Consider the following 230,686-nt stretch of genomic DNA (forward strand, 5'->3'; position numbering starts at 1 on the left):
GAACTTGAATGCGCCGTTCGTGACGGTTGGCTTTTGCATAAATGGATCTTGAGACAGGGCAGCAGGGTCCACTTTTTCCAGCGCGTGCTTCGGCAAGATCATCAGCTTGGTACCCAGCTGTTCTTTCAGCATATTGGGGTCTACCGGAGCTTTTGTCTTAAATTCAAGTGTTTTGTCATCCACGATCTTTACAGATGGAATGGACGTATCCCCGTCCTTCAGCTTACCGTCCGGTCCAAGACCATCAAACATCGTCAAATAGCTACCAACAGTCGTTTCAACCTTGGGATTGGCGATCAGATTGAAGGTGAATAATGCATCATGCGCCGTTACTGGCGTTCCGTCTGTCCACTTGGCATCTTTGTTGATCTTGATGGTAAAGGTTTGGTTGTCTGTCGTTTCAATTCCATCTGCCAATCTCGGTACGAACTTCAGCGGACCCTCCATTTCTAGAAAGGTGTCAAACAGAAACTTCTCGGTGAACGTCGAAGCTACATCGGCACTGTTGATCGGATTCAACAAAATCGGAGGATTGGTCATCCCCAGAAACATGGTGCCGGCTTTTGCACCGGATTCGGCAGCAGGTGCCTGCGTCGTACTGCCTGCTGTGCCGCCACCTCCGCTTGGTGCCGAAGTGCTGGTATTGCCACCACCGCAAGCCGCCAGCATTAAGACAGATGACACGGCCAAAACACTTGCTGTTTTCTTCAACATTTTCATTCTGTTCCCCCCAACTTCTATAATGAATGAAATACGTACTGCCAGTTTTACCCTTATTTCAAGCTCTTAGGGTCCATCGCATCGCGTAAGCCATCGCCCATGAAATTGATGGAAAGGACAGCGAGCAGGATCATCAGTCCTGGCGGAACCCAAAGCCAAGGCTGAGTCGACAAGACCGTGAGTGATTGCGCTTCTGTCAGCATGTTGCCCCAGCTCGCGGTCGGTGGTTGCACGCCCATCCCGAGAAAGCTAAGCGAAGCCTCCATGATAATGGCAGAAGCAATACCAAAGGTCGCATTGACCAGAATCGGAGCGAGACAATTGGGCAGGATGTGCTGGAAGACAATCTTGGGTGCGGAATACCCCAATGCAATGCCTGCCTTCACATAATCCATCTCCTTGATAGACAGCACACTGCCGCGCACGATCCGGGCAATCCCCGGCCAGCCCAATAACCCCAAGGCGATGATGATGTTATATAAGCTCGGCCCCATAATGCTGACCAATACGAGGATGACCATCAAATAAGGGAAGGACATAAATATGTCTGTCAACCGCATGATGAACATATCTACCCATTTGCCAAAAAATCCAGCTATCGCACCCAAAATGGTCCCAATCACGACATAAATGGCTACTGCACCGATTCCAACTGCCAGTGAAACACGGGATGCATAGATGAGGCGGCTCGCGATATCCCTACTTACCAAATCCGTTCCGAGCAGGTAATCACCTGACGGCTCGACGCCGAAGTCACCCGTAATTTCGTTTGGGTCTGCTGGCGATATCACAGGTGCAAAGATCGCAGATAAAGCAATGATCAGAAAAATGACCAGCCCCACAACAGCGAGCTTATGCTTGAAGAAGCGTTTGGTGATCATCTTCAAGTAGCTTTCTTCTTCACCCATCCCGATCATTTGCTGCTTGTTGATGACTTCTTCCTGCTCTACTTTCAAATTGGCCAATGACATGCGTTCTTCTCCCCCTTTCTGGACTTAGTTGTATTTGATCCGCGGGTCCGCAACCGAATACAGGATATCTGCAAGGAGATTGGATAAAAGCACCGTGATTGCCGCAATGAAGTTGATGGCCATCAATGTCGGGTAGTCACGGGACCCAATCGATTGAATCGTCAATTGTCCAAGACCAGGCCATTGGAAGATCTGCTCGGTCACTACTGCCCCACCAATAAGCAGCGGAATATCCATTCCGATTACGGTAATAATCGGGATCAGAGCATTGCGAAACGCATGCTTGTTCACGACGAGGAATTCTCGCAAGCCTTTTGAACGGGCTGTCCGCAGGTAGTCCTGCCCCAAAATCTCCAACATGCTGGATCTCACATATCTGACCATACTGCCAGCGATTCCAGTGGCCAGAACAAATGCAGGAAGCAGTAAATGCTTGAGCGTATCTCCAAAGCTGCCATCACCACCAAGTGTATTCATCCCACCAGTCGGCAGAAGATTGAGCTGAACGGAGAATATGTAGATCAGTCCTAGTCCAAGGAAGAAATTCGGGATGGAAATGCCCATGAAGGAAAAGCCTGTCGTCAAATAATCGAGCCAGGAATATTGCCTGGTGGCACTGAGCACACCGATTGGGATGGCTACGATATAGGCGATCAACAGAGCCGTTCCCATCAATAACAGAGTTGGGAGCACTCTGGACGCTACCATTTCTCCAACTGGCGCATAGGTCGAGAAGGAATAGCCGAAGTCTCCTTGCAGCAGGTTCTGCATCCAGCGTAAATACTGCACGTAAATCGGATCATTGAGACCCAGTGCTTCTTTCTTCAATTCAATGTCAGCCTGGGTTGCATCGGGACTGATAAACATTTCAACCGGATTTCCTGGAGCCAGATTGACAATGAAAAAGCTGAAAACGGTCACACCGAAGAGCACTGGGATGGCAATGAGTAATCTTCGCATAATGTATGGAAACACGTAGAATCTCCCCTCCTTTTAAACTTAGCTGAAGAGTCGTATGCCCTTTATCCCACAGGAAAATGGCAAGCCACCGAGTGATTCGTACCCGTTAAACCGGGAATTTGTTCCCGACAAATGTCTTTTGCCAAGGGACAACGTGTGTGGAAGCCGCATCCTTTCGGCGGATTTGCCGGATTGGGAACATCTCCTTCCATGACGATTCGTTCACGGTTGCGCAAATGCGGATTTGGAATCGGATAGGCATGGAGCAGCGCCTGTGTGTAAGGGTGCCTGGGATTTTTAAAAATGTCCTGCGTCTTTGCCAGCTCCACGATTTTGCCGAGGTACATGATGGCAATCCGATCACTGATGTATTTGACTGCTCCAAGACCATGTGCAATGAAGAGATAGGTTAGCTGAAAATCCTTTTGCAAATCCTTCAGTAGATTGAGCACCTGCGCTTGGATGGACACGTCAAGTGCCGAGACCGGCTCGTCGCAAACGATCAGCTTTGGCTGTAGGATCAGAGCTCGTGCGATACCGATCCGCTGACGCTGCCCGCCTGAGAATTCATGCGGGTATCTGCTTCGGTGGTATTTGTTTAACCCGACGATTTCGAGAATGTCATCCACTTTTTTAGAAACTTCACTCTTTTCCGCAAGCTGATGGGCCAATAGAGGCTCGGCAAGCAAATCGCCTATCCGCTTGCGAGGATTCAAGGACGAATACGGGTCCTGGAAGATGATCTGCAGATCTGTTCTCGCCTTGCGCAGTTCAGCCCCACTCAGGGAGGCCATTTCTTTTCCTCTAAAGACGACTTTGCCCTCTGTTGGTGGATCAAGCTGGACGATGGCTCGTCCCGTCGTCGATTTTCCGCAGCCGGATTCTCCGACAAGCGCTAGTGTCTCACCCGGATAGATAGAGAAATCCAGTCCGTCCACCGCTTTGACCTGACCAACCGTACGTGAAATAATTCCCTTTTTGATTGGATAGTACTTTTTGAGTTTTTCAACAGTTAGAATAGGAGTCTGATTTTCGGTGGTGTTCTTGTTCATGCGATCACCTCACTTCTGGAGTCAGTAGGTGTTTGTTGCTGCTGTTCGTCAAGCAGCCAGCAGCGCACGCGGTGATTGTGATTATCTGGGATGGAGAGAAGCGGGGGTTGTTCGGTGACGCATTTTTCTGTGGCGTATGGACAACGATCGTGAAAACGGCAACCTTTTGGCATCATGTGAAGATTGGGTACTGTTCCGGGGATGGAAAACAGCTTTTTTTGGCTGTCGTGCTCCAGATGTGGGATCGACTCCATCAGGCCTTTTGTGTAGGGGTGCTTGGGCTCGTCAAATAGTGTGAATACATCTGCTTCCTCCACCACTTGTCCGGCGTACATGACCAGAACCTTATCCGCCATCTCAGCAATGACGCCCAGATCATGGGAGATGATCATGATCGCGGTATTGGATTCTTGACGTAGTCTTTTCATCAGTTCCAAAATTTGCGCCTGAATCGTAACATCCAGCGCGGTAGTCGGCTCGTCCGCGATCAAAAGACTGGGCTTGCACGAAAGAGCCATCGCGATCATCACCCTTTGCCTCATACCCCCAGACAGCTTGTGCGGGTATTCATCGATGAGCTGCTCGGCTCGCGGGATTCCTACTTTTTTCAACATTTCAATCGCATAGGCTCTAGCCTCGCTCTTGCTCATGTTCATATGTAAGTGGATGAGCTCCAGCATTTGATTCCCGATCGTGAATACTGGATTTAGTGAAGTCATCGGCTCTTGAAAGATCATGGAGATCTCATTTCCCCGAATCTCCCGCATCTGCGCTTCAGACAACTTCGTCAGATCTTTTCCGTTAAACTGTATGGAACCTTTCTTGATCATGCCTGTTCGTCCTAATAGTCTCATCACAGACAAGGAGGTGACACTTTTCCCACAACCGGATTCACCAACTATTCCTATGGTTTCACCTTGTTTTAATTGAAAGGTGACTTCATCGACGGAGACAACTTCACCCTTATCCGTTCGAAAAGCCACTTGAAGTTTATCTACTTCCAAAAAGTTTTTTTCCAAACTTCATACCTCCCTGATGTTGTTGTCATTTAATGCCCACTAATCACATCTATTTTGTTTATGATTGTGTTTTATATGATTAAACAATATTGACTTATTCAGAGTATACGGATATTTGCTTACAGAATCAATTGATTTTTCACTCTATTCTGAATTGACTGTACAAAATAATAGCGCTTTCATTCTCTTCTGACTTGATGTGAAGCGTTTTCAGAAAAATATAAAAAATGGTGAAGCCTACTTGGGATTGGTTGTGCTTTCAATGAATGAAGTTTTCTCTTACACCAAAAAAAACTCGCTTTTCAGGCGAGGTTTTCATTCTGTCATGTGCCGTTCGTCACACGTATTGATTAAACCAGTCTACGGTGTACTGAAGTCTCAAGACGCGCTGTTCCGGGTCGCCGCTGCGCGACATTTCGTGGTTGGCTCCGGGGAAACGAATGAATGAAACGGGAGCTTTTCCTCGGTGCCGCAGCGTCATATAGAGCTGCTCCGCCTGCTCGATTGGGCAGCGGTAATCCCGTTCCCCATGCATGATGAGCAGAGGCGTCTCCATGTTGGCTACCAGGCGAAGCGGGGAATGATGCCACATCTTCTCCGGATTCTCAAAAGGATTGGCCTGTATTTCTTCGGCTGAAAAGTAGTATCCGATATCACTTACGCCATAGAAGCTGATCCAGTTGCAGATGCTTCTATCCGTAACTGCCGCTTTGAAACGGTTGCCTTGTCCAATGATCCAGTTGGTCATGAATCCCCCGTAACTGCCCCCAGCAACACCGAGACGCGTCTCGTCTACATAGTCAAACTGGCAGACATAGTCCACGGCGTGCATCAAATCTTTGTAATCATTGCCTCCGTAATCACCGCAGCATGCCTGCACAAAACGTTCCCCATAGCCGTAGCTTCCACGAGGATTCGTATAGACGACTACGTAGCCTTGTGCAGCCAAAAGCTGAAATTCATGAAAAAATGTGTGACCATACATCGAGTGAGGACCGCCATGAATTTGCAAAATGGCAGGATATGTATTTCCCTCTTGGAAGCCCACCGGTTTCAATATCCAGCCTTGAATGTTCCAGCCTTCTGCACCTTCATACCAGATTTCTTCTGGCGTAGATAATCTGATTTCTTGGAATAGCTCACCATTTACATCCGTCAGACGCTTCTCAGTTTCTGTATTCAGATCGACATGGAACAAGTCTCCTGGAGTTAGCGAATCGCTGACCGCCATCACCAGGGAGTTTTTCTCATTATCGAATGTAAAACCGTAGACGTTACGTTCTCCACCCACGACCTTTGTCACAGAGCCATCCAGATGGACCAAGTAAATACCCGAGCTTCCCTTTTCGCTTGCAATCACATACATCCCCTGTCCGTCTGTTGTCCACACAGCTCCCGGGTTGGGATGGCCAGGTGAGCGTACATCGCCGATCGTAGCATCACCGACATGCACATCCCAATCAGCTGTCAAGCACTGGACCGTTCCCGCGTCCAGCTCAGCAACCCAGATTTTTTTCATAGTGGCATAGAGGTGCTGATCCGCTACACTTCCTATGAAAGCTAGTTTTTTCCCGTCTTTTGAAAAAGTCGGCATGGCATATGTACCGTCGCTGTTGGTGATTTTTTTCCACTCTCCGCCTTCCACAGGTACCAGATAGATGTCGATTTCATGCTGGATGTCTGGATTGACCGAGCGATTAGCAGTGATGGCAAGCCATTTTCCATCGGGTGACCAGCTTCCCACCGCGTGATCATAGGTTCCTTCAGTCAGTTGTGTGACCGAGCCAGTCTCAATGTTGACCACAGCGACCTGTTTGTTTTTCTCGTACACAAACCCGCTATCATCGGACTTATACTTCATTTTGTCTACGGTGATGGATTTGGGCGTGGCCTCTTCTGTCAATTCTTCTGTTCCTTCTGTCAGGGTTTGGCCAGTACGCAGAAACGCAGCGAACGCAATGCTTCGTCCGTCTGGCGACCACACTGGCGAAGAAATCCCGTTCGGACCATTCGTGATTTGCTTAAACTCCGTTTCATTCACATCCAGATGCCAAAGCTGGGCTTTCCCAGAGCGATTGGATACAAAACATAGCTTGGAGCCATCGGGTGACCAACGTGGGAATGAATCGCGGAAAGGACCGCTGGTCAATGCAGTCTTGCTATTGTCCTCTAGCGAATAGAGATAAATATGGCTCTGATACTGGCGCAGTTCATCCATTTTGGTCTCCACAAAGACGGCTTTCGTGCCATCAGGCGAAAGCTGCGGTTCGCTTGGGTAGCAAATTTGATAGAGATCCTCTGCTGTGATTCCCCGTTTGGTGTCGGTCATTACCTTCACTCCTTTGCTCGTTTGATTCGGCATGTTTTCAGATTATTACTAATTGTTTGATTTGTATAGGCGCTTCAATCATTTTTTCGATCACTTGCCGGAATAGACCTCTTCATTTAGCAAAGCAGGTGGCTTTTTCCCGAACAAGCCTGCCAAGAGATTTTCTTTTGCATACTGGGCCATGCGCAGTCGGGTCTCTTCTGTTGCCGAACCGATATGCGGGAGTGTGACAACATTGGGCATTTGGAGCAACGGATGCTCTGGATTTACTGGCTCTTTGACAAAAACATCCAGACCAGCAGCCAGGATCTCGCCTTGCTTCAAAGCTTCTACCAACGCTTCTTCATCGACTGTAGCTCCTCGTGAACCGTTCACGAAGATCGCCGATTTTTTCATCTGCTGGAACTCCTTCATGCCAATCAGCTTGGTCGTCTCTGCAGACAATGGAACCATCAGGCAAATGAAATCGGCTTGCTGACAAAGTTCCTCAAGCGTGCAATACGTGGCTTGGTAGAGGCTTTCCACTGCTTCGTTCCGAGAGCGATTATGGTATAGGATGTTCATGTCAAAGCCCAGGTGCGCGCGTTTCGCGATGGCGGACCCGATACGTCCCATGCCAATAATGCCAAGAGTTTTATGATGGACGTCCCTTCCGAACTGCTGAGAGGTGAGATGAGAAGTCCACTGCCCCGTTTTGACAAAACGGTCCATCTCGGGAATTCTGCGCGCCGTGGCTAGCATGAGGCCCATCATCGTATCGGCAACAGTATCGGTCAGGACGTCAGGTGTATTGGTTGCCATGACACCTGCTCTGTTTAAGGCCGACAGATCAAAATTGTCATAACCAACCGCAATATTGCTAACTATTTTCAGCTTGGGTTCAACTCTTCGAAATAGACGACCTCACACTTTTCACGCAATTCGACCAATATTTCCGGATACACTTTTTTATACACAATCACCTTTGGTTTCATTCGTCTGACCTCACTTTACGCAATAATGGAGAAAGACCAACGAAGTGACACGTTCGTTGGTCTTTCATCCAATTCGTAAAGAAGGATCAAAATCCTGCTAGTTCAAGTTGTTTACCTTGATTTAAATATGATTGCCGTACAAATAATTTAAGAACAATCCAGCACTGATCACTGCTGCGACGATAAAAACAATGCCACTTCTCTTGCGCTGTTGGGCAAAACGCAGAACACTGAAACAAAACAGCACACCAGTAATCATAAAGTAGGCCACACCAATCCAGAACAATTCCCACGGCAAACTGGCGAAATCGACATTACCCAAAAAGAACACCGTCCCTTGTCTGTATTATAGAAGATATTCATATCCGTTAATATCTGACACTTCATTATAACAAGCGTGTGCCACTACTTTCATCTTTTCAACCATTCCGTAACAGAAGTGTCATAGATTGCGAAAATCAGGCTTCTGGCAGTACGTCCCGAAGAGAGGTTTTCCACTCTACCCCCTGCGGGAATGCCTGCATCACTTTTTGCCTTAATGCCACATCTACATGCAGTTCTTGACAAAAAATCGCGACGCTGCCACTGTCATCTCGTGAACGAATCAATCGTCCAATTCCTTGACGCAAGCGCAGCAGCATGTATGGCAAGTCCACTTCGTCAAAAGCTGATTCTGCAGCAGCCTTTCGTTTTGCCGCGAAAACGGGATCGTTCGGCGGAAATGGCAAAGACCAGATCAGTACATGGGATAGTGACGGTCCGGGTACGTCCAATCCTTCCCATAATGTGACGGCACATAAATTGAGATGCTCGTCATTTTGAAAATGAGAGATCAGATGGCTAATTTCCTGATCACCTTCAAACAAAAAGCGCAGACCGTTCGTCTCCTGCTCCTTCAATTCATGCTTGAATTGCTGCATTTCCTCTCGTGTCGGAAACAGAAGCAATGCCCGTCCTTTTGTTTTAGCCAGCATTTCTAGTGTGATTCTCATTTTCTCTTGAAGGGCATCATGCATAGCCAGATTCGGGACGAATACCTTCATTTGTTCTTCATAATCATACGGAGAAGCGACAGAGAAAGAAAGGTAGTCCCGGACACCCAGGCTGTTTGCAACATAAGCAAAGGAGTCGTCACTCGACAAGGTTGCGGAGGAGAAAACGACCGGCATTTTCTGAGAAAATACGTAATCGCTCAGTACTTCCTGTACCATTTTGGGCATAACGACCAGACTGGTCCCATGTGCGTCCTCCGTCACCCAGGAGATGACGGATGTGGGATTCTGAAACAGGCGTAGTGCTAGTTGAATCATTTCCAGATACTCACTGACTATGCCCACCTGGAACTCATCCAGCGTATAAAGCCCACTCTCCAGCGCCATCTCCTCTTCCATACCCGTGATCAGATGGGTGAATTCATGAATCAGTGATAACAGCTCGCTGCCCAGCGCGATTTCTCGTCGATCAGAGCCTGGGACGGGCTTACTCTCCTGCTCTAGCAAGGCGAACAATCTTTCACTTTGCATGATGGCTTCCTCAACAGATAAAGCCAGCGATTCCCTGACTTCTCCTTTGAGCAGTCGAGTGATCACTTCTTCGAATATGGTGTGATTCCATTTATAGGTCAAAGCTTTTTGTGCTGCAGGCTCCAGTAAATGGCCCTCGTCAAAAATCACGGAGCTATGGCTTGGAAGCAGAGGAAGCTGTCCTCCCCTTTTCCGGCTTTCGTAAGTCCAAACATGCTCCATATAAAAATCATGGGAGCAAATGATCAGGTCTGTCGCCTTGCGATAGTGGTCGCGAGAGAGTGTCTGTCCACAGCGGTGCTGCTTGTCACAGGCAAAGCAATCCTGAAAAACATCCCAGTTGGCTTGGCTCCATCGTGCATCGTCAAGCGCAGGATAGTGACTTCGATCCCCATACGGTGAAAATGATTGCAAGGCTTCATGTGTATGTACAAACGGAGGCAATTCCTGATAGATTTCCTGGTAAAGCTCACCATCCTCTTCCCTGTATCTCGCTTGCTCTAATTTTTGCAAGCACAAGTACTGGTCAGGTGATTTACCCAATCGGGCGTCAATGGTGAGGTTCAAATGACGGGCAAGCTTGGCGATGTCTCCTTCTGGCTTCACCAATTGCTCGATCAAGGATTCATTTGCACAGGCAATAATGGCGGGTTTTCGCGTATACCGCGCATAGCAGATCGCGTACAGCAAATAAACAAGCGTTTTTCCCGTCCCTACACCTGCTTCAGCGAAAATGGTCTTCTTCTCGGCAAATGCGCGTTCCAGCTGAAACGCCATGTAAATCTGTTCATCCCGAATTTCAAAACCAGCTTCGGGCAATATGTCATAGAAAACATCTGCAATCCAATCACTTACTTGAGAGATAAAAGATTGAGTCGGGTCATACGAAAAAGGGTACCGTTCCACTGCTGTCCTGCCTCCAATAGGGGATTGTCCATCGGCGATGTGCCAAAATGTAATGATCGCACGATGAGAGAGAGAACACAATATCTGAGTAAAAAAATTTACAAATTCATCTTTCGCAAGCCTATTCTTTCAACATAAGGATGAGCTGCTGCTGGAAGTTTATCCGCCCCGATCCTGTTAAACATGCTACACTAGAACTTGTCATCGAAAACAGATGGGAGTAGATCATCCATGGAAAAAGTCATGTTTATTGAAATCGGAATGGGAATCGACTTGCATGGGCAAAACGTCACCAAAGCTGCCGTGCGTGCCGTACAAAATGCCATTCATCACAACTCGATGCCGGGACTTCGCTCCGTCTTGCCAGACAACGATATTCACAATATGAAGGTACATGTTCGTTTGGCAGTTCCAGCTGACAAGGATCTACTAGATTTGGCAGTCGTGCGGGACGAGCTGCCTTATGGCGAGGTATCCTTTGAAGTCATCGACGGCGGAATGCTGACCAGCAGCGGAGTCGTGATTGCTGAAAAAGAGGACAAGAATGATTTGGCCTACGTCGTCATTGCTTCGGTAGAAGTTGGATATTAGGTTAGCAAAGGGCGTTCCCTAGTTGTGTTGAGACAACAGGGACGCCCTCTTTTATTCGTTAGAACATGTTTTCCAAATCATCTACCAGCTGTCCGACATACTGGACAGCGAGACGAATGGGCTCAGGCTGTGACATATCCACTCCTGCCAGCTTCATCAACTCAAGCGGCGACAAAGTGCCCCCCGCTTTTAATACCTCCAGCCATCTGGTGACCGCGACTTCCCCTTCCTGCTTGATCTGGGCAGCCACAGCCGTTGAGGCAGTCAGCCCCGCAGCATACGTATAAGGGTACAAGCCCATGTAGTAATGTGGCTGACGCATCCAGGTCAGCTTTGCCCCCTCGTCCAGCTCGACAGCATCTCCCCAGAAATCAGCCAATACTTGACCTTTCCATTCAGACAGGTTTTTGGCCGTCAATGGAATATCTTCGCCCGCGGCTTCGTACACCTTTCTTTGCAGCTGCCCTTCCAGCAAATGAGTCACGAAGTTATGGTAATACGTATTCATCAGCTGAAGGATTACCCACCGCTTCAGCCGCGGATCGTCGGACTGTTCGGTAATATGCTGTGCCAAAAGCAGCTCGTTGAGCGTAGACGGTGCCTTGATGAAATAGAGAGACGAGCGGTGATTAGCAAAACGCTGGTTTTTGCTGGCCAGCATAAAATGTCCGCAATGTCCAAGTTCATGCGCCAGCGTAAAGGCACTGCGCATGTTTTCCGCCCATGTAATCAGGATAAACGAGTGGATCCCGTATGGACTGGAGCAAAAGGCTCCTGTGGATTTTCCCACGTTGTCGACATAGTCAATCCACCGGTTCTTCAGGGCCCGCTCCATGATTTCCGTATATTCCTCGCCCATCACACTGAGCGCAGCAAGAATGGTCTTTCCTGCTTCTTCTATGGTCACTGGTGGACTGAAATCAGGATCGAGCGGAACTTTCAGGTCGCAAAAGGATAGCCTTTCCAAGCCCAGTACTCTCGCCTTGAGTTTGGCAAAACGGCGCATGTGTGGTGCCAGCTCAGTACCGATAATATCCAAAATATTATGATACATTTGCAAGGTGACTTGCTGTGGCTCCAACAGCATATGCGTGACCGACTCGTATCCTCGCAATCGGGAGAGCACCGTCTGTTTTTTCACTTCAGTTGCATAAGCAGCAGCGAACGTATGTTGATAGGATTGAAGCGTACGGGTGAAAGAATCGTAAGCAGCGTGCCGCAATGTACGATCGGAATTCATCTCGTAATCCGACTCGAACAACGCAAAGGAAACCGGTTTTGTTGCACCCTCCGCGTCTTCGACTGAGTCAAAGCTCATATCCGATAATTTTCCGCGATTATAAATCGTATAAGGTGCAGCAAATATTTCGCCTAATGATGCAAGAGCGGATTCGGTTTCTGGAGAAAGCCGATGTGGCTTGGTAGCATACAAATCAAGCAGTTTTTTGCGGAAGGGATAAAGACCAGATTCCTCCGCCAGGAACACTTCCAGTAAACCCTCTGGAAAATCAAGAATTTCCGCGCGAATGAACGATAGCGCGGCATTGATCTTTGAAACGAGATCCCCTACTCGCGCTGCTCGAGACTGGTTGTTTGGATTGGTTCCTTCCTCTGACAAGCGCAGGCTGGCGTATGTATGAACGCGAATCAGACGTTCTCCAAGTGCTTCTTCTGCTTCCAGGCAAGCCAATAGCTCTTCGGCACCTGTATGCAACAAACCTTTATACGCCACTATAGCAGGAAGTAATTCTTCTATGGCTCCTAGCTCTTCCTCCCATTTTTCCTGACTTTCAAATAAATCGTCCAAATTCCAGGTCTGTTCCACTGCAACTTGATCACGCGTCAACCTCTTCATTTCACGCCTCCTTTAATCATGTCTTCACTCGATATAAAAATTGGATCATTTCCTTGATTTTCCTCTAGTCAAAAAATATTTAACAATAAATGGAGCAAATGAGCGGAAAAAAACAGGAATTACGCAACCAGATCCCGAAAGAAAGTACAGTAAAAAAAATTGGATCGAATTTGGGTACCGGTGCGTAAAGAGTTCTCATTGAAGAGGAGGCGAAGGTACATTGAAATTTGAAGATATGCTAGATCGGTATGCCGAACTTGTTGTTAAGGTTGGCATCCACGTCCAAAAGATGCAAACACTCGTAGTGTCGGCTCCCGTGCATGCTGCCGGATTTGTTCGCACCGTGGTCAAAAAAGCATATGAAGCTGGAGCCAAACATGTATATATCGATTGGACAGATGATCAAATCACCCGATTGAAATATGAACTGGCGCCAGAAGAAGCATTTGAAGAATATCCGCTGTGGCGCGCAAAGGGTTGGGAGGAAATGGCTGAGAATGGAGCAGCATTTCTCTATCTTTCTTCGTCGAACCCCGATCTTTTACAGGGCATCTCACCGGAGCGTATGGCAAAGGCAAGCAAGGCTGCTAGCAAAGCCATGGAGACATTTCGCAGTTATACGAGATCTGATAAGGTGAGCTGGTCGATCATCGCTGTCCCTTCTCCTGAATGGGCAAATACGGTTTTTCCCGATCTTCCGGAGGATGAACGAGTCATGGCATTATGGAACGCGATTTTTTCAGCGACACGTGTCGACTCTCCTGACCCTGTTCAAGCCTGGAATGACCACCAAAAAGAGCTGAACCATCGGATCGAGTATTTAAACCAGAAACAGTACAAAGCGTTGTTCTACGATGCGCCTGGAACCAATCTGTCCGTGGCTTTGCCAGACAATCACGTATGGATCGGAGGTGGCAGCGTGAATCAAAGCGGCGTTTCCTTCATGGCCAACATGCCGACAGAAGAGGTGTTTACCGCTCCGAAAAAAGACGGTGTCAATGGGGTAGTCCAAAGCACAAAGCCGCTCAGCTACCAAGGAAATCTGATCGAAGACTTCCAGCTCACCTTTGAAAACGGAAAGATCGTCCAAGCTGTTGCCAAAAAAGGAGAGGCGACTCTTAAACAATTGATCGCGACAGACGAAGGATCTCATTTTCTGGGTGAATTGGCGCTTGTCCCCGATCAGTCACCGATCTCTCAATCCAACATCATTTTTTTCAACACGCTTTTCGACGAAAATGCCTCCAATCACCTTGCGATCGGCAATGCCTACCCTACTAATCTGCGCGATGGCATCACCATGAGCAAGGAGGAGCTGGAAAAACACGGTTTAAATACTAGCATGGTGCATGTGGACTTCATGATTGGATCCAATGAAATGAATATTGACGGTGAGCTTGCGGACGGTACACGTGAACCCATTTTCCGCAAAGGCAATTGGGCTTTTTAATTCACCCTTCCTGACATGCGTTGGAGAGGCTCAAGCGGCCTCTCCTTTTCTATTCCCGAAAAAACGAACTCCGTGCAGCTATGGTTTATTCGACCATCAATCTTGCCTAATGAATATTCTTCTTCTTGAATTGTCCTCCGCTGACGTCGTGAATGGTTCCCATCGCAAGAAAGGAAGAAGGGTCCAATTCCTCCACGATCTCTTTTAATTTGGTATGCAATCAGAGAGTACATCGCCCGATTCCATCCAAAAATAAAGCCTGCACTCCCCAGTATAAAGATGTTGAAAAACATGACCATTTCTCCTACTGAGAATGGACTTTTTTTGTTCATGAGGATCGCTACAATTTCCGTACCATCCAGTGATCCTCCAGCTCGAATGACCAAGCCAACCCCGATCCCGATTGTAATGCCGCCGAAAACCGCTGACAAGAGCAAATCATGTGTCAAGCCAGGGACGTCATGAAGCCAGGCTGTACCCACTGACATCACTGCCACACCAAACAATGTAGCAAAGGCAAAGGTTTTGCCGATCTGCTTGTACCCAATCATCAAAAAAGGCAGATTCAGTACAAATAAAAACAGCCCCAGCTTCATCCCGGTCAGATGTGACAGCATGATGGAAATCCCAGTAACGCCACCATCAATGATTTTGTTGGGTACAAGGAAAATTTCCAATCCGACAGCGACCAGTAGGGCTCCGACCATGATCGTGATTGCTTTCAACAAGATCCTTCGCTTCGGCGCTCGTTTATGTACGTTATGCAAAGAGGGAGTCTGCGCAACCGAATGATCCATCCTTACCATCCTTACCTCGATAATTTCCATGCACTTCCATGATTCCCCTGTTCCAATTAAAATAGCCAACTCGTGTAATAACAAGCTGGCTTTCCTCTCCATGTTTCGCTAACTACCCGATAAAGTGGGCAAGCTCTTTAAACGGACAAATCTGATCCAAAACTCCGTGAAAGATTGCAGTCGGCACATGGATTTTAGGCAAGTCAGAACGCAGATCCTCGTCTCGCAAGGCGAGGAGCCCTTGCGCCATCACAGCACGTATATCATCAGCCATACGGTCATAGGTATATCCTGTCCAAGGGCGATCCGACTTCCCGTACCCGCGTAAATCTACGCCAATACAGCGTTATCCCATTTTAGGCAATTGATCAAATTGATATTCATACATTTCATGATTAACCGGCCATCCATGTATGAAGAGGATCAGTTTTCCGTTCCCAGGATTGATATCCTCGACATAAAGATTGATATCTCGCTCTACCGTGATGTAATAGCCCATGCGAACTCCTCCATTTCTCTCTTTTCGTGGTGTAGCCTACCTGTAGCATATGAATACCAGAAACAGGAGGAACTTCGATTGCAAAAATACACTTAGATACTGGGCAGATGACGTCCTTTTTGGGTTATAATGGTGGGATGACACTTTGTACGGAGGACCTGACGAGATGTTGCAAAGAGAGCTTACACGAGAACAAGCCATTCAGACAGGCGAGCACATACTCGATTTGATGGAAGGTCACATTCTGGAACGAGGATATACGTATTTTTCGAATGGAGTCGTGTTTAACACCCGTGTGGAGGATGGCAAGCTTTTAAAGAGCGATGTACAGGGTACGCAGATTTATCATGTTTCCCTTCATCTCGATGTGGTTCAGGAAAGTACCTGCACGTGTCCTTACTCCAGACTCTGCAAGCATATAGCTGCCACTTTTTTTCAAATGTATAGCGTTTTTGATAACCCTCGTCATTATTTAACTCGTGCGCAGCAGCCCAGACTGGCTAAATACTCGCCGCCCATGCTTGCGCCCGCCTTTAAAAGCGGAATCCGAAACTTAACACAAAGCGAAACATCTGAAAGCTTGCATTCTCCCCTGCAGCCAGAATCAAGCGTCAATCAATGGTGGACATTCTTTGAGAGCTGGACGCGCAACTTGTTCGCTGCTATGGAAAGCTTTCGCGCTTCCTCTGAATTGCTCTCAAGCTATGAAAACATCCTGGGAATTGCATCAAAATGGCCGGAAAATCGTGCGCAGCTCTTTGCCGTGCACGCTACGCTCTTTCATCTGTTGAAATTGCAGGAGTTCGTCCAAACCAAACGCCAGTCCTACTGGTTTCACGATTTGTCTCAGACTGCTGAGCGCTTGCTGTTGCAGCTAGAGGGCATTCTCTACTATTTGGATGCTCAGCAGCTTTTTGCGACAGATCTAACGGACCTGGAGGAAACCAAGAATCTGGTCCAGACATGGAAATACATGGAGCCTACCTCTCTTTATTGGAGTTATGCTTATCAAATGCTCTGGTGGGAGCTGCTGCAAAAGCCGGAATGGACAACAGAAGAAGCGAATGAGCTGAATAGGCTGATCCATCTTCCTGAGACTACAGATGCAGAGAAGGAAAAATACCGCATGCTTCTCGGACATTTTCTTGTGATGATGAAAGAAGATCAAGCTGCTTTGGACATCTGGCTACCAAACGAACGCTTGAGTCTGACGTTTTATCTACCGTATGTAAAATCATTTGCTCGCAATAACGACTGGCCTCGTTTCCTTGCGTGGATCGATCGACTGGAACGTCTGGTCGGCGAAGCAGATGCTCAGCATTATCGTCTTGTTACAACTGTATGGCGAGAAGCGATGAGGCAACTCGGACGCGGTCAAGAATGCGGGAAAAAGCTCAAGAAGTTTTTACCAGGAAGTTTTCAGGAATACGCGAGCTATCTGTACGAGAACCAGCAATATAAAGATTGGGTGGACTTGCAGCTCTCCTATCGGGTTCCCTTTACAGACATTCAGGCTTGGCAAATCAAACAAGTCGAAGAGGCTGCTCCTCACCTGTTGTTCCCCTTTTATTTGCAGGAAATCAATCGACTGATCGGAGAACGGAGCAGGACTTCCTATAAAGAGGCGATCAAGCTGCTAAAAAAGGTGCGTTCCATATACAGCAAGGTCAATCAAGAAGCTCATTGGGGAAGCTATCTGGATCAATTATCAACCAAGTATAATCGGTTGCGAGCTTTCCAAGAGGAGTTAAGGAGAGGAAATCTGAATCTATGAGTAAGGTGATGACACTCAATCTTGATGCGAAACAGATGGCAGATGGCACTTTCCTGATTACCGGAAAAGAATCGTATGAGCACCCAATAGATACTGAGGAGCTGGCACGAATCCTTTTTGCCTGGGATGAAAAATCGTACTACGGTACGTTCATTCAAAAAACGGATGAAGGCTTGGTACTCAGCGCGAAGGAAGCCTTCACCTTATTTTCTAACCCCAAGTGGCTTAGCCACGTTACTTACTCCTTTAGCGATACATATCAGGAATATAACCAAACGGCTCAACTCATCCATCGAAGTCTGGCAAACCGAGCGATCATTCCTGATCTGTTGCAATGGCGAAAAGGCCGCCCTGGTTGGAAGCTGAAGGAGCAAGACGTCGCCTTGCCCAGCTACGCCAGCCTATGGCTATCCCTACTACTCGAAGAAATGATGTTTGGTGAAGGGGAAGTAGCTCGCGCATGGGAACAGCTACAATCTCATTTTCCTGCGCTCACCATGACCGGCGAGGAGCTGTCCCCTCATCTGCGGGAGCAGGAGTGGCTCCAGTCGATCGGCTGGCTTCCCGATCTCACTCCCTTTCGTACCTGTCTGCAGATTACAGAAGCTGAAGATACGTTTGGAGACTGGTCATTACAATATTACCTGCAGGATCGTGAAAAGCCAGACCAGCTATTTATGATTGAACCCTCCTATTTCACTGTGGAAGGTGGCAGTCTAGCCGATATTCCAGAGGCGTGGCGGGAGCATTGGAGCCGATTCTTGAACGATTTGCAAAAGTGCAAGGAGATTCTCCCCTGGTATGCTGCTCGGGAAACGGGCTCAACTCCCCTCACCCAACTGAACAACGAGCAAGCATGGCTTTTTTTAACCTCCAGCAGTCTACAGTTGGTTCAAGCAGGAATTCACGTCTTCCTCCCAGCATGGTGGGAACAGGTTAGGCGTATCAAACCTCGACTGAAGGCCAAAGTAAGCTCGTCAGTTGGTACTTCCCGCCAGTCGTTTTTGGGTATCTCTCAAGTCATGGATTTTGAGTGGAAGCTCGCCCTTGGCCCCGTGGAATTAAGCGAAGATGAATTTGAGTCATTGCTCAAGCAAAAGCAGCGCCTGATGAAAATCAGAGGTCACTGGGTACAATTAACCCCTGATTTATTTCAACAATTGCAGGAAACCTTGAAGAAAAACAGAGGTAAACAGCATTTATCCCTGCGTGATGTGATGAAGCTGCATTTGACCGCTACTCCGGAAGGGCAAGATGCGGATACCTTGCTGGATACAGACGAACCGTACTCCTTGTCCGTAGAAGTGGAATTGAACAAACAATTGCTAGACCTGATGACACAGCTCCAGGGAATGACTAGCATCCCGCTCTCCCCTCAGCCTGCGACGTTTCGGGGAACGTTGCGAAAATACCAGCTTGAGGGTAGCTCATGGCTTCTTTTCTTGCGCCGTTTTGGACTGGGAGCCTGTCTTGCCGATGATATGGGATTGGGTAAAACGGTTCAATTCATCACGTATTTGCTTCAACTAAAAGAAAATCAAGAGACGCAGACTCCTTCTTTACTCATCTGTCCCACATCGGTGATCGGGAACTGGCAGAAAGAACTGGAACGGTTTGCCCCCACCCTGAATGTGTATATTCACTATGGCAACCATCGAAAGAAGCGGGAAGCATTTTTGCCGGCAGTCGATGGGACTGATCTGGTCATCACTTCGTATGCGCTCTCTCATTTGGATGAACAGGAGCTGTCTGGCATCCAGTGGAATACCATCTGTCTGGATGAGGCACAAAACATCAAAAATGCTTATACAAAGCAAGCTTCCGCTGTTCGCGACCTGCGTGCCCATCATCATATTGCCTTGACTGGTACGCCTATTGAAAACCGCCTAACCGAATTATGGTCGATCTTTGATTTTTTAAATCCTGGGTATCTGGGCAGCTTGGGCGAATTTAACCAACGCTTCGTGATACCGATCGAACGCGATCAAAATAAAGAATTGATTGCTCAAGTACAGCGATTGATCCAGCCCTTCTTGCTGCGTCGCGTCAAAACTGATCCGTCCATTCAATTAGATCTGCCTGAAAAAAATGAGCAAAAGGAATATGTTCCATTAACTGCCGAACAAGGCGCTTTGTATGAAACAACTATCCAGGAAATGTTTGCGCGTGTGGAAAACTCTACGGCAATGGAACGTCGTGGCCTCATATTGACCACACTTACACGACTGAAGCAGCTCTGTGATCACCCCGCGCTCATCCTAAACGAGGTCACGACAGCAGATGACGTTCAGCGTTCCCATAAACTGGAACGATTGTTGGAGCTGATTGGGGACATCCGGCATAAGGGCGAACGCTGCCTGATTTTTACCCAGTACATTGCAATGGGATCCATGCTCCAGCGTATTCTTACCCGGGAAGGCTACGGTCCCGTTTTCTTCCTAAATGGATCCACCAAAAAGGAAAAGCGCGATGAGATGATTGAGCTTTTTCAGGACTCAACCCTAACGGATCAGGAACGTGGCGCCATTTTCATCCTCTCCCTGCGCGCGGGAGGTACCGGACTGAACCTGACGGAAGCCAATCACGTGATTCATTTGGATCGTTGGTGGAATCCGGCTGTCGAAAATCAGGCCACAGATCGAGCCCATCGCATCGGACAGAAGCGCAATGTTCACGTGTACAAATTTATATCGCTTGGAACCATCGAAGAGCGTATTGATGAAATGATTGACCGAAAGCAATCGTTAAGCCAGCAGATCGTAGGCAACAGCGAAAACTGGATCACGGAGCTGACGAATACAGAGCTTCGCGAACTGTTCACCCTGCGGCATGATTGGATGGATACGAGGGGGTAGGTGAAACCGTTGAATCAACAACCAGAAAAAGACGATCACGCTCAAGAGGAGCCCATGAAAAATCCAACTTTGCCGGAAGCATGGGTGCGCTTCTTGAATGCCATCCAAAAAGAAGTTGGCCAGCTCCCTGAAGCTGAAAAGGAATCTTAAATGACAACAGGTCCGATCATAGATTTGATCGGACCTGATTTATGGGGAAATATACGTCTACTGTAGTTCCTTGATTCGGACTGGAGAAAAAATGGATAACCCCTTGATGATATTCAATGATTTTGTAACTAATCATTAATCCAAGACCTGTCCCCTTTTCCTTCGTGCTGTAAAAGGGTTCACCCAAACGATGGAGCCGCTCTTCACTCATCCCGCACCCTTGATCTACAATACGAATGAGAACTTGATCATCCCCTTCCAGTCGTTGAATGATGCGGACGACGCCCCCATTCGGCATGGAATCAATCGCATTGGATATCAGTGTAACGAAAACATGCCTGATCTGGCTGGAATCACACCAGATACTGACGGGTTCCGTACATTCATTCACGATACATACCTGTCCTTGCTTTGCCTTTTCATCAAGATCAGAGATCGCTTGTAGCAGAATGTGTGAGATATTTGACGCCTCAAAATGATTCGACTGCCTCTGGGTCAAAAAGATAAATTCGCGCAAAATTTTTTCAAGCTGATGAAACTCCGCCAGCATAATATCGAAATACTCCTGTTTACTGTGTTCTCCTTTTAACAGTTGAACAAATCCTTTGATGGATGTGACAGGATTTCTGATTTCATGGGCAAGAACGGCTGCAAGATGACCGATCACCGATAACGTTTCTGTTTTTCGGATAAAATCCTCGACCTGTACTTGATACGTAATATTACGAACAACCAGAATGACCTTCTCTACGTTTCCATCTTCACTCATGACGGGTGTACCTTTCGCTTCCAGAATGAGATTGGAACCGTCTCGATGTATACTTGAAAACTTGATATGCCGAGCTTGCTTTTGATTGAATATTTCGGCAATTATACTGGACATTTTTTCCTTATGCTCCGCAGCTACCATAACCAAAACATGATGCTCTTTCATTTCTTCGTGTTTATAGCCAAGGACGGAAAAAACGGCTGGAGATGCGTATGTGATGCTACCCTGATGATCGAGAACGCAAACCAAATCCGACATGTTTTCTGTTATCAACCGGTAATTGGCTTCGCTCTCGCGCAAAGCCTCCTCTGCAATTTTTCGCTCTGTTATATCGACACAGTAAGCAACCACTTCCTTTACCTGATCCTGCACGTACATCGCACGCAGACAAGCAAGATAGTGTACGCCGTTTAGCGCCCCTTCATAATTGACATTTTCCTCGCCATTCCATGCTCTTTCGATATATCTGATTTTTCGATCGGCATCCTGCGCCGATAAAAAATCAAACAATTCTTTGCCGACGACTTGTTCGGGAACCAATCCAAGTCTGTAGAGTAATTCCCCTTCGCATAGCGTGATGATATAACGATCCTCGTTTTTTATCGTGGTAAAGGTCATCCCCTGTTGCTTTCGCAAGGTTTGGAGCAGCTTTTGTCTGGCCAGACATAAAGCCTCAAACATGACAGACTGCTTTTGCTTATCTTCTTCCCAAGTGGATTGAAGCAAGACTTGCTGCTGTTCCAAGATCCGCCGCATTTCCTCTGCAGAGACTGGAACACTGATCAAATAACCTTGTACCAGATCACACATGTTCTCTTTCAACATCTCCATGTGTTCATCCGTTTCCACACCTTCTGCAACGACTTGCAGGCGGAGGCTTCTGGCAATGGCAATGATCGTTTTCGTGATACTGATTTCGTCTGTTTTGCTTTCATGGATCAATGACTGATCCATTTTTAATTTATCGATGGGCAGCCGCTGCAGATCACGGATCGAACTGTAACCGGTGCCATAATCATCAATACTGATCTTTACACCGAGTTGTTTCAGTTTCTGGATGACTACGAGTGAATGCATGGCATCCACGATCATGCTCTCCGTAATTTCCAGCTCCAGATATTGCGGGTCCAATTGACTCTCTTCCAGAGCAGATTGAACCGTATGTACTATATCCGTTTCCAGGAACTGAACGGCAGATAGATTGACTGCCATGACAATCGGCGGTAGGCCAGCTGTTTGCCAAGCCTTGTTCTGCTTGCATGCCGCTCGCAACACCCAATCTCCCATAGGAACAATGGCGTGACAGGCTTCTGCAAAAGGAAGAAAAGCATGCGGCAGCAAGTACCCTTTTTCAGGATGTTCCCACCGAATCAACGCTTCAACTCCGATCAATTCCCCTGAAACTAATTCGATTTGAGGTTGGAAGAGGAGCAAGAATTCCTGTTGTTCCAGTGCGCGTATAAATTCCTCTTCCTTAATCTGCGCACCCAACAGCTCGTTGGCATTTGGACTGAACAAAACGAAACACTTCCCTCCTCTTATTAAATTCCAATTTTCTCTTTCCTTTACTTTAAAATAAGAAGTGCAAGCCTGTCTAGCGTCCGATTAAGTGTAGTTACCGCTTCTCCATAAAAACCGCTGAAACGTGTATTGCAGGTAAATTGTAATTTCGGGTAGAAAAAATTTGTTTTTTTCCCTATAATCAAGCTCTGGATATAACGGCCCCGACTTTTCTGAAAGGGGAAAGTCAACACTTCACTGAGAAAGAGGTTATGGTATTGAATATGCAACACTGGAAAAGCGAATGGTTCAGCAATGTGAGAGGGGATGTATTAGCTGGCATTACAGTTGCTCTCGCATTGATTCCGGAAGCCATCGCCTTCTCCATTATTGCCGGCGTTGATCCGATGGTGGGTATTTACGCTTCCTTTTGCATTGCGGTGACCATCGCCTTTGTGGGTGGACGACCAGGCATGATTTCGGCTGCTACAGGAGCAATGGCACTCCTGATGATCACACTGGTAAAGGAACACGGGATTGAGTATCTATTTGCAGCAACCGTATTGACTGGTATTTTGCAATTGGTTTTTGGAGCTTTGAAAATTGGAAGGCTCATGACCTTTGTTCCCCATTCCGTGGTGATTGGATTTGTCAACGCCCTGGCCATCCTGATCTTTATGGCCCAGCTCCCACATTTTCTAGGAGCATCGTGGATCATGTATGCCATGGTGGCAGCTACTCTGGCCATCATTTACCTGCTTCCACGACTGACCAAAGCGATCCCATCTGCTTTGTTTGCTATTATCGTGATGACCGCAATCGCAATGATATCGGGATGGGATTTACGGACAGTAGGCGATATGGGAGAGATTACGCGCGCCCTGCCACTGTTTCACCTGCCCGCTGTACCGCTTACTCTGGAAACGTTGCTCATCATTCTCCCCTACTCCTTTCCTTTGGCATTGGTTGGAATTCTGGAGTCCTTGATGACTGCTTCTATCCTGGATGAAATGACGGATACGAACAGCAACAAGAATACAGAGGTCAAAGGACAAGGGATTGCAAATGTCATAACCGGGTTTTTCGGAGGTATGGCGGGATGTGCCATGATCGGTCAATCCGTGATTAACGTCAAGTCAGGTGGTAGAGGAAGACTTTCCACGCTGGTTGCGGGAGTATTTTTACTCTTCCTGATTCTTGTACTGGGAGATATCGTCAAACAAATTCCGATGGCAGCATTGGTTGGGGTTATGATCATGGTATCGATCGGAACGTTTGATTGGCGCTCACTCGTGGATATGCGCAAGGTACCGGTTGGGGACTCGTTTGTCATGCTGACCACGGTTGTCATCGTTGTACTCACCCATGATCTCGCAAAAGGCGTGATCAGTGGAGTGGTCTTGAGTGCGGTTATCTTTGGATGGCGGATGGCTCGCCTGCACGCTTCGACGTACATCAGTGACACGGGTGAAAAAGTGTATGTCATTAAAGGACAGCTGTTTTTCGGTACGATGACACATTTTTTCGACCAATTTCAGTTTCAGGAAGATCCTGAACAGATCATCATTGATTTTAGCCGCTCTCACGTATGGGACCATTCGGCAGTAACCGCCATTACCAAGGTAGCATCTAAATATGCACAGCTAGGGAAACAAGTGAACATCTCTGGGCTTAATGAAGAAAGCAAGAAACTGGTGGATCAGATCGGAATATCTGTCCCTTCCGCTCACTAAAAGCAAGACCTCCTCGCACCTGAGGAGGTCTTTTCTGTCTTCCTTTTGCTTTTGCCATATAGATTTACTTATTTCATTTATGCTTTAGTACGATCACTATTCTTGATTGGTCAGCCTTTCCGTACAGTGTTAGAATGATCACAATAGTATTTCCTGCTTTTTTACAGCAAAGGTTGTGACGGAAGGATGAATTTTTCCTGGAAACGTAATTTGTTTGTACTATGGCTAGGCGTCTTTTTTTGTAGCACGGCGTACACGATCTCGATCCCGTTCTTACCGATTTTTCTCCACACCTCGATGGGTATCAACGAAAATCTGGAGCTTTGGGCTGGTATTTCCTTCGGCATTACTTTTCTCGCTAGTGCGATGATTTCGCCTTTTTGGGGATCCCTAGCAGACAAATACGGACGAAAGCCCATGTTGATCCGCTCCGGATTCAGCCTGGCGCTCCTTTATTTCTTGACCTATTTCATTACGGATCCCTACTTGTTCATTGTCCTGCGCATCTTCCAAGGACTGCTCGCTGGGTACGTTCCTGCCTCAATTGCCCTTGTCGGTACCAATACGCCTGAAAAGGATGTCGGCTATGCGCTTGGAGTCATGGCTACTGCTGGTGCAACGGGCAGCATTATTGGACCACTTGTCGGAGGATTTGTCAGTCATCTATGGGGAAACCGAGAAGCTTTTATCTTTTCTGGATTTGTCGTACTGGTTGCTGCACTGATTGCCACTTTCTTTGTCAAAGAAACCAATTTCAACCGCACCGGCCCGCGCTCGAAAGTACGTGAAGACTTGCGTGCTGCTTGGGCAAATCGCTCCCTGATGTCTATTTTAGGGGTCAGCATGCTGGTCACCTGTTCAGTCATGCTGCTTGAGCCGCTGTTGACGGTTTATGTATTGCAACTCGGCGTCAGCGAACAAGAAGCGTCTCTCAGTGCGGGTATCATTTTCGCATCCGTAGGGATCGCCACCGTCCTTGCCTCCCCTCGCTGGGGAAGATTAGGGTCCAAAATCGGATTTTCCAAGATCCTGTTCATTGGACTCATGGGCGGTGCAATCGGCAATCTGTTGCAATATTTCTTTACGGATCTGTACGGATTTGGAATTCTGCGCTTCATCTACGGCATGTTTTTCGCGGCGGTCTACCCCTCTATCAATGCGATGATTGTGAAAGTGACTGAGCCGGAGTTTCGCGGCAGAGCGTTTAGTCTGAATCAATCCTCTACACAGCTCGCAACAATGATGGGCCCGATTTTAGGTGGGATAATGGGCGGACTGATTCCGATCCGCGTGGTCTTTATCGTGAATGGCATAGCCCTGCTTGTGACAGCCATTTTGATCTATTACAAAAGTCCAGATCGCATCGCAGCGAAGGCGAAGCAAGCTTCCGTTGATTCAGCCGATCGAGAGCTTTTGGCCAAATAATCGAGTACGTGTATGCGAAAGGCGGAGGGTTTCATCACCTCCGCCTTTGCCATGCTTGAAGCACTTATTCCTTGTCCCTTGTCACTTACGGAGAAACCTTCACTTTTACGGATTTTTCCTCCAATTGGCGAATGGTCCCTTCATCGACTTCGTCATCCGTAATGATCTCATCGATTTCTGAGAGTTTGGCAAAATAGGTAAAAGCCTGGACACCGAATTTGCTTGTATCCGCCAGCAAAAAGACTTTGTCTGAAATCTCGATCATTTTCTTTTTGACTAGAGCCTGCAATTCATTCGATTCACTGATTCCGCGTTCGAGATGGACCCCTTTGCAGGAAAGAAAAGCTTTGTCGACATGATATTGATCCAATGTCCGTTCTGCGCTCGGTCCAAGATAAGAAAGGGATCGAGGTGCCAGCGTTCCACCCGTCGATATCACTTCCACCTTTTCCTTGGTGGAAAGCTCCATCGCAACCTTGATGGAGTTGGTCAATACGGTAAGCGGAATATCTGGTACGATCGCCGCCATGTACCAAGCCGTGGTGCTAGCGTCTAGAATGATCCTATCATGCGGTTCAATATAAGCAACAGCTTGTCTGGCGATCCGTTTCTTTTCCTCCATCCGTGTTACTTCACGTTCTAGATAAGGAATTTCCGGTTGCTGGTCCGCGATGCTGACTGCTCCGCCGTGGCTCCTGATTAAACGCCCCGCTTCCTCCAATCGATCCAGATCCCGACGTATGGTCTCCTCTGTCACGTTGCAAATCTCACTCAATTCTGATACTCGAATACTGCCCCTGTCGTTTACCAAACGGACAATCATTTCATGCCTCTCAGCTACAAGCATCGTCATCCTCTTTCCCGTACCTTATTGCGGACGCCACGTTTTTGTTTTGCGAGTCGACTGTTCTTTTTGATTTTGTATATCTTTGATTATACCAGTTTTACCCGCTATTACAGGAAGAAATTTGAGGATTTCTTTTGTTTTTCTTTTGTAAGCTCGTTCCCTACAGCGTAACCTGCTTGATCGACATAAGCTGAGCAACCTTTTGAAGCAGACGTGCGTGATGTCCAATCGCTAGCGCACAGTGATGTGTGGGCGCTTCCATAAACCAACGTTCCATATACTCGTCAGGATGCTGACGAAATTTCACGGGAGTCTGGGTATTGCCTATCTTCATCGTCGGTCCGTTGGTGGATTCTCCCTCACTAAATATCATCTTCAGCTTGCCTTCGCCAGTCTGTGTCAGGTTAACCGTCGTCACCGGGCCTTTTTTCACTTTTGCTTCAACCGATACACCAGTTCCCTGTTTCCCGTGATAAAGTCCCATTCCTCGCAATATCGGCTTTCCTTCTGAGATGGCCATATGGAACGGCCCGTCATGTCCCAACAGGATCGTTTCATCCTCATAATCCACGACGACGATCTCGGAGTAACTACCGCCAATCCCGAGTGAATCACAAATCTTCATCGCGATGGCTGTCTTGAGATCTCCCTCTCCTGCACAAGGAATCCCTTTTGCAGTAAGTAGCGAATGGCCCACGATGAAGCCTGCTTGCAGCTTCTCGTAAGGATTCCCAGATGCGCCGTGATAATAATAAGTCAATGCGTCCAGATCGTAATGTCGAACCAGCTTTTCCTGTGCAGCAGCTACCCTGCAAGACCATTCCAGCTGTTCGTCAGTAGGCTTTTTGGCGATCGGGTCAGACGGTGAATCACCGCTTATCGCAAACATGTCTTCTATGTCCATTCGGATCTTCTTTACTTCTGCTTCTGTTACTTCACGCAGCATTCGGTCTAAATCACACATTTCCAGCATTTCGACATGCAAGCCGATCTCTGCTTGTATCATGGCAAAGTCGCTGTACATATCCAGCATTCCGCTGTATGTGTTTCCCAGAAATCCAAAACGGCTGTGGCGCAAGGTTCTGCGTACAGCTGCTGCCTGAATCCACTCCTCGATGTGTTGCCAAGCTCGTTTGGCCTCCCAGCGATCCTTTGTCTCTTCATTCGTGACTGAAATGCTGGGTGTTTGCTCCAGTCCAAGCAAGCCGTTGATCACACGAAAAGAGATACCAGCCCGCGAAAAGGCATTGGCAATCTCCGGTACCGGACAGGCACCGCAATGCGCCAGCCATTCGCCCGTGGTAGTGAGCTCGTAATGGATTCTCGCCGCCGGCTGTAGATTGAGAATGACGACAGGTGCGGAGCAAAGCTGATGGATAGGCAAGACAGTGGAGCTGGTGCTGTAAGTAGCCGAATGGCAAAAAATGAGATCGACATTCTGGGCATTGAACCACTCGCCTGCTCGTCTGCCCTCTGCTTCTGTATCCACGAGACCGTAATAAAAAACATCTCCATACTCAGACATCCGCTTTTTTAAAAATTCCCCATAATTCGTCAATCGCTCTCGCAAGCCCGGGAACTGGCTCCAGTATGCAGCCAGTCCGATCGTGTACAGGCCAATTCTTCCTTTTTTGACAGGTTTCATTCTGTTTGAATGCTCCATTCAAGATCCCCTCCACGAGAAAATAACACCTTCATGCGTCCATTGTATTCGCTTACAATGTAAGAAACATCCCAGCATCTTGTTCGTTCATAACAGTTTATTGCCAGGAGGTGCTTGTCGTGGACAAATATGTTGAAAGGGCATCATACGATTGGACAGAAGATTCTGTGCGCTTGATCACGACTCCAAGCCAAATGGCCAAGTCAACCTTTTACTACGTTCAGGAGGTCGGTCATTTCCAAACCCAGCCCGGATATTTTACGGAGCGACAACAGCTTCATTCGTATTTGCTGGTGTATACCCTTTCCGGGTCGGGGCATCTGCATTATCAAGGAAAATCGTATGTGTTAAGCCCGCATCAGGCGTTTTTCATCGATTGTCGCGAATATCAATTTTACAAGACCGATGAAGCCTGTCTATGGGAGATCCTTTGGGTACATTTCGACGGGAGCAACAGCCGGGGATATTATGAGCAATTTGCCAAGCATGGTTCGCCGGTCGTTTCATTCGAATCAGATCAAGGAATGCCTGATCTGATTCGGCAACTGATCCATATTCACCATTATCAAGATGTCCGAACCGAGGCTTTGGCTTCCAAGGTATTGGTTGAACTGTTGACTCACTTGCTTTTGGCCACCAATCCGCCGGAGCATGCTGGCACCTTTCTGCCGCCTGTCATCGAAAATATCGTGCGAGAACTGGATCGGCGTTTTCAGGAAAAGATCTCTTTGGACGAATTGGCCAAGCAGCATGCCGTAAGTAAATTTCATTTGGTACGACTGTTAAAAAAATACACGGGATATGCGCCGAACGAGTACATCATCCATCGTCGAATCACCTATGCCAAGGAATTGCTCACCTACTCCGATCTCACCGTAGCTGCTATCGCGTTCGAGGTCGGGATCGATCACGTCAGCCATTTTATTGACTTGTTCAAAAAACGCGTGGACATGACTCCCCTCGCCTATCGAAAAAGGTGGCAGCGTCCATGACGTTCACCTTCCTTGACAAGAAAAAAATGCTGAGGGATTGGCTCCTTCAGCATTTTTTGACATGATTCTTCTACCTGCTTTTTAGACTCCCGTACGTCTGCGTTGATTGTTTGGTTTCTTCGTATGCTGGCTTTTCATTGTTTGATTGGCCGACTTTTGGTTCTGGAAGGAAGAACTCCCATTCGATTGTGCCTGTTTTTTCTCAGCCATTTTGCGCTTGATCGCTTCTTGCAGACTGATTTTTCCTTTGCCTTCGGTAGCTTCGATGTCGTTTTGGTTTGGCTCCTTCATGCGTAGCAACTCCTCATGAAAAATGGTCTATCTCCTTGTATTCTAGTGCATGATAGCAGGAACTGCCAATAGGAATCTACTTGTTATTTTGCTCGAAGCTGCGCATATTTTACACCACTTGCCTGAAAACGTAAAATTTCCTCCAGTACATCTGCTAAATATGCCCCTGCTTCGATCGGCGGAGTGCCACCGCGATGGATATTGGAGATGACGGTGCGGTCTGACTCTACGGTATGATGATCAGGCTTGTAAATCATGTAGGCGCTCAGACTCTCTGCGGTGGCAAGGCCAGGCCTTTCACCAATCAGGGAGATGACCACTTTACATTTCACGATAGAGGCTACATGATCCTGCACCCAGACACGGCCACGATGGATAAAAATCGGCTTTGCAACCTGAATTTTTTTCAAAGCCAAACCTTGCAGCAACGCTGGCAACAAGTCCGGAATGGTGGCTTCACATGCTGACGTACTAAGTCCATCGGATATGATGATTTGCACATCCTTGTTTTTTTCCCCATGCTTCTCCAGCCAACGGACCGAATCCTCTGACAAAAAGCGTCCCGAATCCAGATTCATCAAGTACTCCTGCATATCGGACGCCCTGGAATGAAGGACGGGAAGTCCCAAATCCTCAATCAAGGATGGATCAATCGTGTTCATGACTGCATCATGGGCAGCAGCTTGGTCGATCCGAAATTGCAGATAGCTCGTCGTCTTCATACGCGTACCAGCCCGCCCAATCCCGATGCGAGCAGGAGTCCTCCTCATAGCTCGCTCCAGGACTTCCGGATTATGCGGCTTTGGGACTCCCGCTTGTTTATCTTCTGGGAAATGGATGCTTTCCAGATGTTCATTTTTCTTGGATAACTCCTCTATCACTCTTTGGACCAAATGATCCAGGTTTACCTGTTTCATCCCTTGTTCCCTCCCCTGACGCTCAGTCAAAAATGGATAAGTCCCCAGCTCGCTCCGTCAATCGACCATTCTCCATGATCTCCATCTTCTCCAACCATTTCTCAAATTCGCGCAAAGGTCGAAAACCCAACAGTTCTCGCAGACTGGCGTCATCATGATAGCTCGTATCCTGATAGCTGAGCATGACATCATCTCCGCCCGGAACGCCCATGTAAAAGTTCGCCCCGCCCAATGCAGTCAGCATTCCGGCGATCTCCTGATCATTTTGGTCCGCATACATGTGATTCGTATAGGTAGGGGCTATTCCCATCGGCAACCCATGCAGTTTGCCCATGAACAAATCCTCCAGATCAGCGCGAATCATCTGCCTTCCATCATACAAGGTCTCTGGACCGATAAAGCCCGAAACATTATTCACCATAAAAGGCTTCCAATGGCGGCAGAAGCCATAGGTTCGGGATTCCAGCGTCTGCATATCAACCCCTTCATGCGAATCGAGGGATACTTCTGAGCCTTGACCCGTTTCAAAATACATGACATTGGGGCCTGAAGCGGTGCCATAGCGGAGCATCAGCTCCATTGCCTCATCGAGAATTTCTTTATTGACTCCAAATGCATCATTGGCTTTCTGCGAGCCTGCCAAGCTTTGAAAGAGGAGAGAAATGGGCGCACCACCTCGCAGGGCCTGCACCTGTGTCGAAATGTGGGCGAGGACGCAGTTTTGTGTAGGAATCTGCCAATGCTGCATAAAATCATGCGTCATCTTCAGCAGCTTGGTAACGCTTTCAACTGAATCATTATTTGGATTGATGCCAATTACGGCGTCCCCTGACCCGTATGAAAGTCCTTCTTTGATCGAAGCCATAATACCCTCTGGATCATCAATCGGATGATTGGGCTGACAGCGGAAAGCAAGTCGGCCCGGCTCTCCAATCAAGGTGTTGCAGTAAGCCTGATGACGCATCTTCTGTGAAGCTAGGACCAGGTCGATGCTCGACATCAATTTGGCAACAGCGGAGATCATTTCACTGGTTAGTCCCCGGCTTATTCGTGTAAGCTCTGGCATCCCCGATGAAAAGGATAGGATGTATTCACGCAGCTCGCCAATCGTCCATCCCTTGATTTCGTTGTAGACGGACAGATTGATGTCCTCATAAATAACACGTGTCACTTCATCCTTTTCATAGGGAATCACGGGATTCTCGTAGATATCACTCAGCATCATTTCGCTTAGAACCACTTTGGCAGCCATTCTCTCCAAGGCAGAGTTTGCTGACAGCTTGCTCATTTGATCTCCTGATTTTTCTTCACTAGCTTTCGCAAGCACCTCACGTATGGAGCCAAATTGATATTGCTGTTTACGTATCACACAGGACAGCTTCATGCAGACACCCTCTCCCATTTCTTCGATAAGTAGAAAACAGGGGACTCCCAATAAAAAAGGTGCTATTCCATGCTGACGGGATTCCATAACCCGCAGCATAAAAAAGCACCATTGCTTCGCTCTCTTCACTTTTCCCATACGATTGAACTCACAGCAAGCATTCTTCATTAAACCCGACACCGTTGTCGGCCTATAACCAAAATATTCATTTTATTACATTATAGCTGGGTTAATGACCCAATTCTACAAGTTTTCATGACAAATATTATAATTCCTCGGTTGAACTTCCTAGATAAACCCCTTATAATCTAAATAAACAGAACGTACGTTTGTATTGGAGGAGAACACATTGTCCCAGCACATCCTAGTCAGTGATCCAAAGAAGGTACAGGGATTCACATATCTTTGCCGATCAGCAAAAACAACCAATGAAGCCGAGATGAATAGCGTAGGCGTCATCCCTGCGCAATGGGACCTTTTTATCCGTGAGGGTGCACTTGAGCCTTTTCCATCCAGAAAAAGCGATACCATTCTAGCTGTTTACACGGAATATGAAACGGACGAAACGGGTTCCTATACCTTTGGAATCGGAACAGAGATCGCCCCCACTGATCCGCTTCCAGCTGGAATGACCAGCTATTGTGTGGCAGAGGGCACGTATGTCGTGTTTACTACTAGAAAAGGGCCTGTCTCCGAAATTGTGGTAGAAGCCTGGGCTTACATCTGGGAATGGTCCAAAACACATAAGCGGGCTTTCCTGACGGATTTTGAGGTCTACGATGAGCGCTGCATCGATCCTGCCAACAGTCAGGTAGATATTTATATCTCTGTTTTGGAGTAGAAAAAAACGCTCCTACTGCGATTGCGTTCACAACAGGAGCATACTCTCAATTCACTTGACGCGGCATGTCTTTCCAATAAAGGGATCTCAGATGCCGTTTCAAAATCTTTCCGGCACCACTCTTCGGCAGCTCCTCCATGAATTCAATCCTTTTCGGGATTTTGTAGCTGGCCACCCTGCCACGCATGAAATCCACTATCTCTTGCTCGGTCATCTGACTGCCTTTCTTTTTCACCACAGCCGCCAAAACGATTTCTCCCCACGTTGGATCAGGGGCACCAATCACGGCTACCTCCACTACATCCGGATGTTGATAGATGATGTTTTCTACCTCTGGCGAGTAAATATTTTCTCCCCCACTAATAATCATGTCTTTTTTACGATCCACGACATAGAGGAAGTAATCCTCGTCCAGATAGCCCATATCACCCGTGTGGTACCAGCCGTTTTTCAAGACTGCGGCCGTTTCCTCAGGCAAATTCCAATACCCTTTCATGATGTTCGGACCCCGTGCGATGATCTCCCCGACTTGGCCGACAGGAAGTTCATTTCCCAATTCATCGACGATGCGCACCTCAACGCCCATGACTGCATGACCTGCCGAAAATAGACGTCGCTGATTTTTAGACGAATCATCGAGAACATGATAATCCGGACTGAGCTGAGAGATTCCAGGAGAGGCTTCGGTCATCCCGTAGCCTTGCGTCCATTTGATGTTGGGAAACTCCTGCATCGCTCGCTTCAATAGCTCGTATGGCATCGGTGCCGCACCATAAGTCACTTTCTCCAAGGAGTGAAGGTCATACGCTTTGTAATCCGGATCGTTCAACACCATATTTAGCATGGTGGGTACCAGCAACGTATTCGTCACCTTGTATGTATCCACCGCTTTCATGAACCCTTTCGCAGAAAAGGCGCGAATCACACAATGCGAGCCTCCTGCATTGGTGATGCTGATCATGCACATGCCGTCTGCCAAATGAAACATCGGCGCAGCATGCAAAAAACGACTGTCAGGATTTTGATGATTCAGAACTCCGGCGTGATAGTAATTACTAATCAGGTTGCGATGGGTTAGCATAACTCCTTTGGCGCGGCCAGTCGTCCCTCCCGTGTAGAACAAGCCAGCTACATCGTCCTCATGCAAATCGTCAGCGTAGCGCAACGGCTGATCGGTCGCCTGCTGAATCCAGTCCTCATAGGATTCGAGCCCAAGCTCACGAATCTCCTCATCCTCTGCCAGAACGTAATGGAGCAGGGATGGCACCTCCTTTTTCAACAAGGGAGCCACTTTCACAAATTCCCGATGCAAAAAGAGGACCTTGGCACCCGAATCCTGGAGGATGTACATCAATTCTTCAGGCGACAGACGATAGTTAAGGGGAACGATCAAAGCACCCAAGGCTGTAACACCGTACATCAATTCCAGATAACGAAAGCTGTTCAACATCAATACAGCGACTCGATTTCCTTTTTGAATGCCCATCTTTTGCAGCGCTTCCTTCAATCGTGCGGATCGATTTGCCAGCTGACGGTACGTAAACTGCTTGTCACCGTCAATGACTGCGATCTTTTCCGGTCGGGTTTGGACATTACGCAATAAACCTTTTGTAATAATCATGATACAACCTCTCCCTAGTTAGGTTTGTTGAGAGCCTGAACATGATGTCAACGCCGGGTCAATCTCCCTCCATCCGTTTTGTACTCTATACGTCTACATTACGCCTTCTTGACCTCGAATAAGGCACTTACCTTCGTCTCTCCTTCTTCATTTACCGCGAATGCCTGACATTTCCAAGTGTCATCTGTCTCACCTATTACCGTTCCCTTGATGGTAATCGACTCGCCAGGACGCGTCATTGCTTGAAAGCGTACGGAAAAACGGAGCAGCTGATCGGGGTGGAACCAAACTCCGATAGCCTGACCGATGAATCCCATGATCATCATCCCGTGCGCAATGACTCCGCCAAGCCCTAGCGGCTGATCAAAACCGTTTTTCCTTGCTGGTTTTGATACGTTTTTCTTACAATGTAAAAATTCATCCCAGCCTTGCTATAAGCATTTTCCACTTCACCTGAAGCTGTAATGACATCACCTGGCCGAATTTTGCCCAAATACTCGAATTCCTGGCCGCCGTGCAAAACCTTCTCCATGTTCAACTCAAGCAAGGAAGCCATTGAAGATTCCCCACTCCAAAAGTCAATGACAGTCGCAAAGGTAGGAGGAATCGCATCCCCCGTTTGATAATCAGGATGGGAATCGCCCAAGGCAAGCGCAAACTCCTTCACTTTTCCCAGTTCTACGGTAAACGTGCTCGATGCCGTCTTCCGTCCGATCTTCTGTTCGATCATCAATGCCCCTCCTTCTATTCCTTTTCTGTCGTGCTAGGATCAGGTATAGGTCCCTCCATTGATGTGCAGGACTTGACCATTCACATAATTGGAGAGCGGCGAAGACAGATAAAAGATTCCTGCGGCGGCTTCCTTTGCATCACCTGCACGTTTTTGCGGGATCCGCTCGATGAACATGTTCCGTACCTTCTCCGGTATGCCCACGACCACACCGTCCACCGTCTCGCCGAGCTCTTTTGGTTGCGTCAGACGTGTATCGATGAAGCCGAATGCTACGACGTTGCAGTTGACATTGAATCCTGCCCATTCCTTGGCCACTGACTTGGTCAAGCCAACCACGCCTGCTTTTGCAGAGGAATAATTGGCCTGGCCTACATTGCCGCTAATCCCCGCCACTGACGAGACGTTGACAATTTTTCGATGGTGCACTATTCCTTGCTCCATTTCTTTTTTGGCGGCATCCCGAAAGTAAGGGCTCGCTTCCCGAATCAATCGAAACGGTGCGATGAGATGTATATCAAGCATAGCCTGAAATTGCTCGTCGCTCATTTTGTGTATCAGCGCATCCGAGGTATACCCGGCATTGTTGACGAGAATGTCCAGTCTGCCAAACGTGGAAACTGTCTCCTCGATAATCCCCTTGGCAAATTTCGAGGCTGTCACATCCCCGCAGTACATGATGGCTTCTCCGCCCTGCTCCCGAATGGCAGATACGACTTGCTGAGCAGGTGCTTCGTCCCGATCTGAGACGACGACTTTGGCTCCATGCTCAGCAAACATCAGCGCTACCTCACGTCCGACGCCACGCCCCGAACCCGTGACAATCGCCACTTGATCGTCCAGCATTTTACTCATCCTCTATTCCTCCATTTCCACTACAATCCCAGGTTTTTGGCGATAATGATTTTCATGATTTCATTCGTTCCGGCAAAGATCGGAGATATGGCGATATCACGGTAACGTCTGGCGATCTTGTACTCCTCCATAAAGCCGTAGCCCCCGTGAAGCTGCATGCAGCGCGGAGCCATTTTTCGTGCCATATCTGTAATCCACCACTTCGCCATGGAAACCTGCGTGACGATGTTTTCTCCATTCATATGGCGCACGATCAAATCATCGACGAAAGTGCGCCCCAGCTGCACCTCTGTTGCCATCTCGGCAATTTCAAACTGTGTGTTCTGAAACGTACTGATCGATTTGCCAAACGCTTGTCGTTCCTTCACGTATTGCATGGTGATTTGCAGCATGTCTTCGGCAGATACAATCGCTCCAATCGCCGCAAGCAAGCGTTCCTGCTGAAGCTTGTGCATCAAGTAATAAAAGCCTTTTCCTTCTTGACCCAGCAGATTTTCGACCGGTACCCTGCAATCCTCAAAGATCAGTTCTGCTGTATCCTGGCTGCGAAGACCTACTTTTTTCAATTTTCGTCCCCGGATAAAGCCTGGCATTCCCCGCTCGACCAGCAGGAGACTAATTCCTTTATGTCCAGGGGTCACCTTGGTATCCGTCTTGACTGCTACGACGATCAGATCAGAATGGATGCCATTGCTGATGAAGGTTTTTTGCCCGTTTACGATGTAATGGTCGCCATCGCGCACTGCTGTCGTCCGAATTCCGGCTAGATCTGATCCCGCTCCTGGCTCTGTCATTGCGACCGCAGTGACGATTTCTCCAGAAATACATTTGGGCAGATATTTTTTCTTTTGTTCCTCCGTTCCGAATTCCTCCAAATAAGGGACGACGATGGAGGTATGAATCCCTGGTCCTCCTAATCCGCCTACTCTGCCTGCCTCTTCAGCCAGAACGATCTGGAAGCCGAAGTCCAGACCAAGCCCGCCGTATTCCGGTGATACCTGCGGGCACAGGAATCCCAGCTCTCCCATTCGATCCCAAAAAGAACGCGGGACGATTTCGTCCTCCTCCCATTGATCGAGATGGGGAACGACTTCCTTATCCAAAAACTTCCGAAGGGCTTCCCGAAACATGAGGTGCTCACTGTTGTAATAAGGCTTGGAGACTTTATTTCCATCAAATGAAGTCGTTGCAGACATGATCTTCACTCCTCCAAGATTTGAAATTATCGACCAGAAAATTGCGGCCGCCGTTTTTCAAAAAATGCCTTTACGCCCTCTTTTAAATCTTCTGATTCCAGGCATAGCCCTTGCGCAAACGCTTCCAATTCCAAGGATTCATTCAATCCTCTCATCATGGTTTGATTCACCAGATCTTTCGTCAAACCGACTGCAATGGATGGTCCTTTTGCCAATTGGTCAGCGATAGCCCTTGCCTCTTCCAAAAGCTGCTCATCCTCCACCACCCGATTGACAAACCCGAGCTGTTGCCCTTGCTCAGCGCTGATGCGTTCTCCTAAAAGCATCAGCTCCTTCGCCCGATGATGTCCCAGGAGCTGCGTCAAAAAGTAAACAGAACCGAGGTCTGGTACAAGCCCGATATGGACAAAGCTTTGTACGAAAAAGGAGGAACGTGCTGCAACGACGAGATCGCAGGCAAGAGCAAGACTGAAGCCTGCACCGGCTGCAGCGCCGTTTACTGCAGCCACGACTGGTTTTCGCACTTGAAGAATGGCCAGGATCAATTCATGGGACAGCTTCAATTTTTGGCGTCCGGTTAGAGCCGTCACTTGATTGCCCATCGAGCTCAAATCTCCGCCTGCGCAAAATGCCTTTCCTTCTCCTGTGAGAATGATGGCTCGAACCTGATCGTCCTGCTCGAGATCGGACAGCACCTGAAGCAGCTCTGTTCGCAATGCTGGAACCATCGCATTACGATTCTCTGGTCTGTTCAGGCGGATCGTACCCACACCGTTTTCGATTTGAACTTCCAGTCGCTCAAAGGACATTGCGTATCTCCCTGCCTTTCTTTACTTTTTCATCAATCGGGTCAACCACTCTTCTGTGTGCTCACCAAGCTTTGGAGATGGTGTTGCATGCTGCAGCACCGAGCCTTCGCTCTGATAACACGTCGCCACATAGCGAAGCCCCCACTGCTCCTCAATCAAACGGCGTTCTCGAATATGCGGATGATCGTGCAGTTCTCCCGCTTCCAAGATCGGTGCCATACAGCAATCCACCTCCAAAGAGAAGGACGTCCACTCAGCAAGCGTTCTGCTCCGGATTAACGCTTGTATTTCCTGATAAACAGGGTTCTCGTCTTGTTGGGGAGAGTAGTGGGCGGAAAGCCACTCCGGCTTTTCCACTGCCTGGCAGAAATTCTCCCAGAATTTTGGTTCCAGCGCTCCCAGAGAAATGTATCGCTGATCCTTGGTTTGATAAATCGCGTAGCAGACGAGACTTTTGTGCAGCTTTGCCAGTCCTCGTCGATTGCCAGTCGCCGATTCCATGAGCACATGGTTGGTCATCAGTGTAACCATTACATCCGCAAGCGAGATGTCCAAATACGTCCCCTTCCCTGTCTTTCCTCGCTGTACCAAACCCGCCAAAATGGCTTCTGATGCGGCAATTCCTCCGATCATGTCGGCAAACGTCATGCTGGGTGCGATCGGTGCACCGTCATCATCCGTCATCTGCGCCAAGGCACCGCTGATGGCCATGTAATTGATGTCGTGGCTGCCCATCTGATGCATGGGACCGTTTTGACCATAGCCTGACAGCGAGCAGTAGACGATTCGCGGATTGACCTGAACCACATCTTCGTAGCTGATACCGAGCCGCTTGGTCACGCCAGGGCGAAAACTCTCGATCACGACATCTGCCTGACTGATCAGGTCAAGCGCCACGAATCGCTGAGGCTCTTCCTTGAGATTGAGAACCATGCTCTTCTTGTTGCGTCCATGCGCACGGAAAAGATAATTGTCGCCTTGGTCCTTCATCTTCGGATGACGCGCTGGGTCTCCCTGTGGCGTTTCGACTTTGACGATCTGTGCCCCACGATCCGCTAGGCGCAGAGTGGCATAAGGTCCTGGCAGATGCTGTGAAAAGTCGATCACGAGAATGTCAGACAGCATAAGCCTCCTCCTTTAATCCAGTCGTTCAATAATCGTTGCGTTTGCCATGCCCAGCCCCTCACAGATAGCCTGCAAGCCGTATTTGCCACCTGTTCTCTCCAATTCATGCAGCAAGGTAATCATGACACGCGCTCCGCTTGCTCCCAGTGGATGACCGATCGCGATGGCTCCCCCATTGATGTTCAGCTTGCTCGGGTCCGCTCCCATATCCACCTGCCAGCAGAGTGGTACGGGTGCGAAGGCTTCATTGACTTCATACAAATCCATATCCTCGATGGTTAGCCCAACCTTCTCCAATGCTTTTTTCGATGCGGCGATTGGTCCAGTCAGCATCAAGGTCGGATCCGACCCGACCACTGTACGTGAGATGATTCTGGCACGAGGCTTGACTCCCAGGCTCTCGGCCTTCTCTTTCGACATCAGCAAAAGGGCTGCCGCTCCATCGCTGATCTGGCTGGCGTTTCCTGCATGTATCCGGCCATCGTCCTGGAATGCTGGCTTTAAAGACGCAAGCTTCTCCATCGAGGTTCCTTTTCTCGGTCCTTCATCCTGCGTGACGATCGTGGTGCTGCCATCAGGCAATGTGACTTCTAAAGGCATGATCTCTCTTTCAAATCGCCCTTCTTCCTGCGCACGTATCGCCCGACGATGGCTTTCCATCGAATACTCATCTAGTTGCGTGCGGCTAAACCCCCATTTCTCGGCGATTCTTTCTGCCGACAAGCCTTGATTGATCAACTCATATCTTGCTGTCAATTGCTCGCTTCTCTTCGCTCCCTGGTTAGTAGAGCCCATCGGAACCCGGGACATGCTCTCCACACCGCCAGCAATCACGATATCCATATCCCCACTTAAAATCGCTTGGGCCGCGAAATGGACTGCTTGTTGACTAGATCCACACTGCCGATCGATCGTAGTGCCGGGTACCTCGATGGGGAAGCCGGCGATGAGGGAAGCAACTCGTGCAATATCGCCGGCTTGTTCTCCTACTTGAGAAACGCACCCTAAGATGACATCCTCTACCAGTTCAGCTTTTAGATCTACCCGCTTGACCAGCTCCTGCAGCACCATTGCAGCAAGATCATCGGGGCGAATTCCACTTAAAAGTCCTCCTCTTCTACCAATCGGTGTACGTACTGCCTCCACGATCACGACTTCTCGCGTCATTTTCCCATCTCCCTGTCATTCATTGTGATTTACTCGTTCTGCAAAAAGGACTAATGCAATTCTATTGCCAACGATTTTGATCTGAACAAAGTGATTTTTATGGAGAGTACTGTCCACGAATCAAGACAAAATAAAAAAATGTCCGGATTACCGGACAATGGCTAGTGGTTGTATTTTTTCAATTTTTCGTAAAAGACAGATCTGCTGATTCCTAATAATCTGGCCGCTTTTGCCTTGTTTCCGTTTGTTTCGCGTAATGCCCGCTCAATTTCCATCTTTTCAGCTGCATGAACCACTGTTTTACCATGTATTTCTGTAGCCTTTTGCAGCATTTCCTCCGGTAAATCAGCGAAAGAAATTTTCCCTTGCTCCGCCATGATCATGCCTCTTTCCACGACATTGCGCAATTGACGAATATTTCCAGGCCAATCATGGTGGTACAACACTTTTTGTACAGCTTCCTCGATACCTGTAACGTTTGTGTCCAGAATCGGGTTTAACTGTTTGATAAACGTATTGGCTAGAAGTAAAATGTCGTTTTTACGCTGACGCAGAGGAGGGATCGTCAGCGTGATGATGTGCAGGCGGTAGTACAAGTCCTCTCGGAATGTCTTTTCACGTATCCGATCTTCTAACGGCGCATGCGTCGCGGAAATGATCCGCACATCTGTCTGAATCGGCCTGTTTCCCCCCACGCGAAAAAAATCCTTTCCTTCAAGTACGCGCAACAGCTTGGCCTGCAGGGACCTAGGCATTTCGCCAATTTCGTCCAGAAAGAGGGTTCCGCCATGGGCAAGCTCGAATTTTCCGATTCGGCCCGCACGATCTGCTCCGGTGAAGGCGCCTGGTTCATAGCCAAAAAACTCGGCTTCCAGCAGATGCTCAGGTATGGATGCACAGTTGACCGTGATAAACGGCCCAGATGCTCGATTACTGGCATTGTGCACGGCGTGTGCAAACAGCTCTTTGCCTGTTCCGCTTTCTCCCAAAAGCAGGACGGGCGTAAGGCGCCTTGCAGCTTTTGCAGCAAGGGACATGCATTGCTTCATCGCTTTGTCTCGTGTGATAATGTGATTCCACGTATACACCGCACGGTACGGATGATTTACCGCCGCTTTATCCCCTATACGTCCCACATCCAGTGAGCGATCGAGCAAATCTGGTTTTTCCACCTGCATCATGACTTCCATCTGTTCTCTCAAGTCATTCTTCGATTCAACCAGCGCATTGACGACACGGGCTTTGGTCAACACACCTACAATTCTTCTATCACTATCGATAATGATACTGGAACCGACGTGGCTATTTTGAATAATCTGCTCCATCTGTTCAAAAGTTGTCTCTGACAGCTTGTCCAGTTGGGTAGTGACCGCTTCGGTCTTCATAAACTCCCGAATGGGTGAATGAGCAGGCGCCTTTTCAAGGATCATCCGATAAAGTGAGCTACGCGAAAAAACACCGATCAGCCTACCCTCGTCATCTCCTACCGGGAGCACATCCAGCCGTGTTTCCAGCATGGCTCTCGCTGCATCCTCCAAAGAATCGGTCGCCCGTAGAAAAGTAGAGATAGGCTGGATCATATTGTGCAACGTCATTTTGTCACCGACCCCCTGTCCATAATGAATTCTCTCTTCATAACGATACGACATGGGAGCGAATAACCCCTCTTCACATGACATGCGAACTCTACATCTGATGCATTATACCTCGCGTTCGCAAATAGACGAGAATCTGCTGGACGCATGCTGATATGGATTGTTGATCCGCTTGAATAACCAATTCCGGACTCTCGGGTTCCTCGTACGCTGCGGTGATACCTGTAAAATCGGGAATGGCTCCACGACGCGCCTTCTTGTACAAGCCTTTTGGGTCCCTGCTTTCACAGACGTGCAACGGACATTGGACGTAGACCTCGATGTACTTCCCGTCCGAAAACATCTGCCGGATCCTATGACGATCTGATTTTGAAGGTGAAATAAAGGCAGCCAGAACGATCGTACCTGTCTCGATGAGAATTTTCGAAACCTCTCCCGCACGACGCAGATTCTCAGACCGGTCTTCTGGCGAAAAGTCCAGGTCGCGATTGAGCCCAAGCCGCAAGCGATCACCATCCAGAACATAGCTGGACAATCCTTTCGCGTTCAGTTCATGATGCAAACGATTGGCAAGCGTTGTTTTACCTGCGCCTGACAAACCAGTAAACCAGAGGACATACCCTGTCGATCTCATGATTTCAGCCTCCCCTCCTTCTTTTGATCTAATAGGCGTGCTGTTGAAACCACTTTTTCGCATAGCTATGCAGCTGAAAATCGAACTGATTCTTTTGAAAGACCATACGTAGAGTCTCAGTGTCCAAATCACATTCTTGCAGTCTGTTCGTCGACGCATTTTCACGGTAGATCTGATCTGAACGATTCCACCCCAACTGTTTGCGCAGAATAGGAACACATTGGTCGGACCATTCGGTAATGCCAATAAACGCAAAGCTGGAAGCCAGATGATTCATTGCACGTCCCAGATCGGGAATGTACTCTCCCGGGTTCCAGACATAGTATTGCATCTCCGTTTGGTGTGTAAATCCCAAGGGATTGCCTGAGAGATAGCGGGTTTGCAGATTGGATGTCAGGAAATTCATTTGATCAGATTGTACAAACTGTGCGAAGCTCATCTCGGACATTTGTTGGTAGGTTGGAATGGATGGGTTACGAAGCAAAAAGGAATAGATGGATAACACCAATTCGATAGGATGACGCACGAACGTACAATAACGCGTTGGACGTTGGATCAGCTCGTGCAAGCCGTAGGGAAAGTGACCCGACACGACGCGAAGCGAGCTGTCTGTGCGATTGCACAGCTCTACCAGCTTTCTTGTCGACCAGCTGGCATCCTCGTGCATGAAGGCGATTTCCTCACGCTCGTACTCTTCTGACAGCATGCGGTTGATCGAGGTTCCTGACGTTTTGGGAATGTGGAGAAATAAAAGCAATGGCTCCATAGACACGTATACTCCCCCTTCTTTTTGAAGGCTTCGCCATAGTGTATGATTCCTTCTCCTTGCTTGAAATCAACGCTTTTCCCATCTTCCTCTTTCATGTGCGCAAAAGAAAAGGCCTGGAACCAACCAATAGGTTGAATCCAAGCCTAGCTTCTCTATTTCTTCAAGCCTTCACCCATGCCTTTGAGCAGGTTGAGCCCAAAACCGATCGCACGGTTGATGTCAGGGTCGTTCATGGCTTTATACAAGTCCAGCAAGCCCACTTTTTCGTTTTTTTGCAAGCCTTCCTCAGCCTTTTGCAAGCCGTTGCTCAGACTGCTGACCAATTTTTTTGTCATGGCCGGGTCGATGTCACTGACTGCTTCTGCCATCGCCATGGCGTTGTTAATCGTATTGGTGACCGGCGGACGCGTCAGCTGTCCGAGTGCAATCTTCGTGACCTTTTCCTTCGCTTCTACCAATGCCTGGACAGCTTCCAGAATCCCGCTATCATGCAGCTCCTGCAGCAGCTTGATGGTATCGGAAATACCATCTGCGTTCTGTGCCAGCTCTGATTTGAGCTGATCCAGCTTTTGGGTGTTTTTTTCCTCTTCTGACAGGACGGGCTTCTTGATGTTCACAATAGGTCTTGCCATGCTTACTTAGCACCTCCTGCCTGGTTCACTTTGGCAATCGGCTGGTAATCCTCACGTGCCCATTTGCGTTCTACCTGTACGCCCAATTGCGGATTGCGCTTGGCATAGCGCGGGTTGTACATCGGCAGCGGGTTGATACCATCTACTTCCAAAATCTCCATGTATACTTTGGTTTGCTTGTAGGCAGGTGTCTGAGTCCGCACGTCTACCGCATTACCTGTCAAAACATTGACTGCATTCTCGTGGCTGACAGAGTTCATTGGTATGAACAGCTCCATGCCTTGGACGCGGTTTGTGACGACAGCTCGCAGCTTAACTCTTCCATACGGAGATACCAGGCGGACCAGCGATCCGTCCTTTACTCCGCGCTCTTTGGCAAGTGCAGGCGGCACTTCTACGAAAACATTAGGAACTTTATATTGGATTCCTTTTGACTTGTTCGTCATGTTTCCTTCGTGGAAATGTTCCAGTATGCGTCCGTTATTTACGACCAAATCAAATTCTGGCGCAAATTCAACTGGCGGAACATACTCGACCAGCGAAAGGCGGGCACGACCATCCGGGAACTTGAATCTATCGATGTACAGCAATGGCTCATCGGTTCCATCTGCTTTTACTGGCCAGACCAAACTATTCCAACCTTCCAAGCGGTCGTAGGATACACCAGCAAAGATTGGGCTTAGACTCGCAATTTCATCCATGATATCGCCTGGATGAGTAAAGTTCCAATCGAAGCCTCTACGTTTCGCAACCTCTTGTACGATCCACCAGTCTGGCTTACTATCCCCGAGAGGCTCCCACACCTTGTTCAGGCGTTGGATGCGACGTTCAGTATTCGTGAAGGTGCCATCCTTTTCCAGCGATGGGGCTGCAGGTAAGATGACGTCAGCGAATTGAGCTGTTTTTGTAAAGAACACGTCTTGGACAACAAAGAACTCGAGACTGGCCAGAGTTTCTTGTACGTGATTGGAGTTGGAATCAACCCATGCCATGTCTTCTCCTACCAGGTACATTCCTTTTAAATCGCCTCGTTCAACAGCCTGTAACATTTCGATATTCGTCCAGCCTGGCGTGCTCGGAAACTTCGCCCCGTATGCCTCTTCGAATTTCGCGTGAGCCTCTTCATCACCCACATGCTGATAACCAGGCAGCCAGTTTGGCAAACTCCCCATATCGCATGCGCCTTGTACGTTATTATGACCGCGAAGTGGGTATGCCCCGGTACCAGTACGACCGTAATTACCCGTGATCAAGAGTAAGTTGGAGATAGCTGCAGATGTATGCGATCCACCTGTATTTTGCGTAACTCCCATGCCCCAGAGGACACAAGTGCCACTTGCTTCATGGATCATGGTCGCTACTTGAATCAATTGCTCTTTCGAAATCCCCGTGACTTCTTCGGCGTATTCGAGCGTGTATTTTTGCAGCATTTCTCGGTACTCCATAAAGAAGTTGACGCGATTCTGAATGAATTTCTCATCATGCCAACCTTGATCGATCATATACTTGGCGACAGCTGTCAGCCATACATAATCGGTACCCTGTTTAGGGTGGATAAACAGATCGGATCGATCCGCCATTTCGTGCTTCCGCAGGTCAGACACAATCAGCTTCTGTCCGTGGAGTTTTTTGGCACGCTTCACGCGTGTGGCAAGAACAGGGTGTCCTTCGGTTGGGTTGGCCCCGACGATGATCACCAGTCCGGCAGCTGCGATGTCCTTGATCGTTCCAGAATCTCCGCCATATCCAACTGTCGACATCAAGCCGTCAGAGGCTGGAGATTGGCAATAACGGGAGCAGTTGTCGACATTATTGGTTCCGAATACTTGTCGGGCCAGTTTTTGCAAGGAATAGACTTCTTCATTGGTCGTCTTGGAGGAACTGACAAAACCCAGTGCGTTATTTCCGTACTTCTCTTTGATTTCTCCAAGCTTGCTCGCAACCAGATCCAGCGCTTCCTCCCAAGATGCGGGTACAAATTCTTCCCCTTTGCGGATCAGTGGTGTAGTCAAGCGCTGATCACTGTTGACGAAATCCCATCCGAATTTTCCTTTTACACAAGTGGAAACAGCATTAACAGGAGAATTTTCACTTGGTTCAATCTTGAGAATATGACGGTCCTTCGTCCAAACCTCGAACGTGCAGCCGACACCACAGAAAGTACAAACCGTTTTGGTCTTTTGTGTACGTGTGTCACGCATCGCGGACTCAATCTCAGAAACAGCCATGATTCCACTATAGCCCGGTTCTACTTCTTTCACCATGTCAATCATGGGCGCCATCAGGTCTTTACCGAGACCCGTCATGAATCCTGCTTCACCCAGCATGGATTTTTCCATCAAGGCGTTGCATGGGCAGACGGTGACGCATTGTCCACAGGATACGCAGGAGGAATCATTGATCGATTTATCGTCATCCCACAAAACACGCGGTTTTTCCCGCTCCCAATCGATCGTCAAGGTTTCGTTTACCTGGAGATCCTGACATACCTCTACGCAACGTCCGCACAAAATGCATTGATCTGGATCATAGCGGTAAAACGGATGAGACATATCCACTTCGTAGCCTTTTTCGGTGAACGGACGGGATTGGTGCTCGATGTGAAGCATTTCCGTTGTATTGTGCACGCGGCAATTTCCATTATTGTTGTCGCAAACCGTACAGTAGAGCATATGGTTTTCCAGCACGCGATCCATTGCCTCTGTCTGGGCAGCACGTGCACGCTCTGATGCGGTTTTGATTTCCATGCCCTCTTGAACAACCGTGGAACAGGCGCGCATGATATCGCCGTTGATTTCACACATACAGGTATCGCAGGTCTGAATCGGTCCGAGAATCGGTGAGTAGCAAATATGCGGATGCTCGATTTCTTGTTTCAGCATATAGTCCAGAAGACGGGTTCCTTCTTCGATCTGATGGGTTTGGCCGTTTAGTTGAACGGCAATCATTTTTTTAGTCATAGCTCCTCCTCACAACAATAAGAAAACCTCTATACCAGCCTGAGCAACCACGAAGTCGAGGCAGCTTGTTCTTGCTGTATCGGAAAGTAAAAGCGCTCATCGTTTTTGCTCTCCGATACAGGAAAAAACCCACCACAAAACAACTGACACAACAAAAGAAGCTTGTTGCTCAAGCTGTTTCATGGTGGGTTAACACTTAGCATTTACGTACCAGTTATCAATCCCGCCATCTGAAGCGAGTGGAAGCCAGGACGATGAGGGACACGGGGTCGCTCCATCCATCTTTGAACATCCATCCATTATTATAAGATACCTTAAGAAAAAAGCAATAGTTGCAATTGAAATCGTTTTCTTGCGTTCGACAGGGAAAGTCCGGTCGGGTGACGAAATAGGGTACCCAACACACTTTTGAAAGGCTGTGAGTATAGATGGATTGCATTTTTTGCAAAATCGTAGCTGGTGAAATCCCTTCAACCAAGGTGTACGAAGATGAGCATGTCGTGGCTTTTCATGATATTAATCCGATTGCACCCGTACACGTCCTGATGATTCCCAAGAAGCACATCCCATCCCTACTGGACATCCAGTCAGAGGACAAGGAATTGATCGGCCACCTGCATCTCGCTTTACAAAAAGTAGCAGAACAGATGGAAGTAACGGAACCCGGCTTCCGTGTCGTCACAAACATCGGCAAGCATGGTCAACAAACTGTCTTCCACCTGCATTATCATCTGATCGGCGGAAAGCAGCTCTCGTGGACCGTGTAGGCCCTTCCTTACGATTTTTGTGATTGAATAATATGGCTTGCGATCGCCTCGCCGTGAAATCGACCATTTTCAATGAAAATGGCATTGGCGCGATTGCCTGCTGCCACGACACCTGCGATGTACAGACCACGTATGTTGGTCTCCATCGTTTCGGGATTGTGTTCGGGTATTCCCGTCTCCGGATCGGTTTTCACCCCTAAAGAGTGGAGGAAGGTACGATCCGGACGGAATCCGATCAGCGAAAAGACGTAATCATTTTCAAGTGATACCACCTCATCGCCTGTTCGAACCTGGATCGTTTTCTCCTGAATCGCCTCAACCGTAGACTGATACATGACCTTGATCCGTTCTTTCTCCACCAGGCTTTCAAAGACGGGTCGTGTCCATGCCTTGACCTTTTCAGACAGCTCTGGTCTCCGACAGATGACCGTCACTTGTGCCCCTGCTCGTTCCAGCTCCATCGCCGCATCGACAGCCGAATTGTTCCCGCCTACAACCGCTACCTTCAACCCGCTGTAAGGGTGAGCCTCCCTGTAAAAAGAGGATACTTTCGGAAGCTCTTCACCGGGAACCTTCAATGTATTGGGATGGTCAAAATATCCCGTCGCGATCACCAAATTTTTGCACGTATAACGATGCTCCTGGTCCAATCGATCTCTGGTCACTACTTGGTAGCCACCCTCAATCTGCTTGGCTGATGTGACTGTTTCATAGACATGTACACGCAACTGTTCACGGCCAGCAACCAGACGATAGTAATTCAAAGCTTCTTGCCGGGTCGGCTTTTCGTTGGCAGTCGAAAACGGAATATCACCGATTTCCAGCCGTTCAGCCGTGCTATGAAAAATCATGTAGGTCGGGTACCGATAAATAGAATGGACCAAGGACCCTTTTTCAATCACCAGTGGGTCAAGCCCCGCTCTCTTGCAGGCAATCGCTGCTGCCAGCCCACAAGGACCAGCCCCTACGATCAGTACTTCATTCATTTCTCTTCCGCCTCACTTCTATCCAATCTCTTTGATCTCTCTTCCCATCTTATCATAGCTCCGCGATCAATGAAGAGTTCTAACTGTACCCCAGTCTATGATTTACCAATAAATCACCAATGAAAGCCTCTGCGGCACTCCTTATAATTGGTAGTATGATGAAAAAACAAAGTCTACATATGTGGTTTCTCTCCCTTGTAATGATGACGTATGCCTTTACCCTTGCCATCGGGGTACCGGCCTCCACGGCATCCACACTTACGCTGCGTGACATAACCAACAGCTATGCGAGCAAACAAATACGCACCTTGCATGATGCAGGTATTATTTCCGGGGACGAAAAAGGATATTTTCACCCAACTCGTCCTGTCACTCGGGCTGAATTTGTCGCGATGCTGAATCGCACCATTGGTGTCAAACCTGTCGCCAGCCAAGTAGCGTCCTACTCGGATGTGACCAAGAATAACTGGGCATACGGTGACATCCAGGCAGCAGCTTCTCTGGAGCTGGTAAATGGTACGAGCAACAATACCTTTTCACCGAAACGTACCATCACACGTGAAGAAGCAGCGAGCATCCTCGTCCGCGCTTTGAAGCAAAAAGGTTCTACATCCGCTTCTTTGTCCTTTAAGGATGTGCAGGAGATATCTACTTGGGCATTGCCTTCCATTCGAGATGCTGTACATCGTGGATGGATGTCTGGCTACAACGGTTTCTTCCGTCCGGCTGACGCACTTTCCCGACAGGAGACTGCTGTCATTCTCGAGCGAATTCTGACGCTTTTAAAGGCGCAGACTGTTTCCTCAAAGCCTTTGATTTCTCTCGGGTGGCAATATCAGTCCACAACAGAGGAATTTATCAACCAGGTGAAAAAGACAAACGTGAACACTGTGTCTCCACGCTGGTACTTCCTGCAAAAGGACGGAACGGTGAGCGATCAGAGCGATGCCGCATTGGTGAAATGGGCACATCAGAACGGCAAGGAGGTCTGGCCCCTCTTTGGAAACCGGTTTGACTCCGCAGCCACGCACGCTGCCCTGTCCGTTCCAGCGAAACGCACCGCGATTGTACAAACCTTGTCGTGGTATGTAACCAAGTATCAGTTGGATGGAATCAACGTGGATTTCGAAGCCTTCTCACCTGCTGATCGTGATGTCTTTACCCTCTTCATCCAAGAATTGTCGACTGCCTTGCACAAACAGGGTGCCGTCGTTTCCGTGGACGTACCGCCGGATACGAACTCTGATTGGAGTGACCCGTTTGACTATGAAAAACTGGCAAAATACGCAGACTATATCGTCTTGATGGCCTATGAAGAGCACTGGGTTGGAAGTCCAAAAGCAGGGTCTGTGGCCTCCCTTCCCTGGTTGGAAAAAAAGATTCAAGATCTGCTCGACGATATACCATCTGAACGTTTGATCGTCGGTTTGCCGCTCTATACCCGCGATTGGTTCTCCGCAAACGGCAGTATGCAATCTAGCGACTTGAGCATCCCTAGCTCCTACGAGCTGATTGCCAAGTACCGTGGAAATACCAGATGGCAGGATAGTATCGGACAATATATCTCCAGCTACCAAAAGCAAGGGGTGACACATACGATCTGGCTGGAGGAAAGCCGCTCACTGGGTTTGAAAGCACAAGCTAGTCTGAAATGGCAAATTGGTGGGTTTGCCTATTGGTACATCGGTTCGGAATCGTCAGATGTTTGGACCGCCATCAATAATTCGATCATGTTACAACAAACACGTCAACGACTGTAAAGGAAAAAAGAGGATGGTTGAGCTTCCCCTATGTTTGAAATCAGGGATGCTCGCCCTCCTCTTTTTGTTGTAAGTTCCTCCCCAATAGACCAAAAGGCCACTTTGCAGCTAAACTGCGTGAAGTGGCCTTGTTGTTTTAACTCACTTTTTGAAGAAGCTTTCCACGCAGCTTCGTAAGCATGTCTTCGGTCATTTTCGCCAAATCATACTGTGCTTGAAAACCCCACTCTGCTTGGGCGGCTGTCGGATCTATGGAGTCAGGCCAGCTTTCAGCGATGGCTTGACGAACCGGGTCTACCTGGTAGGAAAGGGTAAAGGAAGGAATGTGCTTGCGAATTTCCGCTGCTACTTCCTCCGGTTCAATACTCATGGCAGTGATGTTAAATGCGTTGCGATGCTGCAGCTTGCTAGCATCTGCTTCCATGAGGTCGATAATCGCTTGCAAGGCATCCGGCATATACATCATGTCCATATACGTCCCTTTGGCAATGTAAGACGTATAGGAGCCATCAAGTATAGCTTTGTAATAAATATCCACCGCGTAGTCCGTCGTCCCTCCGCCTGGGGGGGTAACGTAGGAGATCAAACCTGGAAAACGAACACCCCTCGTATCCAAGCCGAATTTCTGGAAGTAGTAATCGCACAGCAGCTCCCCTGCTACCTTGTTGACGCCATACATGGTCGTTGGTCGTTGAATCGTCTCCTGTGGCGTGTTTACCTTTGGAGTCGTAGGGCCAAATGCGCCAATCGAGCTAGGGGTAAAAAATTGGCATTGAAGCTCGCGAGCTGTTTCCAGCGCATTCACCAGTCCGCCCATGTTCAAATTCCAGGCCAACAGCGGCTTGGCTTCTGCGGTCGCCGATAGCAGCGCTGCCAGATGCATGATCGTATCGACTTGATGGGTCTTCGCCAATTCGAACATGCGCTTGGCATCTGTCACATCCAGAATTTCAAAGGGACCCGAATCTACAACCTTGCTGTCTTCGACTTTTCGGATGTCAGAGGCAATGATCTGGTCGCTGCCATAAAGATCTCGCAATTTCATAACCAATTCGGAGCCGATTTGGCCCAGCGCACCGGTTACCAGTATCTTTTTCATTTCAGAAGCCCCATTTCTTTCCCCACTTTTTCGTAAATCGACAGCGCACGATCCAGCATTTCCGTCGTGTGTGCTGCGGTGGGCATGTTGCGTACGCGTCCAGTACCCTTTGCAACAGTGGGGAAAACAATTGCTTTGGCATAAACGCCCTCTTCGTACAGCCTTTTGCTAAACTGCTGCGTCTGTTGCTCATCGCCGATGATGCAAGGAGTAATAGGTGTTTCGCTTTCCCCGATATTGAAGCCCAGCGCCTTGAGGCCTTTTTTCAGATAATCTCCATTCGCCCACAGCTTGTCGTGCAATTCGGTGCTGTTCTGTAAAATATCGATCGCCGTGATACAAGCTGCCACATCAGCAGGAGTCAGGGCAGTCGAGAACAAGAATGGACGGCTGCGCACTTTCAGCCAATCAATCAGCTGCTGTCTGCCCGCAACGTATCCCCCAACCACGCCGATGGCTTTTGAGAGCGTACCAATCTGAAAATCTACTTTATCTGACAGTCCGAAATGCTTGACGGTACCGGCACCTTTTCCCAGAACACCAGATCCGTGTGCATCGTCTACATACGTCATCAGGTCGAATTCTTCCGCTACCTCTACGATTTCAGGTAGCTTGGCTATATCCCCGTCCATGGAGAATACGCCGTCCGTAATGACCATTAGTTTTTTATATTTTCCAGATTCCTTTGCTTCCTTGGCCTTTTGACGTAAATCGTCGATATCAGAATGATTGAATCGGATGATTTGGGCTCTGGAAAGCCGGCAGCCGTCAATAATCGATGCGTGATTCAGTTCGTCGGACAAGATGGCGTCCTCTTTGTCCATCACCGCTGAAATCGCAGCCATGTTGCAGTTAAAACCGGACTGATAGGCAATCGCAGCCTCAGTCTGTTTGAAGGAAGCAATTTTTTCTTCGAGCCTCACATGCAGCTCCAGCGTTCCGTTAATGGTGCGAACAGCCCCAGCACCGACCCCGTATTTCTGTGCAGCTGCTACAGCGGCATCAATCAAGCGCTGATCCGTTGCCAATCCCAAATAGTTGTTGGAGGATAAATTGATCAGTTCTTTTCCAGAGATGGTAATCATGGGTCCATTTGGGCTCTGCAAAGGATCAATTACGTTGTAGAGCCCTTTGCTCTTCAGATCGTCCAAGTTTTCACTCAAAAATTGATCCAACGTTCTGCTTGACATCGCCAATCCCTCCGACTGTATGTCCTGATCCCGCACACACTCGAACAAGTCAGGTGGAAGTCACTTCCACAAAAACAAATGTGCGCGTGGTAAAGACATTTGAAATGTAGTATGAATCGTATAATTTCAAGGATATTTGATAATAAATTATCATCTTTATCTCTGAATGTCCATATGAGAAAGACATGATTTTCAAATTTTTATTTCGATGAATATGCCCTTTGTGCATACTGTGTAAAACCGTATTCAGACGATCTCTTCCACCAAATGGTCCGATTTATGGGTAAATATGTGAACGGTATTCCCATCCGCTGTTTCGTTTGATAGAATATATGTTCGTATCGATTACCTCAAGAATGGTGGTGTATGCATGTCCATTACCAAACAACGTGATGCCCTCAAGCTATTACAATCGATCCATGAATACCCCTGGTACGTGGAAAAGTTCATTGAACATAAAAAAACGAAGAAGAATTCCCCCTCTACGTTGCTCGGTTATTTGCGCGACTTTTCCTTTTTCTTCCGTTGGATGATGACAGAGGGGCTTACCTCTGCTACGGAAATGAAGCATGTTTCGTTGTCTGAACTAAACGTATTGAAAAAGGAAACGGTGGAGAGCTACATCCTCTACTTGCAAGAATCGCACTTGTACGAACGCGCAGCTCTCCTCACGAAGCCTACGCGCAGCTCACGAAAGGAATACAGCGACCGAACAATCAGCAGAAAAATTTCCAGCCTCAAGTCATTGTTTCACTACCTCGCTGCCCTGGCGGAAGATGAGAACGGAGAATCTTATCTGACTCGCAACGTGCTCGCCAAAATCGAGCTGGAAATGACGGAATTGACACCTCTTGCTCGTGCACATGCGATTCGAGCCAAGATTTTAATTGATGATGAAATCTATCAGTTCGTCGATTATGTCTATGAAGGATATCTTGCACATTGCGACACTGTAAAAAAACAAAACTATCACCTGCAGAACCGGGAACGTGATACCGCTCTGATCGCGATGATTCTCTCTGGTGGCTTTCGCGTGTCAGAGATCGTCAGTCTAGACCTATCTGATCTCGTCATGGAGAAAAATCAGTTGAAGCTTGTACGCAAAGGGAAAAAGGAGGACGCACCTTTCTTTAGTGATTGGGGAAAAGACTATCTCGCAAGGTACTTGCTCGTTCGCGAGAAGTACAACCCGCCTGCACAAGAGGATGCTGTCTTTCTCGCCGTCTCCCCAGGAAATGCGAATGGACATCGCATCGAGGTCCGCTCCGTGCAAAAACTGGTGAAAAAGTACGCCAAGGCTTTTGGAATACCGGATCTATCCGTTCATAAATTGCGCCATAGCTTTGCCACACAATTTCTTCGGCTCAATCCAGATCCACATCAGCTGCAAGCTCAGCTTGGCCACTCCAAAATTGAAACCACGATGCAGTACGCCCATGTTTTGGAGGACGCGCTGAGCAAAGCTGTCAATCGAACTACATAAATGGAAGTGAATTGACCTAGCCCATGAAAAAAGCTGCATGACGTTGTAAAAATATCCTTTCCTATTGAATCAAAAAATACCCGGTCTGCCTCGTGCAACCGGGTATCTTTATTATTAGGTAAAACCTCTGTCTGCTTACATTCCAGCTGATTGCTGCAAGCGTTTGGCGATGAGCAAGAAATCCTCGCGTGACACCCCAGGAGCAAATTCTTCTGGGAGTTCGTCAAGGTCAGGAACAGATCCACCATCTGGCACTCCCTGGATCACCTCAGCGGTTCCTCCGTCCGGCAATGGTCCCTTCCAAATCTTCGCGATGTCCTGATAGTCCTCATAGCTAAATGTAAACAGCTTTTGATTCAACCCCATCGCAATGTAAGGATGGGTGGCATCGAACTGTTCATTATTTAAATCCGGTACGGGCAGCATCTTCGTCATATCGACGCCTGTTGCTATTTCCAAGGCTTTTGCATACGCGATGATATGAACGCCACCGCGAACCAGCAAATAGCCAATCATGGCTCTGGCAGTCGGATGATCTGTCATTTGATACACACGCATTTTGTGGGTTCGGGCACCACATTCGAGAAAGAAGTTGTGCAACAGGTCGAGCACAAGGTTACCACTGGAAAATACATAATCCCCCGTCCATGACTTCCCCATTGAGTCGCCGGGCATAGCCGTTTGTGCCGTAGCGATAAATGAATACGTGTTTCGCTTGTTCAACCCGTTGCTGAGTGGAGTCGTATCCGGATCTCCCGGATGTGTGATTCCCTTCATACATAGATTGATTGCGTTGGAAACCAATTCTACATGGCCCACTTCTTCTGCCGTAATACTGGCCACCAAATCATAAAACGGCTTCAGTTTGCTTTTCCCGCGAAAATTGAAAGATTGAAATAGATAGTTATTCAATGTAGACATCTCGCCAAAACGACCGCCCAATAGCTCTTGAACGGCGGCGGCTGCATTGGCGTCTCCATACGCCGGTTCCGGGAGCTCAATCGCCAGTCGGTTGATCCGTGTAAACATTCCATTCCCTCCCCATACGCTTCTGCCTATATAGTTCTATGTCTGGGGAGGTTTGTTTCATACCGCTTTAAGAGGGCATAATCCATACGATCTGCTGAATTCGAATAAAAAACGATGCATTGCCAGCCTCCAAGACCACGTGATCAGGCAATACATTGGTGACAACTCCTCGAATGTTCCCCTGAACAGTCTGAATCACAACCTCACGCGAGATCACACTTTGCAAGGCTTGATAGACGTAGGGATCCACGATTGTTACCATTTGTGGGGTATTGGACGCAGTCTGTGTGGTTGTATACGGTAATCCACTCATCATGACTCTTCGTGCTCCTTCCTGTAGATGCTCACATTACCTTATGCGCAGAGCCTTGGCTGGGTGAACACACAGAGACGGGAACTGGTGAATGTAAAAGAAGCCATGACACGAATGATTCGCATCAAGGCTTCTTCCTAATTCCTGCTCGTTTATGAGAGGTTCAAGTTCTCTTTCTCTTGCTGGCGCAATTCCACTCTTCTGATTTTTCCGGAATTCGTCTTAGGCAGCTCTTCAACAAACTCAATTTTTCGCGGATATTTGTAAGGTGCAGTCAAATGCTTCACATGCTCCTTCAGTTCTTCAACCAGCTCATCCGACGGAGAGTGCCCTTTTTTCAGAATGACGAAGGCTTTTACTACGCTTCCACGATCATCATCTGGACTGGCTACAGCCGCACACTCTGCGACAGATGGGTGCTTGACGAGCGCATCCTCGACTTCAAATGGGCCGATGGTATAGCCTCCGGAAATAATGATGTCGTCAGAGCGTCCTTCAAACCATATGTAGCCGTCCTCGTCCATTCTTCCCTGATCCCCGGTCACGTACCACTCTCCACGGTAGGCCTTGGCGGTTCTCTCAGGATCGTTCAAATAACCTTGAAACAATGCGATCATGTCACGATTAATCGCAATATCGCCTACTTTGCCTACAGGCAATTCCATTCCTTCTTCATCCACAATCGCGACTCTGACAACAGGAGATGGGCGACCCATTGACCCTGGTTTGGGTTCCATGCCAACAAACGTACCAACGAGCAACGTACTTTCGGTTTGCCCATAGCCATCCCGTACGGTCAAGCCAAACACGCGACGGAAGGTATCGATCACTTCCCGGTTTAAAGGCTCCCCAGCCGAGCAAGGGGAACGAAGCGCCTGCAATCGATACTGTTCCAGATCGTTTGCCTTTGCCATGATCCGATATTCAGTCGGAGTTGCACATAGAACCGATACAGGGTACTTTTCCAAAATCGACAAATAAGCTTCTGCGCTGAAACGTCCTTTGTACACAAAGGCTGTAGCCCCCATACCCAATGTAGAGACGAATGGGCTCCAAATCCATTTGGCCCAGCCTGGTCCCGCCGTTGCCCATACCAGATCGTTCTCACGCACATCCAGCCATTGAGACGCAGCGATAGATAGATGTGCAAGTGGCCAGCCGCTCACATGCATCACGCCTTTTGGCCCGCCAGTCGTCCCAGAAGTGTACGACAAGAAAGCAAGCTCGTCTGAACGCGTCTTCGCACAGGAAAATTCATCGGATTGTCCTCCGATCAATACATCCAGAGGAAGCCAGCCCTCTCTGCTATCACCCAGCGTGATAAAATGCTTCAATGTAGCCGAACTTTCACGAAGAGGCTCCACTTCTTCCAAAATTCCTTCAAAGCAAATGACCCCGCAAGCTTGTGCATGGTCGACGCGGTATTCAATATCCTTTTGACGGAGCATTTCTGAACCTGGCATGATGACTGCTCCCACTTTTAATAAAGCAAGATAGATCCCGTAGGCTTCAATCCCCCGCTTTACTAGAACAACCACTTTATCTCCCTGTCCGATGCCAATAGATTGCAATCCATTGGCGATCCGATTGGAAAAACGCCGCAATTGGTCATAACTCAGAATTTGCTCGGCTCCGCTTTCATCCAGTTCCCATACCGCACGTTTGTCAGGATGGCTACATGCGTATTCATCGACTTGCGCAGCGAAGTTGTAATATTCTGGCATGTTCAATTCCAAACGACACACCTCCATTTTTTTCAATTGTACAATAAATAATATTCGACACTATTCTGAAGAATCCTCTTATCCAGCTAGAATGATTGCTTTGATTTTGTTCTTCATAGCAACAATTGGCAGACCATCCTAGCGAAACTATATGGGCATATCTGCGTCATAATGCTATAGAAGCACGTCACAGAAAAGCAGAAAAAAGACCCCCATGCAGTATGCATGAGAGTCTCCCTTGATTAGATGACGCGCTTGATCTTCACCACTCGTTTTTCCCAGTTGGTTCCGTCGAATTTCGAATAGGTAACACCTGGGCTTCCGTAGGTGTGCAGGATTTTTCCATTACCTGCATAGATGGCCACGTGCGTGATCCGATCAGAAGCACCCTTGGCAGAAGACTTCATGAAAATCAGATCACCTTTTTTCAAATCTTTCTTGGAAACGGTTTTTCCTACGGTCGATTGCTGGCGGGAATCGCGCGGCAACGTGATTCCTGCCTCTTTAAAGACGCGTTGTGTAAAGGACGAGCAGTCGAACGTTTTGGTCGTATCCTTACTGGAACCGTATTTGTACTTTGTCCCCAGATACTTTTCTCCATATGCAATCACTTTATCGGCAATGGAACTGGTCGAAGATTCGGAGTTATTCGGTTTTTCATTAGAATTAGAATCCGCAACTCGACGGGCACCTACGAATTTTTTGTCATAATCGGAGAATTTCTTGAGAACTACCTTCCCTTCACCTTGTGAAGAGTAGACGAACTGATCATTGCCTATGTAGATTCCCATAAAGGACGGGCTGCCTTTTCCATTCGATGAAAAGAATACGAGGTCCCCATCCTTTACATTTTTTTGACTGACACTGCTACCTGTCTTGTACAGCGCAGAAATCGTACTACCGATCTTGATCCCTGCCTGTTTGTAGACGTAGGTAGCGAAATTGGCTGATCCAAAAGAACTTGGTCCGTTAGCCTGATACTTGTACGGCTTTCCTACCAGTTTTTTCGCTGTACTTGCAATGTCTACCGTGCTTACTGCTACTTGCGTATTAGCGGCCGCTTGTTCAATATGACCACCCATTAACAGGGACGTACTCAGCATGACTGCTACTGTTGATTTCATCACCCAATCTCGTTTCGTCACTTTCTTTTCCTCCTTGTCATGTTGTGGAACTCTTGTTGTGCAACCCGTAGTGGGGTACATGGACAGGTTACCGCATCAGGAAACAGGAGGATAAGACCGTAAAATTTACCAATAATGGATTTGGGAGGATGGAACTAGAGTACAATCGACCTAAAAAGTATGGCATATCAGTCTTTTAGACCAAAAGAACTATTTCGGAATAAAATGGCTATCCCCTTTCATTTTGACGATAAAAAAACCAGCTTCTGCCTGATCATGTCAGATGCTGGTTTTGCTTTTCCTCCTCAAATTCGTTATTTCTCCTCACTTTTTAGCCGGTACGTTGTTTGCCCTGCGTTCAGAAAAGCACATCATACTCGATTCGCTTTCCAGTTCTTGACCATTAGAAAACTTGGCTACGCCAAGCTTTTGGCGGAGCCTTAGTTGCACTTATACTATCTTCCGCTAATCTTTTTAGCGCTTTAGCGCACTTAAACTTTCCGATAGTACAAAAAAGACGCGCTTAGCACGTCTTTTCTTACCGTTATTTCTTTAGAATGGCAATCACGACATCAGAATCATTATACGTCTTGGCCTTGATTTTTAACGTATGAGCAAAAGGGTTGGAAAATCGAAAATCAAGCAAACCATAGGCAATCGTCGCATCCTGCCCTACGGGTACGTACCCCACTGACTTGCTGTGACTGTGACGCTCTTGAATAGGCAGCTGCGCTTCCTGAACCGCATTGAACAAAGTGGAAGACACCTGGCATATTCCGCCGCCGTAGCCCTCTGTCAACTGGCCATCCACAATGACATTCGCTTCCTTCCAACCATCTTCAGCCAGATTGGAGTTGCCTACTTCCTGATTAAAGGAAAAATATTCACCCGGCTTTAGTTTCTCACCATTGATCTTTTTAACCGCTTTTTTGATGTTATGAACACGATTCTCGGGACTTCCCTCCATAGAGGTGTAATAGAGCCCGATAACGTCTTTATCCTTTACGTCCAGTTTGTCGATCAGCTCCTGCCGATCAAAGCTTGGTACTGCTGCCGGGGGGGCTTCAAGTTCAGCAGCGCTTGCAACCGGTACGTTGAACACAGTCAGCAAGAGTCCTGCCATAGAAGTCAATATCCATTGACGAGATCGATTTAACATAGTTTCTCCCTCGTATTTCTATATTTTAGGACTATAGCTACATAACGATTCAGCATAATCCCAATACCACTGTAACAAGCGACTGAATCATACACAATCTGTAAATCTTGGACATCGATGTAACCGTTATAATCCCGTTCACGTTAAAAAAATGCACCCCTTGAATTTTCAATCGGATAAACCAAAGGTTCTCCCATTTCCATTCCAAGAGATGCATCTTAAACTACCTTTTCCCGTGTTTGTCTAGAACTTTAGTTACTAGCGAAGGCGAGCCGTAAATTCTCCCCATTTTTCTTCGCCAAAGAATAGGGCAAAGTGATCCCCATCCAGAACTGGTCCAACCCCTGCAGGTGTTCCGGTATAAATAATATCGCCAGCATCCAAACCGAAATGCTCTGTCGTAAATTGAATAATCGTCATCAAATCAAAAATCATGTCCTGAACATTGCCGATCTGAACCTGTTCTTCATTTTTCAGCATGGAAAAATGGGTTTTCTCCAAGAGCTGTTGCCCAGGAAACGGGTGAAAGGGTGTCAGAATGGCGGAATTCTTGAAGCCTTTCGCCAGAAGCCAAGGATGTCCATTTTTCTTTAGCACCGATTGTACATCACGCAGCGTCAAATCCACACCCAACGCGATTTTGTCGACCATTTGATCAAGTGTCAAACCTGGCTCGTAACCACGCGCGATGTGAATCACCAGTTCAGCCTCGTAGTGAATTTCCCCGCGATTTCCAGGCAAATCGATCTCTTGTCCATTCGTTGCCACGAGGGAATGTGTCGGTTTGTCAAAAAGCATCGGGGATGTCGGCACATCATTCCCCAGCTCGGCAGCATGCAATCGATAATTTCGTCCGACACAAAAAATGTTTTGAATTCGTTTCATGAGATCCTCTCCTTTTCTGTCTCTGTCCATGTCCGTATCATTTTTTACTATATCATGGCATGCTTGCATGCGACAGGTTTTACCATTCCTGAATGTGTCCAGAGTTCAATCTCCAGAGCTGAAGATTTCCTTGCGCTTCCACCTCGAACATGGTGTCGCAGACTGACTCCATCACTTGTTCCAAATCGGAGTTTGACGCTGCTGGATAGGTAAACGCGAAGCCGATCTCTGCTTTCTCATCATCTATATCGTAGCGGATCGCCGAAAAATGCTCGTGTTTCTCCAGCATCTCCTTGCGAGACAAAAGCGTAGCATCGAGAGGAAACAATCCGTCCCATTCTTGTTTTTTGTATGTAGAAGTCACTTCAACTTGCAGCGTGGACGATCCGTCCTTGCGTGAGAAAATGACCTGATCTTCCTGATAAAATCCGTATCCGGAGGGAAGTGCTCCAGACAAAGCAAATCCGATACCAACTGGCAAATCATCGGTTTTCAAAGCATGTACATATCTGCCAGGCAATAGATAGTGTCCCTCATTCTGGCAAACGAGCACCTCTCCCATCACAGTTACTTGCGGTTGATCATTCTCCCCTACTGTCGTTACGGTTACGTACATGATTGGCACCTCCATGTTCAACAGTATGGTCGGATTGACTTGGCTAAAAACAAGGAAACCAAAATTCCGTTTCGTTATTTGGAAGGGAGCGGAAACGATGCATCGTGTATCGCGGTGAAGATGGACGCACATATGCGATAAACGCGTATTGCTCGCATCGCGGTGCAGACTTGTCCTTGGGCACTTGCTCAGGCAATCAGGTCATGTGCCCCTATCACGGATGGCAGTTTGAGGGAAATGGCAGATGCGCACGACAGACAATGAAGCTAGAGGCATTCTCAACTATGTGACTTTTACCCCGATCCATCAAAATCGTACCATGATCTTCGGATTAGCAGGGCGAACCTTTCTGAAATCACTGCCTTTCATGGATAGCATTTTTTCCAGGTACAGCAGCAAAGTTCTAAAAGAAGATCAAGCGATTGTAGAAAGCCAGCATCCTCGTCCGATTCCTGAAGCGCTTCGCTTGGAAGCACATGTCATGGGCGACTCGCCGCAAATTCATTTGCGTCAACGCTGGTTTCGTTTTTTAACAGATGATGAACCCAAGCTGGAGGTTTGAAACAATGAAAGACCGTCCTTTTCATAAAAGACGGTCTTTTTGCTAGCATACTACCCTCTGCAATTTACATTAGCCTTCCATCTCGGTCACTTGTTTAAATGCCTTCAGGAAATTCTCTACTGGATGAGCACCAGACAGAGCCAGCTTTCCGTTTATGACAAAGAACGGTACGCCTGTGATCTGGTTTTCCCTTGCAAATGCGATGTCAGCCTGAATCTCATCCATCTTCCGTTCGTTTTCAATCGCCTCACGCACGTGTTCCACATCTAGCCCCAAATCATCTGCCAGACCGAGCAGCACTTCTACGTCTCCGATGTCTTTTCCATCCTCGAAGTAAGCTTTGAAGATCGCATCCACGACGCGTGTCGTATCTTCTTCTGGCACACTTTTAATGAATTGATGGGAGGCTAAGGTGTTGGGCATACGCTCGACCTTGTCAAAACGAAACGGGATATTGACCGCTTCACCTGCACGCGTGACTTGGGTCAGCATTTGCATAATCATGTCAGGACTGCCCTTGGAAGCCATCGCTTCGAAAAATGGCTTACCTTCCTTGGGTAATTCAGGCGACAATAAATAGGTACGGAAATGGACCTGAATCGGCTCCCCTGTCCACTGCTCGATAGCATCAAACAAATTTTTCTTGCCAATTCGGCACCAAGGACAAACAGAGTCCGAGAAAACGTCAATATTCATGAGGCAAAACTCCCTTCGCAATCTCTCTTGTCATTGTACATGAACCCTTGTCGTTGCGCATGTTCTTTCCTGGTCGAACGGCACTTTGCGACCCAGCTCCTCAAGAGAGTTGCATACTCTGCCAATCCTCCAAAATCAATGTATTGTTTAAGGCCGCTGCGACAAATGCACCCATAGACGCGGCAGCAATGGCCTGATGCATGCGCGATGCCGAATCCCCAGCACTATAAACGCCCGGTACGCTCGTTTTCCCGAAGGCATCTACTACAACCATTCCTACTTCTGAGATCTCGCAGCCGATGGCTCTCGGCAAGTCCGATCCCGTCACCAGCTCCGGTTTAAAGAAGATTCCCCTGCACGGAATGATAGTCCCGTCTTCCAGAACAACCTGACGCACAATTCCTTCCTGAGAGTCGATGTGTCTGATTGGCGACTCAAACATTGGCACTTGATGCTGCTGGAGCTCTTCGCGCTGCGTATCCGTCAGCTCATCAGCGCCGTTCGTGCAAATGGTAAAACTCTTCGTCCACCCTGCTATTAACGGAGCAAAATGCATGAGCTCTGCACCCTTTTGAATAATCACAAGCGGTTCGTCTCTTAATTCCCAGCCATCGCAATACGGACAGACGAAAGCACTTTTTCCATAAACCTCCGCCAGCCCCGGGATGTTTAGCGGCCGATCCTTCATTCCAACCGCGAAGAGAAGTTTTTTACTACCAAACGTTTTACCTTGCGCAGTCGCAATATGAAACTGTCCGTCTGTTCCCGAGATCGATACCGCCGTGTCCTCCACAAACGACACGGAAGGGTAGGCGCTGATCTCTTCCTGCGCAATCCGCCGAAATTCACCAGGGCTTATTCCGTCGCGGGTAAGAAATCTCGAGTATTGACGTATGATGAAGTCAGTTTATCAGCCAATGGGTTGAATAGAAATCTCCATAAATACAGAATTTGAGCAATCCATATTGAAATTGAAGCAATGTCCCTAAATCCGCTATACGAAATAAAACATTAGAAAACTTGGCTACGCCAAGCTTTTGGCGGAGCCTTAGTTGCACTTATACTATCTTCCGCTAATCTTTTTAGCGCTTTAGCGCACTTAAACTTTCCGATAGTATAAAAAAGCCCCTGAATTGTCAGAAAGACAACTTCAAGGGCTTGATGATTTTTAGAATGGTGCGGTCGAGAGGACTTGAACCTCCACGGTGTTGCCACCACTAGAACCTGAATCTAGCGCGTCTGCCAATTCCGCCACGACCGCAAAAATGGTGCCGGCGATAGGACTTGAACCCACAACCCCCTGATTACAAGTCAGGTGCTCTACCAATTGAGCTACACCGGCAAGATGCTTTACGTTGAGAAAAAGAATGGCGGAGCTGACGGGACTCGAACCCGCGACCTCCGGTGTGACAGACCGGCGTGAACTCCAACTTCACCACAGCTCCATGCTTTTTCGCGTTGCCAGATCGTCAATTGCGCTGGCGACTTCTGTAATATAGCATGATTCGAATTCTGAAAGCAATAGTTTTTTACAAAATATTAATCGTTCTTTTTTCTCATAGATTTACAGGAATAAATCGGATAGAATTTTAGCTAGATATGCAGAATTTAGTAGATTGGTGGAGTTGATCGATGAGACATACTTCGCGAATTATCACCTTCCTTACCCTCTTTACTTTGTTGCCATCTGCCGCACACGCTTCGTCCTATACCTATGTAGTCAATGCAGGTGACACATTAAGTAAAATTGCGAGGGAACATCAGACAACGGTCGATGAAATCATGCAACACAATCAGCTCGATTCGGATCGATTGTCTATTGGCCAAACACTGGCTTTGACCGGGACAAGCCTGCCAATTGTTGATTTGACAACAGCAAATCCGTATCAGGTAAACGAGAATCCAGAGCTTTTGGAAGAGTCCAAAAAAAGTAAAAAAGCCAGAGTCGTTGCGGATGTATTACATGTTCGCAATACGCCCTCTCTGGAAGGTGAAATCGTCGGAAAACTGTATTATGGTTCCCGAGTGGAGCTGATCGAACCTGGAGCTGAGTGGACAAAAATCCGCTACGAACAGGAAGAGTCTTACGTAGCCAGTGAGTTTCTAAAAGGAATGGAGCGCAGATCGAACGATTCCAAGGACGATGACCTTTCCGTCAAAAAACTCGATGAGCTGGAAGAAATCGTACAGCCATTACTGAAAGTACCTTACGTCCTTGGCGGCACTACGACGAATGGTTTTGACTGTAGTGGCTTTACCTCCTATGTTTTTGCACAAATGGGCGTAACGCTGCCTCGAACGTCAGATGAACAATTCCTCGGTGGAGAAGTCGTAGATTTGGAAGATGCCAAACCAGGTGACCTCCTTTTCTACGATGCATTGAACAAGGGTCGTGTTTCCCATGTAGCCATTTATCTGGGCGACGACATGATCGTACATGCCAATGGCGACGATGTTCGCTATGGAAAAATGGAATACATGAACAAGCTCTATCCGTTTTACGGAGTCAAGCGCTATCTAGACTTCGAATAAAGGCATAAGCCCACTCTCTTACGGTTCGGAAAGAGAGAGTGGGCTTTTTGTTTATCTTCGCTGGAGCGAGCAGGGCTAATGGCTTTGCTGGGATTGGCCCTGGTGTTGGTTGTTATGATTGAGCGGGATCTCCATACTTCCAAGCGCTTCCTTCATTTTGTCCAATTGCTGCTGGTAATCGCGCACAACTACTGTGAGCACACTGACTGATTCTTTAAAATCAGGTTCATTGCTCACTTTGTCAATGGCTCTATGTAAATGCATCATCTTATTTTCTGTTTCTCTGAGCCGATCTAATAATTGCAATCCGTTCACTTCGATCACCTCGCTTGTTTTTCTTACTTTCTCCTCGATTCCCTTTCGCTATGCGAAAAACGCCCGAATCGGTATCGGACGTTTTTCAACCATGCTTCCCTTATCTGGCGTCAGCCAGCGAGATAAAGGTATCGATATCTTTTTCAATAAGAGACAGCGAGTTGCGCCAGAAATCAATTGAGCGCACATCGACTTCCATGATGGCTGCCACGTCAGCCACGCTTTTCTTGCCCGTCACAGACAACAGTTCATCGTACTGCTGGACGAATGCCTCGCCCTTTTTTAAGTACTCCGCATACAAACCTTTTGCAAATAATAGACCGAATGCGTACGGGAAGTTGTAGTAGTTATAATCCGCGCTGTAGTAGTGCGGTTTGCAAACCCACATATACGGATGAAGCACAGACTGATCCAGGCCGTCCCCATAGGCATCCTTTTGAGCCTGCAGCATGATTTCATTCAATTCTTTTACGGAAAGCGAACCGTTTTCCCTACGAGCAAACAATTCAGATTCAAACAGGAATCGGCTGTAAATATCGACGATGACTTGAGCAGCGCCGGATATATCGTTTTCCAGAATGGAAAATGCCTCTTCGGAAGAAGCTTCTTTCAAAGCAGCGTTGGCAATAATGGTTTCACACAATATCGAAGCCGTCTCGGCAATTGGCATCGGATAATCGCTATTCAGAAATGCTTCATCCACCAAGCAATCGCCATGATAGCCATGCCCCAGCTCATGACCCAGCGTACTCACGTCGCTGTAGCTGCCTGTGAAGTTAGCCATGATCCGGCTTTCTTTTACGACATGCAGGTTGTCGCAAAAAGCTCCGCCACGCTTGCCTTCCCGAATTTCTGCGTCGATCCAGCGGTTGTCGAACGCTTTTGCAGCATAATCGGAAAGCTTTTGGCTAAAGCTGGAAAAATGCTTCACAATAAAGTCACGCGCCTCTTGGTAAGTAAAACGCATGTCAGCGTCGCCTACAGGAGCAAACAAATCATAGAATGGAAGTCCGCTTTGATGGCCCAGCAGCTCTGCTTTTTTGCGGAAATAACGCTGGAATGCGGGCAGGCTTTCACACATTGCTGTCAGCATGGCATCCAGCGTCTCTTGATCCATTCGCGAGTCTTTCAGCGTTTTGTCCAGGGCGGACTCATATCCTCGCAGCTTGGAAATGGTGATAACCTCACCTTTGATTCCGTTCAGGGCTGCTGCCGAGGATTCCTCGATTTTTTTGTAAGAAGCAAGCTCTGCCTCGTACGCTTGTTTCCGGACATCTGCATCTTTTTCAAACGCCATGTTGCGCACGACTGGCAGCGGCAATTGTTTTTGCTCGCCATCGATGGTGATATCCACTAATAAGGTGGACGTGAGCATTTCTTGCAGCTTGGTCCATGCATTGGAACCGGTATTTTTCATTTTAGCGAGAATGATTTCCTCTTTCTCGCTGAGCATGTACTTGCTTTCCTCCGCAATTTCTTGCAGGAAGTATCGATGCTCCTCCAAGAGGCCAGACTGGCTGATCAGCTCATCCAGATTCGAGAGTGTTCCCAGCCATTTTTGAAACAGGACTTCTGGCTCTACTTTTTCTACAGCCTGATCCTGGATGCGCTCAGAAAGCTGCAATGCTTTTTCATTCTTGGCATCCACGCTCGCCGTCAGCTCAGCATAGCTGAATAGACGGTATTCTTTCTGTAAAATTGCGGTCAACTGTGTTATGTACTGCTCCATCTTCTCAACTGCATCATCTGTATTCTGCAAATTCTCAACAGCCCATTGCTTTAGAGCCTCTATCTTGTCACATAGTTCTTCCCAATCCTGTTTACATTCAGGTGAATCGAAGGATGTATAAAGTACATCCAAATCCCAGCGCATATTCATTGCCTTTCCCCCTTCATTAATACCGTCACTTTATTGTAAAAAAATTTGGATGGATTGAGCAAGTTTTCTAGAGAAACTTTCTAGACTTTTTTTACAGAAAAAGATCCTTACCCATCATCCGAGTAAGGATTCTTGTCTTCTAGTATCTTAAACTTTGACTGGCTGAGTCAAAAAATGCATGGCTGACAGGGCGAAAAGCTGAGTCGATTCTACGAGCTGAGAGATGTCCACATATTCGTCTGCATGGTGAGGGATATGTCTGTCTCCTGCTCCAGTAGTCAGAATCGGGATACCAGCCTGATGCAAAAAAGTCCCGTCCGTGGCTCCTGGCACTCCGTTGTAGATCGGTTCTTTTCCTGTGATTTCACGATAGGAGTTGGCCACAGCCTGTACCACTTCCTCCTCCATCGCCGTCAATGTCCAAGGTCGCTCCTCGATAATCTCCAGCGTCGCTCTGAATTTCTCATCCTCTTGCCCTAATTGACGCAGGATCCCCAGCATTTCTTCGTGCAGCACGTCATGATTCTGTCCAGGTACAGTGCGAATATCCAGAGTAGTCATACACTGGTCAGGAACCACATTTATTTGTGGCTCTCCTTTTACGGGAGCTTGCAGAATGGTTGGCGTAATACTCGGCCAGCCCAGCATCGGATGTTCCCCCAGTCGCGCCATTTCTTTGCGCTCCAGCTCCTCCAGACCGACGATCGCTCTGGCCATCCTCGTATTCGGATTGATTCCAGTCAGCGGCATCGCACCATGCGCCATTTTTCCAAAGGTTCGTAAAATCGCACGCATGGCCCCTTTTTGTGTGATGCATAGCTGGTTTTCTTCCGGTTCGCAGATAATTGCCGCATCCACATTCTTCGCCCAGCCTCTCCGGATAAAATCCTTGATCCCGATCATCATCCCCTCTTCATCACAAGGAATGCACAATAGAATTTTGCCCGCAAAAGGCTGATTGGAACGCTGAATGGCTTTGACGGCGCAAATCGCAGCAGCCAGATTACCTTTTGTATCACACGCACCCCGTCCGTAAATCCGTCCACCGAACATTTCAGCGCCAAACGGGTCGTAGCTCCAGGCATCCCGATCTCCCTCTGTGACGACATCGGTGTGGGCTTCAAAGAGGAGGGTCTTGCCTGGTTTGCCGGAATCGTAGATCGCAATCACGTTGGGACGCCCGGGTACCACTTCCTCGTAATACACCTGCAATCCCATGTTTCGAAGATAGTCAGCTACAAACAAGGCAACGCGCTCCTCGTTTCCTCCCGGCTGCTCCGGGCGATATACACTCGGGATACGCACGAGCTCCTGGGTTAGCCGGACCACCTCTTGCTCGTCGACAAAAGAAATGACCTGCTTCACACTCATCCTCTCCTCTCGCCACACTGTTTGCAATGCTTGATCCAGGATTAGCGCTTCAGATCCCGATGTGCTGGCAGACCTCCGGCTTGCGTAGCGTGCTTGACTGCCGAAATGACTGCTTCAGCCAAAACGTCTGCTGAAAGGGCTCCAACCAAATCTACCGGTGCAGGCAAATCACCAGTCGCCAGAGCAAAAACTGTATCACCATCGTGCATCGTGTGGATGGGACGGATCGTTCTTGCGAGACCGTCGTGCGCCATCTGGGCCACTTTTTTCACCTCTGCTTTGCTCAATCTGGCATTGCTCGCTACGACCGCAATCGTCGTATTGGTGCCAGGCGGGATCAAAGAGACGGTATGCTCCTTCATCAGTTCTACACTGTCGAGGATTTGGTCTTGTTCATCGCGCGGACCGGCGAGGATTTCACTCGTACTCGGATCGATGACATGCCCCACAGCATTGACAGCAACGATTGCTCCTACGACCAGACCATTTTCCAAGCGCAAAGAAGCGGAGCCAAGACCACCTTTCATGGCACGTTCAAAGCCGTTCAGCTTGCCAACGGTGGCTCCTGTACCCGCTCCTACATTTCCTTGCTGCACTGCATTCCGATTAGCCTGACAGCAAGCCTCATACCCCATGCTTCGATCCGGGCGAATACGCGGATCACCTACGGATAAATCAAATAGCACAGCAGCAGGTACAATCGGAACAATTCCAAACCCGACATCCAGTCCTCTGTTTTTTTCCTCCAACCACTGCATCACGCCTGATGCCGCATCCAGACCGTAAGCGCTCCCACCTGACAAGCAGATGCCATGAACCACACTGACGAGATTTAACGGGTCCAATAGGTCTGTTTCGCGTGTGCCCGGGGCAGAACCCCGGACATCTACGCCGCATACGGAAGGTTGATCCACTAGAATGACACTGCAACCCGTCAATGCCTCCTGCTCCTGTGCGTGGCCGACCATTACGCCAGGCACATCCACAATCGTTCCCGTCATGTTGACACATTCACCCCGAGATTTTTGATTTTTGCTTTCCAGACTTCACGAGATTTTTCCAGGTTGCGACGACAGCCAGCGTCACGATTACCGAGACGATAGCCTCAGGCAAGCCGCTGGTCAGCGCTACAGTAGCCGCGACCCCAAACGTCATGTAACCGCGAATGACAGCCATACCCAAAACCAAGAGCGTGTTCGTCATGGCACCGACAAAGCCCGCTGCGCCAATCGCGAAATACTCATTGGTTCTTTTTAGCCCTACATAAGTAAAATACGCAGTCACCCCAATAAATAAGCGTGGAAGAATGGCTACCAACGGATCTTTGAACAATGGGACCGTGGCATTTAAAAATGAGGATACACCAAAAATAAGACCAATGATCATGCCGACGCCCCAGCCTTCCATGATGCCGCCGATGACTGCAGGAATGTGCATAATCGTTGCATTTCCTGCTGCCGTAGGTACCGGGATGTAGCCGAGCCGCGTGACACCCAGCAGGATGGCAATTGCCCCCAAGACACCCGCGATTACGATTCTTCGTACCGTCAAGCCTTTCTCCATGCCCTACTCCTCCTCTTTTCTTCACATCTATTTGGAATCCCCGTTCAGGGAGAATTCCCAAGGTCTACCAAGGGATGACGAGCATTATGACCGAAATCACGATGCTTGTGAGGAGTGCGACGTAGTCTTTCCCTTGGGCTTTATAGTGCGTATATTGTGTACGGGAAGCGCCTGGCGTATAGCATCTCGCTTCCATCGCCAAGATTAAATCTTCTGCCCGAGCAAGTGCTACATTAAAGAGCGGGATGATGATTGGAAGCATGTCTTTGGTTCGCCGGATAATGCGCCACCATTCGCCCGTCCCGAAATCAGCGCCACGAGACGCTTGTGCTTTCATCATTTTTTCCATTTCCATCGCAAACGTGGGCACAAAACGGATGGCAATGGTAATGATCAAGGCAAACGCATGCACCGGAAATTTCACTTTGTGCAAAGGTCCGAGCAGCCTCTCCATGCCGTGTGTCAGTTCTGTCGTGGAAGTACTCAGCGTCAAGACACTCGACAGAAAAATAACCTCAACAAAGCGCATTGCCGAAACCAGCACAAGCCGTATACTTTCTGAGGAAATCGTAATAAAGCCGTATTGAACGTACACCGTCCCGCCGTTGGCAATCTCTCCATAGAACAGCAGCTGCAATGTTGCGAGAATGATGATAAAAGGAATGGCTGGTTTGATTCCGGAGATGCCGTAGTGGAGAGGAATTTTGGCGACCGCAAACATCGAGATACATATAACAAGAGCAAACAGATTTCCTACATACGTATTGCAGATTGCGATTGCTAGAATCAGGATGACAAAGGCTGCCAGCTTGAATCGGGGATCGAGACGATGAACCACTGACTCGGTGGGCAAATATTGGCCTATCGTAATATTTCGAGACAACTCAAATTCGGCTGACATCGTACTCCCTCCCTAACGGTTGATCAGCTTCAGGATTTCCGCAGCCGCTTCCTCCGGTAAAAAAGCTCCCGGATCAACCCCGTAGCCTTGTTCGCGCAGCTTATACAGGATGTCGACTGCTTCAGGGGTTCCGATATGGTGCTCACGCAAGATCTCCTGATTGCCAAAAATCTGGCGCGGTGTCCCCTCGCAGGCAATCTGCCCGAGCGCCATCACGTAAACCCGCTCAGCGAGCTGCGCGACCTCCTCCATATTGTGCGATACGAAAATCACCGTCAGCCGTTCTTCCTGATTGAGTCTACGAATCCGCTGCAACAGCTCTTGCCTAGACCTTGGGTCCAAGCCGGCTGTCGGTTCGTCCAAAACCAGCACTTTCGGACGAAGGGCAAGCATGCCAGCCAAGGCTATTTTGCGTTTTTGCCCGCCACTCAAGGCAAAGGTAGGACGATCCTTCATCTCCTCGAAGGACAGACCGACCAGCTCCATCGCCCATTCGACACGCTCCTTCACTTCTGCGAGTGGCAAGCCCATCTTGAATGGCCCATAGGCAATATCGTCGCCGACCAGCTTTTCAAACAACTGATCTTCCGGATTTTGAAAGACGAGGCCCACTTGACGGCGCAGCAATTTAATGTCTACCTTGGGGTCTGAGACATCCAGTCCATTGACGATGACTTTTCCCGCCTGGGGCCGAAATAAGCCGTTCAAGTGTTGGATCAGCGTGGATTTCCCAGAACCCGTGTGTCCAATGATGGCGATACACTCACCCTTTGCGGCCTGCATGCTTACACGATTCAATGCTCGATGCGCAAGTGGCGTTCCCTGCATATAGGTATGGGAGAGATCGGATACTTCTACGATGGATCGATTCATGTGCCACTCGCCTCCGCTTGCGGGATGGAATGTCTATTTACTTCCTCTACCACCTCATCATTTTCGATCAGGTCGACCGAAAAAGACGCACACTGAGCATGGACATAAGCGGCGATACGGCTCGCATCCGGAACGTCCAAATGCAGCTCCTGCAATCTCGCTTGATGGGAAAATACTTCACGGGGTGTTCCCTGCAATACGATCTGACCTGCTTCCATCACCACGACCCGATCTGCCTGTGTAACTTCCGACATGTGGTGCGTCACGGTTACAATCGTCATTCCTTCTTCATGCAGCTTCCGTATGACAGTCAAAATTTCCTGGCGCCCGTAGCTGTCGAGCATGCTCGTTGCTTCATCCAATACGACACACTGCGGTCTCATTGCCAATATTCCCGCGATGGCAATCCGCTGTTTTTGTCCGCCAGACAAATGATGGGGCGGGCGATGGCGAAATTCGCTCATCCCAACAACAGCCAAAGAAGCATCGATGCGTTCCTTCATTTCCTGTGGCGCCACCCCGATGTTTTCCAGACCAAATGCGACATCATCCTCTACAATTGTCGCCACGATCTGATTGTCCGGATGTTGGAAGACCATGCCGACCTTGCTTCTCACCTCGTGCAGGCGCATTCTGTCGCGCGTGTCGATTCCGTTTACATAGACACCTCCCTCCGACGGTGTCAGAATGCCATTCAGATGTTTGGATAAAGTGGATTTTCCGGAACCGTTATGACCGATAATCGCCAGATACTCACCTGGATACACGTCTAATGAAACATTTTTCAGGACAGGAATTTGTTGATCCTGATTTACCTTGTAGGAAAATGAAATGTCTTCAACACGAATAATGGGATTGTTGGTCATGGGCTCCCCCTCTCAAACAATATGTTTTTAATATTCTGTAAATTATATTCAGAAACACCGCAGGTATATCCCTACCTGAGGAGTTCCGGTGTTTCTGCTTCTTTCAAAAACACTTCTTTCCCTAGATGAAAAGTCCTTCTGGGCTAGCAAAAAAATCTTCCCTTAAGGGTCTTTGCCCTCGTCAGCACGATCCAACAAAACGCCCACTTCTGCCGGTGGCTTTCTTGGACGGCGTTTGGTCTTGCGCTTCTTTTTTCGCAATACAAACAGGGCTGTCAGCATGAAGGCAAGCGTAGCCAATTGCATCGGCTGAAGCAATTCGATTTTTACCCAGCCGCTTATTGCGAGCAAATGAAAAAGAACAGCCATGTAGATCAGAATAACGGCAAGATTTTGTGATTTCACGAGAGCCTCCTTTGCAACAGAGAAGAAAACTCCCGAAAGGCTGGTGATTTACACCGCGCAACCCATCAGGAGTTCATCCTCTTCGACCATGCCTGTGATTAGAGCGGCAAAAGCTCCACTTTTTCCAAAGATGACAGAGCTTCTACCATATCCAGCCAGGCTTGTGGTTTTTCCGGCAGCACAGCGTAATAGCGCTTGAGGAAGGTGACAATCAAGTCTGCCTCCAGGAAATCCTGATTCTCGTCCATCGGCATAAAGCCCAAATCAAGTCCAGATACAGCCTCGCCATCATTTTGCCAGGAAGGATGCACATACGCGAAGTTCGTACGCTTATACCCCAAGTGAGACAGCACTTCCCGACGAACGTACGGATCCATCGGCTTAATGCCGCCAAACGCATGCTCTTCTACACGGTACGGATCGTATATCTCGGCAAACATTCCGTACAGGCTTTTGCCATTCTCGGCAGCCAAAGCCAGCAAATCCTTCTCGCGCTTCTTGGCGAGAAAACGACCCACGCCCAGTCCTTCGCGTCCAATAATGGTAAAGTCCGTCATCGCTACATTCATATCCGGGTAGTACCGATACTCCGTCGCTCCTACGACTTCGCCTTCATGCACGGCGACAAACACGCGGATGCTTGGATCTTCGAGCGGCTCTTTCCACAGATCGTAATCCAGTACCTCTTCCGGTGGAAATACCTCTTGCATCAGTCGGTGCATTTTGGCAAACAATGGGTTATCGATGTGTTGAATGCGGATGTATTCCATAGTTTCTTGTCCTCCCTAAGGGATTGTATTTTGGATAAATGGGTTTTTCCATTCCATCAATGTCGCGTAATTGCGTGATTCCTCGTCCTCCAGATAGTCCGCTACGACCTTGACGGGCGTTCGACCACAGCGCATCAGAAAGGTGATGACCGGGTCCTTTACTTCCCCTTTGACCACACGTTCCAAATACTCTTCCGGTGTCATTTGATCCGCAAAGCGTCCGTATCCCGGCATCCGACCTCCACCCAAGAGGCGTTGGAGCCCTTTTTCAATCACCAGCTCGTACATCGCCTGCATCATGCATTGTCCCAATCTCAGCTTGCGGTAGCTCGGACGAATACAAATGTCCACGATATACAGGGTATCCCCTTCTGGAAGATGATTGCGGATATATCCATTGTCGGTGATTTCTTCCCACTTGTGATCGGGATTCGCTGGGTCAAAAGCAACGAGCAAGGCCGTCATAGAGCCAGCCAGAACTCCTTCGACTTCGACACAGATCGCGCCTTCCGGAAACAGAGTCACATGGTTCGTCAATTGCTCTTCATTCCACCACAGCTCTGATGGAAACGGCGGCGGAAAGCTTTCTGCCTGAATGCGTATCAGTTCGGTAAAATCAGCCTTCCTATAGTTACGGATCACCGCATGGCGAGGCTGGTCACCGTCAAAAACATACAACTCTTTCCGGTACATAATCATCCTCCTGTGGAAAAGGAATCAATTCCAGTCGGGGTAGAGATCTGTTCTTCTGTCGCGCCAGGTGGTTACCGAACCCTTCTCACGCACATCATACAGCAGTTGAATATCCAGATCCGCCGTGACGAGCATGTCATGGTTGAGCTCACCTTCTGCTAAGATGCCACGTGGCGGGAAGGGAACATCATTCGGGGTCAGGATTGCGGCTTGTCCAAAGTTCGCACGCATAAAGTCTACGGTAGGCAGAGAACCAACTGTACCGGTCAGTACCACATAGACCTGATTTTCTATCGTACGTGCATGGGAGGTGTAGCGCACACGATGGAAAGCATGGCGATCGTCGGTGCAGGACGGGCAAAAAATGACATCTGCACCCCGTGCTTTCGCGATCCGCACCCATTCCGGAAATTCGATATCATAGCAGATGATCATGGCTACTTTCCCTTTGTCAGTATCAAAGATTTGCAGCGAATCTCCCGCCCCCATATTCCAGCCCTTGACTTCCCAAGGCGTGATATGGATTTTTTTCTGCTGGCCGATACGTCCGTCGGGATAAAACAAAAAGGCCGTATTGTACAGCTTGCCATTTTCTTCGATGATGTGGGTACCGCCGATCAAATGCATCTGGTACTTGGCAGCTAGGGAACGAAACAACTCGACGTACTGCTCGGTGAAGTTCGGCAAGGCAGTAATCGGCAAAGCATTGCCTTGTTCATCTCCAATGGACATCAACTGTGTCGTGAAGAGTTCAGGAAAGAGCAGAAACTCTGTATCGTACTCGTCAGCGTTTTTGACGTAGTGTTCAACCTGATGGGCAAATTCTTCAAAAGTATGTATGGTGTGCAAATGGTACTGCACAGCAGATACGCGCATTTTCATGTCTGCTCCTCCTGGCATCCTCTATATGTACATCAGATTCAATATATCAAAAACAGATTATAATGTCTCTCCTTTCAACACTTGTTGCCGCGAAGAAATCAGGAGGAGCGCACCCCCACACACGGAGGAGGCGCTCCTCTACCATCATTCCCGATTACTCCAGCTCAGCTTATGAAAATTGTTTGGAAAGATTCGCCATCTCAATCGCCGATACAGCGGCATCCCAGCCTTTGTTTCCTGCTTTAGTGCCTGCTCGCTCAATCGCTTGTTCGATGGAGTCCGTCGTAAGCACCCCGAAAATGACCGGTATGCCTGTTTGCATGGAGGCAGCAGCAACCCCTTTGGCGCATTCGCTGCAGACGTAATCAAAATGAGGTGTAGCACCTCGAATCACCGCGCCCAGGGTCACCACAGCATCGTAGCGGCCGGATTCTGCCATTTTTTTGGCAATCAAGGAGATTTCAAAGGCACCCGGTACCCAGGCGACATCGATCTGCTTCTCTTCAATCCCGTGACGTTTGAGAGCATCCAAAGCGCCACCTACCAGCTTTTGGACGATCAATTCATTAAATCTTCCAGCCACTATGCCAATTCGCAATCCTGTTCCTACCAGATTTCCTTCAAATGTTCTCATTTATTGCACACTCCTCGTGATTAATAGTGTAGAAGATGACCCAGTTTTTCCTGCTTGGTCGTCAAGTATTTCTTGTTATGAGGATGTTCAGGCATTTGAATCGGAACACGCTCTAAGACATGCAATCCATACCCTTCCAGCCCGCGAATTTTTCTCGGGTTGTTCGTCAATAAACGCATGCGGTTCACACCCAAGTCGCGCAATATTTGCGCACCGATGCCATACTCGCGCAAATCAGCACCGAACCCGAGCTTTTGATTGGCTTCAACAGTATCCATGCCTTGCTCTTGCAGGGTATAGGCGCGGAGCTTGTTGATCAAGCCGATCCCACGTCCTTCTTGTCGCATGTATAAAAGCACGCCACGTCCCTCTGCCTCGATCTGCTCCAGTGCCGCATGCAGCTGTGGTCCACAATCGCAACGCAATGAGCCGAATACATCTCCTGTCAGACACTCGGAATGGACGCGTACCAGGATGGGCTCATCAGGTGAAATCTCACCCTTGATCAAGGCGACATGCTCCTTGCCATCCAGTTGATTCGTGTAGGCAGCGATGCGAAAATCTCCGTACGCGCTAGGCAGCTTGGCGACTACTTCCCTTTTTATCAACGACTCGGTCTGCATCCGATAGCGGATCAGTTCCGCTATGCTGATCAGTTTGAGGTCAAAGCGTTGTGCGATCTCTTCCAGCTGCGGCAGGCGCGCCATCGAGCCATCTTCATTCATGATTTCGCAGATGACTCCAGCAGGTACACCTCCTGCCAGCTGTGCCAAATCAACTGCTGCTTCTGTATGTCCAGCTCTTCGGAGAACACCACCTCGCTTGGCTACTAACGGAAAAATATGACCAGGTCGCCGAAAGTCATCAGCATGCTTGGACTCATCCAGCATCGCGAGGACGGTGGCGGAACGCTCCTGGGCAGAGATTCCGGTATGCGTACTCCTTTCATCGATGGAGATGGTGAATGCGGTTCCCTGCTTGTCCGTATTGGTTTCGACCATCGGTTTCAGCTGAAGTCTCCCCGCGTGTTCCTCTGTCACAGGGACACAAACCAGGCCCCGTCCGTGCGTCACCATAAAATTGATCATCTCAGGTGTCGCATACTCTGCCATGCAGACAAAATCACCTTCATTTTCACGATCCTCATCATCCACCACGATGACTGCTTTGCCCTGACGCAAATCTTTCAACACTTCCTCTATGTGATGAAACATTTTGCTGGTTCCCTCCTTTTAGGCGAATCCGTTTTCCTGCAAGAAAGACAGATTCAGCCGGCTTTGGCTTGCCATTTGTGGCTTGTCCGCTTTTTGTTCATTCCTCGGATGAAGCAAAAGTCGTTCCACGTATTTCCCGATCATGTCTGCCTCCAGATTCACCCGATCTCCTGGTTTGCGGTCCTGAAGACTGGTCGAAGCCAAAGTATGCGGGATGATGGAGACTGAAAAGCTCGATTCATTCACATCCACCACCGTCAGACTAATGCCATCGATGCATATTGAGCCGCGTGGAATGATGTACCTAAGCAGTTCGGCTGTCGCTTCAATTCGAAACCGTACAGCATTGGCATGCAACTGCAGAGACAAAATGGTTCCCGTACCATCCACGTGTCCAGATACAAGATGGCCGCCAAAACGATCACCGAGCTTCATGGCCCGTTCCAGATTGACCTTTTGGCCGCGCTGGAGCTGTCGCAAACTGGTATGGCGAAGCGTTTCAGGCATGACATCCACTTCAAAATGACGCAAAGAAAAGGAGGTCACTGTCAGGCAAATACCGTTGACCGAGATGCTGTCGCCAATACTGACTCCTTCCAGCACCTTTTGAGCACGAATTCGCAAACGGCATGCCTCCTGATTTCCGGTGATGGATTCTACGATTCCGATCTCCTCTACCAAGCCTGTAAACATGTTACTGCCCCCTTCCTACCATCCACTGCGGGTACCCGACTATGCGGATGTCTTGTTCGTCTATAGGTTTAATCTCGGTATGCACCAATCTGACAGCATCGTCCATGCTGGCATATCCAATGCCGCCAAATATAGAGGGCGCTGCTTTGCCGCCCACTAGCTTGAGTGATACATAGCTGATGATTTTTTGGATTGCCTTAGCTTGCAAAAAAGCGGCGTTGATTTCTGCCCCACCCTCTACTAGCAGGGAGGTAATCCCTCTCTCCCCAAGCACGGCTAGAACATGATTGATCTGAAGTTCTCCATCAAGCGTGATCACCATTACCCCTTTTGCGGTAAGTTCTTCTGTCTTCTTCTGGCTTGATGCTGAAGTGGTTATGATCCAGGTCTTCGCATCTTCGCACTGCGTGACACGGGCATTCAGTGGTGTACGCAGCTGGCGATCCAGAATGATACGGATCGGCTGTTTTCCAGCTATGGATCCAGCATGTCGAGCCGTCAGTTCCGGATCATCCGACAATACCGTTCCGACGCCAACCAGAATGGCATCGTGCATTCTTCGCAGATCATGCACCTCTTCACGCGATGCCACACCCGTTATCCACCGACTATGCCCCGTACATGTCGCAATTTTTCCATCCAGTGTACTGGCTGTCTTCAGCGTGACAAAAGGACGGCTGGTCTGTACGTAATGGAAAAAAACTTCGTTCAGCTGTATCGCTTCCTGCTCCTGGATTCCAACGACTACTTCCAATCCAGCGTCTTTCAGCTTATCCACACCAGAACCAGCTACCAGAGGGTTGGGGTCCTTCGTAGCCACTACGACTTTTCGAACGCCAGAAGATAGAATCGCATCGGTACAAGGGGGCGTTTTTCCATGGTGGCTGCAAGGCTCCAGGGAAACGTACAGGGTCGAGCCCACTGCTTGATTTCCTGCCATCTTCAACGCATGGATCTCCGCATGCGGCTCTCCTGCTCTCAGATGAGCACCCATGCCTACAATGGTTCCATTTTTGACAACGATCGCTCCTACGAGTGGATTGGGGCTTGTTTGTCCTTTTGCAGATTTCGCCAAATCGATCGCCATGCTCATATAGTCAATATCCGTTTTCATCCATTCCTCTCCCTTTCTAGGCACGGTCGCAAGAAATAAGAAAACCCCGACACCATTCAGGTATCAGGGCATAGGGAAAGAAGCCTTGCTCTAGCCGTTTTTCAAAAACGAAGACTAGAGAAAGCACAACTCATCTTCTCCCATCCGGACTTTACCGTCGGCTCTGGAATTTCACCAGATCAGTCGTCAAACCGATCACGCTTGGATGACGAGTCGCGGGCTCAGACGCATTGCGCCATTACCGCCGGTCAGGAATTTCACCTTGCCCTGAAGATTGTGCCTATGAAATTCAGACTTTACCCTTGCCCCTCCTCTCTGAAAAAATAAAAAGCCCTTGAGCAAGATCTACTCAGGGCATCGAAAAACAAGCCTTTTTCAAGCCGTTTTTCAAAAAAACAGCTCCAAAAGACTAATCCAAATACCTTCTCCCATCCGGACTTTACCGTCGGCCTTGGAATTGCACCAAGTCAGTCGCCGCCCAAACAACAAGCGGCGAGTCGCGGGCTCAGACGTGCGTTCGTCATTACCGCCGGTCGGGAATTGCACCCTACCCTGAAGGCTGGTATTCAGTTGTTGCCATTATAACATACTTTTTCAACACGTCACGCTTTGTATATTTTTCCCAGAATTCGTCAGGTTGCGCACATACGCTGCACGGTTTTGTACAGCAGCTGGGTACCGCAGGCGATATCTTCGTAGTTGGCGTATTCCTGCGGATTGTGGCTGATCCCATCACGGCAGCGCACAAAAATCATCGCGTAATCACATACATACGAAAGGGCTAGCGCATCATGAAAAGGTCCACTCATCAGTTCTGGAGCACGAAGATTTAGTTTGGTGCTTTCTTCGCGAATGATGTCTTTGATCCAGGGGGCGCAATAGCGAGGTTTACTATTGGTATCTTCCGTGATGGTATAGCGTAAACCATGCTGCATTGCGATCTGTTCGATTTCCTGCCGCAATTCCTGCTCCCGCTGATCTCGCCTATGCAAATCAATATCACGCAAATCAACGGTGAAGCTCACTTTTTCAGGGATTATGTTGCGCGAATCAGGAAACACCTGCAGATGTCCTACGGTACCGACCGTCGGTGCTGCCGGATCGAGTTTGGCCAAATCGTTGAGAGCTACGATCACTTTTGCAGCGCCAAGCAAGGCATCCTGCCTCATAAGCATCGGTACCGAACCGGCGTGGCCAGCGAATCCTGTCATTTCTACTGTCCACCAGAGCGGTCCTGAGATCGCCGAGACGATTCCTACTGGCTCCTCCATTTTATCGAGAATCGGGCCCTGCTCAATATGCAGCTCCAAGTAAGCCCCGATCCTTCCCTGTGCATAGAGAGATTCCTCAAATCTATCTGGATCACATCCAAAATCAAGTAGCGCTTGCCTGCGTGTGATCCCGTTTTTGTCCGTGCGCTCCAGCTCGTCTGGCTCCAGCTTACCAAGGATTCCCCGAGAACCGAACAAACCTTTCTGGAACCGACATCCCTCCTCATCGCAAAAGGCAACGACCTCGATGGGCTGATCAGGCACAATTCCCCGCTCATTCATGGTTTGCAGGACTTCCAATCCTCCGAGTACCCCAATGGTTCCGTCAAATCGTCCTCCGTATGGCTGAGAATCAATATGGGAGCCGATCATCAGGATTGGGGCATCCGGATTACGACCGTCCAACCGCCCGATCAGATTGCCGAAGTGATCGATCCGTGTCTGCAATCCCGCTTCCTCCATCCACCCGCGCACCAGTTCCACACCGGCCCGGTCTTCTGCCGACAAGGCCAGCCGACATACACCCGTTTCTCCAAGTTTTCCGACCTCGGCCAATTCCTCAATTCGTCTTTTCAACCGGTCTTGCTGAATGGTAAAAGCCCCGTCTATCTGGTTCATCTTGGACTTCGCCTCCTTACTGACATCGTATTCCGCTCGTCCAGCAACTAGTCTCCTTTTCCCGGTCAAGACGCCTTACCGAATGAATACACGTCCAAGAATCTGCTATAATGAATCGGACAGTTTCGGGAGGTTTTGACGAATGGACAAATGGCTAAACAAGCGTGTGAAGATGAAAGAAGGACCGAAAAAGCGTGGGATTGTCGAATACATAGATGAGCAGTACATCGTGGTCTATTTTACTTTTCCTCGCAAGGAGCGGGTCATTTACCCAAGCAAGGAAGCCTTTCTGAATAAGGTGGAGTTTATCGAAGAAGCGTGATCCACGCAAAAAAGCCCTTGACTACCTTTTTATGGCAGTAATCAAGGGCTACTTTTTTCTACTTACGCGTAATGCTCGTCACGAAGACGTTTGATCTCGTCGCTCTCGAGATACTCATCGTAGGTCATCATCTTGTCAATGACACCTTTTGGCGTAAATTCGATGATCCGGTTGGCGATCGTTTGCACGAACTGGTGGTCATGCGATACGAACAGCATGGTGCCATCAAAATCGATAAGACCGTTATTGAGTGCCGTGATCGATTCCAAGTCCAAGTGGTTGGTCGGCTCATCCAGGATCAGCACGTTGGCACTTGCCAGCATCATCTTGGAAAGCATGCAACGCACTTTTTCTCCCCCGGACAATACATTTGCCTTCTTCAGGGCTTCATCCCCGGAGAAGAGCATACGTCCCAGGAAACCGCGGATAAAGGTTTCGTCTTGCTCCTTCGAATACTGGCGCAGCCAATCCACCAGATTAAGGTCCGTCTCGAAGTATTCCGAGTTGTCTTTCGGGAAGTACGCTTGAGACGTCGTAACGCCCCACTCGTACGTACCGCTGTCTGCCTCGACTTCGCCCATCACAACACGGAAAAACGTGGTTTTTGCCAGCTCATTCGGCCCGACGAATGCCACTTTATCTCCTTTGTTAATGGCGAGATGAAGATTTTCAAACAGCTTCTCTCCCTCAATCGTTTTGCTCAAGCCTTCAATAGCCAACAGGTTTTTACCCGCTTCACGTTCTGGCTTGAAGTTGATGAAGGGATATTTGCGGCTCGATGGACGAATATCTTCCAAGCTGATTTTTTCCAACAGCTTTTTACGCGAGGTCGCTTGCTTGGATTTGGAGGCATTCGCCGAGAATCGCGCAATGAACTCCTGCAGCTCTTTCATTTTTTCTTCTTTCTTCTTGTTCTGGTCGCGAACCATCTTCAGCGCCAATTGGCTGGATTCGTACCAGAAGTCGTAGTTCCCCACGTACATCTGGATTTTGCCGAAGTCAATATCCGCGATGTGGGTACATACCTTGTTCAAGAAGTGACGGTCATGGGATACCACGATGACGGTATTCTCATAATCCATCAGGAAGTTCTCCAGCCAACGGATCGACTCGATGTCCAGGTGGTTGGTTGGCTCATCCAGCAGCAAGATGTGTGGATTGCCAAACAAGGCCTGTGCCAAAAGGACACGAACCTTCTCATTACCGGCCAGGTCCTCCATCTTCTTGTCGTGCAGATCAGTTGGGATTCCCAAGCCAATCAGTAATCCCGCTGCATCCGCTTCTGCCATCCAACCATTTAATTCTTCAAACTCCCCTTCGAGCTGCGAGGCCAGGATGCCGTCAGCTTCAGAGAAGTCTTCCTTCATGTATAGTGCATTTTTTTGTTCCATGATCTCATAAAGTCTTTTATGACCCATGATGACCGTCTTCAACACTTCGAATTCATCGAACTCGTAGTGGTTCTGCTTGAGAACAGCAATGCGCTCTCCTGGTGTGACAGAGACGTGACCACTGGTAGGCTCGATCTCTCCGGAGAGAATTTTGACGAATGTAGACTTACCGGCACCATTGGCACCGATCAAACCATAGCAGTTACCGGGAGTAAACTTGATGGATACATCTTCAAACAAGGCGCGTTTGCCGTAGCGAAGCGTCACGTTCTGAGTGCTTATCATCTCTATACCTACCTTTTCGAATCGTTCAAACACTTATCTTATCAGAAAAACGTGATTTTGGCAAAAAGAGATGCCCCATCTCGCTATAGAATGGACAGGATCAGGGCATCCTAGCTGGGAATTGTACCTCATGACAGGAAGGAGGGAGCACGATGTCCAAGCAAAACGGTGTAAAAAATGAGATGGGCAACAAGGAAAACCCGTCTCAAACCAGATCCTCCACGACCGTTGGCAAAGAAGAGACGCGTTCCAAGCAGCGCGGTGAATAGCGCTCATTTCGAAAGGCAAAAAACCGGTCAACAGCATGAGAGTTGGCCGGTTTTTTGTATGTTCATGACTCAAAAGCTGGCTTGGATAGGTAAAAACGTGGGACGGGGAGTGGTCGCCGCCGGAGACTCCACATAAAAGGAAAGGTTGTTCAGTTTGACGAAGACGGTACTTTTTTCTTCGACATGCAGCTCGCTGAAGCGCTGATGGCTCAACTCTGCTTCAAACAGCTCATCCGTATCCAATCTTCTCAGATCCAGACGGACGATTGGACCCAACGGTGAAATATGTTGAATTCTCGCTTGAACAAAGTGACCATCGCCTGGCGCTAGAGCGATTTCTACATCGTGTGGCCGCATGTAGCCTACAGCCGGCAGTTCACCCGAATTATGCTCCCACTCTGTCTCAAATTCCGCTTCGCCCAGTCTTACTTTTCCATCGCGAATCCGCCCCCGAAACAGATTGACCCTGCCGAGAAAACTGTAGACGAATGGATTGGCTGGCAAGTGGTAAATTTCCTCTGGTGAGCCGACTTGCTCCACCCGCCCTTCATTCATGACCACAACTTGGTCAGCCAGCTCCATTGCTTCCTCCTGATCGTGCGTGACGAACAAGATGGTCAAGCCAAGCTTCTCATGCAAATGACGGAGCCAACGCCGCAACTCCTGCCTCACTTTGGTATCCAATGCACCAAACGGTTCATCTAACAAGAGAAATTTGGGTTCCACCGCCAACGCGCGAGCCAATGCCACACGCTGTCTTTGCCCTCCCGAGAGCTGGGACGGATAACGATGAGCCAAGCCGTCCAGTTGGACCAAGCGAAGGAGCAAATGAACTCTTTCCTTAATCTCCTGCTTGCTCGGTCTTGTCTTGCGGCTGCGAACAGAGAGGCCAAATGCGATATTGTCAAAAATCGTCATATGCCGAAACAAGGCATAATGTTGGAACACAAAGCCTACCTGACGTTCACGCACATCTCGATTGGTGTTGTCCTCGCCATGAAAAAGGATAGCCCCGGTATCAGGCTGTTCCAGTCCGGCGATCAGGCGAAGCAAGGTTGTTTTTCCAGAACCGGATGGGCCCAGGAGCGCAACCAATTCACCTTCCGGAATGTGCAGGCTTACTTCCTTCAGAGCCGTGAAGTTCTTGTAGGATTTTGTGATATTCACAACCTCTATACTCATCCGTTCTCTCTCCTCACACCAGTTAGTTAAACGTGTTCTCCTCCCGACTCTCTCTGCGTTTTCCACTCAATCAGGCTCTTGATGATCAAGGTGACAAGGGCAAGTGCTGCCAGTAGCGTGGCGACAGCAAACGCAGCCGCGAATTGATATTCGTTGTAGAGGATTTCGACGTGCAGGGGCAAGGTATTGGTCATGCCGCGAATATGACCAGAAACGACGGAAACCGCCCCGAATTCGCCCATCGCTCGGGCATTGCAAAGAATCACACCGTACAGCAACCCCCATTTGACATTGGGGAGCGTCACGCGTAAAAATGTCTTCCAGCCGCTCGCTCCCAACGAGACAGCTGCCTCTTCCTCATCCTTTCCTTGCGCCTCCATGATTGGGATCAGCTCTCTTGCAACAAACGGAAAGGTCACAAAGGTAGTCGCCAAGATGATCCCCGGAACAGCAAAGATGATCTTAATGTCATTTGCCTCCAACCAAGGATATGCGATCCCCTGACTCCCGAATAGCAACACAAAAATCAGACCCGCGATCACGGGGGAAACGGCAAACGGAAGATCAATCAGGGTCAACAGCACATTTTTGCCTCGAAAGGAAAATTTGGCGATCGCCCAAGCTGCAGCCACACCAAAGGTGACGTTAAGCGGGACGGTAATAGCTGCTACCAGCAGAGTCAGCTTCACCGCAGAAAACGTCTCTTCCTCCATAATCGCTGAAAGGAAGACAGCCGTTCCTTGCTTGAACGCCTCCATAAACACCGCGATCAAGGGCAAAATCAAAAACAGCACAAGAAAAAGCAGAGCAACACTGATCAGCAGCCAACGAATCGCGGCAGATTCTGTAATGTGCTTCAGCGGTTACACCTCCTAGCGTGCGGCATCGAATTTATTAATTCGCCACTGCAAATAGTTAATGATCAACAGCATGATGAAGGAAGCCACCAGCATCACGGTCGCGATGGCAGTTGCACCAGCGTAGTCGAACTGCTCCAACTTGGTCATGATCAGTAATGGCACGATTTCTGTCTTGAGCGGCATGTTCCCTGAGATGAAGACGACGGAACCATACTCTCCAAGAGCACGGGCAAAAGCGAGAGCAAACCCTGTGATTACTGCGGGCAAGAGATGGGGTAATATCACCCGGATAAAGGTATTCCAACGTGTTGCTCCCAAGGTCGCAGCCGCTTCCTCCATTTGCAAATCCCAATCCTGCAGTACCGGTTGGACGGTACGCACAACGAATGGCAGCCCAATAAACGTAAGAGCAACCCAGATACCCAATGGTGTGTAAGCGATCTTGATTCCCCACTCCGCAGCATACTGGCCGATCCACCCATTTTCCGCATAGATCGATGTCAGGGCGATTCCCCCCACTGCCGTGGGCAGAGCGAACGGAAGATCCACAATGCCATCGATAAACCTTTTCCCCACAAACTGGTACCTAGCCAGCACCCACGCAACCAACACACCAAAAACGGCATTCATGCATGCAGCCAAAAAAGAGGTAACGACGCTAACCCGAATGGAAGCCAAGACACGATCATCGAGAATGGTGCCGACGAACTCACCCCAGCTCATGGTAGAAGCCTTCAAGAACAGGACTGACAGCGGGATGAGCACCAGGAGGCTAAGATAGATGACGGTATAACCCATCGTCAAACCAAAGCCTGGCAGAAATCCTCTGTTTCGCGATGATTTACTTTTCATGAAGTTGCTCCTCTTGTATACATGTGTTTATGGTTTATAGATCTGGTCAAAAACTCCCTGATCGGCAAAATGCTGCTTTTGTGCTTTTGTCCATCCGCCAAATACTTCGTCGATCGTAAACATTTCGATCTCTGGAAATGCTGGCGTATGTGCTTTCAAAACCTCTTCCGAGCGCGGTCGATAATAATGCTTGGCGGCGATTTCCTGACCTTCCTTACTGTAGAGGAACTGCAAATATGCTTCAGCGACAGGACGCGTTCCATGTTTATCCACGTTTTTGTCCACTACGGTGACAGGTGGTTCGGCTAAAATACTCATAGACGGATTGACAATTTCAAATTTGTCTTGCCCAAGCTGGTTGACAGCAAGATACGCCTCGTTTTCCCACGCGATCAAGACGTCTCCGATTCCGCGTTCGACAAACGTCGTGGTCGCGCCGCGCGCGCCCGAATCCAGAACAGGAACATTTTTGAACAAGCTGGTGACGAACTCCTTTGCTTTGGCTTCATCTCCTTGATGCTTCTTCAATGCATATCCCCATGCGGCTAGGTAGTTCCAACGAGCTCCTCCAGAAGTCTTGGGATTGGGGGTAATGACGGCGATACCCGGTTTGATCAGGTCATCCCAGTCTTTGATCTGCTTGGGGTTTCCTTTTCTCGTGAGGAAGACGATCGTGGAAGTGTAGGGTGAGCTGTTGTCTGGAAGTTTCTTTTGCCAATCTGCTGCAATAAGTCCTCGCTCTGCCATCGCATCAATATCGTAGGCCAGTGCGAGCGTCACCACATCTGCCTCCAACCCGTCAATCACCGAACGCGACTGTTTGCCTGACCCGCCATGTGATTGTTTGATCGTCAATGACTGGCCCGTTTTTTCATTCCACTCTTCCATGAACATTTTGTTAACATCCTGATAAAACTCCCGCGTAGGATCGTAGGACACGTTGAGCAAATCCAGTTCGGGACCAGCCTCGCCTGACGCTCCTCCTGATCCACTGGACGATGCGCACCCGACTAAGCTCAAAGTGAGCAGCGTGACTCCTACCTTGCGAAATAATGCAGCGTTCAGGTCTTTTATAGATTTCATGCGGCTTCTATTCACTCCTTCTAAACGTTCCTCTGGCAAATATTCTCATCTACCCTATGCCCAAGAGGTAGGCGAAGTGCTGAGGTCGATCCGCTCTAGACAAAAATAGGCACACGAATCAAGTCGGGAATATACAAAAAAGCTCTCCCTCGAAAGGAGAACTTCTTCGTATTCCTCAACCTTTTGGGGTAGCCAAGAATTCGGTTAATCCCGAGCATGTTGCCATACATTGATGGCGAACAGCAAAATACCCACTCCCAATACCAATGAACCGATGATGGTACCTACCACATATCCCTCCGATTGCGTATAGAGCATCAGAAACAGCGAACCCTGCATGACAGGCAAACCGATATTGTGCAGCCAAAAGTGCCAGGTTGCCAAAGCAGTCTTGCCAGCAGCAGGATAGGCATAATACACGAGTCCGATGATGGCCAGGGATACCCAGCCCACCAGATTCAAATGCGCGTGTACGGAAGAATACGAAAAAGCTTTGGTAATTCCCATGACAATTCCTAAAATAATGGCGATGACGAAGTAAAAAGCGGCAATCTTGATGAAACGAGCAGCCATTTTTTCACCTCCTTCCGTCCATGTGTTACATATATATTCCAGCGCCAAAGGATCACGACTAATTTCCCAATCATCAGCTTGAACAAAAAAAAGTAAGGGTTGCGTGAAAACAACCCTTACTTCTGTTATTTGTCTGTAAATCATGGTTGGATTAAAGCCGAAAACTTATCCCTGAATGCCGCTGCTGCCAAAACCCCCGCTGCCCCGCTCTGTCTCATCGAGCTCGTCTACGACTTCAAAGAGCGCCATCGGGACTTGCGCGATCACGCCTTGAGCGATTCGATCGCCTTTTCTGATCAGGTAGCTATGCTTGTCTACCTCTTGTTCTACTGTAATTGTTTTTTCACTGGCATCGAAGCATTCTGTTCCCCGCTCATTTGACACAAAACGAATATTATCGATAAGGACACAAACCTCTCCGCGATATCCGGCATCCACTGTGCCCGGTGCATTGGAGAGTCTCAGCTTCGTTTTCGCGCCGATACCGGAACGAGGGCGAACCTGAAGCTCGTATCCTTCCGGCAATGCGAAAGCCAGTCCAGTTGGAATTTTAGCTGACTCTCCAGGTGCGATCAACGTATCTTCTATGGCAACCAAATCAAAACCCGCATCCAACTCGCGAGCGTATTTTGGAATCACGGCATCCTCGTGGAGCTTTTTAATTTTTACGTGCGTGGTCAGACGCTGGCTGTTGTTATTCATCCTTAGTCTCTCCTCTACTTTACCTAGCATTCGTCTCTTAGTGTACAGGATGAGATAACCACCAGCAAGGCAAAGACCGTTTCTTCTTTTCGAGGAAGCCATGCTAATTTTTCATAGAAAGCTCACATTTCCCTTTCTTTTTCTGCGCTTTATCAGCTTCAGTATGATATAATCACCGTTGCATCACAAAACATAATCGAATAAAGAAAGGATGGGATTGTACCTTGCAAGTACAAAAACCATATCGCATTTTGCTTTACTACAAGTATACGCCAATCGACAATTACGAGGAGTATGCGGCCGAACACCTCAAGTTCTGCAAAGAAAACGGACTTCTCGGGCGCATTATCGTCGCTCCGGAAGGGATCAACGGTACGGTATCCGGCACGATCGAGCAAACCCAAGCCTACATGGATTACGTACGGAGCGACTCGCGCTTCGCTGACATGTGGTTCAAAATAGACGAGTCGGATGAGCATGCCTTTAAAAAGATGTTTGTCCGCGCGAAAAAAGAGCTGGTTACATGGCGTTTGGAAGACGATGTCGATCCGAACCAAAAGACTGGCCACTACCTGAATCCAAAAGAGTTTTACGAAATGATGCAGCAAGATGACGTCGTGATTTTGGATGGGCGCAATTACTATGAATACGATCTGGGTCACTTCCGTGGAGCGATTCGCCCTGAAGTAGATTCTTCCCGCGAGTTCCCGGAATGGATTCGTGAAAATATGAGTCAGTTCAAAGATAAAAAGGTCCTCACCTACTGCACAGGCGGTATTCGTTGTGAAAAGCTGACAGGTGTCCTCTTGAACCAAGGCTTTGAAAATGTCTATCAGCTACATGGCGGAATCGTCACGTATGGTAAAGATCCTGAAGTACAGGGACGCCTTTGGGATGGCAAATGCTATGTGTTCGACGAGCGCATCTCCATTCCGATCAATCACACGGAAGAAGATGTTGTCATTGGCCGCTGCTACTATTGCGGCAAGGTAGAAGACCGCTACCTCAACTGCGCAAATCCATTCTGCAACAAACAGCACTTCTGCTGCCCAGAATGTGAACAAACCTATAAGCGCTCCTGCTCGGACGAATGCCGTGAGCATCCACGCAATCGTTTTGTAGAAGCAGAAGAAAAAGCAAAACTGCAAGCAGCTGGCGCAAAAGCGTAAACGCCGAAAAGATAAAAAGCTGATTCCTTCGGGGAGTCAGCTTTTTTGTATGTCCTTTATTGACGGTATCGTACTTGCTTTGATTAAAGAAAGAACCCCATTCATCGACAAGAAGATGACCATGAGCAATACCATCTCAGCCAGATCGGGAACAAACAAGGAAACGGTGTGCCAGCTCACTTGCGTCAAGTAGAGCAGAACAGGAATGACAAGGCCAGCCAATGAGAAAAATACGCCTCCTAGGGTGAACCACACCCATCTACGCAGCTTGGTCTCCATCCCGCGACGAAAGGAAGTCAATAGCCAGACCGTGATCGCCATTAATACAAGCACTCCCCCTACAGCCAGCCATCTTTCCATGATCGGTGGAAACGAAATGGGTGTAGCCTCCGATCCGAGCAGGATATCCTGAATGCCTGTTGCCACGATGGACAGACGGGCCTCCTCCAAACGATTGTTTTGATTGGTCAGGAGCACAATCCCCCAGCCTGATTCCGGCAGCCAAACCATTTCTGACCGAGCATCAGGCGAAGATCCAGCGTGCCAGATGCGAGTCTCCCCCGTGTCCGTTTGTGTGATTCTCCAGCCGTATCCGTAATAATGGTTCGCACGGACCGATACGGCTGGCTGAATCATTTCCTTTGTCCGATCGGCTGAGATCACCTTTCCCGGTTCTTGCATTGCAATCAAGAACTTCGCCAGATCGGAGGAGCTGGATACCACATAGCCATAAGGAGCACCGCCATTATCATACGGAATGGGACTCGGGATGGACAAACCCAGCCAGGATCGAAATCCGGGCTCCCAGCCTATAGCTTCTGCCTGGCGTACCGTTGCCGCTGAATGCTTCATTTCCAATGAAGAAAAGATCGAGGATTCCATAAACTCAGCATAGGTCATACCGCTTACTTCCTCGATCACTGCACCTAGCACGGCATAATTGGCGTTGCTGTAAATATGCCGGTTACCTGAAGCTGCCTCAAGCGGTTCTTTTGCAAGCGCTCTTACCGTACGCTGGATGGCTAACTGGTCGCTAGCACCTTGATCTGCTATGTTCAATCCGGCGCTTTCGCTCATTCCGCTTGTTTGTGTCAGCACCTGATGAATCGTAATCTGTGAAGCTGCTTTGGCGTCAGGTAAAGAAAACCACGGAAGATATTGTTGGACGGGGACATCGAGCCGTACTTTCCCTTCATCGACGAGTCGCATGATCCCATATGCCGTAAGCGTTTTGCTGAGAGAACCGATAAGAAAAGGCGTCTCGTTCGTGACAGTCTGTTCACTCTCTCCTGTTATCCCCCATGAACGGGAGTACACTTGCTCTCCTTGATACACCAGTGCCGCAGAACCACCTGGGACACCCAGTTTGCGAATTGCCTCATCCAAATAGTGGTCTACCGCTTGCAATTGACTGCTCTGCCCAGGCTCCGCCTTCCCTCCTTGTGCATTTTTAGGGGGAAAGATAAGCAGTGAGAGGATACCAAGCAAGCTGCAAACTACCAGAACTCGCTTCCAATTATGTATGATTCCTGTGTAAAATAAGTCTCTCATCTTGACCTCCCCTTCCCACTTTAGCAAAATCCGCCAAGCGATTAACCGGGCAGGAGGTGGAACCAGTTCCCCGACTTAAGACGGAGTTTGGGAGGAGATTATTCGCAAGCTCACTGGTCCCCCCTTCCATTTATCATAAATTGAAGTAAGATAAGAAGAAGTCCAAATTGAATGAAAATAGGTGAGATAGATGACACTTAACCATGAATCCACAATTTTGGAATGGCAACAAGCGATGGAAGAGGGTAAAACGACATCGCGCGAGCTAACTCAAGCTTTTTTGAAAAGGATTGCCGATAATGACAAACAAGGACTGCTTATAAACGCAATCAGCGAAATCAATCCGGATGCCCTACATATCGCTGATGCCATGGACCGGGAACGCGCTTTGACCGGAAGTCGCGGCCCGCTGCATGGTATTTCGATCCTGATCAAGGATAATATAGCGACACATGACAGCATGCACACGACGGCTGGATCACTCGCCATGGCAGACTCTTATGCCTCTGCAGATGCTTTTCTCGTGTCCCGCCTTCGAGATGCCGGAGCTGTGTTGCTTGGTAAAACAAATCTGACGGAATGGGCGAATTTCATCTCGGATCACATGCCAAACGGATACAGCTCCCGTGGCGGACAAGTACTCAATCCGTACGGACCAGGAAGCTTGGATGTCGGTGGCTCCAGTGCAGGGTCGGGAGCCGCAATTGCAGCGGGCTTTGCCGTGGCAGCAGTTGGTACGGAAACGTCCGGCTCTATTCTGAATCCTGCCGCCCGCAATTCATTGGTCGGCATCAAACCAACTGTTGGTCTGATCAGCCGCACGGGAATCATTCCGATCGCCACGAGTCAGGATACGGCAGGTCCGATGGCTCGTACGGTAGAAGATGCAGCCATTTTGCTAGGCGTCATGGCTGGAATCGACGCACAAGACCCCGCTACGGGCAAAAGCAAAGGTCTCGTCCCAGCCGACTACCGGTCCAGTCTCGACCTCGACGGGTTGCGTGGGGCAAGGATCGGGATTGTACGCTCCCGTTACATCGCGAAATTCGCTCAAGATGAGCAGGCATTGTATGAAGATGCAATCACCGTGCTGAAGGAAGCAGGGGCTACCGTCATCGATTCGATCACGATTCCATCCGAAGAAGCCAACTGGCAAAATCTCGTTCTGATCCATGAGTTCAAATCCGGCTTGAATGCGTACTTAAAAACCCTTCCGGCATCTTTTCCATTGCGAACGTTAAAGGACATCATGCTCTGGAACCAGCAGCATGAGGAGCAAGCATTGCGCTATGGACAGATTCTCTTCGAAAAAGCAGAGAAAACAAGCGGTGCGCTGACGGAGCCGGAATATATCACTACTCGCCTTTATGATTTGGAGATGTCTCAGCATCAAGGGATCGATGCCGTCTGTAACGAGCACAACCTGGACTGTTTGGTCTTCCCGATGAGTGAAGGAGCTTCGATCGCAGCGCGTGCTGGGTATCCTTCCGTCACCGTACCTGCCGGCTATACACAGGCAGGCAAGCCATTTGGCATCATGTTTACAGGTCTAGCCTTCCAGGAGTCTGCTCTCATCCGCTACGCCTATGCCTACGAACAAAAGAGTCACAAGCGCATCGCCCCACCTTTGCTCAACCATTAAGAACCAACGTAAAAAACGCAGAGCGTCCACTTGGCGCCCTGCGTTTTTTCTCTACCGCTATAAAGTCGTTTTCTCTGCTTCCGCCTTGCCGAGGCGTTCTTGAAACAACGAGCCCAATTGCCCAATATCCACTTCCCATTTTTCGTCCTTGTAGAAGACTGTTGCCTTGGTCTCTCCTTTGACCCCGACGATGCGGATGCTGGCTGTCTTCACTTCATAGCTACCGTCCGGCTGAAACGTAATATCAGCATCCTTCAGTTCTGCATCCAGAATGGGAGTGATGGTCTTGTCCACAATCTCTTGGGTTGCTTGTACGGCTGTCCGCCCCATCTGAATGACTTGCTCGGGTGAAAATTGAAAAAAGAGAACGAGGACGACCCCGATCAGGACAAACATAGAAAGGATTCGAATTAATCCTTTGACGAGCCATTGTGCTGCCAAAATGACAAGGATGATGCACAACGCAACTGGCCAGTAATCTTTCACCAATTGAAGCAATTGCTCCACGGTTATCACTCCTTTGTTTCCATTCTCGCCAAAAGTGGCCGGGGTTTAACCATCGCAGAGCGCTGATATACGTGTAAACAGAAGAAAAAAACCGTCGCACAATGCAGACGGATCCTTTCCGTTACTCGATTCATCATGATATTCGACCAACATTGACATTCCCCTGCCACTCTGCAAAAAACGTTAGCAAATCTTGGAGAGTTTTGTAGAAAAATCGAATTATTTATATAGAGCTGGTACACCGAGAGAGTCCGCAAGTTGATTAAGCTCTGCCAGCACATGCTCACTGATCACGATTCCGTTTTTCATTCTTTCTTCTTCTTGGAGAAATTCAATCTCTCCAGGCAGATACAGCTCCTCCACACCGCTCGCACGAACAGCACTCTTCACGTAGGCACCGAGAGTCGATGCCTGCTCTCTGAAGCGCTGCACTTCCATGAATGACGAGATTTGGATGGCTATCATGAAATGCGCGATTTCCTGCTTTTGCGAAAAGTCATAGAAAGAGGGAATCATTTTCGAGAACACTCCACCCGACAATACGCCTGTCAGGAGTTCGATCATAAGAGCCAATCCAAAGCCTTTTGGTCCACCCAAAGGTAAAACGAAGCCCCCTTCTACGACAGCGGCTGGGTCCCTAGTGGGCTTACCTTCCCGGTCTGCACCCCATCCTTCTGGAATCGATTCTCCCATTGTTTTGGCGTAAACGATTTTTCCAAATGCGACATTACTGAGTGCCATATCGAGAAGAAGAGGAAATCTCCCATCGGTTGGCGCAGCTATTGCCAGTGGATTATTGCCTAGCACTTTTTCTGCCCCGCCCGTAGGTGGCATCAAAGGCGTGGTGTTGCTCATCACAATCCCTATCATTCCTTGCATGCTAGCCATCATTGCGTATCCTGCTGCAATTCCAAAATGATTGCTCTTTTGGACGGATACCATGCCTACTCCGTATTTTTTGGCTTTTTCCATCGCCAGCTCCATCGCTTTCTTCCCTACGATCTGTCCCATAGATCCATTCCCGTCCAGTAATGCAATAGCCTTTTCATCACGAAGGGTCGTGATCAAAGCTTCACTGCGCACCAAGCCCTTTTGTATCCTTCTCACATAGACGGGAAGCCGCATAAAACCGTGACTGTGAATCCCACGCGCGTCCGCATTCAGCATGGTTTTCGATATCAGGTCGGCTTCATCCTGTGGTACCCCGATCTTCGTCAAACATGAGATAGAAAATAGCAATAGCTTCGTCGCCTGTATATCCATGTGTTCTCTCCTTTATCTCCTACATTGAGAGTGAGACCCTGCCAAAAAAACTCTTGCCCTCCCTTTCCTCACCCACGGGTGAATGTTGCGACATTCCATGACCGCTGCTGCTTCCACTGATATTTTAAGCAGGAGTGACGCAATGGTGCCCCCATATGATGCTTCATTGTCTTATAAGACAAAATCATCATGATCGTTATTCACAGCAAAAAGAACCAGACCTGTTAGAGGTCCGGTTCTCAATCAACCATTTGCTTTATTCCTAGCATGTATCGGATGAATCCTTAACTGACTTTGCCCGTTTGTTCTCGCTAAAAACAAGGCGTATTCGAGAGGACGGCGTATCGCTTTCTGGTACCTCTCCTTATCGCCCATTTGCGAAAAAATTTCCCTCCCAGGCTTTGGGTTCACTTCAATCAGCCAGGCTCGCCCCGACGCGTCAATCCCGATATCGAGACCGAATTCAACCATCCGACCAAAATGGGCTTCCAGGGATTCGGCTGTCTGCTGCGCGAGCGCCTCGCAATCTTTCACGATACGCGCAGTGTCGTCTTCACCGAAATGGGGACGCAGGAACGTTGCTGCTGGTACTGCTTTCCCACCCCCGTGCAAATTGGAGGTTGCACTGCGTTCCCCACCGATTCGTATTCCGTGACCGGTGATACTCCATTCTCCATGTCCATCCTTTTGAATTAAAAGGCGCATATCGATGGTTCGCTTGGGAATGAGATCGAGGTGAAGACCTTGCTGGACGATATATTTTTGCCCCTTCGTCCATTTGTCTACCCAGTTTTGTACAGCCGAGAGCTGGGTTAGCATGGCCGAAACTTTCAAGCGTTGCTTATCCCGCCCGAGTAAACGATAACCGCCGCCAATCTTTTCTACGCGTAAAATATTTCGCCCACCCGTGCCATTAATAGGCTTCACGTACAAAATCTTGTGACGCTCCAGCATCGTTGCGAGTTTACTTCTCGTGTACAGCCAGGTCTCTGGCAACCAGCGATGCATGCGGCTGTCCCGAACCAACACATCATGAACCCGCCATTTGTTCGCTAGTCTGTTGTTTACATACAAGAAGGAGCTTTTGCTCCGAAAAGCAACGTAATCCTTGAAGGCTTGCGTCGGCGTATACCGGTAGCGGTCAAAGACTGCATCTGGGCGATCAAAGAGTTGGCCATGCCATTTACCTTGCTCGTTTAGCACGTAACCTTTCACCTGTTTTTCATGTGCCTTCACATCTTTCGGTGAAAATAAAAAGACGCGACAACCCAATTCTCGCCCCGCTTTCAACAGCTTGCGAAAGTAGGCTGGTTCCGCGAACTTTTTACCTTCCCGCCAGGTTAGAATTCCGATTGTGGGTCGTTTCATCCGACCATCCTCCCTCGTTTCCTTCCTGGCAGTTTATTCACCTACACCTATTTTGGCACTTCTTTCAAGGCGTTTTGCAAAGCCTGCAGCTCAACAGGCAACGGTGCCTGTACCCGAACGACTTGCCCGCCAAACGGATGGCGAAACTGAAGCTGTGCGGCATGCAACGCTTGCCGGTTTATAAGACCGACTTTTCCACCGTACAAGGTATCTCCCAAGAGCGGATGACCGATGTGACTCATATGAACGCGAATTTGATGCGTACGTCCGGTCTCCAGGGAGCATTGAAGCAGAGTGACATCTTGATAGCGCTTCATGACCTGATAGTGTGTTACCGCCTTGTCGCCATTTGGTGTGACCCTCCTGCGCGTGGCATGATTGCGATCCCTGCCGATCGGCTCGTCTATCTTCCCTCGATCAGCTTTCACACGTCCCTGAACAAAGGCCTGATAGGTGCGCTTGATCTGACGTTCTCGCAGCAGCTCGTCTAGCAATGCAGCTGCCCACGCGTGTTTGGCGTACAGCACAACTCCCGATGTTTCCTGGTCCAGTCTGTGTACGTGGCGCACTTTGCTGAAAACTCCCGTGCGAGCGAAATGGCCAGCCACCCAATGATCCAGGGTGCCGCGATGCTCGGGCTCAGTCGGATGAAGCAATACACCTGCGGGTTTGTTTACGATCAACAAATGATCGTCCTCGTACAGAACATCAAGCGCAAAAACAGCAGGCTCTACACCATATGGCTCCTGCTGGCATAGACGCATTCTAAGCTCCTGGCCCGCTTCACCGCGCACATGCTGGGCGACAGGTGTTCCGTCCAGCCATACCTCTTTATGCTGAAACAAAAGATGGACCTGCTTGCGAGGCAGTTTCCATTCTTCCCGCAGCAGGTTCCCTAATGGCATGGCTGTGTCTGCTTCACGCAAATGCGCTATCAGCCATTCTCCTTCTTTATGCATATCAAGCATTTTTCTCAAGTCCCCTTGCTGAATCGACGTTACTCTTGTGCCAATCCCTGGCTTACTTGAATGGCACGGTCGAGGAAATGCTCGATCTCTTCACGGCTTTTGCCCAGTTTGCTGACGAAGCGGATGAGCTCCTTGCCTTCGTGGAAGGCGATAAAGCTAGGAATTCCGAATACATCCAGCTTTTGAGACAGCTCTGGCAAGGTGTCGCGATTAATGGCGACCATGTCCAATTTATCTGCATATGCTTTCTCGACTTCTGGCATGAAGGGATCAATCCGGTGGCAATCCGGGCACCAGTCAGTGTAAAACTTTACGATTACAGGCTTTTGGCCATTTGTAGCTTGCTCAAACTCTGCTTCTGTCTTGATTTCTCTCATTTCCGTTTCCTCCCTAGAATGATTTGGCAATAGTGTATCACAGGCCATTTCTTTTGTCGCTTTGTGTGTGCACTTAAAGGTTTTAGATTTGTCCGCCCTGATCTACGAGAATCTGGACAAAAGCCTCTGCAGGCTTTGACAACGGTCGATCCTTGCGATACGCCACAACCAGGGTGCGACTTGGCTTGGAGGTCAATCGCACATAAACCGGCGGCTCAATGGACCCTGGTGCAAGAGTAATCATTTTCGGAGCAAAGGAAAATCCCATGCCAGCGGATACAAGTGATTGTACCGTCTGGATATTGCTGCTTTCAAACACGATGCGAGGGCGAAAACCAGCCAGTTCGCACAAGCGCAAGGAAATCGTCCGGAAGCCTTGACCTTCCTTCAACAGAATGAAGGGTTGATCCGACAACTCTGCCAGATCGATTTCCTCGCGTTCGGCCAACGGATGCTGAGGCGGTACGGCAAGAAAAATTTCCTCGTTGATCGCAGGGATTGTCTCAATGGATAGGTCTCCGATCGGCATTGTCAGTAAGCTGACATCTATTTTGCCTCTCACCAGCAGTTGTTCCAAGTGGCTAGAGGTATCCTCCACCAGTTGAAGCTCGACTCCTGGAAAGCGCTTTGTAAATGCAGAAATGACATGAGGCAATACATAAGCTCCGGTGATTGGCAGACTCCCTACCATCAGCTTGCCGCTCTCTCCTACTGCATACGAGCGCATCTCGCGTTCCAAACCGTCCGACATGTCCACAAGGGTTTGGGCAACTTGTACAAAGCGTTGCCCCGCATCTGTCAGCTCAACATGCTGGGGCAAGCGGTGAAATAACGTAACACCCAAGAGCTTTTCCAGCTTGGCAATCTGTTGGCTGAGTGATGGCTGGGCTAGATGTAATCGATTCGCTGCGCGGGAAAAACTGCGTTCTTCCGCAACTGCCAGCACATAACGGACTTGTCGTAACTCCATAAAAACCTCCCGATAGGCAAAAACTATCCTTCTCATAATTATTATATCTTTGATCTATTTTCATTGCCATGATACAACCTTGATAAGAGTTTTTCGCACGAAGGAGGAAAAAGAATGATGAAACCCCGCACGATGTTTGAAAAGATTTGGGACAACCACGTCATCCACGAAGAAGCAGGGAAACCGAGCCTGCTGTATATCGACCTGCACCTGGTGCACGAAGTAACCTCACCACAAGCGTTTGAAGGACTCCGTCTCGCTGGACGCAAAGTTCGCCGCCCGGACCTGACTTTCGCGACCATGGATCATAACGTTCCGACTGCTGACCGCTTTAATGTCAAAGATCCAATCTCCCGTCAGCAAATGGAGACCCTCACCCAGAACTGTGAAGAATTCGGAATCACACTCGCTGACCTGAACAGCCCGGATCAAGGGATCGTTCACGTTATCGGACCTGAGCTGGGCTTGACTTCTCCTGGTAAAACGATTGTTTGTGGAGACAGCCACACCTCTACTCACGGCGCTTTCGGTGCACTTGCTTTTGGTATTGGTACCAGTGAGGTTGAGCACGTACTGGCTACTCAATGTCTGCAACAATCGAAACCAAAAACAATGGAAGTTCGCGTAAATGGTGATTTGCCATTCGGCGTTAGCGCAAAAGACTTAATTTTGGCGATCATCGCAAAATACGGAACTGATTTCGCAACGGGCTATGTCATCGAGTATACCGGAGCTGCAATTCGCAAGCTGACCATGGAAGAGCGCATGACGGTTTGCAACATGACCATTGAAGGTGGCGCACGCGCTGGTTTGATCGCACCTGACCAAACGACATTTGATTATTTGAAAGGCAAGCGCTTTGCTCCTCAAGGAGAAGACTTCCTGGCAGCAGTAGAAGCGTGGAAGCAGCTGGTTACAGACGAAGGTGCGCAGTACGATACCGTATGCGAAATCGATGCTACGACGATTGCGCCACAAGTAACCTGGGGAACAAGCCCTGGAATGGGTACGGACATCACCAAAACCGTTCCAGCACCGGAATCTTTCGAAACAGCCAACCAACGCAAAGCGGCTCAGGATGCACTCGCCTACATGGGTCTGACTCCAGGAACGCCAATGAGCGAAATCAAGATCGACCGTGTCTTCATCGGCTCTTGTACCAACGGCCGTATCGAAGACCTGCGCAAAGCTGCTGAGGTGGCAAAAGGACGCAAGGTCTCCCCTTCCGTACATGCGATGGTCGTGCCTGGCTCCCAACTGGTTAAGCAAATTGCTGAGCAAGAAGGATTGCATCTGATTTTCCAAGAAGCTGGCTTCGACTGGCGCGAATCTGGATGCTCCATGTGCCTCGCGATGAACCCAGACATCCTGAGTGAAGGCGAGCGTTGTGCTTCCACTTCCAACCGTAACTTCGAAGGTCGTCAAGGACGCGGTGGACGTACACACCTGGTAAGCCCAGAGATGGCAGCAGCCGCAGCGATCGCTGGACACTTCGTAGATGTGCGTGAATGGAAAAGCGAGAACGCTAGCAAGGAGGTATTCCAATGAACCCATTTGTCATCCATACAGGAGTGGCTGCCCCACTTGATCGTGTAAACGTAGATACGGACGCCATCATCCCCAAACAGTTTTTGAAGCGCATTGAACGCAGCGGATTTGGACAGTTTCTGTTCTACGAATGGAGATTTGAAGTAGATGGCAGCACGATTGATTCGTTCATTTTGAACACACCTGAGTACAAGGATTCTACGGTCCTGCTCGCCCGCAACAACTTCGGATGCGGCTCTTCTCGTGAGCATGCTCCTTGGGCCCTGCTTGACTACGGCTTCCGTGTAGTCATCGCTCCATCTTTTGCTGACATTTTCTACAACAACTGCTTCAAAAACGGCATTCTGCCAATCAAGCTGAGCGAAGAACAAGTCGACGAACTGTTCAAACGCGCTCAAGGACAGAAGAACTATCAGCTGACTATTGATCTGCAGGAACAGGTAGTCAAAGACAACGATGGTCTCTCCTACCCGTTCGAGGTAGATTCCTATCGCCGCTACTGCTTGCTCAACGGCTTGGATGACATCGGCATTACCCTTCAATACGAAGATAAAATTGCTGCTTACGAAGCTCGCCGCTAATCAGGCCGAAGCTACGTGAAAAGGCGAAGGCATGGAGCTACTAGCTTTCATGCCTTCGCTTTTTATGTAGATGCTAAAAAAGCAAATACATATGGGTCTCGTCTACGTATTTATCTCCGATCTTCAATGCCCTTTTCTCTTGACCGAATGGCTGAAAACCCATTTTTTCGTAAAAACGGACTGCTGCCTGATTCGAAGTAACGACGGCAAGCTGCACTTGATCGATATCCCCAAAAGCCTGCAAATGCGCCAGGGTCGCCTGCATGAGCTCTCGTGCTACACCTGTGCCCCTGTGTGCTTGCTTCACATACATCGAAACGATGACTGCCTTGTGCCGTACCTTCGCACCCTTATGGCGAAAATAGCCGATGAGCCCGACGATTTCCCCTTCTTCAAAAGCGCCAAAATAGCCGCTCTCTCCTTGATTGGACAAGGCTAATCTTGCTTGCCAATCCTCCAGGCTCTTCTTTTTTTCTTCCTCTAAGCTGGCGCCAAACGCCTCCGGCTCCTGCTCCAATGCTTCTAGTCGTATGGCCGCCAACGCTTGAGCATCGTTCGGTACCAGTAGGCGTATTTCCATTCTAAGCTGCCCCTCTCCCTACATTTCCCACCATCATAGTGGACGAGGGCCTGATTGTAAAGAGAATCAGACTTATGCGGTATCATTTTGTCCCTTAGTTTCTAACCCAATGGCTTGCATCGCTTGTTCCCGTAGCTTGAACTTCTGTATTTTCCCTGACGCTGTCATCGGATACTCTTCAACAAACTGAATATAGTGAGGAACCTTGAACCGGGCGATTCTTCCGTCACAGAACTCCTTCACCTCTTCAACCTTCAAGTCTTCTCCCGGCTTGACGCGAATGCAAGCAAGAACCTGCTCTCCATACTTGCTGTCGGGTACTCCTACGACCTGCACATCCAAAATTTTCGGATGTGCATAGAGGAACTCTTCGACCTCACGGGGATAAATATTCTCCCCTCCGCGAATGATCATATCCTTTAGTCTTCCCGTGATCCGATAGTAGCCCTCCTCATCGATGGTCGCCAAATCGCCTGTATGCAGCCAGCCCTCAGCGTCGATGACCATCTTCGTCTGTTCTGGCATATTGTAATAGCCTTTCATCACCAAATAGCCACGGGTGCATAATTCTCCCTGGACATTTGCAGGCAGCGTTTCGCCTGTCACAGGATCGACCACTTTTGCCTCTACCCCGTCGTGAACTCTCCCCACCGTCGCCACTCTTCGTTCGATTGAATCCTCCGGTCTAGTCTGGGTAATGACTGGTGAAGACTCCGTCTGCCCGTAGGCGATCGTGATATCTCGAATCCCCATCTTTTCGACTACGTTTTTCATCACCTCGATCGGGCAAGGCGAGCCAGCCATGATCCCTGTGCGCAACGAACTCAGATTACGCTGCTCAAAACTGGGATGATTCAGTTCGGCAATGAACATCGTAGGTACGCCATACAGAGCGGTGCAGTGCTCGTTTTCCACGACAGAAAGCACCAGACCCGGTTCGAAGGCGATTACCGGCACCATCGTGGCACCAGTCGCTACACAAGCCAAAGTCCCCATCACACAGCCAAAGCAGTGGAAAAAAGGAACGGGAATACATACTCTGTCTTCCGCACCGAGACGTTGGCATTCAGCGACCTTGATCGCATTATTGACGATATTGGAATGGGAAAGCATGACGCCTTTTGGAAAGCCTGTTGTACCTGATGTATATTGCATATTAATCACATCATCCGGATCGAGGGATCGCTGTCTCTTTATACGCTCCTGCTCATCCAGAAGAGTAGCTCGTTCCAACAGATCTTTCCAGGTAAACATACCAGGTTGACGATCTTCTCCTAGATAAATAACATTTTTCAAATGTGGCAGACGCGCTGACTCAAGCTTGCCTGGCTCACAATGATCGAGCTCCGGGCAGATCTCACGAACCATGTCCACATAATTGGCATCACGAAAAGAGCCAATTAGCAAAAGCGTGGTGGATTCCGACTGGCGCAATAGGTACTCCAGCTCGTGGGTTCGATAGCTGGTATTTACCGTGACCAGCACTCCTCCCATTTTCGCGGAAGCAAACTGGGTAATGACCCACTCTGGTACATTGGTCGCCCAAATCGCCATATTCTCTCCTTTTTGAATACCGAGAGACATGAATCCTTTTGCCACTTGATTGCAGATTTCCTGAAATTCCTGATACGTATAGCGCAGCCCTCTTTCCTGATAGACCAGCGCTTCCTTTTGCCCGTATTTTTCTGTTGTCTCATCTAGCAGATCTCCAATGGTGATCGTGCGCAGCATCGCGCCACCTCCGCATCATTAGACTGAATGTTCACAAAATAACACTTCTGTATCTCCTAATATATTCCTTCCCGAATAAAAAAAGAAAAAGCGTCCCCCAATCGGAACGCTTTTTCCTTACTTCACTACGAAATTTTGTACGGCTTCCACCTTGTACGGCAGATGGTTGCTGTAATTCAGTTCCACGCGCAGTTCATGCTCGCCCTTGGGCAGCTTTTTCAAGAGAAACTCGGGTTGATAGATCATTCCTTTTGCCTCTCCATTGAGATAGAGATGTGCGTGACCTTCTCCGAAAACAGGCGTTTGACTCATGTCCCCGTTCTCATCCACAAACTGGAAGTTCTGCGTCAACAAGGAAACTTCCGCTGTCGTGCCATCTACAGCGATGTCCAAATTCAACGAAGGCTTTTCTGAACCGACTGGCTTGTTCACCGGTACGGTTGAGGCTGGAACACTTTCTCCACCTGGTCTGTAGGAGTCAGAGACGTTCAATGGATCCTTCACCAACAGCATGATCCCTGCCACCAGAACAATCAGGAAAACGATTCCACCCAAAATGAGATTACGCATACTGATAATAAAGACCTTCATGGCTCGCCTCTCCCTTTCGCTAGTGCTTGTCACTTATTTGTACATGCATACGCGAAAAGAAGATCTATTAGAAGCAAAACTTTTCTAGTCTTTACCGATAGTTGATAAATTGCACATCCAAAGGCAGGTCTGATTTGCGGATCGCTGCAATGATCATCTGCAGCTCATCCTTGCTTTTTCCCGTCACGCGCACTTGATCATCCTGGATCTGTGTCTTCACTTTCAAACCTGCATCCTTGATGATATTCGTGATTTTTTTCGCATTTTCCTTATCGATCCCTTGCACGAGCTTGACGCGCTGCCGTACGGTTCCACCCGCTGCAGGCTCGATCTTTCCGTAATCCAGGTTCTTGATCGGGACATCCCGCTTCACCAGCTTGCTGATCAAAATATCCTTGACCTGGCCCAACTTAAACTCATCATCCGAAACGAGCACGAGCTCTTCCTTATCCAATGAAATGCTGCTCTTGCTGCCCTTGAAATCAAAACGGTTTTCGATTTCCTTGACCGCAGTATGAATCGCGTTGGTCACTTCCGACAAATCTACCTTGGAGACAATGTCAAAAGAACTTTCTTTGCTCATGTAAAGACCCCTTTACGATTTCATTTGTTGAGCTTATATGGCTTTGACCAGACCTCCGTCCACCAGCAATGCCTGTCCCGTAACGTAGCTATTGGCAGGGGAGGCGAGGAAGGTAACCATCCGCGCAAATTCATCCGGTTGTCCATATCGGCCAAGTGGAATAAAGGACTCTTCCTGGATACGCACTTCTTCCATCGTCATGTTGGTACGCTCTGCTTGATTTTGATCCAGTTGTGCCACGCGGTCTGTCGCAATCCTTCCCGGTCCGATCGTATTGATCAAAATGCCATCCGGGCCAAGCTCTGTGGATAAGGTCTTTGCGAGTCCCACGACACCCGTGCGGAAGGTATTGGAAAGGATCAGATTTTCCAAAGGCTGTTTGATGGAGGACGAGGTGAAATTGATAATCCGTCCGAATTGTTTGGCACGCATATGGGGCAGGACGGCGCGGATCGCGCGAACGTAGCTGAGCAGATTCAATTCAAACGCTTTGATCCAATGCTCATCCTCAAGCTGATCAAACCTGCCTGGTGTCGGTCCGCCGGAATTGTTGATCAAAATGTCAACGCCGCCAAAACGCGCAACGGTTTCCTCTACGATGCGCGAAATATCTGCTGCTTGCGTCACATCGGCTACTACAGCCAGAGACTCTCTTCCTGTCGCTTGCAAGATCTCTGCTTTTACTTTTGACAGTGCTGCTTCATCGCGGCCGCAGATGGTCACGTTAGCGCCTTCATGAGCCAAGCACACTGCTGTCGCTTTGCCCAATCCTTTACTTGAAGCGAGTACGATTGCTGTTCTTCCCTGTAATTGCAAATCCATTTTCATACCCCTCTCGATTTGAAAATATCATTATGTATTCTTCTTACCTTTTATTCTACAGAACTTTCAGATGAACGAAAAGCAAAAGAGGAGGTGCAAGCACACTTCCCCTCCCCTTTTACTTTGTTTTTTTCGATTACGATTCTAAACGGGCTCTACGATTGCTTTTTTTGCTGCCCTTTTCGCTTCTCTTCGCGCGATTCGCTTTTCCTTGGCACCTTCAAACAAGGAGTACAACACCGGAACGAGAATGAGAGTTACCATCGTATGGAACACAAGTCCTGAGATGACCGCTGTGGCGAGTGGCGCTTCAAGGTCGGAGCCTTCCGCCATCGCAAGAGCCATGGGCAGCATGCCGAGAATAGCCGTCAGTTTCGTCATGATGACCGGACGAACCCGCTCCTTGGTTCCCTGTACAATCGCTTCTGACAGACTCATCCCACGTTCACGCAGCAAATTGATTCTATCAATCAACAGGATGGCATTGGACACGACGATCCCGATCAGCATGATCATGCCGATCATCGCCATTTCCCCAAATATCCGTTGTGTGACAACAAATCCAATCACGACACCAACTAAGGCCATCGGAATCGTTAACAAAATGATCAGAGGCTGTGAAATACGGCCAAACTGAGCCACCATAATCACGTAGATCAAAGCGAGAACACCTGCAAATACGAGAAGTCCTTGTGTCATATTTGCACTTTGCTCTTTCAGCTTCCCTGCAATCTCTACCTCATAGCCGGCTGGAACAGCGAGATTGGGCAATTTTACTCCGATTTCGCGTCCTACAATACCGAGATCCGTGCCTAGCAGCTCTGCTGATACCGTCACAATGCGATCTCCCTGCTCCCGTACGATCACGACCGGTGATTTGCTATAGGTCACCTCGACCAGCTCCGAGAGAGGAACCTGCGCACCAGAATTTGTAGTAATCATAATCTGACGCAGTTGTTCTGGATGCTTCAGCCAATCTTCCGGCATTTGGGCGACAACCTCAACGTCCAGTCCATCCTTGGAGATGGAAGTAACCGATTGTGTTCCAATCAGTGTGCTGATCTGTTGCAGCATGGAGCGATGATCGACATCAAAACGAGCCAACGCCTCTTGCTTGGGAATCAGGGTTACTTTTTCTTTCCCTTCCTGAAAGTCATTGCGAATGTTATTGACACCTTGAATACTAGCGAGCATGGCCTCAACCTCTTTGGAGATGCTAGCCATCTGCTCCATATCGTCACCCTTGATATCCAGTTGAATCGGAGCTTCCGTACCCTGCCCCCCAAAGGCTGTCGTTATGCTTTCCGTGCCTTCGATCGCCTTCAGCCGTTCATTGATATCGAAAGTCAACGCTTCCTTGTCACGACTTCGTTCTTTCTTTCCTTTCAAGGAAATGAAAATCTCGGAGGAGCTTTTGCTCGCAAAGAAAAACACATCTTTCACTTCCGGCATATCACGCAGTGCTTGTTCTGCCTGCATGGAAACCTGCTGTGTCGCCTCCAGCGTAGATCCTTTTGGCATATTGATGTTGGCAAATACGAGGTTTTCATTTACATCCATGCCTTGGCCCATTTTCATCATGGGCATCATGAAACCTACGCCCACGAGCAACAAAATGGAGGCAATCACCGTTTTGACCCGATGGCGCAATGCCCATTTCAAAATGCGCTGAAAGGCTCTCACGATGACATGGTCTCGAGACTCACCCTCCAGAGTTACTTTTTTGTCTTTCTGCAAGAATCGGTCTGAAAATACAGGGACAAAAAAGAATGCTGCAATGGTAGATGCAATGATGGCAGATGAAACCGTGAAGGCAATCGTCGCCAAAATCGGCTTTAACCAGTCTTCAAAATCAGCAAAGACGAGTGGCAAAAAGACGACGATGATGGTTAATTGAGACGTAAAAACAGGTGTCAGAACCTCGCGCGTTCCTTTTACAATCGCTTGCGAGAGCGGCTCCCCCTTCTCGCGGAAGTGATAGATGCTCTCCAGAACCACGATTGCGGCATCTACGATCAGCCCGACCGACAAGCTGAGGGAAATCAAGGTAACCATATCGATGTTGTAGCCGCCGATCTTCATCGCAATAAAGGTCATCAGTGCTGATAGGGGCAAAGTTGTCGCAATAACCAGCGTCACCCGCCAATTGCGTAAGAAAAGAAACAGTATGAGTATCGCCAGTGCTCCACCAATCATCAACTCGCGACTCAGATTGCTGACAGCGTGCTTAATGTAGGAGACGGCTTCTACCATCACTTTCAGTTCATATTGACCACTGGCCTCTGCGTTGATTTGCTGAACGACCTTTTCCACTTCGCCTTGCGTCGTGATCAGATCACTGCCATCTGAACGTTTTACCGAAAGATAGATAAATACTCCTCCGTTGGTCAAAGCGACGGAGTCCTTCACTTTTCCACGCAGATCTTCAACCCGCGCGAGCTGACTCAAAGCCACCATGCCACGCGGGGTGTCAATGGTGAGCTGATTCATTTCCTGAACAGTATTATACGTATTATCAATCATGACTACGGTATCAAAACCGATGTTTTCCAATGTGCCTACAGCCTGTTTCCAGTTCGTCTGCTGGAGCTGCCCGATGACTTGCGCAGGTGTTGTCTGATACGCATTCAATTGCTCTGGAAGCAAGGTGATCGCGATTTTGTTCTCAAAGCTGCGATCCGATATATCTACTTCCTTGACTCCAGGTACTGCTTCAATGCGATCCTTGATCGTTGTTTTGGCCAAGCCAAGCATTGCTTGAGGATCTGCTCCGACGAGTGCGTAGTCGATCAGCGCGTCATCCCCGAGATTGGCTTGATTCACGTTGATGGTATCGACAGCTTTCGGAAAATCGTTGCGAACCCTGTTTACTGCGTTTTGAACTTCCTGCTTGACCCTTTCCCCTTGACCTTCCTCTGCGATGATTTGGATAGAGCTACGACCTGTACTTGTACTGGATGAGTACTCTTTGATTCCGGAAATCGATTTGAGCTCCTGCTCGATCTTTTTGGTCACCTTTTCTTCCATTTCTTCAGGCGGCAGGGCTCCTCCCGCTGCATTGACTGTAAGCCATGGAAAGTTGGATTTGGGCACTAATTCAATGTTAAAAGTGAACAACGAACCGATGCCTGCGATCACAATCAGAAACGTAATCAGATAGACGATCAGTCTTCGTTTGAGCAGGAAGAGAATCATTCGAATCATGCTTATTCTCCTCTCGCCTCAACTTTTTGTCCCTCAACGTAGAAGGTAATCCCACTTTTCAAAAGTTGGTCCCCATCGTTGATTCCTGACAAGATTTCAATGTGATCGCCTGTCAATTGTCCAATTGCCACTTCTTTTTTCACTACGACCCCATCTACAACCGCCATCACGTAGTTGGAAGACTTGCTCACACCCACGCTCTCCAGCGGAACGAGGAAGCCATTGATAGGACGTTGAACCTTGATCGTTGCAGACATCCCTCCACGCAGGGTCCCATTCGGATTGGAGACCGCGACCTCTACCCGATACCGACCAGTCTGTTTATCAATAACAGGCGAGACGAACGTAATGGTTCCTTCCCTGCTTTCTTGATCCTGAGAAACGACTTGAACCTTGCCGTTTTTGGAAAAAAGGGCGATAGCGTCATTCGTAACATCCAACGTTACCTTTACTTCAGACAAATCCACCACATGGATCATTTGTTCACCTGGAGATACCTGCTCGCCTACCTGCTTAAACACATCAACAACGGTCCCGGCAAAAGGAGCCGTAATCCTTGCATCGTCCATGCTTTTTTTGGCTCTTTCCACCTGGCTTGCCGCTTGCTTGATTGATGCATTGGCCATTGCCACATCCTCCGGTTCAGCTGCACGCAGCAAGGAGTCTAAAGCAAGCTGTGCATTTTTCACCGAAATCTCAGCATTCGTCAGCTCTCTTCTGCGCTGGTCCATTTCACTTTGCGATATCGCTCCGCCTGCGAGTAGCTTTTCTCCTGTCTCAACCTCTTGCTTCGCCTTCGTCAGCTGATTTTGCGCGCTTGTGACCTGCAATCTTTGTTGTTCAACCGCCTCTTCTGTCGCTCCTTTTAATGTCTTCGACTTGCGGGCTGCCGCTTCGGCCACCTGACTGGAAGCTGCTTCTACTTCCTTCTGATAATATTGGGTATCCAGAGTAGCCAGTAGCTGACCTTCCGTGATTTTGGCTCCCTTGACCGCACCGATAGACGAAATCGTGCCTCCTGTTCCAAATGGCAGTACGGCCTCGCGCTTGGCCTCCATGATGCCTGTCAATTCCATAAAGACTGGTGTTGATTCTTTTTTTACAGTAACCACTTCTACCACCTTTGCCTGCACAGTCTCTGCTTGGGCTAGGTTGGCTTCCTCCGGCGCTCCACTGCAGCCAGCTGTTACGAGCAAAAGTGATGCAAGGATCATGGTCGTTCGTCTGTTCACAATAATTCCTCCATTTACCTCTCAATCATTCTCTTGCGTTATTGTGCCAGTTTTTACCTCTACACCAAACAGTCAACGGGTGGAACTTTTCCTCCTCCTCAAGACGGAGAGCATGCCTGCTAAATTAGAAAACTTGGCTACGCCAAGCTTTTGGCGGAGCCTTAGTTGCACTTATACTATCTTCCGCTAATCTTTTTAGCGCTTTAGCGCACTTAAACTTTCCGATAGTACAAAAAAAAACCGCCAGAGTTTTCCCTCTAGGCGGTTGTAGTCTTGGTATTAAGCACTTTTACGATTCTGCGATGAGCTGCTCCATCTCTTCCAGCAATTCCTTGAACACGGCCAATGCTTCGCGAATCGGCTCTGGCGAAGTCATATCTACCCCTGCACCCTTCAGGAGGTTGAGCGGATAGTCCGAGCTGCCCCCCTTGAGGAATTGCAGATAGCGGTTCACAGCCGGTTCTCCTTCCTCCAATATCTGTTTGGAGAGAGAGGTCGCTGCGGAAAAACCTGTCGCGTATTTGTAGACGTAGAAATGGCGGTAGAAGTGCGGAATTCGTTCCCACTCCAGATCAATTTCCTTGTCTATAACCATCTCTGGTCCGTGGTACGCCACATTCAGCTCGCGATACAGCTCATTGAGGCGGTCAGCTGTCAGCGGCTCACCTTCCTCTTCCTTGGCATGTATGATTTTCTCAAACTCCGCAAACATGGTCTGCCGGAAAACCGTCCCCCGGAATTGCTCCAGGTAGTAGTTGATCAGGTACATCCGTTTTTGCTTGTCAGTCGTGGTTTTGAGCAGATGATCCATGAGAAGGGCTTCGTTCAGGGTAGAGGCCACTTCCGCAACAAAGATTTTATAATCGGCATACGTGTACGGTTGATTTTTGTTCGAATAATAGCTGTGCAGGGCATGCCCCATTTCATGAGCGAGAGTGAACATGTTGTTGACGTTGTCCTGGTAGTTCATCAAGACAAACGGATGAGTCGTATAGGCCCCCCAGGAGTAGGCGCCACTTGTTTTTCCCTCGTTTTCATGCACATCAATCCAGCCATTGGTGAAGCCTTCCCCAAGCACTTTACCATAGTCGTCGCCTAGCGGGTGCAGTGCTTCCTTGATGGTTTGAACAGCCTCGTCGTAAGGAATTTTCATATCCACTTCCGGAACGATCGGCACATACAAATCATACATGTGCAGCTCGTCGACACCGAGCGCTTTTTTACGCAAGGCGATATAGCGATGCATGAGCGGCAAGTGCTCACGAATCGTCGCAATCAGATTGTCGTATACCGATACGTCCACATTGTCCGCGAACAGTGCAGAGTAAAGAGCAGAAGGATACTTCCGTGTACGTGCGTAGAAGACATCTGCTTTTACTGACGAAGTCAATGCTGCGGCAATTGTATTGCGGAATTTGCCATATGTGCTGTACAGAGCCTCAAATGCTTCTTTGCGCACCCTGCGATCCTTGCTTTCCATAAACTGCGTGTAGCGACCTTTTGTCAGCTCTACCTCTTCCCCATTTTCGTCCTTGATCATGGGGAACTTGATGTCAGCATTGTTCAGCATGCCGTAGATTTTGGAGGGCGCTGAAGCCAGTTCGCTCATGTTGGCCAGGAGCTCTTCCTCCTCCGACGATAACGTATGTGGCTTGAATCGGGTGATTTCATTAAGCAAGATCCGGTAATGGGCCAAGCCGGAATTCTGGTTGATCCACGACTCCAGCTCCTCCGTCGGAATGTCCAGGATCTCTGGCTGTATGTACGAAGTGGAGCCATACACTTGTGTGCTCAATGCAGTAGCACGGTCAGTCAAGCCCTGGTAGGTGCTGTTTGCATTGTCCTCATCACGTCTCATGCGCGCATACACGTAGACCTGATCCAGCGTTTTCAACAATTCATCCTGCAGGGTGAGAGCATCCAGCAAATGCTGCGCGGACTGACTCAGCGTTCCCTTCTTGGCAGCCAGCTCATCTGAGAGCTTCTTTGCTTTCTGTACATCTTGTTCCCAGGCTGCATCAGTGGGATAAATATCCTCTAGACGCCACTTGTCTTCTGCTGCAATTTCACTACGTTTCGGCAGAGTTTTACTTTTACTCAACTTCCTCACTCCTTCATACTTCACTGGATGATCCTACCTGTATCGTATCGTATTCTCTCTCCCTGTTCAAATAGACATGGTCTTATCTTGCCAAAAGAAAAAGCCAACTCTCCTGATGTGGAGTAGTCAGCTTCTTCCAACCCCCTTATAGAAAAAGCCCGCTTCCTCTAACGCTCTTGCAGGCCAAGCGTTTCTCCCGTCAAAAAGCAGGGGGACTTCCATCATTTCCATGATCTTTGCCCAATCCAGCTCGACACACTCCTTCCACTCCGTTACCAAGAGAGCAGCATGCGCCCCTTGAAAGACAGCCTCAGGTGTCGAAGTGTATTCTGCATCCGGGAAAAGCTCCTTTACATGGTTTGAAGCCACAGGGTCGTAGGCGACGATCAATGCCCCAGACCTCTGTAAGGCATCCAGAATAGTCAGGGAGGGGGCTTCACGGATATCGTCGGTATCCGGTTTGAATGCGAGGCCCAGCAACGCGATTCGTTTCCCATACAGATCAGGCATTTGTTTGTGGAGCTGCTCTAGGAACCAGAGAGGCTGGGTAGCATTGACCTCCCTCACTTTTTCCAATATCGACAGGTTTACGCCGTGTCGTTTGGCAAGATTCAGCAAAGCAATCGTATCCTTCGGGAAACAGGAGCCACCATAGCCGACACCTGCGCGAAGGAACTGTGGTCCGATCCTGCTGTCGAGACCCATCCCCTGTGAAATGGTCGATACGTCTGTTCCGATTTCGCTGCTCAGTCTGGCCAATTCGTTCATGAAAGATATGCGTGTAGCCAAGAAAGCGTTGGATGCATACTTGATCAATTCGGCATTCGCACGCGTCGTCTCTACCCAGGGTGCTGAGATGCCCTTGTACATCTCCTTCATGATATTCATCGCTTTTTGACTATCCGCACCCACGACGATTCGGGATGGCTGCAGGGCATCTTCCAATGCGCACCCCTCACGTAGAAACTCCGGATTGGAAACAACGTGCAGGTCGGCACAGTGACACAGCCTGCTTGCGGCATGGTCTCCAGTCCCGACAGGCACGGTGCTTTTGATGACCACCACTCGCTCCACCGGCGCCTGGGAATGCAGCTCTTCAATTTCTTGAAGTGCAGCATGTAAATAAGTCAAGTCCGCCTCACCATTTGCTGCCTCAGGTGTTCCTACGCAAACGAAGATGACTTGTGCTTCTTTTGCTTCATGGAGACGGGTGGTAAAAAAAATGTTTTCTTGTTCCAGGACTTGTTTGAGCACCTGATCAAGACCTGGCTCGTAAATCGGTGATTGCCCCTGCATGAGTCGATCGATCTTATGCTTAACGACGTCGATCCCTAGCACCTGATGCCCCTTTACAGCCAGGGAAACTGCCGTTGTCAATCCCACGTAACCGGTACCGATCACGGCAACCTTCATTCTTTCACCCCATCATTTTTTCATCACACGCAGGTAGAGGTCTTCCAAAATCGCTCGCTGCTTTGAAATGTCGTGACTGCGTTCTACTTTTTCCCTCGCCCGCTCCACTACATGCGGCCAGTCTCCCCTCGCCTCCAACACATGCTCCATCATCCTTGCCAGCTTTGTCGAGGAACGCTCAGGGACCAAATAACCGCTCACTTTATGTTCAATCAACTCTGGTATGCCTGCATGATAGGTCGAGATCACCGGTCTTCCTGTCGCCATCGCCTCCATCAAGACATTGGGAATACCTTCCTGATTTCCGTTCCTAGCCGTTTTACAGGCGATCACGAAAAGATGGCAGCGCGCTAGTTCACGCTGCACCGCGTGGTGGGGTAGCGCCCCTTTGAACACAACTTGCTTTTCGATTTGGTATTTCTTCACCATCCGCCGTAATTTCTGCTTTTCTTCTCCGTCACCGACTATGATCAATTTGGCCTTGGGATACTTGATCCGTATTTGCTTGAAGGCTTTAATCAATGTATCCATTCCCTTTTTCTCTGTCAGTCGTCCAACACTCAGCAGACGGTACTCGTCATTGGCTACAGCTTGGGGGGCCTGCATGGGAAATTTTCGCAAGTCAATCCCGGACCGGATCAACGTAATTTTCTTAGCAGGACAACCCAAGCGAACCAGCCTTCGCTTCATGTGTTGACTGACAACTGTAAAGGCCATTCCTTTGCGAAACAAGCGTTTGAGCGCGCGCCGATAAGACGGATTTTCCCGTACCCTCTTCGTTGCGTCAAAACCGTGAAAGGAGGTGATCAAAGGGATTTTTGCTTTGCGAGCATACGGGAGAAGCTCCAGTCCAGCAGGACCAAACCGAGCGTGCAGACATTTCACTTTTTTTCTTCGCAACCATGTGGAGAGGCCGGTCAAATGCTTGCGCACATAGACCGGCGAGAAGGGAAAAAGCTTTTTGTTCATGTGCCTTTGTCGCGTCAAGACGATTGGTTCGACCTGTCGGTGGCCAAGTAGCTGCTCGTATATAAAGGTTTCACTTTTCGGAAGAAACTTTCTTCGATAAACGAGGACGCGATGCATAACCGGCCTCCTATCCTTTCGTTCTTATCCCTTGTCTTGCGCTTGTAAGTCTGCTAATTGCAATCGAAGCCCTTCCTCCAAGGCGACCCGTGGCTTGTAACCTAATTTCCCGGTGGCAAAACGAATGTCTGCACTGGTGCGTTTGGAATCTCCTGCTGAATCAGCCATGTAGGTAATCTTTGGAGAGACATTCAGCAAGCTTCCCATGAGGTTCAGGACATCAATCAGTTTGAATTCGCGATCGCCACCAATATTGAAAATATCTCCCGGATCTGCGTACTGAGCCGCCAAGATGTTGGCTTCCACCGCATCCGTGACAAAAGTAAAATCCCGACTCTGCTGTCCGTCGCCGTAGATGGAGACGGTCTCCCCCTTCATCAGATGGCGAAAAAATCGGTGAAAAGCCATATCCGTGCGTTGTCTGGGCCCATATACGGTAAAGTAGCGGAGCATGGTGACCGGCAGCCCGAATGCTTTTACATACACCTGACAAATTTGCTCCATCGACGCCTTGGTCACCCCATAGGGCGAGATTGGGCGCAACGGCGTCTGTTCGTCTGTTTTATCGCCATCCATGGTGCCGTACACAGACGAAGAAGAAGACGCTACGATGACAGGTGGCTTTGGGAGCTTCAGGCACGCCTCCAGAAGGGATTGTGTGCCCAGAATATTGTGACTCACATAGTCAGTAAAGGCTGTGCCCCAACTGCTCCTTACGCCTGGGAGGGCAGCCAGATGATAGACGACATCTACTCCCTCCAACCACTCCTCCCATCGATTCGCCTGGATCATGGCTGAATGAAAGGTGAAGGCCGGATGGGTTCCGATTTCCGCCAGGTTACGCAGTTTGGCAGCGACATCATAATTGTCGAGAAAACCGTCTATTCCTATCACGGTAGCGCCGTCACGAAGCAAGCGCTGCGTCAAATGCGATCCGATAAATCCGGCACATCCGGTGACAAGAGCTTTTGTCATCGACGACGACGCCTCCCTCTTCGTTTCTTCAGCTTTCTGATGACCAGGTAGCCTTCCCTATAGCCGTAGACTGCTCTATATTTGTTCCCCCAACGTTTCAAATAGTAGGAAAAGGTTTTCTTCCGCAGGTGGTTTCTTCTTCTTTTCATTTTCCCGTCCGTCAGCTGCCCTTTATGCTTGGTTCGATTGTATAATTTGCGGTTAATAAACCGTACAGGGTACTTTTCGATCAGTCGCAAAATGATGCGGCGGTCTTCCATGATCCGTCCTTGGTATTTATCAGAGGTGTCCCAGCCTCCGACCTCATGCAAAGCAGAAACACGATAGCAGCGTGGCGCCACCATCCAGCGGTTGTATTTCAAAAACTGATACTTGTTGCGAAAATGTTTGTGCCGCACTAAAAATGGATTGTAGTACTTACCTCGCTTCACACGCCAAATCTTTACATTCCCGTAGTATAGAGCTGTTTTTGCTCTGCTTTTGTGAATGTATTTCTTCATTACGGCAAGCGTGCGCTTTGGCAGCCAATCATCTGAATCCAATTGCAACAGATAGGGGGTATTGATTAGGGCAAGCGCCTGGTTCATCACTTTGGAGATTCCTGAGTTTTTTTCCATCCGATAGTACATCACGTTTGGAAGGTGCAAGTATTTTTCTACTTTTTTTCGCGTATTGTCGGTAGAGGCATCATCCATGATCAACAAGTTCCAGTCTTTTGACGTTTGCTTCATGACACTGGAGATCGCTTTGCGAATAAACTTTGCCCGATTGTAAGTCGGGATCACAACAGTAAAGGTCGGACTCATAGCTCCTCCCTCTTGACAGCTGGTATTCGAATCGATGATTTGTCACTCAGAATAATAACGCCAATGCTGTCCGTTGATTGGCCTGTCAAATGTGAGGACCGACCAAATACGCTGTCCGTCAGTTTCCAGTCGACATTTTTCAACGAACTGTTTTCTAAAAGAATGCTGTTTTCGATATGAACACAATTTTCCAATTGCACGCCATCTTGCACGGATACAAACGGTCCCAGTCGGCAATTTTTGATGTGACAACCCTCACCAATCAGGACGGGGCCAACGATTTCACAGTTTTCCAGGACGCTGCTCGTTCCTACCTGATGTGAATATCCAACCTCTTTTTCCAGCATCCAGCGATTTGCTTCCAGCCAGCGATCGATTGTTCCCACGTCGGAATATTTGCCGCTCGTAATGGCATGCGCCATATGGTAGCCACGATCAATCATCGACTGGATGGCATCTGTAATTTCGTACTCCCCACGGGCCGAGGGCTGCAGTGTAGCAATCGACTCAAAGATGGGTTTGGTGAAAAGATAAGCACCAATCACCGCCAAATTACTCTTGGGCTGTTTTGGTTTTTCCTCAACACAAATGAGACGCCCATCTTTCACTTCGGCAATCCCATAATCCTGTGGTCTCTCCACTTCACTTAGCATCACGACACCGTCGGATTGTGTACGTTCAAAAGCACGCGTCAGTCCGTGCAGCGAATCCATCAGCAAGTTATCGCCCAACAACAAGACAAACGGTTCGTCTTGCAAAAACGACTGTGCCAATTGGACGGCATGTGCGATTCCCAAGGGAACCTTTTGCTCAATAAAGGTAATGGTAGCCCCGAATTGACTACCATCACCAACTAGAGGAGGAATTTGCACTTGGGAAGGGTGAATGACGATCCCGATGTCATCAACACCCACTTCACGCAGCTTGCGGATGCAAGAGTGTAAAACTGGATGATTGGCCACAGGGAGGAGGGTCTTTGGTTGCGAATAGGAAAAGGGGTGCAGTCGCGTGCCACGCCCAGCACATAAGATTAACCCTTTCACATCTATCACTCCCCAGTTGTGCTCTGTGATACTTACAACGTATGCACATCTGCGTATCTGGACAGGGCAAACGTCCACACTGGGGAAAGAAAGGGCGTAAACCTAGCGTTTTCCCGCGATTGTCACCCCGCTTTAGGAAGCTGCTGTCTCGTGTTTTGTCGTTTTTCTAGGGCTTGCTTAAAGACACGCAAATATCCTTGTGCGGTCGCATACCAGGAAAACTGCTTGGCTCTCTGCAGGGCTTGTTTTCCCATTTCCACGCGAATTTGCGGATGTTTCCACATGACCTCCCAGATTGCGGGAAGCTCACTACTCCAATCCTTGGGAGGAATCAATATCCCACTTCCCTGATGTGTCACTACTTCACCGATACCTCCGCGCGGTGTAGAAATGACAGGCTTGCCTGATGCCATCGCCTCCAGATTGACACGGCAAAACGCTTCCTGCCATACCGACGGCGTTGCCACGACATCACCAATCTGATAATAAAGAGGCATTTGGGCACTCGGAACAAAATTCACGAACTTCACCTTGTCTCCGAGAGGTTTGGCCAATTTCCGCAATTCTCGTACATAAGGGTTCAATCGATTGCTGCCATAGCCCGTACCCCCTACGATGACGAGACGAGCCAGAGGATCCTGCTCACTTACCTTTCGAAAAGCCTTCAGCAAGACGTGGACACCTTTGGCTCGCATCAACCTGCCAGCGTAGAACAAAACGCGGTGCTCAGGCTTCAGTCCGATCTGTTTGCGCAGTTTTTTTACTGTGTAGTGGATTTTTGCCACCTGATAAGGAGAAACATCTACCCCGAGATGCACAGCATGTATTTTTTTCGCCGGAATCCTGAAAGCCTTCATAAAATGACGCCGCAAATACTCGCTGTTGGTCAGAAAACCCTCCGTGAGACGCACGACCCTTCTCATTTTTTCTTTGCTTATGATCGAAGGGGAAGCGTAGACATGGGAATGCATATTAACAAAGACCGGGATTTTGGGGAAATGGCGCTTCAAGGTCAGCACATACGCAGGTCGATTCTCCACCATGATGACATCCGGTTTATTCTTGCGAAGATGCTTGATGATTTTTTGCATATAGGGCTTCGGACCGTTGTAGTGAAATCTGACGAAATGCCGATTTTCTTCCATCGCTGATTTTGGATAGGTCTCGCATTTGCGTGTATAGATCGTGATCTGATGCTCTGGATCCATCATCTTCGTCGCTTCATCAATATCATGCTCGACTGAGCTGCCTTTGACAGGGGGAACGGAGAATGGTCCGGGACTAATGATCGCGATGTGCATGTCGCTCGTTTTCCCACTCCTTTTTCAAAGACAGCACAACCTGATACAAATGCTGTCTTTCCTTCGTTTGCGCCTCTTCAGCTTCGAGGCTGCGCTTTTCCCACGCAGCAAGCTGCTCCTTCACTTCCTTCAGCTCCAGCTCCAGCCGCTGAATTTGTTCCTTTAGGTTCTCTTCTACCTTCTTTTCAACCACCTGCGGTTTTTGCAGGTTCATTTCCACCGGTTTCAAGCATGTGATTCTTTCTACTGCCTCATCGACGACATATTGGCCAGAGAAGACACCTGGCGTTACCCAATGGGGCAAATCCCATTTTTTCTTTTTTTCCATATACCATGACCTCCAGCATGATGCCACCTGTTCCACTCGACAATGCATGTTAGGTTAGGCAGGATGGCAACTAGCATCTACGTAATATGCTATGACACAGCCCGATGATGGGTACGTGTATAAGAAAAACTTGCTTTGTCGCAAATCAATAAAAAAACCGCTCTGACTGTTTCCAATCAAAGCGGTTGCCGATGATCTTTGGTTGTTTGTTGTCTGCGGAAATTGAGACTGTATAGACGTGCTTGCTCTACGCTCGTAATTTGCTGCTTTTGCCATTCAAGCAAAATCCGATCGATGTAACGGATATGCAGCTTCCCTACCGTGGCAGCCTCACGCAACGCTGTCAAAATCAGCTCTTCCTGATAGCCATCCTGATTCGTCCACATATGGATATTCTCGATCTCAATCGGGGACAAAGGACGGCCAAAAGCTTGCTCGAAACGGGTATAGATGGCGACGGGCTCTGTATGCATCGAAGCTGCCACTTCTCCAAACACTCCTCCGTCCGGAATCGACGATTGCTGCTCGCGCCACGTGTTGTAGAGCTTCCGATAGAGTGGCGTCAGATTGTATTGCTCGTGCCTCATACCAGTCTGTTCGTCACGATACTCATCAATGGAGATCCAGTCTTCCTTCAACAGCTTTTGCAAGGATTGAATCAGTTTCATACTGGAAAGAGACATTCTCTCCTCCAGCTCTGCCAATGTGGGAAAACGATTCCCCTCCTGCTGAAAGGAAAGTAAATGGATGAGAAGCATCATTTCTTCATCTGTCAAAGACATGCGTTTATACAATTTTAAAAGCATATTGGATACAGAAGTTGCACCCTCTTGCAACAATTGCAATATATGGGAATCCATGTAGCATATTCACCTCTGGGTTGGATTTACTCGGATGTAAAAGGCGCCTGCCAGTAGGAAGAAGAATCACCCTGCTGCCCTCCAGCAACAGGGTGATTCGAAAAACAAGGAAGGAACCCGTTTATGGATAGAGACGATTCAGCATACGTGGGAACGGAATCGTTTCTCTTACGTGATCAAGTCCACAAATCCACGCGATGGTCCGCTCCAGACCCAGTCCAAAACCGGAATGTGGAACCGTTCCGTACTTGCGCAGATCGAGATACCAGCGATACGCTTCCTCGGACAGCTTGTGCTCAGCAAAGCGCTTTTCCAGCAGCTCTGGATCGTCGATACGTTGGCTGCCACCGATAATTTCACCGTATCCTTCCGGTGCGATCATGTCGGCACACAATACGACTTCCGGTCTTTCTGGATGTGGCTTCATGTAGAATGCCTTGATCTCCGTCGGATAGTGAGTGATGAAGACAGGCTTGTCATAGTGCTCGGCAATCATGGTCTCATCGGGAGCACCGAAGTCGTCGCCCCATTTGATCTCACTGCCTTTATCCTGAAGCAGCTTGATGGCATCGTCATACGTGATACGCGGGAAGGTGCCGATGACGTTTTCCAGCTTGCTGGTGTCACGCTCCAGTGTTTTCAGTTCACGCTGACAGTTCTTTAGCACGGATTGAACGACATGGGAGACAAATGCTTCCTGGATTCGAAGATTTTCTTCGTGATCGACGAAAGCCATCTCCGGCTCGATCATCCAGAACTCGATCAAATGGCGACGCGTTTTTGATTTTTCAGCACGGAAAGTAGGACCAAACGAATAGACACGCCCCAGAGCCATTGCGGCGGCTTCCATGTACAACTGGCCGGATTGGGACAAATAGGCGTCTTCGTCAAAATACTTCGTATGGAACAGGTTGGTCGTACCTTCCGCTGAAGTAGGCGTCAAAATCGGCGGATCTACCTTGAAGAAGCCATTCTCCTGGAAGAATTCGTACATCGCACGGATGACTTCTGAACGAACAGCCATAACTGCCCGTTGACGAGGAGAACGCAGCCAGAGATGGCGATGATCCATCAAGAAGTCAACCCCGTGTTCTTTCAAAGAGATTGGGTATTCTTGTGCAATCTGAATAATTTCAACACCGGTTACGGTTAATTCGTATCCACTTGGAGCGCGATCGTCTGCACGAACCACACCCGTTATGTACAAGGAGCTTTCTTGTGTCAGTTTGGAGGCATTCTCCCATACGTCTTCTGCAACTTCCGCTTTTACGACAACACCCTGAATAAAGCCAGAGCCATCGCGCAGCTGCAAAAACTGTATTTTTCCGCTGCTTCGCTTGTTATACAGCCAGCAGCCTATTCGTACTTCTTGTCCAACATGCTGCCCTACTTGGGCAATCGTCGTCAACATCGGATCATTTTCCCTCCATTTACCATTACCTAACATTGAGATGCTTGGTATACCTAACAATTATACTATCGGCATGTTTTAAATACAACGAGAACCGATTGAAGGCATTCCATTTGTTTACCGTAATAATATTATGTTTTCTTTTTTAAAACAAAGCCCTCCTGTGTGATTAAACAGAAAGGCTTTGCAAATATCTATACTTTTGGATCGTCGCTATTATTTGTTTTTGGTTCTGCCCATTCTTGGCGGTCCGTTGTATCCCAGCCATCCACTACCTCAGCAGATTCTGACCCTTCTTCTATCGATTGCATTTTGTCTTGGAGAAGCAAATCAAGAACATGCTCCTCAAGCTCCTCGTGCTCTTCATCCTCGTCGCTCCACACATCGTGAATCGCTGAATCAACATTTTCAACGGGCAATCCTTTTTCCCCCAATGAAATCCACTGAAGCACTCCGTTGCACTCCTGCCCTGCCCGATGCCTCAAAACCGTAATAACTGAGGTCGTTTTCGTGCTGTATTTCAAGGATGTATGGCAGCCGGATTGATTCGTCATGGCCACGAGACAATAATGCGTATTCGCATAAGGAAGCGGGAGTCGGATCGTCACTTCTACTGTTTTCCGATTGGCTGGGAACCGGAAAGGAACAAACCCAAACTGCTGCAGAATGTCTCCTTGCTGGCTATGGGTTTCTACAGGGTAAAAGGATAGCTTCTCTTTTGTGACAGCACCGTGTGCCAATTTGTCAGTCGTGATGCTTTCTTTGCGCAAATGCTCGTGACCAATAGCATTTTGATTCAGATGCTCATGCTGAACAGACCGCGGACTGATGTGCTGCGTGTTCACTGCTTGATCGGCAATTTTTTCGCTGGTGATCGCTGCTTTTGCCACATGACGGGTCTTCACCGCATCTGTTGACAGTTTGGATGAAATGACCGCATAGTCCGCCATCTTTGCAGAAGTAATGCTTTGATCTGTAATTTTGTCTGTAGAGACCGATTCCGTTGCCAGCTTGGAGGTTGTTATCACGTGGTCTCCCAGATGCTGCGTCTGTATGGTGTATTCCCGAAGATGATTCCCTGCAATCAATTGATTGGTCAAATGCTGCTCTTCAATCGAACGGGGAGCAATTTTTTCTTTGGAGACAGACGCGTCGGCCAGATGATTCCGCAGAACGCTATCCTTTTTAAGGTGCTCACTCCCGATGCTACGCTCAGCCAATTTTTCCGATGTGATTCCCTTGTCAGCCAATTTATTGGCAGTAATTTGTTGATCGCCAATTTTTTGACTCGTGATCGCATGGTCATGCACATGGACGGTCTGTACACTGGATGGTTGTAAATGATAGCTGCCGATCGCTTCTTTGGCTACTTTTTCAGAAGTAATACTCGCTTGATCCAAATGCTCGGTCAGTATCGCATACGGACTGATTTTATCACTGGTTACCGCGTCCGCACGAAGATGTGCCGTATAGATGGACTGAAAGGCAATGTGCTGATCATTTACGCTTCCTGGAGTAAGATTATCACTGTCGATAGCCATTTCTGCCAGATGGTGATGCTGAACACTTCTCTCCCGTAGGTGGCGGGATTCGATCGCATCTTCGTCGATCTTGGCTGATGTTACAGCACCATCCCTCAGCTTGCTACTCGTAACAGCGCCATCCTCCAGCTTCGCTGAGTTGATGATCTCATTCGCCAGATTGCCTTTTTGGATCGTGCCCATTTTGATCTTATCCGCTGTAACTGCCTGGTCTTGTATTGTTTCCGTCGTGATGGCCTGATCCGCGATGTGCTTGGTCTGTATCGACCCATCCGCGAACTTCATGGAGTCGATCGTTTTATCTGCCAGCTTTTCAGAAGAAATGCTTTGATTCATCAGCTTATCGCCAGTAATGGAACGGTTTTGTATCATCTCACTCGAAATAATGCCATGGCTCAAGTGCTCTCGGGTTATAGCATTCGGAGCAATCTTGCTTGAGGTTACACTCTGCTCGGCTAGCTTGCTGGTGTCGACAGCGTAGTCCTTCAATAGCACATTATCGATAACGCCCGTTTTGATCTTGGAGGCGTCGATGGAACGATTGGCGATTTTTTCTGTTGTTACCGCCTGATCAGTCAGATCATCCGTGTAAACAAATGATTGCGTACGCTCCCCGTTTCTTTCCTTGATTAATTTGGAGTAGGTTGTCTGATTGGAGGAAGCGCCTTGCCTGGGCATCTTTTGCAAAGGGGGATAGATCTGATGAGGTGTAGTCGTCCCGCCCTTTGTCTGTCGATTGTAGCCCCCTTCTGTTTCTTGCAATTCTCTTTCCAGCAAAATTTCCAATTCCTGATCAAGTTCAGCGCTAGTCTTCATTAGCGGAATGTCATGCAAGTCCTGTCTATAGGTCTTTCCGAGATTTTTGTTTAATTTACGCCGATTTACGTTTGCCATACAGCTCTCCTCCCGTCCATGATTCACAACTATGCTATTGTGTAACCTATTCACTCGCATATGCAGTGGGCACAGCTTCACAGAAATTTGTTTACACAAAAAAACCCGCATTCCATTCTCGACAAGGAAAAGGAAATGCAGGTGCAATGTTCAATTTGAATTAGACAGCCACGACGCTTTTTTCTGGCTCGGGCGCATACTTGGTCAACAGATCACGGAATTCGTCTCCTTGGAGCACTTCCGCATCCATCAATGTCTGCAAACTGTTTGTAAAGACAGGATCATACTGACCCAAAAGCTCGCGGGTCTTGTTCACCAATTCCTCCAACAGCCTTTCTACCTCATCGTGCACTCTGGTTTTGTCGACATATTGCAGGTGGACAATTCCCAAGTCGGACATCCCGCTTTGCACAATTTCTTGTGCCATGCCCAAGGCTTGCTCAAAGTCATTTTTGGACCCGGTACTTCTTCCACCGTAATAAATTTCTTCCGCCACAGCGCCTCCAAGCGACACCATGATTTGTTTTTCCAGGGCGTCCTTGGTATAAAGATATCGGTCTTCCATTGGATTTTGACGTACGTATCCCAATGCCTTACCACGCGGGCTCAAAGTCACCTGAGAGACAGAGCCTGGTCGTACGATTTCACTCACAATGGCGTGACCCAATTCATGCAAGGCAACCCGTTTCTTCTCTTCCAGCGATGCTTCTCGATCCACTTTTTCACCGAGCATCACCTTGTCCACTGCGTAGGCAAAATGCCGTGCTTCAATCTTCTCATTTCCATCACGCATTGCGTAGATCGCGGCTTCATTGGCGACGCTCTCTAGCTGAGCGCCTGAGAAACCGAATGTTTCCTGCGCGATTTTCTCCAAGACAACATCATCTGCAAGCGGTTTGTTCGCCGTATGAATCTTCATGATTTGCTCCCGGGCAGGCTTGTCCGGCAGATCTACACTGATGTGGCGGTCAAAGCGCCCTGGACGCAGCAAGGCCGCATCCAGCATATCTTTACGGTTCGTTGCTGCCATGACGAGAACACGAGGCTTGTCACTAGTCGCGACGCCATCCATCTCTGTCAGCAGCTGGTTCAAGGTCTGGTCGTACTCACGCTGCTGTTGACCATCCCTTTTCCCTCCAATGACATCGATCTCGTCAATAAAAATGATCGCACTGTCCTGGCCGTTTTTCTCGGCCATCGCCTTCACATCTCGAAACAGCTCACGAACGCGTTGTGCCCCGACACCGACGTACATCTCCACGAACTGCGAGCCTGATGCGGCCACAAATGCGGAGTTCGTGTAATTCGCTGCTGCTTTCGCCATCAGCGTTTTCCCGGTACCTGGAGGACCAGTCAACAGAACACCTTTGATCGGACGAATACCGTACTGTTCGATCTTGTCCTTGTAAACCAGGAAATCCAGCGCTTCCTTCAATTCCTTCTTGGCTCTTTCCTGGCCGCCAATATCAGCAAACTGTACGTTTGATCTGGGCATGACGTGTTTTTTCTGTTTTCCTTTACCTGCCAGAGCGATATTGCCGCCTTGTCCACCTTGCTGGCGTTGCAGCATGAAAAAGATCACACCGACCACAAGTCCTACGAGCAAAAATGGAGTGATGTTAACACCTAGAAACAAGAGAAAGATCAAGATTCCGACAACAACGCCAATGATCCAGTCTTTACGCATTTGCCGTCACCTCTTTTTCCTGTGAACGTGGAACGATTGCGTAAAAGTCCTCCGTTCCTTTTTTCATATAGATATAAATATTGGCGTCGTCCATCAAAGCGGATGCTTCATCCAGCTCATGATCGGCTTTCCATGCATCGACCATTTGCGGAATGCGGCTATACTGATGAAGATCTAAGGCTTCCTTGAAAACAAACTGCCCGCTTTGCCAGATTTCATTCATCATTTCGGACTGATTGCTGACACGTATCTCGACCGGTAAATCCCCTACCACTTTGGCCGTGTTGCGCATCAACTCCCGATACTCTTGCGGGAACAGTTCAGGTTGCGTTACATTCAAATCTATTTCGATTTTATCTCTGCCGATCTCCATTCCGTTCAAGGTTGCAGACTGCAACTGACCGATTTCTGCACGAAGAGGTTCCTCTACCTCTAACTTTTGATACAAGTACCAACCCCCGAACAGGAGAGCTAATGTCGCCAGCAAAGATAAGCCGATTGTCGTTTTTCTCAATTGCAAAGCTTACTCCCCCTTAACGATTCATCTCTCTTATCAACATTTTCAGTATATCACACGAGTATATCCAATTTTTATGCAGATGTTGGATAGCATGCCAAACAGACCTTTTCCACAATCGGAAAAGGTCTGAAAACGAAGGCGTTTATACAGGAGACAGTACATAGCTGGTCAGGATCTGACCGTTATACAGGTCATAATGCAAGTAATGAAAGCGTCCATCATGGTCCTGCAAGGTTACTTCCCAAAAACGCTGCTCTCCGTCCAAGCCTGGAACCATACCTGTCACGACAGCCTGCGGGTAATCCCGTTTTACTGCTTCCTCCACATTTTCCTTGGGCACTGCCAGATCCAGACGGTCCATCACCGTCTTTTCCTCAGTTAGCCAAGCAATGACTGGAGTGCCTGCTTCATTTTTGCCAAAAACGACCGCGTAGCTCTCTTTGCCGCGGTACTCGTCAATCGAATCGATCTGGGTGATCGTTGTGCGTTCTTGTACCCAGCCTTGGACTTGCAGTTGAAAGTCTTCCCTGCCGCCTATTACCGAAGAAGTCAAATGGTACGCCCAACCAGCGGCAATCAACAAAAGAACCGCGATGACGCCCGTTATGAATCGTACAATCACAATCCACAAATCCTCTCTACCTTATTCACGTATCTTATAATCGGAATCGCAGCTGATCCCTCTTTTCACCTGCAGACGTCTTTAGAAGCAGTTGAATTTCCAGCTGACGAACGAGCCCTGTCTTTTCGTCGTACCAGAGTTCATAGTCCACAGCAATCTGCTTTGCCAATTCAGGTGAAAGCTCTTTGATTGGAAAAGAAGGCCCTAGCCACATATCCAGGAGACTTGTCACTTCCTGAGAGGGTACAGAAATATGAAACCCCCTCCAGCCCTGGCCGCTTGTGTCCTGAACCGGTGTTGTCTCAAGAGATTGCATAACTCCTTTGAGCAATTCAGCGTGCTCATGTGGCGTGTAAAGCGCGTATGGCAATGCAGCATGATCCTGCGCTTGACCGTCTATCTGAACAGTCACCTGTTGCTGGTCATCGCGCTTAATCTCGAGCTTGTGACCGCCAATCTCTCCCTCCAAACGGAATCGATCCTGTTCGTAGCTGCCATTCAACGCACTTTCCTTCATGTACACAATAAACGACCGCTCTTTTTGCTCCGTCAATTGGTCCAAGAGAGCGGTCAAAGCGATTTGTTCCTCTATGCGACGATCAACCGTTTGATGGCTGACAAGTGAAGACTCTTCCACAGCATTCCGATTGCCAGCCATGCCCAATGCGATTCCAACCAGAAAAAGGACCAAAAAAGCGGGTAAGCCCCACCACAGCAGTTTGGGTCGGATATACATGTCCCTTCCCCCCTGTCCCGTTTTTTGTGTAAGCCTATGCTATACGGGAAGGTTTTAGAACGGGACGGAAAAGTTGCTAATCATAGCATGGGGGTGGTCGGTCATACTAGTGTTACACCCGAAGGAGGTGAGCGCGTGAACATGTCACAACGAACCACATCTCCTGATGTATTAGGGTTTCTGTTACAGGAATACCGCGTCTCCTGGGCAGCACTGTCCTCTCCGCTGCGCAATTTGTCTCACACACCCACACTGCATTTTCGCCACCGAACCCTCAATGAACTGTGGCGAAAATGAGCACGGCCTGATTGTTTCAACAAATTCCCCTACCTACACCTACACTTGTTTACTCCTGTCTTGAGAAGGGCAGGAGCCTTTTTCATTATCGATTCAACAATTCGAACATGCGGTTTGCTTCAAAAATCGCTTTCTCTTCATCCAGCGTCATCAGCTCACGATTCCGCATCAGGAAGCTGCCAGCTACAATCGTGTCCTTCACGTCACGTCCATTGGCCGCATATACCACATGGGAGACAGGTTCATGAGCAGGATGGAAATGAGCTTGATGGCTGTCGAGAACAATCAGATCAGCCTGTTTGCCCACTTCAATAGAACCCAGGGAATCTCCCTGGAAGACACCATCCGCACCATAGCGTGTCGCCATGCGCAAAGCAGCGTCAGCTGGCACTGCAACCGGATCGTAATTGACTCCTTTATGCAAAATCGCGGCAAGCTTCAGCTCTTCAAACAGGTTGAGATTGTTGTTGCTTGCTGAGCTGTCTGTTCCAAGCGAAACACTGATGCCTTTTTCCAGCATTTTTGGAACAGGCGCCACACCGCTTGCCAGCTTCAGATTGCTCACGACATTGTGAGAAACTTTTACTTGGTATTTTGCCAAGATATCGATCTCTTCATCCGTCAAGTGAACAGCGTGTGCGAGCAAGGTTGGACGGGAGAACATGCCCAGCTTCTCCAGGTGTGCTACTGGACGAAGCCCGTAATCCTTCTCATTTTGCCCAACTTCCCATTGGGTTTCCGACATATGAATGTGCAGAGGTAGAGAAAGCTCATCCGCTTTTTCAATAATTTGCATAATGAATTCTGGCGAGCACGTGTATGGAGCATGTGGTGCCATCATGACAGTGATGCGTCCATTTGCTTGGTTGTGCCATTCTTTGGCAAACTGTGTGGCATCCTTCAATTTCGTTTGACGCTCTTCCTCCGAGCACAAGCCGATCATGCCGCGACAAAGACGTGCGCGCATACCGGATTCATCTACCGCTTTTGCTACTTCGTCCATGTGATCGTACATATCTACAAAGGTTGTCGTACCCGTGCGAATCATCTCAATCAGGGAAAGATGCGTACCCCATTTCACATGATCAGCCGTAAATTGAGCCTCCAATGGCCACATTTTGTCTTCCAGCCACTGCTGAAGCGGCAAATCATCTGCATAGCCGCGAAGCAAGGACATTCCGGCATGCCCATGTGTATTAATAAGACCTGGAAGCACGTAATCCCCTTTTTGATCGATCACTTCGTCATAGCTTGAAACATCTACTGGTGTAGGTCCTACATACGTAATTTTGCCATCCTCGAATGCCACAGCACCGTCGTGGATCACTTCATTGCTGTCGTTTACTGTAATGACAGTTGCATGTGTCAAAATCGTCTTCTTCATCTCGATTCTCCGTTCTCACCTATGTAATGTAATAAGCCAGGCTTTGCAAATTAGACGTAACATCGGCATAATGAACACGCACATCCTTGGGGACTTTGATGGTCGTCGGAGCGAAATTCAGAATGCCTTTGATCCCGAAGCTAACCAGCTGGTCACAAACGGTTTGCGCAGCTGGAGCAGGTACGGTCATGATAGCCAGCTTGATATTTTTTTCCGCTATGGTATGAGCCATTTCACTCATGGACTGAATAGGCAGACCTGCAACTTCTTTGCCTAGCTTGCTGGCATCATTATCAAAAATCGCAGCTATCCGAATGTTGTCTTTCACGTACGCGTTGTAGTTGCTGATCGCATGACCCAAATGACCCGCTCCGACAAGAACAACCCGTACTTCATCGGTTAGCTTCAAAATCTGGCGGATATTTTCCACCAGGTAATTCACATCATAGCCGATCCCTTTTTTGCCGAAATCTCCGAACGCGGCTAAGTCTTTTCGTATTTGCGCGGGATTCACGTCCAGATTCATGCCCATTTGTTGGGAGGACACGGTTGTTACGTTGACCTGCTGCAAATAAGATAGGTACCGAAGATAAATCGGCAAGCGGCGAACGACCGCCTCCGAAATCTTTTCATATTTGGCCACGTACGGTCTTTCCTCCTTCTTTACTGCTGTTTTAGTACCCGATAATCCTTGCCATTGGACAAGATCGTAATCGATCCATCCTGACTGGTCAAGTACGTCTCTGCCCACGATTCACCCAGTCTCTCCAACACTTCAGTCTGATTATCCTTCATCTCTTCACGGGTTTTTCCCGTCTGGATAATCGCGACTTGTGGATCAACCTGGGTCAGGAAGGGTTGGGAGGACGCTTGATTGCTCCCCTGATCCCCCACTTTCAACACCACTGACTTCAATTCATTGGCGTGGCGTTCCAAAAGGCGCTCTTCCGCCTTTTCGTTGATGCCGCTCGTGAAGAGAAAGTTGAGTTCGAGATGCCTCAACTGAAAAACAAGAGAATTGTTCTGGGGTGACAAGAACAAGGGCTCATTGGGTGATAGCGCTCGTATGGAGACTTCATCATCCAGCTCGAGAACCTGATTATCTGTTACGTCCAAACGCTTTTGGTCCGGTTTTAGGGATACTGCATGACGAATCACTGGTTCGATTAGCTTGGGTACGATCAGTTTATCTATGACCAGCTTCTCAGCAAGAAAGGGATAGCCTCCCGCATGCTCTGGCTGGTCATTGGTCAGCACGACATAATCCAATCGTGTCACGTGGCGCTCCAGTAATCGTTCCTGCAAGACTGGCCAATCCTCTTCACTGCCCGTGTCGATGAGAATCGTTTTGGCTTTGGGGTACGGCAAGCGAATCAAAGTGCTTTCCCCATGCGGCAAGGCAAAATAGGTAATGACCAGTCCGGTAAAATCACGTTCATTCTCACTGGCAAACGGGTCATCCACCTTGATGACTTCTTGCACCAAACGGCTGTCGACCGAAGAGCAGCTGATGAGCAAAATGACGCACAGTCCGAGAAAAAATCGTATCCATCCCGTTTTCCCTAACATGTATTTTATCACCTAAATCCTTGGGAGACTATGGATTCATTTCTGAGTCTGAATAGAAAGCCCGGTGCGGTGTATGTCGCAACGGCTTTATTTCTATTCATTTCTATCGTCCAAGGGTAGCATACCCAAAAATTCAGGGATTTGTTGACGAAGTGTAGGCCAAGCTCCGCTTTCTATCTGAAAAGGCGGCAGAGATTGCAGGAATGTCCGGCCGTATCGGGATTCAACCACACGCGTGTCAAAGACCACGACAACTCCACGGTCAAGGTGATGGCGTATCAGGCGGCCAACCCCTTGCTTAAATTGAATCACAGCTTGAGGCAACGCCATGGACATAAAGGCGTTTTTGCCCGCCTCCTTCATGAGTTCAGCCCTTCCCTGATAAACCGGGTGATTGGGCGGTGTAAAAGGCAAACGAACAATCACCAGGCAACTAAGCGCCTCACCCGGAATATCGACACCCTCCCAAAAGCTGCTCGTTCCAAACAGGACACTTCGCTCCATCGTTTGGAACTGATGAATCAGCTTGCTGCGGTTATTGCTGTCAATTCCCTGCCCAAGCAGCGTATAGGGAACGTCTTCATCCACTAGCCGCTCTTTCATCGCCTGATACACCTGACGCAGCATGGAGTGGGACGTAAAAAGCAGCATGGTACGTCCTTTCGCTGCTGTCACGACATCCAAGCTGCCCTGAATGATTGCATCCAAATAGTTCTGTTCCGTATCTTTTCCTGGCAAGGGAAAGTCAGAAGGAATCAGTACCAGACCTTGCCCTTGATAATCAAAGGGAGATGGTAGCGACAAGGTACGGACTCGATCCTCAGGAAGCTGATCCAGACCACATTGATTCAGCATGTAGGTAAAGCTGTTTTTTACAGTCAAGGTTGCCGAGGTCAATATCAGACTTTGCTTTTGGGCAAAAAACGGTTCGGCCAACGCATTGGAGACCTGGAGCAGCGCTGCATAGAGATGGACCTGCTTCCTAGCCATCCTCGTTTCTACTTCCATCCAATAGACAAACTGAGGATCTTGTTCCAGTAAGAAAAAATGAAGGAGCTCCATTCCCTTTTGCATTTCTTGTAATAGGCCGTGCAAATCCGTGCGTAAGCTGCGCAGCGAAAATGGTGGCTTCTCCTCAGTGCGACCTAACTGCAGCAGCTGGTCACCGATTTGGGCTACCTCTCCGATTGCCTGTATGATTTTTTGCGCGGATTTCTTGATTCGCTCACTTTTGCCTGTAAACATGGCCACCCGATAGCGAACGGTCTCGCGCCCAGCATCGGTCGTCTCCTCAGCACGTTTGGAAGCCCAATCGAACAGCTGCACAGACCACTTCTGCACCTTTTCCCGCAATGGAATGCTTACTTTTTCCCATTTTTCGATCAGTTCCTTAGCCGGTTCCTTCGTTTCCGGTAACCAGGCAGTCAATTCCTCGGCAAAGCGATGGAGCATTCCGCCTTTATCCAACGACGCCCGATCCAACAGGAACAACAGCTGTGTGGTGGTGAGTTGTTTGCCCAAATGCTGAGTGGCTGCTTCCTCCAGATGATGAGCCTCATCGATGATTGCCACATCATAAGGCGGCAAAATTCTGTTTTCTGCCTGCATATCGCTGATCAGAAGCGCGTGATTGACGATGATGACATCAGCTTCACGTGCGCGATCCTTCGCTTTAAAATAATAGCAGCGGCTAAACCAAGGGCATGCGCGGTTCAAGCAAGAGCCGGTGTCGCTTTTCACCTGCTGCCAAAAGAGCTGTCCCGTAGTGGGCAAGCTCAGCTCCTCCACATCCCCTGTTTGGGTCTGCGTCAACCAGGTCAGCATTTGCCCTTTTACCAGCCTGATTTCCTGACTGGTTCCCTCGACCGGCTCGTCCAAAGCCTGTTCGAATTTTCGCAGACAGAGGTAATTGCCCCTGCCCTTCAAAGTCGCGGTCGTAACAGAAAACGGCAACGCTTGCTGCAAGGCCCTCATTTCCTTGTGGAAAAGCTGCTCCTGCAGCTGGATCGTATTCGTGCTGATCACGAGCTGTTGCTGATTTTGTTTTGCCCATATCACCCCTGGCAGCAGGTAGCCCAATGATTTTCCCGTTCCTGTACCTGCCTCCACGAGCAAGTGAACGCCGTCATGCATCGCTTGAAACACAGCTCGCATCATCGCTTCCTGCGCATCACGACGCTGATAAGAGGCTACATTGCGCTGTAAACTTCCCTGCTCCCCCACCGTCTCTTCCAATAGCTCATCAAACGACTTGTATTCGATTTGATCAAATTGGGGTCGCTTTAAAGATGCCTCTAGCTTTTCCTCCGCCTTATTCAAAGCCAGCTGACGGTACACATCCCACATGTGTGAATCCGGTTTTCCTTCATTTTCATCCAGCTGAGGAAGCTCGACCAGCTTTTCCATTTCGACGAGTCGAAGCAGCACTTGAATATCCGATCGAAAAGATGATACGAGCATTTGCAGCCTTTGGATGGTGACTAACGGCAAGCGCTGCAGCACGTCATAGAGATACATGTACAGTTCCGCAGTCGCCAATGCGTCACTGTCTGCTTGATGCGGACGATCATGCTCGATATCCAGATCAGAAGCAAGCTCACCCAGTCGATAGCTGTTCTGCATCGGCAGGAGCAGACGGGCTAGCTCTACGGTATCCAGCACATATCCGTCAAACGTATAATAGCCCTGACTCAGCAGGGCTTCTTGTAAAAATTGGAGATCAAAATAAGCGTTGTGGGCAACGAACGTACGCCCCTCCAACATCCGTAAAAAGCGGGGAAACGCATCTTCGATCGTAGGAGCGTCTTCTACCATGTCATCCGTAATCCCTGTAAGCTGGGTAATGAAAGGCGGAATGGATTGCTCCGGATTGATCAATGTAGAAAAGCTGTCCACGATCTGCCCGTCGTCAATCGCTACGGCGCCAATCTGGATGATTTTGTCTCCCTGGCGTGGATTGCTTCCTGTCGTTTCAAAATCTACAACGAGTAATCGATTCAAATCAGTTGTCACCTCGTAACCTAGGCAGAGCCTGAAAAATGGCTCTCCTCACTTTCGGCAACGATGGGGAATCTTCCTGCTGCCAATCTTCTCAAGTCTTCAACAGCTCGTCAACGGCGATGGTCTTCCCCTGTTTGCTGGCACACAGCTGCAAATAGATAGGAATTTCCCGAAGCTGGTCACCAAACGGAGCGGCACGGCTAAAATACTGTTCGGCAAGGATCCAATTTTCCTCAATCATAGAGAGGCGTCCCAGATGAAAACAACCTAACGCATGAAGAAATGGCACCTCGTCCTCCAGGAATGTTTTTGCAAGCTGCTTGGCAGCCTGAATTTCACCTGATTTTTCATAGGCTGCAATCATGCCTGATTGCGCCAGCCGATTCGAGCTGTCCTTTTCCAGTACCTTGCGAAAGGCATTCATCGAATTATCAATCTCCCCATCGAACAGGCACATCCAGCCGTAGCTGAACAAAAAATCTGTTTGATCAGGCGCCAGAGAAATCGCTTTTTTCATCAACGTTGCAGCTCGTCGCGTACCAGCAATCAGCCACGTATTCCACGCGAGCCCGTGCCAAGTCCAGCCTTCTTTGGGCAATCGCTCGGTTAAAAACCGATAGCAGATTTGAGCCCGATGATAATTGCCGACCGCCTCGTAGAGGTCTGCCATTTCCTTGAGCGTCTCACTTTCCAACTCTCGTGTAGGCAGTTGCAGTAAACCGGGCGGTTCCAGCTCAGCTGCTTCGTCCATCCCTTGCAACTGATGTGCAGCTCGCAACCATAGCATTTGAGCTTCCCAATCGTGCTCATGTTCCTGCAAGTACTTGCTTATTTCTTCAACGGATTCTTGTGCGTCTTTGTCCATGTAATAGCATAGGGCCAAATTAAAGCGAGCGTCCTCTTGATCAGGCTTTGTTTCCAATGCCACTTTGAACGCCTGTGCAGCTTCCAGCCATTGCTGTTCTTCTGCCAACATGCAGCCTACTGCATTATAACTGATAGCAACAATGGTTGGCGAGCTAGCAACCTTGCATAGAAAACGAAACTCCCGCAAGGCAAACTCACGTTCTTCGCAAAACAACAGGCTGTATGCGTAGTATAAGCGACCTGTTTCCCAGTCTGGAGCTGCTGCCACAAGTTCAGCAAAGCAAGCTTTGGCATCCGTAAACATGCGCAAATGATAAAATCCCTCACCACGTCGAAACAGATGCTCGAAATCTAGAGGCTGCTCCTTCATGTCGAGAGGTGCATCGTTTTTTTCTTCGTCTTTTTTCATTTCTTTTTTCAGCGTATGAATAGCAGATGCTGCCGAATCACTTTGGTCCTCTGTATCGGGCACTTGCCCCTCCATTTGTTTCACTTGCCGAATCGTCTGGGACAATTTTTCCTCGAATTGCAGCCACAAATCCACAACCCGATCGCTAACCTGCCTCAGATAGAACAGTTGATCTGCCATGACCAGGCGTTCCTGCTCAGTTGCTTGCGGCCATTTTTCTTCAATCTTTTCCGCCTTGCCTCGCAAGCCGTGGAACCAATCCTCTATTTTCACGCAAAAGCCACCCCCTATGAGGCGTGAGTACTTTCATTGTCTCACAAGGAGGTGGGCTCTATGCAAAGCATCTACTTAAAGGATTGTGGCATGAACTTCCTCTGCAATCAGCTGCTTGATCTTATTGTTTTCGTCCATAATGGCGACTCGCGGTGTGTACGTACGTGCTTCTTCATCCGTCATCATCGCATAAGCGATAATAATGACGATGTCCCCTTCCTGTACCAAACGTGCTGCAGCTCCGTTCAGGCAAATCACGCCGCTTCCTGCAGCACCCTCGATTACATAGGTTTCCAGGCGAGCACCATTATTGTTATTGACGATCTGTACTTTTTCATTGGGCAGAATGTCCAACGCGTCCAACAGGTCCTTGTCAATAGTAATGCTGCCTACGTAGTTCAGGTTGGCCTCGGTGACGGTGGCCCGGTGGATTTTTGCTTTCATCATGGTGCGAAACATTCGGTTTTCCTCCTCAGAGTAGGTCGAAAAATAGTGGATTTAGACGGTCTCAATCAGATTATCAATCAATCTCGTTTTTCCAAAGCGGACAGCGAGTGCTACGATGAAGGCTTCACCGTCTTTGAATTGCTCCAGCGTTGAGAGCTCCGGATAGCTCAAAATCTCTACGTAATCGATGGAGGCGAGAGGCATTTCGCTTATCATATTGATGATACGTGTGCGGACCTCAGCGGGAGAAGCTCCATCGCGAATCCAAGCTGCAGCTTCTCTCAAGGAACGGGACAAAACCAGTGCCTGTGTCCTTTCTTCCGCTGAAAGATAGACATTGCGAGAGCTCATCGCCAAGCCATCCGCTTCACGTATGATCGGGCAAGGAATGACTTGTACAGGGACGGACAGATCGTACGCCATTTGCGTCACGACTGCTACCTGCTGCGCATCCTTTTGGCCAAAAAAGGCAAAATCCGGCTGAACAATTTGAAAAAGTTTCATAACCACGGTAGAAACACCGTCGAAGTGACCGGGGCGCGAACGTCCACATAAGGGATTCGTTACGTTCGCCACGGAAATGTTGGTCAGGATCGGCTGGGGATACATCTCGCTTACAGTCGGTGTGAAAAGCAGATCTACTCCAGCTGAGCTAGCAAGCTCACGATCACGCTCCATATTACGCGGGTATTGCTCAAAATCCTCATTGGGCCCAAATTGCAGCGGATTGACAAAAATGCTCATGACGACCAGATCGCATTTTTCACGTGCTGCTTTTACAAGGCTAAGATGCCCTTCATGCAAATATCCCATGGTGGGCACGATGCCGATGCGTTGTCCTGCTCTCTTTGCTTCCGATATATGTTGTCGCATTTCTGCGATCGTGCTTACTTGCTGCAAGGTTTTGATCATCGTTTCGACACTCCTTCACCGTACAACTCTTGAATCGTCTCTTGATTCGCGTGAAACACATGCTCCGTAGCCGGGAACCTACGCCCTTCTACTTCCTCCATGTAGGATCGGACTGCAGCATGAATCTGCTCCCCTACGTCTGTATAACGTTTCACAAACTTGGGTGCAAGTTGTGAAGCGTACCCGACTAAATCATGGAATACGAGAACCTGGCCGTCGCACCTGACTCCTGCACCAATGCCAATGATAGGAATGTCCAATTTGCTGGCGATATGAGCCGCTACTTCTTCAGGGACACACTCCAGCACGATGGCGAAAGCACCAGCTTCCTGAAGAGCGTATGCGTCTTCCAAGAGCTTCTTCGCTGCTTCTATGTCGCGCCCTTGCACTTTGTACCCGCCCAACTGATGGACAGCCTGTGGAGTCAAGCCAATGTGACCTACTACCGGAATACCAGCCTGTACACAGCGTGTAACGATCGGGACAAGCTCACTGCCCCCTTCCATCTTCACAGCTTTTGCCAGGCCTTCCTGCATGAGTCTACCAGCGTTTTTCACCGCTTCTTCGACCGTTCCGTGGTAGCTGAGGAAGGGCAAATCAGCGACGACAAAAGAGGTTTTGGCTGCTCGGGTAACCGCTTTCGTATGGTGAATCATGTCTTCCATCGTCACAGGCACAGTAGAATCGTATCCGAGCACTACCATACCCAGTGAATCTCCGACCAAAATCATATCCACGCCTGCTTCCTCCACCAGTTTGGCGGTCGGATAATCATACGCAGTGATCATCGTGATCGGTGTCCCCTCTTCTTTTTTCTTGCGGATGAACGAGGTTGTTACCGGTTTGTTACGTTCTGCCATTCTTCAATCACCTTTCGTACGCGCAAAGGCCTGAGGAGATCAGGAACGCAAAAAACCTTCTCGCGCCGAATACGGGAGAAGGTTGTCCATACAATAAGAGACTGCTTGCGTCTTCAAGGATTCCTTCTGTCTCGGTCCACACAGGCTCTGAGCAGATTTTTGTCCAAACACATATTGGTATAGCTATTCACTTCAGACTTGCTTTTTACTCCAGGAGTGCCGTTCACTGTGATACAGCCTCCACTTTTGGAGTATAACAGAAAATTTATTCATTTGCACGATAATTGACATCCGCAGAATACACTTTATGTACCAGTCCAGCCTCGTCCTCAACCAGAAGCACGCCCTCTTCGTCGAGACCGATTGCACGCCCTTCAAGCTTTTTCGAAATCGTCTGGAGCGTGACCAAGCGGCCAATTGTGTAGGAATACGCTTCCCACTCCGACTTGATCGGCTGGAAGCCCTCGAGCAGGAATTGCTCGTATGTCTCTTCAAAAATGCGGCAAAATTGCTGGATGAAACGAACACGCGAGATGGCTTGGCCCGATTCGATTCTCAGAGAAGTCCCTACCTGTGCCAGTTCTTCTGGAAAATCACTTTCTACACTATTTACATTCAGTCCAATCCCAATCACCAGATAATTCACCCGATCAGATTCTGCATTCAATTCGGTCAAGATTCCGCAGACCTTTTTGTCGCCGATGAAAATATCGTTCGGCCATTTGATCTTGACAGGCAAACCCGTTTCCTCACGGATGGTTCTCGCAACACAGACAGCCGTGAGAAGTGTCATTTGCGGTGTTTTGGGAAGCGGAATGGAAGGGCGGACGATGAGACTCATCCAAATTCCCGTTCCTTTTGGAGAGTGCCACGGCCTTCCCAACCTGCCTTTTCCGCCAGTCTGCTGTTCAGCTAGTACCAGCGTTCCTTCTACCGCACCTTTTGCTGCCGCATCATGCGCTAGCGGCTGGGTCGAGACCACTTCATCATAGGCATACACGTGCTGACCAATCTTTTTCGTCCCTAATCCAGCGGTTATTTCCGCGGCAGATAATCGGTCTGGTGCCGTCAGGAGACGATAGCCCAGCTTGCGTACAGCCTCCACCTCATAGCCGTCACGTCGTAGTTCCTCGATATGCTTCCATACCGCCGTACGGGAGCAGCCACAGGTTTGACTCAGCTCCTCTCCCGAAATAAAACGGTCAGGCTGGTCATGGAACGCCTGCAGGATCACTTGCTTAATCTTCATCTAAAGCCACCTCTTTTTTTGCCGCAGCGATCAAGGCTTCTGGTGTGTTTGGTAATCCGTCATAAGCCGTTTGCTTTAACAGGCTCACCAAGACCCTTCCGATCCATTCTCCTTGCTTTTTTCCCAAGACAACGTACAGATCGCGTCCCGTCACGGCCAGTTCCTTTGTCGTCTTCACAGGCAATGCTTCATACACACTGTGAACGGCATCCTGAGCAAATCGTTCTTTTTGATTCCACCAGCATGCGAGCAGCAAGCTATTCAACTCTTGTGCGATTTCTTTACCTGTCTCCAACAAAATGGATTTCCACTCTACTTCATGAGGAGCATCCCACTGAGGCTGAACACGGTATAGCCAATCTACCAGGAGTTCGATCCTTTCACTGTCTCGTTTGGAAAACCGGAGAATTTCACATACTGCCTTGACCGCATCTGTTGAAAGACGCGCAGCGAACAACAGCAGCGTCCATTTTTGCGGTAGACTCGATAGATGTCTCAGACGCCAGGTGTGCTTTTTTGACTGTTCAAAGAGCTGCTCAAGCAAAGGGGAATAGGCAAATAGCTTTGCTTCACAAAGCCACTCGCACCCCTTTTCTGGTGACTGGCTCTTCAGCATTTTGTTCAGTTCCTCGCGCACTCTTTCTACCGCGATACGATCGAGCAGCGGTGCTGTCTGTTTCATGGCTGCCATCGTCCTGGTCTCTATTGAAAAATCAAGCTGGGCTGCAAACCTCACTGCACGCAGCAAGCGCAGTGCATCCTCCTGAAACCGTTCTGCAGGATTTCCAACCGCGCGTATGAGCTTCCGTGATAAATCTTCTCGCCCGGCAAACGGGTCTTGCAGGTTTTGATGCCGATCCATCGCCATTGCATTGATCGTGAAATCCCGCCGTTCCAAATCCAGTCGCAAATCTGAGACGAATTGGACAGTGCTGGGGCGGCGATAATCCTCATACTTTCCTTCTGTACGGTATGTAGTCACTTCAAATAGGAAACCGCCCTGCTTGACGGAAACAGTCCCGTGCTTGAGTCCAGTAGGTACATGGTCCGGAAAGAGAGAGATGACGTCGCCGGGATGGGCATTCGTACATATATCTATATCATGTACGGATCTACCCAGCAGCCAATCGCGGACGCATCCACCGACAAAAAAAGCTTCATAGCCGTTCTCTTCCAGCTTCTGCAGGATCCGTACCGCCTGATCATATCCCACGTAACTTCCCCCTGTTCCCGTTGCAACCACCTTACTCAATAAGGAGGCTTTATTCATGAGAATGCTCTATGGTTTCTTTATCCTCTTATCCAAGCTTCATCAGCTCGCAAAAGAGGCTCTTCATCGTCCCTAATTGCTTGTTTGTCCGATACCCAGCAGCTGCTCGTACAGCGCTTCATACTGCGAGGCAATCTTTTCATGGCAAAACGTTTGATTGGAACGATCAATGCTGTTTCTGGACAATTCCTGGTACAGCTTTTCATCTTTCAGCAGGCGAATGGTTGCTTGTGCCATCCCCTCAACGTCACCAATTGGGCGTAAATACCCGCATACACCATCCAGTACAACTTCAGGCAGACCACCAGCATCCGAGGTCACAGCAGGTACGCCGCATGCCATCGCTTCGAGGGCGACAAGCCCAAAGCTTTCTTTTGCAGAGGGCAGCAGCATTACATCAGCGAGAGATAAGACTTCCGCTACATCCTCCTGCTTGCCGAGGAAGCAAACATCATTTGTGAGGTCCCGCTCCGCTATCATCTTGCGCACGAGTCCCATTTCAGGTCCTTCTCCGATCAGAATCAGCTTGGATGGCACTTCTTTACGGACCTCGGAAAAGATGCGAATCACATCCGGCACCCGTTTTACAGGTCGGAAGTTGGAGATGTGCATGAGGATTTTCTCACCGTTTTTGGCAAATTTCTTTTTCAACGCTCCAACATTTTTTGGATAATAACGGCGCTTATCCACAAAATTGTAGACGGGAATGATTTCATTTTCTACATGCAAAAGCTCCCGAGTCTGACGGATCAGATCGCTCGATACAGCTGTCACCATATCACTTCGCTCAATTCCAAAGCGAATCATGTCACTCAGGTTGGAGTCATAGCCAAGTACGGTAATATCCGTTCCATGCAGCGTTGTCATGATCTTCAGATGATCCCCGACCATCTGCTTGGCGAGGAATGCACACAGAGCATGTGGGACAGCGTAGTGAACATGGAGCAAATCCAGCTTTTCGTTCTTCGCCACCTGAGCCATACGGTTGGCCAATGTCAGATCGTAAGGCGGATATTTGAACACATCGTAATGATTGACTTCTACTTCATGATAAAAAATATTTGGATGAAAGGCACCCAGGCGAAATGGCATTCCCGATGTTATAAAATGCACCCGGTGTCCGCGTTCCGCCAACAGCTTGCCTAATTCTGTCGCTACGACGCCTGATCCACCCAATGACGGATAGCAGGTAATCCCGATGTTCATACCAGGAGGTCACTCCTTCTTACAGATTCGGCAATACATACGGCGTTGCACTCATAAAGCCTTCTGCATAGCGCACACCAGCCTGCTGACCAAACAGCCGCTCACGGTACTCCACCATCTCCAGATAACCGTTTGTCAGAGGCGTATCCACGCTCTCCGCTTCCAGTTCAAACTGACTGCGATAGCAACGAAGAACGTCCAATTTCTCAGGGTAGACAGCAGTCACATCGACGACGACCTGTGGGGTTACAGTCGAGTTGATGAAGTAATAAAGCAGTTGTGCGGGGCGATAGGCAACAAGTGTCTCGCTCGGCTGATACTTGCGAATGCCGGACGAGAAGACAGCCTCACGTACGATACGGCTGACACTCTCGTGATCAGGATGCCGGTCTTGGAAGTAGGGAGCGAGGACAACCCGAGGACGGGTCTGACGAATCAATTCTACTACTCGTCTGATCGCTTCCTCCCTTACAGACTCCAAGCCACGATCCGGGAGGCCAAAATTGTATCTAGCACAGACGCCCAGCAGGCGATCAGCTTCGGCCGCCTCCTGTTGTCTGCGCTCTACATTTCCATTGGAAGATAACTCTGCATAGGTAAGATCCAAAATCCCTACTCGTTGTCCTTGCTTGGCTGCGAGGAGCAAACTACCTGATGCTCCTATTTCTACATCATCAGGGTGTGCCCCGATTGCCAAAATATCGAGAGAATTCATCGCTCATTCTCCTCATGCACGATTTCTCGCCAGTCCAGTTCTCCCCGCTCCAGCGCCCTGAGCAAAATCTCTGCTGTACCCAGATTGGTCGCGAATGGAATTTTGTGAACATCACACAGGCGCAGCAATGCGATAATATCCGGTTCGTGTGGCTGTGCAGTCAGCGGGTCCCTCAGGAAGATAATGAGATCCATCTCATTTTGGGCAATCATCGCACCGATTTGCTGATCTCCCCCCAAAGGACCTGACAAACACCGCTTCAGTGTTAAAGAGGTTGCATCCATGATCCGTTGTCCTGTCGTACCCGTGGCAAACAATTCATGCTCTGAAAGGATCGCTTCATAAGCAAGGGCAAGTTGGACAATCTCTTCTTTCATTCGGTCGTGGGCGATTAGAGCAATTTTCACACAAACCTCTCCCTTTTTTTACTTCGCACAAGCTGTTAAGAAAACTCTATCGAGGCTTACGACCGCGTTTTAGCGGAAAGTTTTACAGAGGTAATGCCAGATGCGGACGCTGAGGCACCTTGTCATGCGCTCCGGAATTCATAACCTTAAAGTTTATGAATTCCTACATGTTAAACAAATGTTTAATCAATCAAATGTTCCAATCCATAAATAAAGCCATTCATATTCATGACAGCTTTAATCGCCATGTTCACTCCTGGCATAAAAGATTCCCGGTTGATCGAGTCGTGTCGAATCGAAAGTGTTTGACCGGTCGCCCCAAACAATACTTCCTGATGGGCTACCATACCTGGCAAGCGGACACTATGAATACGGAAGCCATGGTATTCAGCGCCACGTGCTCCAGGAATCGTCTCTTTTTCTTCCGGATGACCTTGCTTGTACTCCTCACGCACAGCAGCGATCATTTCCGCCGTTTTTAACGCTGTACCGCTAGGAGCATCCAGCTTGCGATCGTGATGCAGCTCGATAATTTCCACGTGAGGCATGTACTTGGCCGCCATCGCAGCAAATTTCATGCATAAAATGGCCCCGATCGCAAAGTTGGGTGCTACGATGCAGCCCAGCTCTGCTTCTTCAAAGCGTTTGGTCATTTCCTGAATCTGCTCGGGTGTTAAGCCCGTTGTTCCAACGACAGGTCGAACGCCGTTTTGCAAACAAATCTCCAGGTGTCGGTATACACTGTGCGGAGTTGTAAAGTCGACGAGCACGTCTGGTCTCATCTCTTCCATTCTGGCACGAACAGCAGCGTCATCGCCTCTTGTATCCAATGCCCCTGTATATACAAATTGCTCGTCTTGCCCGAGCATGTTTACTACTTCTTGTCCCATGCGACCATTCGCACCTGCTACTGCTACTCGAATCTGCTTGTCCATTACTCCGTCTCCTCTATTCTCGTCCAGCGATCTTTATCTCTCGTGTTGAATTTGTGCATGATACGATCAAAGGCTTCCTGCATATCGATACCAAGGGAGTTGGCGAAGCACAGGACAATAAAAAATACGTCACCAAGCTCTTCTTCCACCGTCTTTTCGCCTTCGTCTGTTTTCTTGGGCTTTTCCCCGTAGAAATGATTGATCTCCCTCGCCAATTCGCCTACCTCTTCGGTCATGCGGGCCATCATGGCCAGTGGAGAAAAATAACCTTCTTTAAACTGCGATATGTATTGGTCCACTTCCTGTTGAATCTCCTGCATGGTTTTCTTTTTCTGTTCCACTCGGGCCACTCCTCTTTTACCTTTTACGTCCTTTCACTTATCGTAACTGAAAAGCCCTGGTTTGCCAAATCTGAAAAATCGCTTTTTCGACAGATGCTGCACTTCCACGAACTTCATCGCTCAACACGGTTTTCTCATTGCTGCTGACTTTAACTTTATTTTCCTGCTTTGTTATCATATAATGACTCTCGACGATCACTTGCCCGCCCCTCCCCTCTTTCAGACATATTCACGCTCTGGCTGCGGGCAAACAGGAGGACAAAATGAAATTACGTTTAGACAGCATCATCGCCATTATTGTAGGATCTGCAATTATGGGATTTGGCATCAACTCCTTTAATATTCCTAATCATTTGGCTGAGGGCGGTATTACAGGGATCAGCATTTTGATCAAGCTGCTTTTTCCTGCAATTGATCAAGGGATTGTCTTTTTTGTACTCAACATCCCACTGTTCTTCCTTGGTTGGAAGATTCTCGGCCGTACATCATTCATCTACACAATCTTAGGAACGGTGTCTCTTTCCGTGTTTCTCTCCTTGTTTGAAAATACACTCCCCCTTCCGATGGAAGACAGGCTGCTCGCTTCGCTTTACGCTGGTGTGGCTGTAGGCGTGGGGCTAGGTATCATCTTTCGCTACGGAGGCACAACCGGTGGCGTCGACATTATCGCCCGATTGCTGCAAAAATATTGGGGAGTAAGTATGGGGCGAACCCTTTTTTTAGGGGATATCCTCGTTATTGGCGCCTCTCTGATATACCTCAATCTCGAAAGCGCCATGTACACCCTGGTTGTTGTCTTTATCGCAGCACGTGTCATCGACTTTTTCCAAGACGGTGCGTATGCGGGCAAAGCTTTGACCATTATTTCCGATAAAGCGGAAGAGATTTCGAAACAAATTCTGGAGTTCGGCCGGGGAGTTACACTTCTGTCCGGGAAGGGCGCTTTTTCCGGAGCAGAAAAGCAAGTCGTGTATGTCGTGATCAGCCGTAACGAGGTCATGCGATTTAAAAATATCGTGCAAGAGATCGATCCGCATGCCTTTCTGATCGTCAACGACGTACACGAGGTGCTGGGAGAAGGCTTTACTCTCGACGAGAACAAAAAACCCATTCACGATTGATCCACGATCCGTATACAAACAAAAACCTTGCTCGATTAGGAGCAAGGTTTTTCATTTTGATTACGTCGAGCGAAATTCTCCTTCATACTTACGATAGGCCACATAGGAAAGAGCAACAATCACCGCTATAGAGATACTGGTTGTGATCAGCAAAGGTGAATCCGGTCTCATCATGAGACGTGTAAAGGTGCTTTTTTCTTCCCCAACAAACGCATCTTCCAGATCACTATTCAAATTGCGCAATGCTTCTCTGACCAATTGCCAATCCTTGTCGCCCTTTCGGATCTCTTTGGATATCATCTCATAGGTTGAGGTTATCCCGGTCATTTTCGCTTCCTCGAGTTGAATGCTCATCGCGGGCTTGATCGCCAAAAACAATCGATAGTTTTCTTCAAATTGCTCTCGAAACGCCTCAAAGTCCCGCTCCACGGCAGCTTGCTGCAGGTTTTGTACCTGCGTTATGAATGATGGGTAATAGCTGCGCCACATGGGTTGTTGATCATTGGTCAATGCATCTATGGCGATGCGAACCCGGGTTGCATGCCAGAGTAGTTGCTGTTCATTCTCACTCGGGGAATGGATGCTTTGCTTGGCTGCGAGAATCGACTGCGTTACTGCGTTTAAGGTATCGATTCGTATGGGAATGGGCAAATGCTGATTAGGAAACCGAAGCGCAAGTAGGTCGATACGTTCCCTAGCACCCTCCAAGTCCCCTTTTTTCACATTCGTAAGCAGTTGTTGTGCAATCTGATCCAAATCAGCCAATTGCTTCTCTTCCACCGGTTGAGCCAGCCGCGTGTACAGACTGTGGATGGGCCACGACAAAAAGATGCCAATCAACAGGAAAATGGATAGATAGCGGATGTTTTTCTTCAACGCAAAAAACCTCCTTTCCCTTGTAAAGATTATGGAAAGGAGGACAAGATTAGACCTTGTTTCTCGTGAACATCTGATTTGTAAACCAGATGACCCCTATGGAAATCAAACTCAGCAATACGGTGAACAGGCCAACGATTCCGGAATATGGGTCAAGAACAGCAGGTAGCCAAGGATGAATGTTCATGACGTAGTCAAGAAAGTCGTTGTTCAATGTCCACAGAGCTGCAATTCCAACTGGCAAAATACTCAGCTTGAAAAAACGTGCATACAAGACTGATTCAATAGCCATCCCTGCATGCGAGACGATCAGCATGATATCTGTCCATCTCACTTCATTTCCCATTATCCACCCAGCAAGGATGATACAAACTGCCCAAACTCCATATTTAAAATTGGTAATGCCCGCTAATGCTTCCAGAACAGGAATGTGGCGACCCAACAAATAAGTAAGCAGGACGAGCGTAAACAATCCACTACCGGTCGGACTATCTGGGACGAAGGGGCGCAAGTACACTGGGGTTTCTGCCAGTTGGTTACCATACCAGATGAATCCGTATATGGTACCCAGTAGGTTCACGACAAACAGCGTCCAAAGAAACCATCTTTTCCCCAAGGATTGCCTAAACCACTCCCATATCCAGACCATGATCATCGTCTCCCGCTGTATGCGCTGAAAGAAAAAGCTGACCGAACCTCAGCCAGCTTTTTTCTCTATATAGCTTATTTCAGGCTTGCCAGGTAATCAGCAAGTTTTTGGATTTCTGCATCATCCTTGATCATACCGCCTGGCATCGCAGGTGGTACGCCATTTTTGATGATGTCAGCGATTTGAGCTGCATCCAATTTGCTACCAATAGTCTGCAGGTTCGGCCCCATGCCGCCCTCCAAGTCCTTACCGTGGCAACCCATGCAGCTTTGTTGCGCTTTCCAAACAGCATCAGCCGTAAAGCTGGATTCTGCAGGAGCAGGTGCTTCAGCAGCAGGAGGTGTTCCAGGATCGGAACCAGCAGAGTTTTTGTGTTTCAGATGTTGAGCTTCGTCGTTTGCAGCCCATGTCAGATAAAAAATCCCCACGAGAGCGGTCAACATGAGACCAGTCGCAACCGGACGTTTGGATGGACGACGTTCTTTACCTGCATCCAACCAAGGAGCCAACATCAGGGCACCAAAAGCGATACCCGGAATTCCAAGAATACCGATGACGACCCAGTCCCCGGATGCCCATTTGTATTTCAGCAACTGGTACAAGAACAAGAAGTACCAGTCAGGCAATGGGAGGAACGAGGTGTCGTTCGGGTTTGCTTTGTCGGTCAATGGCGACGGATGAGATACGGTCAAGATCAAAAAACCGACCAAGCAAACTGCTGCAACCATCCACTCTTTCAACAGGAAATTCGGCCAGAATGGCTCTGTTTTTCCCGGAAAGTCGGAGTAGGATGGAGAAATGTTAGGGATGCGCTTCGCCGATACTCGGGAGTCTCCAACGAAGGTAGCATCTTTATCCTGTTTTGCCATGCTATTTCCTCCTTTATAGTGGACCCGAGATACCTTGAGAGCGAATCATCACAAAGTGAGCTGCCAACAGTCCGAACAGGCCAGCCGGCAAGAAGAATACGTGAATCGCGAAGAATCGTGTGAGGGTTTGCGCCCCTACGATCTCTCCACCTGTGAGCAACATTTTTGCATATGGACCAATCAACGGCACGGAGTCTGCAATCTGCAAACCTACCTTAGTCGCGAAGTATGCAGTGTTGTCCCAAGGGAGCAGGTAACCGGTGAAACCAAGACCAAGCATGACGAAGAAAATCAGTACGCCAACAACCCAGTTCAATTCACGCGGTTTTTTGTAAGCACCAGTAAAGAATACGCGCAGTGTGTGCAGGAACATCATGACGATAACCAAGCTGGCACCCCAGTGATGCATCGCACGAACGATGGAGCCGAAAGCTACTTCGTTTTGCAGGTATTTTACCGATTCGTAAGCGTTGATGATGTCTGGTACGTAGTACATCGTCAAGAACATACCCGACAGGATTTGAATAACGGTAATAAAGAACGTTAATCCACCAAAGCAGTAAACGAAAGCAGAAAAATGATGTGCAGGGTTCACGTGCTCAGGTACTTCGTGGTCGGCCAGGTCACGCCACATTGGAGTGATATTCAGGCGTTCATCGACCCAATCATACATTTTTTGCAACATCTTAACCACTCACCCCCGGACGAGGATTTGCTTTAACAGCGCCCAGATAAAGCTTTCCGTCTTTAATTTCTGTTTCGTACTCGTCTAGGGATGCAGTAGGCGGCGTACCCAGAATGTGTTCACCGTTAATTGCATAGCGGCCCATGTGGCATGGACAAAAGTACTCATTTGGAAAATCAGGGCCTGTGTTCCAGTCAACCGTACAGCCTAAATGCTTGCATATTGGGGAGAGAGCCAGAATCGAACCGTCATCCATTTTACGAACCCATGCAGACAGTGTGGTTTCTGATTCATACCAACCGTCCTTGGTATGTACCTTAAACTCGACGCGCTTTGGTTCAGCTCCGAATTCGTCCGGACTGCCAACAGCAACTTTATCTCCACCGGTATGTCCCTGGAGCAGTGGATCTACCGCAAAGCGAAGCATTGGGGTAATCATTCCTGCAGCAAGAAACCCGCCCGTTCCCATCAGTGCGTAGTTTAGAAATGTACGTCTGGAAATTTCGCGTTTATCGCCCATATCTTTTCCCTCCTTATCCTGTAAAATAGCGCAACGATGGCGTTTTCATACATATACACTAGGTCAATCCCAATCATAGCTAACGCCTATTCAGATGTCAAGATTGTCCAAAGGACATGATCGAAGTCTACCCAGATAAAAAAGAGATTGTTACCATTTTGTCAAAAATAGCACCTTGTCTTCTGCCTGTTTTCTAGTATGACCCAAATTCCTCCTCTCTATTGAGCCCGATTTTTCTGCCAATATCGAATAACCTCTTTGTACAGGACATCGACGGTTACTTCAAATCTGAGTGCCGAATCCAATTCTTCCTCCCCTACCGAAAGCAACAGCACATCTGCATGGCTGTCTGCCGGGCGAAAAGAGTCACTGCTAAAATGGAGCAACACTGCATGCGTAAATTCTTCTGGCACCTTTTGCACCAGGGGCTCGTCCGTGAAGTGATAATTCATAGGGAACAAAAGGACTCTCCCCTTCAATTTTTGCTCAATTCCGGCCGCAACATTCAATAAATAATTCATGCGCAGGACATGCTCCTGCACCGAAAAATGGGACCGGTACAAATAAAGAGGGAGTAGTGCGGTATCAACAAACTGCCGCAACTCCTCCCAATTTTCCAGTTCATTCGTATTCCATTGCATGGCCAAAGACTCCTCTGCTCGTAGATTATGGAAAATAGCGTACCATGAATCTGCGAAGACTGGCAATCTGCTGGAGTCGCTCTATTAGCCGAGTCATTTTTGCTCGTAAGCCATGATTTCCTTCAGTTCACCTGTAAGCTGCAAAAAAACTTCTTTATTCTTGGTAGCCAGCGCTTGGTCGATTTCTTTATACAGCTCACGCTTGCGATACATGCGCATCTGCTCGTCTATGACGATCTCGGACAACAGACCGGATACCATTTGATTGTTTGTTCCGTACGCGTTGGAATAGAAATTCAGCCACTCCATACCCATCCCTCACTTTTTTCAACTTGGTTCCGCCTTGCCATGTCGGCGGGTTTTCGTACCCTGTGGGCACCTTTACGCGAACAATGAGCCTACAAGATCAAGCATGCAATCTTGTTATCCATGCCTGTCACCCAATAAAATCGTGGTTTCGGTGAAACCGTTGTATTTACGAAGCCAGGTTTGGCTTGCATATGTAGCGGAGTAAAGCCAATTACCCTCCTGGTCTTGTCCGACTCGCAGCAAGCCCAGATGCACCATCATCTTGCATACGCGGTTCGTCAGCACCTGAAAGGAATCGTCATAGTAAAATTCTTTGACCCAGTCCAGCAGCGTCTGTGTCAGGGCCTGCTGGCTGACCCAACCGCCAGCCACTATCATCGGGATCAGCTGAACCAGCATGGGCAGATTCGGAATCGGCTTTTTGTACAGCCTGATCCAAAAACGAATAAGATCATGGTACAGCTGGTCTTCATACTGCTGCACCAACCGCTCTCTGCCAGCCTCGGTCAGCCCCACCTTCCCTCCTGATTCCTCAATCCACCCTTTGTAGTAGCAGAAGTCGTACAGCAAGGAAAAACGGTCAGGGTACAGATCGAAGTGCAGTCCGTAGCCGAAGCGCCACTTTTGCGGCAATAACGGCTCTTCCTTCACGTATAAGAATTGAAAAAGCTGTTGTTGATGACGTTTGTACATACCGCCCTCAGCAGTCAATGGTACTGGCTCCTGCTGGAGAAATTGTAAAAATTGCATGATATCATCGCAGAGCGCCGTTCCTTCATCCCGATACGCGTCGATCTCCACAAGATCTAGCATGCGATATTCCTTTCGCCAGTTTTCCAGCCACGCCTGCAAGTAAGGCTCCCTGATATCCACAGGTATCTGGTACTGTCCCACCGCTTTGCTTTTGATCGGATAAATCCAACCCCTTTTCATCGACGCTGCTACGTATCGCCGAGCTTCCTCTTGCTTTCTTTCCTTGATTCCATCCAGCGCCAATCCTGCCTTGGCGAGAAGGTCTTCCAAGGACATCACTGTTCGTCTGTCGAGAAAGAGCAGTAAAAGGAAATGGGTTTCTTCCTTGGTCAATTGGGAAACTTCCTGCGCGATTGTCAACCGATGTCGCAAACTGGACAACAGAGACGTAATGAGTTCATTTTTAGAATGAGGGTTGCATTCGCATCCGTAATGGTTGGCAATCTGATGGAGCTGCCGGATATCGGTATACACCAAGATCTCAGCCAAGTTCATCTGTGCATCCCTTCTTTACGATTGTCTGCGTTTAACCCTCATTCTTGCCAGATTACGGAAAAATAAACAGGAAGCCACCTGAGTGACTCCCTGTTTTTACGTGTAGCGCTTATTCTTCGTTCGTCTCTTCGTCCCATTGTTTGAGCAGATGCTGGTATTCCTTGGCTTCATCGTAGCGGCCAGCTTGTGTCAACAGCGCGATCAAGCGCTTGATATGATCTAGATCAAATCCGGACAAATCTACGTATTTTTGTAACGATTCGATGGCTTTTTCGCTTTTACCCAGCGACAGATAAATGTCTGCTGCCAGCGGGTAGGCGGCTACGTACTCTTCGTCCAATGCGTGCAGGCTGTTTACCAGCTCCATCGCTTCCTCCAGACGTCCGAGATGGAACGCCATTAAAGAGCTTCCATAGAGAACCTCTGCCGAGCGATCCAGCACGAGCGCTTGTCGAAATACTTGATAGGCCTGTTCGAACTGGCCATTTTGAGCCATTGACCGTCCTTTAGTCAAGAGCAGCTCCAAGCTCTCCTCGCCGGCTTGCTCCAATAGTCTCATGGCTTCCTCATCGTTTCCGATTCGGAAATGCAAATTGCCCAACGCTGCCAAAATGTCCTGATTATCCGGCTCTTTTTGACGTGCCTGCTCCAAATATTTGACGGCTACCTCATCCAAGTCCTGAAGTGCGTATAGATCCGCGAGAAGCAAATCCAGTTGGATGCTTTCCACTCCGGATTCCTTGCATTCGTACAGTAAATGCTGGGCCGTCTCAAAATCACCCGAATCCAATGCTATCTCAGCCAAGAGCATTTGACACTCTCTGCGCTTCGCAGGTTCCATATCCAGATTCTTCTGAAGGATATCAGACAGCAAGCTGGAGGCTTCATCAAGGTGACCGAGCTGATACCAGACCTCAGCCAGGTACATCATGACATCTGGTATGTCTTTGCCGTGTTCTTGCACTTTTTGCAGAGCTGTCAAGCCCAGCTCTACTTCGTCGTTCTCAATGCGCTTGATTGCTTCGTCTATGACGTAGAGCCATTTTTTCGGCATCCCATCTCACCTCATATGTATGGTCGGGTTGTTCCATATAGCAAACCTCAATACGAGGCTCCCGATACAAAAGACCGTCCGAGGACGGTCTTTTCATTACTTTGATCATATACCATTATACCCGAGTTAGCCAGCTCATTGTTAAGACAGTAATTAAAATACCAAAAACACTGAGGACGATGCTGTAATTCGGTTTGGCATAATCTTGATTGACTGGCTTTCCATCTAGAGGAACGATGGAAGCAGTCGCGTACTCCAATGTCTCTTCCTGACTAGAAAATGGAGCATTCTCCACGACATAGGTGCCGTTATCATCTTGCATGGAAGAGGAAATCACTTGTGCTTTCGAAGAATCCATCGCCATTAGCTCGCCATCAATCATCAACGAATTGGCGTGCTCTGTTGAACTGGTATTCAAGTAAAGCGTAAACGTGAATAGCATCAATAAAATGGCAGCAGCACTTGCACCCATTCTTCTCATTTTCGCCGTTACGGTAAAGATTTTCCGACCAATCGGAATCGCCCATTTCTCCTCCGAGAGAATTCTGGCCATCACGGCGTCGACAATGGAGCGGGATGGTGTGACAGCGTGATACTCTTCCATATCAGCTTTCATCCACTCTCCGCTGTCTGACCACAATTCGTAATCCGAACGACAGGCATAGCACGTTGCCATATGGTTGTCAACGCGCCTCTGTGTCACTTCGGACAGCAGGTTCTCGGCGTATTCAGGCAGGATTTCCTGAACTTCTTCACATCTCATCATCGATTCATCCCTTCAGCTTCATCCAAATGAGGGTCCAGGATGTAGTTTTCCAACTGTCCTTTTATACTTTGCCGGGCACGGAACAACAACGATTTGACAGAGCTCACGGTCAGATCCAGAATCGTAGCAATTTCGCTGTAATCCATCTGTTCGTACTCTCGCAGGATCAAGGCAGAGCGCTGCTTTTCAGGCAGACTGTTGATTGCCTGTCGTACCATGCTTTCCCGCTCGTTGCGCAGCAGTACCTGTTCAGGCAGACCACCTGCAGAAGCCGTTGGAACCTGCAGCGTGTCCTCCAGGTAAACATCTGAGTTGCGACTTTTGCGCAGCTCACTCAGGACACTGTTGCGGGCAATCGTATAAAGCCAGGTGGAAAAAGTTGCTTCTACATCTCGGAAAGAATGAATGCTTTTATACGCCTTGTAAAACGTCTCCTGACAGATATCCTCTGCGATGTGCTCCAGATGGGCTTGACGTAATAAGTGTGTGACAAAGGAGAGGATCTTTTTTTCATATCGACGAATCAGTTCAGCATAGCATTCCAGATTACCTTCTTTAATCTCTCGGATAAGCTGGGAATCGGTCATGTTCAGGATTACCTCCTTGCGATTCCGATCCCTCAGCGACCTTTTGCCTAATTAGACCGCTGGGGAGCTAAAAAGTTGCGCTAACATAAGATCTTTTTCTAGACCTGCAGCAAGAATCCTTTACGAAAAAATCCCCTCATATGGGGCTAAATGACATAAGAATAGGGCTTGGTGCCACATAGACACCTACCCATGCCCACGCTTGGTATAAAAGTCATATCTCGATATATCCACTTACCGTTCGACATAACAGAAGTTGGAAGATCGATTTCACTAAATTTGAGAATAGTGGAAAGATCGTGCTTTGTCAACCAAATATCCTTTTTCAGGAAAAGGATATCTGCATCCGCCCCTGGAGCCAAAGTCCCCTTACGCGGGTAAAGCCCTACTGCCTTCGCTACGTTCCGGGATGCCAGCCGTACAAGCAAGCTCAGCATTTCCTCTCCTTTACACCATGGACGGCGATTGTCCACATGAATGTCCTGGATGGAAGCTGCGATCGGATAGTTCCCGTACCAATGCTGATACAAGGTTCGAAGTCCGCGCTCTGTCTGATCTCCTCCCAGCAAAAAGAGGTGATAGAAAAGATCTACCTCATCCGATCCGCTAATCGGAAGATGGTGTTCCACCACTGTACGAATCTTCCAATATCGTGTTGTTTCCAGCCACCTGTTCCTGAATTCTTCCCGTTCATTCTTGCCGTTCAAGCCTTTCTTCGGCAGATGGAGATGTATCATCGCTCTATATGACGTGAGTACCTGTGAAATTGTTTCCCAGTCTATCGTGGAAATATCTCCCTTGTCACGAACCGTCAGATGGAAGGCCGTGTAGCCTTGCCTGCACCACTCCAAGACTTCACTCGGTGTAAAACGGGAGGTTTCCAAACCAATATGCCAGACATAATCGATCAAGCTGTTGTAATGACTGGATTGCAAGTAATTTACTTGCGACCGGTTCATCCATGCTTCTGGTGCAAGAATGTCAACAAAGCTTGTACAACCGGATTGCACCATTTTGCGCATCGCCTGCAAGTAGTGGACGCCTGTTATTCTCTGCAGCCCGGAACCGGGTGCAAGCGTGACGAATCCGGGCAACAAATACATGCCTGTCGCATCGATTTCTATCGGCATCTTTGCGTTACCTTTTTTCTTCAGGGTATCTCTCCCCCAGCGTTGGATCTTCCCATTCTCTACCCACAGATCCGTTTCCACCAGTCCAAGCGCTGTGACGACTGATCCTCCTCGAATGACCATCTCCTGCTCATGCATGGCTCGTCCCTCCCCATTCAGAACCCGAGCTGCTTTTGTACAAGCATATGAACCGGAATGGGGAAAGATGAAAAGATCGTTCCGACGTTTTGGAACAAAAAAAGACCGCCGATGAAAACGCATTCATTCGACGGTAGCACGATATGTGCACTTTATATTGGATAGGAGTGGAGAGAAACCATACTGTATTTTTATAATAAACGGAATGTAAGCGCTTGTCAAATCATTTTTGCTAAAAAACGGTATACTTTGAAAGTTTTTTTACTGAGTAATATTTTTTCATAAAAAGAAGCCTACTTCAATCAAAATGATGAACTTCTGTCCCTAAGAAAGAAAAGCCCACTACATTTCGTGGGCTTTCTACCAAGAAACTTCTATTGACTGATTCGCTGCAAAAGTTCAGCAAATCCAGGGAAAGAGACGTTGATAGCCTCATCGTTCTCGATGACGGTCTCTCCTTCTGCCACGAGTCCAGCAATAGCCATAGCCATTCCGATTCGGTGATCTCCCATGCTGTCGATCACTGCACCGTTTAATTTGGCGCTTCCCTCGATAATCATGCCGTCATCAGTCGGTACGATATTCGCGCCAAACTTGGACAATTGACTTACGACTGTGGCGATCCGGTCTGTTTCTTTGACCTTCAACTCCTGCGCATCGCGAATGACAGTTTGTCCATTCGCTTGTGTAGCCATGACTGCAATCACCGGGATCTCATCGATGAGACGCGGAATGATATCACCTGCGATCTCGATCCCTTGCAAGCGGGAGTAGGTTACCAACAGATCAGCGACAGGCTCTTCGTTCACTACGCGCTCGTTGAGCAGCTCCAGGCTTCCCCCCATCGCTTTTACGACATCAATAATCCCTGTACGACTTGGATTGATTCCTACATTTTCAATCAAAAGCGAGCTGCCAGGTACCATCATGACAGCAGCAATCAAAAATGCTGCAGACGAAATATCGCCAGGCACGTGAATCGCGCGCCCTTGAAGCTCCTGACCACCTTTGACCCGAACCGTGAGACCATCGCGCTCCACGTGCACACCGAAAGCCTGCAACATTCTCTCGGTATGATCGCGAGACAAGTGTGGCTCCGTTACACTAGTCTCACCTTCTGCCTGCAAACCTGCCAGCAGGATCGCAGACTTTACTTGAGCGCTGGCAACCGGGGACTCGTACGACATTCCCTGAAGTTGTCCTCCGCGTATAGAAAGTGGCGTATACTCGCCATCCTTGCGTCCATCGATTTTTGCACCCATTTGTCGCAGCGGTCCAATCACACGTCGCATCGGGCGCTTGGCAATGGATTCATCCCCTTCCATGACTACATGAAAGGGTTGGGTTGCCATGATCCCTGCCATCAGTCGGATCGTGGTACCAGAATTGCCAACATCTAGTCTTGCTGTTGGTTCCTGCAAGCCAAACCAGCCTTGTCCCTGCACTGTTACTCGATCGCCTTTTTGTTCAATCTGAATGCCCATTTGCTGAAAGCACCCGATGGTACTCAAGCAGTCCGCACCGGGCAAAAATCCTTCAATGGTTGTCGTTCCCTTGGCAAGCGCTCCAAACATGACCGCTCTGTGCGATATGGATTTGTCACCAGGAACACGGATTGTTCCCTTGATTTGATTGGTTGGTTGAACACGAAGCACACGTACACTCCCCTTCTTAACGTATAGGAATATAGAAGCGCCAAGCTTATGAATCAGGAGCGCATAAAAACGCAGTCGCTCATCTTGAATAAGCCTCGATTGAGGTTTTTTATCTTGGCAGTCATGCTGTGAAGCGTCTTCGTTGTAAAGTCTCCCTGCGCAAAAATCCTACAAACGCCTGTATACATTGTAGTCGAAAAAACGAAGAAGTTCCTCCCCTTTTTCCATCTCGTACTGCGATTGAAAGGTAATCCGCAAAGCACCATAGATGTCTTCGCGCGTCTCTCTGATTTGCAGGTTGGTAATGTTGATCTGCTTGGCACCGAGCAGAGTCGTGATTCTTCCAATCTCACCAGGATGGTCAGGGATATCGATATACAAATCAAACAACGGTGGCAATGCGCCGGTTTTGCGTTCAGGCAATCCGTCGCGAAAGTCCCGAGCGGATTGAAAAAACTGTTCGATTCCATCTGGATCAGCCTTTTCAACCAGCTGCATCACATCCTGCAGAGCTGCTGACCAATCACGTGCGATTTTCAAGAGGTGATCTCGGTTGTGCAGCAAAATGTCACGCCACATGCGCGGGTTGCTGGATGCGATGCGCGTAATGTCGCGGAAACCGCCAGCTGCCAGTCGTGCATGCCACGCATTCTCGTCATCATAGTCGGCGACCAGATTCACGAGCGCCGATGCCAAAATATGCGGAAAGTGGCTGACAGCTCCAACTACCTGATCATGCGTGTCGGCATCCATTCTGACAACCTTGGCACGCGTCAGCTGGAGCAATTCAGATAGACGCTCTACTTTTTCCTCTGGCGTCCCTGGTGCCGGAGTCAATACGTAATAAGCATTTTCGAACAATCGGTCAGATGCCGCTTCTACACCTGATTTATGTGAGCCTGCCATTGGATGACCACCAATAAAGGTAACATGGTCAGGAATCACTTTCGTCGCATGATGTACGATGCCGGATTTGGTGCTTCCTGCATCCGTTACGATCACATCCGGTTGTAAATCGAGCTGGCGAAGTGTTTCTAGAGTCGCGTAAATTTGCTCCACGGGTGCCGCCAAAAAAATGATGTTGGCTTCTCTGACTGCGGTCTGCAAATCCGTCGTTCCTGCATGGATGACCCCGTTGGTTAGCGCTTTATCCAAAGAATCCTGCCGGACATCAAAACCAACGATGCGATTATTTGGATCATTTTTTAATGATAAAGCGATCGAGCCTCCGATAAGTCCTACACCTACCACAGCAATGGTTGTCTTTTTCATCTCCTGCTTCTATCCTTCCATCTACGTGTAGAGAAAAATGCCGGGAGATCCCCGGCATCATCTGCATTATTTTAAAGCACCTGTTACGATTTCTTCGAGAACACGCAGGATTTTGTCATTCTGCTCTGTAGTTCCGATCGTAATCCGTTGATAACCCGGATGACCCAGTGCTTTACCGGATCGAACGATAATACCATGACTGAGCAGCTTTTTAAATACCTCATCTGAATCTTGTTTCAGGTTGACCAGAATGAAGTTTGTTTGTGAAGGATAATAATCCAGTCCCCACTCGTCAAATCGATCCGTAAATTGCTTCATGCCTTCTCTATTCCGCTCGCGGCAAGATGCAACGAATTCCTGATCATGCAAAGCTGCTCGGGCAGCTGCTTGACCCAAGGCACCCGTATTAAATGGCTCGCGTACATGCTCCAGCTGAGAGACGAGCTCCTCAGAAGCAATACCGTAGCCCACACGCAACGTCGCCAGTCCGTAAATTTTGGAAAACGTCCGCAGGATGATCAGATTCGGATAATCCGCCAGCATGGGCACTGTCTGTGGATATTCCGGATCTACAACATACTCGTAATAAGCTTCGTCCAGGACGACCAGGACGTTTTTCGGTACTTTTTTCAGGAATGCTTCCAGCTCAGTTGTGGTGACGATTGTTCCAGACGGGTTGTTCGGGTTGCACACCCAGACTACACGCGTCTGATCATTGATTGCCGCTGCCATCGCTTCCAAATCGTGAACGCCGTTTTTCAACGGAACCTCGATCAGCTCAGCGCCTTCAATAATCGCGTTGGAGCGATATTGGGAAAAAGTAGGGGTTGCCATCACTGTATTTGTACCCTCGCTGAGATAAGCGCGAGAGATCATGAGAAGAATTTCGTCCGAACCGTTGCCAAAGATCAGTTGTCCAGGCTTCACACCCAGGAACTCAGCCAGATCCCAACGGAGCTTCAGACTAGCACCGTCTGGATAGATCGCCAGGTTGTCCAATTGAGCAACAATCGCTTCTTTTGCCTTTGGCGAACTGCCGAAAGGATTTTCATTGGAGGCAAGCTTGATCACTTCTGTCAAGCCATATTCGCGTTTTACATCGTCAATGGGTTTCCCTGGCTGATAGACCGGGGCCTCGAGAATTCGTTGCTTGGGTTGCATCCGCGTCTCACTCCTGAATACTTTTTCACTTTATTGTAGCGCACTACTCAACTGATGTACAAAGTTTTTTATTTTTTCGACAGCGTCGTCACACTGATTGGGATCCTGCAGCTGCTCTCCATAGCGCTCGATTTCACGTACGATGGCGCTGCCTACGATCACCGCGTCCGCATGAGGAGCCAAGGTTCGCACCTGCTCTGGTGTAGAAATGCCAAAACCGACTGCTGTAGGAGCGGTTGTGCTCTCCCTGACTCTTTTCAGAAAATCCGTCAGGTCGCCGCGTAGCTCAGTCCTGGCGCCGGTGACCCCGAGAGAAGAGACACAATACAGAAAACCTGTCGCCTGTTCCCCGATCATCCTGATACGTGTCTGGGAGGTAGGAGCTACGAGTGAAATGACGTGTACACCATGCTTTTTAGCCGCTGCGATTGCAGAGCCGCTTTCTTCAACCGGCAAGTCCGGAATGACCACGCCATCTGCACCGCTTGCAGCAAGGTCGGCAAAAAAACGTTCGATTCCATATTGAAAGACTGGATTTACATAGGAGAACAGCACAAGTCCTGCTTCCATACCCGATGCGCGAAGCTTGACTACCAGTTGGAGTGCGTCTTTGATCGCGACGCCGTGCTTCAAGGCGCGTTGAGAAGCTTGTTGAATCGTAGGACCGTCTGCCAGGGGGTCCGAATAGGGAATCCCAAGCTCAAGGATATCTGCCCCTGCTTCGACCAAGGCATGCGCGATTTTGTAGGTCACCTCAAGAGTGGGATCTCCCACTGTGATAAAGGGGATAAAACGCTTGCGGCTCCGATCGGCAAACACATGATCAATTCGGTTTTGGTGGATAGTCGTCATGCCTGAACGCCCCCTTCCTGAGTGTCAGACAAAGCATCCTGAATGGTCAGCACGTCTTTGTCTCCTCGTCCCGACAAACAGATCACCAGCACTTGATCTGGCGACATATGCGGAGCTCGCTTCATCGCTTCTGCTACAGCATGAGCACTTTCCAGCGCGGGAATAATTCCTTCGGTTTTACACAGCAGCTGAACCGCCTCCAACGCTTCAGCGTCCGTAATCGCCGCATAGGTGACTCTTCCTGAATCTTTCAGGTAAGAATGCTCGGGTCCGATCCCGGGATAATCCAGACCTGCCGAAATGGAATGCGCTTCCTGAACCTGCCCGTTCTCATCCTGTAACAAATAGGTCAAGGAGCCGTGAATGACACCTGGTCTTCCCATGCTCAGCGTCGCTGCATGCTTGTCGGTATCAATCCCTAGACCTGCTGCTTCTACGCCGCGCAGTGCCACGCTTTCATCCTGTAAAAACGGGTAAAACATTCCGATCGCATTGCTTCCTCCGCCAACACAAGCGATGACTTCATCCGGGAGTCTGCCCAGCATCTCCTGGATTTGGCTACGCGTTTCTTCCCCGATGATTTTCTGAAATTCACGAACCATGTACGGATATGGATGCGGCCCTACGACGGAGCCGATAACGTAAAAGGTCTCGTCCACATGGGAAACCCAGTGGCGAATTGCCTCATTCGTCGCATCCTTCAGCGTGCGAGATCCGGATACAGCTGGAATGACTTCTGAGCCAAGCAGATTCATACGGAAAACGTTCAGGGACTGACGGCGAATATCTTCCTCCCCCATAAACACCTGGCACGACAATCCGAGCTTTGCTGCTACGGTTGCACTCGCCACACCATGCTGACCCGCTCCCGTCTCTGCGATAATCGATTTCTTCCCCATACGCTTGGCGAGCAAGCCTTGCCCCAATGCATTGTTCAATTTATGGGCACCCGTATGATTCAAATCTTCGCGCTTCAAGTAGATGCGAGCACCTCCAAGCGCCTCCGTGAGCCGTTCTGCGTAAGTAAGGGGGGTTGGACGGCCTGCGTACTCGGTCAAGAGATTGTTCAGCTCTTTTCGAAATTCAGGGTCGCGTCGTGCCTCTTCAAACGCTTGTTCCAATTCAGTCAGTGCATTCATCAGGGTTTCCGGGACAAATTTCCCCCCGAATTCCCCAAAGCGTCCCTTCTCGTCAGGAACGACCCGAGCTGTAGTTTGAGCTTCAGACATACTCCCTCACCCTTTCCATCAAGCTTTTGATTTTGTTTGGATCTTTTTCTCCGTCCGTTTCCACTCCACTGGAAAGATCGATGACAGATGGACGATAACGCCCGATCAATTCCGCTACATTGTCCACATTGATTCCGCCTGCAATGATTTCAGTAACCCCCTGACTCGCTGCTTGCAGGTCCGGGATCTGTTCCCATGAAAATCGTCTGCCTGTTCCCCCTGCCTGAGCAGGATCATACGTATCAAACAAGAACGCGTCGACATGGGTGGCGTAGGCTGCCATGCCTTCTACCGCCTCAGCTTCATTCCCTACTGCGAGAGCCTTCCACACGGGCAAAGAAAAACGCTCCTTTACCTCTTGGCAAAACGCTGGAGTTTCTTGACCGTGCAGTTGTACGACAGCAAGCGAAACTTCTGCCAAAATATCTTCCAATTCTTCAATGGTCGGGTTGACAAAAACACCAACTGCTGGCGGGTGATCAGGCACCGATCGCAACATCTCTTTAGCAGCAGTCGCCTCGACTTTGCGCTTGCTTGGTGCAAAAACGAATCCCACATAATCAACCTCGCACTCTTTCAACAAGCTCAGTGTTTCTTTATGCTTGATGCCACATATCTTGACTTGTGTCACAAGCTCACCCCCGATGTGTGATTACCACGCTGTCCCATCAAGGAAATGACGGCCTGCTCTACGTTTTGCTGGCGCATGAAGTGCTCGCCTACGAGCACTGCCCTCGCCCCGCTCTGTTTGACATTCTCAATATCATGAATAGAGGAGATTCCGCTCTCACTCACCACAGTAAGTGTCGATGGCAGGTCTGCAATCACCTCTCGCGTCACTGCCAGATCGGTTTCAAACGTCCGAAGATTCCGGTTGTTGATTCCCAAGAGCTTGGGATCTGTATAACGAAACACCATGTCGCTCTCATGTCTGTCATGCACCTCTATGAGAACATCCATTCCCAGATCTTCTGCTGCCTGATAGAGCGCGCGAAGCTGCTCCCCCTCCAAAATGGCTGCAATCAGAAGAATACAATCTGCCCCTGCGGACCGGGCCTCTACGACCTGGATTTCATCGATCAGAAAATCCTTGCGCAGCAATGGTAACTGGACGGAGGTATGGATGTTTTGAAGGTAGGAAAGATGCCCCTGAAAAAAGGATTCGTCGGTCAGTACCGAGATGCACTCCGCTTGCGCAGCTTGATACGCACTGGCAATCTCCAACGGATCAAAGTCCGAGCGAATCATTCCTTTGGACGGAGAAGCCTTCTTCACTTCCGCAATCACACTGACAGGACGCGTACTTTGCTCAAGTGCCTGACGAAAACCGCGTGGCTTTTCCATATCCTTCGCTTCCGTCAGTAGAGAAGCAATCGAAGTCTTTCCTTTCAATTGCTGAACCTCTTCTTTCTTTTTCTCCACAATTTTATGAAGCATGAATCATCCCTCCAGCGATATGACGGATGTGGTCCAGTTTACGTGCTACGTGACCTTCATCGATCAGCTCTGCCGCACGGATCACTCCTTCTTCAATGGTCCTAGCCCGTTCTGACAAATACAGGATCGCTCCCGCATTCAATAAAACGACATCGCGCGCTGCTCCCCGCTCTCCCGAGAACACGTTCGAAATGATGGTTGCATTCTGGGCAGCATCACCGCCGCGCAGCGCATTCTTTTCATGGCGATGAAGGCCGAATTGCTCCGGTTCTACTGTGTAGCTCCGGATTTCACCATCACGCAGCTCGGTGATGTAGCTCGTGCCCGTCACAGTCAATTCATCCAGTCCATCTGAGCCTGCTACCACGAGGGCGCGTTTCACATTCAATTCACGCAGAACTGCGGCAACCGTCGGGAGCAGCTTGGCATCGTAGACACCCATAAGCTGATGGCTAGCCCCCGCAGGATTGGTAAGCGGACCTAGCAAATTAAATACGGTGCGCACAGCCAATTCCTTGCGTGTCGCAGCTGCATGCTTCATCGCCTGATGATAAGTGGGGGCAAACAGAAAGCAAAGATTCGTCTCTCGCAAGCAGTCTGCTGCAGCCGCAGGGGTCAGGTTCACCGGAATCCCCAATGCTTCTAGTACGTCAGCGCTTCCGCTTTTGCTGGAAACCGCACGATTCCCGTGCTTGGCAATCTGTACGCCGTCACTGGCTGCCAAGATAGCGCTGGCCGTTGAAATGTTGAAGGTGTTGCTTCCGTCTCCGCCAGTCCCGCATGTGTCGACCAAACCCTGCATATCCAACGGAAAGCGTATCGCTCTTTCACGCATGGCACGGGCAAATCCGATGATTTCTTCCACGCTCTCTCCTTTGAGACGCAGTGTGGCGAGGAAAGCACCGATCTGAGCAGGTGTAGCTTTTCCGTCCATGATCTGCCCCATCGCTTCTTCTGCCACGTCGCGATTAAGATGATTTCCTTGCAGAATGTGCTCCAGCGCCTGAGTCAGCATGGCAATTCCTCCTTGCGCGCAAACAGCTGCTCCGCTTTTTCCAGGGCCGTAATCATAGCTGCTGCCTTATTTCTTGTTTCTTGATATTCGCTTGCGGGTACGGAGTCTGCGACGATTCCTGCTCCGGCCTGTACATGTGCTTGCCCATCCTGGAAGAACAAGGTGCGGATCGTGATGCAGCTGTCCAAAGAGCCATCAAAGGAAATGTATCCAATCGCACCAGCGTACAAGTGGCGAGCATCCTGCTCAAGCTCGGCGATAATCTCCATGGCCCTCAGCTTTGGCGACCCGGATACGGTGCCTGCCGGAAAAGCGGATAGCAGCGCGTCGAAAGGATGCAAGTCCTCACGCAGCTTCCCGGTTACGTGAGAAACCATGTGCATGACGTGGGAATAATTTTCGATCACCAACGCTTCCTCTACTTTGACGCTGCCGTATGAACTGACGCGACCGACATCATTGCGTCCCAGATCGAGCAGCATGTAATGCTCGGCTCGTTCCTTCTCATCTGCCAAAAGATCTGCTGCCAGCAACTCATCTTCTCTCGGAGTAGCGCCCCTTTTTCGTGTTCCAGCTATGGGACGCATTTCCACTTTTTGATCTTCTACCCGAACCAGCAGTTCAGGCGAGGTTCCCACGATCGTCTCTCCCTCATACTCCAGGTAATACATGTACGGAGATGGATTCAGCGTGCGCAATATACGGTAAACTGCGAATGGATCCACATCGGTTTTTACGGAAAAGCGTTGAGAGAGAACAACCTGAAAGATATCTCCGGCGGCGATGTACTCTTTCGCCTGCACAACCATCTTTTCATACTCTTCGCGGCTCATGTTGGCTTCCACTTCCAGCTTGTGCAACGGATCCACGGCTACCGAGATGCGCTGCTCTGTCTGCGCAGGAGTCGTCACTTTACCTGCCAGTTTCTCCAGTCGTTCGCAAACTTGTGCGTATTTTTCGGCAATGGAAGAGGCGGTATCCCCTGCTTCTACGTGAAGGTTCACAATCAATTGGATTTCTTGCTTCAGATGGTCAAAGGCAACCATTTCATCGACAAACAGAAAACGCATGTCAGGCAAACGCAACGTCTCGCTTCGGTGTGGAGGCAGGTTTTCAAAATAATGAAGGGTGTTGTACCCGAAAAATCCTACTGCTCCTCCGCTCAAGCGCGGAAATCCCGGCAATTTGGGACTCTTGTAGCGATCGACTTCTGCACGCAGGTAGTTAATCGGATTGCCGGATTGAATGAATGCAGTTCCATCTCGATGGCTGACGCTAATTTCGTTTCCTTTTGCCTCAACGATTTGAAAAGGGTTCATTCCGATAAAGGAAAACCGTGCCCAGCGTGCACCGCCTTCCACACTTTCCAGTAAAAACGAATTGCGAGTGCGAATTTTTTGATAGAGGCGGATCGGTGTCTCCTGATCAGCCAGTAAAGTCATGCTAACGGGAATAAAAGAATACGTTGCCGAGAGGCTTTGCACCTCGGCCAGTGAGGGGAAATACATGTGCTCTCATCTCCTTTTCAGGGGCTCGGAAAAAGGGGGACTCTTTCCTTACCCGCTACTAGAGCGAGAGGTAGGGGGAGAAATAAATATAAAAAAACCCAGTCAGAGACCTGGATTGGGTGTCATGTGCTACCCAGCCTGCTCTTCTCTCCTCGACCTAACTCATCTCAACTCTGCTCTACTCTCTAAACTCAGCCGGTATAACGATAGAATATCCGGATAAATCAACTTTCCCGTACCTTCTTCTCTACAAAGATGGCTACGGCTGCACTCATCTAAGCTCTAAAAACGAGGCGCTCTCGTTTCCCTATATGGTAAAAGAGAGCGCCCCTATTGTCAACTCTGTTTTGTCAAATCTGGACGCAGCTTGACCGCATCCCGCAAAAATACGTGCTGGATTTCCTTCGCTGATTTGTCTGTATTGACATGCATGATGACACGGACACACATCGGCAAACTGCCAGGTACAGGAATTTCGCGCATACACATCAGCGGTACATACGCCCAGTTTTCACCGTCCAGCAGACGTGCTGCTTGTGCTGGAAAAACGGAACTGACATCCTCCGTGGTTGTAAACAGCATGCTTGCGATGTCTTCAGGTTGGAGACCATTCCGTGAAATGATTTCTTCCAGCATCAGCTTGGTTGCAGAAATCACTTCTTCTTTTGTATCGTTTTCTACAGTAATGGCCCCTCTTACTCCTCGCACTCCCATTTTTTATGCCCCCACTTCTTCTCTCATTACTCTCATGATGACTTCTTCATCCACATCTTTTACCACTTCTACACTGCCGATTGATCTCGGCAAGACCAGTGCAAGCTTGCCACCCACTGTCTTTTTATCCCGTTTCATCGACTCCAGCACCGCCTCGGGTGTCAAGCCAGCGGGCCATGCCGTAGGGAGTCGGTACAGACTCAGGACATGCCGAGTACGCTCGTACGTACCGGGTTGAGCAAAACCGATTCGCTCTGCTAATTTCGCCGCTATACACATGCCTATGGAAATGGCTTCTCCGTGATTCAGTGTCGAATACGAGGACAGAGCTTCAAAGGCATGCCCAAAGGTATGTCCGAGATTCAACAAGGCGCGTTGCCCCTGCTCCGTCTCGTCTGCGGATACGATCTCAGCCTTCACCCTGCACCCCTGATAAATGGCTTTTGCCAACACTTCGGGTTCCAGTGACCATAGCGCTTCCGATTCACGTTCCAGCCAGTTCACGAAGGATTCATCTGCAATCAAGCCGTGCTTGACTACTTCGGCAAATCCGGCGGCCACTTCTCGTTTGGGCAATGTGCGAAGAGTGGAAGTATCGTAGATGACGGCTTTTGGTTGATGAAAGGCACCAATCAAATTTTTACCCAACGAATGATTGATCGCTACCTTTCCACCTACAGAGCTGTCGTGAGCCAGTAAGGTGGTGGGCATCTGGACGAAGTCGATGCCACGCATGTACGTGGCTGCGACGAATCCAGCCAGATCACCGACTACTCCCCCTCCCAGAGCGAGAATAGCCGATTTGCGATCCAGACCAGCACGGATTGCTTCCGTCATGATTTTTTCATAGTCTGCCAGGCTTTTGGATTGCTCCCCTGGCTCGATGACACTCGACTCGACCTGGTATCCAGCTGATGTTAAAACAGTGAGCAGCGGTTCCAAATACTGAGGCGCCACGTGCTGATCTGTAATGACCATCAGCTTGCTTTTGCTGAGAACGCCTGCGTCTTTTAGCAGCTCGGGTGCTTGCTGCAAGAGAGCTTTCCCAATGATGATGGGATACGAGCGTTCTCCCAATTCTACAGTGAGTGTTTGTTCTTCCATTAGAATTTCTCCGTATATGTGCGGTATTGACGTACATTTTCCAGCATATCGTCCATGGAATCAGACGGGAACTTGTCGCACATCGCCTGCGCGATCTCCCAAGCCACGACTGCTTCAGCCACGACGCTTGCTGCTGGTACTGCACAGCTGTCAGAGCGCTCAATGCTTGCAGAAAAGGCCTCTCGCGTATCAATATCTACGCTCATTAGAGGCTTGTACAGGGTAGGAATCGGCTTCATGACCCCGCGAACCACGACTGGCATACCTGTGGTCATACCGCCTTCCAATCCACCTGCGCGATTCGATTTTCGGCTGTAACCGGTCTCTTCGTTCCACAAGATCTCATCATGAACCTGAGATCCTGGGCGGCCAGCCGCTTCAAATCCAATCCCGATTTCCACACCCTTGAAGGCTTGGATACTCATGATCGCCTGTGCCAGACGGCCATCCAGCTTGCGATCCCATTGCACATGGCTGCCCAAGCCGATTGGAACGCCGTCTACAATGACTTCAACGATGCCACCGAGTGAGTCTCCATCTTCTTTCGCTTTGTCGATCAAGGCCATCATCTTTGGCTCTGCCTCTTTATCCAGGCAGCGAACGGGGGATTCTTCTGTACGAGCAATCAGTTCGTCCAGACTTACATCCTGACGCTCAGCTACCACTTCACCAATCTGAAGTACCTGTCCGCCTACACGAATACCAAATGCAGCAAGCAATTGCCGGGCAACAGCACCAACTGCCACGCGAATCGTGGTTTCACGTGCACTGGAACGTTCCAGAATATTTCGCATATCGCGCTGATGATATTTAATGGCCCCATTCAAGTCTGCATGACCGGGACGTGGACGTGATACGCGACGTTTTTCCTCTGCACCCTCTACAGGCTCAGCGCTCATGATTCCCTGCCAGTGAGCCCAGTCTTTATTTTCTACGACTAATGTGATTGGAGCACCAGTCGTATACCCGTGACGAACACCAGATACTACTTTTACCTGATCCTTCTCAATCTGCATCCGTCTGCCGCGTCCATGACCTTTTTGGCGGCGTGCCAATTGCTCATTGATTGCTTCTACAGAAAACGGCAAGTTGCTTGGTACCCCTTCAATAATTGCCGTTAATTGTGGTCCGTGGGATTCCCCTGCTGTCAAATAGCGCATTATCTGCTTCCTCCATCCTTTTGGCGATCCCATTACCCATTCTCGGGACGCTTTTTCTTTATCACTTTTAAGCGCTATAATATCATACCTGCCATCCGGTGAAAATATAAAAGTGCCAAACCATACCGGAAGAGTCTCGTTTTACGGAAAAACGCCCCTCCGAAAAAGGAGAAGCGCTTCGGTCTATCGCACACTTAGAAGTGATCAACCATCATGTAGGGATTTTGACTTAACGGTCGTCGGAGGTTATCCGTTCGCATCAGATCATCCAATTGTGTCTGTTCTGTCCCAAGTATTTGACCACACTCTTGCAGCGTAATCAGTCCGCGACGATACGCTTCGATGACTTTATGCTTATCCATCTGCTTCCTCCCTATTCGTAGGTATTCCTAGTCTTGGGAAAAAAGAACAGACTTATACTACCAACAGAAATGAATCATCCCATTTTTCGATAAAAAAACGTATCTTCTGCTTCCAGCTGATACTGCTGAGGTTGAAAAATCTGTTCGGTACTGCCCACAAACAGAACTCCACCTGGTTTTAGTGCACGACTAAACTTGTGGTACAGCTCGCTTTTCGCTTCTTCCGTGAAGTAGATCATGACATTTCGGCAGATGATCAAGTCAAACTGTGTCTCGAAAGAGTCTGCCAGCAGGTTGTGTTTTTTGAACGTGACCTTGTTTTTCACCTCATCGGAGATTCGATAGCTAAGCATATCTTTGGTGAAATACTTCGTTACCAACTCCGTCGGGCAATCCTGCAGTGACCGGTCTGTATACACGCCTTGCTTGGCCTTGGCCAACGCTCCTTCATCAATATCTGTCGCCAATAGAGTGGCTTCCAGCCGTTTGCGCAAAAGAATCAATGAAAGGGTATACGGCTCTTCTCCAGTCGAGCAGGCGGCACTCCAGCATTTGAGTCTTCCCGATTGCTTGACGAGCCGAGGCAGAATTTTATTTTCCAGTACATCCCATCTGCTCGGATTGCGGAAAAACTCTGACACGTTAATCGTCATGCGGTCCAGAAATTCGTAAAAGAGATCCTTGTCTTTTGAAATGGCATCAAAGTACTGTGCGAATGTGGAGTATCCCCTTTTTTGCCGCAAGGAGGTCAGGCGTCGCTTCATTTGCGCTTCTTTATAGAGGGCAAGATCAATACCAGTCATTTTTTTCACGCTTAGTATAAATTGAATAAAATCCTTATCTTCCATACGTGCAATCCTCCCTCTTACCCGTTCCCTTTCTTCCTATTCTCCAAACATCGGCAAAATCCTATCATTCCTGTAGCGAATTATGGCGAAAAAAAGAAAAAGACCTGAAAATCAGGTCTTTTCACCAAAGCAAGCTTAGATCCAAGCTTGGATCGTTTTATCGTAAGCAAGAACTTCGTCGTTGGAGAACCAAAGCGCGATTTCACGCTCAGCGCTCTCTGGAGAATCGGAGCCGTGGATGATGTTCATGCCAACGGAGGTTGCAAAGTCTCCACGGATGGTACCGGAAGCAGCATCTGCTGGGTTAGTTTTGCCCATCATGGAACGAGCGTTGGCAATTACGTTGTTTCCTTGCCATACCATAGCGAATACAGGACCGGAAGTGATGAAGTCTACCAGTTCGCCAAAGAACGGGCGCTCTTTGTGCTCAGCGTAATGCTGTTCAGCCAGTTCGCGGCTTACTGTCATCAGCTTTGCACCTACCAGTTGGTATCCTTTGTTCTCAAAGCGGGAAACGATTTCCCCGACCAGGTTACGTTGTACGCCATCAGGTTTTACCATAAGGAATGTTTTTTCCATTGTATGTATGCCTCCATCAGAGCTATGTATTGGTGCAGTCTTTCACACCAACGAAAATTTTATCAAAACACAGGTTCCCAAGCAACAGCTTATCCAAGAAATTCGTTTAAAATTTACGTTCGATGATAAAGTCCGCAATCCCTAGCAAGGAGGTTTTGGCTTGATTGTCTGGCAGATCAGCCAAAACAGAGCGTGCACGTGCGATATAACGCTCCGCGAGCGCTTGCGAATATGCGATTCCATCATCCTTACGAACCAACTGAATAGCTTCATCTACGTGATCCCAGAAGGTATTATCGGCGATCCAGCTTTGAAAACGATCACGAAAGCGTCCGTGGTGCGCCGTGTACAACGCAGGCAAGGTAATGTTACCGTTCACCAGATCACTCCCAGCCGGCTTGCCCAGCTGTTTTTCTGTACCCGTAAAATCCAGAATGTCATCGGTTATCTGAAAAGCCATCCCGACATTGTAGCCGTACCAGTACATTTTGCGCACAATATTTTGAGGAGCTCCGCTCGCGACGGCTCCCATTTGACAGCTGATAGCGATCAGCAAGGCCGTTTTGCGTTTGATTCGGCGCAGGTAGGTACGGAAATTTTGTTCCCAATTATTCAGATCCTTCACTTGCTCAATTTCGCCCTTGCACACTTCCACCATGGCATGGGCGAGTATCCGGTGAAGCTGAGGAATCGGCAGCTGAGCGACGATTGCTAATGCGCGCGCAAAAATATAGTCCCCTGCGTACATGGCAATCTTGTTGTCCCATTTGGTACGTACTGTTTCTCTGCCACGCCGTTTGTCGGCATCGTCAATCACATCATCGTGAACCAATGTCGCCATGTGGATCAACTCTAAAGGTACCGCTACGTGCTTGAGACGTTTTACGTCGTAGTCTCCCCATTTCCCTCCAAGCAGGACAAAAACAGGACGAATCCTTTTTCCTCCCGCCTTCAGCAAATGCGTAGACGACTGGTACAACTCACGCACTTCGGTATCAATGGACTTTTCCAGCTCATCTTCTATGTACTGGACGTCCTTTTTCATCTTGAAGTAAATATCGACAAGGTTCATCCGTCCCACCTATTTCATCAACGTAGTATTGATTGGTGTCGCAGCAGCTTCTTGCAGCAATTTTCTGATCAAGCTCTCGTGTAACGAAGGAAATCTCATGCTCGTAATACCTGAAGGATTACAGGGATTCCGGCTCCCCCCACCGTCTGAACAGAGCATGTGGAACATCAAGAGCGTCCAGTGCCTTGCCTACTACAAAATGGATGAGGTCATCCATCGTCTGCGGCTTCTGGTAAAAGCCTGGCATGGCGGGCAGAATCTTTACTCCGAGACGACTCAATTTCAGCATGTTTTCCAGCTGTATGGCGTTCAACGGAGTCTCACGCGGTACCAGGACGAGTCGCCGCCCCTCCTTCAACATCACGTCTGCCACACGTTCCAGCAGGTTGCCGGAAGCGCCGTGCGCGATACCGGAGAGCGTACCCATCGAGCAAGGCACCACAATCATTCCATCACAGCGATACGATCCGCTGGCAGCTGGACAATTGAAATCCCGCATCCCCCAATAATGAAGCTCACCCGGAAAATCCTGCTGCAGTTGTTCCCGCAGCAGGGCTTCCCGGTCACTCGTCTCGAAGTCCAATTCATCACGAAACACTTGCCAGCCAGCCTCGGTAATCATCAGATGAACCACATGGCCGGCTCGAAGCAATTCCTGTACCAGGCGAATGCCATAAATAGCGCCACTCGCCCCTGTTATCCCGACAGCCCATTTTTGCTGCGTCATGCGATCACCAAATCAATCATAGTAAAAGTAAACATTACTACACTCAGCACTCCGTTCATATTGAAGAATGCCACATCCAGCTTGGAGAGGTCAGTCGGTTTCACCAAACTATGCTCATAAATGAGGATGGCGCCGGAAATCAGTACCCCGATCAAGAACCAGATTGACAAATCGGCTAAAGCGTAGAGCGATAGCAAGCCAACAAACGTAATGACGTGGCAAATTCTCGCTACCAGCAAAGCATTGGCAATTCCAAAGCGGCTCGGCATGGAGAACAAGCCTTCTTTGCGGTCGAAATCTGCATCCTGACAAGCATAGATAATGTCAAAGCCCGCTGTCCAGAACAAAACGGAAGCAAACAGCAATAGTCCGGTTACATCTACTTGTCCAGTAGTTGCGACCCAGCCACCCAGCGGACCAAAGCCGATCGCCACACCCAAGACAAAGTGACAGAGCCAGGTAAAGCGCTTGGTATACGAATACAAAACGAGTACAAAAACAGCCAATGGCAAAAGTTTAACTGCCAGATCATTCAATTGGAAGGCTGCAATAAAAAGTACGATGAAAGAAACAACAATGAATAACAGTACCTCGAGTACGGAAATCAATCCAGCCGGTATCGCACGCGTGGCTGTGCGGGGATTCTTGGCGTCCACGAAGCGGTCAATCAGACGATTGAGCGACATGGCAGCGCTCCTTGCCCCTACCATCGCTACGGTGACCCAAAAAATCTCCATCCAGGTAGGCCAAGTGCCCTCTACTACAATACTACCCAAAACAGCTCCCATAAACGCAAAGGGCAGCGCAAAAATAGAGTGCTCAAATTTTATCATTTCCATAATTATTTTCAATTTACGAAAACCCATGACGTACACTTCCTATCCCCAAAAAGAAATACCTTATGACGAAGACTAGCTTGGCTTTGTTCCCATATGCAAAGCAGCTACTCCGCCCATAAATAATTTGACTTGTACTGGATCCAATCCAGCTTTCTGAAACATTCCGGCCAGCTCTTTGCTGTCAGGAAAGTTGGTCAATGACTGAGGCAGCCATGCATACTGCTCGTACTTATTGATCGCCATTTTCGCAATCACCGGCAAAATGTTGTAAAAGTAAAGATAAAAAAGCTTGCGATACGGAATAAAGGGGGGCTTGGACACTTCCAGTGATACAATTTTCCCGCCTGGCTTGACCACACGCGTCATCTCATTCAATACCGTCTGGATATCAGGTACATTTCGCAATGCAAAGCCGATCGTGGCATAGTCAAACGTGTTGTCCTCGTAGGGCAAATTCATGGCATCCCCGTTTACAAGCTTAACCATGCTGTCCACATTCGATTTGGAGACCTTATAAGCCCCCACATCCAGCATGTTCTGGCTGAAGTCCAAGCCCTCTACTCTTCCCGTAGGTCCCACTGCTTGAGCCAAAGCAATCGTCCAATCAGCAGTTCCACAAGCGACATCCAAAGCTGATTGACCAGGCTGAATATTCATTTGCTTCATCGTATAGTTTCGCCAAGCTACATGGCTGCCGAAACTAATGATGTTGTTCATCTTGTCGTATTCTTCCGCAATGCTTTCAAACACGGAGTGAACGTACTGCGCCTTCTCGTTCATCTGGGTCTGGTTCACTAGGTCTACATCTCCTCAATAACTCGTTTCAGTCGGCTGACCCGATGGCTATAACGAGCGGTAATGGCCGCAAGCATGTTTTGCGCTTCAGCAGGATGCAGATTACGAGCCATCTGTTCACACAATCCGATCATTTCCAAGGCTTTGGTTTCAACTCCGCTTAGCACCTGGGCAAAAGTTGCCCCCGGCTTTTGCAGAAGAAACTTCGAAAACCCCAATGGAATTTGTTCCTGCCATTTCAAGTGCTCCCACTCGCCAATGACACTCTCCACCGTAGCGGTATCCTTCAACAGATGTATCCAAAAGCGACGAATCTCTTCTCGCTCTGCGTATTCTTCCACCATCGCCACATAAAGGCCAGTATCAATGGTATTGCGCAGTTCCCAATACTCTTCATCTGATGAAAGCTTGCCATCTCGACCAGCAACATAAAGCTTCATCTTGGCTTCATTCACTCGCTGAACCGCTCCTGACAAAACCTCAACGGCTTTGATCTCACCTGACTCCGCCAACAATTGATAGTAGCGAGCACTGTAATAATCCCCTGCGAGTACAGTCAATTGTCGATTCCGTTCTGCCACTTCTGTTTGTTCGTAGGTGTTTTTTACTTGTTCATGCATGTCCAATCCCAGTTGGACGAGCCCAGTCGCTGTGCAGAGTACCGAAGCGCGTTCCTTGGTCATCCCTTGCTCCAATAGGAAAAGATACAAGAGGGCAAGTCGACTCTCCGAAATGGAGGGAACGTCAACGTATTTTTCTACATAGGATTGGGTGGTTCGCTTGTAGATCTGTTCGATGATGGAACGAACTACATCTACAGTTGGAGTATGTTCTTTGCTCATGCGTCCTCCTCCACTAGCTGTACACAACCTGATGTCTTTCGCCTGTTTCGTACACTTCTGTTTTTTCGTGCTGCCCGGTCAAAAAGGCCGTCTTTACCATCATAACACACTTCGTTCCTTAGGGACTAATTCTCTCGTAAAAATAAGGATCAATCCGTATCGGAAACGAATTTTTCACAAACCCTTCTATCTCATCCACCTCAGTCAATACCTCCGTTTGCTTTGCATGCGACTGTCGATCTGTCTGGATTGCTACCAGCAGCCGGTTGCCGTTCAATAAATCGCTTTCCTCTAACAAGCGGAAGTAGACTTGATTTACATTGTAAGTAAGGGAAAACAAGTCATGTGCCAGATTGTAAAAGTCCTGATAAACAAAAGGAAGCTGGACATTTTGTCCCGGCTTTACGGCCAAATCTACATAAATCGAGGCATGATCCCATTTGATACGCTTAATATTATAATGTGTCGATACCGTTGTAAATAAATCAAGCATATTTCGCTCTGTCATTTGAAACGGTTGGGAAGGCTGGAATGTAGCCAGGTCGGTCTGTTTCCATCGATCAACCGGGACGAGCGAAAGCAACAAGGCCAATAATGAAGATACCGCGATAGCCAACAAGAGTCTGCGTGGCATAGACATCCCTCCTCTTCATCATTGTACAAACAAAAAAAGCAGGCTATGCCTGCTTTCCCAACTCTTCCGTTATTCTGCTGTGTCAATCGTACCATGCTCTGAGTAGATGACCGCTTTACCGCGCACTTTGATCGCGGAGGTATGCTCGGTAAATTGAAAGATCATCACTTCACCTTTGTCCAGCTTTTCAGTGTGATGGAACCGTGTATCAGAACCCCGTGTCAGGCCAATCACATGTACGCCATTCTCTTTCGCCTTTACGATGACGTAATCTTGATGAGGATTGGGTGTTTGCGACATATCCTGTCCTCCTTGTTTATACCATGTGTCTCTATGATGTCCTGAAAACCTATAGACGGTTCAAGATTTTGTCTACGTAACGTTGTGTCTCCTGTGGAAGCTGGGAATAATGCTCTCTCAACTCTTCGTCGTTGGTAATACCCAAATTGCTCACGCGTGTCGGTCCAGCATTATAGGCTGCCAATGCGACACCAACATTTCCATCAAAACGATCCAGGAGTGATTTCAGATACTTGGTTCCGCCCGCAAGGTTTTCATCAGGATCGTATACATTGCGGACGTGCATAGCTTGTGCTGTTCTGTCCATGAGCTGCATCAAACCTTTGGCTCCCGCACCAGAAACAGCATTGGGATTAAAATTCGACTCCGCTCTAACCACTTCACGAATCAAATCTTCATCCACGCCATGAGAGCTTGCCATACGGCTGATTTTCTCAAGGATTGTCTGTACGGGAATATCATGATCCTTCCCCGCAGATGTCGGGTACGAAGTATAGGTATCATATTCGGAATCACCCTGCAAAAAGGACCATTGATTCGTACCATCAAGCCTGAATTCGATTTCTTGGGCGGAAATCACTCGCTGTCCAGCTGCCACTTCTGCTTGCAAGATATCGGCAAACAAAACATCATCGGAAGTAGATGCGTCGGCTTGGGACGCGGTAGAATCAAAATTTTGTAGCTGGTACAAATATGGCTGCAACGATACCGGCATCTTCATCACTACAAACAATCCCTTCCTACTTGTATCATCCTTCTATTATAAAAAAGAAATTTCAGGAAGCCAATAGTGTATTTTTTTATGACTGTGATCCGTCGTGGCAAGAAAAGAAGCCTGCAATACAGCAGGCTTCTCGATCTTCATGCTTATGGTCGGAATGCAGGGATTCGAACCCTGGACCTCACCCACCCCAAGGGTGCGCGCTACCGGGCTGCGCCACATCCCGAAGTTGCTTACTATCACTTAGCTTACATGGATTATTATACCGTAGAGCAGCACACCCTGCAAGACAAAGAGTGAAATTATGGCGTATTTTTTCACCATATTGAAATCACGATCACCCATGAGCTACCAGGACGATCGTGATATTGTTTACCAATCTGAGGTTTCCAGCCATTCCCCCGATGCAGCATTCATAGAGCGGCTTTCCGCATGAAAAGCAGGGACGAAGACGAGTTTTGCCTGCTCAGCTTTTGGTGAATCGACTTCCGGGAAAATATAGTGCAATTCGATCGGCATCGCTTCCAGCCACTTTTCTTTTGCCGCTTCCTTGGCGACCACAGCAGCTGTAGCTGCGAGATGCCATTCAAACGAACGCGTAGTAAACTTTGAGAGCACATTGTCTTCTCGTTCGAACTCCATGCTCAAGATTGGCTTTGCTGCGCGCACCCCGTTGTGGATTGGAAACACATCCAGTTGATACCCTACAGTGTCATCTGATCTTCGGTTGTCCTCATTGAGATAGCGCTCGCGAAGCAAATACTCCCCTTTCTTCATGTGAACAAAATCCTCCAGGAACTGGAGTGCTCGCTTTTTGGCCTCGGTACGTGTAGTAGTAAATCGCGGAAGGGTAGGCTCTTCTCGCTCATCCGTCTGAATGGATAGCAGTTCGCCCGTTTTTTCATCCAAAAAGAGAGTGATTGTGCTGGCTCCATCCGTAGCCGTATAAGATGTTGTCGCTGCCTCATCCGGATGGACAGTCCGTGAAGTGGATACTTTCAAACCAGCCTCTTGAAGACCAGCATAAGTGCTGGACAGCTTCTTCACTTTCTCGACAGTCAAGGAGCTAGGTTCTTTGTCCTCTTTTAGTGTCAGCAATTCGTCGCTATAGTGATACGTCAACGCTATGGCTTCTCCTGTTTTCGCATCAATTCCACGATAGGGAGATGCAGCATACTGAAGTACGCCGTTTTCGTCATCTAGCACCAGCTCCAATGCGAGCTGATCAGCAAACGCTCGCTTGGCTTGCTCAAGAGCAATGATCCCTGAAGCGGACGGCAGACGGTCAATATTGATAGCGTGATCCACCCAGCGGAATGAGCGAATTTGTCCTGAAGATTCGATCATGACATAGGCTACTTCATCTTCCACTGTGATTCCATTCACGATGGGATAGAGGGGAACTTTAACCACACGACTGGCATGAGAATTTGTGTCCTTTCCTGCAGCCATCGTACCTCCGAGTACTTCTTCGGCAAAATCAGCCGCTGCTCGGAGTGCCTGATTTTTATCTAATGTGCTGTCCTTCCCCTCATCCTTCCAAGCGAGGTCAAGCTGCTCCAGCTTTCCTCCTTTTGAGAGATTCATGTAGACAGCCTGAGGGGTCGTCTTGCGCGAATATTCATCCGACTTCAGATCAATATGGATCTGCCAGGTGTCACCACCTTCGCTCGTGATCTGTACAGTCACCGGAATGTCCTCCATCGAGAAAAATTCCACTGCATCTTCTACGAGTTGTTTCGCCTTTGGATTCCTTATTTCACCATCATTTATCTGTAAAAAAACACTTCTCATTACGGCTCGAATGTCCCTGAGAAGTGTTTTTTTGCATGTCAGTCTGGTGTTGTACGCAATTACACGCGAATAAGGCTGAACACTTCTGCCCTCGCAGCAGCGTCTTTTTCAAAGATTCCCCGTACAGCAGACGTGATGGTCTTGGAGCCGGGCTTCTTGATCCCTCGCATCGTCATGCACATATGCTCTGCCTCTACGACGACAACTACGCCGTGAGGGTCAAGCTTGCGCATCATGGCGTCTGCTACAGTAGCGGTGATGCGCTCCTGAAGCTGGGGACGTTTGGCCACCGTATCCACGGCGCGTGCCAGTTTACTCAAGCCAACGACACGTCCACCGCGCGGGATGTAGGCCACATGTGCCTTTCCAAAGAAGGGCACCAGGTGATGTTCACACATCGAATAAAAAGGAATATCCTTGACGAGAACCATCTCTTCATGGTCCTCGCTAAAAACAGTCTCAAAGTATACCTCTTCGTTAATGTGCATTCCTTCAAATACTTCTGCATACATTTTCGCAACCCGTTTTGGCGTATCCAGCAATCCTTCCCGATCCGGGTTATCACCTACAGCCTCCAAAATCATACGGACAGCCTGTTGAATTTTTTCCAAATCGACGTTCATATTAAACCTCCTACCTACTGGCCCTAGTTACTCGATCTATGTTCCGGCACGAGCCCTATTTTCATTCGTGTGAGTGGTTGAATCTGTCAAAAGCAAACAAGCCAATCTTACCATAATACGCTGCAAAAAACAAAATGCTCGTGTGCAACTTGTACAGGAAGTCGCACTTTCCGTGACATTCTGAAAATAACTGCATGGATAAGAAAAAAACCCACATTACGAGAATGTGGGTTTTTTTATGTAAGTGGTTCGTTATTATACATAACGATTACTTGATGGAGTCTTTGAGTTGTTTACCTGGTTTGAACGCAGGTACTTTGCTGGAAGCGATTTCGATCTCTTCTCCTGTTTGTGGGTTACGACCTTTACGAGCCGCACGCTCACGAACTTCGAAGTTACCGAAGCCGATAAGTTGGACTTTGTCACCCGTTTTCAGTGCGTCAGCAATTGCATCCAGTACAGCATCAACTGCTTTTGTCGCATCTTTTTTGGTGAGTTCAGTGGTTTCAGCCACTTTTGCAATCAGTTCTGTTTTGTTCATTCTTGTTCACCTCCCCTCAAAGAACTCCACAAGTCCTAGCTATTATTTTTCTTAACCGAAATGCGTTGTTTTATACACGATTGGTTGTTTTTACCGATCTGACAAGCTTATAGTAATACACAGATTTCTGAAATTCAAGTACCTCCTGTCGAAATTGAACGAAATACAAGAAAAAAAGGCTCCCCATCAGTACGGGAGCCCCATTCTTTCCTGCGTTATCTAGTTCCATTTTCCTACGTTTTACAGTATGATCGCGATCAGTCCGCCAGAGCCTTCATTGATGATACGCCCCAAGGTTTCCTGCAGTTTGTATCTCGCATTGTCCGGCATCATGGTGATTTTTCCTTGAATTCCTTCTCGGACGATCGAGTGCAGGGATCTGCCGAAAATATCGGAATTCCAAATCGACAACGGATCTTTGTCGAAATCTTGCATCAGGTACCGAACCAGTTCTTCGCTTTGCTTTTCTGTACCGATGATTGGCGCAAACTCCGATTCCACATCTACTCTGATCATATGAATGGATGGAGCGGTTGCCTTCAGCCTGACACCAAAGCGAGGGCCTTGACGGATGAGTTCAGGTTCGTCCAAGGTCATCTCATGCAACGACGGAGCCGCAATGCCATAGCCTGTGCTCCGGACCATATGCAGCGCTTCCGCTACCTGATCGTATTCCCGCTTGGCATGGGAGAATTCCTGCATGATTTTCAGCAAATGATCCTTGCCGCTGATCTCGACACCCACGATCTCCACCAAGATGCGATCATAGAGCTCATCCGGTGCGTAAAGATCGATTTCAGCTATCCCTTGGCCCATATGCATGCCTGCAAGGGACGCTCGCTCCACGAAGTCATACTCGTTGAAGAAACCGACGACACGGTCCACATCGCGTAACCGGCGTATATCCTGCACAGTCTCTCGTACGGCTTCTTCGTAGTTTTGACGGAGCCAGTGCCCATTCTCAAGCACCATGACCCAGCTGGGCAGATTGACGTTTACTTCATGTACAGGGAATTCAAACAGAACTTCCCTCATGAGAAGCAGGATTTCTTGTTCGGTCATGTGATCAACTGACAGTGCGACGACCGGAACATCGTATTTTTCCTGCAGCTGAGCACGCAGATTTTGGGCTTCATCAGATCGTGGACGCGTCGAGTTGACGACAATCACAAAAGGCTTCCCAACTTCCTTGAGCTCGTTGACAACCCGCTCTTCCGCATCAATGTAACCTACACGGGGAATTTCCGCGATGCTGCCATCCGTTGTAACCACAATTCCAATCGTGGAGTGTTCCTGGATGACTTTGCGGGTACCTACTTCTGCTGCTTCTTCGAATGGAACAGGCTCTTCGTACCAAGGTGTGTTCACCATTCTCGGCCCGTTGTCATCCTCAAATCCTTTTGCACCCTGAACCGTATATCCCACGCAGTCAACGAGGCGGACGTTGATGCTGAGCCCTTCGGTTACGTGTACATTGACAGCCTGGTTTGGAACAAATTTCGGCTCTGTCGTCATGATTGTTCGGCCGGACGCACTTTGCGGCAATTCGTCCGTAGCGCGAATCCGTTCGGCCTCTGATTGAATATTGGGGATGACGACCTGCTCCATAAATCGCTTGATAAATGTGGATTTCCCTGTACGCACAGGCCCTACAACGCCTAGGTAGATATCTCCGCCTGTCCGTTCGGCTATGTCTTTAAAGATGTCAACTCGTTCCACCATCGATGACCTCCTTCTATTTGTCTATTTTTACACTATGACCGTTTTTCCGAATTATCCCTGACCGCCAGTATTTTCCCGGGAACCTCGTACTAGTTTCGTGGACAGTACAAATATATGTGAGTATGGGAGAACTAGAACAAAAAAACGACTCTTTTTTAGAGTCGTTTTGATCGGATCAATGTAATTTCAGGAGTTTTGGCTGATCGCCTACCATCGTATATGGGAACGATTTAGCCGGAACGAAGTTGGATTCCCTCGCCATGACATATCGCGGATCCGTTCTTTCTTGCACGGTCGCCTTGCTCTCTCTCAGAACGGTAGCAATGTCGATGGCGTAATCAATTCCTACATCTCCTTTTCCATTCATCACGAGTGGTAAAAGGTATGTACCTGCTGTACCTGGTACTTGTGTTTCTTTCATGCCAATTTTTCCAAAATCAATAGAGAAATATCCATCCCCGATGTCTGCTTTGATCGGCAGCTCATTGTCGTTGTTGTATTGATACGAATGAACCGCTCGTTGGACATCGGCTACCGTACTGATAGAGCTCAAGTGGATTAATCTCACAGTCGGGTTGGTCTCTACGTCAATCAGCACATACTTGAATACGCCGCCTTTTTCAAAGGAGTTTCCAGGGACATCCGGCATGTACTTCGGAATCAGTTTGTGAAAATCGATCTCGTACTTTTCGAAGATCGGCGTGTCTAAATCTTTTGTGACAATAGGCAGAACCGATGTATCCTGCCTGAATTGATCAATCGCTTTTTGCGTTGCTTCTAGAAAAAATGCGCTCGGCATCTGGTTCTCTGCTCGCCTTTCATCCGGATACAAACATCCTGAAAGCATCACAGACAAAAGCGTCAAGCAAACAAGCAACGGATGCCATTTACGCAACGAATACTCCATCTTCCCTATACACCTCTTGCTTCAATCTTCATTTTCTTCTTGCTGCCGCAGCAAAGCAGCTTGCACGACGGACTTCAAACGGCTCTCCGGTATACGTACCGTACAGTCTTTTTGTGTGACCTTGGCTTGACACCCTAGACGTATACCCTGTTCCAGATCGTTCTCTGCCAGCTTACGTACCTCCAGAGCGGTTGGAGGGGATAATTCTCCCTGCTCCAGCACGACCTTGCACATCAGACAGGAAGCGTGTCCACCGCATCGTTGAGGTATCACCACGCGAGCAGATCCAGCTACGCTGACAAGAGTCTGTCCCTGTCTCGCCTTTACGGTTTTGCCTGATGGTAAAAACGTTACTTTACTCATGAACCAATGTCCCAATCAATATGGCCGATGAGCGAGCGTCACATCGCCATCCTTGACGATCTGAACCTGGCACCCCAGCCTGTATCCTTCAGCTCGTTCTGCTTTGCGCAGACGCAGCTTTTCTTCCTTCGTCACTTCATTCAGTGCTTCTGCTCCTTCGATTACCAAAGTGCGACATTGTGCACATACGCCTCGTTGGCAAGCATATCCCCAGACGACTTTATGCTTTTTGGCCAATTCAACGATCGACTTGTTGGTCTCTACAGGCAACGTATGGCTACCCGATCGGCTTTGCAAGGTTAGCTGCGCCATAACTCCCTCTCCTTATACAAACATAACCACTAAGATTAACACAAAAATGACAAGCAACATCAAAAAGCCCACCGTTCTGAGTACGAAACGAAGCCAGGCATTTTGGGTCTTCCTGGAAAAAAGCATCATGAAATTGCAGACGAACATCAATGCGATAGCGACAAATGAGATGTTCATCTTCGTAATAGGATCAATATACATCTAGACTACAGCATCCTTTGCTTTTTTGGTTTTATTATACCATACTTCACCATCCTGCACCTGACGGATGCGAACCACCTTCTAGACGTTCGCATAGACTATCGTGATGAATTCGCCCATTGGAGGGATGGCAGATGAGCAGCAATCGTAAATGGCGAAATCCATATGCACCCATTCCTAGCAAGAAACTAAACGACCAGGCAACCGAGGTGTCCCTTGCCGTCACACCCAAAAAAGTCGTGCCCGCCACAGCTGACCTGCGCACTTCCGTGTCCAAGATGCGCAATAATATTAAAGGCATAAGCACAACGATTCGACAAGTGGAAGAGACGATGGACACCCTGTACGGTGCGATGGAGATCTTTGAGAACCTGGGCAAGCGTAATGCCGACAAGCCAGAGACAGCCGAAAAACCAAGCAACAAGCGCAAGGCGGCACCAGAGACTGCCCAAAAAGTCAGTGAATCCTCCGAGCAGGAAGCTGGCAGTGGCGGTGCAAGCAGCAATCCACTGGCCAATATCGACATCGGTCAGTTGCTTGGGTTGTTACAGTCTCCTCTAGTTCAAAATCTTCTGACCCAGACGGTCACAAACAGCGGAAAACAAAGAAAAAAAGAGGGATGATCTCCCTCTTTTTTTCTTGTTTCTGTAGGTCAGCCATGTCCCTGTAGAGCCATGATTGTTCCTAGTCTTACTGTATGACGGTTTTCTCAGCATGTAACGGTCATAATCGCCCATTTCTCTTACTTGAGCAGCTTGCCTAAGGATGAGAGATCTGACAGGTTGATTTCTTTATCCCGGAACATCTGAATGATCTTGTCTTCTTTTTCTGGCGTAAGCGTCTTGCCACTCATCGCGGCCAGCGACTGGATCATTTGACGCAGCTTGGTTTCGTCTTCAAAATCACTTTTCTTAACCGTGCTAGCCAGTGATCGAAGCTTGCTTTCATCCACATGCTCTACGGCTTTGCTCTTCAGACTATCCATGAAACGACGTGAGAAATTGCTGTTCATGCGAAACCTCCTCCTGCCATCTAGGCTTTCACGCTATCTTATGTGCAGGAGCCTAAATGTGTGAGGCGATCTCACTCTGGACGATCTGCATCCGGGTTTAACAGCCCCATCTCATACGTTTTTCCGCGACCCATCAGCTCTTCGACGCCTTGTTTGGCTGTTTTGCCTTCAAACAGAATCCCGTATAGGACTGATGTAATCGGCATCTCTACCTGCTCTCTTTGAGCCAGAGCGTGGGTAGCGTGCGTGGTCCGAACTCCTTCGACAACCATTCCCATCTGCTCCAGCACGTCCTCCAGCTTGTTCCCCTGTCCGAGCATGTAGCCAGCGCGCCAATTTCGACTGTGCTTGCTGGTGCAGGTGGCGATCATGTCCCCAACGCCTGCCAGTCCCAAGAAAGTCAGGGGCATCGCGCCCAGCTTGCTTCCCAAGCGGCTGATTTCAGCAAGCCCTCGCGTCATAAGTGCTGCCTTCGCATTATCGCCATAACCTAAACCATCTGACATTCCTGCGCCGAGTGCAATAATGTTCTTGAGTGCACCAGCGATTTCGGCACCGACCAGATCGGGGTTGGTATAGACGCGAAAATTGGGATTCATCAGCAAATCTTGTGCCCTCAGCATGCTTTCTTCAGAGGCAGATGCGACGACTACAGTCGTTGGCTGTTGAAGAACGACTTCCTCGGCATGACTCGGACCTGTAAGAACAGCCAATCGAGCGGCAATCCCCGGCGAAACCTCCTCGGAAATCACCTCTGACATCCGTTTTAAGCTCTCCAATTCGAACCCTTTTGTCGCATGCAGCAGCAGGACATCAGGCTCAAGATGCGCTGCCAGCTTTTTGCACATGTCTCTCATCGAATGTGAAGGAACAGCTAGAAGCACGATGCGCATCCCCGCAACAGCTTCCTGTATATCCGATGTAGCGACAATATTTTCGGGAAGCGTGATTTCAGGAAGGTATTTTTCATTCCGATGCGTATTGTTGATTTCCTCAGCTGTTTGGGGGTTACGCACCCATAAAATCACCTGATGACCGTTCATCGCCAAAACAGAAGCAAGTGCTGTACCCCAACTCCCAGCGCCGATAACGGCTACCTTTTGAATCAAGAGCGCTCCCTCCAACATTTCATTTTATTTGTACCTTGCTTGTGCTAGCCGGTTTATCCTAGTTTTCGATTGGTTTTATCCCCCAGTTTTCGCTCAGTCCCTGCAAGAAGATTGCGGATATTGTTATGATGGCGAATGTAAGCAAAGACCGTGAGAACCAGGCTGGTCCACAAAAAAGCAATCGGCTTGTCCAGCACAAATATCACGATGGGAAGAATGGTTACCAGAATAAGTGAACCTAGCGATACATAGCGGGTGATCATGATTGTGATCACAGCGGCAATACCACCAATCAAAAAAGCGAGGGGTGAAAAGCCAAGCGCCACACCCAAGGTGGTTGCAATACCTTTTCCCCCGCGAAATCCAAAAAAGATGGGCCAATTGTGACCAGCAATTGCAAACAAGCCTGACACTGCATATGCAAGCGGATCTCCCCCTGTAAGCAGGTGGGTGGTTCCCATCGCTAGCAGGCCTTTCGTCGCGTCCAGCACCAGGACGGCGATCCCAGGTCCTTTGCCCAGTACGCGTAGCGTGTTCGTGGCCCCCATGTTGCCACTCCCCTGCGAACGAATGTCAATTCCCGCTATTTTTTTTGTAATGAGATAGCTAAAACTGATTGATCCAATGAAGTAGCTGATCACCCAGGCTAATAGGACCATGACCCTTTCCCTCTCCCTATGTTTTTTTCCGCGTCCAGATACGCACAGGCGTCCCCTCGAAAACAAACGCCTCACGTATTTTATTCTCTATGTAACGCTCATAGGAGAAATGCATAAGCTCCGGATCATTCACAAACAAGATGAATGTCGGTGGCTTGACTGTTGCTTGTGTCGCATAGTTGATTTTCAAACGCTTTCCTCGATCAGATGGTGGTGGAGTCCGAATCGTGGCATCCGTGACCAGATCGTTCAGAACAGAGGTTGGAACTCGCATGGAGTGCGCTTCCGCTACCTCGTTTACTTTTGGCAGGATGGTATGTACACGCTGCTTGGATTTGGCCGACACGTACATGATCGGTGCGTAATCCAGGTACTTGAATTCTTCCCGGATCAGTTCCGTAAAACGTTGCATCGTTTTATCGTCTTTTTCTACCGCATCCCATTTGTTGACGATAATAATGACACCTCGTCCTGCTTCATGGGCGTAACCGGCAATCTTCTTGTCCTGCTCAATAATTCCTTCTTCTCCGTTGATCAAAACGAGCACAACATCTGAATCCTCGATGGCCCGCATGGCGCGCATCACGCTGTACTTCTCGGTGTTCTCATACACCTTTCCACGCTTGCGCATACCTGCAGTATCCACCAGTATGTAATTTTGCCCGTCGCGTTCAAAAGGTGTATCAATCGCGTCTCGAGTTGTTCCGGCTACATCACTGACAATGACACGCTCTTCACCCAGAATGGCGTTGGTCAAGGATGATTTGCCGACATTGGGACGACCGATAATCGATACGCGAATGATATCATCTCTTGTGTCCTCTTCGTCTGGCGCCGGAAAGCTCTTGACAACCTCCTCCAGCATATCACCGAGTCCCAGACCGTGACTACCAGATATCGGAAACGGCTCGCCCAAACCTAGCGTGTAGAAATCGTAAATATCTGCCCGCATTTCTGGATTATCTACTTTGTTAACGGCAAGGACGATTGGTTTCCCAGTCCGATTCAGCATGCGTGCCAGCTCCAAATCCGCATCGGTCACGCCTGTTCGTCCATCCGTAATCATTACGATGACAGTCGCTTCGTCGATAGCCAGTTCAGCCTGGTAACGCATTTGCGTGAGGATTTCGTCGGTCTCACCAAATTCAATACCGCCGGTGTCAATGACGTGGAAATTATGCGTCAGCCATTCGCCTTTTCCATATAGACGATCACGGGTTACTCCCGGCTGATCTTCCACGATCGCGATTCGCTCGCCAATCAATCTGTTAAATATCGTGGACTTGCCCACGTTGGGTCTCCCCACAATGGCTACCACTGGCAATCCCATAGTTTACAACACTCTCTCTCATTTCTGTTTTTGACTAGCTAATCATACCATACACTACTTATGCCGAACAATGATTAGGGAATCAGCCGTCACTTCATGCACCATACCATCTAATATCTTTTCCAGGGTAAACGCAATTTGCTGCATTTCTTGGTGATCCGCACAAAAAAAGATAGGGGCACCACCCGCTATTCGCTCTCTGTCCATTGTGATGACAGCTAGAATTTCACTAGGCATGCCCTACACCTCCTGCTTGGGAGCTTTTGATTTTTGCGGCATGCGAAAAACGCTTTCCAGAATGGGGACTGCTCCGATCACTGCTATTGCCTGCTCGACATCCTTGACCTGTGGAAGCAGAAAAACCCCCAATCGCCCGGTAGACAGATCTCGCTTTACCAAAGGGGTCAAGGACGGTTCACCTGTGTCCGTATAGACCCCAAGCTGTGTAGCGACATCGTGCAAAATCGCCTGCCTTTGTCCGGGATGCGCAATCGTCACCGTGGCATTGGCATCCTTAGGTGTGAGAATGTAGCCCATCCCTTGCTCACGTATCAGCGTTTGGGAATCTTCTAGCCCGACGTTCATGATGTAGATATCGTCCACGTACAAATCTTTTCCCTCTACACGAACACTCGCTTCCTTAATGTCGACAATCAAGGAAAGTGTCTTTCCGGACATCCATTTTCGCGCAAGGAGCAAGGTGATGATTCCCGCAATAAGCCCTCCCCACCAGTGGAAAAAAATGGCCGCAGAAGTCGTAACCAGAGAACAGAAAATGACCAGGTAATTCCTGCCTTCAAACACCATCGCAATGCCCTCGATGTAAGGACCACCTCTGGGTACCAGCTCTTGTTTGTCAATCTCGCTCAAGGTGGTTCGTTCCATGTTGCGTACATCGCGAAATTGCTGAGCTGCGACAGTCAAAAAAGTGACCGCTGTGTAGTTTTCCTTCAATAAAGCAGGTATGGCTACGGAACCAAGTGCTGCGGCGATCACGCCAAGCGAAACCTGAATGATTTTCCCGTGCGGATATGTCGGGTACTGGCGATAATCTGTACGTAAAAGATGGATCCTGCACAGAATCCCAAAAACAAACCCCATAGTCAGCGGCAATACAAATTCATTTGCAAGCAGTTCTTTCATCAGTCTCGTCATCACCTACGTGCATCGGAATTGGAAGGCTCTATTTGATTCCAACCTATCAAGCGACATACCCACAACCAGATGACACGAAGAATACACCAAAGGGAAAGACTGCTCCACATGAGATCCTGGGCATACTCATCGCCCAGCAAGCAAGTTCCGGACAGCCTCCAGAAATAGAGCGCGTGAATGACGTCAGCCAGAATGAAGGAAAAAAGGAGTGAAAAAAGTTGGGCCACTCCCTTTCTGTTGACAATCGCTACAGCCACCAGACCAATGACTGGTAAAATCAATTGCTCCTCCCAAAACAAGAGGACGGGATCTGTAAAGAACATCCAACGCAGCCAAAAGAGCAGCCAGGCAATCATCACGGAGGCAAGCAAGTGAATGCGGCGACGATCCTTCGGCATTTTTCGATACAACCATCCACACAAGATCAATGGCAATAACGTCCCTGCCAGGCTTACCTGCACAGGTGCAAAGGACAGCGGCCAAAAAGCAAATGAACAGATAAGAAAAACAGTAAGAGCAGCCAACAAGTGCTTTCTGGTTACTTTGAGTTCACGCAAGAGAAGATCCAGACTTCCCATCCAGACGAGGCACAACAGGCTCCATTGGATGAGAATGGCAAGTGTCCCTTCGTTCATGTTCAGCTCCTCAAGATGTGGTTGTCTCCCCAAAGTATGCCTCAACTGTCATCCTTTCATGAGCAAATAGGATGGAAGGGATGGCTACTATCTCTGAGCCAATCCAACCAGATCGATACCGCGCAATCGGGCATAATCCGCAGTTTGTCCCATAATCACCAACGGAAGACCGCGAAATCGATCGGTATTCGCTATTCCAAGCGAGGTCATTGCGATGCGAATTTCATGGTGCCACGCATCCACAGCCTGAAGGCATTCGTCGATTGTTCTTGTTTTGACTAGACGCAGCAAAGCCCCTGCTATCCCTACCGCCTCTGCCCCTAAGGAGAGGGCCTTTGCCACATCCAATCCATGACGAACACCACCTGTTGCCATCACCGACAAATGGCGATTTGCTAGAATACTGGCCTCCAGCAAGCTTTCCACCGTAGAAAGCCCCCAATCATCAAACATCGGCAGAGGCTGACTGCGACGCAGATTTTCCACCTTCGCAAAATTAGTGCCTCCTCGCCCCCCGACATCAATCATCTGAATGCCAATGTCTACTACCAATTTTTGTATGGTATCAGCGGACATCCCGAAGCCCACTTCCTTCACTAGCACAGGGACTGATAACTTATTCTTGATCCTTTGAATTTTTTCCAGATAACCGGAAAAATCCCGATCCCCTTCCGGCATCAACAGCTCTTGCATCACGTTCAGATGAATTTGCAGCGCATTTGCTTCGATCATTTCTACTGCTGCTTGCGCTTGTTCGACGGTTGCTTCCGCTCCAATATTGGCAAAGAGAATTCCATGCGGGTTCTCCTTGCGAACAATCGTGTAGCTCTCTCGGGCGGTTGGATCACGTAGGGCTGCCATTTGTGATCCGACTGCCATTGCCAGCCCTCGTTCTTTGGCAATAATCGCGAGCTTTTGATTAATCTCAGTGGTAGCTGCAGCTCCACCTGTCATGGCATTTATGAAGATCGGTGAAGTTAATCGGAATGGACCAAGATCTGTAACAAGCAAAGTGTTACCATAATGTATATTAGGTAAACTATTAGGGATAAATCGTACATCGTCAAATCCGTTTCTCTGCAAATCGTTCGTGGACAAAGCATGTTGAATGTGATCCATTTTTCGCTGGGATCGATCCATCCGCTCACATTCCTCTCTGTGTAACCTCTTAGCCAGAGCAAACTGATCTAGCACCTGATTCACTCTGACAAGGTAGACCTTCTGAATGAAAAAAGGGACACGCCTTTAGCGTATCCCCTCATCACCTGTACCTTACTTGAACTTGTCTTTCAGATCACCGAACAGTTCGCCCAAAGTAACGCCCATTGGCTGATTGTTTTCTTGTTGGAACTGTTGTTGTTCCTTTTTGCTGGCACGCTCTGCCTGCTCCACACGATCTTCCTCAACAGCGCGAATGCTCAAGCTAATGCGTTGTTCTTGTGGAACAACATCCAGTACCTTCACTTGAACTTCCTGGCCTTCCTTGAGTACTTCACCTGGTGTATTGACACGGCGGTTAGCGATTTGGGAGATGTGTACCAGACCTTCAATTCCTGGAGCCACTTCTACGAATGCACCGAAGGTAACCAGACGTTTTACGGTACCATTCACGATGGAGCCAGCTTTGAAGTCTTCTGCCACATTCGCCCAAGGACCGGCTTGCGTTTCCTTGATGCTCAAGCCGATGCGCTCGTTTTCTTTATCGACTTTCAATACCTTCACTTGTACCTTGTCGCCTTCCTTTACAACATCAGAAGGCTTCTCTACACGGTTCCAAGCCAATTCGGACACGTGAACCAATCCATCCACGCCACCGATGTCCACGAATACACCAAAATCTGTCATACGTTGAACGGTACCTTCCAGTACCTGACCAGGTTTGATGGTATCGAGGATCGATTGTTTTTTCACTTTCACTTCATCTTCCAAAACGGCTTTATGAGAGAGGATGACTTTGTTCTTTTCCTTATCCATCTCTACCACTTTCAGCGTCAGCTCTTTGCCTTTGTAGTCAGCAAAGTCTTCTACGAAGTGGCGCTCCACCATGGAAGCAGGGATAAATCCACGAACGCCCACGTCAACGACAAGACCGCCTTTAACGATCTCTTTCACGGTTGCCGTGATGATTTCGCCGCTCTCCATTTTTTGCTCCAGGTCAGACCATGCGGATTCCATCGCGACCGCTTTTTTGGATACGACCAGTTCTTCCTTTTCATCGTTGAGCTTGATCACGCGAACATCAAAGCTGTCGCCTACAGCTACTTCATCAGAAACTTTTTCCACGTGAAGCGGGGACAGTTCGCTGATCGGGATCAATCCGTCATATTTGTAACCTACATCTACGAGTGCTTGTTTGTCTTCAACTTTGGTAACGGTCGCTTTTACCACATCCCCTACGGAAATGACAGTTGCATCCGTTAAGCTTACGTTTGTTTCTTCCATCTTCAAAAGACCTCCTTCATGCCATCCAGTCCCAACCTATCTGTAAAGTGGTGGATTCCTCCAACCAGTTTGCTAGAAGCGGGAGCATGTATATTTTTAACTGATGCCAAAAAGACATTCAGTTAACTGACGAAGCCATTTAGTTCCAGTTAAAGTTAGTATTCTTCGCTTTACGGTTTCTATACCGATTGCTTGGAGCGATGCTCATCATAAAGCTTTTTGATCTCGGCCATGATCAGATCCGTTGCTTCCTTTAAAGTGTCGGAGCTGGATTTGGCCTGACGTAATGCCGTGAGATCAATCGGCTTGCCGTAAACGATTGTGACCGGGCGAAAAGGACGATAAGGTCCAATAATCGCAACCGGAATCACTTCGGCTTGTGATTTGAGCGCAAACATGGCGACGCCTGTCATTCCCTCCCCAATTTCTCCTGTCTTGCTTCTCGTGCCTTCTGGAAAAATTCCAAAGATTTTCCCATCTTCCAGCAGTTTTAGCGTAGAACGGATCGCGGCACGGTCGCCGGCTCCTCGTTTGACAGGAAAAGCACCAAACTTGGTGATCAAAAAGGATATGACGGGAATACGAAATAATTCTTCCTTCGCCATGAAAAAAACCTGACGCTCAATCCCTGAGCCCAATAACGGAGGGTCCCACAGTGAAATGTGATTGGCACACAGGATCACTGGGCCTTCCTTAGGTATATGATCTCGCCCGATCACTTGCCAACGAAAGACAAGCGAAAAAATCGTGCGGAAAAAGCCTCGGAATATACGATAATAACTCACTGTCTCGATTCTCCCGTTCGCTCGCAAATTTCCAGAATTCGATCAACAACCTGATCGATCGTCATCCCTGTGGTGTCAACCAGCACGGCATCTTCTGCCTGACGTAAGGGAGCAACTTCTCGATTCATATCCCGTTGATCACGTTCGGCAATGTCCTTTTCCATCTCAGACAGATCAGGATCAAGACCTTTTTCACGCAATTCCTTCCATCTTCTTTCCGCGCGTTCACGGATGGATGCCGTCAAGAAGATTTTCACATCAGCATCAGGAAGTACATGGGTGCCAATGTCGCGACCATCCATAACGACATTGCCTTGTGTTGCCAGATTCCGCTGCAGAACCAGCATCTGCTCCCGTACAGCTCCATAACTGGCCACAATGGACGCAAATTGACTGACTTCTGACGTGCGAATCCATGCTGTCACATCGGTGTCGTTCCAATACACGTGCTGCTCACCTTGAACGCGGCGCAGGTGTATCACATTATCCTGCAACAATTGGGATACGGCTGCTTCATTCTCAATAGGTAGAGCATGGTGATGTACTGCCCAGGCCAAGGCCCGGTACATCGAGCCCGTGTCAATGTAAACGTACTCCAGCGCTCCGGCAACCTTTTTAGCTACCGTGCTCTTTCCCGCTCCCGCTGGGCCATCAATCGCAATATTCATGATCTCTCACCTGCTATGTACTGTAGTCCAAAAAGGGAACAGAAATAAGAAAACCTCCATCGAGGGTCATTCAGAATGAGAGCAGCGACGACCTCGGATGAACCGAAGACCTTTTTCTCTGCATCAGGAAGTGTTCCCCGTTGCCTCGTCATTCTGATACAGGAAAAAAGCTTCGTTCGAAGCCTTCTCTCACGGATATATCTTTTTCATAGTACCATAGGATGGAAACATGCGCAAACCTTAGGGAGCTCCCGAAACCCCTTCCAGCCTCTCCGTCTCGATCAAAACAGAGCGCACTGGGTCGTATTGAATCAACAATTCACCTGCCGCAAGCACGATCATGCACACCGCGATTCCGATCATGATTGCTTTTTCTATACGCATGGAAAAACGGCGGTATCTCTCGTTGTAATGGCTTCGCATGAGGTCCCATCCTGTCTGGCGCTACTCGATAACGCCTTTTCTACGCAGATCCAATTGCCGTTCATAGCAGGCTCTCACTACTTTAACGCGATCTGCTTCGCTGATTTGTATAAATTTCCCTGAAACCCACTGATTTAGTCCTTTTTCTTCCGCTGGTTTTACTCTAACGATCTGAAGCTCTGCGCTTGCATGCTGCATTTGTCCGGTTTTGCTCGGAAACGCAATCCACACTTGCACAGTATCATTTTCCTGCAGGTGATACGTATCCTTGCAGGTAAAGGATAAGCCGCCACCACTCAGATCTACTGTTCGTGTAAGAAAATGGTAGTTCCGAATCGGATCGATTAGTTTTACGGCAATATCCAAGGAGGAATCAATGCGCAAGTAATTGCGGCGCTGTGTACGCACGATTTCCTCTTTGGCAGGCAGCTGTAAAAACAAGACAGGCAATGGTTCACTCTGTCTGCCTACAATAGAAGATTGAAATTCATAGCGTGATCCATCTTCCCCTACATACCAGACGGAACAGGGTGTACCGACATCTAGCAAGCCGGTTCTGCCTGTATTTTCACTCGTTGGCAATTCAATTACGGCTATGCCGTCCTTACTATCTGTCACACGGCTCTTAAACGAGTGAGCACGTGCTTCTTCAGAGGAACTATTCACGTTCAGTCTTAATGTTTGGCCAATTCGCGGTAGCATCTTTCAACGTTCCTCCTTTTCCCTCTCATTCTTCCATTATATACCCTATTGTTTGAAATCAGCAAATAGGGAAAGCCCCTGTAATCAGGCTTTCCCTCTGAAAATCAAGCTCAGGCTATTGCACTCCCGGTTGTTGATTGCCACCTGTCTCCATCCGAACGATTTCTTCTTCTTCTCCTGTCTGTGCATTGATGTAGATCATATAGGTATTCCCTTCAAAGCTACCGGTCAGCTCCCAGGCTAAAACCTCTTTGCCATCATTTTTCCCTTCGATCATGGCGAGTCTTTGGTCTGTCACTTTTACACTTGGATTCACTTTTCCTCTAGCTTCCTCTTTACTTACTTTCGGCTTTGGCACCATCCGCTTCTTGTTGTTGAACAGGTACTCTGTCGAGTTGAAGGCGGTTACGCGTCCCGAATCCAGAGCCACTTCACATACCACAGCATCCGGATAGAAACGTACTCCGTCGACCTCTGGAACAAAGGTGAATACGGCCATACCGTCGTAGCTATCGATTTCCGCTACCTTCATATTGTCATAACCGTGAGCACGCAAGAATTTATGACCGCTTTCTTGCGCTTTTTCAATTGAAATTTTCTCTTTGCCAACCTTTCTTTCATCCATCAGCCAAACGACCTTGCCGCCTCGCTTGGTAACGTCCATGTTGATCGCTGTAGCATCTTTTGGGGAAGTAATTCTAACACTGTAAGCCGAATAGGTTTCCCCCTTCCCGTTCTCGTCTACATCGACCTTCACATTGCCTTCCTTCATACCTACAAAATCAAGCGCGATTCGTTTTGCATCTTCCTTGCTAACCTTTTTTCCATCGATTCCTTTGATCCGCTGCTGCTTCTTTTTATCCAAGCTCTGAATGCCTACGCCCCAGTCTAAGTCTGGGTATTCCTGTACTTTTTTCTCGATCGTCTTAAACCCGTCTACGATCGTATTATCTGATTTCTTGTCATCTGAGGCGAGTGCTGTCTCTACATCCATCCAGCGCAATTGCTTGTCAATGACATTGCTCTGTACATTCCGCAGTTGATCTTGGATGTCAGCTGCATGCTTGTGCAGGCTTTTTAGGGTCTGGTATTCCTTTTCGGTCAGTGGCTGCTTGTCCAGATCGCGAACCGCCACTCGATAGGAAAAGTCCGCTACACGGGCTAGCATTTCCTCTGTGTTGTTGAACGGCATCAACGTAAGCGGCAATTGTCCTACATCCGACTGAGCAGCGTACGCCAAGCGCCACACATTCGTGAGTGTTGGTGTCATCTGCTTGCGTGAATTCACGACCAAGGACTTGCCCAGCTCGTCATGGAGCTTGTCCACATGATAGGTGAGATCGTGAAAAGCTCGCTGATAGGAGTTCTCTGCCTTGATTAAGACCGAGTTTTTTTCATTGTGCTCCTGATAACCCCACACACCCGCACCAACGAGTGCGACTACTGCGACGGGAAAAAGAACGCGTGATAGAGCTCCGTACACCATGTCTTGCAACTCCTCCTTTTCACTTGCTGGTATTTAACGGCAGAAGATGTGCTTTCCAATTTTTTTTACCTGTGGTCGACTCCATATCCATTGGGATGTAGCCGTTGCTGGATTGAAGTAATAGGTGCACCCGCCAGTAGGATCCCACCCGCTCAATGCGTTTTTCACGGCCTTCCGAGCATTTTCGTTTGGCTCCAACCAGATTTGTCCATCTGCTACTGCGGTAAAAGCACGTGGCTCAAATATGACGGCCGAAGGAGTATCAGGAAATGAGGAGCTCTTCACTCGGTTTAGGATGACAGCAGCTACTGCAACCTGTCCCTCATAAGGCTCGCCTCTGGCTTCTCCATAAACAGCGTTGGCCATCAGCTTGATGTCATTTGCAGATACACTGGAAGCATGAAATGTTTTTTTGCTGTTGTTCTTAGCGTTTCCTGACACAGCTTGCTCCACTTCCTGAGTAGCAGCAGCGCTCTCTATAGACGACAGAAGGGTGTATCCTGAAAATCCTGCAATAGCTAAGACCAACGCAATACCAGCGAACCAAATATTTCGCATGGTTGTACCCTCCTTGGCACGTAATGAAATCTTTGCATAGTGTTGGTGGAGGATGGAGGGTTTATGCATGTATGTCCTTCTTGAACGAAGAAAAAGGACCCATACACGTTTGTCCGTGTACAGGTCCTTTTCATTGCTGCGTCATAAACGCATTTAGAATTCCTGAATGAGAAAAAACTGTTCGTTGTCACACAAGCATTGCTTGAAGCCTGTTTCGACCTCCCCGCCAGGTTCGCGACGACCTCGCAGTGTGAATGTTTCTCCACATACATTGCAGCGAATAATCACTTTTGCTCGTTGATTTTTCAGCACGTATCGTCTCCTCCTCCACCCTATTGTGGACGGGAAGAAAGATTTTTAGAACTATAATCATGTGCTCGCTGTACCTTTTTCATCCCTTGCCACCACAAAATGACCATGAATGGGATAATGACCAAAAGCCAATTCTGAATGGCCAGAAAAATGGCATTGTACAAAGCGTGCAAGGTGATTGGCAGAAGGATCGATGCCCATAGAAAAATGCGCTTTTTTTGCCGATGATTACTAAACTTTGCTTTACCCAAATAGTATCCCATCCAGACAGCAAACAGCGCATGGCTGGAAACAGGCAAAAGAGCACGCCAAAATGCAACATTCGTTCCATTAATGATCAGATAGAACAGGTTTTCTAAGGTTGCAAAACCGAGAGAAACCGCCATCGCGTATACGATCCCGTCATAGGGCTCGTCGAATTCCACATGTTTGTAAGCCGTAAAAAAAATAACCATCCATTTGAAAAACTCTTCTACTACCGCCGACTGTATAACCTCTGCAACAATACCATCCCGCCAGTTCCATTCAGTTTGCATGATGAATTGGAGCACCATGATGGGTATCACTAACAACACCCCGAAGATGAAGGAGCGAATCACCATCGAAATCGGTTCCGGTTCAAAGCTGTCACGCAGATAAAAATAGCTCAAGATGGCAATACCGGGGGCTATGGCAGCTCCGATCAAAGCGATCATCCGTGTATTACTCCTTTACACAAGGCTGTTATTCATCGTACCATGAATAATGGTTAATGAAAACCCGCTACAGGAGAGAGATCATGTCTAAAAAAATTCTGGTGTTAAATACTGGCGGTACCATCGCGATGTCGGTGGATGACTCGGAAGGTGTCAAGCCACTTGATGATCAAGCTGTGGGAAAGATCCTTCCCTTTCTGACTCGCTATGCAGATGTGACCATGAAAAACGTCCTGCATTTACCAAGTCCGCACATGACTCCTGAGTTGATGAATTTCTTGCGGCAGCAAATCGAAGCGGAGCTGGCTCATGACTCCTGCGACGGAGTTGTCATTACGCACGGAACGGACACGCTGGAAGAGACAGCTTACTTCCTCGATCTGACGTTATCTCACACCGTGCCTATCGTAGTGACCGGAGCTATGCGAAGCAGCAATGAGCTAGGGGCTGACGGTCCAGTCAACTTGATCTCCTCTGTCCGAACAGCTGCCGATCCTGGAAGTGTAGATAAAGGCGTTCTGGTCGTCTTCAATGACGAGATTCACGCAGCATGTCACGTTACCAAAACACATACGAGCAATGTCGCTACGTTTCAATCACCACAATACGGCCCAATCGGAACGGTTTCGAAAAAACATGTTCAGTATCACCACGCACCACTAGTTCGGGAACACTATTCCATCTCGCATGCCGATGCTAATGTTCCATTGATTAAGGCGGTTGCGGGTATGGATCCCAGTTGGATTCGCTTTTTAATCGAACAGCCGATCGATGGATTGGTTGTAGAAGCTTTTGGCTTGGGAAATCTCCCTCCTGCCATCATTCCGACGCTCAAACAGGTATTGAACAAGGGTATCCCCATCGTGCTCGTCTCCCGCTGCTACAACGGTCAGGTACAGGATGTCTATGATTACGAAGGCGGCGGTCGTCAGCTGAAGGAAATGGGAATTGTATTCTCCAATGGCCTGAATGGGCAAAAGGCACGACTCAAGCTGATCGTAGCGTTACAGCAATCACGCGATGCGAAAACCCTGCAAAAATGGTTTGATAAGTAGAGACATTCCTTAAAAACAAAAAACCTCCATTAAGGAGGTTTTTTTGTTCAGCTTAGACCCACCCACGGAAGCGGGATGCTTCTGCCGTTTTGCGTACGCCGACCATGTAAGCAGCCAGTCGCATGTTGACACGTCTGGATTGTGACAAGGAGTAGATGTTTTCAAAAGCGCGAACCATGACTTGTTCCAGCTTCTCTTCCACTTCTTCCAATGTCCAGTAGTAGCCTTGGTTGTTTTGAACCCACTCAAAGTAGGAAACCGTCACGCCACCAGCGCTTGCCAGCACATCAGGTACCAGCAAGATACCGCGCTCGGTCAAAATTTTAGTCGCTTCCAACGTCGTCGGGCCATTAGCGGCTTCAACCACGATCTTCGCTTTGATATTGTTTGCGTTTTCTCCTGTGATCTGATTTTCGATCGCAGCAGGTACAAGTATATCGCAATCCAGCTCCAACAGTTCCTTGTTGGTAATGGTGTTCTTAAACAATTTGGTCACTGTACCAAAAGAGTCGCGGCGATCCAGCAAATAGTCAATATCCAGACCATCTGGATCGTGCAAAGCTCCATATGCATCAGAAATGCCCACTACTTTGGCACCCATGTCATGCATGAACTTCGCAAGGTAGCTTCCCGCGTTACCAAAGCCTTGTACCACAACGCGAGCGCCTTTAACGTCAATCCCACGACGCTTTGCAGCTTCACGAATGCAAATCGTTACACCTTTTGCAGTAGCTGTTTCACGACCATGCGATCCACCCAATGCAATCGGTTTTCCTGTAATGAAGCCAGGAGAATCGAACTCGCGGATAATGCTGTATTCATCCATCATCCAAGCCATAATTTGAGAGTTCGTAAATACGTCTGGTGCCGGAATATCCTTTGTAGGTCCCACGAGCTGGCTCACCGCACGCACATAGCCACGGCTGAGACGCTCCAATTCAGGGAAAGACATTTCACGCGGATCGCAGATAATACCGCCTTTACCACCACCGTAAGGCAAATCCACAATACCAGCCTTCAACGTCATCCAAACAGAAAGCGCTTTCACTTCATCCTCTGTCACTGCCGGGTGGAAACGAATGCCCCCCTTGGTCGGTCCAACTGCATCGTTATGCTGCGCACGATACCCTGTAAACACCTTGACCTCGCCATTATCCATGCGAACCGGAATGCGTACAGTCAAAACGCGTAGCGGCTCCTTCAAGAGTTCGAACATCGAATCTTGGTAACCTAGTTTCTCCAGTGCTTCTTTGATCACCGTTTGGGTTGATTGGAGCAAACTTGTACTTTCAGGTTTTTTCCCTTGGGTGCTTTCGGTTACCACTTCTTGATTACCCATTACTTACCACCTCAAAAATGTTGTCGGTAAATCCATCGTTAAGTATACACGCTTGTATCAGGTATGAGAAGATGCAAAAATTCCATTTGGGAACTTTTTAACACACAGACTTCCTTTTCTACCACCATCACCCATTTTTTGTCAAACAACCTGTGACCTTTATTCCAGTTACCTTCCACCGTGGTACATGAATCCTTCTAGGGGATAATACAAATAGCGTTCCCTATGCTGTTTGTTTCATTACCAATTCTTCGGATCTATGTCATAATGGTACGGTAGAATGGAAGTTAATCCTAGGAGGTTTTTTATGAAAAAAAACCACAGCGCACTTTTTATTTTTGCTCATCCGGACGATGAAAGCTTTACCTCCGGAATTGCGATATCTAAATACTCCGCAGAAACGACGCACCAGCTTACTTTAATCTGTGCGACAAGGGGCCAGGCAGGAAAAGCCGGCGACCCTCCACTCTGTGCCATCGATGAACTTGCTTCTTTCCGCGAAAAGGAGCTGAGAAGGGCTGCCGAAATCCTCGGATTACATCAGGTAGAGTTCTGGGATTACGAAGACAAGCATTTGAATGAAGTCCCGTTGCAAGAGTTAGTAGACAAGATCCTTGAGGCCATCGCCCACTATCAGCCTGAAATCATCATCACATTTGCTCCACATGGAATTTCCGGTCACCCTGATCATATTGCTATTTCCAAAGCCACTACGCAAGCAATTCATATGCTTCCCGAGGACAGCAGTGTACGGAAGCTCTACTACGCGACTCGCGCCACCCATACCACTCTTGGCGCTGTAAAGCCTGTTTACTCCGACCCAATCGAGTCGATTACAACCGTGATTGAAGGACCGTCATATGCTTCAAATGTGGCTAATGCCTTGGCTGCACATCGTACCCAGCACCTGTCTGTAGATCGAGTGTTTCCCGGCGCTATTTTTGGCGACACTTCCAGAGTTCCCGTACAAAATCATTATATTCTTGCATGGAACAACTTGACTGGTTATGTGCTTGAAGGCAAAGAACACGATTTCTTTTCTGGCATCCCGCAAGCTTAAACATGGACAGTAAAAGCACCTAGTTTGTCTACTAGGTGCTTGTTTTATCATTCCTGATATGGACTTCTTTAGGTAAAGTGCCTGCATATCTCCTTGACGGCGTCGTCAGCCACGACTACCTTTCCGTATTCCTCAAGTACATAAATCGTGGTTGGCGTCGCTTCTCCGTACTCAGAAAGGATCGCAATCAACTTATGATACCGCTCCTGATCCAAATCGATTTCCTCCAAAACAAGGTGATATTTCTCCTTGTAGAAGTAGGCCGTGCCCCCATTGGTCAGTAGAGCGTTTATTCGATGAGAGGCTTCAACAAGATGCTCAAAGTCGCGGAAGGCGTAGATGATGAGATCGCTCTCCTCCAGCGTAACCTCAAGTTCGTATACTTCTTCATCCTCGAATTCTTCCTCTTCTTTTCCATCTTTTGAGCCTGTTTTACCTCTAGTTACGATTACGACCATTCCCTGAGCTGGCAAGGCGAACACTTCAACGGCGACAGGTCCGGACACTTCAAAACCTAATTCATGGTAAGCCTGCTCCATCATGTCGTTGAACAGTTCATGTACTTTAGGAATGTCACGCCACATGTCTTCTTTCTCTATTCCGCGCTCTGACAGATCGTCAAATGTTAAAAAGATCCGTATCTTATCTTGACCAAGGCGTTCAACACGCATGACTGTCCCTCCTCGCCATCCAGTCGTACTACAAAATATGATGGTAAGCCTGTAAGAGTTCTCCGCATTTTCCGACGAGTACCTGCTGGCATGTACCCATTTTTTACCGCTTAGAAAATGGAGAGGTAGTCCTATCATATCACATTTGGTAGTCGGAAAATAGCCAAGCGACACCTTCCGTGCCACTTCGTGCATATTCGCATAGCCTGTCGATTTCCCGAACAGAAAAGGAGAGGAATGTTATTCACTGTCAAATTATGCGCTTTCCCAGGAAAAGTTCTTAGTTCATCTCTTTCAATCGCTTGTGAATCCAGATCGCTGCCTGTGCGCCATCTCCCATCGCAATGCTCACTTGCTGCGAATGATTGACCAGATCTCCCACCGCCCAGATATGTGGATGATCCGTTTCTTTGGTGCGGGGATTGACCAGCACATGACCTTTTTCAGTGAAACGGACGCGCGTTCCTTGCAGCAGCTGTGATTGGACTTGCGCACCCGGAAAAGCCAAAAACGCTCTGTTCACTTGCATACGTCGATGAGAAGCGAGAAGGATCTCTTGCAGCTCGCCATTCTGATGAATCATCTGCTCGACGCTGTCATCCAGATAGGCAATATTGGGAGCTCAGCCACCTGAGCAGGTGTCAGGTTCGAGCCTGTATGGTTGATGACGAGCATACGCGGAGTAAAATAAGAGAGATCTCGCGTCATCTTCAACGCATGCTGACCTTCCCCGATAATTGCTGTATATGTATTTACCGATTCGTACCCGTCACAATCTGGGCATAGAAAAACGGAGGTACCCAAGCATTCCCGAACCCCTGGAAAATCAGGAAAGGGATCCCGAATGCCCGTTGCCATAACCAAGGTATGCGCATGCAACGGGGCCTCTTCTTCCTTCATCCACACCTGAAAGCCTTTGGCTTCACACGGCACAACCTTTATTACCTCTTCTTCTTTGAAAACCGCTCCGTACTGCTTGGCTTGCTTCATTCCGACCTGGCGCAAGGTCTCTCCGCTGATTCGATCCGGATGGCCCAAGATATTGCGATACCCTTTGGCTACGGAGGATCTTCCCCCCGGCAAATCGACCACAATTACCTTTCGCAAGCATCTGGACAGTTGAATTGCTGTTTGTAATCCTGCTATTCCCCCACCGATGATGATGGTGTCGTATTTCATTGGTTATCGCCACCCTGTCGCCATGGTTTCTCCATAGCTTCTCCGAGACAGGCGACATCCATTACTTCGACAGTGGAATGATGACGACGTTCCCCGTTGTAAGCTGGGCATCGGCGGCTAATCCATTATATCGGGCGATACGGGATACACCAGAATTGTTGCCGTAGTATTTCCGAGACAGCTTGAACAGCGTGTCCCCCTTTTCGACCACATGTCTGACTGTTTTGGGTTGTTCACTGGATGTTTGTGTCTCTGATGCAACCGGAGCCGGAGCTGCTGGCTCCTGTGTAGCTGTCTGTGGTGTTGGTACCGCTAGTACGGGCGTAGATGGCTGCGGGGCAGGAGCTACAACGGGTACAGCAGGTTTTGCTTCTGCCTTTGGTTCCGTACTTTCCGCATTCGTTGGTGGAGGTGCTTCATTAGATGGTTGCGGAGATGTCGTGGGTGTCTGGCCTTGATTTCCTGGGGTTGTTTCCGCGCTTGAGCTGTCCGGTATGCTCGAGGCTACCGATTGTATTGGATTCGCATTCTTCGCTTGATACAATTCCAATCCGATCAATCCGAAAAAAAGAGTTCCAAACAATATTAATCCGCCTTGAATGATCCGCTTCAACGAAACCTTCTGCTTTTTTCGCTGAATGGCTCGGGAGCGGCGCGGTGGCAATCCATCCTGTCCTTCTCTCACTCTTCCTCCCCCTTTCCGCATCTCAACATGTATTGTAGATAGAAGGCAAGTGTCATATCGATGATGATGTGTGCCGCAATCGGTAGCCAAAGAGTGCCTTCCGCATCGAATAGCTCACCCAAAAGCCAGCTAGTTGCAAACACACTGGCTATCAATAGTGGCTTACGCAAATATCGGATGTGTACCATTGTAAATATGACACTCGTCCAAAGATTTCCTGCAAACGGCTGAATGACACCTCGAAACAGCCATTCCTCGCTGAAGCCTACCACGAAACAGACAAGTACAGTCATCACGAATGAGAGTTGACCAAACAGCTGTTCATTGATGTTTCCATCATCTTGCCAGCGCTTAGGTAAACAGTGTTCCATATAGATACTTAAGGCGATCACAAGGGCTGCCACAATCGCTGCCCATCCCAATCCTGACTTACTCGGCAATGAAAACATTGCAAGGGTGGATTCCCAGCCATGTAAAAAAAGGCTGCATGTCGCTGCAATCCCCAAGATGACTCCTTGTGTCAGCCAGAGATTCAGCAGCAATGTGGCTAAATCCATCTCTTGCCTGAGATCCTTCAAAGTGAAACCTCCTTACTCACTTCGGCAAAAGCACGGACAACGCCTGCAACAAATCCCAGTTCTTTTCCTGGGATTCTTTCGTCCAGGCGACCTCTTCTGCCTCATAAACCCTTCGATTCAATCCGCAACTGCTGCAGCATTGCAGGGTAAAGCCAGCCGCCGAGTCCCCAAAATAGTGATTGATGCGTTTGCGCAAACACACTTCCCGCTCCTGGACGTAGTCAAGCATCTCTGCCAGCTTTTGCTGTTTCAAGCGTTTTCGTACCTCCAGCTCCCGCATTATGGCATCCCCACAATCTCGGAGCGCATCAGGTTCCATCGAAGCTACTGCTTCACTTCTTGACGGGATGCCCACTCTTTCCGCGTAAAAAAGCAGAAGCTCCGCCATATCTTGGGTCATGTCAATGGAAGCAAGCATCTCAGTCGTAAAGGGTTCCCCCTTCAAAAGCAGTTCAGTAAACTGCTGTAGCTGCTGTCGGTTCGGATACTCCCTCTCCATCATGTGCTGATGAATCTGGACATCGTCCCAAACGTAAAAAAGGGCCGCATATCCCGGTTTTCCGTCACGGCCTACCCGGCCAATTTCCTGGGCATACGCTTCCAAACTCGCGGGCATCTGGTAGTGAATCACAAAGCGGATATCCGATTTGTCGATCCCCATCCCGAATGCATTGGTCGCGACGATGATCTCCAGTTCACCTGCTAAAAACTGCGCCTGAATCATCATACGTTCCATACTGTTCATTCCACCGTGGTATCCGTGAACGCTACGTTTTCCCTCCAGCTGATAGGAGGCTACCAGGACGTCTACAGCTTGTCTAGTACTGCAATAAACGATTCCAGGGCCTGTTAGTCGATCCATCAGCTGCAGGACCTGTAGGCGCCGTTCTGATTCTCCTGGGACGGCTATGCGTTCAATAGCAATATTGTCCCGATTTAAAGGCTGTTGAACGATGTGTTCAGGCTTAATGCCAAGGAGTTCGCATATTTCTTTCTGTACGGCCGAGGTGGCGGTGGCAGTCACCGCAAGTACAGGTGGCTTCCCAAGCTTCTCAATCACCTCAGGCAGCCTCAAGTAATCGGTTCGGAAGTCATGTCCCCACTGTGAGATGCAATGGGCTTCATCCACGGCAATCAGCGCGACACCCACACGTCTTAGGACCGTCTGGATATAAGGCTGTTGCAGCTTCTCAGGTGATATATAGAGCAGCTTGTATGTTCCACGTTCTATTTCTCTTAGAATTTCGCGTGCATCACGCTGGTCCAGCGTACTGTTCAAGTAAGTAGCCGGTATCCGTCGTATGGCGCGTAGTTGCTGCACCTGATCCATCATCAAAGAGATCAACGGGGAAATCACCACTGTAATGCCCGGCAACAACATGGCTGGCAATTGGTAGGTGATCGATTTCCCGCCCCCTGTAGCAAGCATGCCTAGCACACTCTCGCCCCTCATCACGTATTGGATCACTTCCAGCTGCCCTGGACGAAATGACGGGTAGCCAAAATGCTTGTGCAGTTGTTCTTCTAATCCTTCTTTCACGGCGCACTTTCCCCCTGTCTTTGGGCCAAAGCCAGACGGATTTGTAAGTAAGAAACGTCTTTTCCCAGATGATCCTTTATCATGCGCAGTCTGCTTGTCCCCAGCTTTTCGCTCGCACTGACGATCTCGGCTGCCTGATTAGCATGCAGGTAATCGGAGCAATCCCATTCACGGCAGCGAAGGGCCATTTCCACGAGATGGTCTTCAACGGTGCTCACTTTGATTCCCCTCAACTTGGCGATCTTGTCTTTTTGATACCCTCGTTTAATCAGCGCATAGGTCCTGGAGGCACTTTCACTCAACCTTGGATCTCCATTTTCCGGGTCATGGATCTGAACCAATGCATGTAGATAGGGAAACTGTTCCTTTTCTTGATGCAATCGCTGAATCGAGGAAACCAAACCAAAGCGGAAAAGCACGTGTAGATAAAACTTTGACTCTCCTTGCTGCATGGCAAGCTGTCCGAGTGTTTTACCAGTTTGTGCAGCACCGGACAACTGGGCGACCATCAGTCTTTGCACCTGGGCAGGGAAAGGGGCCCACAAAGCGTACAGCTCGTCAGCTAAATGATTCTTCCAGCCTGATCTGACACGCGAATCCCCTACCTGCATTTTGACCCATTGCTGAATCCGTCTGTCCGACACAACTGGTATGAAATTCATACTCGCAGCAGCCATTTGCGAAATCGTCTGTACCAATAGATGAAGGCGTTGCCAGAATAGCTCAGTATTGTACGTGAGAGACGACTGATTGAACGGCGCTAACCAGAGGTGCATCTGATACATGCCAAACTGCTCACGGGCAAAGTGCAGTCCAGTAGCAGTAACCGCAAAGGTAGGCTTCCTGCCCCCTCCTGCCCCCTCTATTTCCACGATCAGCTTGCGTTGCAACAAATTCGAAACAATTTTATCCCAATTCTCTTTTGAAAGTTGCGGAAACAACCGATAATACGGATAAAGGCTGTACAAATGGACATCCTGCAGGGTTTGATTTGCTTTTCGACCGCGCAGGATGTAATAGGCTGCCTGCAGCGTACGCTCGTTGGCGAGAGGAATCATGGCGTTCAACGCAACAGCAAGAAGAAAATCTTGTTCCTGTGCTCCATTGTTCCGACTATTCATTGTTACTCCTTTATTTTTTCTCTATGCGATCAGCGCCTACTTAGCTATACTCTTGATAGCATGCATGGACAAAGATCGACAATTATTCGCTGTAATGTGGCTGGGGGATTTCTATGACAAAACGATTAAAAAAAACAGAATTTATGATGGCGTATATGATCATCATAACACTTGCATGTACCATTGGTGGATTTTTTTTCGGTGCCCACTATATGAAGTCAAAAATGGAAGCTGCACAAGTAGCCGAGCTGGAGGCTAAAGCACAAGAGGCAGAAAAGGAACGTCTGTTGCGGGAGCAAAAACTTTACAGCGAGCAGGACTTCATCCGTTTTTACTACGCCGTTTACGCTCCCGTACTGGATTTGAAAAAAGCGCATTTCGACTCGATGGAGCAATGGGATCAGCTGGAGAAGAAAGCGCAAGAACAAGCTCTCAAGCAGTTGAGCAAGACGGCAGAGGGTACATTAAAAGCCGTAGAAAAAGGCTTGCCTATTCCTGGATCTCCTCTGCTGCTTGAAGCACAAAGCCAGTTCAAGGACAGTGTGCGGGCTTATTTGGATAGTATGGAGCAAGTCAGATCTGATCAGAATAGTAATGCCTTAACGCCTGGAGATATTTCCGCTCGTATGACACCTTTCCACAACAGCTGGTTGAAGGCTCAGGAATTGGTTTACCAATCGTTTGCTACATGGGAGTCTGCTTACGTCCTGCATCAGCCGCTGCCACAGGCCTTACCAGAAAAAATCACGGTAGAACAGTGGAAGTCATATCCTTTTCACTATAGGACTTATGTGACAGCCGTAACGATGTCCAAGGAACACCAATGGAAGGCGTTCAACCCTGAAGATTTGACTGCTCGCCTCGATAGCTTGCTTTCTTCTGGTGATACCACCTCCTTGGGAATTCAAGATGTAAACGGTGCCGTCCGGTTGTTGTACGCAACCGATGCGACCCATCCAGGGGATTTTAAACAATTGCAAGCCCGTATGTACACGGAATTGAAAACTCCTGAAGTACCTCTTTTTAAGTAGAGTACATTTTTAGATTGATTCAATCTTGAAATCTTTCCAACAAGAGCATACAATGTGAATGATAGTGGACGTACCACTGGTATGGGAGGTGAAACCACGATGACAACATGGGTTGATAAAGATACTTGTATTGCATGCGGCGCTTGTGGCGCGACGGCTCCTGACGTATTCGATTACGACGATGAGGGCCTGGCATTCAACAAACTGGATGACAATGCGAACTCCGTTGAAATCCCGGATATTCTTCAAGACGATGTACGTGACGCGGCTGAAGGATGCCCAACTGACTCCATCAAAGTTGAATAGTTGTCAACTTACCCAACGCCTCTCAAGCCTTTGCGCCTGAGAGGTTTTCCTTTGCCCTCCCCTGCTTGCAATTCGAATTCAAAGAGGTATAATAAGCAAAAACCGAACATTCTATTTCGTTTTTTTCGTTTTTTAGTTGATCAATCTCTTAATGTTCGTGTTTTAGTGCTTTTTCGGATTCTTTCTATTATAAAATACCCCTCTATTCACGAACGATAGATTACTTTTTTTTGACAATGTTCATTTTTTCGCTTTTTTATGCTTGACGTCCTTGGATGGCTCGTGTTATCGTAAGGTCACATCAAACGAAACATCCATAAACAAACAACGATGACGAAGATACGCTGTGTCTTGGAAACCCTCAGAGAGCCGATGGTAGCTGCGAATCGGCGGTTCCACACACAGATAAGCACTTTAGAGTTGTTGCGCTGAACCGATTTTTCAATCCAGTAGGCGCGAACGGTAGATCCGTTATCTCTACAGGTCACGTACCTGGCAAGGCTCTTCTTTGAGAAAAGAAGGGCGAATGAGGGTGGCACCGCGAAGCAAGCCTCTCGTCCCTCACTGTTCTGTAATAGGAGCAGTGTGAGAACGGGAGGTTTTTTTATATTTATTCTCTTTGACCATGACCTGAAAGGAGAGACAGTCAGTTATCAGACCATCCGATTATCAAACACCAAAACTGGGCATGAACTACCCAGCCGCTAATAGCTGTCGTCCTCATTTACGGTCGCACAAATGCCTTTTGTAAGCCTCATCGATTTGATGCATTCCAAACGGCAACGGTCTTATGGGTATCCCAGAATCACCCGAAATTCTTTTAAACTTTATCAAGTACACTGTCTTTCCTCTCTATCAGGGAAAGGCGTTCAAGATTACCAGGAGGTGCACATCGCACATGTATAAAGTTCTTATTACTGATCCACTTAGCGAATTTGGTATCCAACAGCTGCTAGATGCTTCTGACGTTGAAGTCGTACGCAAAGCGAATCTCTCCCCTTCTGATCTTCTCGACATTATCGGGGATTATGATGCCTTGCTGGTTCGCAGCCAGACTCAGGTAACAGCGGACGTATTCGCAGCTGGAAAAAACCTGAAGGCCGTTGGACGCGCCGGAGTTGGCGTAGACAACATCGACATTAACGCTGCTACCCAGGCTGGGGTTCCTGTCATCAATGCTCCGGACGGTAACACCATCTCCACTGCTGAGCATTCCTTCGCGATGCTGATGGCTGTGGCACGTAACATTCCTCAAGCACACAAAAAACTGACAGACGGCAATTGGGATCGCAAAAGCTTCCAGGGTGTTGAGTTGAACAAAAAAGTATTGGGTGTTATCGGAATGGGCCGTATCGGTACTGAAGTAGCCAAACGTGCGAAAGCTTTCGGCATGACCGTACTCGGCTACGATCCTTTCCTGACCGAAGAACGCGCACAAAAGCTGGGTGTTACCAATGCATCCGTAGATGATATTTGCCGTCAAGCTGACTTCATCACCGTTCATACACCGCTGACCAAAGAAACTCGCCATATCATCAGCTCTCGTGAATTTGCCAAAATGAAAGATGGCGTTCGCCTGATCAACTGCGCGCGCGGCGGAATCATCGATGAGAAAGCCCTGTATGAAGCGATCATGACGGGCAAGGTTGCAGGTGTGGCCCTTGACGTGTATGAAGAAGAACCACCAGTGGACAACCCGCTGATCGGCCTTCCACAAGTCATCAGCACTCCTCACCTGGGTGCATCTACTGTAGAAGCGCAAGAAAACGTAGCTGTTGACGTATCGGAAGAAATCCTGAAGGTGCTGCGTGGACAACCATTCAAAAATGCTGTGAACCTGCCTTCCATTCCGGCTGACGTGATGGAAAAAGTACAGCCTTACTTCACACTAGGAGAAAAACTTGGGCATTTCCTGGCTCAAGTAACGGTTGGGTCCATTTCCGAGATCGAGATCAAATACAGCGGCGAGCTCACTGATGTCGATACATCGCCTTTGACTCGTACGGTATTAAAAGGCGTACTCTCCTTCCGTCTGGGTGAAGAAGTAAACTACGTCAATGCACCAATCCTGGCAAAAGCTCGTGACATCACCGTAACCGAGCGCAAGGCTACACAAAACCGCGGGTTCACCAACCTCTTGACTGTGTCTCTGAAAACCTCTCAGGAGACTCGTACAGTCGCAGGGACTCGTCTGAATGGGTATGGAGCTCGCATCGTGAAGATTGACGATTACGCGATCGACGTGGCTCCAGAGGGCTACCTCCTCTATGTTCACCACAACGATCGTCCAGGTGTTATCGGCCGTGTAGGCTCTATCCTGGGAACGAACGATGTCAACATCGCGACCATGCAGGTAGGACGACGCGATATTGGGGGCGACGCAATCATGATGCTGTCTGTAGATAAGCCTCTGACCGCCGAGCTCTTGGATACAATGGGTGAATTGCCTGAAGTAAAAAGTGTAACGCAAATTGAACTGTAAAAATAAATGCCATGCATGACTCCAAGGATCCGGTCTTCTACCGGGTCCTCTTTTTTTATTGGTTGATTCTTCCTCTATGGCGTGTTTATATAATAAGAGAAAAAAAGGAAGTGACTCATGTGATACGCATCATCGACGCACATAACCCGGAAACAGCTCAAGATATTCTCCGCATCCAAATCCCTGCTTACCAAATCGAAGCAGCCTTGATTGACTTTGATGGAATCCCGCCTTTGAAAGATACGGTAGACAGCATACAGTAGACCAATAAGGTTTTTTTGGGGTACTATCACGACGAAGTATTAGCCGGCTTTCTCTCCAATGAGCTGGAGGAGCATACTTACTCGATTTGCCGCTTGGTCGTACACCCCATTCATTTTCGAAAAGGCATTGCCAAAGCCTTACTTGAGTATTTTCTGAACCATGTCGGTCAAAACAGGCACAGTCAGGTTAGTACAGGCGCTAAGAATGAGCCAGCTTTACGCCTCTACAAGCAGTTCGAATTTAAGGAAGTAAAGGACATCGAGATCGCACCAGACGTGTATCTCACGTTACTGGAGAAAAAGTAGCCTTACATAAAGCAGGAGGAAAATACCACATGATTCGAAAGCTTGTCTTTGCACTCATCACCCTCTGCTGTTTTGCATTCCTGCTTGGCGCATGGTGGTACAACGACCGTCCTGCCTTTTTGTACCCTCCCCTCCCCTTTCAAACAGTAGAAAAGAAAGTCGTGGTTTCTCAGTTGAAACAAGCAGATGACCAGTTCATCATGCTAGGACCAGATGAAAATTCGCAGTATATCTGGGGTGGCGCAAAGACCGGAAGCAACGCTGCGGAACAGCTGAAATCCATTTTAAAGGATGCAGGCTGGTCGTTCCACGAGCAGGAGGGTGCAGGCTATTTCTTTCAGAAAGGTTCAGAAAAAATCGTGATCACCTCGCAAATGTGGTCTCGTGACTTCGTCTTGTTCAAGATTCCTTCATCGCTTGATGCCATATTTACTCACACTGAATGAAAATGCCCTTTTGAAACAAAAGGAGGACTTTCATATGTCATCAAGATTAACAAGGTCTCAATTATTAGCATTGGAGCATATTACAAACTACGCAAAAAAATACAAAGAGGAGGCGCAGCAAACTATTCGTCATGTCCTGGGAATGTCGAATATTTCGCGCCAAACCTATGACGTGGCAATAATCAAAGTAAAGTCGCATGCTAGAATCGCGCTGCATTTTCACCCTGATCGACCTGATCCAAATATGGTATGCGTCGCTGAAGCACTCCTTGAGATATGGAAAACCACTTCGAGATGTAAAAGGTTAAGAATGCCAAAAACTCCGCCTTCCTTCACGGAACGACGGAGTTTTTTATTACAGAATCGTTAAGATCCCGCGAACATCATCAAAAATATAGTCAGCCTTCACTTCTTCAAATTTCGCGCGCGCCTCCTGGCCAGACAAACCCGTCAAGGTAGCAGCAAATTTGCAGCCAATCGACTTTGCCGCCAGAAAATCTGCTAACGAGTCACCGACGATCAGGACTTCGTCGCCATTGGCAATAGGCAAGGAGAAGTTGACCGCTTTCCGATTCGGGGTAGATAGGCCAAGCAATCCTTTTACATAAGAGATGGGGTGTGGCTTCGACATGGGCGCAAGTTCGGGGAACTCCTCTTCTACCTCCAGCACATGAGATGCTGTCACGATACGGTCAGGATCGAACCATTCCAGAATATTGAGTTCGCTGAGCGGCACATGAGTTTCGAGGGAAGGCCGTCCTGTCCCAATACCGAGGGTGTATCCCTTCTCCTTCAAGGTCCTAAAGAGATCGATCATCTCTGCAGGTGGGACGATCGGAATTTCATCAGTTAAGAACCCTTTTTTCCCCGTCTGTGCGGTCTTACGGCCGATGGATGACGGGACGCGTTCATCTCCCAAATACCACTCCTGGAATGTTTCCTGGCAGAGCTCCCACAGCTCGCTGCTTCGGGAAAACATCTCGGTTTTCACACCGCAGCGCTCCCATGCAATCTGGTTCAAGTACAAGAGCATGTCTGCTTTTTGCGCCGTTCCTTTGGCGAAATCAGCTGTGAACGCAGCATAGTCTACCTGAAAATCTGGAGCTTCTGCGCAAGCCCACTCACGCAACTGATCTACTTGTACGCGGTTGATCTGGTTGGTCAACAGATCAGTCGCTTCAGCACCCAGCTTTGCTTTCAATGCTTCAACCAAGCGAATAATCTGGTAGGAAAAGGTGAGAAAAACCATATCCCAGTTGGAGTTGATTCCACGGGATTTGATCAGGTTCAACACCTCATCGCGATCAAAAACACTCTCGCGAACCGCCCTGATCTGTGTCTCCCCCGGGGATGGCGTGAACGCATCCCCCTTCAGACCCAGATATTGCGGACTGTGCACCAACTCCCAGACCGTCAATGCAGAAGCATCAAAATATCGCTCTTCGCTCAGCATTACCCCATCCACATCAAAAAGAATTGTCTTGATCATTTTCTCTCTACACTCCTAGGTGTTTTTCGTATCAACCGGAATTGTTATGGTAAACGTCGTTCCCTCTCCAAGTCTGCTTTGCACAGTGATCGTGCCGCCATGCGCATCGATGATGTTCTTTGCAATGGCGAGTCCAAGGCCAGTTCCCCCTGCACGACCACGTGTACGCGCTTTGTCCGCTTTATAAAAGCGCTCAAACACGAATGGCAGGTCCTCTTGCGGGATACCGCTTCCTGTGTCGCTCACTTCCAAGCACAATGCATGCTCCCCATACGCACGTATGGATACACTGCCATGACTCGGCGTGTGGCGCAAAGCATTGTCGATCAGGTTGGTCAACACTTGTTCCATCCGATCCGGATCTATCTCTGCCAGCTCGATTGTGGTAGACAGATCCATGTCGAGTTGAATATCCTGCTCCCTAGCCAAGCTGAGAAACTTGCGGTGAATCCGCTCCAGATATGGCTTGAGCTGCACATTTTCCTTGAACAGCTCTACGTGACCTGCTTCCATACGGGCCAGACTGAGCAATTCGTTGACGAGCTTCGTCATCCGAACCGATTCGTCATAGATGATCTGAGCGAGCTCTTTGTGCTCTTCCGGCGTAGATGCCATATCGTCTACGATCGCTTCGCTATAGCCCTGCAGCATGGACAACGGGGTACGAAGCTCGTGTGAGACGTTGGCTACGAAATCGTTGCGCATCTTGTCCAGCTTTCTCTCGTGTGTAATGTCACGAATGACCACAACCGCTCCACGAATCTGTTCTCGATCCATCAAAGGAACCATGACGAGCGACCAGATGCGCCCTTGCACCGGGATATCTTCTGCCATCTCATATCCGCCACGCACCACTTGCTGGAAGTAGCCATTGAGCGGGAATGGTTCTTCAGGATGCTCATATTTCCAATCGCGCAGGAAATGTTCAGCAGGTGGGTTGGTGACTACGATTTTTCCATCTGCATCAATCATGACTACCCCGTCCACCATGCTTCGCAGAACACTAGACAGCTGTTCTTTTTCCTTGGACAAGGCGTCGACGAGTTGATTGAGTCTGGAGGCCATCGAGTTCAAGGAAGCAGCCAATTCTCCAATCTCGTCTGTGGTACGAATCGGAATCTCGGCATGGAAATCCCCTTCCGCAATCCGATGTGCTGTCTCCTGCATTTGCCGAAGTGGGGATGTAATACGCGATGATAAGAAGAACGCAAAAAATGTAGTCGCCGCAAACGCGATTACACCCACGACCAAGATAAGGAGTCTCACCTCAGTCAATGTGTCGTCGAAATCTTCTATCGTCTGATACATCACGACGGCGCCTTTATGCCCAATCGAGATTTCCAGCGGTACTGCAATTGCCAGGATCGGTACAGATCCATTGCGCGAGGGTGAATTCACCTGTTCCGTACCATCGAAGCTTAAAAGAAGGCGCTGCGCTTTCGGATGCTTTCCTTCCAGAGCTTCCGTCAGCTTCAAACTCTTTTCTGCCAGCAATTGATCGATCGGAATTTCCGGCAAGGAACGGCCTTCACTTTTACCCACTACTGCCCGATTCTCATCCACAACAACCAACCCCGTGTGATGAACTAATCCAAATCGGGCTGCAAGCTCCAATGCACTCTGCTTGTCCTCACTTTGGGCCAATCCTTCAGTCAAACCTTCTGCCAGCTCTTGCAGGTTTGCCGTTTGCCGATTGTGGTAGAAATTATCAAAGGATTGGACCAGCAAGAGACTAAATACCGTTAAGACCAAAGCAAAAAGGGCGATGATCGTCATCCACAATTTGCCGACTACACTACGAAAAATAACGTCCACTTTACTTCGGCACCTCTAATTTATAACCGACACCCCAAACAGTGGCAATCATGGCAGCTGCCTGCGGCGAGACTCGATTTAATTTTTCACGCAAGCGTTTGATATGTGTATCCACCGTACGCAGATCACCGAAAAATTCATAGTGCCATACATCCTTCAACAGTTCCTCACGCGTAAACACCTTGTCAGGCGATTGGGCGAGGTAGTGCAGAAGCTCGTATTCCTTTGGTGTCAGACTTACCTCTTGACCACTGGCAATCACCTTATGCGCATCGTGGTCAATCGTCAGTTCAGGAAAGACGAGAATAGAATGGCTGTTGACGGTTTCCGTCTTCAGATATGCAGTCGCAGAAGATCTTCGTAAGATAGCTTTGACGCGATAGACAACTTCTCGTGGACTGAATGGTTTTACGACATAATCGTCCACTCCCGCTTCAAAACCGTGGACGCGATTTGTCTCCTCGCCCTTGGCTGTCAGCATGACGATTGGTGTAGCTTTAAATTCGCGAATGCGCTGGCAAACTTCAATACCATCCATGCCAGGAAGCATGAGGTCAAGCAAAATGATGTCATAGTCGCTGCCGATTGCCATTTCAACGGCTTGTTCGCCATTGTCGGCTTCATCGATCAGAAAATCTTCTCTTTCCAGATACATCTTTAACAACCGACGAATCCGTTCCTCGTCATCCACAACAAGAATACGTGCCTTCATTTCCATTATCAACACCTCTTGTCTTTCTTCATTCTATGAAAGGCGATAAATAGCCCAAAAAGCTGGCGCAAGACCAGCTTTTTTTCATTTCTATTACACTCCCGCATAAGAGTGCAAACCAGCGATGACCAAGTTAACCACAACCAATGTGATTAAAATGATAACAAATCCGATCACGGACATCCATGCTGATTTTGCACCGATCCAGCCCCGTGACAAACGCAGGTGCAGGTAAGCACTGTAGAAGAGCCAGACGATCAATGCCCAAACTTCTTTCGGATCCCAGCCCCAGAAGCGGCCCCATGCCTCGTGCGCCCAAATCATGGCGAAGATTAGCGCCCCCAGCGTAAAGACTGGATACCCGATACTGATGGCACGGTAGCTGATCTCATCTACCAGATCCGGATCAATTCCTTCGAGTGATGGCTGGATCGCAGCCGCCAGTCTCTTGCGGAAAATGAGACGAAGTCCTCCATACAAGACGACACCAGAAATGACAGACCAAATCATCGTATTCAGCTTCCTGGCGGCATCTTTTCCTTCCATCCACTCAGGTGCTGTAAACCAAGGAGACATCGGACCCTCTTTCATGATGGTAGAGTTGGCCGGTGCCACAATCGCTGGCAACGTGTACTCGACCTTTTGCGGACTCGCCTGTCCGGTTGGTGTGGTGCTTGGCTGAGTCATTTCGAAAACCGTTTTTTGATCCATTCTTGCAAACGTCGATTCCATCGCGATAAATCCAACGAGCATCAGGACGACAGCGAGTACGATTTCCAGCCATCTGGTGCTTTTAGTAGCTACTTTTTGGGGAATCGTCAATATCAGATACATCAGTCCAGCTGCAAAACCTACTGCCAAGATCCCTTCTCCCAAAGCCGCTGTGGTCACATGGATATGCAACCAATAGCTCTGGAGCGATGGAATTAGCGGTGTAATCTCTTTGGGAAAAACATAGGAGTAGGCTAGCATGATGACACCGAGCGGCAGCACGAACGCCCCGATCACGGTAAGCTTATAAATCCGGTAAATAATCAGATACGCTAAGATAATACAGTAGTCCAGGAATGCCATGAACTCAAACATGTTGCTGGTCGGACTATGGCCCCCCGCGATCCAGCGTGTAATCACATAACCGGTTTGTGCGATAAAGCCAATAACGGCCATCCAATAGGCAATTCGACCAAACTTTATTTCGTGTTGCTTGGGGTCGCGCCCCGCCCAGTTCTTTCCCGTCATCGCGACGATAAATACTACGGACGAGAGCACGTACAGAATAAACGCAATGTCTAACAACCAATCACTAACCTGGTAAAGCGGCACGTTGGGTCTCCCTCCTTGAAGCGTTATACCTTCGATTTATCTTCCAGAGTCACCGACAGGTTCGTCTGTTGTACCATTCCTTCTACTTCTTTTCGCAGTCCAAACCAGTTTTTATTGGTATGTCCAGCGATGAGTATATTGCCATCCTGGAACTGAATCCAGATCCGGCGGTGCTGCCAGAAGAAGCCCATCACAACTCCGATCATGAAGATAAACGACCCAACCCAGACCAAAGGTAAAGCTTTGTCTGTGCGCACATTCAAGCCCGTAATATCAATCAGATCAGGCATGCTAATCTTCAGACCAAATTGCGCATCGTTCTTTTGTGTGAGGATCGATCCCTCGAGGTAAACGACCTTCTCATTGATCGCATCCCGCTCAGAGACAATTTCCATCGCAAACATCGGGTTCTTTGGCAAATTGGTCTGCGTAATCGGCTTCCCGTCTTTTCCCATCGCAAAGTCCGGGAAATAATCGAGAACACGAACCTTATAGCCTTCCGCTACTTGTATGTCTCTTTCCGGGTTGTAGAGATCCAGCTTGATTGGCCCGATCTCTTTGTTGCCGTTTTTCACATCAAGCAACGTAAAGTTGAGTGCTCCCAGCTGCATTTCTTGAAAACCAGACTGGTAGAGATAGATACTCTCGTGCTTCATCGGATGATTGACGATGATCGGACCGCTTTTTACTTCGACCAGGTCAGGCTTTGCGCCCGGAATATCTGCGTTGCGATTCAGGTACAGAATAGCATCTGTCTGGTAGCTTTTCGCAATCGCCCCGCCATTCAAATCCAGCTTCTGCGGCATTTCCTCTTCCGTGTAATACTCCGTCTTATAGGCAACGTTCTTCACGTAGTACGGGGTTTCCGGAATCGGTACCGTCTCTCCTTCGCGCACCCATACATACTCGTCCAAATGGAAGCCGGGCAGGCTGCGCATCAACACCCCGATCAGGAAGAGAATCAACCCGATGTGGTTAATATATGGTCCCCAGCGACTGAATCGACCTTTTTCGGCAAGCAAGGCGCGATCTGTCTGGAAAAGATAGTAGCCTTTTTTCTTCAAGGCTTGAGCCGTTTGTTCCAGCAGCTCCTGTTCACTCCGGTCCGCAGGCTTTGGTGCCTCAGCGTAGAGCTTTTGACCTTTCAGGAAGGATTTGTGCTGGTTCAGCCTCGGCTTATTCAGTGCCTTGTACAAAGGAATGACCCTGTCCAAGCTACAGATAATCAAAGATGTTCCCAGCATCACCAGCAGGGTGACGAACCACCAGGAGGAATACATGTTGTGCATGCCCAGCTGGTAGTAGATGGTTCCCAAAACCCCGTATGTGTCCGTGTAGAACCGCTCTACGTCCAACTCTGTTGGCACAGGTACAGGTATGAATTGTTGCTGCGGAAAAATCGTTCCGAGTCCTGATGCGACCAGAATGACGACAATGATCCAAATCGCAATCTTTACGGAAGAAAAAGTGTTCCATACTCGGTCTACGATCCGGGTCGTATACGTCTGGGAACGACGTGCCATTCCTTCGTAGCGCATATCCGGGAACTCTTTTTGCTCTACCAATTCAATGTCCAACGGTTTACCGCAAGATTCGCAGAGCAGCGTTCCTACTGGATTGGTATGTCCACATTCACATTTTCGCTGATCCATATCGATCCTCACTTACGGTAAGATTTTCTCTACTTTGGACGCAATCATGGCTTCATTCAATTGACCGATGAAAATTTCCTCTACTTTTCCCTCTGGAGAGATGAAAAAGGTCGTTGGAATGGGTCCGATGCGATAAAGCTTGGTGATTTGCGATTTGCGGTCCAAAAGGATGGGAAAGTCGATCCCAAATTGATTGATGAACGGTTCGATTGTAATGGGTGATTCACCGATATTTACGCCAACCACAACCAATCCTTTGTCTTTGTACGTTTCGTATTTCTTTTGCAAAGCAGGCATTTCTGCTTTACAGGGCTCACACCAGGTGCCCCAGAAGTTCAACACGACGCCTTTGCCCTTCAAGTCATCGAGAGCGAGGTCCGATCCGTGCAACTGCTCCAGACTAAAGTTGGGAGCAGTACTTCCTACTTTCACGGCATTCGGGTCCTTGACAAAACTGGAGTAAAGCGCAAAAACAAGCGCCACCAGTAAAAGTCCCAAAATGGCAACTCGGACGTAAATGCGATTTTTTTTGTTCATTACCCGTACTCCCATCTCCGACATCTTAATATTAAAACGCTTTCCTATCTATTATAGCGTTGCTTGTATTTGTACTGCGCATAACTTATGAACAGATTTTGAACGAATCCACCTTAACGCGACCTTGGCCTCCGATTTTGCACCAAGCCCTTCTTCAGCCTCTCTACCTCGTCACTCGTCAAGGGACGGAATTGGCCCTGGGACAAGCCCTCCAACGTAAGAAAGCCCAATCGTATCCGCTCTAATTCGAGAACGGGATGTCCGATCGCGGCGCACATGCGTCTTACCTGTCTGTTTCGCCCTTCGTGAATGATGATCTCGAGCAGCGCCTTTTCATTTCCTGTCGATTTTTTCACCATTCTCGCTTCTCCAGGGGCGGTCATGCCATCTTCCAGCAAGATCCCTTTTGCCAGCTTGGCCAGCTTGTCCGGGGAAGGAACGCCTCTTACCCAAGCCCGATAGACCTTGTCAATCTCATAGCTGGGATGTGCTAGCTTGTTCGCGAGCTCACCATCATTTGTGAGCAGCAGCAAGCCTGAAGTATTGAAATCAAGCCTGCCAACCGGGTACACGCGCTCTTTCAGTCCCTTCAGCAGGTCTGTCACGACACGTCTTCCACGAGGATCCGAGACACTGGTAATGACCCCGGTGGGCTTATTGAGCATCAGATAAACATGCTGCTCCAAGCGAATAGGTCGGCCATTCACAACAATGCGGTCTTGACCGGGATCAACCCGAGTTCCCAGCTCACGAACCACCTGGCCATTCACCTGCACTTTGCCTTGCACGATTAATTCTTCACAATGGCGTCGAGAGGCGACTCCGGCATGTGCCAATACTTTTTGTAAACGTTCCATTCTTGGTTCACCTCTACAACATCATACCCATTCTTACCAGTGTGGACAACAAAAAGGGAAAAACTTCCCCTTCCACGGAAGTTTTTCCCTGAGTATTCCATTCCCCTTCACGAGAAGACCAGATAGACGACGAGCAGTGAGAAAATGACCCCGGCCAGATCCGACCACAGCCCTACCTTTAGCGCATACGTGGAATTGCGAATTCCGACAGCTCCGAAGTAGACAGTCAGAACGTACAAGGTCGTATCCGTACTGCCTTGCATGGTAGCTGCCAACCTACCTATAAAGGAATCAGGACCGTATTGGGCGATCAAGTCTGTTGCAATGGCTAACGAGCCAGTCCCAGTCAATGGTCGCAGGAGTGCTAATGGCACCAGCTCCTCTGGAAAATGCAAAAAGTCCAACGCTGGCTTGATCAAGCCCAGCAGTAAATCCAGTGCTCCCGACTCGCGAAACATCGACACTGCCACCATCATCGCGATTAGATGAGGCAAGATGCGTATCGTCGTACCGAGGCCGCCTTTCGCCCCCTCTACAAAGGTTTCATAGACAGGCACCTTTTTTCTCCACCCGTAGAGCAGGACAAACGCAATCATCACCGGAATGGCCCATAGTGAGAGCAGGGATACCCATTGATACATCTGGTTCCCCCCTTATCTGATGCTTCTGATCGCACGATATCGATACCAGCGGTCGATCAGAATAGCCACAATCGTCGCAGCGAAGGATGAGAGCAGTGTCGTTCCCACGATGTCAACGGGATTGACTGATCCGTACTGCATGCGGATTGCAATCATAGTAGTAGGAATCAGGGTAATGCTTGCGGTGTTGATCGCGAGCAGCGTGCACATCGCGGGCGAGGCTTGCTGTTTGTTGGGATTGAGCTTTTGCAGCTCTTCCATCGCCTTCAGTCCCATCGGTGTCGCTGCATTCCCTAGCCCCAGCAGATTCGCACTCATGTTGGACAGAATGTATGCCATAGCCGGGTGCCCTTTCGGAATATCGGGAAAAAGAAGCGAGATCACGGGTGACAGCGCGCGGGCAACTAGCTCCATCAACCCCGCTTTCTCCGCGATCCGCATGATCCCCATCCAAAAGGCCAGCACACTAAGAAGTCCAAAGCATACGGTGACTCCGGTCTTTGCTCCAGCAAACGCTGCCTGGTTTACGACCTCCATCCGTCCTGTAATGGCTGCGACGACTATACTGCTGACAATGAGCGCAAGCCAGATAATGTTAAGCACGGAACAGCCCCCCCGCTACCAGATTCCAGAACTGCTGCCAAAAGGTCGGAGCTACAGCCATTTGCTGATGTACCCAAGTCGGTGTGTCTACTTGCACTTTCAACGGGACTTGCCCAATCATTTGATCCTTCAAATGAAATTGTAAAAAGCCGATCAGCTGACCATTCATTTTATCCGTGATGACCGACTCACTCATCACCACTCGTTTTTGCACATCATCTTCCTCGTCTGCCTGCAAGGGATAGGTGAATGCATTGGTGGTGACGAGATGGGTACCTTCTTCGACCTTCACGAAGGATTCAGGCTGTATGCTTTGTCCCAGGCTGACGAGCTGTTTCGTGGAGAAATGTTGAAAGCCCCAATCCAGCATTTTTGCCGAGTCATTCCAGTCATCAGATGCATTCAGGGTAATCGTTGCCAACTGTCTGCCATCACGAGTAGCAGAAGCAGCCAGACATCGCTTTGCCAGCTTTGTGTACCCGGTTTTTACGCCATCTGCGCCATTGTACAGATGAAGCATTTTGTTTTTGTTGAGAAGGCGTCTATCGTACTCCTCGCCCTCCCAGGAGATGTCTTTTACCTTGGTGGAAACGATCTGACGAAATGTCGGATTGCGCAATGCGTAGGCAGACAGCTTAGCCATGTCTTCCGCTGTAGAGTAATGCATGTTGCTGTCATCCAATCCGTGGGGGTTGTTAAAATTGGTGTGTGTCATTCCAATCAAGGCCGCTTTTTCGTTCATCATATAGACAAAGCCCGGTACCGAGCCTCCAACATGAGTGGCGACCGTCACTGCAGCGTCATTACCAGAGCGAAGCATCAAGCCGTACAATAATTCCTCCAAGGAAAGCTTCTCATTCTTTTTCAGATAGATTGAGGATCCTTCCACACCTACGGCTTCAGGAGGAACCGTTACTTGATCCTTGAGTTGTCCATTTTCAATCGCTACAATCGCCGTCATGGTTTTGGTCAAGCTGGCAATCCGCATTTTTTTGGAGCCGTTCTTGGAGTAGAGGATTCGTCCACTGGCGACGTCAATCAATGCAGCTCCTTCAGCTGACAAGCCCGGTGGCCCTGCACTTGCTGCAGCGTCCTGCACCGGCATCCAAACAAGCTGTATAAAAAGAAAAACGACGAGTACGCCGCACCAACTTTTCCGCACTCTCATCCACACCCTCCCATTCCAAAAGTACAGGTAACAAAGGTTTGTACCATGTATATGGGGACGAGTCGTGTGATAGTACGAAAAACTGTGCACAAGCGTCTAGTCGTTCTTGGTTTCTTCTGCTTTTCCGAACAAGGCGGATGCTTCCAGGCGCGCTTCTTCAATATCCAGATTGACAGGCGGTGGCGGCAAATCCGTGAGTTCCCGCAAGCCGAAATGTTCGAGAAAGTCCTTCGTCGTCGCATAGAGGATAGGGCGTCCAATCCCCTCTGCTCTGCCCGCTTCCTTGATTAGTTGCTTGGACAACAGGGTGTTCAGCGCCTTTTCGCATTTCACACCGCGAATTTCCTCAATCTCCGAGCGAGTGAGTGGCTGCTTGTAGGCAATGATTGCGAGTGTTTCCAGTGCTGCTTGGGACAAGGTGGATTGACTGGGAGAACTGGCAAGCCGCTCAAAGTATTCGGCGTGTTCAGGGAGGGTCGTCAACTGATAGGCTCTAGCCACTTCCACGATTTGAATCCCTCTGCCAGCTCGGCGAAAATCTGCTTTCATGTCCTCGATCAGGTCGACGATTTCATCTTCAGATACTTGGGTGATATCACTTATCTCCCTGGCATCGATGCCTTCGTCGCCCGAGATGAACAACAAGCCCTCAATGACGCCTTTCAGCTTGTCATAGTCCATCAGTGGGGACCCCTTTCGTATCGTTTTCACAAATCATGATATCTTGAAACAGTTGATTTTGGATGCATTGGATCTGCTTGGACTTCATCAGCTCCAGCAAAGCGAGAAAGGTCGTAACGATCTCTGAGCGTGTCACTCCCTTGGAGAACAGCTGAGAAAAGCGAACCATACCGCCACCAACCTGTACAAGCTGACGAATTTCCTTCATTCGATCCTTGATCGAAACCTCGTCCCTGGATACCTTTGTGAGCGGCTGTTCTTTATCCTTCACCTTTTTTACCAGCTTTTCCAAGGCTTGAATCAGATCGTAGAGCGTTACATCCTTAATCGTGTTTTCCTCTTCGCGGATATAAGGCGTCAGATTCTCTGCGGGACGTGTAAACACCTGACTACGCCCACTCTCCATCTCTCTTAGCTGTTCAGCAAGCATTTTGTAGCGCTTGTACTCCAGAAGACGCTGGACCAATTCTTCTCGTGGATCGATCTCTTCCACGTCCATATCGAGGTAAGGCTGAAAGACCTGCTCCTCTTTTTTGGGCAGGAGCATCTTGCTTTTGATAGCCAATAGCGTTGCCGCCATGACTACAAATTCGCTGGCTACATCCAGTTGCATCTGGTGCATGGTGTCAATCGTAGCCAGATATTGCTCCGTGATTTCAGCGATGGGGATGTCATAGATGTCTACTTCTGCCTTGTCGATCAGATGGAGCAGCAGGTCGAGCGGCCCCTCAAAGGAGTCCAGTTTGATACTGTATGCCAAGATTACTCCCTCGTTTCTGCTATAAGAAAGGTCTGAGAATGGAAATCGCGATCTCTTGCACCCAGTTGATCACGAGTGACATCGGAATTCCGAAGATAACGGAACGAACACCAGGGATAAAGATCAAGAGCAACAAAATCCATGGTCCGTAGATTTCAAAGTTGTAATAAAACCTGTCCCAGCCTCGGGGTGAGAGAAAGCGAAGAATCTTGTAGCCATCCAGCGGTGGTACTGGCAACAGGTTGAACACGAAGAGTGCCGAGTTGATAATCACACTGTATTCCAAAGTCAGCTTGATCGCATATACCCATTTGTCACTGGTGTCTGAGAGCATACCCGCCTGCAGCACGTACAAATAGATAACGGCAAAAAAGACTCCGAGTACCAAGTTGACCAATGGTCCTGCACCTGCGACATAGACCATGCCCAAGCGCTTGTTTCCACGAAAATGAAGCGGATTGACCGGCACCGGCTTGGCCCAACCGAACGGTCCGAACAAGATCAGGATCAACCCGAACGGATCAATATGAGGGATCGGATTGACTGTCAATCTCCCCTCGTCTTTAGCCGTGCTGTCACCCAGCTTCCAGGCAACAAAAGCATGGGCATATTCATGCAAAGTGAAGGCAATGACGAACGCAATCAAGCGAAACGGCACTGTCTCCCAATCGAAGTGAAAAAGATCCATTGGCTCCTCCTCTAAAAATCGTCTACTTTCTAGCATATCAGCATGCAGATGAGCTTACAAGCATCAAGCCAAGGAAGGTTGGCCTCTACTCTCATGCTGGATGGGACAAAAAACACTGGCGACTTTGCACGTCACCAGTGTTTCTCCCAAGTCAACGATTAAGATACAACGACCTTGCTCATTTTGTCGCCTTGTTTGATCGCATCCACGTGCTCCATGCCAGAAGTCACACGGCCGAACACTGTATGTACACCGTCGAGGTGCGGGAAGGAATCGTAGCAGATGAAAAACTGGCTTCCACCTGTATCTTTTCCTGCGTGTGCCATCGAAAGAGCACCGCGGAGATGCTTGTGTGGGTTGCCTTTTGTCTCACATTTGATCGTGTAGCCAGGGCCACCTGTACCAGTTCCATGCGGGCATCCGCCTTGTGCTACGAAGCCAGGAATCACGCGGTGGAAAGACAAGCCGTTGTAGAAGCCTTCGCTCGCCAATTTTTCAAAGTTTCCTACCGTACAAGGAGCTTCCTGATCGAACAACTCAATTTCGATTAGGTTGCCATTCTCCATAGTGATTTGCGCTTTTTTCATATGTAAGCCTCCAGACCTGATAAAGTTAACCATCCTATTCTACCATGCAGGCAAGTCGTTCGTCCAATTGTTGGGCTGGATAACTGCGAAGCAAATCAAAAAGGTGCCCGGAGCCGATTCTTCTCGGCTTCATAGGCACCTCTTTATTAGCGTTGCAGCTGCGCACGTTGTGGCAGCAGGTCGTGGCTGACCACGTCTTTAAAGGATTCTCTTTGGACAACCAGCTCTGCTTCACCGTCTTTGACAAATACAACAGCTGGGCGAGCAATACGGTTGTAGTTGTTGGACATCGAGTAGCCGTAAGCGCCTGTACTCGTCACAGCCAGAATATCGCCTGCTTCTGCCTTTGCAAGCTGAACATCCCAGATCAGCATGTCGCCAGACTCGCAGCATTTTCCAGCGATCGAAACCGTCTCGTTTGCCGGTTCATTCATTTTGTTTGCAATAGCCGCTTCATATTCAGCTTGATAGAGGGCAGGACGCAGGTTGTCCGTCATGCCGCCATCTACTGCGACGTATTTGCGCACGTTTGGAATATCCTTTTGTGATCCAATCTTGTACAAGGTTGTTCCCGCATCTCCGACAATACTGCGGCCTGGCTCGATCCACAGCTCAGGCAATGGCAATTGTCTTGCGGTCAGCTCTTCACGAACCGTATCTGTGATCGCTTTGATATAGGTCGCTGCAGCCAGTGGGGTGTCCGACTCGACATAACGAATGCCGAAGCCTCCACCCACATTCAACACCTCGGAGATAAAACCGTGCTTTTCTTTTGCCTCTCCCAAAAGCTCGATCAAGCGCTTGATAGCGACGATAAAGCCTTCTGCTTCGAAAATCTGCGAACCGATATGACTGTGTACACCCAGCAGATGCAGATGGCTGCTTTCGTGCGAGAATCGAATCGCCTCAATCGCTTGACCGTTTTGCACGTCGAAGCCGAATTTGGAATCGACTTGTCCAGTCGAAATATACTCATGCGTATGCGCTTCAACCCCCGGAGTTACACGCAGCAAGACACTGATTTTTTCATCGCGCTCGCGAGCCAGCTCGTCTAGCGTGTACAGCTCATAGAAGTTGTCTACCACGAAGCAGCCGATCTTGGCATCCAAGGCCATATTGATTTCCTCAAGGGACTTGTTGTTCCCGTGAAAATGGATTCGTTCCACCGGAAAACCTGCTTGTAATGCGGTATACAGCTCTCCACCTGATACGACATCTAAAGACAGGCCCTCTTCTTCGACCAGCTTGCACATCGCCATCGTACAAAACGCCTTGCTGGCATAGGCCACCTGAAAGGCAAATCCTGATTGGCGGAATGCATCGACATAGGCACGGCACTTGCTACGAATCAAAGCTTCATCATACACGTAAAGTGGCGTACCGTATGTAGCTGCCAGCTGTGTCGCATCGCATCCCCCAATTTCCAAATTCCCTAGCTCATTCACTCGACTTGTCCCGTGTAAGTACATCTTCCTGCTTCCCCCAGTCCTTTGGTCAAACCGTACCAAATCTCCGTCTATCTGCATCTCTTCTATATTAGAACGACAACCGACTAGAAAACTTGGCTCCGCCAGGTCGGCGGAGCCTTCATTGAACTCTCGGATAATCAAACAGCAGGCAAGTGGCTGCATTTGCTCCTACCGTTCGTTGTCGTACCGTGCCATGCCCGTAAGGCTTACCATAAAATTTACTACATGGCTGTGCATTTGACAATGGGTGGTTGCAGCCTGTTGTCAGAATATTATTGACGAGAGGAATTTTGGGAGCGAACAATGCTAGGGCGTTTGTTTTTCATCGGGACTGCCATTCTGACCATGATGTCCTTGAAGGCTTTGTAATCAAACGGGATAAAAGGCCAGAGATAAGGCGTTTCAAGGGAGCGTGTAGCCACAAGCGCAATCAAGACGAGCAAAAGCCCAATCATCAAGCCGGTTGTGGAAAAAATTCCTGCCATGAGAATCAGAAAAATACGGACTAAACGATTCGCCAACCCGAGCTCATAGCTGGGAGTTGCAAACATACCAACCGCAGCCACTGCCAAGTACAAGATCACCTCAGGGGCAAATAAACCAACATTGATGGCGACTTCTCCAACCAATATGGCAGCCAGCAAGCCCATCGCGACGGATAACGGTGCTGGTGTATGAATCGCAGCCATCCTCATCAGGTCGAGCCCCAGTTCTGCTAGGATGAATTGTGCCAAAAGCGGTATGCTGCCCGTTTTCTTGATGCCGATAAAGTCCAGGGACTCCGGAATCATCGAAGGATTCATCACCAGAAGCAGCCAGAGTGGCAGAATGAACACGGATGCGAATATGCCCAAAAAGCGCACCCACCGCAGATAAGCACCCACGACTGGCGTCTGCCGGTACTCCTCGGCATGCTGTACGTGGTGAAAATAAGTAGCGGGTGTGATCATGACACTCGGCGAGGTATCCACATAGATCAGAACATGGCCTTCCAGAAGATGAACCGCCGCAACATCCGGGCGTTCTGTATAGCGCACCATCGGAAAAGGATTAAAGGTTTTTCCGATGATGAATTCCTCAATCGTTTTTTCCGCCATCGGGATACCGTCGATTTGAATGCTCTGCAAGCGATTTCGCAGCGTTTCTACCAGATCCGGATTGGCAATATCCTTGATGTAGCAGACGGACACATCGGTCTTGGTTCTTTCCCCTACCTGCATGATCTCAAAGCGTATTCTTTCATCGCGAATCCGTCTGCGTGTCAGCACCGCATTGGTTACCAGGTTTTCCGTGAAACCATCATGAGCGCCGCGTACGATTCTTTCCGTATCAGGCTCCTCCGGGTTACGCCCCGGATAGGTTTTGGCATCCATGATTATTGCTTCTGAGGAACCGTCAATAATCAACCCGACTTGACCAACCAAGAGCTTATCGATGAATTCATCTGTCGTTTTTACCTTATTCAGTTGGAAAAAAGGAATGTATTTATAATACAGATGGTCAAACAATTCGTTTTTCATGTCGCGATCACGTAGATCGTTCAAGTCACGCATGATCTGGGTAATGATATCACTGTCGGCAAATCCATTTATGTAGTAGAGCAACAGGCGTGTGCCACCAACATAAAAATCATGGACTCCTATATCAAAGCTGACTCCTACACCGAGCTTTTCATTGAGATAGGTCTTGTTCTCTTCCAATCGTTCCTCGATGGGACGCCGCTTTTCCGTTATTTCCGCCATGTGATCCGCTCCTTTCCAATATCCATTGCACTGCTTTCTTGGTAATTGGACATCCATCCTGGAGACTGTCATGCCCCTCCATTTTTCCGATATCCCCAATTCCAATCAGATTGGGGATATGCAGTGAATTCAACACATCCACTGTATCCCCGTAGATCTTGTTTTGGAGCTTTTTCTCGGCATATCCGTCCTTGTCCACCGCTTCCTCGACAATCTGACCATCCTTGTCGATGGAATATTGGACTGTGGCTCCCTGTACCCATCTCGTGTTGGATGCAACCGCTATCGCCCCGATCACTTCGATAGCCGGATGCTTGACCACGTACTCAAGTGCTCGTTCCCCCCGTCCACGCCCAAAATCTCCGTTGTCATCAAACATGACGATGACGGGATCGTAAGGAGTCATCTGGATCAATTCCACCATCTGGCTCCCATCGAGCGGCGTGGGATTACCTGCAGACAGCGAGATGCATCGTCCACCGAGATCTTTGGCTACAGCTTCGACTGCCTTCTGTGCAATGTGGTCGCCATCTGTGACCACAATGACTTTTCTTGGTTGACCATTCATCAGGGTTCCACCACCCTTGCAGGATTGCGTTAGCCTTTTGGCTTAAATACAAGTGATGCTAGAAACCCAAACGCAATAGCTGCCGAAATTCCTGCGCTCGTCACCTCGAAGATCCCCGTAGCGACCCCGATCAACCCGTTTTTCTCCGCTTCTCCAATCGCGCCATGGTAGAGGGAATGGCCAAAGCTGGTAATCGGCACGGTCGCGCCTGCTCCTGCAAAGTCGATAAATTTGTCATAAACCCCAATAAAGTCGAGAAAGACTCCCGCTACGACCAATGTACTCATCACATGGGCAGGAGTGAGTTTTCCGACATCCAGTAAAAGCTGTCCCACGACACAAACCAAGCCACCTACAACAAATGCAATGACGTACTCCATTAAGCTCCTCCTTCAAATGCGACGGCGTGTGCAATGCAGGGAATGGAATTCCCTTGTTGATAGCTGACAGGGCTTAGCAGAGCTCCCGTCGCGCAAACCAAGACTTTTTTCACTAAACCGCGGTTCAGTTGATCCATAATGTAGCTGTAAGTCACGACTGCACTGCTCGCACAACCACTTCCTCCCGCAAAGACATCCTGATCCGGTGAATAGATCATCAAGCCACAGTCGTTATAAACCTGATCCATATCATAGCCCTGGGCCAACATCAGTTCCTTTACGATGGGATAACCCACGGCTGCAAGATCTCCTGTGACGATCAGGTCATAGTCCTTCGGTGAACGCCCAAGATCCTTGAAATGCGCCTCTAAGGTAGAGACCGCAGCGGGAGCCATCGCAGACCCCATATCAAACGGATCCTTAATCCCCATATCGACAACTTTGCCCATCGTTGCATGGGTGATGCGCGGTCCCTTCCCACCAATCCCAACGAGACCAGCTCCGGCACCCGTAACCGTCCACTGGGCACTTGGCGGTTTCTGACCACCATATTCCGTCGGATAGCGATACTGTCTTTCCGCTGTTGCATTGTGACTACTGCAAGCAGCAATCGCCCGGTTTGCATAGCCCGCGTTTACCAAGGAAGCGGCGGTCGCAAGCGTCAGCATGGAGGTCGAACACGCGCCGTACATACCGAGAAGTGGAATCGCCAGCTTTTCAGCTGTGAAGTTCGTCGTGATGTTTTGATTGAGCAGATCTCCGGCCAGAATGAAATCGACTTCTTGCTCGGTGATAGCTGCCTTTTTCAAAACGTTTGTTACAGCGTCCTCCATCAATTGTCGTTCCGCATCCTCCCAGGATTGCTGGCCGGCATACATGTCATCATGGATTTTATCAAACAAGGCAGCCAATGGACCTTCCCCTTCTTTGGGACCAACTGCCACAGCAGATGCCTGCAAGCGAACGTTCTCGGCAAAATGCCAGGTTTGACGGCTGATGCGTGCTGTCTGCTTGTTGCTATCCATCGTTAGCCCTCCTCAGAAAATCATTTTGAACAGGCTCTTGAGGATACCTGCGACAAAGGCTGCAACGACACCGAAGACGATAACCGAGCCTGCTAATTTAAACATGTTTCCGCCCACACCTAGGACAAAGCCTTCACTACGGTGTTCAATCGCAGCAGATGCGATGGAATTCGCAAAGCCCGTGACAGGAACAGCCGAGCCTGCGCCTGCATACTGACCAATATTGTCGTAAACACCCATACCAGTAAGAAGGACGGAAATGAAAATCAAGGTAGCGACCGTTGGGTTGCTTGCTGTTTTTTCCGTAAAGCCAAAAAAGTGAATGTACATATTTTGCAAGGCTTGACCAAAAAGGCAGATTGTACCACCAACCCAAAACGCACGCATACAATTGAGCAAAACGTTTCGCTTAGGCTTGTACTTGGATGCTTGTTGCTGATACATCTGTTTGGTCATCTGCATGGATCCGATTGGTTTTGCTTTCGTCTTGGTCGCCATGCCTTTCCACTCCTTTACTTGTCCATACCTGTGTAAAAATTTCACTCTATCTATATATTTCCTGTTTCAATGGATCCTATGAATAGCGGTATTTACCAGTTCACAGATGCAGCAGCCACTGAAGCAACGAGCCCGTAATTTTGCCAAAAACCATCGCCATCAGCAGATAAAGTAGACTTCCATCCATATGCAAACGCTTGGCGATGATGGGAAAGACATTTAAGGCTTCGGTGAGTCCTGCCGCCAAAGTTCCTACAAAAACACCTGCCAAGAGTCCATAGACGGACGTAACCAGTACAGGCAGACTCGTCTTAATTTGATAAAAATCAATCAATGTAAAAAACAGCGCTCCACTTACCAAAGCCCACTCCAGCTTGCGAATATGTTGATGGGCATTGGTCAATTGGGTCAGTCGCGGAACGATATCCAGCACGGTTATGAAAGCTACAAACCCACTTCCCACGGCGACTCCCCAGCCCAATCCGACCAGGACGACGAGCATGACTTGAATGATGCTCACGTTTTCGTACGCTGATTTTCCTTATTTTCATGCTGGATGTAATATTGATCGACATTTTGCTGGTACATGAACAACTCTACTTCTAGTGGGCTCGGCTCCTCGTTAATTTTCTTTTGAAAGATATGATTGAAAAACAGCACCATCCCTAGCCCGATTCCGATGGAGTACGGAATTTGCAGCCAGAGTGGATGCAGGTTTTTATCTCCGGTGATCAGGTAAAAAATACGTTGATGTACTTCTTTCATACTCACATCGGTGTGGAAGTTCATGATGGCCAGTCCTGAACCTACGAACAAAAGAATCCAAACCAAGGCAACCAACAACGGATTCGCCCTTTTTCTCGGATTCATCACTTCAACGATGATTTGCGAGGCACCTTGCACTTCCAGTTCCGCCTCTGGATAGGCAGATCTCAGTCTTTCAATGACTTGCATAATGTCAATGATCACCAGGTTCCCGTCCTTTGGCGAAACCTGATAGACAGGAATTCGTCTGATCGCCTCCTCCTTGCTTCCGTCCCAGAAAAATTGACAGATGTCACCCAACGTAATCACGGATTGTGGCTTGACCGCCAACCGATTGCGCAGGCGCAGATACAACGGATCTTTCATCTGATCCCCTCCTTGATTTCCAACTCCTTATCACTCGCTAGTATGTGCCCTGCCTGAAAACCCATACCCTTCTCTTTGCCAGCTCTCCCCTCGGAATAACAAGAAAAACACCAAAGCGTCATTATGCCTTGGTGTTTCTCTTATATTGATGCTAGTGTTCGATCTGGTCCTTGATGGTTTGCAGGATTCGCTTCTCTAGGCGCGATACCTGTACTTGTGAAATCCCCAAACGCTCCGCTACTTCTGACTGTGTCTGGTCCTTGTAGTAGCGCAGGTATACGATCAACTGCTCTCTTTCACTCAAGCGGCTGATGGCATCCTTCAGGGCAATTTTCTCAAACCATTTGTTTACTCCCTCATCCGCAATCTGATCGATCAGCGTGATCGGATCTCCATCATTTTCAAAAACAGTCTCATGGATGGAGGACGGGGAACGGCTCGCTTCCTGTGCGAAGACGACTTCCTCCGGTGTAATACCCACTGCATCGGCTACTTCTGCAATCGTCGGAGCTCGACCGAATTGCTTGTACAATTCATCCTTGACTCGCCTTACTTTATTAGCGGTTTCCTTGAGTGAACGACTCACCTTGACCGTTCCATCGTCACGCAAGAAGCGTTGGATTTCTCCGATGATCATAGGCACAGCATACGTAGAGAACCGCACATCATACGTTAGGTCAAACTTGTCGACGGCCTTTAACAAGCCAATGCAGCCAATCTGAAACAAATCATCCGCTTCGTAGCCACGGTTGATAAAGCGCTGGACGACGGACCAAACCAGCCTGATATTGCTATTCACCAATAGCTCTCGGGCATCACTATCTCCTGCCTGACTCTTGGCGATCAAGTCTTTCACTTGGTCATTGGTCAGAAATGGTTGACTCGCATTTTTGATATCGGCACCCATTGGCACTACCCCTAATTTTGCAAGGCTTTGGCAAACGACAGGCGTTTGGTCAGACGAACAGTTGTCCCTTTACCGACAGAGGTCGCCACTTCCAAAGAGTCCATGAAATTCTCCATAATGGTAAAACCCATTCCGGAACGTTCCAGCTCCGGCTTGGTTGTGTAGAGGGGCTGCATCGCCTGCTCCACATCCTCGATTCCTTTGCCTTTGTCTTCCACAACGACGTCAATCACTCCATCATTGATCTGCACGGAAATATGTACCACACCCTCTGGATTTTCGTCATATCCGTGGATGATAGCATTTGTCACAGCTTCTGATATTACCGTCTTGATCTCTTCCAATTCATCCATCGTGATATCCAATTGAGAAATGAACGATGCTACGGCAACACGAGCAAAAGCCTCGTTCTGGCTTACCGCAGCGAACGACACGGTCATGAAATTACGTTGTACCTTCATTACGCCACCCCCAGGATTAGCAGTGCTTCTGCCTCGTTTTCACGAAACTTGATCACCTTGAACAATCCCGACATTTCAAAAATCCGGTAGATCGTCGGATTGATGGAGCAAACATACATATCGCCCGACCTGGCAGAAATCTGCTTGTATCTGCCAAGAATCACTCCGATACCGGAACTGTCCATAAACGCCAAATCCGCTAGACTGAGAACAATATGGCGAATAGGAGAGGTGCGCAATACTTCATCCACCTTGCTGCGCAATTCCTCCGCAGTGTGATGGTCCAATTCCCCCTGCAAACGGATCACCAGGACATCCTGTCTGGTTTCCATCGCGATTCGTAAACTCATAGCTGACACACTCCTTCATCCCGTAGTGACAATCTCTTTCTTCTCTCTCTTATCCAATTCCTGCCAGCCGACAAAAGAACAAAAAAATCGAGCAGCCATAACCGTTCTTTCGAGGCAACTCGACTCTTTTCGCGCTCCTGTTGTCTGATTAGTAGCTAATCAAAACCTTCTTCGTTGTTCGCTTGAGAA

At 48.7% G+C, this 230,686-nt stretch carries 235 protein-coding genes, 4 tRNA genes, 3 pseudogenes, 2 riboswitches and 1 other annotated feature (2 of these 245 only partly in view); of the genes and pseudogenes, 31 read left to right on the forward strand and 211 right to left on the reverse strand.

Going from position 1 to position 230,686, the window contains the following annotated elements:
• The 9 genes from EDM52_RS06310 to EDM52_RS06350 form a co-directional block, all read right to left on the reverse strand.
• Nucleotides 1-720: the 5' end (the start) of an ABC transporter substrate-binding protein gene (locus EDM52_RS06310; RefSeq protein WP_122908190.1), read on the reverse strand. The gene continues 948 nt to the left of window position 1, outside the view; the window shows 720 of its 1,668 coding nt (coding positions 1-720); it begins with the start codon at nucleotides 718-720; its stop codon lies off the left edge, out of view.
• A gap of 53 nt (nucleotides 721-773) precedes the next feature.
• Nucleotides 774-1,637, reverse strand: a complete 864-nt coding sequence (gene opp4C / locus EDM52_RS06315; protein WP_415783024.1) for an oligopeptide ABC transporter permease — start codon at nucleotides 1,635-1,637, stop codon at nucleotides 774-776.
• Nucleotides 1,638-1,715: 78 nt separating this feature from the next.
• Nucleotides 1,716-2,666, reverse strand: a complete 951-nt coding sequence (locus tag EDM52_RS06320) for an ABC transporter permease (protein ID WP_183184873.1) — start codon at nucleotides 2,664-2,666, stop codon at nucleotides 1,716-1,718.
• 47 nt (nucleotides 2,667-2,713) lie between these two features.
• Nucleotides 2,714-3,703, reverse strand: coding sequence for an ABC transporter ATP-binding protein (locus tag EDM52_RS06325; protein ID WP_122908192.1), 990 nt, complete (start codon nucleotides 3,701-3,703; stop codon nucleotides 2,714-2,716).
• Nucleotides 3,700-4,722 (reverse strand): ABC transporter ATP-binding protein, encoded by a 1,023-nt coding sequence (locus EDM52_RS06330; protein WP_122908193.1) that lies wholly within the window; start codon nucleotides 4,720-4,722, stop codon nucleotides 3,700-3,702. The genes EDM52_RS06325 and EDM52_RS06330 overlap by 4 nt, the downstream gene beginning before the upstream one ends.
• Nucleotides 4,723-5,059: 337 nt before the next feature.
• Nucleotides 5,060-7,051 carry a S9 family peptidase gene (locus EDM52_RS06335; RefSeq protein ID WP_122908194.1) on the reverse strand — a complete coding sequence of 664 codons (1,992 nt, stop codon included), beginning with the start codon at nucleotides 7,049-7,051 and terminating at the stop codon, nucleotides 5,060-5,062.
• Nucleotides 7,052-7,141: 90 nt separating this feature from the next.
• Entirely contained in the window at nucleotides 7,142-7,924 is a 783-nt protein-coding gene (locus tag EDM52_RS06340) for a 2-hydroxyacid dehydrogenase (protein ID WP_338068292.1), read from the reverse strand.
• Between the two features lie 222 nt (nucleotides 7,925-8,146).
• Nucleotides 8,147-8,323, reverse strand: coding sequence for a hypothetical protein (locus tag EDM52_RS06345; RefSeq protein ID WP_245996607.1), 177 nt, complete (start codon nucleotides 8,321-8,323; stop codon nucleotides 8,147-8,149).
• A gap of 160 nt (nucleotides 8,324-8,483) precedes the next feature.
• Nucleotides 8,484-10,454, reverse strand: coding sequence for an ATP-dependent DNA helicase (locus EDM52_RS06350; RefSeq protein ID WP_122908196.1), 1,971 nt, complete (start codon nucleotides 10,452-10,454; stop codon nucleotides 8,484-8,486).
• Between the two features lie 231 nt (nucleotides 10,455-10,685).
• Between EDM52_RS06350 and EDM52_RS06355 the strand changes: the two genes are divergently transcribed.
• Nucleotides 10,686-11,045 (forward strand): Lin0512 family protein, encoded by a 360-nt coding sequence (locus EDM52_RS06355; protein ID WP_122908197.1) that lies wholly within the window; start codon nucleotides 10,686-10,688, stop codon nucleotides 11,043-11,045.
• A 58-nt stretch (nucleotides 11,046-11,103) separates the two neighbouring features.
• Here EDM52_RS06355 and pepF (EDM52_RS06360) read toward each other — a convergent pair whose 3' ends face one another.
• The gene (gene pepF / locus EDM52_RS06360) at nucleotides 11,104-12,900 is read right to left on the reverse strand and encodes an oligoendopeptidase F (RefSeq protein WP_122908198.1); all 1,797 of its coding nucleotides are present in this window, start codon (nucleotides 12,898-12,900) and stop codon (nucleotides 11,104-11,106) included.
• 220 nt (nucleotides 12,901-13,120) lie between these two features.
• Here pepF (EDM52_RS06360) and EDM52_RS06365 point away from each other — a divergent pair, with 220 nt between their 5' ends.
• The gene (locus EDM52_RS06365; protein WP_122908199.1) at nucleotides 13,121-14,350 is read left to right on the forward strand and encodes an aminopeptidase; all 1,230 of its coding nucleotides are present in this window, start codon (nucleotides 13,121-13,123) and stop codon (nucleotides 14,348-14,350) included.
• Between the two features lie 106 nt (nucleotides 14,351-14,456).
• Here EDM52_RS06365 and EDM52_RS06370 read toward each other — a convergent pair.
• The 3 genes and pseudogenes from EDM52_RS06370 to EDM52_RS06375 all read right to left on the reverse strand — a co-directional run.
• Nucleotides 14,457-15,147, reverse strand: a pseudogene (locus EDM52_RS06370) (YitT family protein).
• Between the two features lie 112 nt (nucleotides 15,148-15,259).
• Complete coding sequence (locus EDM52_RS25820) at nucleotides 15,260-15,421, reverse strand: hypothetical protein (RefSeq protein WP_477021204.1); 162 nt, start codon at nucleotides 15,419-15,421, stop codon at nucleotides 15,260-15,262.
• Nucleotides 15,395-15,646 (reverse strand): annotated as a pseudogene (locus EDM52_RS06375) (alpha/beta fold hydrolase); the annotation flags it as partial. The pseudogene EDM52_RS06375 and the gene EDM52_RS25820, both read right to left, overlap by 27 nt.
• 166 nt (nucleotides 15,647-15,812) lie before the next feature.
• Between EDM52_RS06375 and EDM52_RS06380 the strand changes: the two are divergent.
• Genes EDM52_RS06380 through EDM52_RS24525 form a run of 3 tightly spaced genes read left to right on the forward strand, consistent with a single transcriptional unit; the run spans nucleotide 15,813 to nucleotide 20,425 of the window.
• Nucleotides 15,813-17,420 carry an SWIM zinc finger family protein gene (locus tag EDM52_RS06380; protein ID WP_122908200.1) on the forward strand — a complete coding sequence of 536 codons (1,608 nt, stop codon included), beginning with the start codon at nucleotides 15,813-15,815 and terminating at the stop codon, nucleotides 17,418-17,420.
• Nucleotides 17,417-20,275 (forward strand): DEAD/DEAH box helicase, encoded by a 2,859-nt coding sequence (locus EDM52_RS06385; protein WP_122908201.1) that lies wholly within the window; start codon nucleotides 17,417-17,419, stop codon nucleotides 20,273-20,275. The genes EDM52_RS06380 and EDM52_RS06385 overlap by 4 nt, the downstream gene beginning before the upstream one ends.
• A gap of 9 nt (nucleotides 20,276-20,284) precedes the next feature.
• Nucleotides 20,285-20,425 (forward strand): hypothetical protein, encoded by a 141-nt coding sequence (locus EDM52_RS24525; protein ID WP_183184875.1) that lies wholly within the window; start codon nucleotides 20,285-20,287, stop codon nucleotides 20,423-20,425.
• 16 nt (nucleotides 20,426-20,441) lie between these two features.
• Here the strand turns inward: EDM52_RS24525 and EDM52_RS06390 are convergent, their stop codons facing one another.
• Nucleotides 20,442-22,712, reverse strand: coding sequence for an EAL domain-containing protein (locus EDM52_RS06390; RefSeq protein WP_122908202.1), 2,271 nt, complete (start codon nucleotides 22,710-22,712; stop codon nucleotides 20,442-20,444).
• A gap of 266 nt (nucleotides 22,713-22,978) precedes the next feature.
• Here EDM52_RS06390 and EDM52_RS06395 point away from each other — a divergent pair, with 266 nt between their 5' ends.
• On the forward strand, nucleotides 22,979-24,427 hold the full coding sequence (locus tag EDM52_RS06395; RefSeq protein WP_415783025.1) for a SulP family inorganic anion transporter: 1,449 nt from the start codon (nucleotides 22,979-22,981) through the stop codon (nucleotides 24,425-24,427).
• Nucleotides 24,428-24,613: 186 nt separating this feature from the next.
• On the forward strand, nucleotides 24,614-25,852 hold the full coding sequence (locus EDM52_RS06400; RefSeq protein ID WP_122908204.1) for an MFS transporter: 1,239 nt from the start codon (nucleotides 24,614-24,616) through the stop codon (nucleotides 25,850-25,852).
• A gap of 85 nt (nucleotides 25,853-25,937) precedes the next feature.
• Here EDM52_RS06400 and EDM52_RS06405 read toward each other — a convergent pair whose 3' ends face one another.
• Together EDM52_RS06405 and EDM52_RS06410 are read right to left on the reverse strand one after the other, a co-directional pair.
• Nucleotides 25,938-26,699 carry a DeoR/GlpR family DNA-binding transcription regulator gene (locus EDM52_RS06405; RefSeq protein ID WP_122908205.1) on the reverse strand — a complete coding sequence of 254 codons (762 nt, stop codon included), beginning with the start codon at nucleotides 26,697-26,699 and terminating at the stop codon, nucleotides 25,938-25,940.
• A 160-nt stretch (nucleotides 26,700-26,859) separates the two neighbouring features.
• Entirely contained in the window at nucleotides 26,860-28,362 is a 1,503-nt protein-coding gene (locus EDM52_RS06410) for an L-fucose/L-arabinose isomerase family protein (protein WP_122908206.1), read from the reverse strand.
• A 119-nt stretch (nucleotides 28,363-28,481) separates the two neighbouring features.
• On the opposite strand from EDM52_RS06410, the gene EDM52_RS06415 reads away from it, so the two are divergent.
• On the forward strand, nucleotides 28,482-29,354 hold the full coding sequence (locus EDM52_RS06415; RefSeq protein WP_122908207.1) for a helix-turn-helix transcriptional regulator: 873 nt from the start codon (nucleotides 28,482-28,484) through the stop codon (nucleotides 29,352-29,354).
• Nucleotides 29,355-29,435: 81 nt separating this feature from the next.
• On the opposite strand, the gene EDM52_RS06420 is transcribed toward EDM52_RS06415, so the two are convergent.
• From EDM52_RS06420 to EDM52_RS06430, 3 genes are all read right to left on the reverse strand, one after another.
• Nucleotides 29,436-29,645, reverse strand: coding sequence for a hypothetical protein (locus EDM52_RS06420; RefSeq protein ID WP_122908208.1), 210 nt, complete (start codon nucleotides 29,643-29,645; stop codon nucleotides 29,436-29,438).
• An 83-nt stretch (nucleotides 29,646-29,728) separates the two neighbouring features.
• Entirely contained in the window at nucleotides 29,729-30,562 is an 834-nt protein-coding gene (eutC, locus tag EDM52_RS06425) for an ethanolamine ammonia-lyase subunit EutC (protein WP_122908209.1), read from the reverse strand.
• A 22-nt stretch (nucleotides 30,563-30,584) separates the two neighbouring features.
• A complete protein-coding gene (locus tag EDM52_RS06430; RefSeq protein WP_122908539.1) occupies nucleotides 30,585-31,946 on the reverse strand; it encodes an ethanolamine ammonia-lyase subunit EutB in 1,362 nt (453 codons plus the stop codon).
• A 349-nt stretch (nucleotides 31,947-32,295) separates the two neighbouring features.
• Here EDM52_RS06430 and EDM52_RS06435 point away from each other — a divergent pair, with 349 nt between their 5' ends.
• Nucleotides 32,296-32,787: a GyrI-like domain-containing protein gene (locus EDM52_RS06435; protein ID WP_245996610.1), complete on the forward strand. Its 492-nt coding sequence runs from the start codon at nucleotides 32,296-32,298 to the stop codon at nucleotides 32,785-32,787.
• A 46-nt stretch (nucleotides 32,788-32,833) separates the two neighbouring features.
• On the opposite strand, the gene EDM52_RS06440 is transcribed toward EDM52_RS06435, so the two are convergent.
• The 13 genes from EDM52_RS06440 to fdhF form a co-directional block, all read right to left on the reverse strand.
• Nucleotides 32,834-34,408, reverse strand: a complete 1,575-nt coding sequence (locus EDM52_RS06440) for a long-chain-fatty-acid--CoA ligase (RefSeq protein WP_122908210.1) — start codon at nucleotides 34,406-34,408, stop codon at nucleotides 32,834-32,836.
• Between the two features lie 98 nt (nucleotides 34,409-34,506).
• The gene (locus EDM52_RS06445; protein WP_245996613.1) at nucleotides 34,507-34,725 is read right to left on the reverse strand and encodes a hotdog family protein; all 219 of its coding nucleotides are present in this window, start codon (nucleotides 34,723-34,725) and stop codon (nucleotides 34,507-34,509) included.
• A gap of 35 nt (nucleotides 34,726-34,760) precedes the next feature.
• A complete protein-coding gene (locus EDM52_RS06450; protein ID WP_122908212.1) occupies nucleotides 34,761-35,138 on the reverse strand; it encodes an FAS1-like dehydratase domain-containing protein in 378 nt (125 codons plus the stop codon).
• Nucleotides 35,139-35,177: 39 nt separating this feature from the next.
• Nucleotides 35,178-35,993 carry an SDR family NAD(P)-dependent oxidoreductase gene (locus EDM52_RS06455; RefSeq protein WP_122908213.1) on the reverse strand — a complete coding sequence of 272 codons (816 nt, stop codon included), beginning with the start codon at nucleotides 35,991-35,993 and terminating at the stop codon, nucleotides 35,178-35,180.
• Between the two features lie 20 nt (nucleotides 35,994-36,013).
• Entirely contained in the window at nucleotides 36,014-37,189 is a 1,176-nt protein-coding gene (locus tag EDM52_RS06460; RefSeq protein ID WP_122908214.1) for an acyl-CoA dehydrogenase family protein, read from the reverse strand.
• 26 nt (nucleotides 37,190-37,215) lie between these two features.
• Nucleotides 37,216-37,998, reverse strand: coding sequence for an enoyl-CoA hydratase/isomerase family protein (locus tag EDM52_RS06465; protein ID WP_122908215.1), 783 nt, complete (start codon nucleotides 37,996-37,998; stop codon nucleotides 37,216-37,218).
• A 21-nt stretch (nucleotides 37,999-38,019) separates the two neighbouring features.
• Nucleotides 38,020-39,123, reverse strand: coding sequence for a CaiB/BaiF CoA transferase family protein (locus tag EDM52_RS06470; protein ID WP_122908216.1), 1,104 nt, complete (start codon nucleotides 39,121-39,123; stop codon nucleotides 38,020-38,022).
• Nucleotides 39,124-39,135: 12 nt separating this feature from the next.
• Nucleotides 39,136-40,290 carry a thiolase family protein gene (locus EDM52_RS06475; protein ID WP_122908217.1) on the reverse strand — a complete coding sequence of 385 codons (1,155 nt, stop codon included), beginning with the start codon at nucleotides 40,288-40,290 and terminating at the stop codon, nucleotides 39,136-39,138.
• 161 nt (nucleotides 40,291-40,451) lie between these two features.
• A complete protein-coding gene (locus tag EDM52_RS06480; RefSeq protein ID WP_183184879.1) occupies nucleotides 40,452-41,939 on the reverse strand; it encodes a sigma 54-interacting transcriptional regulator in 1,488 nt (495 codons plus the stop codon).
• Between the two features lie 37 nt (nucleotides 41,940-41,976).
• A complete protein-coding gene (gene cysC / locus EDM52_RS06485; protein WP_245996621.1) occupies nucleotides 41,977-42,519 on the reverse strand; it encodes an adenylyl-sulfate kinase in 543 nt (180 codons plus the stop codon).
• Nucleotides 42,520-42,547: 28 nt separating this feature from the next.
• Entirely contained in the window at nucleotides 42,548-43,285 is a 738-nt protein-coding gene (locus EDM52_RS06490) for a sulfotransferase family 2 domain-containing protein (protein WP_122908220.1), read from the reverse strand.
• Between the two features lie 155 nt (nucleotides 43,286-43,440).
• A complete protein-coding gene (locus tag EDM52_RS06495) occupies nucleotides 43,441-43,920 on the reverse strand; it encodes a helical membrane plugin domain-containing protein (RefSeq protein ID WP_122908221.1) in 480 nt (159 codons plus the stop codon).
• Nucleotides 43,921-43,922: 2 nt separating this feature from the next.
• Entirely contained in the window at nucleotides 43,923-46,880 is a 2,958-nt protein-coding gene (gene fdhF / locus EDM52_RS06500) for a formate dehydrogenase subunit alpha (protein WP_122908222.1), read from the reverse strand.
• A 428-nt stretch (nucleotides 46,881-47,308) separates the two neighbouring features.
• Here fdhF and EDM52_RS06505 point away from each other — a divergent pair, with 428 nt between their 5' ends.
• Entirely contained in the window at nucleotides 47,309-47,647 is a 339-nt protein-coding gene (locus EDM52_RS06505; RefSeq protein WP_122908223.1) for a histidine triad nucleotide-binding protein, read from the forward strand.
• 8 nt (nucleotides 47,648-47,655) lie between these two features.
• Here the strand turns inward: EDM52_RS06505 and EDM52_RS06510 are convergent, their stop codons facing one another.
• Nucleotides 47,656-48,633: a YpdA family putative bacillithiol disulfide reductase gene (locus EDM52_RS06510; RefSeq protein WP_122908224.1), complete on the reverse strand. Its 978-nt coding sequence runs from the start codon at nucleotides 48,631-48,633 to the stop codon at nucleotides 47,656-47,658.
• 203 nt (nucleotides 48,634-48,836) lie between these two features.
• On the opposite strand from EDM52_RS06510, the gene EDM52_RS06515 reads away from it, so the two are divergent.
• The gene (locus tag EDM52_RS06515) at nucleotides 48,837-50,393 is read left to right on the forward strand and encodes an S-layer homology domain-containing protein (protein WP_245996628.1); all 1,557 of its coding nucleotides are present in this window, start codon (nucleotides 48,837-48,839) and stop codon (nucleotides 50,391-50,393) included.
• A gap of 136 nt (nucleotides 50,394-50,529) precedes the next feature.
• Here EDM52_RS06515 and EDM52_RS06520 read toward each other — a convergent pair whose 3' ends face one another.
• Nucleotides 50,530-51,492: an L-threonine 3-dehydrogenase gene (locus EDM52_RS06520; RefSeq protein ID WP_122908226.1), complete on the reverse strand. Its 963-nt coding sequence runs from the start codon at nucleotides 51,490-51,492 to the stop codon at nucleotides 50,530-50,532.
• Complete coding sequence (locus tag EDM52_RS06525) at nucleotides 51,489-52,682, reverse strand: glycine C-acetyltransferase (RefSeq protein ID WP_122908227.1); 1,194 nt, start codon at nucleotides 52,680-52,682, stop codon at nucleotides 51,489-51,491. The genes EDM52_RS06520 and EDM52_RS06525 overlap by 4 nt, the downstream gene beginning before the upstream one ends.
• 370 nt (nucleotides 52,683-53,052) lie before the next feature.
• On the opposite strand from EDM52_RS06525, the gene xerS reads away from it, so the two are divergent.
• Nucleotides 53,053-54,165 (forward strand): tyrosine recombinase XerS, encoded by a 1,113-nt coding sequence (xerS, locus tag EDM52_RS06530; RefSeq protein WP_122908228.1) that lies wholly within the window; start codon nucleotides 53,053-53,055, stop codon nucleotides 54,163-54,165.
• Between the two features lie 135 nt (nucleotides 54,166-54,300).
• Here the strand turns inward: xerS and EDM52_RS06535 are convergent, their stop codons facing one another.
• From EDM52_RS06535 to EDM52_RS06570, 7 genes are all read right to left on the reverse strand, one after another.
• The gene (locus tag EDM52_RS06535; protein WP_122908229.1) at nucleotides 54,301-55,194 is read right to left on the reverse strand and encodes a manganese catalase family protein; all 894 of its coding nucleotides are present in this window, start codon (nucleotides 55,192-55,194) and stop codon (nucleotides 54,301-54,303) included.
• Between the two features lie 67 nt (nucleotides 55,195-55,261).
• Entirely contained in the window at nucleotides 55,262-55,507 is a 246-nt protein-coding gene (locus EDM52_RS06540; RefSeq protein WP_122908541.1) for a YuzF family protein, read from the reverse strand.
• Between the two features lie 152 nt (nucleotides 55,508-55,659).
• Nucleotides 55,660-57,243, reverse strand: coding sequence for an acetate--CoA ligase (locus tag EDM52_RS06545; RefSeq protein WP_122908230.1), 1,584 nt, complete (start codon nucleotides 57,241-57,243; stop codon nucleotides 55,660-55,662).
• 230 nt (nucleotides 57,244-57,473) lie between these two features.
• Nucleotides 57,474-58,376: a C40 family peptidase gene (locus EDM52_RS06550; RefSeq protein WP_122908231.1), complete on the reverse strand. Its 903-nt coding sequence runs from the start codon at nucleotides 58,374-58,376 to the stop codon at nucleotides 57,474-57,476.
• Nucleotides 58,377-58,899: 523 nt separating this feature from the next.
• Nucleotides 58,900-59,514: a VanW family protein gene (locus EDM52_RS06560; RefSeq protein ID WP_057134080.1), complete on the reverse strand. Its 615-nt coding sequence runs from the start codon at nucleotides 59,512-59,514 to the stop codon at nucleotides 58,900-58,902.
• A 258-nt stretch (nucleotides 59,515-59,772) separates the two neighbouring features.
• Complete coding sequence (locus EDM52_RS06565; RefSeq protein ID WP_122908233.1) at nucleotides 59,773-60,399, reverse strand: fumarylacetoacetate hydrolase family protein; 627 nt, start codon at nucleotides 60,397-60,399, stop codon at nucleotides 59,773-59,775.
• 79 nt (nucleotides 60,400-60,478) lie between these two features.
• On the reverse strand, nucleotides 60,479-61,015 hold the full coding sequence (locus EDM52_RS06570; protein WP_122908234.1) for a hypothetical protein: 537 nt from the start codon (nucleotides 61,013-61,015) through the stop codon (nucleotides 60,479-60,481).
• A gap of 104 nt (nucleotides 61,016-61,119) precedes the next feature.
• Between EDM52_RS06570 and EDM52_RS25100 the strand changes: the two genes are divergently transcribed.
• Complete coding sequence (locus tag EDM52_RS25100; protein WP_245996635.1) at nucleotides 61,120-61,305, forward strand: Rieske 2Fe-2S domain-containing protein; 186 nt, start codon at nucleotides 61,120-61,122, stop codon at nucleotides 61,303-61,305.
• The gene (locus tag EDM52_RS06575; RefSeq protein WP_245996641.1) at nucleotides 61,260-61,577 is read left to right on the forward strand and encodes a hypothetical protein; all 318 of its coding nucleotides are present in this window, start codon (nucleotides 61,260-61,262) and stop codon (nucleotides 61,575-61,577) included. The genes EDM52_RS25100 and EDM52_RS06575 overlap by 46 nt, the downstream gene beginning before the upstream one ends.
• A gap of 69 nt (nucleotides 61,578-61,646) precedes the next feature.
• Here the strand turns inward: EDM52_RS06575 and EDM52_RS06580 are convergent, their stop codons facing one another.
• The 5 genes and pseudogenes from EDM52_RS06580 to EDM52_RS06600 form a co-directional block, all read right to left on the reverse strand.
• On the reverse strand, nucleotides 61,647-62,273 hold the full coding sequence (locus tag EDM52_RS06580; RefSeq protein WP_122908235.1) for a DsbA family oxidoreductase: 627 nt from the start codon (nucleotides 62,271-62,273) through the stop codon (nucleotides 61,647-61,649).
• Nucleotides 62,274-62,373: 100 nt separating this feature from the next.
• Nucleotides 62,374-63,156 (reverse strand): annotated as a pseudogene (locus tag EDM52_RS06585) (NAD(P)/FAD-dependent oxidoreductase); the annotation flags it as partial.
• A gap of 291 nt (nucleotides 63,157-63,447) precedes the next feature.
• Nucleotides 63,448-63,534, reverse strand: a tRNA-Leu gene (locus EDM52_RS06590).
• A 5-nt stretch (nucleotides 63,535-63,539) separates the two neighbouring features.
• A tRNA-Thr gene (locus tag EDM52_RS06595) sits at nucleotides 63,540-63,615 on the reverse strand.
• A 26-nt stretch (nucleotides 63,616-63,641) separates the two neighbouring features.
• Nucleotides 63,642-63,718: transfer RNA gene (locus tag EDM52_RS06600), tRNA-Asp, on the reverse strand.
• A gap of 187 nt (nucleotides 63,719-63,905) precedes the next feature.
• Between EDM52_RS06600 and EDM52_RS06605 the strand changes: the two genes are divergently transcribed.
• Nucleotides 63,906-64,805, forward strand: a complete 900-nt coding sequence (locus tag EDM52_RS06605; protein WP_057134077.1) for a C40 family peptidase — start codon at nucleotides 63,906-63,908, stop codon at nucleotides 64,803-64,805.
• Nucleotides 64,806-64,880: 75 nt separating this feature from the next.
• Here EDM52_RS06605 and EDM52_RS06610 read toward each other — a convergent pair whose 3' ends face one another.
• The 17 genes from EDM52_RS06610 to EDM52_RS06690 all read right to left on the reverse strand — a co-directional run bounded on the left by EDM52_RS06610 (nucleotide 64,881) and on the right by EDM52_RS06690 (nucleotide 80,867).
• Nucleotides 64,881-65,072 (reverse strand): hypothetical protein, encoded by a 192-nt coding sequence (locus EDM52_RS06610; RefSeq protein WP_122908542.1) that lies wholly within the window; start codon nucleotides 65,070-65,072, stop codon nucleotides 64,881-64,883.
• A gap of 148 nt (nucleotides 65,073-65,220) precedes the next feature.
• Nucleotides 65,221-66,999, reverse strand: coding sequence for a M3 family oligoendopeptidase (locus tag EDM52_RS06615; protein ID WP_122908237.1), 1,779 nt, complete (start codon nucleotides 66,997-66,999; stop codon nucleotides 65,221-65,223).
• Nucleotides 67,000-67,146: 147 nt separating this feature from the next.
• Nucleotides 67,147-68,364, reverse strand: coding sequence for a M20 family metallopeptidase (locus tag EDM52_RS06620; protein ID WP_057134081.1), 1,218 nt, complete (start codon nucleotides 68,362-68,364; stop codon nucleotides 67,147-67,149).
• A 47-nt stretch (nucleotides 68,365-68,411) separates the two neighbouring features.
• On the reverse strand, nucleotides 68,412-69,371 hold the full coding sequence (locus EDM52_RS06625; protein ID WP_122908238.1) for a P1 family peptidase: 960 nt from the start codon (nucleotides 69,369-69,371) through the stop codon (nucleotides 68,412-68,414).
• Nucleotides 69,372-69,381: 10 nt separating this feature from the next.
• Nucleotides 69,382-69,933: an ECF transporter S component gene (locus EDM52_RS06630; protein WP_057134074.1), complete on the reverse strand. Its 552-nt coding sequence runs from the start codon at nucleotides 69,931-69,933 to the stop codon at nucleotides 69,382-69,384.
• A 64-nt stretch (nucleotides 69,934-69,997) separates the two neighbouring features.
• Nucleotides 69,998-70,834 carry an energy-coupling factor transporter transmembrane component T family protein gene (locus tag EDM52_RS06635; RefSeq protein WP_122908239.1) on the reverse strand — a complete coding sequence of 279 codons (837 nt, stop codon included), beginning with the start codon at nucleotides 70,832-70,834 and terminating at the stop codon, nucleotides 69,998-70,000.
• A 12-nt stretch (nucleotides 70,835-70,846) separates the two neighbouring features.
• Nucleotides 70,847-71,707, reverse strand: coding sequence for an energy-coupling factor transporter ATPase (locus EDM52_RS06640; protein WP_122908240.1), 861 nt, complete (start codon nucleotides 71,705-71,707; stop codon nucleotides 70,847-70,849).
• Nucleotides 71,704-72,573, reverse strand: a complete 870-nt coding sequence (locus EDM52_RS06645; RefSeq protein WP_122908241.1) for an energy-coupling factor transporter ATPase — start codon at nucleotides 72,571-72,573, stop codon at nucleotides 71,704-71,706. The genes EDM52_RS06640 and EDM52_RS06645 overlap by 4 nt, the downstream gene beginning before the upstream one ends.
• A 162-nt stretch (nucleotides 72,574-72,735) precedes the next feature.
• Nucleotides 72,736-72,978: a hypothetical protein gene (locus EDM52_RS06650; RefSeq protein WP_122908242.1), complete on the reverse strand. Its 243-nt coding sequence runs from the start codon at nucleotides 72,976-72,978 to the stop codon at nucleotides 72,736-72,738.
• Nucleotides 72,979-73,076: 98 nt separating this feature from the next.
• Nucleotides 73,077-73,748, reverse strand: a complete 672-nt coding sequence (locus EDM52_RS06655) for a GNAT family N-acetyltransferase (RefSeq protein WP_122908243.1) — start codon at nucleotides 73,746-73,748, stop codon at nucleotides 73,077-73,079.
• Between the two features lie 15 nt (nucleotides 73,749-73,763).
• On the reverse strand, nucleotides 73,764-74,441 hold the full coding sequence (locus EDM52_RS06660; protein WP_122908244.1) for a GNAT family N-acetyltransferase: 678 nt from the start codon (nucleotides 74,439-74,441) through the stop codon (nucleotides 73,764-73,766).
• Nucleotides 74,442-74,465: 24 nt separating this feature from the next.
• A complete protein-coding gene (locus EDM52_RS06665; protein WP_057133951.1) occupies nucleotides 74,466-75,323 on the reverse strand; it encodes a carbon-nitrogen hydrolase family protein in 858 nt (285 codons plus the stop codon).
• Nucleotides 75,324-75,492: 169 nt separating this feature from the next.
• Nucleotides 75,493-75,957: a 6,7-dimethyl-8-ribityllumazine synthase gene (gene ribH, locus EDM52_RS06670; RefSeq protein ID WP_057133953.1), complete on the reverse strand. Its 465-nt coding sequence runs from the start codon at nucleotides 75,955-75,957 to the stop codon at nucleotides 75,493-75,495.
• Nucleotides 75,958-75,977: 20 nt separating this feature from the next.
• The gene (locus tag EDM52_RS06675; RefSeq protein ID WP_057133955.1) at nucleotides 75,978-77,171 is read right to left on the reverse strand and encodes a bifunctional 3,4-dihydroxy-2-butanone-4-phosphate synthase/GTP cyclohydrolase II; all 1,194 of its coding nucleotides are present in this window, start codon (nucleotides 77,169-77,171) and stop codon (nucleotides 75,978-75,980) included.
• Nucleotides 77,172-77,189: 18 nt separating this feature from the next.
• Nucleotides 77,190-77,864: a riboflavin synthase gene (locus tag EDM52_RS06680; protein ID WP_122908245.1), complete on the reverse strand. Its 675-nt coding sequence runs from the start codon at nucleotides 77,862-77,864 to the stop codon at nucleotides 77,190-77,192.
• Nucleotide 77,865: 1 nt separating this feature from the next.
• Nucleotides 77,866-78,978, reverse strand: coding sequence for a bifunctional diaminohydroxyphosphoribosylaminopyrimidine deaminase/5-amino-6-(5-phosphoribosylamino)uracil reductase RibD (gene ribD, locus EDM52_RS06685; RefSeq protein WP_122908246.1), 1,113 nt, complete (start codon nucleotides 78,976-78,978; stop codon nucleotides 77,866-77,868).
• A 128-nt stretch (nucleotides 78,979-79,106) separates the two neighbouring features.
• Nucleotides 79,107-79,257, reverse strand: a riboswitch (FMN riboswitch).
• A 137-nt stretch (nucleotides 79,258-79,394) separates the two neighbouring features.
• Nucleotides 79,395-79,542, reverse strand: a riboswitch (FMN riboswitch).
• Nucleotides 79,543-79,610: 68 nt separating this feature from the next.
• Entirely contained in the window at nucleotides 79,611-80,867 is a 1,257-nt protein-coding gene (locus tag EDM52_RS06690; RefSeq protein ID WP_122908247.1) for a M20 family metallo-hydrolase, read from the reverse strand.
• Between the two features lie 142 nt (nucleotides 80,868-81,009).
• Between EDM52_RS06690 and EDM52_RS06695 the strand changes: the two genes are divergently transcribed.
• Nucleotides 81,010-81,189: a hypothetical protein gene (locus EDM52_RS06695; RefSeq protein WP_057133962.1), complete on the forward strand. Its 180-nt coding sequence runs from the start codon at nucleotides 81,010-81,012 to the stop codon at nucleotides 81,187-81,189.
• 62 nt (nucleotides 81,190-81,251) lie between these two features.
• Here the strand turns inward: EDM52_RS06695 and EDM52_RS06700 are convergent, their stop codons facing one another.
• The 7 genes from EDM52_RS06700 to dut form a co-directional block, all read right to left on the reverse strand.
• On the reverse strand, nucleotides 81,252-82,865 hold the full coding sequence (locus EDM52_RS06700) for an ABC-F family ATP-binding cassette domain-containing protein (RefSeq protein ID WP_122908248.1): 1,614 nt from the start codon (nucleotides 82,863-82,865) through the stop codon (nucleotides 81,252-81,254).
• Between the two features lie 338 nt (nucleotides 82,866-83,203).
• Nucleotides 83,204-84,316, reverse strand: a complete 1,113-nt coding sequence (locus tag EDM52_RS06705) for a sulfate/molybdate ABC transporter ATP-binding protein (RefSeq protein ID WP_122908249.1) — start codon at nucleotides 84,314-84,316, stop codon at nucleotides 83,204-83,206.
• A 26-nt stretch (nucleotides 84,317-84,342) separates the two neighbouring features.
• Entirely contained in the window at nucleotides 84,343-85,176 is an 834-nt protein-coding gene (cysW, locus tag EDM52_RS06710) for a sulfate ABC transporter permease subunit CysW (RefSeq protein WP_057133966.1), read from the reverse strand.
• A gap of 12 nt (nucleotides 85,177-85,188) precedes the next feature.
• Nucleotides 85,189-86,028 (reverse strand): sulfate ABC transporter permease subunit CysT, encoded by an 840-nt coding sequence (gene cysT, locus EDM52_RS06715; protein ID WP_057133968.1) that lies wholly within the window; start codon nucleotides 86,026-86,028, stop codon nucleotides 85,189-85,191.
• Nucleotides 86,029-86,055: 27 nt separating this feature from the next.
• Nucleotides 86,056-87,111, reverse strand: a complete 1,056-nt coding sequence (locus tag EDM52_RS06720; protein ID WP_122908250.1) for a sulfate ABC transporter substrate-binding protein — start codon at nucleotides 87,109-87,111, stop codon at nucleotides 86,056-86,058.
• A gap of 204 nt (nucleotides 87,112-87,315) precedes the next feature.
• Nucleotides 87,316-87,684, reverse strand: coding sequence for a cytochrome-c oxidase (locus EDM52_RS06725; protein ID WP_122908251.1), 369 nt, complete (start codon nucleotides 87,682-87,684; stop codon nucleotides 87,316-87,318).
• 165 nt (nucleotides 87,685-87,849) lie between these two features.
• Entirely contained in the window at nucleotides 87,850-88,386 is a 537-nt protein-coding gene (gene dut, locus EDM52_RS06730; RefSeq protein ID WP_057134006.1) for a dUTP diphosphatase, read from the reverse strand.
• 224 nt (nucleotides 88,387-88,610) lie between these two features.
• On the opposite strand from dut, the gene trhO reads away from it, so the two are divergent.
• A complete protein-coding gene (gene trhO, locus EDM52_RS06735) occupies nucleotides 88,611-89,555 on the forward strand; it encodes an oxygen-dependent tRNA uridine(34) hydroxylase TrhO (RefSeq protein WP_057133973.1) in 945 nt (314 codons plus the stop codon).
• 36 nt (nucleotides 89,556-89,591) lie between these two features.
• Here trhO and EDM52_RS06740 read toward each other — a convergent pair whose 3' ends face one another.
• Nucleotides 89,592-91,106 carry a serine hydrolase domain-containing protein gene (locus tag EDM52_RS06740; RefSeq protein ID WP_122908252.1) on the reverse strand — a complete coding sequence of 505 codons (1,515 nt, stop codon included), beginning with the start codon at nucleotides 91,104-91,106 and terminating at the stop codon, nucleotides 89,592-89,594.
• 190 nt (nucleotides 91,107-91,296) lie between these two features.
• On the opposite strand from EDM52_RS06740, the gene EDM52_RS06745 reads away from it, so the two are divergent.
• Nucleotides 91,297-92,748 carry an amidase family protein gene (locus tag EDM52_RS06745; RefSeq protein WP_122908253.1) on the forward strand — a complete coding sequence of 484 codons (1,452 nt, stop codon included), beginning with the start codon at nucleotides 91,297-91,299 and terminating at the stop codon, nucleotides 92,746-92,748.
• Between the two features lie 57 nt (nucleotides 92,749-92,805).
• Here the strand turns inward: EDM52_RS06745 and EDM52_RS06750 are convergent, their stop codons facing one another.
• The 6 genes from EDM52_RS06750 to EDM52_RS06775 all read right to left on the reverse strand — a co-directional run bounded on the left by EDM52_RS06750 (nucleotide 92,806) and on the right by EDM52_RS06775 (nucleotide 98,201).
• Nucleotides 92,806-93,255 carry a hypothetical protein gene (locus EDM52_RS06750; protein WP_057134008.1) on the reverse strand — a complete coding sequence of 150 codons (450 nt, stop codon included), beginning with the start codon at nucleotides 93,253-93,255 and terminating at the stop codon, nucleotides 92,806-92,808.
• Between the two features lie 219 nt (nucleotides 93,256-93,474).
• Entirely contained in the window at nucleotides 93,475-94,518 is a 1,044-nt protein-coding gene (locus EDM52_RS06755) for an Ldh family oxidoreductase (RefSeq protein WP_122908254.1), read from the reverse strand.
• A gap of 243 nt (nucleotides 94,519-94,761) precedes the next feature.
• Nucleotides 94,762-95,886, reverse strand: a complete 1,125-nt coding sequence (locus tag EDM52_RS06760) for a YheC/YheD family endospore coat-associated protein (RefSeq protein ID WP_122908255.1) — start codon at nucleotides 95,884-95,886, stop codon at nucleotides 94,762-94,764.
• Nucleotides 95,887-95,933: 47 nt separating this feature from the next.
• Nucleotides 95,934-96,854, reverse strand: a complete 921-nt coding sequence (locus tag EDM52_RS06765; RefSeq protein WP_122908256.1) for an RluA family pseudouridine synthase — start codon at nucleotides 96,852-96,854, stop codon at nucleotides 95,934-95,936.
• Between the two features lie 29 nt (nucleotides 96,855-96,883).
• A complete protein-coding gene (locus tag EDM52_RS06770) occupies nucleotides 96,884-97,231 on the reverse strand; it encodes a thioredoxin family protein (RefSeq protein ID WP_057133983.1) in 348 nt (115 codons plus the stop codon).
• Between the two features lie 82 nt (nucleotides 97,232-97,313).
• The gene (locus EDM52_RS06775) at nucleotides 97,314-98,201 is read right to left on the reverse strand and encodes a LysR family transcriptional regulator (protein WP_057133984.1); all 888 of its coding nucleotides are present in this window, start codon (nucleotides 98,199-98,201) and stop codon (nucleotides 97,314-97,316) included.
• Between the two features lie 117 nt (nucleotides 98,202-98,318).
• Here EDM52_RS06775 and leuC point away from each other — a divergent pair, with 117 nt between their 5' ends.
• Nucleotides 98,319-99,749, forward strand: a complete 1,431-nt coding sequence (gene leuC, locus EDM52_RS06780) for a 3-isopropylmalate dehydratase large subunit (RefSeq protein WP_057134010.1) — start codon at nucleotides 98,319-98,321, stop codon at nucleotides 99,747-99,749.
• Nucleotides 99,746-100,330, forward strand: a complete 585-nt coding sequence (leuD, locus tag EDM52_RS06785; RefSeq protein WP_057133987.1) for a 3-isopropylmalate dehydratase small subunit — start codon at nucleotides 99,746-99,748, stop codon at nucleotides 100,328-100,330. Before leuC ends, leuD begins: the two co-directional genes overlap by 4 nt.
• A gap of 73 nt (nucleotides 100,331-100,403) precedes the next feature.
• Here leuD and EDM52_RS06790 read toward each other — a convergent pair whose 3' ends face one another.
• From EDM52_RS06790 to EDM52_RS06900, 22 genes are all read right to left on the reverse strand, one after another.
• Nucleotides 100,404-100,910 (reverse strand): GNAT family N-acetyltransferase, encoded by a 507-nt coding sequence (locus tag EDM52_RS06790; protein ID WP_057133989.1) that lies wholly within the window; start codon nucleotides 100,908-100,910, stop codon nucleotides 100,404-100,406.
• Between the two features lie 72 nt (nucleotides 100,911-100,982).
• On the reverse strand, nucleotides 100,983-102,641 hold the full coding sequence (locus tag EDM52_RS06795) for an AMP-binding protein (protein ID WP_122908257.1): 1,659 nt from the start codon (nucleotides 102,639-102,641) through the stop codon (nucleotides 100,983-100,985).
• Between the two features lie 117 nt (nucleotides 102,642-102,758).
• Nucleotides 102,759-103,232: a hypothetical protein gene (locus tag EDM52_RS06800; RefSeq protein WP_122908258.1), complete on the reverse strand. Its 474-nt coding sequence runs from the start codon at nucleotides 103,230-103,232 to the stop codon at nucleotides 102,759-102,761.
• A gap of 91 nt (nucleotides 103,233-103,323) precedes the next feature.
• Nucleotides 103,324-103,815, reverse strand: a complete 492-nt coding sequence (locus EDM52_RS06805; protein WP_122908259.1) for a YajQ family cyclic di-GMP-binding protein — start codon at nucleotides 103,813-103,815, stop codon at nucleotides 103,324-103,326.
• Between the two features lie 33 nt (nucleotides 103,816-103,848).
• A complete protein-coding gene (locus EDM52_RS06810; RefSeq protein ID WP_122908260.1) occupies nucleotides 103,849-104,637 on the reverse strand; it encodes an SDR family oxidoreductase in 789 nt (262 codons plus the stop codon).
• Between the two features lie 144 nt (nucleotides 104,638-104,781).
• Nucleotides 104,782-107,841 (reverse strand): efflux RND transporter permease subunit, encoded by a 3,060-nt coding sequence (locus EDM52_RS06815; RefSeq protein ID WP_122908261.1) that lies wholly within the window; start codon nucleotides 107,839-107,841, stop codon nucleotides 104,782-104,784.
• A 2-nt stretch (nucleotides 107,842-107,843) separates the two neighbouring features.
• The gene (locus EDM52_RS06820) at nucleotides 107,844-109,073 is read right to left on the reverse strand and encodes an efflux RND transporter periplasmic adaptor subunit (protein WP_122908262.1); all 1,230 of its coding nucleotides are present in this window, start codon (nucleotides 109,071-109,073) and stop codon (nucleotides 107,844-107,846) included.
• Between the two features lie 289 nt (nucleotides 109,074-109,362).
• The gene (gene pepF, locus EDM52_RS06825; protein WP_122908263.1) at nucleotides 109,363-111,174 is read right to left on the reverse strand and encodes an oligoendopeptidase F; all 1,812 of its coding nucleotides are present in this window, start codon (nucleotides 111,172-111,174) and stop codon (nucleotides 109,363-109,365) included.
• Nucleotides 111,175-111,300: 126 nt separating this feature from the next.
• Nucleotides 111,301-112,587 carry a UDP-glucose dehydrogenase family protein gene (locus EDM52_RS06830; protein ID WP_122908264.1) on the reverse strand — a complete coding sequence of 429 codons (1,287 nt, stop codon included), beginning with the start codon at nucleotides 112,585-112,587 and terminating at the stop codon, nucleotides 111,301-111,303.
• A gap of 12 nt (nucleotides 112,588-112,599) precedes the next feature.
• Nucleotides 112,600-113,673: a glycosyltransferase gene (locus tag EDM52_RS06835; RefSeq protein ID WP_122908265.1), complete on the reverse strand. Its 1,074-nt coding sequence runs from the start codon at nucleotides 113,671-113,673 to the stop codon at nucleotides 112,600-112,602.
• Nucleotides 113,674-113,697: 24 nt separating this feature from the next.
• Nucleotides 113,698-114,648: an NAD-dependent epimerase/dehydratase family protein gene (locus EDM52_RS06840; protein ID WP_122908266.1), complete on the reverse strand. Its 951-nt coding sequence runs from the start codon at nucleotides 114,646-114,648 to the stop codon at nucleotides 113,698-113,700.
• Nucleotides 114,645-115,454 carry a glycosyltransferase family 2 protein gene (locus EDM52_RS06845; protein ID WP_122908267.1) on the reverse strand — a complete coding sequence of 270 codons (810 nt, stop codon included), beginning with the start codon at nucleotides 115,452-115,454 and terminating at the stop codon, nucleotides 114,645-114,647. Before EDM52_RS06845 ends, EDM52_RS06840 begins: the two co-directional genes overlap by 4 nt.
• Nucleotides 115,451-116,497, reverse strand: a complete 1,047-nt coding sequence (locus EDM52_RS06850) for a glucose-1-phosphate thymidylyltransferase (RefSeq protein WP_122908268.1) — start codon at nucleotides 116,495-116,497, stop codon at nucleotides 115,451-115,453. Before EDM52_RS06850 ends, EDM52_RS06845 begins: the two co-directional genes overlap by 4 nt.
• Nucleotides 116,498-116,619: 122 nt before the next feature.
• Entirely contained in the window at nucleotides 116,620-117,798 is a 1,179-nt protein-coding gene (locus EDM52_RS06855; protein WP_122908269.1) for a glycosyltransferase family 4 protein, read from the reverse strand.
• Nucleotides 117,779-118,126, reverse strand: coding sequence for a hypothetical protein (locus tag EDM52_RS06860; protein ID WP_122908270.1), 348 nt, complete (start codon nucleotides 118,124-118,126; stop codon nucleotides 117,779-117,781). Before EDM52_RS06860 ends, EDM52_RS06855 begins: the two co-directional genes overlap by 20 nt.
• A gap of 176 nt (nucleotides 118,127-118,302) precedes the next feature.
• On the reverse strand, nucleotides 118,303-118,986 hold the full coding sequence (locus EDM52_RS06865; protein WP_122908271.1) for a DnaD domain-containing protein: 684 nt from the start codon (nucleotides 118,984-118,986) through the stop codon (nucleotides 118,303-118,305).
• A gap of 121 nt (nucleotides 118,987-119,107) precedes the next feature.
• Nucleotides 119,108-120,397, reverse strand: coding sequence for an asparagine--tRNA ligase (gene asnS, locus EDM52_RS06870; RefSeq protein WP_122908272.1), 1,290 nt, complete (start codon nucleotides 120,395-120,397; stop codon nucleotides 119,108-119,110).
• 194 nt (nucleotides 120,398-120,591) lie between these two features.
• Nucleotides 120,592-122,832 carry a WIAG-tail domain gene (locus EDM52_RS06875; protein ID WP_245996642.1) on the reverse strand — a complete coding sequence of 747 codons (2,241 nt, stop codon included), beginning with the start codon at nucleotides 122,830-122,832 and terminating at the stop codon, nucleotides 120,592-120,594.
• A 160-nt stretch (nucleotides 122,833-122,992) separates the two neighbouring features.
• The gene (locus EDM52_RS06885; RefSeq protein WP_122908273.1) at nucleotides 122,993-124,519 is read right to left on the reverse strand and encodes an AAA family ATPase; all 1,527 of its coding nucleotides are present in this window, start codon (nucleotides 124,517-124,519) and stop codon (nucleotides 122,993-122,995) included.
• Nucleotides 124,512-125,039 (reverse strand): hypothetical protein, encoded by a 528-nt coding sequence (locus EDM52_RS06890; protein WP_057134052.1) that lies wholly within the window; start codon nucleotides 125,037-125,039, stop codon nucleotides 124,512-124,514. The genes EDM52_RS06885 and EDM52_RS06890 overlap by 8 nt, the downstream gene beginning before the upstream one ends.
• Nucleotides 125,040-125,181: 142 nt before the next feature.
• Nucleotides 125,182-125,661, reverse strand: coding sequence for a cell wall elongation regulator TseB-like domain-containing protein (locus EDM52_RS06895; RefSeq protein WP_122908544.1), 480 nt, complete (start codon nucleotides 125,659-125,661; stop codon nucleotides 125,182-125,184).
• Between the two features lie 34 nt (nucleotides 125,662-125,695).
• Nucleotides 125,696-126,397, reverse strand: a complete 702-nt coding sequence (locus EDM52_RS06900; protein WP_122908274.1) for a hypothetical protein — start codon at nucleotides 126,395-126,397, stop codon at nucleotides 125,696-125,698.
• Between the two features lie 135 nt (nucleotides 126,398-126,532).
• Here EDM52_RS06900 and EDM52_RS24530 point away from each other — a divergent pair, with 135 nt between their 5' ends.
• Nucleotides 126,533-126,694 carry a hypothetical protein gene (locus EDM52_RS24530; RefSeq protein ID WP_183184881.1) on the forward strand — a complete coding sequence of 54 codons (162 nt, stop codon included), beginning with the start codon at nucleotides 126,533-126,535 and terminating at the stop codon, nucleotides 126,692-126,694.
• A gap of 85 nt (nucleotides 126,695-126,779) precedes the next feature.
• Here EDM52_RS24530 and EDM52_RS06905 read toward each other — a convergent pair whose 3' ends face one another.
• The 16 genes from EDM52_RS06905 to EDM52_RS24535 all read right to left on the reverse strand — a co-directional run bounded on the left by EDM52_RS06905 (nucleotide 126,780) and on the right by EDM52_RS24535 (nucleotide 142,737).
• Entirely contained in the window at nucleotides 126,780-128,078 is a 1,299-nt protein-coding gene (locus EDM52_RS06905) for an amidohydrolase (RefSeq protein WP_122908275.1), read from the reverse strand.
• Between the two features lie 19 nt (nucleotides 128,079-128,097).
• Nucleotides 128,098-128,721: a redox-sensing transcriptional repressor Rex gene (locus EDM52_RS06910; RefSeq protein ID WP_057134046.1), complete on the reverse strand. Its 624-nt coding sequence runs from the start codon at nucleotides 128,719-128,721 to the stop codon at nucleotides 128,098-128,100.
• A gap of 20 nt (nucleotides 128,722-128,741) precedes the next feature.
• Nucleotides 128,742-129,647: a ComEC/Rec2 family competence protein gene (locus EDM52_RS06915; protein ID WP_122908276.1), complete on the reverse strand. Its 906-nt coding sequence runs from the start codon at nucleotides 129,645-129,647 to the stop codon at nucleotides 128,742-128,744.
• Between the two features lie 93 nt (nucleotides 129,648-129,740).
• Entirely contained in the window at nucleotides 129,741-132,647 is a 2,907-nt protein-coding gene (dinG, locus tag EDM52_RS06920; RefSeq protein WP_122908277.1) for an ATP-dependent DNA helicase DinG, read from the reverse strand.
• Between the two features lie 91 nt (nucleotides 132,648-132,738).
• Entirely contained in the window at nucleotides 132,739-134,196 is a 1,458-nt protein-coding gene (locus EDM52_RS06925; protein WP_122908278.1) for a tetratricopeptide repeat protein, read from the reverse strand.
• A gap of 75 nt (nucleotides 134,197-134,271) precedes the next feature.
• Nucleotides 134,272-134,655, reverse strand: a complete 384-nt coding sequence (gene panD / locus EDM52_RS06930) for an aspartate 1-decarboxylase (protein WP_057134039.1) — start codon at nucleotides 134,653-134,655, stop codon at nucleotides 134,272-134,274.
• A 39-nt stretch (nucleotides 134,656-134,694) separates the two neighbouring features.
• Nucleotides 134,695-135,555 (reverse strand): pantoate--beta-alanine ligase, encoded by an 861-nt coding sequence (gene panC / locus EDM52_RS06935; RefSeq protein ID WP_122908279.1) that lies wholly within the window; start codon nucleotides 135,553-135,555, stop codon nucleotides 134,695-134,697.
• Nucleotides 135,552-136,415 (reverse strand): 3-methyl-2-oxobutanoate hydroxymethyltransferase, encoded by an 864-nt coding sequence (panB, locus tag EDM52_RS06940; protein WP_122908280.1) that lies wholly within the window; start codon nucleotides 136,413-136,415, stop codon nucleotides 135,552-135,554. Before panB ends, panC begins: the two co-directional genes overlap by 4 nt.
• 265 nt (nucleotides 136,416-136,680) lie before the next feature.
• The gene (locus tag EDM52_RS06945; protein ID WP_122908281.1) at nucleotides 136,681-137,664 is read right to left on the reverse strand and encodes a biotin--[acetyl-CoA-carboxylase] ligase; all 984 of its coding nucleotides are present in this window, start codon (nucleotides 137,662-137,664) and stop codon (nucleotides 136,681-136,683) included.
• A complete protein-coding gene (locus EDM52_RS06950) occupies nucleotides 137,654-138,877 on the reverse strand; it encodes a CCA tRNA nucleotidyltransferase (protein ID WP_245996643.1) in 1,224 nt (407 codons plus the stop codon). The genes EDM52_RS06945 and EDM52_RS06950 overlap by 11 nt, the downstream gene beginning before the upstream one ends.
• Before the next feature lie 129 nt (nucleotides 138,878-139,006).
• Nucleotides 139,007-140,140: an N-acetyl-alpha-D-glucosaminyl L-malate synthase BshA gene (gene bshA, locus EDM52_RS06955; RefSeq protein WP_122908283.1), complete on the reverse strand. Its 1,134-nt coding sequence runs from the start codon at nucleotides 140,138-140,140 to the stop codon at nucleotides 139,007-139,009.
• Nucleotides 140,141-140,159: 19 nt separating this feature from the next.
• Nucleotides 140,160-140,855 (reverse strand): bacillithiol biosynthesis deacetylase BshB1, encoded by a 696-nt coding sequence (gene bshB1, locus EDM52_RS06960; RefSeq protein WP_122908284.1) that lies wholly within the window; start codon nucleotides 140,853-140,855, stop codon nucleotides 140,160-140,162.
• On the reverse strand, nucleotides 140,852-141,262 hold the full coding sequence (locus EDM52_RS06965; RefSeq protein WP_057134022.1) for a methylglyoxal synthase: 411 nt from the start codon (nucleotides 141,260-141,262) through the stop codon (nucleotides 140,852-140,854). The genes bshB1 and EDM52_RS06965 overlap by 4 nt, the downstream gene beginning before the upstream one ends.
• 182 nt (nucleotides 141,263-141,444) lie before the next feature.
• A complete protein-coding gene (dapB, locus tag EDM52_RS06970) occupies nucleotides 141,445-142,197 on the reverse strand; it encodes a 4-hydroxy-tetrahydrodipicolinate reductase (RefSeq protein ID WP_122908285.1) in 753 nt (250 codons plus the stop codon).
• Nucleotides 142,197-142,517, reverse strand: coding sequence for a nucleotide pyrophosphohydrolase (locus EDM52_RS06975; RefSeq protein WP_057134062.1), 321 nt, complete (start codon nucleotides 142,515-142,517; stop codon nucleotides 142,197-142,199). The genes dapB and EDM52_RS06975 overlap by 1 nt, the downstream gene beginning before the upstream one ends.
• 58 nt (nucleotides 142,518-142,575) lie before the next feature.
• A complete protein-coding gene (locus EDM52_RS24535; protein ID WP_183184883.1) occupies nucleotides 142,576-142,737 on the reverse strand; it encodes a hypothetical protein in 162 nt (53 codons plus the stop codon).
• A 64-nt stretch (nucleotides 142,738-142,801) separates the two neighbouring features.
• Here EDM52_RS24535 and EDM52_RS06980 point away from each other — a divergent pair, with 64 nt between their 5' ends.
• Nucleotides 142,802-143,659, forward strand: a complete 858-nt coding sequence (locus tag EDM52_RS06980) for a YitT family protein (RefSeq protein WP_122908286.1) — start codon at nucleotides 142,802-142,804, stop codon at nucleotides 143,657-143,659.
• 60 nt (nucleotides 143,660-143,719) lie between these two features.
• Here the strand turns inward: EDM52_RS06980 and EDM52_RS06985 are convergent, their stop codons facing one another.
• The 44 genes from EDM52_RS06985 to EDM52_RS25105 form a co-directional block, all read right to left on the reverse strand.
• A complete protein-coding gene (locus tag EDM52_RS06985; RefSeq protein ID WP_122908287.1) occupies nucleotides 143,720-144,535 on the reverse strand; it encodes a sporulation protein YpjB in 816 nt (271 codons plus the stop codon).
• Nucleotides 144,536-144,584: 49 nt separating this feature from the next.
• Nucleotides 144,585-145,184, reverse strand: coding sequence for a DUF1405 domain-containing protein (locus EDM52_RS06990; RefSeq protein WP_122908288.1), 600 nt, complete (start codon nucleotides 145,182-145,184; stop codon nucleotides 144,585-144,587).
• 74 nt (nucleotides 145,185-145,258) lie between these two features.
• Nucleotides 145,259-146,053, reverse strand: a complete 795-nt coding sequence (locus EDM52_RS06995) for a menaquinol-cytochrome c reductase cytochrome b/c subunit (protein WP_122908289.1) — start codon at nucleotides 146,051-146,053, stop codon at nucleotides 145,259-145,261.
• Nucleotides 146,054-146,066: 13 nt separating this feature from the next.
• Nucleotides 146,067-146,738, reverse strand: coding sequence for a menaquinol-cytochrome c reductase cytochrome b subunit (gene qcrB, locus EDM52_RS07000; protein ID WP_122908290.1), 672 nt, complete (start codon nucleotides 146,736-146,738; stop codon nucleotides 146,067-146,069).
• A 1-nt stretch (nucleotide 146,739) separates the two neighbouring features.
• A complete protein-coding gene (locus tag EDM52_RS07005) occupies nucleotides 146,740-147,258 on the reverse strand; it encodes a Rieske (2Fe-2S) protein (protein WP_122908291.1) in 519 nt (172 codons plus the stop codon).
• Nucleotides 147,259-147,476: 218 nt separating this feature from the next.
• The gene (locus EDM52_RS07010) at nucleotides 147,477-147,899 is read right to left on the reverse strand and encodes a DUF2487 family protein (RefSeq protein ID WP_122908292.1); all 423 of its coding nucleotides are present in this window, start codon (nucleotides 147,897-147,899) and stop codon (nucleotides 147,477-147,479) included.
• A gap of 93 nt (nucleotides 147,900-147,992) precedes the next feature.
• On the reverse strand, nucleotides 147,993-148,208 hold the full coding sequence (locus EDM52_RS07015; RefSeq protein WP_122908293.1) for an IDEAL domain-containing protein: 216 nt from the start codon (nucleotides 148,206-148,208) through the stop codon (nucleotides 147,993-147,995).
• Nucleotides 148,209-148,322: 114 nt separating this feature from the next.
• Nucleotides 148,323-149,456, reverse strand: coding sequence for a hypothetical protein (locus tag EDM52_RS07020; protein WP_122908294.1), 1,134 nt, complete (start codon nucleotides 149,454-149,456; stop codon nucleotides 148,323-148,325).
• 109 nt (nucleotides 149,457-149,565) lie between these two features.
• Nucleotides 149,566-150,510: a tetratricopeptide repeat protein gene (locus EDM52_RS07025; RefSeq protein WP_122908295.1), complete on the reverse strand. Its 945-nt coding sequence runs from the start codon at nucleotides 150,508-150,510 to the stop codon at nucleotides 149,566-149,568.
• 115 nt (nucleotides 150,511-150,625) lie between these two features.
• Nucleotides 150,626-151,273: a zf-HC2 domain-containing protein gene (locus tag EDM52_RS07030; RefSeq protein WP_245996644.1), complete on the reverse strand. Its 648-nt coding sequence runs from the start codon at nucleotides 151,271-151,273 to the stop codon at nucleotides 150,626-150,628.
• Nucleotides 151,273-151,863 (reverse strand): RNA polymerase sigma factor, encoded by a 591-nt coding sequence (locus EDM52_RS07035; RefSeq protein ID WP_122908297.1) that lies wholly within the window; start codon nucleotides 151,861-151,863, stop codon nucleotides 151,273-151,275. The genes EDM52_RS07030 and EDM52_RS07035 overlap by 1 nt, the downstream gene beginning before the upstream one ends.
• Before the next feature lie 146 nt (nucleotides 151,864-152,009).
• Nucleotides 152,010-153,131, reverse strand: a complete 1,122-nt coding sequence (locus EDM52_RS07040; protein WP_122908298.1) for an amidohydrolase family protein — start codon at nucleotides 153,129-153,131, stop codon at nucleotides 152,010-152,012.
• A 374-nt stretch (nucleotides 153,132-153,505) separates the two neighbouring features.
• Nucleotides 153,506-154,786 carry a 3-phosphoshikimate 1-carboxyvinyltransferase gene (aroA, locus tag EDM52_RS07045; protein WP_122908299.1) on the reverse strand — a complete coding sequence of 427 codons (1,281 nt, stop codon included), beginning with the start codon at nucleotides 154,784-154,786 and terminating at the stop codon, nucleotides 153,506-153,508.
• A 168-nt stretch (nucleotides 154,787-154,954) separates the two neighbouring features.
• The gene (locus EDM52_RS07050; protein ID WP_122908300.1) at nucleotides 154,955-156,058 is read right to left on the reverse strand and encodes a prephenate dehydrogenase; all 1,104 of its coding nucleotides are present in this window, start codon (nucleotides 156,056-156,058) and stop codon (nucleotides 154,955-154,957) included.
• A 66-nt stretch (nucleotides 156,059-156,124) separates the two neighbouring features.
• Nucleotides 156,125-157,219, reverse strand: coding sequence for a histidinol-phosphate transaminase (hisC, locus tag EDM52_RS07055; protein WP_122908301.1), 1,095 nt, complete (start codon nucleotides 157,217-157,219; stop codon nucleotides 156,125-156,127).
• A 30-nt stretch (nucleotides 157,220-157,249) separates the two neighbouring features.
• Nucleotides 157,250-158,071: a tryptophan synthase subunit alpha gene (gene trpA, locus EDM52_RS07060; protein WP_122908302.1), complete on the reverse strand. Its 822-nt coding sequence runs from the start codon at nucleotides 158,069-158,071 to the stop codon at nucleotides 157,250-157,252.
• Nucleotides 158,068-159,300, reverse strand: a complete 1,233-nt coding sequence (gene trpB / locus EDM52_RS07065) for a tryptophan synthase subunit beta (protein ID WP_122908303.1) — start codon at nucleotides 159,298-159,300, stop codon at nucleotides 158,068-158,070. The genes trpA and trpB overlap by 4 nt, the downstream gene beginning before the upstream one ends.
• Complete coding sequence (locus tag EDM52_RS07070; protein ID WP_122908304.1) at nucleotides 159,293-159,931, reverse strand: phosphoribosylanthranilate isomerase; 639 nt, start codon at nucleotides 159,929-159,931, stop codon at nucleotides 159,293-159,295. The genes trpB and EDM52_RS07070 overlap by 8 nt, the downstream gene beginning before the upstream one ends.
• On the reverse strand, nucleotides 159,928-160,737 hold the full coding sequence (gene trpC, locus EDM52_RS07075) for an indole-3-glycerol phosphate synthase TrpC (RefSeq protein WP_122908305.1): 810 nt from the start codon (nucleotides 160,735-160,737) through the stop codon (nucleotides 159,928-159,930). The genes EDM52_RS07070 and trpC overlap by 4 nt, the downstream gene beginning before the upstream one ends.
• Nucleotides 160,727-161,752 carry an anthranilate phosphoribosyltransferase gene (gene trpD / locus EDM52_RS07080; RefSeq protein ID WP_122908306.1) on the reverse strand — a complete coding sequence of 342 codons (1,026 nt, stop codon included), beginning with the start codon at nucleotides 161,750-161,752 and terminating at the stop codon, nucleotides 160,727-160,729. Before trpD ends, trpC begins: the two co-directional genes overlap by 11 nt.
• Nucleotides 161,746-163,260 (reverse strand): anthranilate synthase component I, encoded by a 1,515-nt coding sequence (trpE, locus tag EDM52_RS07085; protein ID WP_122908307.1) that lies wholly within the window; start codon nucleotides 163,258-163,260, stop codon nucleotides 161,746-161,748. The genes trpD and trpE overlap by 7 nt, the downstream gene beginning before the upstream one ends.
• A gap of 336 nt (nucleotides 163,261-163,596) precedes the next feature.
• The gene (gene aroH, locus EDM52_RS07090; RefSeq protein ID WP_122908308.1) at nucleotides 163,597-163,974 is read right to left on the reverse strand and encodes a chorismate mutase; all 378 of its coding nucleotides are present in this window, start codon (nucleotides 163,972-163,974) and stop codon (nucleotides 163,597-163,599) included.
• Between the two features lie 3 nt (nucleotides 163,975-163,977).
• Complete coding sequence (gene aroB, locus EDM52_RS07095) at nucleotides 163,978-165,078, reverse strand: 3-dehydroquinate synthase (protein WP_122908309.1); 1,101 nt, start codon at nucleotides 165,076-165,078, stop codon at nucleotides 163,978-163,980.
• The gene (aroC, locus tag EDM52_RS07100) at nucleotides 165,078-166,238 is read right to left on the reverse strand and encodes a chorismate synthase (RefSeq protein WP_122908310.1); all 1,161 of its coding nucleotides are present in this window, start codon (nucleotides 166,236-166,238) and stop codon (nucleotides 165,078-165,080) included. The genes aroB and aroC overlap by 1 nt, the downstream gene beginning before the upstream one ends.
• 194 nt (nucleotides 166,239-166,432) lie before the next feature.
• Nucleotides 166,433-166,600: a hypothetical protein gene (locus EDM52_RS24540; protein ID WP_183184885.1), complete on the reverse strand. Its 168-nt coding sequence runs from the start codon at nucleotides 166,598-166,600 to the stop codon at nucleotides 166,433-166,435.
• A gap of 74 nt (nucleotides 166,601-166,674) precedes the next feature.
• On the reverse strand, nucleotides 166,675-167,448 hold the full coding sequence (locus tag EDM52_RS07105) for a CheR family methyltransferase (RefSeq protein ID WP_122908311.1): 774 nt from the start codon (nucleotides 167,446-167,448) through the stop codon (nucleotides 166,675-166,677).
• Nucleotides 167,449-167,583: 135 nt separating this feature from the next.
• Complete coding sequence (ndk, locus tag EDM52_RS07110; RefSeq protein ID WP_122908312.1) at nucleotides 167,584-168,027, reverse strand: nucleoside-diphosphate kinase; 444 nt, start codon at nucleotides 168,025-168,027, stop codon at nucleotides 167,584-167,586.
• 106 nt (nucleotides 168,028-168,133) lie between these two features.
• Entirely contained in the window at nucleotides 168,134-169,099 is a 966-nt protein-coding gene (gene hepT, locus EDM52_RS07115; protein ID WP_122908313.1) for a heptaprenyl diphosphate synthase component II, read from the reverse strand.
• 118 nt (nucleotides 169,100-169,217) lie between these two features.
• Entirely contained in the window at nucleotides 169,218-169,826 is a 609-nt protein-coding gene (locus tag EDM52_RS07120; RefSeq protein WP_122908314.1) for a UbiX family flavin prenyltransferase, read from the reverse strand.
• Nucleotides 169,823-170,692: a UbiA-like polyprenyltransferase gene (locus tag EDM52_RS07125; RefSeq protein WP_122908315.1), complete on the reverse strand. Its 870-nt coding sequence runs from the start codon at nucleotides 170,690-170,692 to the stop codon at nucleotides 169,823-169,825. The genes EDM52_RS07120 and EDM52_RS07125 overlap by 4 nt, the downstream gene beginning before the upstream one ends.
• Before the next feature lie 45 nt (nucleotides 170,693-170,737).
• Nucleotides 170,738-171,460 carry a demethylmenaquinone methyltransferase gene (locus tag EDM52_RS07130; protein ID WP_122908316.1) on the reverse strand — a complete coding sequence of 241 codons (723 nt, stop codon included), beginning with the start codon at nucleotides 171,458-171,460 and terminating at the stop codon, nucleotides 170,738-170,740.
• 5 nt (nucleotides 171,461-171,465) lie between these two features.
• Complete coding sequence (locus tag EDM52_RS07135) at nucleotides 171,466-172,302, reverse strand: heptaprenyl diphosphate synthase component 1 (RefSeq protein WP_122908317.1); 837 nt, start codon at nucleotides 172,300-172,302, stop codon at nucleotides 171,466-171,468.
• A 118-nt stretch (nucleotides 172,303-172,420) separates the two neighbouring features.
• Nucleotides 172,421-172,936, reverse strand: coding sequence for a hypothetical protein (locus tag EDM52_RS07140; RefSeq protein WP_122908318.1), 516 nt, complete (start codon nucleotides 172,934-172,936; stop codon nucleotides 172,421-172,423).
• Between the two features lie 69 nt (nucleotides 172,937-173,005).
• On the reverse strand, nucleotides 173,006-173,236 hold the full coding sequence (gene mtrB, locus EDM52_RS07145; protein WP_122908319.1) for a trp RNA-binding attenuation protein MtrB: 231 nt from the start codon (nucleotides 173,234-173,236) through the stop codon (nucleotides 173,006-173,008).
• Nucleotides 173,237-173,285: 49 nt separating this feature from the next.
• Complete coding sequence (locus tag EDM52_RS07150; protein ID WP_122908320.1) at nucleotides 173,286-173,957, reverse strand: lytic transglycosylase domain-containing protein; 672 nt, start codon at nucleotides 173,955-173,957, stop codon at nucleotides 173,286-173,288.
• 149 nt (nucleotides 173,958-174,106) lie between these two features.
• Nucleotides 174,107-174,183 (reverse strand) — tRNA-Pro (locus EDM52_RS07155).
• 146 nt (nucleotides 174,184-174,329) lie between these two features.
• Nucleotides 174,330-175,646 carry a hypothetical protein gene (locus tag EDM52_RS07160; RefSeq protein ID WP_122908321.1) on the reverse strand — a complete coding sequence of 439 codons (1,317 nt, stop codon included), beginning with the start codon at nucleotides 175,644-175,646 and terminating at the stop codon, nucleotides 174,330-174,332.
• A gap of 164 nt (nucleotides 175,647-175,810) precedes the next feature.
• Entirely contained in the window at nucleotides 175,811-176,374 is a 564-nt protein-coding gene (gene folE / locus EDM52_RS07165; protein WP_122908322.1) for a GTP cyclohydrolase I FolE, read from the reverse strand.
• A gap of 268 nt (nucleotides 176,375-176,642) precedes the next feature.
• Nucleotides 176,643-176,915: an HU family DNA-binding protein gene (locus EDM52_RS07170; RefSeq protein ID WP_005831316.1), complete on the reverse strand. Its 273-nt coding sequence runs from the start codon at nucleotides 176,913-176,915 to the stop codon at nucleotides 176,643-176,645.
• 240 nt (nucleotides 176,916-177,155) lie between these two features.
• Complete coding sequence (spoIVA, locus tag EDM52_RS07175; RefSeq protein ID WP_122908545.1) at nucleotides 177,156-178,634, reverse strand: stage IV sporulation protein A; 1,479 nt, start codon at nucleotides 178,632-178,634, stop codon at nucleotides 177,156-177,158.
• Nucleotides 178,635-178,812: 178 nt separating this feature from the next.
• Complete coding sequence (locus tag EDM52_RS07180) at nucleotides 178,813-179,544, reverse strand: hypothetical protein (RefSeq protein WP_122908323.1); 732 nt, start codon at nucleotides 179,542-179,544, stop codon at nucleotides 178,813-178,815.
• A gap of 21 nt (nucleotides 179,545-179,565) precedes the next feature.
• Nucleotides 179,566-179,907 (reverse strand): 2Fe-2S iron-sulfur cluster-binding protein, encoded by a 342-nt coding sequence (locus EDM52_RS07185; protein ID WP_122908546.1) that lies wholly within the window; start codon nucleotides 179,905-179,907, stop codon nucleotides 179,566-179,568.
• Between the two features lie 15 nt (nucleotides 179,908-179,922).
• Nucleotides 179,923-180,219: a 2Fe-2S iron-sulfur cluster-binding protein gene (locus EDM52_RS07190; protein WP_122908324.1), complete on the reverse strand. Its 297-nt coding sequence runs from the start codon at nucleotides 180,217-180,219 to the stop codon at nucleotides 179,923-179,925.
• A gap of 12 nt (nucleotides 180,220-180,231) precedes the next feature.
• Nucleotides 180,232-180,420 (reverse strand): DUF2768 family protein, encoded by a 189-nt coding sequence (locus tag EDM52_RS25105; protein ID WP_122908325.1) that lies wholly within the window; start codon nucleotides 180,418-180,420, stop codon nucleotides 180,232-180,234.
• Nucleotides 180,421-180,554: 134 nt separating this feature from the next.
• Here EDM52_RS25105 and EDM52_RS07200 point away from each other — a divergent pair, with 134 nt between their 5' ends.
• A complete protein-coding gene (locus EDM52_RS07200; protein ID WP_122908326.1) occupies nucleotides 180,555-181,043 on the forward strand; it encodes a hypothetical protein in 489 nt (162 codons plus the stop codon).
• Nucleotides 181,044-181,162: 119 nt separating this feature from the next.
• On the opposite strand, the gene EDM52_RS07205 is transcribed toward EDM52_RS07200, so the two are convergent.
• The 17 genes from EDM52_RS07205 to prsW form a co-directional block, all read right to left on the reverse strand.
• Nucleotides 181,163-181,432, reverse strand: a complete 270-nt coding sequence (locus EDM52_RS07205) for a stage VI sporulation protein F (RefSeq protein WP_122908327.1) — start codon at nucleotides 181,430-181,432, stop codon at nucleotides 181,163-181,165.
• Nucleotides 181,433-181,503: 71 nt separating this feature from the next.
• Nucleotides 181,504-182,559: an NAD(P)H-dependent glycerol-3-phosphate dehydrogenase gene (locus EDM52_RS07210; RefSeq protein ID WP_122908328.1), complete on the reverse strand. Its 1,056-nt coding sequence runs from the start codon at nucleotides 182,557-182,559 to the stop codon at nucleotides 181,504-181,506.
• Nucleotides 182,560-182,594: 35 nt separating this feature from the next.
• Nucleotides 182,595-183,200, reverse strand: coding sequence for a glycerol-3-phosphate 1-O-acyltransferase PlsY (plsY, locus tag EDM52_RS07215; protein ID WP_122908329.1), 606 nt, complete (start codon nucleotides 183,198-183,200; stop codon nucleotides 182,595-182,597).
• Nucleotides 183,201-183,216: 16 nt separating this feature from the next.
• The gene (gene der, locus EDM52_RS07220) at nucleotides 183,217-184,530 is read right to left on the reverse strand and encodes a ribosome biogenesis GTPase Der (RefSeq protein WP_122908330.1); all 1,314 of its coding nucleotides are present in this window, start codon (nucleotides 184,528-184,530) and stop codon (nucleotides 183,217-183,219) included.
• A 54-nt stretch (nucleotides 184,531-184,584) separates the two neighbouring features.
• Entirely contained in the window at nucleotides 184,585-184,767 is a 183-nt protein-coding gene (locus tag EDM52_RS07225; RefSeq protein ID WP_122908331.1) for a capping complex subunit for YIEGIA, read from the reverse strand.
• A gap of 3 nt (nucleotides 184,768-184,770) precedes the next feature.
• Nucleotides 184,771-185,676, reverse strand: coding sequence for a YIEGIA family protein (locus EDM52_RS07230; protein ID WP_122908547.1), 906 nt, complete (start codon nucleotides 185,674-185,676; stop codon nucleotides 184,771-184,773).
• 8 nt (nucleotides 185,677-185,684) lie between these two features.
• Nucleotides 185,685-186,320, reverse strand: a complete 636-nt coding sequence (locus tag EDM52_RS07235) for a YphA family membrane protein (protein ID WP_122908332.1) — start codon at nucleotides 186,318-186,320, stop codon at nucleotides 185,685-185,687.
• A gap of 87 nt (nucleotides 186,321-186,407) precedes the next feature.
• Nucleotides 186,408-187,460 carry a type 2 isopentenyl-diphosphate Delta-isomerase gene (gene fni, locus EDM52_RS07240; RefSeq protein ID WP_122908333.1) on the reverse strand — a complete coding sequence of 351 codons (1,053 nt, stop codon included), beginning with the start codon at nucleotides 187,458-187,460 and terminating at the stop codon, nucleotides 186,408-186,410.
• A gap of 132 nt (nucleotides 187,461-187,592) precedes the next feature.
• Nucleotides 187,593-188,762 carry a 30S ribosomal protein S1 gene (gene rpsA / locus EDM52_RS07245; protein WP_122908334.1) on the reverse strand — a complete coding sequence of 390 codons (1,170 nt, stop codon included), beginning with the start codon at nucleotides 188,760-188,762 and terminating at the stop codon, nucleotides 187,593-187,595.
• Nucleotides 188,763-188,941: 179 nt separating this feature from the next.
• Complete coding sequence (locus EDM52_RS07250) at nucleotides 188,942-189,547, reverse strand: lysophospholipid acyltransferase family protein (RefSeq protein ID WP_122908335.1); 606 nt, start codon at nucleotides 189,545-189,547, stop codon at nucleotides 188,942-188,944.
• Complete coding sequence (gene cmk, locus EDM52_RS07255; protein ID WP_122908336.1) at nucleotides 189,544-190,215, reverse strand: (d)CMP kinase; 672 nt, start codon at nucleotides 190,213-190,215, stop codon at nucleotides 189,544-189,546. The genes EDM52_RS07250 and cmk overlap by 4 nt, the downstream gene beginning before the upstream one ends.
• A gap of 240 nt (nucleotides 190,216-190,455) precedes the next feature.
• Complete coding sequence (locus EDM52_RS07260; RefSeq protein WP_122908337.1) at nucleotides 190,456-190,638, reverse strand: hypothetical protein; 183 nt, start codon at nucleotides 190,636-190,638, stop codon at nucleotides 190,456-190,458.
• A 21-nt stretch (nucleotides 190,639-190,659) separates the two neighbouring features.
• The gene (locus EDM52_RS07265) at nucleotides 190,660-191,340 is read right to left on the reverse strand and encodes a flagellar brake protein (RefSeq protein WP_122908338.1); all 681 of its coding nucleotides are present in this window, start codon (nucleotides 191,338-191,340) and stop codon (nucleotides 190,660-190,662) included.
• 115 nt (nucleotides 191,341-191,455) lie between these two features.
• Nucleotides 191,456-192,826: a germination protein YpeB gene (ypeB, locus tag EDM52_RS07270; RefSeq protein WP_122908339.1), complete on the reverse strand. Its 1,371-nt coding sequence runs from the start codon at nucleotides 192,824-192,826 to the stop codon at nucleotides 191,456-191,458.
• 33 nt (nucleotides 192,827-192,859) lie between these two features.
• Complete coding sequence (locus EDM52_RS25640; RefSeq protein WP_415783020.1) at nucleotides 192,860-193,453, reverse strand: cell wall hydrolase; 594 nt, start codon at nucleotides 193,451-193,453, stop codon at nucleotides 192,860-192,862.
• A gap of 84 nt (nucleotides 193,454-193,537) precedes the next feature.
• Entirely contained in the window at nucleotides 193,538-193,696 is a 159-nt protein-coding gene (locus EDM52_RS24545; protein ID WP_183184887.1) for a hypothetical protein, read from the reverse strand.
• A gap of 20 nt (nucleotides 193,697-193,716) precedes the next feature.
• The gene (gene prsW / locus EDM52_RS07280) at nucleotides 193,717-194,391 is read right to left on the reverse strand and encodes a glutamic-type intramembrane protease PrsW (protein ID WP_122908341.1); all 675 of its coding nucleotides are present in this window, start codon (nucleotides 194,389-194,391) and stop codon (nucleotides 193,717-193,719) included.
• Nucleotides 194,392-194,474: 83 nt separating this feature from the next.
• On the opposite strand from prsW, the gene EDM52_RS07285 reads away from it, so the two are divergent.
• Nucleotides 194,475-195,446: an asparaginase gene (locus tag EDM52_RS07285; protein ID WP_122908342.1), complete on the forward strand. Its 972-nt coding sequence runs from the start codon at nucleotides 194,475-194,477 to the stop codon at nucleotides 195,444-195,446.
• A 52-nt stretch (nucleotides 195,447-195,498) separates the two neighbouring features.
• Here the strand turns inward: EDM52_RS07285 and EDM52_RS07290 are convergent, their stop codons facing one another.
• Complete coding sequence (locus EDM52_RS07290; protein ID WP_122908343.1) at nucleotides 195,499-196,785, reverse strand: Glu/Leu/Phe/Val family dehydrogenase; 1,287 nt, start codon at nucleotides 196,783-196,785, stop codon at nucleotides 195,499-195,501.
• A 307-nt stretch (nucleotides 196,786-197,092) separates the two neighbouring features.
• Here EDM52_RS07290 and EDM52_RS07295 point away from each other — a divergent pair, with 307 nt between their 5' ends.
• On the forward strand, nucleotides 197,093-197,845 hold the full coding sequence (locus EDM52_RS07295; protein WP_122908344.1) for a PIG-L deacetylase family protein: 753 nt from the start codon (nucleotides 197,093-197,095) through the stop codon (nucleotides 197,843-197,845).
• Nucleotides 197,846-197,913: 68 nt separating this feature from the next.
• Here EDM52_RS07295 and EDM52_RS07300 read toward each other — a convergent pair whose 3' ends face one another.
• From EDM52_RS07300 to EDM52_RS07325, 7 genes are all read right to left on the reverse strand, one after another.
• A complete protein-coding gene (locus EDM52_RS07300; RefSeq protein WP_122908345.1) occupies nucleotides 197,914-198,516 on the reverse strand; it encodes a genetic competence negative regulator in 603 nt (200 codons plus the stop codon).
• Between the two features lie 280 nt (nucleotides 198,517-198,796).
• Nucleotides 198,797-199,099, reverse strand: a complete 303-nt coding sequence (locus EDM52_RS25410) for an FAD-dependent oxidoreductase (RefSeq protein WP_276330096.1) — start codon at nucleotides 199,097-199,099, stop codon at nucleotides 198,797-198,799.
• Nucleotides 199,096-199,695: an FAD-dependent oxidoreductase gene (locus tag EDM52_RS07305; protein ID WP_276330097.1), complete on the reverse strand. Its 600-nt coding sequence runs from the start codon at nucleotides 199,693-199,695 to the stop codon at nucleotides 199,096-199,098. Before EDM52_RS07305 ends, EDM52_RS25410 begins: the two co-directional genes overlap by 4 nt.
• Before the next feature lie 61 nt (nucleotides 199,696-199,756).
• A complete protein-coding gene (locus tag EDM52_RS07310; protein ID WP_183184889.1) occupies nucleotides 199,757-200,380 on the reverse strand; it encodes a LysM peptidoglycan-binding domain-containing protein in 624 nt (207 codons plus the stop codon).
• Nucleotides 200,377-200,958, reverse strand: coding sequence for a CPBP family intramembrane glutamic endopeptidase (locus EDM52_RS07315; protein WP_122908347.1), 582 nt, complete (start codon nucleotides 200,956-200,958; stop codon nucleotides 200,377-200,379). The genes EDM52_RS07310 and EDM52_RS07315 overlap by 4 nt, the downstream gene beginning before the upstream one ends.
• A 16-nt stretch (nucleotides 200,959-200,974) precedes the next feature.
• On the reverse strand, nucleotides 200,975-202,498 hold the full coding sequence (locus tag EDM52_RS07320) for a RecQ family ATP-dependent DNA helicase (protein WP_122908348.1): 1,524 nt from the start codon (nucleotides 202,496-202,498) through the stop codon (nucleotides 200,975-200,977).
• Nucleotides 202,495-203,619, reverse strand: coding sequence for a YpbB family protein (locus EDM52_RS07325; RefSeq protein ID WP_122908349.1), 1,125 nt, complete (start codon nucleotides 203,617-203,619; stop codon nucleotides 202,495-202,497). The genes EDM52_RS07320 and EDM52_RS07325 overlap by 4 nt, the downstream gene beginning before the upstream one ends.
• A 113-nt stretch (nucleotides 203,620-203,732) precedes the next feature.
• Here EDM52_RS07325 and EDM52_RS07330 point away from each other — a divergent pair, with 113 nt between their 5' ends.
• The 6 genes from EDM52_RS07330 (at nucleotide 203,733) to EDM52_RS07350 (ending at nucleotide 208,453) form a co-directional block, all read left to right on the forward strand.
• On the forward strand, nucleotides 203,733-204,650 hold the full coding sequence (locus EDM52_RS07330) for a hypothetical protein (protein ID WP_122908350.1): 918 nt from the start codon (nucleotides 203,733-203,735) through the stop codon (nucleotides 204,648-204,650).
• A gap of 99 nt (nucleotides 204,651-204,749) precedes the next feature.
• On the forward strand, nucleotides 204,750-204,956 hold the full coding sequence (locus EDM52_RS07335) for a ferredoxin (RefSeq protein ID WP_031305339.1): 207 nt from the start codon (nucleotides 204,750-204,752) through the stop codon (nucleotides 204,954-204,956).
• A gap of 321 nt (nucleotides 204,957-205,277) precedes the next feature.
• Nucleotides 205,278-205,521 (forward strand) — a binding site (T-box leader).
• Between the two features lie 333 nt (nucleotides 205,522-205,854).
• Entirely contained in the window at nucleotides 205,855-207,438 is a 1,584-nt protein-coding gene (serA, locus tag EDM52_RS07340) for a phosphoglycerate dehydrogenase (RefSeq protein WP_122908351.1), read from the forward strand.
• A 119-nt stretch (nucleotides 207,439-207,557) separates the two neighbouring features.
• Nucleotides 207,558-207,701, forward strand: coding sequence for a hypothetical protein (locus EDM52_RS25110; RefSeq protein ID WP_245996645.1), 144 nt, complete (start codon nucleotides 207,558-207,560; stop codon nucleotides 207,699-207,701).
• A 15-nt stretch (nucleotides 207,702-207,716) separates the two neighbouring features.
• Entirely contained in the window at nucleotides 207,717-208,007 is a 291-nt protein-coding gene (locus EDM52_RS25115; RefSeq protein ID WP_245996647.1) for a GNAT family N-acetyltransferase, read from the forward strand.
• Between the two features lie 29 nt (nucleotides 208,008-208,036).
• Complete coding sequence (locus tag EDM52_RS07350) at nucleotides 208,037-208,453, forward strand: hypothetical protein (RefSeq protein ID WP_122908352.1); 417 nt, start codon at nucleotides 208,037-208,039, stop codon at nucleotides 208,451-208,453.
• 355 nt (nucleotides 208,454-208,808) lie between these two features.
• On the opposite strand, the gene EDM52_RS07360 is transcribed toward EDM52_RS07350, so the two are convergent.
• The 26 genes from EDM52_RS07360 to EDM52_RS07485 all read right to left on the reverse strand — a co-directional run.
• On the reverse strand, nucleotides 208,809-209,942 hold the full coding sequence (locus tag EDM52_RS07360) for an HAD family hydrolase (protein WP_122908354.1): 1,134 nt from the start codon (nucleotides 209,940-209,942) through the stop codon (nucleotides 208,809-208,811).
• Nucleotides 209,943-209,957: 15 nt separating this feature from the next.
• Nucleotides 209,958-211,757: an ATP-binding protein gene (locus EDM52_RS07365; RefSeq protein ID WP_122908355.1), complete on the reverse strand. Its 1,800-nt coding sequence runs from the start codon at nucleotides 211,755-211,757 to the stop codon at nucleotides 209,958-209,960.
• 1 nt (nucleotide 211,758) lies between these two features.
• A complete protein-coding gene (locus EDM52_RS07370; RefSeq protein WP_122908356.1) occupies nucleotides 211,759-212,475 on the reverse strand; it encodes a response regulator transcription factor in 717 nt (238 codons plus the stop codon).
• An 87-nt stretch (nucleotides 212,476-212,562) separates the two neighbouring features.
• Entirely contained in the window at nucleotides 212,563-213,792 is a 1,230-nt protein-coding gene (gene ccsA, locus EDM52_RS07375; RefSeq protein ID WP_122908357.1) for a cytochrome c biogenesis protein CcsA, read from the reverse strand.
• A 23-nt stretch (nucleotides 213,793-213,815) separates the two neighbouring features.
• Nucleotides 213,816-215,444, reverse strand: a complete 1,629-nt coding sequence (gene resB / locus EDM52_RS07380) for a cytochrome c biogenesis protein ResB (RefSeq protein WP_122908358.1) — start codon at nucleotides 215,442-215,444, stop codon at nucleotides 213,816-213,818.
• Nucleotides 215,445-215,456: 12 nt separating this feature from the next.
• A complete protein-coding gene (gene resA / locus EDM52_RS07385) occupies nucleotides 215,457-215,981 on the reverse strand; it encodes a thiol-disulfide oxidoreductase ResA (RefSeq protein ID WP_122908359.1) in 525 nt (174 codons plus the stop codon).
• A gap of 113 nt (nucleotides 215,982-216,094) precedes the next feature.
• Nucleotides 216,095-216,838, reverse strand: coding sequence for a pseudouridine synthase (locus EDM52_RS07390; protein ID WP_122908360.1), 744 nt, complete (start codon nucleotides 216,836-216,838; stop codon nucleotides 216,095-216,097).
• 107 nt (nucleotides 216,839-216,945) lie between these two features.
• On the reverse strand, nucleotides 216,946-217,479 hold the full coding sequence (locus EDM52_RS07395) for a spore maturation protein (RefSeq protein WP_122908361.1): 534 nt from the start codon (nucleotides 217,477-217,479) through the stop codon (nucleotides 216,946-216,948).
• Nucleotides 217,480-217,491: 12 nt separating this feature from the next.
• Nucleotides 217,492-218,082 (reverse strand): nucleoside recognition domain-containing protein, encoded by a 591-nt coding sequence (locus EDM52_RS07400; protein WP_122908362.1) that lies wholly within the window; start codon nucleotides 218,080-218,082, stop codon nucleotides 217,492-217,494.
• Complete coding sequence (locus EDM52_RS07405; RefSeq protein WP_122908363.1) at nucleotides 218,075-219,250, reverse strand: D-alanyl-D-alanine carboxypeptidase family protein; 1,176 nt, start codon at nucleotides 219,248-219,250, stop codon at nucleotides 218,075-218,077. Before EDM52_RS07405 ends, EDM52_RS07400 begins: the two co-directional genes overlap by 8 nt.
• Nucleotides 219,251-219,346: 96 nt before the next feature.
• Nucleotides 219,347-219,931, reverse strand: coding sequence for an SMC-Scp complex subunit ScpB (gene scpB / locus EDM52_RS07410; RefSeq protein WP_122908364.1), 585 nt, complete (start codon nucleotides 219,929-219,931; stop codon nucleotides 219,347-219,349).
• Nucleotides 219,921-220,691 carry a segregation and condensation protein A gene (locus tag EDM52_RS07415; protein ID WP_122908365.1) on the reverse strand — a complete coding sequence of 257 codons (771 nt, stop codon included), beginning with the start codon at nucleotides 220,689-220,691 and terminating at the stop codon, nucleotides 219,921-219,923. Before EDM52_RS07415 ends, scpB begins: the two co-directional genes overlap by 11 nt.
• A 19-nt stretch (nucleotides 220,692-220,710) precedes the next feature.
• Nucleotides 220,711-221,379, reverse strand: a complete 669-nt coding sequence (locus EDM52_RS07420) for a site-2 protease family protein (RefSeq protein ID WP_122908366.1) — start codon at nucleotides 221,377-221,379, stop codon at nucleotides 220,711-220,713.
• Between the two features lie 158 nt (nucleotides 221,380-221,537).
• Complete coding sequence (locus tag EDM52_RS07425) at nucleotides 221,538-221,966, reverse strand: peptidylprolyl isomerase (RefSeq protein ID WP_122908367.1); 429 nt, start codon at nucleotides 221,964-221,966, stop codon at nucleotides 221,538-221,540.
• Between the two features lie 146 nt (nucleotides 221,967-222,112).
• Nucleotides 222,113-223,435, reverse strand: coding sequence for a diaminopimelate decarboxylase (gene lysA / locus EDM52_RS07430; protein ID WP_122908368.1), 1,323 nt, complete (start codon nucleotides 223,433-223,435; stop codon nucleotides 222,113-222,115).
• 272 nt (nucleotides 223,436-223,707) lie between these two features.
• Nucleotides 223,708-225,177 carry a spore germination protein gene (locus tag EDM52_RS07435; protein WP_122908369.1) on the reverse strand — a complete coding sequence of 490 codons (1,470 nt, stop codon included), beginning with the start codon at nucleotides 225,175-225,177 and terminating at the stop codon, nucleotides 223,708-223,710.
• Nucleotides 225,107-225,745, reverse strand: coding sequence for a stage V sporulation protein SpoVABEA (gene spoVAEA, locus EDM52_RS07440; RefSeq protein ID WP_122908370.1), 639 nt, complete (start codon nucleotides 225,743-225,745; stop codon nucleotides 225,107-225,109). Before spoVAEA ends, EDM52_RS07435 begins: the two co-directional genes overlap by 71 nt.
• A gap of 29 nt (nucleotides 225,746-225,774) precedes the next feature.
• Nucleotides 225,775-226,125 carry a stage V sporulation protein AE gene (gene spoVAE / locus EDM52_RS07445; protein WP_122908371.1) on the reverse strand — a complete coding sequence of 117 codons (351 nt, stop codon included), beginning with the start codon at nucleotides 226,123-226,125 and terminating at the stop codon, nucleotides 225,775-225,777.
• Nucleotides 226,125-227,150, reverse strand: a complete 1,026-nt coding sequence (gene spoVAD / locus EDM52_RS07450) for a stage V sporulation protein AD (RefSeq protein WP_122908372.1) — start codon at nucleotides 227,148-227,150, stop codon at nucleotides 226,125-226,127. Before spoVAD ends, spoVAE begins: the two co-directional genes overlap by 1 nt.
• A gap of 12 nt (nucleotides 227,151-227,162) precedes the next feature.
• Complete coding sequence (gene spoVAC, locus EDM52_RS07455) at nucleotides 227,163-227,648, reverse strand: stage V sporulation protein AC (protein WP_122908373.1); 486 nt, start codon at nucleotides 227,646-227,648, stop codon at nucleotides 227,163-227,165.
• A 100-nt stretch (nucleotides 227,649-227,748) separates the two neighbouring features.
• Nucleotides 227,749-228,150, reverse strand: coding sequence for a stage V sporulation protein AB (locus tag EDM52_RS07460; protein ID WP_276531577.1), 402 nt, complete (start codon nucleotides 228,148-228,150; stop codon nucleotides 227,749-227,751).
• 14 nt (nucleotides 228,151-228,164) lie between these two features.
• Nucleotides 228,165-228,779 (reverse strand): stage V sporulation protein AA, encoded by a 615-nt coding sequence (locus tag EDM52_RS07465; RefSeq protein ID WP_122908375.1) that lies wholly within the window; start codon nucleotides 228,777-228,779, stop codon nucleotides 228,165-228,167.
• Between the two features lie 151 nt (nucleotides 228,780-228,930).
• On the reverse strand, nucleotides 228,931-229,686 hold the full coding sequence (gene sigF / locus EDM52_RS07470) for an RNA polymerase sporulation sigma factor SigF (RefSeq protein ID WP_122908376.1): 756 nt from the start codon (nucleotides 229,684-229,686) through the stop codon (nucleotides 228,931-228,933).
• 11 nt (nucleotides 229,687-229,697) lie between these two features.
• Nucleotides 229,698-230,147 (reverse strand): anti-sigma F factor, encoded by a 450-nt coding sequence (gene spoIIAB, locus EDM52_RS07475; RefSeq protein ID WP_122908377.1) that lies wholly within the window; start codon nucleotides 230,145-230,147, stop codon nucleotides 229,698-229,700.
• Nucleotides 230,147-230,497 carry an anti-sigma F factor antagonist gene (gene spoIIAA, locus EDM52_RS07480; RefSeq protein WP_122908378.1) on the reverse strand — a complete coding sequence of 117 codons (351 nt, stop codon included), beginning with the start codon at nucleotides 230,495-230,497 and terminating at the stop codon, nucleotides 230,147-230,149. The genes spoIIAB and spoIIAA overlap by 1 nt, the downstream gene beginning before the upstream one ends.
• Nucleotides 230,498-230,645: 148 nt before the next feature.
• A protein-coding gene (locus EDM52_RS07485; protein ID WP_122908379.1) for a D-alanyl-D-alanine carboxypeptidase family protein crosses the window boundary here: on the reverse strand, nucleotides 230,646-230,686 show its 3' end. Its footprint extends 1,147 nt past the window's final position; only the last 41 of its 1,188 coding nucleotides appear in the window; its start codon lies beyond the right edge, outside the window; its stop codon occupies nucleotides 230,646-230,648.

This window comes from Brevibacillus invocatus, from assembly GCF_003710915.1.
Taxonomy (GTDB): domain Bacteria; phylum Bacillota; class Bacilli; order Brevibacillales; family Brevibacillaceae; genus Brevibacillus; species Brevibacillus invocatus.

Coding starts and splice junctions, on each gene's coding strand:
- opp4C (WP_415783024.1), bottom strand. CDS start 1,637: ATGATCGGGATGGGTGAAGAAGAAAGCTACTTGAAGATGATCACCAAA.
- EDM52_RS06325 (WP_122908192.1), bottom strand. CDS start 3,703: ATGAACAAGAACACCACCGAAAATCAGACTCCTATTCTAACTGTTGAA.
- EDM52_RS06335 (WP_122908194.1), bottom strand. CDS start 7,051: ATGACCGACACCAAACGGGGAATCACAGCAGAGGATCTCTATCAAATT.
- EDM52_RS06355 (WP_122908197.1), top strand. CDS start 10,686: ATGGAAAAAGTCATGTTTATTGAAATCGGAATGGGAATCGACTTGCAT.
- pepF (WP_122908198.1), bottom strand. CDS start 12,900: ATGAAGAGGTTGACGCGTGATCAAGTTGCAGTGGAACAGACCTGGAAT.
- EDM52_RS25820 (WP_477021204.1), bottom strand. CDS start 15,421: ATGGCTGATGATATACGTGCTGTGATGGCGCAAGGGCTCCTCGCCTTG.
- EDM52_RS06380 (WP_122908200.1), top strand. CDS start 15,813: ATGTTGCAAAGAGAGCTTACACGAGAACAAGCCATTCAGACAGGCGAG.
- EDM52_RS06385 (WP_122908201.1), top strand. CDS start 17,417: ATGAGTAAGGTGATGACACTCAATCTTGATGCGAAACAGATGGCAGAT.
- EDM52_RS06395 (WP_415783025.1), top strand. CDS start 22,979: ATGCAACACTGGAAAAGCGAATGGTTCAGCAATGTGAGAGGGGATGTA.
- EDM52_RS06400 (WP_122908204.1), top strand. CDS start 24,614: ATGAATTTTTCCTGGAAACGTAATTTGTTTGTACTATGGCTAGGCGTC.
- EDM52_RS06405 (WP_122908205.1), bottom strand. CDS start 26,699: ATGCTTGTAGCTGAGAGGCATGAAATGATTGTCCGTTTGGTAAACGAC.
- EDM52_RS06410 (WP_122908206.1), bottom strand. CDS start 28,362: ATGGAGCATTCAAACAGAATGAAACCTGTCAAAAAAGGAAGAATTGGC.
- EDM52_RS06420 (WP_122908208.1), bottom strand. CDS start 29,645: ATGAAGGAGCCAAACCAAAACGACATCGAAGCTACCGAAGGCAAAGGA.
- eutC (WP_122908209.1), bottom strand. CDS start 30,562: ATGAAACAGGTAAACCTGGATCATTTGGTCCAAAGAGTGATAGAGGAG.
- EDM52_RS06430 (WP_122908539.1), bottom strand. CDS start 31,946: ATGAAGCTGTCCTGTGTGATACGTAAACAGCAATATCAATTTGGCTCC.
- EDM52_RS06440 (WP_122908210.1), bottom strand. CDS start 34,408: ATGATTATTACAAAAGGTTTATTGCGTAATGTCCAAACCCGACCGGAA.
- EDM52_RS06445 (WP_245996613.1), bottom strand. CDS start 34,725: ATGGGATTCATCGGTCAGGCTATCGGAGTTTGGTTCCACCCCGATCAG.
- EDM52_RS06450 (WP_122908212.1), bottom strand. CDS start 35,138: ATGATCGAACAGAAGATCGGACGGAAGACGGCATCGAGCACGTTTACC.
- EDM52_RS06455 (WP_122908213.1), bottom strand. CDS start 35,993: ATGAGTAAAATGCTGGACGATCAAGTGGCGATTGTCACGGGTTCGGGG.
- EDM52_RS06460 (WP_122908214.1), bottom strand. CDS start 37,189: ATGTCTGCAACGACTTCATTTGATGGAAATAAAGTCTCCAAGCCTTAT.
- EDM52_RS06465 (WP_122908215.1), bottom strand. CDS start 37,998: ATGTCCTTTGAGCGACTGGAAGTTCAAATCGAAAACGGTGTGGGTACG.
- EDM52_RS06470 (WP_122908216.1), bottom strand. CDS start 39,123: ATGCTGTCTGACATTCTCGTGATCGACTTTTCACAGCATCTGCCAGGA.
- EDM52_RS06475 (WP_122908217.1), bottom strand. CDS start 40,290: ATGACGCGAGAAGTCGTGATCGTGGAGGCAGTACGTACACCGATTGGT.
- EDM52_RS06480 (WP_183184879.1), bottom strand. CDS start 41,939: ATGTCGTATCGTTATGAAGAGAGAATTCATTATGGACAGGGGGTCGGT.
- cysC (WP_245996621.1), bottom strand. CDS start 42,519: ATGAGATCGACAGGGTATGTCCTCTGGTTTACTGGTTTGTCAGGCGCA.
- EDM52_RS06490 (WP_122908220.1), bottom strand. CDS start 43,285: ATGGAGCCATTGCTTTTATTTCTCCACATTCCCAAAACGTCAGGAACC.
- EDM52_RS06495 (WP_122908221.1), bottom strand. CDS start 43,920: ATGGCAAGACCTATTGTGAACATCAAGAAGCCCGTCCTGTCAGAAGAG.
- fdhF (WP_122908222.1), bottom strand. CDS start 46,880: ATGACTAAAAAAATGATTGCCGTTCAACTAAACGGCCAAACCCATCAG.
- EDM52_RS06505 (WP_122908223.1), top strand. CDS start 47,309: ATGGATTGCATTTTTTGCAAAATCGTAGCTGGTGAAATCCCTTCAACC.
- EDM52_RS06510 (WP_122908224.1), bottom strand. CDS start 48,633: ATGAATGAAGTACTGATCGTAGGGGCTGGTCCTTGTGGGCTGGCAGCA.
- EDM52_RS06515 (WP_245996628.1), top strand. CDS start 48,837: ATGACGTATGCCTTTACCCTTGCCATCGGGGTACCGGCCTCCACGGCA.
- EDM52_RS06520 (WP_122908226.1), bottom strand. CDS start 51,492: ATGAAAAAGATACTGGTAACCGGTGCGCTGGGCCAAATCGGCTCCGAA.
- EDM52_RS06525 (WP_122908227.1), bottom strand. CDS start 52,682: ATGTCAAGCAGAACGTTGGATCAATTTTTGAGTGAAAACTTGGACGAT.
- xerS (WP_122908228.1), top strand. CDS start 53,053: ATGTCCATTACCAAACAACGTGATGCCCTCAAGCTATTACAATCGATC.
- EDM52_RS06535 (WP_122908229.1), bottom strand. CDS start 55,194: ATGTTTACACGGATCAACCGACTGGCGATTGAGCTCCCGGAACCGGCG.
- EDM52_RS06540 (WP_122908541.1), bottom strand. CDS start 55,507: ATGAGTGGATTACCGTATACAACCACACAGACTGCGTCCAATACCCCA.
- EDM52_RS06560 (WP_057134080.1), bottom strand. CDS start 59,514: ATGTTAAATCGATCTCGTCAATGGATATTGACTTCTATGGCAGGACTC.
- EDM52_RS06565 (WP_122908233.1), bottom strand. CDS start 60,399: ATGAAACGAATTCAAAACATTTTTTGTGTCGGACGAAATTATCGATTG.
- EDM52_RS06570 (WP_122908234.1), bottom strand. CDS start 61,015: ATGTACGTAACCGTAACGACAGTAGGGGAGAATGATCAACCGCAAGTA.
- EDM52_RS06575 (WP_245996641.1), top strand. CDS start 61,260: ATGCGCACGACAGACAATGAAGCTAGAGGCATTCTCAACTATGTGACT.
- EDM52_RS06580 (WP_122908235.1), bottom strand. CDS start 62,273: ATGAATATTGACGTTTTCTCGGACTCTGTTTGTCCTTGGTGCCGAATT.
- EDM52_RS06605 (WP_057134077.1), top strand. CDS start 63,906: ATGAGACATACTTCGCGAATTATCACCTTCCTTACCCTCTTTACTTTG.
- EDM52_RS06610 (WP_122908542.1), bottom strand. CDS start 65,072: ATGATGCATTTACATAGAGCCATTGACAAAGTGAGCAATGAACCTGAT.
- EDM52_RS06615 (WP_122908237.1), bottom strand. CDS start 66,999: ATGAATATGCGCTGGGATTTGGATGTACTTTATACATCCTTCGATTCA.
- EDM52_RS06625 (WP_122908238.1), bottom strand. CDS start 69,371: ATGACGGGAACGATTGTGGATGTGCCTGGCGTAATGGTCGGCCACGCA.
- EDM52_RS06630 (WP_057134074.1), bottom strand. CDS start 69,933: ATGGAGAAAGGCTTGACGGTACGAAGAATCGTAATCGCGGGTGTCTTG.
- EDM52_RS06635 (WP_122908239.1), bottom strand. CDS start 70,834: ATGTCAGCCGAATTTGAGTTGTCTCGAAATATTACGATAGGCCAATAT.
- EDM52_RS06640 (WP_122908240.1), bottom strand. CDS start 71,707: ATGAATCGATCCATCGTAGAAGTATCCGATCTCTCCCATACCTATATG.
- EDM52_RS06645 (WP_122908241.1), bottom strand. CDS start 72,573: ATGACCAACAATCCCATTATTCGTGTTGAAGACATTTCATTTTCCTAC.
- EDM52_RS06655 (WP_122908243.1), bottom strand. CDS start 73,748: ATGGAATACATCCGCATTCAACACATCGATAACCCATTGTTTGCCAAA.
- EDM52_RS06660 (WP_122908244.1), bottom strand. CDS start 74,441: ATGTACCGGAAAGAGTTGTATGTTTTTGACGGTGACCAGCCTCGCCAT.
- EDM52_RS06665 (WP_057133951.1), bottom strand. CDS start 75,323: ATGAAAATGCGCGTATCTGCTGTGCAGTACCATTTGCACACCATACAT.
- ribH (WP_057133953.1), bottom strand. CDS start 75,957: ATGAGAACATTTGAAGGAAATCTGGTAGGAACAGGATTGCGAATTGGC.
- EDM52_RS06675 (WP_057133955.1), bottom strand. CDS start 77,171: ATGTTTCATCACATAGAGGAAGTGTTGAAAGATTTGCGTCAGGGCAAA.
- EDM52_RS06680 (WP_122908245.1), bottom strand. CDS start 77,864: ATGTTTACAGGCTTGGTAGAGGAGATCGGAATCGTAGAATCCATCACC.
- ribD (WP_122908246.1), bottom strand. CDS start 78,978: ATGAAAACGGATATTGACTATATGAGCATGGCGATCGATTTGGCGAAA.
- EDM52_RS06690 (WP_122908247.1), bottom strand. CDS start 80,867: ATGAACCAGATAGACGGGGCTTTTACCATTCAGCAAGACCGGTTGAAA.
- EDM52_RS06695 (WP_057133962.1), top strand. CDS start 81,010: ATGGACAAATGGCTAAACAAGCGTGTGAAGATGAAAGAAGGACCGAAA.
- EDM52_RS06700 (WP_122908248.1), bottom strand. CDS start 82,865: ATGATAAGCACTCAGAACGTGACGCTTCGCTACGGCAAACGCGCCTTG.
- EDM52_RS06705 (WP_122908249.1), bottom strand. CDS start 84,316: ATGAGTATAGAGGTTGTGAATATCACAAAATCCTACAAGAACTTCACG.
- cysT (WP_057133968.1), bottom strand. CDS start 86,028: ATGAAAAGTAAATCATCGCGAAACAGAGGATTTCTGCCAGGCTTTGGT.
- EDM52_RS06720 (WP_122908250.1), bottom strand. CDS start 87,111: ATGAAATCTATAAAAGACCTGAACGCTGCATTATTTCGCAAGGTAGGA.
- EDM52_RS06725 (WP_122908251.1), bottom strand. CDS start 87,684: ATGGCTGCTCGTTTCATCAAGATTGCCGCTTTTTACTTCGTCATCGCC.
- dut (WP_057134006.1), bottom strand. CDS start 88,386: ATGAATAACAACAGCCAGCGTCTGACCACGCACGTAAAAATTAAAAAG.
- EDM52_RS06740 (WP_122908252.1), bottom strand. CDS start 91,106: ATGAGAGACTTATTTTACACAGGAATCATACATAATTGGAAGCGAGTT.
- EDM52_RS06745 (WP_122908253.1), top strand. CDS start 91,297: ATGACACTTAACCATGAATCCACAATTTTGGAATGGCAACAAGCGATG.
- EDM52_RS06755 (WP_122908254.1), bottom strand. CDS start 94,518: ATGGATATACAGGCGACGAAGCTATTGCTATTTTCTATCTCATGTTTG.
- EDM52_RS06760 (WP_122908255.1), bottom strand. CDS start 95,886: ATGAAACGACCCACAATCGGAATTCTAACCTGGCGGGAAGGTAAAAAG.
- EDM52_RS06765 (WP_122908256.1), bottom strand. CDS start 96,854: ATGCTTGATATGCATAAAGAAGGAGAATGGCTGATAGCGCATTTGCGT.
- EDM52_RS06770 (WP_057133983.1), bottom strand. CDS start 97,231: ATGAGAGAAATCAAGACAGAAGCAGAGTTTGAGCAAGCTACAAATGGC.
- EDM52_RS06775 (WP_057133984.1), bottom strand. CDS start 98,201: ATGGAGTTACGACAAGTCCGTTATGTGCTGGCAGTTGCGGAAGAACGC.
- leuC (WP_057134010.1), top strand. CDS start 98,319: ATGAAACCCCGCACGATGTTTGAAAAGATTTGGGACAACCACGTCATC.
- leuD (WP_057133987.1), top strand. CDS start 99,746: ATGAACCCATTTGTCATCCATACAGGAGTGGCTGCCCCACTTGATCGT.
- EDM52_RS06790 (WP_057133989.1), bottom strand. CDS start 100,910: ATGGAAATACGCCTACTGGTACCGAACGATGCTCAAGCGTTGGCGGCC.
- EDM52_RS06795 (WP_122908257.1), bottom strand. CDS start 102,641: ATGCTGCGCACGATCACCATTGGAGATCTGCTAGATGAGACAACAGAA.
- EDM52_RS06800 (WP_122908258.1), bottom strand. CDS start 103,232: ATGAAGGTCTTTATTATCAGTATGCGTAATCTCATTTTGGGTGGAATC.
- EDM52_RS06805 (WP_122908259.1), bottom strand. CDS start 103,815: ATGAGCAAAGAAAGTTCTTTTGACATTGTCTCCAAGGTAGATTTGTCG.
- EDM52_RS06810 (WP_122908260.1), bottom strand. CDS start 104,637: ATGGATTTGCAATTACAGGGAAGAACAGCAATCGTACTCGCTTCAAGT.
- EDM52_RS06815 (WP_122908261.1), bottom strand. CDS start 107,841: ATGATTCGAATGATTCTCTTCCTGCTCAAACGAAGACTGATCGTCTAT.
- EDM52_RS06830 (WP_122908264.1), bottom strand. CDS start 112,587: ATGAAGGTTGCCGTGATCGGTACCGGTTACGTGGGATTGACAACGGCA.
- EDM52_RS06835 (WP_122908265.1), bottom strand. CDS start 113,673: ATGCATCGCGTCCTCGTTTATCGAAGAAAGTTTCTTCCGAAAAGTGAA.
- EDM52_RS06840 (WP_122908266.1), bottom strand. CDS start 114,648: ATGACAAAAGCTCTTGTCACCGGATGTGCCGGATTTATCGGATCGCAT.
- EDM52_RS06845 (WP_122908267.1), bottom strand. CDS start 115,454: ATGAGTCCGACCTTTACTGTTGTGATCCCGACTTACAATCGGGCAAAG.
- EDM52_RS06855 (WP_122908269.1), bottom strand. CDS start 117,798: ATGCACATCGCGATCATTAGTCCCGGACCATTCTCCGTTCCCCCTGTC.
- EDM52_RS06860 (WP_122908270.1), bottom strand. CDS start 118,126: ATGGAAAAAAAGAAAAAATGGGATTTGCCCCATTGGGTAACGCCAGGT.
- EDM52_RS06865 (WP_122908271.1), bottom strand. CDS start 118,986: ATGGATTCCCATATATTGCAATTGTTGCAAGAGGGTGCAACTTCTGTA.
- asnS (WP_122908272.1), bottom strand. CDS start 120,397: ATGTTGACGACGATTGCCCAAGTAGGGCAGCATGTTGGACAAGAAGTA.
- EDM52_RS06875 (WP_245996642.1), bottom strand. CDS start 122,832: ATGGCAAACGTAAATCGGCGTAAATTAAACAAAAATCTCGGAAAGACC.
- EDM52_RS06885 (WP_122908273.1), bottom strand. CDS start 124,519: ATGCGTAAAGACTGGATCATTGGCGTTGTTGTCGGAATCTTGATCTTT.
- EDM52_RS06900 (WP_122908274.1), bottom strand. CDS start 126,397: ATGTATATCCGACCCAAACTGCTGTGGTGGGGCTTACCCGCTTTTTTG.
- EDM52_RS06905 (WP_122908275.1), bottom strand. CDS start 128,078: ATGAAGAAGACGATTTTGACACATGCAACTGTCATTACAGTAAACGAC.
- EDM52_RS06915 (WP_122908276.1), bottom strand. CDS start 129,647: ATGTTAGGGAAAACGGGATGGATACGATTTTTTCTCGGACTGTGCGTC.
- panD (WP_057134039.1), bottom strand. CDS start 134,655: ATGTTTCGCACCATGATGAAAGCAAAAATCCACCGGGCCACCGTCACC.
- panC (WP_122908279.1), bottom strand. CDS start 135,555: ATGATCAAAACCTTGCAGCAAGTAAGCACGATCGCAGAAATGCGACAA.
- panB (WP_122908280.1), bottom strand. CDS start 136,415: ATGGCAGAACGTAACAAACCGGTAACAACCTCGTTCATCCGCAAGAAA.
- EDM52_RS06945 (WP_122908281.1), bottom strand. CDS start 137,664: ATGAAGATTAAGCAAGTGATCCTGCAGGCGTTCCATGACCAGCCTGAC.
- bshA (WP_122908283.1), bottom strand. CDS start 140,140: ATGAACATCGGGATTACCTGCTATCCGTCATTGGGTGGATCAGGCGTC.
- bshB1 (WP_122908284.1), bottom strand. CDS start 140,855: ATGAATTCTCTCGATATTTTGGCAATCGGGGCACACCCTGATGATGTA.
- dapB (WP_122908285.1), bottom strand. CDS start 142,197: ATGGACAAGCAGATTCGAGTAGCAGTAGCAGGTGCGAATGGTCGCATG.
- EDM52_RS06975 (WP_057134062.1), bottom strand. CDS start 142,517: ATGCAGGAGATTCAACAGGAAGTGGACCAATACATATCGCAGTTTAAA.
- EDM52_RS06980 (WP_122908286.1), top strand. CDS start 142,802: ATGAAATTACGTTTAGACAGCATCATCGCCATTATTGTAGGATCTGCA.
- EDM52_RS06990 (WP_122908288.1), bottom strand. CDS start 145,184: ATGGTCTGGATATGGGAGTGGTTTAGGCAATCCTTGGGGAAAAGATGG.
- EDM52_RS06995 (WP_122908289.1), bottom strand. CDS start 146,053: ATGGCAAAACAGGATAAAGATGCTACCTTCGTTGGAGACTCCCGAGTA.
- qcrB (WP_122908290.1), bottom strand. CDS start 146,738: ATGTTGCAAAAAATGTATGATTGGGTCGATGAACGCCTGAATATCACT.
- EDM52_RS07005 (WP_122908291.1), bottom strand. CDS start 147,258: ATGGGCGATAAACGCGAAATTTCCAGACGTACATTTCTAAACTACGCA.
- EDM52_RS07010 (WP_122908292.1), bottom strand. CDS start 147,899: ATGCAATGGAATACGAATGAACTGGAAAATTGGGAGGAGTTGCGGCAG.
- EDM52_RS07015 (WP_122908293.1), bottom strand. CDS start 148,208: ATGGAGTGGCTGAATTTCTATTCCAACGCGTACGGAACAAACAATCAA.
- EDM52_RS07020 (WP_122908294.1), bottom strand. CDS start 149,456: ATGAACTTGGCTGAGATCTTGGTGTATACCGATATCCGGCAGCTCCAT.
- EDM52_RS07025 (WP_122908295.1), bottom strand. CDS start 150,510: ATGCCGAAAAAATGGCTCTACGTCATAGACGAAGCAATCAAGCGCATT.
- EDM52_RS07030 (WP_245996644.1), bottom strand. CDS start 151,273: ATGAGATGTGAAGAAGTTCAGGAAATCCTGCCTGAATACGCCGAGAAC.
- EDM52_RS07035 (WP_122908297.1), bottom strand. CDS start 151,863: ATGACCGATTCCCAGCTTATCCGAGAGATTAAAGAAGGTAATCTGGAA.
- EDM52_RS07040 (WP_122908298.1), bottom strand. CDS start 153,131: ATGCATGAGCAGGAGATGGTCATTCGAGGAGGATCAGTCGTCACAGCG.
- EDM52_RS07050 (WP_122908300.1), bottom strand. CDS start 156,058: ATGAAAAAGACAACCATTGCTGTGGTAGGTGTAGGACTTATCGGAGGC.
- hisC (WP_122908301.1), bottom strand. CDS start 157,219: ATGCAACCCAAGCAACGAATTCTCGAGGCCCCGGTCTATCAGCCAGGG.
- trpA (WP_122908302.1), bottom strand. CDS start 158,071: ATGACGACTATCCACCAAAACCGAATTGATCATGTGTTTGCCGATCGG.
- trpB (WP_122908303.1), bottom strand. CDS start 159,300: ATGTCTGAAGCTCAAACTACAGCTCGGGTCGTTCCTGACGAGAAGGGA.
- trpC (WP_122908305.1), bottom strand. CDS start 160,737: ATGCTTCATAAAATTGTGGAGAAAAAGAAAGAAGAGGTTCAGCAATTG.
- trpD (WP_122908306.1), bottom strand. CDS start 161,752: ATGCTGACTCAGGCGCTGGAGCACATTCTGCAAGGAAATCATCTTAAT.
- trpE (WP_122908307.1), bottom strand. CDS start 163,260: ATGTATTTCCCCTCACTGGCCGAGGTGCAAAGCCTCTCGGCAACGTAT.
- aroH (WP_122908308.1), bottom strand. CDS start 163,974: ATGGGAGTGCGAGGAGTAAGAGGGGCCATTACTGTAGAAAACGATACA.
- aroB (WP_122908309.1), bottom strand. CDS start 165,078: ATGGAAGAACAAACACTCACTGTAGAATTGGGAGAACGCTCGTATCCC.
- aroC (WP_122908310.1), bottom strand. CDS start 166,238: ATGCGCTATTTGACAGCAGGGGAATCCCACGGACCACAATTAACGGCA.
- EDM52_RS24540 (WP_183184885.1), bottom strand. CDS start 166,600: ATGGATAAGCATAAAGTCATCGAAGCGTATCGTCGCGGACTGATTACG.
- EDM52_RS07105 (WP_122908311.1), bottom strand. CDS start 167,448: ATGGAAGATAAGGATTTTATTCAATTTATACTAAGCGTGAAAAAAATG.
- ndk (WP_122908312.1), bottom strand. CDS start 168,027: ATGGAAAAAACATTCCTTATGGTAAAACCTGATGGCGTACAACGTAAC.
- hepT (WP_122908313.1), bottom strand. CDS start 169,099: ATGAACCTTGTCGATATTTACTTCAAGATGAAAAAGGACGTCCAGTAC.
- EDM52_RS07120 (WP_122908314.1), bottom strand. CDS start 169,826: ATGACGCAGCAAAAATGGGCTGTCGGGATAACAGGGGCGAGTGGCGCT.
- EDM52_RS07125 (WP_122908315.1), bottom strand. CDS start 170,692: ATGGGTTTTCGTAAATTGAAAATAATTATGGAAATGATAAAATTTGAG.
- EDM52_RS07135 (WP_122908317.1), bottom strand. CDS start 172,302: ATGAGCAAAGAACATACTCCAACTGTAGATGTAGTTCGTTCCATCATC.
- EDM52_RS07140 (WP_122908318.1), bottom strand. CDS start 172,936: ATGCCACGCAGACTCTTGTTGGCTATCGCGGTATCTTCATTATTGGCC.
- mtrB (WP_122908319.1), bottom strand. CDS start 173,236: ATGTCGCAAACACCCAATCCTCATCAAGATTACGTCATCGTAAAGGCG.
- EDM52_RS07150 (WP_122908320.1), bottom strand. CDS start 173,957: ATGAAGATGCCGGTATCGTTGCAGCCATATTTGTACCAGCTACAAAAT.
- folE (WP_122908322.1), bottom strand. CDS start 176,374: ATGAACGTCGATTTGGAAAAAATTCAACAGGCTGTCCGTATGATTTTG.
- EDM52_RS07170 (WP_005831316.1), bottom strand. CDS start 176,915: ATGAACAAAACAGAACTGATTGCAAAAGTGGCTGAAACCACTGAACTC.
- EDM52_RS07180 (WP_122908323.1), bottom strand. CDS start 179,544: ATGGAGTATTCGTTGCGTAAATGGCATCCGTTGCTTGTTTGCTTGACG.
- EDM52_RS07185 (WP_122908546.1), bottom strand. CDS start 179,907: ATGAGTAAAGTAACGTTTTTACCATCAGGCAAAACCGTAAAGGCGAGA.
- EDM52_RS07190 (WP_122908324.1), bottom strand. CDS start 180,219: ATGGCGCAGCTAACCTTGCAAAGCCGATCGGGTAGCCATACGTTGCCT.
- EDM52_RS25105 (WP_122908325.1), bottom strand. CDS start 180,420: ATGTATATTGATCCTATTACGAAGATGAACATCTCATTTGTCGCTATC.
- EDM52_RS07200 (WP_122908326.1), top strand. CDS start 180,555: ATGAGCAGCAATCGTAAATGGCGAAATCCATATGCACCCATTCCTAGC.
- EDM52_RS07205 (WP_122908327.1), bottom strand. CDS start 181,432: ATGAACAGCAATTTCTCACGTCGTTTCATGGATAGTCTGAAGAGCAAA.
- EDM52_RS07210 (WP_122908328.1), bottom strand. CDS start 182,559: ATGTTGGAGGGAGCGCTCTTGATTCAAAAGGTAGCCGTTATCGGCGCT.
- plsY (WP_122908329.1), bottom strand. CDS start 183,200: ATGGTCCTATTAGCCTGGGTGATCAGCTACTTCATTGGATCAATCAGT.
- der (WP_122908330.1), bottom strand. CDS start 184,530: ATGGGATTGCCAGTGGTAGCCATTGTGGGGAGACCCAACGTGGGCAAG.
- EDM52_RS07225 (WP_122908331.1), bottom strand. CDS start 184,767: ATGCCTAGTGAAATTCTAGCTGTCATCACAATGGACAGAGAGCGAATA.
- EDM52_RS07235 (WP_122908332.1), bottom strand. CDS start 186,320: ATGAACGAAGGGACACTTGCCATTCTCATCCAATGGAGCCTGTTGTGC.
- fni (WP_122908333.1), bottom strand. CDS start 187,460: ATGGATCGATCCCAGCGAAAAATGGATCACATTCAACATGCTTTGTCC.
- rpsA (WP_122908334.1), bottom strand. CDS start 188,762: ATGGAAGAAACAAACGTAAGCTTAACGGATGCAACTGTCATTTCCGTA.
- cmk (WP_122908336.1), bottom strand. CDS start 190,215: ATGAATATTGCGATTGATGGCCCAGCGGGAGCGGGAAAGAGCACGGTA.
- EDM52_RS07260 (WP_122908337.1), bottom strand. CDS start 190,638: ATGCGAAGCCATTACAACGAGAGATACCGCCGTTTTTCCATGCGTATA.
- EDM52_RS07265 (WP_122908338.1), bottom strand. CDS start 191,340: ATGCTACCGCGAATTGGCCAAACATTAAGACTGAACGTGAATAGTTCC.
- ypeB (WP_122908339.1), bottom strand. CDS start 192,826: ATGGTGTACGGAGCTCTATCACGCGTTCTTTTTCCCGTCGCAGTAGTC.
- EDM52_RS25640 (WP_415783020.1), bottom strand. CDS start 193,453: ATGCATAAACCCTCCATCCTCCACCAACACTATGCAAAGATTTCATTA.
- prsW (WP_122908341.1), bottom strand. CDS start 194,391: ATGATCGCTTTGATCGGAGCTGCCATAGCCCCCGGTATTGCCATCTTG.
- EDM52_RS07285 (WP_122908342.1), top strand. CDS start 194,475: ATGTCTAAAAAAATTCTGGTGTTAAATACTGGCGGTACCATCGCGATG.
- EDM52_RS07290 (WP_122908343.1), bottom strand. CDS start 196,785: ATGGGTAATCAAGAAGTGGTAACCGAAAGCACCCAAGGGAAAAAACCT.
- EDM52_RS07295 (WP_122908344.1), top strand. CDS start 197,093: ATGAAAAAAAACCACAGCGCACTTTTTATTTTTGCTCATCCGGACGAT.
- EDM52_RS07300 (WP_122908345.1), bottom strand. CDS start 198,516: ATGCGTGTTGAACGCCTTGGTCAAGATAAGATACGGATCTTTTTAACA.
- EDM52_RS25410 (WP_276330096.1), bottom strand. CDS start 199,099: ATGATTCATCAGAATGGCGAGCTGCAAGAGATCCTTCTCGCTTCTCAT.
- EDM52_RS07305 (WP_276330097.1), bottom strand. CDS start 199,695: ATGAAATACGACACCATCATCATCGGTGGGGGAATAGCAGGATTACAA.
- EDM52_RS07325 (WP_122908349.1), bottom strand. CDS start 203,619: ATGAATAGTCGGAACAATGGAGCACAGGAACAAGATTTTCTTCTTGCT.
- EDM52_RS07330 (WP_122908350.1), top strand. CDS start 203,733: ATGACAAAACGATTAAAAAAAACAGAATTTATGATGGCGTATATGATC.
- EDM52_RS07335 (WP_031305339.1), top strand. CDS start 204,750: ATGACAACATGGGTTGATAAAGATACTTGTATTGCATGCGGCGCTTGT.
- serA (WP_122908351.1), top strand. CDS start 205,855: ATGTATAAAGTTCTTATTACTGATCCACTTAGCGAATTTGGTATCCAA.
- EDM52_RS07350 (WP_122908352.1), top strand. CDS start 208,037: ATGATTCGAAAGCTTGTCTTTGCACTCATCACCCTCTGCTGTTTTGCA.
- EDM52_RS07360 (WP_122908354.1), bottom strand. CDS start 209,942: ATGATCAAGACAATTCTTTTTGATGTGGATGGGGTAATGCTGAGCGAA.
- EDM52_RS07370 (WP_122908356.1), bottom strand. CDS start 212,475: ATGGAAATGAAGGCACGTATTCTTGTTGTGGATGACGAGGAACGGATT.
- resB (WP_122908358.1), bottom strand. CDS start 215,444: ATGGATCAGCGAAAATGTGAATGTGGACATACCAATCCAGTAGGAACG.
- resA (WP_122908359.1), bottom strand. CDS start 215,981: ATGAACAAAAAAAATCGCATTTACGTCCGAGTTGCCATTTTGGGACTT.
- EDM52_RS07390 (WP_122908360.1), bottom strand. CDS start 216,838: ATGGAACGTTTACAAAAAGTATTGGCACATGCCGGAGTCGCCTCTCGA.
- EDM52_RS07395 (WP_122908361.1), bottom strand. CDS start 217,479: ATGTATCAATGGGTATCCCTGCTCTCACTATGGGCCATTCCGGTGATG.
- EDM52_RS07405 (WP_122908363.1), bottom strand. CDS start 219,250: ATGAGAGTGCGGAAAAGTTGGTGCGGCGTACTCGTCGTTTTTCTTTTT.
- scpB (WP_122908364.1), bottom strand. CDS start 219,931: ATGGACTATGACAAGCTGAAAGGCGTCATTGAGGGCTTGTTGTTCATC.
- EDM52_RS07420 (WP_122908366.1), bottom strand. CDS start 221,379: ATGGATCTTTTTCACTTCGATTGGGAGACAGTGCCGTTTCGCTTGATT.
- EDM52_RS07425 (WP_122908367.1), bottom strand. CDS start 221,966: ATGAAAAAAGCGCAAATCACTATGGAGAATGGCAACCTAATCGAAATT.
- lysA (WP_122908368.1), bottom strand. CDS start 223,435: ATGTACTTACACGGGACAAGTCGAGTGAATGAGCTAGGGAATTTGGAA.
- EDM52_RS07435 (WP_122908369.1), bottom strand. CDS start 225,177: ATGGCGGAAATAACGGAAAAGCGGCGTCCCATCGAGGAACGATTGGAA.
- spoVAEA (WP_122908370.1), bottom strand. CDS start 225,745: ATGAATGGTCAACCAAGAAAAGTCATTGTGGTCACAGATGGCGACCAC.
- spoVAE (WP_122908371.1), bottom strand. CDS start 226,125: ATGGAGTACGTCATTGCATTTGTTGTAGGTGGCTTGGTTTGTGTCGTG.
- spoVAD (WP_122908372.1), bottom strand. CDS start 227,150: ATGGATAGCAACAAGCAGACAGCACGCATCAGCCGTCAAACCTGGCAT.
- spoVAC (WP_122908373.1), bottom strand. CDS start 227,648: ATGGCGACCAAGACGAAAGCAAAACCAATCGGATCCATGCAGATGACC.
- EDM52_RS07460 (WP_276531577.1), bottom strand. CDS start 228,150: ATGCTCGTCGTCCTGGTCGGATTGGGCTGGGGAGTCGCCGTGGGAAGT.
- EDM52_RS07465 (WP_122908375.1), bottom strand. CDS start 228,779: ATGAAAGATCCGTTGTATCTGCGCCTGCGCAATCGGTTGGCGGTCAAG.
- sigF (WP_122908376.1), bottom strand. CDS start 229,686: ATGGGTGCCGATATCAAAAATGCGAGTCAACCATTTCTGACCAATGAC.
- spoIIAB (WP_122908377.1), bottom strand. CDS start 230,147: ATGAAGGTACAACGTAATTTCATGACCGTGTCGTTCGCTGCGGTAAGC.
- spoIIAA (WP_122908378.1), bottom strand. CDS start 230,497: ATGAGTTTACGAATCGCGATGGAAACCAGACAGGATGTCCTGGTGATC.